The following is a 217,203-nucleotide window of genomic DNA, read 5'->3' on the forward strand; positions in this document are numbered from 1 at the left end:
GGTCGAGTAGGCGCCCGCAGGGCGACGTATCGAGACCCGCCCAGCCGGCCACGGTGGATCTCGATACGCCCGCTCCGCGGGCTACTCGATCAGCAGAGGCGAGTGCGCGACCAGCGCTCCTTGCTGGTCGAGTAGCCGGCCGGAGGGCGACGTATCGAGACCTGCCCGGCTGGGCACGGTGGATCTCGATACGCCCGCTCCGCGGGCTACTCGATCAGCATGGAATTCCGCTCCGCGGACCACTCGATCAGCATGGAAGTCTGCTCCGCGGACCGCTCGATCAGCATGGACTTCCGCGGAGCGGCCTACTCGATACGCACGGCCAGCAGTCGCCGCGGGCGCTGACGGGGTGAGCTGCAAGGCGGAGGAGGAAGCGATACCGGCGGTATCGCGCCCGACGACAACGCCGCAGATCGCCCCGTCAGCGCCCGCGGCGCCGTCAGCGCCCGCGGCGGGCCGTGCCGAAGATGCCTCGGACGACTTCGCGCAACAAGGTCTTCCCGACCGAGGAGCCGAGGACCTCCTCGACGACGGTCTTGTCTCGGCGGGTGGAGCGGGAGCGGGTGGTGGGCGCGGTGCGGCGGCGGGAGCGCTCGGCGGCCTCGTCGGCGCGGCGCTCGGCGGCGGCGCGGTCCTTGGCCCGCTGAGCCGCGGCGCGGGCGTCCTCCTTGGCGCGGCGGGCGTCCTCGGCGGCCTGCTCCTTGGCGCTGCGGGCGGCCTCGGCGGCCTGCTCCTTCACGCGGCGGGCGTCCTCCTCCGCCCGCTCCTCGGCGGCGGCGCGGGCCTCCTCGGCGTCGGCGGCCGCGTCGAGGCGGCGGGTGAGGATCTCGCGGGCGGAGTCGCGGTCGAGCGGGGTGCCGTAGCGGGCGAGCAGCGGGGAGCGCTGGACGCTCGCCTCCCGCTCGGCCTCGGGGGTCGGCGCCATCGAGCCGCGCGGGGCCCGGAGCCGGGTCCAGGCGACCGGGGTCGGCGCGCCGCGCTCGTTCATCACCGTGACGATCGCCTCGCCGATGGGGAGCGCCTGCAGCACCTCGCCGAGGTCGTAGTCGCTCTCGGGGTAGGTCGAGACCGTGGCGCGCAGGGCCTTCGCGTCGTCGGGGGTGTGCGCGCGCAGCTGGTGCTGGATCCGCGAGCCGAGCTGGGCGAGCACGTCGCTCGGCACGTCCTTCGGGGTCTGCGTCACGAAGACGATGCCGACGCCCTTCGAGCGGATCAGCCGGACGGTCTGCGTGATCGCTGCGAGGAAGTCCTTCGAGGCGTCGCGGAAGAGCAGGTGCGCCTCGTCGAAGAAGAAGACCAGCTTCGGCCGGTCGAGGTCGCCGACCTCGGGCAGGTCGTTGAAGAGGTCGGCGAGCAGCCACATCAGGAACGTGGAGAACGGCGCGGGCTTGTCCGCGACTCCGGGGACCTCGAGCAGGCTGACGACGCCACGGCCGTCGGGTGCGAGGCGGAGGAACTCGGCGGTGTCGATCTCGGGCTCGCCGAAGAAGACGTCGGCGCCCTGGTCGGCGAAGGCGATCAGCTCGCGCAGGATCACGCCCGCGGTGGCCTTCGAGAGCCCGCCGAGCTCGGCCAGCTCGGCCTTGCCCTCGTCGCCGACGAGGTAGGTGAGGACGGCGCGCAGGTCCGAGAGGTCGACGAGGGGCAGCCCGGCGCTCTCGGCGTAGTGGAAGACCAGGCCGAGGCTCGACTCCTGGGTGTGGTTGAGGCCGAGGACCTTCGCCAGCAGCAGGGCGCCGAAGCCGGTGACGGTCGCGCGGACGGGGACGCCGGTGCCGACGCCGCCGAGCGCGAAGTACTCCGCGGGAGCCGCCTCGGGGGTCCAGTCCTGACCAATGGTGCGGGTGCGGGCGAGCAGCTTCTCGTCGGGGGTGCCGGGGGTCGCGAGTCCGGACAGGTCGCCCTTGATGTCGGCGGCGAAGACGGGGACGCCGTGCGCGGAGAGCTGCTCGGCGAGGACCTGGAGCGTCTTGGTCTTGCCGGTGCCGGTCGCGCCGACGACGAGGCCGTGGCGGTTGAGCATCCCGAGCGGGATGCGGACGGGCACGTCGGCGCGGGCGTCGCCGTTGACCAGCGCGCCGATCTCGAGGGCGGGGCCGGCGAAGGCGTAGCCGGCGCGGACGGCGTCGACGGCGGACTCGGCGAGGGGGCCGGGGGTGGGGGCCGGTGCCGGTGAGGATGTAGGTGCCGCGGCAAGTGCGGGAGCCAGAGCGGGCGCCTCGACAGGCGCGGGCACAGCGGCGGGCGCGGGCCCCTCCCCCGGCCCGCCGTCGACGAGCCGCACGTCGTCGACGACCGCGGTCGCCTCCTCCGGACCGCTCACCGCCTCGAGGGCGGCGGCGGCCGCCTCGGCGCGGGCGAGTGCCTCCGCGGCCTCGGCCTGCAGTCGTCGGGCGGCCTCCAGGGCCGTGCGTGCGTCGTCCCTCGCCGAGGCGAGCCCGTCGTCGTTGCTCATGGCCTCAGCCTAGGGTCGCGGCACCGACGGAGCCCGGCCCGCCCCGGCCGGATCCGCGCGCACTCCGGATCGGCCCATGTCCCGCCGGGCCGACCGCGCTCCCGCTCAGTCCTCGCGGACGTGCCACGGCTGGCCGTAGCCGCCCTCGTCGAGCGGGCGGGCCATCAGCTCGAGGAACGGCTCGGCGTCGAACGCCTCCGGCCCGAGCACCCCGGAGCCCGACCAGGCGCCGGTCGCGAGCAGCTCGAGGGCGATCACCGGGTTGAGCGCGGTCTGCCAGACCACGCACTGCGTACCGTACTCGGCCATCGTCCACTCGTTGTCGCTGACGTGGTAGAGGTACACCTCGCGGTGCTCGCCGTCCTTGGAGCCGGAGACCCAGAGGCCCGCGCAGGTCTTGCCGGTCATCCGCGGGCCGATGCTCGCCGGGTCGGGCAGGCCGGCGGCGACCACGTCGCGCGGCGAGACCAGCACGGGACCGTCGGCGGAGCGGACCCGGACCGGCTCGGTGCGGTCGAGTCCGAGCAGGTTGAGCGTGCGGAGGACGCCGATGAACTCGGCGCCGAGGCCGTACTTGAAGGTGACCCGCTTCGCGTCGAGCCAGCGCGGCATCAGCAGCACCTCCTCGTGCTCGACGTTGACGCACTCGACGGGGCCGATCCCCTCGGGGAACTCGAACACCTCCGGCTCGGAGAACGGCGGCGTCGTGAACCAGCCGCGGTCCTTCTCGAAGATCACCGGCGGGTTCAGGCACTCCTCGATGGTCGTCCAGATCGAGAACGAGGGCGCGAAGATCTCGGCGCCGGAGTCGTCGCGGACGACGAGGTTCGCGCCGTCGCGGACGCCCAGCTCGTCGATCTCGTCGAAGAGGTGGTCGGCGGCGTAGCGGGCGAAGACGTCGGAGAGCCCGGGCTCGACGCCCATCCCGACCAGGGCGAGGCGGCCGGCGGCCTCCCACTCCGGGACGGCGGCGAACTGCTCGTCGCCGAGCTTGAGGCCGGTCTTGGCGTGCGGCTCCTCGGGGTGCGGCCGGGAGAGGCTCATCGCCATGTCGAGGTAGTCGGCGCCCGCGGCGAGGGCGCCCGCGAAGATCGTCGGCACGAAGGACGGCTCGACCGCGTTCATCACGTGGGTGGCACCGTGCGCGCGGGCGACGGTCTCGACGTTCTCGGCGTCGGAGGCGTCGATGCGCGCGGCCACGAAGCGGTTCTCGACGCCGTCGGCGCCGTGCCGCTCGAGGATCCAGGCGACGGTGCGCTCGGCCCGGGCGAGCTCGTAGTCGCAGACGATGATCTGCTCGAAGAAGGTGCGGCGGGCGGCGATCTTCGCGAAGGCGTCGCCGACGCCGCCGGCGCCGACCAGGAGGATTCTCATGCAACCACCGTAGCGACGGAATCACTCGTGGTTCAAGGTCTAGACCGCGGTAATCGGGAGGCGGAGCGGATCTGCACGACGGAATCCGTCACTCCTGCTCCGTCTCCTCCGCGATCTCGAGGAGGCGGATGAAGCGCGAGAGCCGCTCGAGCGCCGCCATCGAGGTGGGCGGCGACGCGGCGAGCGCAGGCGAGTGCACGAGGAACGCGGCCCACTTCGCCCGCGAGATCGCGACGTTCAGCCGGTTGGGCAGCAGCAGGAACTCGAGCCCGCGCGGGACGTCGGCGCCGGAGGACGCGGCGAGCGAGACGATCGCGACGACCGCCTCCCTGCCCTGGAAGAGGTCGACGGTGCCGACCAGCGTCTCCTCGAGCCCGGCCGCGTCGAGGGCCTCGCGGAGCAGGGCGCCCTGCGCGTTGTAGGGGGCGACGACGATGACGTCCGCGGCGGTGAGGGCGCGCTCGCCGTGCTCGTCGGTCCAGGCGCGGCCGACCATGCTCAGGGCGATCTCGACGACGCGGCGCGCCTCGTCCGGCGACAAGGTGGTGTCGCCGGCGTGCACGACCGGCACCGCGTGCAGCCCGGGCGCGACGCCGTCGAGCCGGCGCTGCTCCGGGGCGCGGGAGGAGAGGGCGCCCTCGTAGGAGAGCTCGGAGACGGCGGCGGCGAGCGCGGGGTGCATCCGGTAGGTCTGCGCGAGGAAGTAGCCGAAGGCGGGCGGCAGGACGTCGTGGCCGGCGGCGAGCCAGCCGAGCGCCGACTCGTCGACCGGCTCCGGGTGCGAGCCCTGGCTGACCTGCGGGAGCTGCTGCGGGTCGCCGAGGAGGAGCACGCGCTCGGCGGCGATCGCGGAGGCGATGGTGGGCGCGAGCGAGAACTGCCCTGCCTCGTCGATCACCAGCAGGTCGAGCGAGCGGCGCGGGACGCTGCCCGCGTTGGCGAAGGTCCAGGCGGTGCCGCCGACGACGCAGCCGCCGCCCTCGGCGAGCGCGGCGAGGGCCGCGCCGTTCTTCACCGGCGTCCAGGCGACGGCGGCGAGCGCCTCCGCGGAGCTGCCGGCCTTGGGCACCTTCGCGACCCGGGCGCGGTCGACCCCCTTCGCGACGACCGCGGTCAGCACGTTCTCGACGACGGAGTGCGACTGCCCGACGACGCCGATCCGCCAGCCGTGCTCCTTCACGAGCCGCGCGACGACGTGCGAGCCGACGTAGGTCTTGCCGGTGCCGGGCGGGCCCTGGACGGCGAGCGTCGCGCGCTCGAGGCCGAGCAGGGTCTCGACGACCGCGGTGATGACGTCGTCGCCCTGCACCGGCGCCACGACGGCCGGCGGAACTCGCCGGAGCACGTCGAGCGCGGGGTCGGCGAGCAGGGCGGGCAGGGCGTCGAGCACCTGGCCGCCCCACTCCGCGATCGCCTCGGGCTGCGGGGCGGCCCGGGGCGGCGGCGCGGGCGCGAGGGCGATCGGGACGTCGTCGTGCGGGTCCTCCCCCGCCCGCAGGCCCTCCTTGAGCAGCAGCACGATCTGCTCGCCGTCGTCGGACGCGGCGAGGATCTCGGCGCGGTCGGAGGCTCCGCGCATCCCCGGACCGGGCGACGGCGCTCCGGGCGGCGCCGGCGTGTCGTAGACGAGGAACGGCTTGGCGCCGATGCTCAGCCGGCTGCCCGGAGCGAGGCGGCCGAGGATCCGCAGCTCGCGGGAGAGGGTGCGCGCCCTGGCCGGCGTCGACCAGTCGCGGACGACCTCGACCCGCTCGACGACGACCACGTCGCGGGCGTCGGCCCAGTCGTCGAGCGGCTGGCGCAGGCGGTCGAAGTGCTCCTGCCAGAAGGTCTTCGCCTCGCGGCGGTGGTAGTCGATCGCCGCACCGGCGAGGGCGAGGGCGGTCTGGTCGGGGGTGCGGTCGCGCGGCTCGACGCCCTCGACCTCGGCGAGGAGGGCGACGGCGACCGGGTCCGGCTCGCGCGGGACGGGCAGGTCGACGTCGACGAGCGGGAGCGGCTCCTCCTCGCGGGCGGGGACGAGCGAGCGCAGCCAGTCGCGCAGGCGCAGGGTGCTGCGGCAGTCGTAGGCGTTGTACTCGCCGATCTCGGCGAGACGGCGCTCGCCCTCGCGGCGGTCGGCCTCGGCCTTCGCGGGATCCGCCTCCGCCGTCGCCGGGTCCCGGTCGGCCCGCTGCAGCAGCGCCCGCGCCTCGACGTACTCGGTGATGCTGTCGGCCGCGTTCGTCACTCCCTCGGTGTCGCGCGCCTCCTCGCCCATGTAGAGCGGCTCGAGCTTCTTGATCGAGTAGCTGCGCGACCCGACGCGCAGCGCGCGGCGGACGACCGGGTAGAGGTCGACGAGGACGCCGTCGCGCAGGAGCGCGTCGATCTCCTCCTCCCCCGTGCCGTGCCGCTGTGCGAGCGAGAGCAGGTGGCTGCGCTCGTAGGAGGCGTAGTGGTACACGTGCATCCGCGGGAAGCGCGCCCGCCGCTCGCGGAGCAGGGCGAGGAAGTCGACGAGGGCGCGGCGCTCGGCCGCGAGGTCGTGCGCCCAGAACGCGGTGAAGGCCTCGTCCTCGTCGACCATGCCGAAGAGGTAGTCGAGGCCCCACTGGCCGTCCTCCGCGTGCAGCGGGTCGCCCTCGAAGTCGAAGAAGAGGTCGCCCGGGTCGGAGGCGGGCAGGGCGGTCAACACGGAGGCGTCGACGACCTCGACGACGGGGACGTGGTCGGCGGAGGCCTCGGTGGCGAGCTGCAGGCGGGCCTGGGAGCGCAGCGTCTCGGCGGCCCCGGCGCTCATCCCGGGGACCGGCCCCTCGCTGACCGCGAGCGCGTCGAGGGTGGTGATGCCGGCGGCGGCGAGCTTCGCGCGCTGGTCGAGCCGCATCCCGGCGACGAGGATCGGGTCGCGGTGCGCCTGCACCTCCGGGGCGCAGAGGCCGCAGCGGCCGCAGGCGGTGACGCGCGGGTCGCCCCAGGCGACGGGCTCGGTCGCGGCGAGGTGCTCCTCGAGGACGGCGCGCAGGCGGGCGCGCTGCACCCGCTGCACGGGGGCGATCATCGCGAGGTCGTGGCTGGTGGTCGTGCCGTCGCCGAGGACGAGGTGGACCTTCTCGCCCACGCGGATCCCCCGCGCCGCCATCTGCTCGGCGTACGCGGCGAGCTGCAGCAGCGCGGGGATCTTCGCGTGCCGGGCGAGCTTGGTGTCGTAGACCTCGTAGGCGCCGTCCTCGGTGCGGAGGAGGAAGTCGGAGAAGCCGATGAAGGTGCCGTCGTAGAAGGTGGCTTGGTAGAGCACGTCGACGCCCGCGCGCATCGCCTCGACGGCCTCGTCGGCGGCCCGCGCGTAGTCCGCGCGGTCGGGGCGGGCGAACTCGAGGACCTCGTGCGTGCGCTTCAGCTCGGCGAGGAAGGCGACCTCGTGCTCGTCGCCGAGGACGGCGGTGCGCTGGAGCATCGCGTCCTCCTCGACGACGACGCGGGGCGCTCGGCCGAGCGTCGCGTCGAGCCGGCGGAGCACCGCCCACTCGCAGGACGACCAGGAGGAGAGATCGGTCGGGCTCGTGACGATGCGGCCGTCCTCGAGATACATGCGACTCCCTCCGGGGCCGCCGGGCGACGACCGCCTCCAGGGTAGGGCGACCCTCCGACACCGGCGCGTGCGAGGCTGGGCGGGTGACCAGCGCGCGCTTCGAGATCATCCCGTCGGACGGCATCGGCGAGGAGGCCGAGCGGGCCTTCCCGGATCCGGCCGCGGTGACGCTGACCGTCACGAGCCTGCCGAAGCACGGGACGGAGCGGACGATCGACGCCGCGGTGGAGCTGGCCGGCCGGGGCTTCCGGGTCGTGCCGCACCTCGCAGCGCGGAACGTCGAAGGGCGCGATGCGCTGGAGCGGGCGCTCGGGCGGATGGGGGACGCGGGGATCGACGAGGCGTTCGTGATCTCGGGCGATGCCAGGAGCGCCTCCGGCAGCTACTCGACGTCGCTCGAGCTGATCCGCGACGCGCGCGAGCTGCGGCCCGAGCTGGCCGTCGACATCGCCGGGTATCCGGAGGGGCACCCGCACCTCTCGGAGGAGAGCATCGCGAAGCACCTGCGCGAGCGGGCGCCCTACATCCGCGGGATCGTCACGCAGATGTGCTTCGACGTCGACGCGGTGGTCCGCTACGCCGACGGGCTGCGCGCGGACGGGATCGAGGCGGAGCTGTGGGCCGGGGTCCCGGGGCCGGTCGAGCGGGCGCGGCTGCTGTCGCTCGGCGCGCGGATCGGCGTGGGGTCGTCACTCGGCTTCCTGAAGCGGAGCTCCTCGGTGGCGGGCGGGCTGCTGCGCGGCCGCCGCTTCGACCCGTCCGCGTTCGTCGCGCGCCTGGAGGCCGCCGCGGGCGACCGCCTCGCGGGCCTGCACGTCTACACCTTCAACGAGCTGGACGGCCTGCGCGCGTTCTGACCCCCTCCGCGAGATGCCACTTGTGAGCGGCTTTCGCGGCGTGTCGCGCTCATAAGTGGCATCTCGCAGTGGGGATCAGCGCGTGCGCCGGACCCAGATGGGCGGGTGCGGGAGCTCGGACTCGGTGCGGAGGCGGCCGGCGAGCGGAGCCCAGACGATCAGGGCGACGGCGAGGCCGAGGAGTAGGCCGCCGATGGTGTCGGTGAGCCAGTGCGCGCCGAGGTAGGTGCGGCTGGCCATCATCGCGACGCTGTACAGGAAGCCGGCGATCCAGACCCAGAGCAGCGGGAAGACCAGGGCAAGCACCATCGCCGTGGTCGAGGCGTTCGCGGTGTGCCCGGAGGGGAAGGAGCCGTAGTCGCTGGTGACCAGCATGTCCTCGGGGCGGGCGCGGCCGACCAGCTCCTTCACGAGCTGGGTGGCGCCGACGCTGACGAGGGCGGCGATCGCGTAGTAGAGGGCGGCCCAGCGCCGGCGGAAGACGAGCAGCACGATGATGATCGCGACCGGGATGATCGCCGTGCCGACGATGCCGGCGCCGACGGTGTTCATGATGAGCGCCGGGACGTCCCAGACGCTCGAGCGGTGCTCGACGATCTCGTCCATCCACTCGACGTCGAACGAGAACGCGCTGGTGGGGCGGAAGGCGATGATCACGGCCAGGACGATCGTCACGATCAGGGCGATCGAGGCGGAGATCAGCGGCCAGCGGCGCGAGACGTGGTGGGCGGCCTCCGTCGTGAGCACCTTCGAGACGACGTCGTCGGAGGGGGCGTGCTGGTGGATCCGCTCGCGCTGCACGGCATCGGGCTGCGCGACGCCGCGCTCGGTCGACAGGGGGTCGGGGCGAGGATCCATCCGGACATGATGCCGCCACGGGGCGTTCACGCGCTGGGGGTTGCGGGCGGGCGCGGTGGGGTCCGGCTCGCGGAATCGTGTCCGGCACGTCGGATCGGCGCGTTTCCGCGAGCCAGAGCGGATTCAGCGAGCCGGAGGTCATGCGGTGGCACCTTCAGCACGCGGGACGCGCTCCGGCACGCCCGAATCCGAGGATCCGGCGAGCCGGGGCGGTTCCGCGAGCCGGAGGTCCGGCTCGGCGGCTCAGTCCTGCAGGGCCGGGACCGTCCGGGGGCGGACGACGAGCCAGAGCGCCAGGATCGAGACGGCCGCTGTGGCCATCATCACGAGGGCCATCGGCACGGCCGACTCGACACCGAAGAGGCCCGAGAGCGGCGAGAGGATGCCGGCGGTGCCGAAGTTCACGGCGCCGAGCAGCGACGCCGCGGTGCCCGCCTCTCGGCCGTGGTTGACCAGGCCGAGCACCTGCACGCAGGGGAAGCTGAAGCCGCAGGCCGCGATGAAGAACCAGAGCGGCACGAGGGTGCCCCAGATGCCGAAGCCGAGCACGTCGAACAGGGCGATCAGGCCGGCGGTGACGAAGAGCGCGACCGTGGTGATCGCGAGGATCCACTGCGGACCGACCCCGCGGCGGCTGAGGAACGAGGACGCCTGGACGCCCGACACCACGCCGAGCGAGTTGATCGCGAAGAGCAGGCCGTACTGCTGCGCGTCCAGTCCGTAGAGCCCCTGGAAGAGGAACGACGAGCTGGAGAGGTAGGTGAACAGACCGCCGAAGGTCATGCCGCCGATGATCGCGACGCCGACGAAGACGCGGTCGGAGAGCACCGCGCGGTAGCGCTGCACGAGCGAGCGGGAATCGCGGTCGGCGCGCGCCACCCGGGGGCGCGTCTCGACGATCAGCAGCGCGACCGCCAGCATCACCAGCAGGCCGTAGGCGGCCAGGAAGACGAAGATGCCGCGCCAGTCCATCACCAGCAGCAGCTGCGAGCCGATCACCGGGGCGAGCACGGGCGCGAGCCCGGAGACCAACGCGAGGCGCGACAGCATCTTGACCAGCGGACGCCCGCCGAACAGGTCGCGGACCATCGCCATCGCGACGACACCGCCCGCGGCGGCGCCGGCTCCCATCAGGAAGCGGAAGACGCCGAGCGACACGATCTCGGGCGCGAACGCCGCGCCCACGCAGGCCAGCACGTGCAGCGAGGTCGCGAGCAGGATCGGCAGCCGCCGGCCGACCACGTCGCTCCACGGGCCGACGACCAGCTGCCCGAGCGCGAAGCCGAGCGTGGTGCCGGTGAGGGTCAGCTGCACCGCCGCCTCCGACACGTTCAGCTCGCCCTGCAGCGCAGGGAAGGCGGGGAGGTAGAGGTCGATCGTGAACGGGCCGAGCGCGGTGAGCGCGCCGAGGACGATCACGTAGACGAGGCGCTGACCGTTGGTCAGGGCGTCGCCGGCGTGCCGGTGCACGGGGATCGAGCCGGTGGGGGTCGGGGCGAGAGAGGTCACGGAGCCTTCCTGCGGAGCGCAGAGCGGAGGAGGGAGAGGGGCGTGCGGAAGGGCACCGCCTCTACCGCCAAGCGGCGGGAGACGGGATTCATTCCCTGACTATCGAATCAATTCGACCGGGGGTCGCGCAAGAGTCTGAGCCGAGCCCGTGGACCGGAGTGCGCCTGCGGGATGCTCGGAGCGGCGCTCAGGCCGCCGGCCGCGCGCCGCCGGCCGGGTGCAGCTCGGCGGTGAGCGGATCGGCGAGCAGGCGCTCGAAGGCCAGCTCGGCCGCACCGAGCATCAGCAGATCGGCGCCGAGCTCGGTGCGGGCGATGCGGACGGAGTCGAGCGCCACCCGGAACGGGCCGCCGCTGCCCAGACGCTCCTCGAGGAAGCCGGGCGCTACGCCGACGAGCGCGCCGAGGAAGCCGCCGAGCACCACCAGCTGCGGGTTGAAGATGTTGACCACGTTGCGCAGCGCCACGGCGAGGTGCCCGAGCTGCCGCTCCACCTCGGCGCGCACCGCGGGGTCGCCGGAGGCGGCGAGCGCCTCCTCGAGCCGCTCGCTCACGTCGGCGCTCTCGTCGAGTCCGAGCACCCGCAGCAGCTCGGCGCGGCCGACCTCGGTCTCGAGGCAGCCGACCGCGCCGCAGTGGCAGTCGACGCCGGCGCTGTTGACGAGAGTGTGGCCGATCTCGCCCGCGTAGCCGTCGATCCCGTGCAGCGGGGTGCCGCCGACGATCACGCCGGCGCCGACGCCGCTCGCACCGCCGTTGAGGTAGACGAGGTGCGAGACGTCGCGCCCGGCGCCGAGGACGCTCTCGGCGAGCGCGCCGAGGTTGGCGTCGTTGGCGGAGAGCACCGGCAGGCCGGTCGCCTCGGCGAGCATCCGGGAGAACGGCTCGTCGGTCCAGCCGAGGTGCGGGCCGACCCGGACCAGGCCGTCGGCGTCGCGGACGAGGCCGGGGACGGCGACGCCGATGCCGACCGTGCGGGCGTCGGCGGGCAGGTCGGCGAGGAGCTCGGCGATCGCGCCGGCCGCGAGTGCCGCCGCGGCCTCGGCGCTCGGCACGGCGGCGGTGCGGCGGATGCGGCGGCGCACCTCGGCGTCCAGGCCGACGACCGCGACGGTGACGGCGTCGATCTCCGGGTTCACCGCGATCGCGACGACGCGCGGATCGGCCTCGACGATCGGGCTCGGCCGGCCCACCTGGTTGAGGGTCTCGGGCTGCAGCTCGCGCACGACGCCCAGCTCGACCAGCTCGCCGACGAGGGCGGCGATGGTCGAGCGGTTGAGTCCGGTGAGGCGGGTCAGCTGCGAGCGGGAGCGCGGGCCGACGCGGTGCACGAGCCGGAGGATCGCGGACAGATTGTGCCGGCGGACCCGGTCGAGGTTGTTGCCGCGCGTCGCGTTCTCGGCCATTCCGCGGTCTCCTCTGCTCTCCGGGGCCAGCCTATCCGCGGGTGCGGGCGCTTCCGGCCGCACAACATCAGCTGAGAAGGGGGTCCCTCCCTCCACAGCGGAGGGACCCCTCTCTCAGCTGATGTTGTGCGCGGACCTCGCCGGTCAGGACCCCGCGCGGGTCCAGGTCCAGCTGCCGGCCGGCGCGTCGACGCCCACGTCGCCGCCCGAGCGGGTCACCGTGAACACGGTCTCCGCGCCGGAGTCGTGCGCCGGCACCCGGACGACCGTCTCGCCGTCCGCGCCGGGGAACACCCGCAGCTCGAGCCCTTCGACGTAGTCGTACTCGGCTGTGTCGCCGCGCGCACCGACCGGGATCACCGCGCCCTCGCGGACGTAGAGCGGCAGCGAGTCGAAGCCGTGCACCTCGCGGCGCCACTCCCCCGCCGAGTCGGTGCTCTCGCCCGTCCACCAGCTGGTCCAGCGCCCGCGCGGCAGGTAGAACTCGACCGAGCCGTCGGGGGTGAACACCGGCGCGACGAGCAGGTCGTGCCCGAGCATGTACTGCGTGTCGAGGTGCGCCGCGTTGCGGTCGTCCTCGAACTCCAGCGTCATCGGCCGCATCACCGGGGTGCCGGTGCGGGCCGCCTCCGCCCCCGCGCCGTACAGGTAAGGCATCAGCGAGAGCTTCAGGCGGGTGAAGAGCCGGGTGACGTCGACCGCCTCCTCGTCGAACGCCCACGGCACCCGCACCGATGACGAGCCGTGCAGCCGCGAATGCGAGGAGAGCAGGCCGAAGGCGAGCCAGCGCTTGAAGACCCCCGGGTCCGGCGTGCCCTCGAAGCCGCCGATGTCGTGCGCCCAGAAGCCGAAGCCGCCGAGCGCGAGCGAGAGCCCGCCGCGCAGGGTCTCGGCCATCGAGACGTAGGAGGACGTGTTGTCGCCGCCCCAGTGCACCGGCAGCGCCTGGCCGCCTACGGTGGCGCTGCGGGCGAAGAGCGCCGCGCGGCCCGCGCCGAGCTCCTCCTCCAGCACCTCGAACACCGCGCGGTTGTAGAGCTGGGTGTACCAGTTGTGCATGCCCTCGGGGTCGGAGCCGTCGGACCAGGCGACGCCCTCGGACGGGATGCGCTCGCCGAAGTCGGTCTTGAAGGAGTCGACGCCCTGGCGGACGAGGACCCGCAGCTTGTCCTGGAACCAGCGGGTCGCCTCCGGGTTCGTGAAGTCGATCAGCGCCATGCCGGCCACCCACAGGTCCCACTGCCAGACATCGCCCGCGGTGGTGCGCAGCAGGTAGCCCTTCTCGCGGCCCTCCTCGAACAGTGCGGAGGCCTGCGCGATGTAGGGGTTGATCCAGACGCAGGTGTGCAGGCCCCGCTCGTGCAGGCGGGCGAGGATCCCCTCCGGGTCGGGGAAGGTGCGCGGGTCCCACTCGAGGTCGGTCCACTGGAACTCGCGCATCCAGAAGCAGTCGAAGTGGAAGGCCGACAGCGGCAGCTCGCGCTCGGCGAAGCCGTCGATGAAGGAGTTGACCGTCTCCTCGTCGTAGCTGGTGGTGAAGCTCGTGGTGAGCCAGAGTCCGTAGCTCCAGGCCGGGACGATGGCGGGGCGGCCGGCCAGCCCGGTGTAGCGGCGCAGCACGTCCTTCTTGGTCGGGCCCTGGATCACCAGGTACTCCAGCGCCTCGCCGCCGACGGAGAACTGCACGCGCTCGACGGTCTCGGAGCCGATCTCGAACGAGACCAGGCCGGGGTCGTTGACGAGGACACCGTAGCCGCGGCTGGAGAGGTAGAAGGGGACGTTCTTGTAGGCCTGCTCGGAGGAGGTGCCGCCGTCGGCGTTCCAGACGTCGACGGTCTGGCCGTTCTTCACGAACGGGCCGAAGCGCTCGCCGAGGCCGTAGACGAGCTCGCCGACGCCGAGGTCGAGCTGCTCGTGCAGGTACGCCTCGCCGTCGGGGCCGGTGAGGTAGCCCTCGGCCTTGTGGCCGGAGCCGGTGAGGCGGGTGTTCGTCGCGGTGTCCCAGAACTCGAGCGACCAGGGCGCTCCCTGCGCGACGCGGACCTCGAGGTCGCCGGTGCGCAGCACGCCGCCCGTTTCCGTGAGGCTCGCCTCGCCGACCGCGTCGTCGACCAGGTCGAAGCCGCGGCGGGTCGCGGTGCCGCGCCAGTGCTCGATCCGGACCTTCGCGACGCCCTCGGCGGGCGAGGACACGGTGACGGTCAGCGTCGGCCGGTTCAGCACGTCGCCGCGACCCTGGATCACCTTGGTCGGCGCGATCACCTCGAGCGAGGCGCCATGGGAGCGGATGTCGTACGCCTCCTGAGCGAAGAGGGGCGTGAATCCGGCCCTCGTCTGCCAGAACCCGTCGGTGAACTTCATGGGGTGGTGCCTTTCTGATGGGGAGGCCGATGCCGGGGCGGGGTCGAAGCGCTTCGATTCCTGCTCGGGCGCGCCGCGGTGAGAAGGGGCTACTTGACCGCGCCGGCGGTGATGCCGCGGGTCAGGGTGCGCTGGAAGATCAGGAAGAAGATCAGCGTCGGCAGCAGGCCCAGCAGGGCGCTCGCGCTGGTCGTCGTGACGTCCATGATCTTGTCGCCCTGGAGGCTGGAGATGGCGATCGGGACGGTCTGCGTCGCGTCGCTCACCAGGAAGACCAGCGGGATGAGGAACTCGTTCCAGGTCCAGATGAAGAAGAAGATCATCAGCACCGAGAGCGTCGGCCGCGAGATCGGCACGATCACCCGGGTGAGCACCTGCCACTTCGAGGCGCCGTCGAGCGCGGCGGCCTCGAGGATCTCCTTCGGGAAGGTGCCGTAGACGCTCGAGAGCAGATAGGTGCCGAACGCCGACTGGATCACGGTGAAGATGATGATCACCGAGAGCTGGCTGTCGTAGATCCCGACCGCCTTGAACATGTAGTACAGCGGGTAGAGCAGGGCCTCCTGCGGCAGCATGTTCGCCAGCAGGAACAGGATGATGATCCAGCTGCGGCCCTTCACCCGGCCGATGCCGATGGCATAGGCGTTGAGCACCGAGAGGGCGACCGCGAGGATCGCGACCGAGCCCGAGATCAGGATCGAGTTGCCGAGCTTCTCCGGGAAGTTCACCCGCTCCCAGAAGGTCGAGAGGCCGTCGAAGGAGAGGCCGGTCGGGAAGGCGAGCGGACCGCCCATGGATTACTCGGCCGGGGTCTTGAACGAGTTGAGCAGGATCAGCAGCACCGGGCTGATGATGACGAGTCCGATCACGACGGCCACGATCAGGATCGCCCAGTCGCCGAGGGTGCGCTTGGTCGCGCCCTTCGAGGCCTTGGGCGCCTTCTTCGGAGTGGTCAGATCGGTGTCGTCCGTGCCGGCCTGGGTGAACGGCAGGGCTTCGATGGCCGACATCAGCGGGCTCCTTCGCTGCGCTCGACGCGCTCCTGGGCGCGGATGAAGAGGACGGCCAGGATCACGATGACGATGGTCAGCGCGGTCGCGATGGTGGCGCCGTAGCCCACCTGCTGCTTCTGGAAGAACTCGGTGTAGGAGTAGTAGCTCGGCACGATGGTGGAGTCGCCGGGACCGCCGCGGGTCAGCGCGTAGATCGGGCCGAAGACCTTCAGGGCGGCGATGGTGCAGGTGAGGGTGACGACGAAGACCTCGGGGCGGATGATCGAGATGGTGATCCAGCGGAAGCGCTGGAACCAGTTCGCGCCGTCGAGCTCGGCGGCCTCGTAGAGCTCGGGGTCCACGCGCTGCAGCGCCGCCATGAAGATGACGACCGGGTAGCCGAGCTGCACCCAGATCATCACGACCATGATCGAGAGCATCGCGGTGTCGGGCTTGCCGAGCCAGTCGTGCGCGAGCGAGCCGAGGCCGACCGCCTCGAGGATCGAGTTGAGCGCGCCGTTGTCCGGGCGGAGGATCCAGCCGATCACGATCGCGGCGATGACCGTCGGCAGGATCTGCGGGAGGTAGTAGGTCGCGCGGAGGAAGGAGGCGATCCGGCCGCCGAACTTCTTGCCGACGAGATCGAAGAGGATCGCGGCGAGGAGGAGTCCGAGGATCGTCGGGACGATCACCATCGCGATGATCATGTAGACGGAGTTGAGGAACGACGTCCAGAACTGGTCGTCGCCCATCAGCTCGATCCAGTTGTCGAGGCCGATGAAGATCGGCGGCTTGATGCCGCGCCAGGACGTGAAGCTGATGTAGATGTTCCAGATCAGCGGGATCAGCACGATGAACACGAAGAGCACGAAGCCCGGGATCAGGTAGAGCCAGTATCCGCCGGAGCGCTTCTCGCGGGGCGGCTTCTCCGCCGTGGGAGGCGGCGGCGCGCTCTCCGCGCGACGCGGAACGGTCGTCGTCATGGGTACTCCTTGAACGTGTGGGCTATGGGGGGCGGGAGGGCTTGCTGGTCGAGTAGCCCCGCAGGGGCGTATCGAGACCGCTGTCGCCAGGACTGCGGGCGGAAGGTGGATCTCGATACGCCCGCTGCGCGGGCTACTCGATCAGCAAGGAAAGAAGGCGGAAGAGCTGGGGAAGGTGGATCTCGATACGCCCGCTGCGCGGGCTACTCGATCAGCAAGGGAAGAAGGCGGGCCCTCTTCTTGCTGGTCGAGTAGCCCCGCAGGGGCGTATCGAGACCGCTGTCGCCAGGACTGCGGGCGGAAGGTGGATCTCGATACGCCCGCTGCGCGGGCTACTCGATCAGCATGAAGAGGAGGCGGGCCATTTCTTGCTGGTCGAGTAGCCCCGCAGGGGCGTATCGAGACCCGCCCCGTCAGTGGTTACTTGATGTCGGCGACGCCGTCGTCGTACTTGCCCTGCAGCTCGGTGAGCATGCCGCTGGGGTCCGTCGAGCCGTTGATGAGCTCCTGCGAGGCGGCGACGAGGTCGTCGTAGAAGGTGGCGGTGGGCCAGTCGGGGTAGAAGGAGAGCTGGTCCTGGTCGACGACCGTCTTCCACTGCGACAGCAGCACCTTGCTCTTCTCGTCCGTGATCGCGGTCTCGTCGACGACCAGCGGGATGCCGCCGTTGTTGCCGATGAGGTTCTGGATCTCGGGGCGCATCGTGATGTCGATCCACTTGAAGGCGAGGTCCTTGTTCTTCGCCGTCTCGGGGATGACCCAGTGGTTGCCCGCGGAGCCCATCGTGAACTCGGCGCCCGGGAAGAGGAAGGTGTCCCACTCGAAGCCGGTGATCTCGGTCTTGAAGCGGCCGAACCACCACGAGCCCGAGAAGAAGATCGGGTACTCGCCGGAGATGAAGGCTGTGCCCGCGTCCTCGGCCTTGAGCCCGGAGGCGTCGGCGGAGAAGTAGCCCTTGTCGACGTAGGTCTTCAGCTGGTCGGCCGCGTAGCTCCAGGCCGCGTCCTCGAAGTCGACCTCGCCGGTGTAGGTCTGGTAGTCGGTGATCCACTGGCGGTCGGCCTTCAGCAGCGCGAGCTGGTAGAAGAGCTGCTGCAGCGGGTACTCCGCGCCGGCCTCGGCGAGCGGGGTGATCCCCTTGGCGACGAAGGCGTCGAGCACGGCGGTGAACTCCTCGTAGGTCGTCGGGACCTCGATGCCGTTCGCCGCGAAGACGTCCTTGTTGTAGTAGACGAAGGTGAACTCGCCGTAGTTGGGGATGCCGTACCAGGAGCCGGAGCCCATGATGCCCTTGTCGTCGTACTTGGCCGTGGTCTGCAGAGCGCCGGGGATCAGCTTGTCCCAGCCGTAGAACTCGACGGCCTCGTCGAGGTTCGTGAGCAGGCCCTGGCTGGAGAGCAGACCGCTGGTCGCGTTGCCCTTGTTGTACTCGACGACGTCGGGCGCGGAGTTGGAGTTGAAGATCTGGCTGGCACCGGTGCGCAGCTGCTCGAAGGCCTTGAACTCGTAGGCGATCTCGGCGCCGGTCTCCTTGGTGAAGATGTCGCGGGCGGCGAGCCAGGCGATGCCGCGGTCGCTGTCGGGGGTCTCGAAGTCCCACATGGTGAGGGTGCGGCCGGCACCGTCGACATCGGTGGCGAGGGCGTCGGAGCCGGCGTCGGAGCCGCCTCCGGAGCAGGCGGCCAGCGCGAACATCGCGCCGATGCCGACACCGCCGGCGATCAGGCCGCGGCGGCTCAGGGAGCCGACGGTGGCGGCGGAAGGGCGGTGGAAGGCGGTGCGGGGACGAAGCGACATAGCGGGAGTTCTCCTTCAAACGGTGCCGCGGGGCTGTGGACGTGGGCTGTGTGTGGTGAGTCGTGCGAGTCGAAGAGCGCTCTCTGGGCGCGTGCCGGGTATCGAAGCGTTTCGACGATCGGCGCGGAGAGGGCGGAGGCGAAGAGGTCGGGAAGGGTTCAGGGAGCGACCGGCACCGAGGCGCCGGTCGGGGCGAGCGCGACGGAGCCGCGGTCGACGTAGTGGGGCGGGAGGAGGTCGACACCGGTGCTGCGACCGGAGTCGATCTGCTGGAGGGTCCGGGCGACGGCCGCACGGCACATCGCGTCGAACGGGAGGGGGATGCTGCTGACCGGCACGGGGAGCGCTGCGCCGTCGTAGCTCGCGCAGGCCGCGAGGACCGAGAGGTCGCCGGGGATCGAGAGGCCGCGCTCGACGAGTCGCTCGATCGCCGCCTCCGCCACCGGCTCGTTGCAGTGCAGCACGAGGGCGGAGACGCCTGCGGCGAGCAGCGCGTCGACCGCCGCCGACGCGCTCGCGCGGCCGATGTGCGGGCGCTCGACGCTGAGGGCGAGGCCGAGGGCCGCGCACTCCGCCTCGAAGGCGTCGTCGAAGCGGCGGACGAAGCCGGCGTTGCGGTCGGTGTACGACTGCGGGTGCTCGACCAGGCCGATCGAGCGGTGACCCTGCTCGGCGAGCAGGCGGACGCTCCGGCGGGCCGCCTCGGCGAAGTCGAGGTCGACGCAGGCGAGCTCGTGCGCGTCGGCCGGGACGCCGATGAAGGTCGCCGGGACGCCGGCCGCGCGGATGAGGGCCGCGCGGTCGTCCTCGTCGTCGACGCCCATCAGGACGACGCCGTCGACCAGCGAGGAGGAGGAGACACGGGCGATGCCGCTGGACGCCTCGTCCGTCACGAGGAGGAGGACGTCGTAGTCGGACTCGCGGGCCCGCTCGAGCACCTCGGTGACGAAGCGCATGTGGGTGGGCAGGTGCAGCTCGCCGCGCATCGGCGCCGAGAGGGCGAGGATGTGGGTCCGCGCGCCGGCGAGCATGCGGGCTCCGGCGTGCGGCCGGTAGCCCAGCTGCCGGACGGCCTCGTCGACCCGCTGGCGGGTGGAGGCGGCGATCGATCGCTTGCCGGAGAGGGCGTAGGAGACGGTGCTGATCGAGACTCCGGCCACGCGGGCGACGTCGTGGATGCTCGCCATCGTTCCTCCTGCCAGACCTCGTCGTCGGTGCCCGGCCGCTCCGCCCTGCTCAGGAGAGCAGTGCTTCGAAACGCTTCGACCGGGTTGCTGCTGAGCACTGTACGCACAGTCGAAACGCTTCCGCAAGGAATTCGTCGGGCGACGCCACATATCGACGCGAGACGTCGCGTCGACGGATGAGCGCAGTGTCGCGACGTCGCGCGTCGTGCGTTGCGCCGCGCGCCCCCGATCGATATGTTGGGCACAACAACAATTCGGCGACGTCGCCGGAAAGGATTCGGATCAATGTCCCTGACCCCCACCCGCGCCGACAAGTTCTCGTTCGGCCTCTGGACCATCGGCTACAACGGGACGGACCCGTTCGGCGGCCCGACCCGGAAGCCCCTCGACACCGTGCACGCGGTCGAGAAGCTGAGCGAGCTCGGCGCCTACGGCCTCACCTTCCACGACGACGACCTCTTCGCGTTCGGCTCGACCGACGCCGAGCGCCAGACCGAGATCGACCGCCTCAAGGGCGCGCTCGAGTCGACCGGCCTGATCGTGCCGATGGTGACCACCAACCTCTTCAGCGCCCCGGTCTTCAAGGACGGCGGCTTCACCTCGAACGACCGCGACGTGCGCCGCTTCGCGCTGCGCAAGGTCCTCCGCAACATCGACCTCGCCGCCGAGCTCGGCGCGCAGACCTTCGTGATGTGGGGCGGCCGCGAGGGCGCCGAGTACGACTCCGCGAAGGACATCCGCGCGGCCCTCGAGCGCTACCGCGAGGCCGTCAACCTGCTCGGCGACTACGTCACCGACAAGGGCTACGACATCCGCTTCGCGATCGAGCCCAAGCCCAACGAGCCCCGCGGCGACATCCTGCTGCCGACCCTCGGCCACGCGATCGCCTTCATCGACTCGCTCGAGCGCCCCGAGCTCGTCGGCGTGAACCCCGAGGTCGGCCACGAGCAGATGGCGGGCCTGAACTTCACGGCCGGCATCGCCCAGGCGCTTTACCACGGCAAGCTCTTCCACATCGACCTCAACGGCCAGCGCGGCATCAAGTACGACCAGGACCTCGTCTTCGGTCACGGCGACCTGCACAACGCGTTCTCGCTCGTCGACCTGCTCGAGAACGGCGGCCCCGGCGGCGTCCCGGCCTACGACGGCCCGCGCCACTTCGACTACAAGCCCTCGCGCACCGAGGACGAGACCGGCGTCTGGGACTCGGCCGCGGCCAACATGCGCACCTACCTGCTGCTCAAGGAGCGCGCCGCGGCCTTCCGCGCCGACCCCGAGGTCCAGGAGGCGCTCGCGGCGTCGAAGGTCGGCGAGCTGTCGACCCCGACGCTGAACGAGGGCGAGTCGTACGACGACCTGCTCGCGGACACCGCGTCCTACGAGTCGTTCGACACCGATGCGTACCTGGGCGGCAAGGGCTTCGGCTTCGTCCGCCTGCAGCAGCTCGCCACCGAGCACCTGCTCGGCGCGCGCGGCTGACCCACCCCGGCCGCTCCCGCGGTTCGCCGCGGGACGTCCTGAGACGGACGGGATCCTCTGCCTCGGCAGGGGGTCTCGTCCGTTCTCGTGTCTTCGGGCGGAGGAGTGACCTCCGCCCGCTCCACTCCGCGGAGGCGACTCCTCCGCACCCCGACTTCAGCGGAGGCCGCGCCTCCCCCCACACCGAACGGAGACGGCGATGACGCTCGTCGCAGGGATCGACTCGTCCACCCAGAGCTGCAAGGTGGTCGTCCGCGACCTCGACACGGGAGCCGTGGTCCGCACCGGGCGCGCCTCGCACCCGGACGGGACCGAGGTCGATCCGGCCGCCTGGTGGGAGGCGCTGCAGGTCGCGCTCGCGGACGCGGGCGGACTCGACGACGTCGCGGCGATCTCGGTCGGCGGGCAGCAGCACGGCATGGTCGTGCTCGACGCGGAGGGGCGGGTCGTCCGGCCCGCGCTGCTCTGGAACGACACCCGCAGCGCCGGCGCGGCCCGCGAGCTGATCGAGGAGCTCGGCGCGGAGGCGTGGGCGCAGCGCACTGGCAGCGTCCCGGTCGCCTCCTTCACCGCCACCAAGCTGCGCTGGCTGCGCGACGCCGAGCCCGAGAATGCGGCACGCGTCGCGGCCGTGGCGCTCCCGCACGACTGGCTGACCTGGCGCCTGCTCGGCTACGGCCCCGACTCCGACTCCGCGCGCGGGCCGCAGCTGGACGCGCTGACGACCGACCGCTCCGACGCCTCCGGCACGTCCTACTGGGGCGCCGAAGGCTACGACCTCGACCTGCTCGAGCGCGCGCTCGGGCACCGGGCGCTCCTCCCCCGCGTGCTCGGCCCGTCGGAGCAGGCGGGCACGACCGAGAGCGGTCTCGTCGTCGGTCCCGGCGCGGGCGACAACGCGGGTGCGGCGCTCGGCCTCGGCGCGGGTCCCGGCGACGTCGTGGTGAGCATCGGCACGAGCGGGACCGTCTTCGCGGTGACGGACGATCCGGTGCGCGACGCTTCCGGCACGGTCGCCGGATTCGCGGACGCGAGCGGACGGTTCCTGCCGCTGGTCGCGACGCTGAACGCGGCCCGGGTGCTGGCCTCGACGGCCGGGCTGCTGGGGAGCGACTTCGACGCCTTCTCGGCGCTCGCGCTCGAGGCGGAGCCGGGCTCCGGCGGTCTCGTGCTCGTCCCCTACTTCGAGGGCGAGCGGACGCCGAACCTGCCCGACGCGACGGCGAGCCTGCACGGGATGACGATCGCGTCGACCACGCGGCCGAACCTGGCGCGCGCGGCGATCGAGGGCATGCTCTGCGGTCTCGCCGACGGCCTGGACGCCGTGCGCGCGCAGGGCGTCGAGGCCCGGCGCATCCTGCTCATCGGTGGGGCGGCGCAGAACGGCGCGGTGCAGCTGGCGGCCTCGCAGGTCTTCGACGTGCCGGTCGTCGTGCCGACGCCCGGCGAGTACGTCGCCGACGGCGCCGCGGTGCAGGCCGCCTGGGCGCTGACCGGCGCGCGCCCGACCTGGGAGGTCGCCTCCCTCGCCGAGCCGACGCCGGACCACCGCCCGGTCATCCGCGAGCAGTACGCGGCGGCCCGCGCCTGACCCGCGTGCAGAGGGCGGGTCTCGATACGCGCTCCGCGCTACTCGACCAGCATGAGGAGGCTGCCGCCCGACGGGCGTCCGCCATGCTGATCGAGTAGCCCGCGGAGCGGGCCGTTCATGCTGATCGAGTAGCCCGCGGAGCGGGCGTATCGAGATCCACCAGCCCCAGAAGAACGAGTCTGCAGACCCGCCCTGCTGATGACGTCGGGTCTCGATACGCCCCTGCGGGGCTACTCGACCAGCATGCAAGACCCATGCTGATCGAGTAGCCCGCGCAGCGGGCGTATCGAGATCCACCCCTCTGCAGAACGTGGGTGTCGATACGCGCGGCGCGCTACTCGACCAGCATGGGAAGGGCTGCCGCCCGTCGGGCGTCCGCCCCCTCATGCGGCAGGCGCAGCCCGCGCAGTGGTCCGCTCCATGCTGATCGAGTAGGGCGCGCAGCGCCCGTATCGAGATCCGTCGTCAGCTCGTCAGCCCGTCCACGTACTCCCGGTTCTCGTCCACCCAGGCCTCGAGCGCCGCGTCCGGGTCGTCGGCACCCTCGTTGAACAGGGCGTTCTCGAGCGAGTACAGCGTGTCCGAGTCCATCCGGAAGTCGCGCAGCCAGCTGCTCAGCGTCGGGAAGTCGCCGTCGAACGAGGCGGAGCCGAACGCGTGGATGCCCTCCGCCTCGCCGAGCAGCCCCTTCGGGTCCTCGAGGTCCTTCACCGGGAACGCGTCGTAGGCCCAGTGCGGCCGCCACAGCGTCACGGCGATGTTCTCGCCGGCCGCCGTCGCGCTGGACAGCTCCTGCAGCATCGCCGGCGTGGACGAGGTGAGGTACTCCATCCCCTCGAGGCCGTAGCCGGGGATGACCGCGTCGGTCGTGATCCCGTTCAGCCCCGAGCCGGGCTCGATGCCGACCAGGCGGTTGCCGACGACCTCGGGGTTCGCCGCGAGCTCCTCGAGAGTGTCGATCGGCGCGTCCTCGTTCACCGCGATGGTGAGCTTCGCGTCCTCGTTCCAGGCGCCGAGGTCGACGATGCGGTCGCCGTACTCGTCGAGGTAGTCGCCGTGGGTGATCGGCAGCCAGGTGTCGAGCGCCAGGTCGTAGTCGCCGCTGGCGAGTCCCGAGAAGCCGGGCGCCACGTCGATGCTCTGCAGTGTCACGTCGTAGCCCTCCTCCTCGAGCACCGCGCCCCAGAGCCGCGACGCGGCGATGCCCTCGTCCCAGCCCTGGAAGACGGCGAGGGTGACGTCGGTGCGGTCGCCGTTGTCGACGGACGCGGTGGTCGCCGGTCCGGCGACCGCGGAGGCGCCGAGCGAGGCGACGACGCCGACCGACACCGCGGCGATCGCCGTGCGGGTCGCGACGACGGCCCTGCGGCTGCTCGCCCGGGCGACGCGGGCCGGCGACGGCGCGCCGAGGGCGCTCGTCATCCGGTCGAGGATGATCGCCAGGATCACCACCGCGATGCCGGCCTCGAAGCCGAGCGCCACGTCGATCCGCCCGATGCTGGCCACGACGTCGCCGCCGAGACCGCCCGCGCCGACCATGCCCGCGATGACGACCATCGAGAGCGACAGCATGATGACCTGGTTGAGGCCGGCCAGGATCGACGGCAGCGCGAGCGGCAGCTGGATCTGCCGGAGGATGCGCCACTTCGACGAGCCGAACGACTCGCCCGCCTCGACCAGCTCGGAGTCCACGCCGCGGATGCCCAGCTCGGTCAGCCGCACGCCGGGCGCCATCGCGAAGACGATCGTCGCGACGATGCCGGGGACGACGCCGACGCGGAAGAGGATCAGCGCCGGGATCAGGTACACGAACGCCGGCATGGTCTGCATGAAGTCGAGGACCGGGCGCAGGATCGCTGAGGCCGTTCGGTTGCGGGCCGCGAGGATCCCGAGCGGCACGCTCAGCGCGATCGCCATTGCGGAGGCGACGAGCACCAGGGCGAGCGAGTCCATCGCGTTGCCCCACTGGTCGACGCTCGCGATCAGCAGGAGTCCGGCGGCGGAGCCGAGTCCGAAGACCCAGCCGCGCGCCGCGTAGGCCAGCACCGCGATCAGGGCGATGACGACCCAGAACGGCGGGGTCGCCAACACGAAGTCGACGCCGGTGTAGGCGGCGCCGAAGACCGTGCGGATCAGGTCGAACACCGGCTGGAAGGTCTGCGTCAGCACGTCGACGACGGTCTCGGCGGCCGCGCCGAGCGGGAGGCGGAGGTCCGGGTTCATCGCACGCCCCCCTCGCTCGCGAGCACGGCGTCGTCGACGGGGCCGCCGGTCGCGTGCAGGGTGGCGGTGACCAGCTCGGTCGGGAGGGTGGCGGGCGGCTCGACCAGCGCGAGCTCACCGGTGGCGGTGCCGACGTTGCCGAGCGCGGCGAGCAGCGTCACGCGCGGGATCGCTCCGAGGAGCCGCCCCGCCTCGTCGACCACGGCCACCGGCAGCGCCGACTCGACGGCCGGCTCGATGATCTCGCTGAGCGCGGTGTCGGGACCGACGCTGACGACGGCCTCGGTGACGACGCGCGAGAGGTCGGTGGTGCCCGCGCGGACCTGCTCGATCACGTCGCGGTCGCGGACGGTGCCGAGGAGACGGCGCCCGGCGCCCACGACGAACGCCGCCGCGGTCTGCTGGTCGCGCATGGTGCGCAGCGCGGCGCGCGGACCGGCGGCGAGCGTCACGACGGAGCGCACCGGCTCCATCACGGCCGAGGCGGTGAGCACGCGGGCGCGGTCGACGTCCTGTACGAACTGGGCGACGTAGTCGTTCGCCGGGTCGGTGAGGATCTCCTCCGGGGTGCCGATCTGCACGATGCGGCCGTCGCGCATCACCGCGATCCGGTCGCCGAGGAGCATGGCCTCGTTGAGGTCGTGGGTGATGAAGACGATGGTCTTGCCCAGCTCGTGCTGCAGCTCGATCAGCTGCTCCTGCATCTCGCGGCGGATGAGCGGATCGAGCGCCGAGAACGCCTCGTCCATCAGCACGATGTCGGTGTCGGCGGCGAGCGCCCGGGCGAGTCCGACCCGCTGGCGCATGCCGCCGAAGAGCTCATCGGGCAGCTTCTCGTGCCAGCCGGCCAGGCCGGCCCGCTCGACCGCGAGGAGCGCGCGCTCGCGGCGCTCGGCCGCCGGCACGCCCTGGATCTCGAGCGGGTAGGCGACGTTGTCGAGCACCGTGCGGTGCGGCAGCAGCGCGAAGTGCTGGAAGACCATCGAGATCGAGGAGCGGCGGACCCGGCGCAGCTCCTTCTCGGAGACGCCGGTGATCGAGGCGCCGTCGATCAGCACCTCCCCCGCGGTCGGCTCCTGCAGGCCGTTGAGCATGCGGATGAGCGTCGACTTGCCGGAGCCGGACAGCCCCATCACGACGAAGATCTCGCCGCGGCGCACCTCGAAGGAGGAGTCGATCACGGCGGCGGTGCCCTGGCCCGCGAGGTCGGCGCGGTCGGCGCCCTCGCGCAGCCGCCGCACGACCTCGTCGGGTCGGCGGCCGAAGACCTTGAAGAGGTTCCTCGCCTCGAGGGCCGGGCCCTCGCGCTCGGGGGTGGCGGTCGCCCGCTCCAGGGTGGCGGTCGCGGCTCCGTTCCCGGGCTCGCTGATGTCCTGCTGATTCTGCTGCACGTGCACTCCGTCGGCGCGCAGGGACGCATCCCTGCACTCTCATCTCGTGGTGCCGGGTCGGGTGCGTGGGACGCCGTCTCTCCAGCCTCCGCGGGCATCCCGCCGCGGGTGAGCGGAGGGGGCGCGGAGGCGATTCCGGTTCGTCCGGGAGGCGGCCACGGGGCCGCCTCGCGCACCCGTTGACCGTACGCTCGCGGCGCGTCGGGGAGGACGCCGCACGAGCGCGGACCGATTCATCGGGGTCTCGAGGACCGGCGTCCACGGTAGCCGCGGGTGTCCGTTCGGGCAAACGGGGGACGGCTCCTCCGGGGGCCCGCAGCGGTGCAGAGCCGGGCTATCCACCGAGTCGGTGCTGGTCAGAGGCGGTTTCCGAACCGTTGCCCGATCGTTACCCGCGGATGCCCGCTTGCGCCCGGATGATCGAGCGGCCCGCGCAGCGGACCGCTCATGTCGATCGAGCCGACCCGCACAGCGGACCGCTCATGCTGATCGAGTAGCCCGCGAAGCGCGGCGTATCGAGATCCACCACCGTCAGACGGCGGGTCTCGATACGCCGGCCTCCGGCCGGCTGCTCGACCGGCAGGGAGCGTCAGTCCGTCGTCTCGCCCGCCGGCCCCGACGGGGCCGCGACGCCGACGCCGCTGATCGGCTCGCCCTCCCAGGAGACGAGCGACCACTCCGCGCCCGAGCCCTCGAGGATCACGACGCCGGTGTTGTCGAGCAGGTGCTCGGCGATGAAGTCCGCGTCGAGGTCGAGCGAGCGCATCCCGGCCCAGCAGCGGATCGCGGCGCCGTGACTGACCAGCGCGACGACGTCGTGGCCGGTCGCTTCCGCCTCCGCCACCACCGCGTCGTAGCGGGCGGCGAACTCGTCGCCCGTCTCGCCCCCGGCCAGCCGCAGCGAGGTGTCGCCGGCGGCCCAGCGGAAGACGGTGCCCATGTACTCCTCGACAGCGGCCTCGTCGCCGCGCATCTCGAGGTCGGCCGCCGCGATCTCGCGGATGCCCGCACGCTCCACCGGCTCGAGCCCGAGTGCGGCGGCGAGCGGCGCGGCCGTCTCGTGCGTGCGCTGCATCGTCGAGACGAACAGCGCGGCGATCGGCTCGTCGGCCAGCGTCGTCGGCAGCGCCGCGGCCTGGCGGCGGCCGAGGTCGGTGAGGCCGGGTCCGGGGATGCGGGTGTCGAGGATGCCGTCGACGTTGGAGGAGGTCTGGCCGTGGCGGATCAGGAGGAGGCGCATCCGTCCACGCTACCGGCGGCGTCCGACACGCCTGCTGAGCACCCGAGGACCGCGGGCATTGCCGGGACCGCGGGCGACTGCCACGATGAGCCGCGGCGGACCACCCGGGCCCGCGAGAAGGAGACTCCGATGGCCGACGGCTTCACGAAGGAGGAGCGCGCCGCGATGAAGCAGCGCGCCGCCGAGCTGCGCGAGGAGGCGAAGCGGCAGAAGAGTGCCGACAAGGCCGCCGCGGAGAAGGCGGACGCGGAGGCGGCGATCGCCGCGATGACCGACGTCGAGCGGCCGATCGCGCAGATGCTGCACGACGTCGTCGCCGCCGAGGCGCCCGAGCTGCTCCCGAAGACCTGGTACGGCTTCCCCGCCTACGCCCGCGGAGACGGAAAGGCGATCGTCTTCTTCCAGCCGGGCGCCAAGTTCGGCACCCGCTACTCGACCCTCGGCTTCCAGGACGGCGCGCAGCTCGACGACGGCACGATCTGGCCGACGTCCTACGCGCTCACCGCGGCGGACGACGCGACCCGCGCGACGGTCGCCGGGCTGGTGCGCCGGGCGGCCGGCGCCGCCTGAGCGGCCGCGGCCTGCTGATCGAGCAGCTCGCGGGTCTCCTCATGCTGATCGAGTAGCCCGCGCAGCGGGCGTATCGAGATCCGCCGTTCTGCGGACGCGGGGTCTCGATACGCCGTCCTGCGGACGGCTACTCGACCAGCATGTGTCGGCGCGCGACCAGCATGTTTCGGCGCGCGACCGGCATGGTTCGGCGCGCGACCGGCATGATTCGGCGCACGACCGGCGCAGTCCTCTCCGGGGCCGGCATCGCGTCGCCGGTCAGCGCAACAGCACCGGCCCCGCGTCGACCGCGAGGCGGAACAGCGAGTACGGGTAGGTCCGCAGGTCCATTCCGCCCTGGTAGTCGGCCTGCCGGTGCAGCTGGTTGGCGGTGACGTAGAGGTGACCGTCGGTCGCGAGCGACATCGTGTCGGGCCAGAGCAGGCGCTCGTCGTGCACGAGCGTCTCGATGGTGCCGTCGGTGCGGCGGCGCACGATCGCGTTGTTCTCGTAGCTGGTCGCGTAGAAGCGGCCCCGGTCGTCGGTCTCGAGACCGTCCGCGCCGCCGCCCTTGTCGCCCTCGTCGACGACCGTCGCGGCGACGTCCTCGTCCGAGACGCCGCGGTCGACCAGCGCGTCGGTGGCCACGCTGTACCAGCGCCGCGAGGCGAGCGGGCAGTACCAGAGCCGCTCGCCGTCGGCCGAGATCGCGATGCCGTCGGCGCCCATCGTGACGGGCTCCGGATCGCCGTCGGCCGGCCGCTTCATCAGCACCCGCCCCTCCGCCATCGGCACGAGCTCGGGCGGCGTCAGCGCCTTCGTGCTCGGATGCTCGTGCAGCCGGCGCCAGGCGCTGCCGGACTCGAGGTCCACGACGATGATCCCGTTCGGCCCGGAGTCGGCGGAGTCGGTGATGTAGGCGATCCCGCGCCGCAGATCGAAGCGGATGTCGTTGAGGTAGGTCGTCGGCAGTGCGACGTCCGGCTCGAGGACGATCACCTTCTCGACCGTGTCCGTCGCCAGGTCGACGCAGACGAGCTTCGGGCCGCCGCGCTTCGTCGGCTGGAACAGCGGGCTGCCGGTGTCCAGGATCCACAGCCGGTCGGCCGGATCGATCACGATGCTCTGCACCGAGACCAGGGCACCCGCGTCGTCGTCGCCGTCGGGCGAGTTCCACGCCTCGTCCGGGAACGGCACCGCGACGCCGTCCCGCAACTCGACGACCGTCGCAGGAACGTCGTCGCCCCACTTCGGGAAGTTCACGAAGATCCGCCCGGTGTGCGACACGCTCACCCCGGTGGGCATCGGCCCCTCCGTGAACTCGTGCACGAGCTCCAGCTCGCCCAGCGGCTCGTCGACCGGGCGCGGCCTGCGCGAGTCGTCGTCGTCCTGTCCCCAGAAGCCCATCGGTCGTCCTCTCGTCGGCGCCCGCGGTGGTGCGGTGCGGTGCGGATGGCGCGGGCCGCGACTCCGGTCGTGCTCGAGGATCCGCGTACCGCCTCTCCTCATCGTCGGTCCGCCCCCGCTCCGCTGGCGAGGTGCTGGCCAACCCGCCGCCGAGCGCCTACCCTCCCGCCCGCGCCGCGACCGCGTTGACCACCTCCGGCATGCGAGATTCGCGCGATTCCACGAGCCGGACGGCGTTCCGCGAGCCGGAGGTCACCCGCCCGGCGCGCACCCGGACCCGCGCCGCAGAACGACGGGTCCCGCGCACCCCCGCGCACCCACCGCCGCCCTAGACTCGGCTCGCGGTCCCGTCCGCTGGTCCAGCTTCACCGATGGAGGTGCACGGTCGTCACCGCGTCCGGCTCGCTGCCCGCCTGGGCGGGGTCGCTCGCCGTGCGCCGCTGGCGCAGCCACTCCCGCCTCTTCGCACTCGTCCTCGCCGTCGCAGTCGCGGCCGGCTCGGTGCTCTGCGGGGCGCTGCTGCTCGTACGCTCGTCCGAGCAGGCCGGCGTCAGCGGAGCGCTGACCTCCCTCGGCGCGGAGCGGGTCGACGTCACCGTGCGCGTCCTCGGCCCCGGCAGCCCCGTCGCCGCGGCGCGCGAGGCCGCCGACATCGCGACCCGGGACGCCTACGGCGGCGACGTCACCTGGACGAGCAGCGGCTGGGCGAGCTCCGAGTGGGCGACGACCCCCGACGGCGTCTACTCGTACCTCGTCGAGCTCGACGACCCGGCCACCGACGCCGCCCTCACCGCGGGCGCCTGGCCGACCGAGGCTCCCGGCGTCGCCCTCCCCGAGATCGCCGCCCGCTCCCTGGGGCTCGCCGTCGGCGACACGATCACCCTCGGCGATAGCACCCCCTTCCGGATCGACGGCCTCTACGAGGCGTCCCGCGACTCCACCGCCTACTGGGAGAACGACCCGCTCCTCGCGCAGGGCGACGCGCAGGACTTCGCCGAGCCGAACCGCTCCTTCTACAACCCCGTGCACGCCGTCGGCCCGCTGATCACCGCGCCGGATGGTCTGGACGCCTCCGGCCTGGTGCCAGCGCAGCTCGAGGCCGTCGAGAGCCCGCGGTTCCCGAGCACCGGAGTCGAGGGCCTCGCCGACCTGCGGGCCGCGGCGGGGGACGCGGACGTGGCGATCGCCCGTGCGGTCCCGCATCCGAACGGCTCGCTCTTCGTCGACACCGAGCTGCCCGCCGCCCTCGACGACGTGGCCGACGGCCTCGCCGGCTCCCGCGCCGCCGCCCTGGTCGTCGCGCTGCTGCTGGCCGTCGTGCTGATCGTCTGCGCCCGCGCCGTCACCGGGCTGCTCGCCGAGGCGCGCCGCGAGGAGATCGAGCGGCTGCGCGAGCGCGGGGCGACGCCGCTGCAGCGGGTGGGCGCGGTGGCCGTCGACGGATTCGCGGTCGCCGCGGTGATCGCCCTGCTCGGCCCGTGGGGCGGGGTCCTGCTGCACGCGCTGGTCGTCTCCGCGCCGCCGCTCGACGCCGCGGGCCTCCCCCGCTGGGTGCTGCCGGACGCCGCCGCCCTGCTCTGCGCCGCCGCGGTGGCGCTCGTCGTCGGCGTCCTCGTCGCCCTGCCGGCCGCGCCGGCCGCAGGAAAGAGCCCGCTCGCCGCGGCCGGGCAGGCCGTCCTCGTCGTCGTCGCCGCGGTGCTGGCCTGGCGAGCAGCGACCGGCGGCACCGAGCGCGGCGACCTCCTGCTCACCCTCACCCCCGCCCTGCTGCTCGGCGCGATCGCCGTCGTCGGCGCGCGACTGGCGGAGCTGTGCGCACTGCCGGTCGCGGCCCTTGCCGTCCGCTCGCGGGGCGCCGTCGCCCCGCTGGCCGGCTGGTTCGCCGCGCGCGGGTCCGGCCGCTCGACGGGGATCGTGCTCGTCGCGCTCACCGTGGGCGCGTCGGTCGTGGCGCTCGGTGCGAGCGCGACCTGGCAGCAGGGCGTCCGCGACGAGGCCGCGGTCGCCCTCGGCTCGCCCGTCCGGTCGTCGGTCTCGGCCGACGGCTCCCCCGTGCTCCGAAGGCAGAGCCTGGTGGCGAAGGAGACCCCGCCCGGTCTCGCGAGCGAGGGACCGGGCGCGGCGGCGCAGATCCTCGCCCTCGACGCCCGGGCCCGGCAGCTGCTCGGCACGGGATCGGGCCCGGTCCCGCTCGCGGGCGGCGCCGACATCGCCGCGGAGCTGCGCGTCGAGGACCTCGTCGACACCGGCCCCGCCCTGCCCGCCGGGACCACCGGTCTCCAGCTGCTCGCCGCCCTCGACGCGCCGGACGGGCTCGAGGTGCAGGTCTCGGCCGCCGTCGAGGACGAGCGCGGGCGGATCGACATCCTGCCGCTCGGCGCGCTGACCTCGCCGACCGAGCCGGTGCCGCTGGCCACCGCTGGCGGAGCGATCGACCCGGCCGCGTCGCTCCGCCTCGTCGCCCTCACCGCGACCCTGCGCGGCGTCGAGACGGACACCTTCGTCACCGTCGACGTCTCGCTCGAGTCGCTCGCCACGCTGTCCGCGGGCTCGGACACGCCGGTCCCGCTCGCGCTCGCCGACGCCGCCGAGTGGGCCGGCTCGCGGCAGGACACCGGCCGCCGCCCACCCGAGATCGCCGTCACCGGGACCGGGGTGCGCCTCTCGATCCTGACCCAGCTCTCCTCCGCGCCGACCACCTACGGTGCCGTCGGCTGGAACCCGGAGGAGCCGGTCGGCGCGGTCCTGCCCGTCGCGCTCGCCGACGACCTCGACGTCCTGGCGGGGGCCGCGGTCACCGCCTTCGTCGCGGGAACCCCCGTCTCGCTGCGCATGGTCGGCGACACCGCGGAGGTTCCCGGAGCCGCGACCTCCGACGACCTGGCGTCGCTCGCGGCCGGACTGCCGTCCAGCCCGCGGTCCGACTCGACGATCGTGGTCGACGGCCGCGCCCTCGCGCACCGGCTGGTGCAGGCCGACGCCTTCGGGAGCCTGGTCGACGAGTACTGGTCGGCGGAGGCCGGCGCGACCGTGGCGGACGCACCAGCCGCGGACGGATCGGCGGCGGACGGATCGACAGCCGACCAGCCGCAGACCGTCACCGCCGCGTCCCTCGCCCGCCGGATGCAGGAGGCGCCGCTGCGCGCCGAGATCCCCGCCGCCTCCGCGGTCGTCGTCTGGGCGAGCCTGCTGCTCGCGCTCGCCGGCTTCTCGGCCCGGGCCGCCGCCGTCGCCCGTGCGCGGCGACTCGAGGCGGCGCAGCTGCGGGCGATCGGGCTCTCCCGGCGCGGGATGCTCGCCGTCCTCTCGGCCGACACCGCCGCGACCGCGCTCGCCGGAGTCCTCGTCGGCCTCGCGGGCGGCTGGGCCGTCCTCGTCCTCACCGGCAGCCGCCTCGCCGCCGGCGCCAGCGGCCGCCCGGTCGACCTGGTCGTGCCCTGGCAGGCCGTGTCGCTCCTCCCGCTGGCCCTGCTGCTCGCGCTCGCCGCCGTCTCCGCGGCCCTCGCGCTCGCCCAGCGCCGCCTGCCGCTGTCCGAGCTGCTGCGGCAGGGGGCGGACGGATGACCGGCCCGGAGCAGCGCACCGCCGCCGTGCACCCCGCCCCCGCCCGGCGCGTCGACGGCCTGCGCGCGATCGGCACCGCCGCCTTCCTGATCGCCCGCCGCGCCCGCCGCGACCTCGTCGCCCTGCTCGGGATCCTCGTGCTCACCGCCGTGACCGCCGCCCTCGCCGTCGCCGTGCCGCACCAGCTGCACAGCACCCTCGACGCCGCGGCGGTCGAGGCCGTCAGCGCCGCGGGCGCCGACGCCGACCTCCGGCTCCTCAGCACCGTCGCCGACGTCTCCGGCTACGACACGACGACCTCCGAGCGCCTGCTCGCCTTCGCCGACGAGCTCCCGGAGCGCCTGCCCGCGCCGCTCGCGGACGTCACCCGGAGCATCGCCACCGCGATCCTCGGCCCCGAGGAGCCCGCGCGGACCCCGTCGCGCGCGGTCGTCGTGCGGGTCGGCGTCCTCGACCCGGCCGCCGCCGACGACCTCCGCCTGGTCGCCGGCGAGCTGCCCGCCGCCGAGGATCCGGGCGGCGCCGCCCCGGTCGTCGTCTCCTCGGCGAGCGCCACCGCCGCCGGACTCGCGGTCGGCGACGCGATCGACGGAGCCTCCCGCGGCGGCGGACCCTCGCTCCGCATCACCGGCATCGTCGAGCCCGTCGACCCCGGCGCCGACGCCTGGACCGACCTGCCCGGCCTCTGGCAGCCCGGCACCTCCGGCACGAGCGGCGGCGAGCAGCAGCCCGTCGTCGTCGCCCTGACGAGTCCCGTCGTCTTCGACCGGATCGGCCTCCTCCTGCAGGAACCGGCCGTCGGCACGATCCGGGTCACCATCGATCCGGCGCGCTTCGACCTGGCGCGGACCGAGACCGTGCGCCGCGAGATCGACGCGCTGAAGACCTCGACCTCGACGCTCACCGAGGGCGCGCCGCTCAGCGTCACCGCGGAGTCCGGCTACGAGGAGGCCCTCGCGGCGCTCCCGCCCGCCGCCGCGGCCGCCACCGCGCAGCTGTCCACTCTCGCGGCCGGCCTGCTCGGCGTCGCGGTGCTGGTCACCGGCCTCGCCGGCACCGCGCTCGCCCGGCGGCGGCGCCCCGAGATCGCACTGCTGCGCTCGCACGGCGCCTCCCTCGGCCTGCTCGGGATCCACGCCGGCCTCGAGTCGCTGATCGTGACGGCGCTCGGCGCGGCGCTCGGGGTCGCGACCGCCGCCGCGTTCGAGGCACCCGCGGAGTCGCCGAGCCTGCTGATCGCCGTCGCCGCCGTCCTCGTCGTCGCTCCCGTCGTCGCCGTGCTGCGCCCGCTGCTCCGGCCGCCGCGCCGGGCCCGCGCCCTTCGCCTCGCCGGAGCCGGTCTGCTCCTGGCGCTGGCCGCCACCGCCGTCGCGGCACTGCGCGGCGGCGCGCGCGCGACCGGCACCGGTCTCGACCCGCTCGCCCTCGTCGCGCCCGTGCTCTGCGCGGCGGTGATCGCGCTGGCCCTGGCGCCGCTGCCCGCTGCCGTGCTCGCCCCGCTGCGCCGCGCGGCGGCGAGCACCCGCGGCCCCGGCCCGCTGCTCGCCGGCGCCGGCGCGCAGGAGGGCCGCTCGGTGCTGACCCTCGCCACCCTGGTGCTCGCGGCGAGCGCCGCCCTCACCTCGCTGGTGCTGCTGCAGACGGTCGCGGCGGGTCAGGAGTCGCTGTCCTGGCGCACCGTCGGCGCGGACGTCCGGGTCGACGACGCCGCCGACGGCCCCGCGCTCGCCGCGACCCTCACCGCTGGCGGAGCGGTCGCCGCCGCGATCGGCACCCTCGAGGCCGTGGAGGTCCGCAGCCCCACCGCCTCTCTCACCGCGACGGTGCTGAGCGTCGACGACGACTTCGCGGACCTGCTCGCGGCGCTGCCCGATGACCAGCCGCAGCGCGCGTCGGCCGCCGCCGTCCGCTCCCTCACCTCGGCGGGCGCCGCCGAGCCCCTGCCCGTCCTCGTGGACGCGCGGCTCGCCGCCTCGCTCGGCTCCGAGCCGTTCGGGCTCGTGATCGACGACGTGCCGCTGCGCGCCGTGGTGACGGGCGAGCCGGTGGCGCGACCGGACTGGATCGACAGCTCCGTCGTCGTGGTCGACCGCGACGCGCTGACCGCGGCCGTCGCTGCTCTGAGCGGCGACTCCCCTGCGCCTCCCGGCACGGTGCTGGCCGTCGGCGCTGTCGATCGCTCGGCGCTCCCGAACGGCACGATCGTCCGCTTGGATGTGCTGGAACGGCAGCGCGACGGCGCGCTCGTCGCCGGCGTCGGGGACGCGACCGGACTCTCGCTCCTGGCCACGACGGCGCTGGCGGTCCTCGCCCTCCTGGTCACCACGGTCCTCGGCGCTCGCCGGCGCGGCGGGACCCTCGCCCTGCTCAGCGCACTCGGCGTCCCCGGCCGCGCGCGGCTCGTGCTGGCGGCCGGCGAGCTGGTCCCGGCCGTGCTCAGCGGAGTCGTGGGCGGAGCGATCGCCGCGGCTGTCGTCCTCACTGCGGCCTGGCCGACCTTCGGCGTGGAGACCCTCGTCGGCGGCGACGCGGCCCTCTCGATCCCGTGGCCACTGCCCCTCGGCCTGCTCGGCGCGGCCGCCGCCGCCCTCGCGCTCGCCCTCGCGGTCGACGCCCCGCTCTCGCGCCGCGTGCGCACAGCCGACATCCTGAGAGCCGGAGAGGAATCATGAGTCCCAGCAGCGCAGGGAGCCCGAGCAGTACCGGGAGGACGCCGAGGACGGCCCGAATCGGCCGACCGCCCGGGCGCGACGTCGCGCCCACTGCCGGCGCACCGCTCCCCACGAGCACTCTGGCCGACCGCCGCACCGGCGAGTTCGGCGCCGAGGCGCTGATCGTCTGCGACGCGCTCGTCCGCGTCTTCCGCGCCGGCGGCGTCGAGGTGCAGGCGCTGCAGGGCCTCGACCTGCTCGTCGGCGAGGGCGAGGTCCTGGCGATCGTCGGCGCGTCCGGCTCCGGCAAGTCGACCCTGCTCGGCATCCTCTCCGGACTCGACGCCCCCACCGCCGGCCGCGCGCGCCTCGACGGCCACGACCTCTCCGCCCTGCGCGGCGCCGAGCTGGTCCACTACCGCCGCTCGAGCGTCGGCTTCGTCCGCCAGCAGTCCGCGAAGAACCTGCTGCCCGCCCTCACCGCCGCTGAGAACGTCGCCCTGCCGCTCGCCCTCGCGGGGCGCGGCCGGCGCGAGCGCGCGGCGACGGCCCACGAGCTGCTCGGCATGCTCGGCCTCGCCGAGAAGGCCGACCGCCGGCCCGCCGCGCTCTCCGGCGGCGAGCAGCAGCGCGTCTCCATCGCCGTCGCCCTGGCCGGCTCGCCCCGCGTCCTGCTGGCCGACGAGCCGACCGGCCAGCTCGACGCCCGCACCGGCGACGAGGTCTTCGCCGCCCTCCGCGCGGTGAACGAGTCGCTCGGCTGCACGATCCTGATCGTCACCCACGACCCCACCGTCGCCGGCCAGGTGCAGCACACGGTCGCCATCCGCGACGGCCGGATCTCCTCCGAGACCCTCCGCCGCGACGAGCTCGACGCGAGCGGCGGCACCACCACCTCGGCGGAGGAGTTCGCCGTCCTCGACCGGGTCGGCCGGCTGCAGCTGCCCGCCGAGTACCGCGACGCGCTGAAGCTCGAGGACCGGGTGCGGCTGACCCTCGAGGGCGACCACGTGGGCGTCTGGCCCGAGCACCGCGAGACCGCGCCGCCCGCGGACTCCGCCGCCGACGCTGCCGCCGACCCCGTGACCGAGGAGACCCCGCGATGACCGACGTGCTCGTGGTCGAGTCCCTCACCCGCACCTTCCGCACCCCGGCCGGCGACGTGACCGCCCTCCGCGACGTCTCGTTCCGCATCCCCCGCGGCCAGATCGTCGCGCTCTCCGGCCGCTCCGGCTCGGGCAAGACGACGCTGCTCAACTGCATCAGCGGTCTCGACGTGCCCACCTCCGGCACCGTCCTGCTCGACGGCGAGCCGGTCACCGGCCTGGACGAGGCGGCCCGCACGCGCCTGCGCCGCGACTCCCTGGCCTTCGTGTTCCAGACCTTCGGACTCCTGCCGCACCTGACCATCGCCGAGAACGTCGGCCTCCCGCTGCGCCTGCGCCGCGAGGAGCCGGCCCGCCGGGACGAGCGCGTCGCCCACCTCCTCGACCTGGTCGGCCTCGCCGGCCGCGGCCGCTCCCGGCCGGGCGAGCTCTCGGGCGGCCAGCAGCAGCGGGTCGCGATCGCCCGCGCGCTGGCCGCCTCGCCCCGGCTCCTGATCGCCGACGAGCCGACCGGCCAGCTCGACGCGGCGACCGGCGCGGCGATCATGGACCTGATCCGCGCGGTCGTGCACGCCGAGTCGGCGACCGCCCTGATCGCCACCCACGACGCCTCCGTGCAGGCCTCGGCCGACCGCGTCCTCCGCATCAGCGAGGGCTCGCTCGCCACCCGCGGCCGCCACGCCGCCCCCGCCACGGGCCCCGACGACGCGCCGAGCCCGCCCGCCTGAGCGCCCGCCTCACCTCGGGCACGCGAAACCGCCCCCGGCACGCGGCGACCCCGCGATCCGACGAGCCCGGCTCCGTTCCGCGAGCCGAACCTCCGCCCACCCCCGCGTCCCCCTGAGGGGGGATCCGCCCCGCGGGAGACGTAAGGTGTGCTCACACGCGCCCGCGGACGGGCGGGCCCCGCATCGCAGCGGCACCCGCGTCCCCGCGACGAAGCGCCGCCCGATCACAGGAAGCCACGGTGCCCGATGCCGGAAGACAAGCCCGCGCCGCGGGCCCCGAGCATCTACGACGTCGCCCGGGCGGCCGGAGTGTCGCACCAGACCGTCTCCCGCGTGCTCAACGACCACCCCAGCCTGCGCGCCGAGACCAAGAAGCGCGTGCTCGACGTGATGGCCGACCTCGACTACCGGCCCAACCTCGCCGCCCGCGCCCTGGTCACCAGCCGCACCCGCACCATCGGCGTGCTCTCCTCGCAGAGCCTCCAGTTCGGCCCCGCGTCGAGCATCCAGGCCATCGAGGTCGCGGCCCGCGACGCCGGCTACCTGGTCGTCACGGCCAACGTGGACGGCACCGACGGCGACTCCATCCGGGCCGGGATCCGGCACCTGCTGAACCAGGCGGTCGAGGGTCTCGTGGTCATCGCACCGCAGATCCGGGTCTTCGACATCCTCTCCGGCGTCGCGCTGCGGATCCCGAACGTCACCCTGCAGACCACCGACGCCGAGCGCGACGACGCCCTCTACGTCGACCAGATGGCCGGCGCGCGGATGGCGACCGCGCACCTGATCGAGCTCGGCCACACCGAGATCGTGCACCTCTCCGGCCCGCAGGACTGGATCGAGGCCGAGGCCCGGATGCGCGGCTACCTCGTCGAGCTCGGCGACCGCAACCTGCCGCTGCGCCCGCCGATCCTCGGCGACTGGAGTGCTGAGCGCGGCCACCACGTCGGCCTCGAGCTCAGCCGCCTCCTCGACGTCACCGCGGTCTTCGCCGCGAACGACCAGATGGCGCTGGGCGTGATGAGCGCGTTCCACGAGCGCGGCGTCCGCGTCCCGGAGGACGTCAGCGTCATCGGCTTCGACGACATCCCCGAGGCCGCCTACTACTGGCCGCCGCTGACGAGCGTGCGGCAGGACTTCGCCGAGCTCGGCCGCCGCTGCGTGGCAGCACTGCTGAGCCTGATCGAGGGCGAGCGCCCCGAGGCGTCGGCGCCGATCGACCCGCAGCTCATCGTCCGCGGCTCGACCGCCGTGCCCCGCTCCGCTCCGGCCGCCGTCGGCGCGGCACGCCGATGAATCGCGCCGTTACCGAGTCGAGACATGCACGGTGGCACGATTGCCGCCAGCGGGTCTAGCATCACTCCATGTGATCGCTCACATGAGCGTCCCGCCGCCGCTGGCACCCCGCGGCAGCCCAGCACCCGCTGCATTCAATGACGAAGGAATCACAGTGACCACAATGAAGCGCGCACTCATCGCCGGCCTCGCCGGCGGCGCGATGATCCTCTCCCTCGCGGCCTGCTCGAGCGGCTCCGGCGACTCGGGCTCCGGCTCGGGCGACGGCGGCCTCGTCGGCGTCGCGATGCCGACCAAGTCCTCCGAGCGCTGGATCGCCGACGGCAACAACGTCAAGTCGCAGCTCGAGGAGGCCGGCTACCAGGTCGACCTGCAGTACGCCGAGGACGACATCCCCACCCAGGTCTCGCAGCTCGAGAACATGATCACCAAGGGCGCCAAGGCCCTGATCGTCGCCTCGATCGACGGCACCACCCTCACCAGCGTGCTGGAGGAGGCCAAGGCCAACGACATCCCCGTCATCGCCTACGACCGCCTCATCCGCGACTCGCCGAACGTCGACTACTACGCCACGTTCGACAACTACAAGGTCGGCGTCCAGCAGGCCACCTCGCTCCTCGCGGGCCTCGGCCTGACCGACCTCGAGGGCACCGCCGCGGCGAGCGCCCCGGCCGGCCCCTTCAACATCGAGCTCTTCGCCGGCAGCCCCGACGACAACAACGCCACGTTCTTCTTCAACGGCGCGATGGACACCCTCAAGCCCTTCATCGACGCGGGCACCCTCGTCGTCGCGTCCGGTGAGACCGAGTTCAACACCGTCGCCACGCTGCGCTGGGACCCCGAGGTCGCCCAGAGCCGCATGGAGGACATCATCACCAAGACGTACTCCGACGGCTCGAAGATCCAGGGCGTCCTCTCGCCCTACGACGGCCTCAGCCGCGGCATCATCTCCGCGCTGACCGACGCCGGCTACACCGTGGGCACCGACTTCCCGATCATCACCGGTCAGGACGCCGAGCTCGACTCGGTCAAGGCGATCATCTCGGGTGAGCAGTACGCGACCATCTACAAGGACACCCGCGAGCTCGCCAAGGAGGCCGTGCTCATGGCGCAGGCCGTCCTCGAGGGCACCGAGCCCGAGGTCAACGACACCGAGACCTACGACAACGGCGAGAAGGTCATCCCCTCCTTCCTGCTCGAGCCGGTCATCGTCACCAAGGACCAGATCCAGTCCGTCCTGGTCGACGGCGGCTACTACACCGACGCGGAAGTCAACGGCTAAGCCTCACCTCCACTGAAGTCAGCTAGACCCCGGGAGGGCGCCCATCGGGCGCCCTCCCCCACTACGAAGGAAGGGAGGCACGCGTGACCACGAACATCCTCGAGATGCGCGGCATCACCAAGACGTTCCCGGGCGTGAAGGCGCTCCAGGACGTCACGCTGAACGCCGAGCGCGGCGAAGTCCACGCGATCTGCGGAGAGAACGGCGCCGGCAAGTCGACGCTGATGAAGGTGCTGTCGGGCGTGTACCCGCACGGCACGTACGAGGGCGACATCGTCTTCGAGGACGAGGTGATGCAGTTCGCCAGCATCCGCGACTCGGAGGCGAAGGGTATCGTCATCATCCACCAGGAGCTGGCCCTCAGCCCCTACCTCTCCATCGCGGAGAACATCTTCCTCGGCAACGAGGTCCGCGGCTTCGCCGGTCTGATCGACTGGAACAAGACCAACCAGGAGGCGGCCTCGCTGCTCGCCCGGGTCGGCCTGAAGGAGAACCCCACCACCAAGATCCAGGACATCGGAGTCGGCAAGCAGCAGCTCGTCGAGATCGCGAAGGCGCTCTCCAAGCGGGTCAAGCTGCTCATCCTCGACGAGCCCACCGCGGCGCTCAACGACGAGGACTCCGACCACCTGCTCGACCTGATCCTGCACCTCAAGGAGCAGGGCATCACCTCGCTGATCATCAGCCACAAGCTCAACGAGATCAAGAAGATCGCCGACACCGTCACGGTCATCCGCGACGGCAAGACGATCGAGACGATCGCGCACGACGACGTGACGGAAGACCGGATCATCAAGGACATGGTCGGCCGCGACCTCGACCACCGCTACCCGGACCACACGCCGCACATCGGCGAGGAGATCCTCCGCGTCGTCGACTGGACCGCGCACCACCCGCAGGACCCGACGCGCGTCATGGTCGACAAGGTGAACCTCACCGTGCACCGCGGCGAGATCGTCGGCATCGCGGGCCTGATGGGCGCCGGCCGCACCGAGTTCGCGATGAGCCTCTTCGGCCGCTCCTACGGCAGCCGCATCTCCGGCCAGGTCTTCAAGGCCGGCAAGGAGATCAAGATGCGCAACGTGTCGGAGGCGATCGCCCACGGCCTCGCCTACGCCACCGAGGACCGCAAGCACTACGGCCTGAACCTGATCGACGACATCAAGCGGAACATCTCGCTCGCGTCGCTGCCCAAGGTGTCCAGCGCCGGACTCGTCGACGACAACCGCGAGTTCGAGGTCGCCAACGAGTACCGCGGCAGCATGAACATCAAGTCGCCGACCGTGCTCGCCAAGACCGGGAAGCTCTCCGGCGGCAACCAGCAGAAGGTCGTCCTGTCGAAGTGGATCTACTCCGACCCGGACGTCCTGATCCTCGACGAGCCGACCCGCGGCATCGACGTGGGCGCGAAGTACGAGATCTACACCATCATCAACCGGCTCGCGGCGGAGGGTAAGGGGATCATCGTCATCTCCTCCGAGCTGCCCGAGCTGCTCGGCATCTGCGACCGCGTCTACGCGCTGTCGGAGGGCCGCATCACGGGCGAGCTGCCCATCGCCGAGGCCACGCCCGAGGCCGTCCTCACCCTCATGACCCAGGAGAAGCAACGATGACCGATCTGCAGAACACCCCGCCGACGGCGGCGGGAGCGCAGGTGAACCCCACCGAGAACGCGTTCACCAAGCGCCTCAGCCACGTCCTCAGCGACCTGGGCAAGAACGGCATCTTCCTCGCCCTGATCGTGGTCGTGCTGCTCTTCCAGATCATGACCAACGGGATCCTCCTGCGTCCGCAGAACATCTCGAACCTGATCGTCCAGAACGGCTACATCCTCATCCTCGCCATCGGCATGGTGATGGTCATCGTGGCCGGGCACATCGACCTCTCGGTCGGCTCGATCGCCGCGTTCGTCGGCGCCATGTCCGGTGTCTTCGCCGTCAACATGGGCCTGCCGTGGTTCGTCTCGATCGTGCTCTCGCTGCTCATCGGAGCTCTGGTGGGAGCCTGGCAGGGCTTCTGGATCGCCTTCGTGGGGATACCCGCGTTCATCGTGACCTTGGCGGGCATGCTGATCTTCCGCGGCCTGGCGCTCGTCGTCCTCGGCAACGCGAACATCGGCTCGTTCCCGATCGAGTACCGCGCCCTGGGCAACGGCTTCCTCACCGACCTGTTCGGCGAGACCGAGGGTCTCGACCCGCTGTCGCTCGGCGTCGGCGCGCTCGCGATCATCGCGTTCACCGTGCAGTCGGTCCGCACCCGCCGCGGCCGCCAGAAGTACAACCAGGGCGTCGAGCCGGGCGCCTGGTTCGTCACCAAGCTCGTCCTCATCGCCCTCGTCGTCGCCGCGTTCGCGTTCGCGCTCTCGTCGTTCAAGGGCATCCCGGTGACCCTGATCGTCCTGGCCGTCCTCGTCCTCGTCTACGGCGTCGTGATGAACCGCTCGGTCTTCGGCCGCCACGTCTACGCCATCGGCGGCAACCTGCACGCCGCGGAGCTCTCGGGCATCAAGACGCGCAACGTCACCTTCTGGCTGTTCGTCAACATGGGCGTCCTCGCGGCGCTGGCCGGACTCGTCTTCACCGCCCGCCTCAACCTGGCGGGCCCGAAGGCCGGCGACGGCTTCGAGCTCGAGGCCATCTCGGCCGCGTTCATCGGCGGCGCGGCCGTCCAGGGCGGCGTCGGCACCATCGGCGGCGCGATCCTCGGTGGTCTGATCATCGGCGTCCTGAACAACGGCATGTCGATCATGGGCATCGGCATCGAGTGGCAGCAGGCGGTCAAGGGCCTCGTGCTCCTGCTCGCGGTCGCCTTCGACGTCTACAACAAGCGCCGCTCCGGCGGACGCTAGCCGCTCCGGTCGTGGCCGACTGGTCGCGGTTCCTGCCGCTCAGCTCCGGAGCCTCGGTCGACGAGTCGGGGGTCAGCAATGACTGGCGCCCGCTCGTCGCGGATCGGCTCGACCGGCTCGCCGTCCTGGCCGCCTCCCCCTCCTTCACGGAGGGCGGGGCGGCCAGTGCCGTCTCCACCCCTCTTCTCGGCGCCCTCGTCGTGCGGCTCTCCAGCAGCACGACGCAGCGGCTCGCCGCACGCCTCGGCGCCCGCGAGGCCGCCGATCCCCCCGCCCCGGCAGCGCTGCCGGCAGCGCTCACCGCCCTCGCCACCGCGCGCCGCGCCGGACACGGCCCCACCGGCGTCGCCGAGCTGGTCGAAGCCGTCCGGGTCGAGCTCGCTCTCGCCCCCGAGACCGTGCTCCCCGAGAAGGTGAGCGGCGCCGTCGCGGTGGACCGCTCCCTCCGCGCCCCGCTCGCCATCCGCGCCGCCGCCCGCGGCAGCTCGCTCGTGCCGACCGACGCCTCCTGGTCGCTCGGCTCCGGCCCCGCCGTCCGCGCCCCGGCCGGCGAGATCCTCCGCTTCCTGCTCGACCTCGGGCCGTTCCCCACCGGCGTCGGTCCCGAGACGGACGCATAGCCCGCCGTAGCATCGGAGGATGACGCGCTCACTGCCGAGAAGCTCCCCCTCCGCCCACTCCCTCGACGCCGCCGGGGTGCTCGACCTCCTCGACGCGGTGGAGGCGGCACCCGGCGTCGAGTTGCACGGCCTGATGGTCGTGCACGCCGGCGCCGTGGTCGCCGAGGGCTGGTGGGCGCCGTACTCTGCCGAGCGGCTGCACCTGCTCTACTCGCTCAGCAAGAGCTTCACCGCCGCGGCGGTCGGCCTCGCGGTGGGCGAGGGACTCGTCGACCTCGACGCGACCGTCCTCTCCTTCTTCCCGGAGCTGGACGCCGAGATCACGGATCCGCGCTCGCGCTCGATCCGCGTCCGCGACGTCCTCGCGATGGCGAGCGGGCACTCCGCCGAGACCATCGATCGGGCGCGCGAGCTCGATCCCCTCGACATGGTCCGCGGCTTCCTGCTGCTGCCGCCGGAGCAGGAGCCGGGCAGCGTCTTCGCCTACAACCAGCCCTGCACCTTCGCCGCCGCCGCGATCGTGCAGCGCGTGAGCGGCCTGCCGCTGACCGAGTACCTCCGTCCCCGACTGCTCGACCCACTCGGGATCGGCGACGTCGCCTGGATCCGTGACGCCTCCGACCGCGAGATCGGCTTCAGCGGGCTGCACACCACGACGGAGGCGGCGGCCGCACTCGGTCAGCTCTACCTGCAGGACGGGCGCTGGGACGAGACCGCGGTCCTCTCGCCGGAGTGGGTCGCCGAGGCGTCGACCGCCCACGTCGCCACTCCCCCGGCCGACTCCCCCGACTGGGAGCAGGGCTACGGCTTCCAGTTCTGGCGCTCGCTGCACGGCTACCGGGCCGACGGCGCCTACGGCCAGTTCAGCCTGATCCTGCCCGAGCACGACCTCGTCGTCGCGATCACCGGGCAGAGCACCGACACCGGCGCACTCCTCGCCGCGGTCTGGGAGCACCTGCTGCCGGCGGTCGGCCGCGGCTCGACGGCCGACGCCGACGCGCGGCTGCTCGAGCGGCTCGGCTCGCTCGGGCTCGCGCCGCTCCCCGCGCTGTCCGCTGCTCCCGAGCCCGGGCGCTACTCGGCCGCGGCCGGGTCGGCGATCCGCTCGCTGACCGGGGTGGAGATCGCGGGCGACGTCGCCGGCTGGACCCTCGCGCTGATCGAGGGCGAGGAGCGGCTGCTGCTCGCCCCCGGCAGCGGCGAGTGGACGGTGACGGACGCGTTCGCGGCGAGCGCCGGCCCGGGCGACGACGGGACCCTGCTGGTCGACGTGATCTTCCTCGAGACGCCGCACCGCCTGCACCTCGCGCTCGACCCCACCGCCGGCACCTTCACGGCGCGCTGGCAGACGGAGCCCCTGCACGAGGGCCCGCTCGCGCTGCTGCGCGCCCCGCGCTCCCGGCTGGTCGAGTAGCCCCGCGGGGGCGTCTCGAGCGGCGAAGCCGCTTCGCGTCTCAGTGGTCAGGGAAAGGACGCGGCTGCGCCGCGACATGCTGGTCGAGTAGCCCCGCAGGGGCGTATCGAGACCCCCCGTCACCAGCAGGACGGGTCTGCAGACTCAGCGTTCTGACGGTGGTGGATCTCGATACGCCCGCTCCGCGGGCTACTCGATCAGCATGATTCCGCGAACGGACCCGCAGTGGGCCTCGCGCCCCGAGTAGAGCCCGCCCCGCGTCCACTCGCGGGCGCGGAGTCGCGCGAGTGGACCCGAAGCGGCCTCCGCAGCCCCGCTAGGCCCGGCACCGCGTCCACTCACGCTCCCTTTCATGCTGGTCGAGTAGCCCCGCAGGGGCGTATCGAGACCCACCGCGCTCAGCAGGCCGGGCCTGCAGACTTGACTCCGAACGGTGGTGGATCTCGATACGCCCGCTTCGCGGGCTACTCGATCAGCATGAAGTCCCCGCCGCCTGGTCGGCGAACCTCGGAACGCACGCCGCATGCTGATCGAGTAGCCCGAAGGGGCGTATCGAGACCCACGCCCGCCGGCGAAGCCGAGCCCACCCCTCGCTTAATGTTGACGTCGCCATGTACGGTCGAGGTGCGATGTTTGCGTGAACATCGGTCCGGCGTGCAAAGGAGCACAGCATGAGTCCTCGACAGCGATCCGTGGCGGCGGGAGTGGCGGCCCTCCTCGCGGCCGTCCTCCTCGGAGCGGGAGTGTCGCCCGCAGCGGCCGCCCCCTCCGGTGTGGTCACCGACCCGAACGACGGCGTCCCGCGGACGAGTCCGCCGCCCGTCTACACCGACTACCCCGCGATCCAGGACCCGGGCCGCGCCGCCGCCGACTACTTCCAGCCCTCCTGGTACGACACCGACGGCCGCCACATCCAGGCGCACGGCGGCCAGATCGTGACGACCGAGGAGAACGGCCAGGAGGTGCAGTACTGGTACGGCGAGGACCGCACCAAGGGCTACTGGAGCAGCCCCGGCGTCGCGGTCTACCGCTCGACCGACGGCCACAACTGGGAGAACAAGGGGGTCGCGCTGCGCAGCGTCGCCACCCCCGACGACCTGAAGTCCCCCTACTTCGACGCCCTCTACGACACCGTCGACGACGCCGGCCAGCCCCGCGCCGAGCGCATCGCCGAGCTCGACTACCACCTCGACACCACGCAGGCCTCGCCCAACACCGCGATCTTCGAGCGGCCGAAGGTGCTCTTCAACGAGAAGACCGGCAAGTGGGTCATGTGGTGGCACTCCGACGGCCGGATCACCCCCGGCGGCAGTACCTACGCGCGGTCGATGGCGGGAGTCGCGACCTCCGACAGCCCGACCGGCCCCTTCACGATGCAGGGCGTCTACCGGCTCTACAACCGCCCGAACTACCAGGCCTGCACCACCTCGGCGGTCCCCGGCCAGGCGCGCGACATGACCGTCTTCCAGGACGAGGACGGCACCGCGTACATCTCCTACTCCTCCGAGGAGAACTACTCCCTCTACATCGCGAAGCTCGACGCGGACTACACGAACGTCGAGCGCACGACCACGACGGACACGCTCGACGCCGGCCAGTACTCCGCCGACGGCACCTACCCCTACGTCTTCGCCGACGGGAAGGCCGGAGCGCCGGTCCGCGGCGCCGACTTCCAGATCGTGAAGGAGTGCGGCCACCTCGAGGCGCCCGCGATCTTCGCGAACGGCGGGAAGTACTACACGATCGCCTCCGGAGCGACCGGCTGGGCGCCCAACCCGCAGACCTACTACACGGCCGACTCGATCCTCGGCTCGTGGATCCGCGGAGTGGAGAAGGGCGACGTCAACGAGAACGTCGCCTACAACGCGATCACCGAGGGCGGCGACGGACTCCTCTCCGTCGGCGACACCCGGAAGACCACCTTCGGCTCGCAGTCCACCAACGTCCTGACCCTCGCGCCCGGCAAGTACGTCTACATGGGCGACCGCTGGGCCGACGGCGAATCGAACTCGAACTACGTCTGGCTCCCGATGACCGTCGGCGAGAACGGCCGCCTCGAGATGCGCAACCCCGCCGTCGAGGACCCGGCGCGCTGGGCCGCGGGCTGGAACGAGTCCTACTGGGACGACAAGGGCGTCGGAGCCGGCACCTGGTCGGTCGTCGACGACCGCCTCCCCGAGGCGGTGCGCCGGAACGCCGACGTCACCGCCGTCCTGCCCGCGACGGTCTCGGTGACGACCGACACCGCCACCCGCGACGTCGCGGTCACCTGGGCGCCGACCGGCCCCGCGCTCCTCGGCACGCTGACGGTGACGGGCACGCTCGCCGCCGACTCCGAGTTCGCGACCGGCCGCACCTTCACCCGCACCATCGAGGTCGCGGAGCCCGGGATCGCGAACCTCGCGCCCGGCGCCTCGCTGACGGTCTCGAGCCGCACCGACCTCGCGCCGACGCTGATCGACGGCAACGTGAAGGCGAAGGGCTGGGACGACTGGACCGGCACCGGCTACCCCCGCGACAGCCGGCTCGCCTTCTCCTGGAGCAGCCCGCAGAACCTCGACTCCGTGACCGTGCACGCCTTCAAGGACGGCGCGACCGCCACCTGGCCCTCGCGCATCGAGGTCGAGTACCAGGTGAACGGTGCCTGGACCACGAGCACCGTCGCCGCGACCCTCTCGCAGGCCGCGACCGACGCCGCGCCGACCGTCGCCCTCGACCTGTCGTCGCTGCCGGACACCACCGGCCTCCGCCTGCACCTGACGAGCGCCGCGAACACCTGGCAGTCGATCGCCGAGGTGCAGATCTGGGGCACCGCGCCTCCCGTGAACGTCTGCCGGGTGAAGGGCGCCGCCGTCTCGGCGTCGTTCAGCCAGACCAAGTGGGCGACCCTGCCCGCCGGCAACGCCTGCGACGGCAGCGTCGCGACCGCGTGGTCGACCTGGACCGATCAGGCGCTCGCGGGCAGCGCGGACTTCACGCTGACCAACACGGAGGCGCACCGCGTCGCCGGACTGTCGTTCACCAACACCGAGGGCACGCTCGCCTCGGTGAGCATCGCCTACCGCGGCACCGACGGCGTCTGGCGTCCGACCTCCGCGCAGAACGTCGCTCCCGCGGCGAACGGCGCGCTGACGACGATCCCCTTCACCGCGGTCGACGCCACGGGGCTGAAGCTCAGCTTCTCGACGCCGAACTCGTACCTGAAGATCACCGAGATCGTGGTGCCCGAGGCGGCGGCTCCGGCGCTGAAGGTGCCGGCCGTCGTGTCGTCGCGCTGCATCGCCGGCAAGGCGGTGCTGTCGGTGACGGCGACCAATGGCGAGACCGCGCCGATCGGCGTCACCGTCTCGTCCGCGTACGGGCAGAAGGCCTTCGCGAGCGTCGCGGCGGGCGCGAACGCCACACACAGCTGGACCACCCGCCAGGCCGCGATGCCCGCCGGCGAGGTCCTCGTGACCGCGACGTCCGGCCCGTCCACCCTCGAGCAGAAGGTGAGCTACCCGGCCCGCACCTGCTGACCCCCTGGATCTCGATACGCCCGCTCCGCGGGCTGCTCGATCAGCATGAACCGCGCAGCGGCCCACTCCGTGCTGGTCGAGTAGCCGCGGTACGCGGCGTATCGAGACCCACCGCCATCAGCAGCGCAGGTCGGCAGACTCGTCCTGCTGACGCGCGTGGATCTCGATACGCCCGCTCCGCGGGCTACTCGATCAGCATGAAGTGCCGCCCGCCCCTGCTGAGCCTCAGCCCGCTCGCATGCTGGTCGAGCAGCCGCGCAACGCCCCCCTCCGTGCTGGTCGATCAGTCCCGCAACGGCGCCCCTCATGCTGGTCGAGGAGCCGCGCAGCGGTGCCCCTCATGTTGGTCGAGGAGCCGCTCAGCGGTGCCCGTCATGTTGGTCGAGTAGCCGCGCAGCGGCGTATCGAGACCCACCGTCACCAGCAGAGCAGGTCTGCAGACCCGTCCTGCTGACGCGCGTGGATCTCGATACGCCCGCTCTGCGGGCTACTCGATCAGCATGAACTGCCGCCCTCGCGTGCTCGCGGAGCGGCCTCCCGAGACCACTGCACCCGGAAGCGGGGTCTCCCCCGCCCGCCCGCCACTGATAGGAATCTCAGGCCGGTGCATCGCCGCGTCCGGCAGAACGGGAACCTCAGTGATCCGCACCACCCGCGCCGTCCTCGCGACCGCGGTCCCCACCGCCGCCCTCGCGCTGAGCGTCCTCCTCGCCTCGGCGGCCGTCGCTCCGGAGGCGGTCACCGCACCGGAGAGCACGCCGACGGCCGCGCCCGTCCCCGTCGCCACGTCGTCCGCCTCGCCGACGGCGCTGCCCTGGCCGTCGCCCGCGACGCGCAGCGAGCACGGCTCCGACACGGATCCGACGACCGCCTGCTGCACGGTCCCCCCGGAGGAGTCCGCCCCCGCCGCACCTCTGGACGACGACAGCGCGGACGTCTCCCCCGACGGCACCTCCCCGACGGCGACTCCCGCGCCCCAGGACCCCGAGCACCTCCCCGAGCAGCACGACGCCGGCGGCGTCGACGTGGGCGTCAGCATCGACCCGCCGAGCACCCCCGGCGCCCTGTCGATGACCGTCGCCGGATCGGCGTCCACTCTGGTCGAGTCCGGCTCCACCGCGGTGCGCCGGCAGTTCCTCGGCGCCCTGCCCGCCGTCACGGTCGCGGACACCCGCGGCTCCGCGGCGGGCCCGGCCGTCTCCGGCTGGTACGTGCTCGGCTCCGCGAGCGACTTCACCGGGGCGAGCGGCGGCTCGATCGGCGCCGCGCACCTCGGCTGGACCCCGGAGCTCACCGGCCCCGGCGGTGCGGTCTCCGCGGGCCCCCGCGTCGCAGGTGTCCTCGACGGCGGCTCGGGCGTGCGCGACGCGGTGCTCCTCAGTACTGCCGACGACTCCCCCGCGGGATCCGGATCCTGGTCCGCCACCGCGGACCTGCTCCTCGCCACCGAGCCGACCGTCGCCGCCGGCTCCTACCGCTCGACGCTCACCCTCTCGCTCTTCGAGTGAGCCGGGGCTCGCGCTCCGCGTCCAGCACCGCGCAGGACGGCGCGCGCTCAGTCCTGTGCGACCGCGACCGTGACGACGAGCGCCGAGTGCACCACCGGCTCCGAGACCGCGAGGTAGCCCTCCGCACCCTCGATCCACGCCTCCGTCGCCCCCTCGCGGGTGCGGAAGAGCACCGCGTCCCCGCTCGAGGACCCGCGGCCGTCGGCCTTGGTCACGGCCCGGGTCCGCAGCTCCTGCAGCACCTGCTCCGCGCTCGCGCTCCCCGACGCGATCCGCTCGCGCACCGCACGGGTCCGGGCGGCGGCGATGCCGATCCCGCGACCGGTGGCCAGCGCGGCGACGACGGCGCCGTCGCAGTGGGCGATGCTGATCCGCATCCGCTCGAGCGCCGGGTGCTCGCCGCCGAGCACCGGGCGGCCGTGCGGGCCGCCGCACTGCCCGCAGCGCGCATCGACGCGGACGTCGAGCGGGTCGATCCCGAGCGTCTCGGCAGCGAGCTCGCGGACGAGCACGCGGCCGAGGAGGAAGCCGTCGCGCACCTCGCGGCGGCCGGTGGCCTCGTAGCGCAGGCGCTCGGCGAGGGTGAGCAGCCGGAGCATCCGGTGCCGGGCGGAGTCGAGGACCTCGGGGCGCGCCCAGCGCAGCTGGACGTCGTCGGTGGCGAGGAGGGGGAGACCGGTCATGCGCCGCACGGTACGCCGCGCAGGCGACATCGGCGTGACGGGCCGGTGACCGGGCGGCGTCCGGGCGGACTCAGCGCGGGAGCATCCGCGTCGTCTTGACTGGGCGGGTGCAGACGTTCCTCCCCGTCCCCGACCTCCGCGCGAGCGCCCGCGCCCTCGACAGCAAGCGGCTCGGCAAGCAGCGGATCGAGACGCTGCAGATCATGCGTGCGCTCACCGTGCCCGGCTACGGCTGGCAGCACCACCCCGCTGTGCGGATGTGGCGCGGCTACCGGCCGGCGGTGATGGCCTACCAGCGCGAGACCTGCGACGCCTGGACCGACCGCGGCTTCGCCGACACCTGCCTCGAGAAGACCGAGGCGGCGCTGGCGACGCAGCGCGCCGACCTGGCGCTGTACCGCGCCGGAGAGATCGAGCTTCCGCCCTGGTTCGGCCGCGACGACGTGCACCTGTCGCACCGCTCCAAGCTGGTGGAGAAGGACCCGGAGCACTACGCGCCGCTCTTCCCGGACACCCTGCCGGGGCTCGACTACGTCTGGCCGGTCACCGGTTGACGGCCCGTCGCGGGAGGCCGATCCGCACCCCCGTCGACGCTCGCGGGGCGCACGGAATGCGCGTCGCTCGCGCACAGGCCCTTTTCAGGCCCCCGACCGGCCCTTCGTCATTCGCGGTTCTGCGGTTAGTCTGTCGGGGTTGACCCGGCGCAGTGGGCGTCCGGGGCGTCGGTGGCGGCCGTCGCGATGATCGGGGGTTACCCGAAGGAGAAGGTTTGGCGTCCGACAGCAGGACAACTGGTGGCGTGATCAAGGCGATCGTGGGCTTCCTCGGCATGAGCGTCGTGGCAGGAGTCCTCGTGACCGCCACCGTCACTCCTGCCGTGGCGATCGCCGGCGTCGCCGCGAACCAGTCCATCGGAGTGTTCGACGGTCTCCCCGAGTACCTCGAGGTCGACAAGCTCTCCGAGAAGAGCAACATCTACGCGACCCGCGCCGACGGCTCCCCGCAGCTGCTCGCCTCCTTCTATGTCGAGAACCGCATCGAGGTCCCGCTGGACCAGATCTCGCAGTTCGCGAAGGACGCCGCCGTGTCCGGCGAGGACCCCCGCTTCTACGAGCACGGCGGAGTCGACCTCCCCGGCACCCTGCGCGCCGTCGCGCAGACCTACGTGCTCGGCAACGACACGCAGGGCGGCTCCTCCATCACGCAGCAGTACGTGAAGAACGTGCTGGTCGAGAAGGCCGTCCGCAACATCACCGACGAGGCCGAGCGCGCCGCCGCGATCGACGCCGCGACGCGCACCTCCCCCGAGCGCAAGCTCCGCGAGATGAAGCTCGCGATCGGCCTCGAGAAGGAGTACTCGAAGGACCAGATCCTCCAGGGCTACCTCAACATCGCCTTCTTCGGCGGCACCACCTACGGCATCGAGACCGCCGCCAACTACTACTACAACACCACCGCCGCGAACCTCACCGTCGCCCAGGCCGCGAGCCTCATCGCGATCGTGAACAACCCGGCCGTGCTCCGCCTCGACCAGCCGGACAACCCCGATAACGGCGCCGCGAACGGCTACCTGCGCAACAAGGACCGCCGCGACTACATCATCGGCAAGATGCTGGAGGAGGGGAAGATCTCCCAGGAGGATCACGACGCCGCCGTCGCGTCGCCGATCGAGCCGCAGATCACCGAGCCGAGCACCGGCTGCTCCACCGCCGGCGACGCGGGCTACTTCTGCGACTACGTCACCAACATCCTCAAGAACGACCCGGTGTTCGGCGACGACGAGGACACCCGCTGGACGAACTTCCGCCGCGGCGGCCTCGACGTCTACACGACGCTCGACGTCGACCTGCAGAACGCGGCGGTCGCGGCCGTCAACGCGCAGGTCCCGCAGACCTGGAACTTCGACGTCGGAGCGGTGTCCGTCAGCGTCGAGGTCGGCTCGGGCCGCGTCCTCGCGATGACGCAGAACAAGAAGTACTCGCAGGACCCGGACGTGCTCGCGGCCGACCCCTCCTACAGCGCCATCAATCTCAGCACCGACCGCGCCTACGGCGGCTCCTCGGGCATCCAGCCCGGCTCCACCTACAAGCTCTTCACCCTGGTGGAGTGGCTGAAGGAGGGGCACAGCATCAACGAGTCGGTGGACGGGACGCGGAAGCCGATCTGGGGGTCCTTCGAGGACTCCTGCGAGCCCGGCGGCACCAACTACGCCGGCTCGACCAGCGCCAAGAACGACGAGGGCGGGAACGGCCAGGTCGGCACCGCCGTCGACTTCACCAAGACCTCGCTCAACACGGGCTTCGTCGGCATGGCCCGTGAGCTCGACCTGTGCGCCATCCGCAACACGGCAGCGGACATGGGCGTGAAGCGGGGCAACGGCGAGGAGCTCGAGCACAACCCGTCGTCCGTGCTCGGAACCAACTACGTCTCCCCGCTCTCGATGGCCGGCGCCTTCGCCACCATCGCGTCCGGCGGCTCGACCTGCGACTCGATCGCGATCGACAAGATCACCGACGCGACCGGAGCCGAGCAGCCCGTGCCGTCCGCGAACTGCCGCCAGTCGATCGACCGGAACGTCGCCGCGACCGCGGCGATCGCCCTGCAGTCGACGTTCTCCGGCGGTGGCACGGCTTTCCAGTCGCGGACCGGCGACGGAGTTCCGCTGATCGGCAAGACCGGTACGACCGATGACGCGATGGCCACCTGGATGACCGGGGCCAGCACCCGCGTCGCGACCGCGGTCGGCGTCTTCAACATCAAGGGCGACGCGAACCTCCGCCTCGGCCGCTTCTCCTTCGACTCCGGCTCCGCGGCCACGGCGCGGCACCGCATCTGGCCCGTCGTGATGCGCGCCGCCGATGCCCGCTACGGCGGCACGGCCTTCCCCGAGGCCGACGGCTCGCTGCAGGTCGTCCCCCGCATCAACGTCCCCGACGTGACCGGCCTGTCGGTCGGCGACGCCCGGGCGAAGCTCGAGGCGGCCGGCTTCAGCGTGAGCGAGGGCGCCGCCGAGGCGAACTCCGCCGCGTCCGGCACGGTCGTCCGCCAGAGCCCCTCCGGCACCGCGACCCGCGGCACCACGGTGACGATCGTCCCGAGTTCGGGTCCGGCGCCCGCCCCCGCCCCGACCGCGGATCCCGCCGCTCCGGCGGCCCCCGCTGCCGGTCAGCAGACGGTGCCGAACGTGGTCGGCCAGGACCTCGAGACCGCCAAGGCCGCGTTCGCCTCGGCCGGCTTCTCGAAGATCACCCTGTCCTGCACCGAGAACGGCAACGCCCCCGACGCCGGCCAGGTGACGGGCCAAGACCCCGCGGGCGGCAGCGGCGTCGCCCCCGACGCCACCCTCCGCGTCGCCATCACCGCGAAGAAGTGCCCGTAGCCCTCACCCACGGCACCTGAAACCGCCTGCCGGAGCCCGAGCCTCATGCTGGTCGAGTAGCCCCGCAGGGGCGTATCGAGAACCACCGTCCTCAGCAGGGCAGGTCTGCAGACTCACCTTCTGACGCCGGCGGATCTCGATACGCCCGCTCCGCGCGCTACTCGATCAGCATGGACGTGGTGCGGCCGAGCCTGCAGCAGCACCGCGAGCATGCTGGTCGAGTAGCCCCGCAGGGGCGTATCGAGACCCACCGTCTCCAGCAGGACGGGTCTGCAGACTCAGCGTCCCGACGGTGGTGGATCTCGATACGCCCGCTCCGCGCGCTACTCGATCAGCATGGACGTGGTGCGGCCGAGCCTGAAGCAGCACCGCGAGCATGCTGGTCGAGTAGCCCCGCAGGGGCGTATCGAGACCCGCCGTCCTCAGCAGGGCGGGTCTGCAGACTCAGCTTCTGACGCTGGTCAATCTCGATACGCCCGCTCCGCGGCCTACTCGATCAGCATGGACGTGGTGCGGCCGAGCCTCCAGCAGCACCGCGAGCATGCTGGTCGAGTAGCACCGCAGGGGCGTATCGAGACCCACCGTCCTCAGCAGGGCGGGTCTGCAGACTCAGGTTCTGACGCCGGCGGATCTCGATACGCCCGCTCCGCGCGCTACTCGATCAGCAAGAGAGTAGGGGCGCGTCAGCCGCGGCCGCGCAGCGCGCCGACGATGGCCACCGTCGCGTAGTGCACGATCAGCGCCGCGATCCCGAAGCAGGCCAGCCCCCCGCTCGCCTCCGACCAGGGGCGGTGCGCGTCGGTCATGCTGCCGGGCATCACGATGTCGAGGGCGAAGAAGCCGACCGCGAGTCCGAAGCAGACGAAGCTGATGACCAGGAGCGCGCGGACCGCCTTGCCGACCGGGTCGTAGTAGCGCGGGTTCGACATCGTGCCTCCGGTTCTCGTCCCACGTGTCTATCCGCCCGCGCGACCCCCCGCAACCACTCGACACCCCACCCCTCCTCCCCCCGGACGCACGAAACCCCCGGCCTCCCCCTCCGCGAGATGCCACTTGTGCACGCGACACGCCGTGAAAAGCGTGCACAAGTGGCATCTCGCGGGAGGGACGCCGGGGGCGTCCGCTCACCAGAAGGTGCGGGGTCAGGCTGCCAGAGGCAGGGTCGCCATTGAGGTGACGACGAGGTCGCGCGCGACCGCGTCGACGCGGACGGCGCCGCCGTCGGTCACGTCGCCGGAGACGAACAGGTCGGCGATGCGGTCGTCGACCCAGCGCTGCACCAGGCGGCGGAGCGGGCGGGCGCCGTACTGCGGCTCGTAGCCGTGCTCGGCGAGCCAGTCGACCGCGGCCTCGGAGACCTCGAGCGACACGTCGCGCGAGGCGAGCCGCGCACGGCTGGCCTCCAGCACCAGCCCGACGATCTCGCGCAGCTGCGCACGGCCGAGTCGACGGAACAGCACGATCTCGTCGATCCGGTTGAGGAACTCCGGCCGCATCGCCTCGCGGAGCCGGCCCATCACGCGATCGTGCAGGTCCTTCTCCGAGGCGAAGCCCTCGGCCGACTCGTCGCTCTGCGCGACGAAGCCGAGCGCGCCGGAGCGCGAGGCGAGGAACTCCGACCCCAGGTTCGAGGTCATGATGATCACCGTGTTCCGGAAGTCGACCGTGCGGCCCTGACCGTCGGTCAGGCGTCCGTCGTCGAGCACCTGCAGCAGCAGGTTGAAGACGTCCGGGTGGGCCTTCTCGATCTCGTCGAAGAGCACGACCGAGTACGGGTTGCGGCGCACGCGCTCGGTCAGCTGACCGGCCTCGTCGTAGCCGACGTACCCGGGAGGGGAGCCGACCAGCCGCGAGACGGTGTGCCGCTCGCCGAACTCGCTCATGTCGAAGCGGATCACCGACTGCTCGTCGGCGAACAGCGAGCCGGCCAGCGTGCGGGCGAGCTCCGTCTTGCCGACGCCGGTGGGGCCCAGGAAGAGGAAGGAGCCGACGGGCCGCGAGGAGTCGCCCATCCCGGTCCGGCTGCGGCGGACGGCGCGCGCGACCGCGGCGACCGCGGCGTCCTGACCGATGACGCGCTGGTGCAGCTCGGTCTCGAGCTGCGCGAGACGGTCGCGCTCCCCCTCGGTCAGCCGCGACACCGGGATGCCGGTGGCACGAGCGACGACCGCAGCGATCTCGGCCTCGCCGACGACCGCCTCCTGCGAGACGGCTCCCCCGGCGGTCGCCGCATCGAGCGACGCCTGGACCGCGGTGATCTCGTCGCGCAGGCGCGACGCCTCCTCGTAGTGCTCGGCCGAGACGGCCGCGTTCTTGTCGCCCTCGAGGGTCGCGAGCTGCGCGAGCAGCGCGTCGGTGTCGACACCCGCGCCGAGCTTCAGGCGCAGACGCGCGCCGGCCTGGTCGATCAGGTCGATCGCCTTGTCGGGCAGCACCCGGTCGGGCAGGTAGCGGGCGGAGAGCTCGACGGAGGCGCGCAGGGCGTCGTCGGTGAAGGCCACGCGGTGGTGCTCCTCGTACGCGCCGCGGAGGCCGTGCAGGATCGCCACGGCGTCCTCGATGCTCGGCTCGCCGATGCGGACCGGCTGGAACCGGCGCTCGAGGGCCGGGTCCTTCTCGATGGTGCGGTACTCCTTGAGCGTGGTCGCACCGATCAGGTGCAGCTCGCCGCGGGCCAGCCGGGGCTTGAGGATGTTCCCCGCGTCCATGCCGCCCTCGCCCGCGCCCCCGGCGCCGACGACGGTGTGCACCTCGTCGATGAAGACGATCAGCTCACCCGAGTGGGCCGCGATCTCGTCCATCGTCGTGGTGAGGCGCTCCTCGAAGTCGCCGCGGTAACGGGTGCCCGCGAGCATGGCGGGCAGGTCGAGCGAGACGACGCGCTTGTCGCGCAACTGCTCCGGGACCTCGCCGGCCACGATCGCGCGGGCCAGGCCCTCGACGACCGCGGTCTTGCCGACGCCGGCCTCGCCGACGAGCACCGGGTTGTTCTTGGTGCGGCGGCTGAGGATCTCGACGGCCTGCTCGATCTCGTCGGAGCGGCCGATCACCGGGTCGAGCCGGCCCTCGCGTGCGAGCTCGGTGAGGTCGGTGCCGAACTTGTCGAGCATCGGGGTCTCGGACGCGGGTGCGCCCTGCTCGGGGACGATCTGCTCGCCGGCGACGGTCTCGCGCAGGCCCTGGGTGAGCGCCTCGGCGGTCACTCCCGCGCGGGCGAGGACCTGCCCGGCGGGCGCGTCCTGGCCGAGCACGAGCGCGAAGAAGAGGTGCTCGGGGTCGATGTAGGTCGAGCCGCTGGAGCGGGCGACCTGGTAGGAGTGGAAGAGCGCGCGCTGAGCGCTCGGGGTGATGGTCGCCGCGTTCTGCGAGGCCGGGGCCTCGCTCGCCTGCGGCAGGCGCGCCTCCGTGGCGGTCGCGATGGCGCCGGGGTCGACGCCGATGCGGCGGACCGCCTGCGACACGGCCTCGTCGTCGACGAGGACCCGCAGCACGTGCAGAGCGTCGAGCTCGGTCTGGCCGCGCTCGAGGGCGAAGCGTCCTGCGGACTGCAGGATGCTCTGGGTGCGTGCGCTGAGGAAGCGGCTGAGGTCGATGGACCGCGCCGCGCGGGCGCGCTCACCGTCGAGGTAGCGGGCGAGGAAGTCGTCGAACGAGCTCGCTCCGGCCTCGTTGTAGTTGTCGGGCACCAGTCCTCCTGAAAGAGTTGAGTCACTTGCACTCAAGTTCAACGCAGGGGGCCCTCCCCTATTCCCTTCCGCGAGATGCCACTTGTGCACGCCTTTCACGGCGTGTCGCGTACGCAAGTGGCATCTCGCGGGGGGGGCTATGGCTTCGCTGACGACCGGGCAGCGCCGGCGCTGTACTCTCCTCCGGACCGTGGGTACGGTCGGAGCATGGCGGATCGAGTCTCGAAGGGTGCACGCGCGAGCGCGGTGCGCTCGTCCGCACCCTCCCTGGCGAATGTCCGGCACCACCGCGCCGAACTCCTTGCTCTGGCGCTCCGTTCCGGGATCACCGGTATCTCCGTGTTCGGCTCCGTGGCCCGAGGCGCGTCGACGGAGAGCAGCGACATCGACCTCCTGGTCGACGCCGACCCCGAGACGAGCTACTTCACCCTGGCGTCGTTCGCTCTCGAAGCAGAAGCGCTGCTCGGTCATCCCGTCGATGCGGTGTTCCGCTCCGGCCTCCGCGCGCGGCGGGACGACAGCCTCCTCCGTGACGAGGTACCGCTGTGACCGATCGCGCCGCACGCTGGCTCGCGCTGATCGTCGAGGACTGCGAGAAGGCCCGAGGCCTCGTCCAGCGAGGACATGCCGCCTTCGAGGAGGATCCGGCTCTTCCGCTCGCGTTCGAGGCATTGGCCAACCGGATCGGGGACCTGGCGAAACGGCTCGTGCACCTCGATCCGGTCCAGTTCTCGGAACCGCTCTGGTCCATTGCCGCGAAGAACCGCGACTTCATCGTGCATCACTACGACATCGTCGATCGCGATCGACTGTGGCTCACCGTGGCGAACGACTTCCCCTCCGTCGACGAACTCGCTCGGCAGAAGCTCGCCGACAGCGACTCCGATGCCTGACTTCTCTCCTCGCTGACGCCGTGGAGCTGGAGTTCGAGGGGGTCGTGTGGTTCTGGCGAGGTCCGGCGCCGTGGCACTTCGTGAGCGTGCCCGCGGAGCAGGTCGAGGCGGTCACCGCCATCGCCGCGCATGTCAGCTACGGGTGGGGCATGGTGCCTGCGGCGGTGGAGCTCGGCGCGAGCCGGTGGACGACCTCGCTCTGGCCGAAGGACGGCGGGTTCGTCGTGCCGATCAACGCGGCGGTGCGCCGAGCGGAGGACGTCGAGGTCGACTCCGTCGTGCGGCTGCGCTTGACCATCGCGGCCTAGGCGCCGGACGGAGTATCTCGCACGAAGAGGAGGCACGGACCCTGTCCGGTCCGTGCCTCCCTGTGCGCCGACGCGCGTTTCTCCGGGGTGGGAGCTCTAGGGGACGATGTGGCCCGCTGCGCGGAACAGCTCGTACCACTCCGGCCGGGTGAGCGGCAGGTCGGAGCCGAGGGCTGCATCGCGCACGCGCTGCTCGTTCGTCGTGCCGAGGACGACCTGCATCTTCGCCGGGTGGCGGGTGATCCAGGCGGTCGCGACGGCGAGGGGCGGGACGTCGTACTGGGCGGCCAGGCGGTCGAGGACCGCGTTCAGCTCGCCGTACTCGGGGTTGTCGAGGAAGACGCCGGTGAAGAAGCCGCTCTGGAACGGCGACCAGGCCTGCACCGTGATGTCGTTCAGGCGGCAGTAGTCGAGGATGCCCGCGTCGCGCATCACCGACTGGTCCTCGGCGATCATGTTCGAGGCCACGCCCTGCGCGATCATCGGCGAGTGCGTGATCGAGAGCTGCAGCTGGTTCGCGACGATCGGCTGGTTCAGCGACTTCTTGAGCAGCTCGATCTGGTACGGCGTCTGGTTGGAGACACCGAAGTGCTTGACCTTGCCGGCCGCGTGCAGCTCGTCGAAGGCGCGGGCGACCTCGTCGGGCTCGACCAGCGCGTCGGGGCGGTGCAGCAGGAGCACGTCGATGTAGTCGGTGCGCAGCGCCTTCAGCGAGCCCTCGACCGACTGCATCAGGTGCTCGTAGGAGAAGTCGAAGTACGGGCCGTCGCCGACGATGCCGGCCTTGGTCTGCAGGACCACCTGCTCGCGCTCGGACGGGGTGAGCGCCAGCGCCTCGGCGAAGCGCTCCTCGCAGCGGTGCAGCTCGCCGCCGTAGACGTCGGCGTGATCGAAGAAGTCGATGCCGGAGTCGCGGGCGGTGCGGACGAGGTCGCGGATGGCGTCGTCGGTCATGTCGGGGATGCGCATGAGGCCGAGGACGACGTTCGGGGAGTCGAGGCCGGAGGCGCCGAGGGGGACGTGCTTCAAGGGAGTGCTCCTTCGTTGGATACCTCGACCACGGTACGGGCGTCGCCTGTGCGCCGTCCAACAGGGGGTGCTGGTGCGATTCATGCGCCGGAGTGGTGAATCGGGCGCCTTGCCGAGGAGCCGCCGCGGTGGGAGGCTGCCGCCATGACGATCGAGGTGCGTCCCGCCACCGTCTTCGACGACCTGGCGACGATGAACGGCCCGAAGCGGCCCGACGCGAGCGTGTGCTGGTGCCTGAGCTACCGACTGCTCTCCTCCACCGAGAACAACGCCCTCCGCGGCCCGGCCCGCGGCGAGCGGATGCGCGAGCTCGTCGCGCAGGACCCGCCGCCCGGCGTCCTCGCCTACGACGGCGGCGAGGTGGCGGGCTGGGCCGCCGTGCACCGCCGGGCCGACACGAGCTACGCGAAGAACCGGAGGATCCCGCACGTCGACGACCTCGACGTCTGGTGCGTCTGGTGCCTCCGCGTCCGCCCGGGCTTCCGCAAGCGCGGGATCTCGCACGCCCTGCTCGCCGGCGCCGTCGACTTCGCCCGCGCGCACGGCGCCCCGGCGATCGAGGGCTACCCCGTCGACAACGCCGGAGCGCGGGTGGAGCAGACGATGGCGTACGTCGGCACCCGCGCCCTCTTCGAGAGGGCCGGCTTCTCGTACGCGGCCGACACCACCTCGGTGCTGAACGGCTTCCCGCGGGTGCTGATGCGGCTGCCGCTGAAGTGATCGCGCCGACAAGCAGCGGTGGCCGCGCTTCATGCTGATCGAGTAGCCCGCGCAGCGGGCGTATCGAGATCCACCAGCGTCAAACGACGGTCTGCAGACCCACCTTCTGAGGACGGCGGGTCTCGATACGCCCCTACGGGGCTACTCGACCAACATGTCTGCGGGCGTCTCTTCCAAGTAGATCCACCAGCGTCGGTCGACGGTCTGCAGACCCACCCTTCTGACGACGGTGGGTCTCGATACGCCCCTGCGGGGCTACTCGACCAGCATGCGGGACGCTCTTGTCGGGCTACTCGACCAGCATGAAGGGTCGCCGGCGGGCGCCTCGGGCCCGCTCCGTTTCGGCACAGACGAGGAACGGCTCCTCACCCGGAGGGGAGGAGCCGTTCGCCGTGGAGGCCGGGACGTGGTGTCGACGCCTAGAAGTCCCAGTCCTCGTCCTCGGTGTTCACGGCCTTGCCGATCACGTAGGAGGAGCCGGAGCCCGAGAAGAAGTCGTGGTTCTCGTCCGCGTTGGGCGAGAGGGCCGACAGGATCGCGGGGTTCACATCGGTGACCTGCTTGGGGAACATCGGCTCGTAGCCGAGGTTCATCAGGGCCTTGTTGGCGTTGTAGTGCAGGAACTTCTTGACGTCCTCGGTCAGGCCGAGCTGGTCGTAGAGGTCCTGGGTGTACTGCGCCTCGTTGTCGTAGAGCTCGTAGAGCAGCGAGAACGTGTAGTCCTTGATCTCGTCGCGCTTGGCCTGGTCGACCAGCTCGAGTCCCTTCTGGAACTTGTAGCCGATGTAGTAGCCGTGCACGGCCTCGTCGCGGATGATCAGGCGCACCAGGTCCGCGGTGTTGGTGAGCTTGGCGCGCGAGGACCAGTACATCGGCAGGTAGAAGCCCGAGTAGAAGAGGAACGACTCCAGCAGCGTGGAGGCGACCTTCCGCTTCAGCGGGTCGTCGCCGCGGTAGTAGTCCATGACGATGGACGCCTTCTTCTGCAGGTTCGGGTTCTCGACCGACCAGCGGAACGCCTCGTCGATGTCCTGGGTGTTCGACAGGGTCGAGAACACCGAGGAGTACGACTTCGCGTGCACCGACTCCATGAACGCGATGTTCGTGTAGACGGCCTCCTCATGCGGGGTGAGCGCATCGGGGATCAGCGAGACCGCGCCGACCGTGCCCTGGATGGTGTCGAGCAGGGTCAGGCCCGTGAACACCCGCATCGTGAGCTGCTGCTCGTCGTGGGTCAGCGTGTTCCACGACTGGATGTCGTTGGACAGCGGGACCTTCTCGGGCAGCCAGAAGTTGCTCGTGAGGCGGTTCCAGACCTCCACGTCCTTGTCGTCCTGGATGCGGTTCCAGTTGATGGCGTCGACGTGGCTGACCAGCTTGAGCTTCTCAGGGGGAGTCATGATCTCTTCTTCGTGCGGATAGGTCGTTCGAGACTGTCGGGGGGTCGGCGGGCGACGCTACAGCATGCAGCTGACGCAGCCGTCGACCTCCGTGCCCTCCAGCGCGAGCTGGCGGAGACGGATGTAGTAGATGGTCTTGATGCCCTTGCGCCAGGCGTAGATCTGCGCGCGGTTGATGTCGCGGGTGGTCGCGGTGTCCTTGAAGAACAGCGTCAGCGAGAGGCCCTGGTCGACGTGCTGCGTCGCCGCGGCGTAGGTGTCGATGATCTTCTCGTAGCCGATCTCGTACGCGTCCTGGTAGTACTCCAGGTTGTCGTTCGTCATGAACGGCGCCGGGTAGTAGACGCGGCCGAGCTTGCCCTCCTTGCGGATCTCGATCTTCGACGCGATCGGGTGGATCGAGGACGTCGAGTTGTTGATGTACGAGATCGAGCCGGTCGGCGGGACGGCCTGCAGGTTCTGGTTGTAGATGCCGTGCTCCATGACCGAGGCCTTGAGCGCACGCCAGTCGTCCTGGGTGGGGACGGCGATGCCGGCCTCGGAGAAGAGGCGGGAGACGCGCTCGGTGGAGGGCGCCCACTCCTTCTCGGTGTAGGTGTCGAAGAACTCACCCGAGGCGTACTTCGAGTCGGCGAAACCGTCGAAGGTGGTGCCGCGCTCGATCGAGATGCTGTTAGAGGCGCGCAGGGCGTGGAAGAGCACCGAGTAGAAGTAGATGTTGGTGAAGTCGATGCCCTCCTCGGATCCGTAGTGGATCCGCTCGCGGGCGAGGTAGCCGTGCAGGTTCATCTGGCCGAGGCCGATGGCGTGCGACTTGTCGTTGCCGTCCTCGATGGAGCGCACCGAGGTGATGTGCGACTGGTCGGACACCGAGGTGAGGCCGCGGATCGCGGTCTCGATGGTGCGGCCGAAGTCGGGCGAGTCCATCGTCAGCGCGATGTTCAGCGAGCCGAGGTTGCAGGAGATGTCCTTGCCGATGCTGTTGTAGGAGAGGTCCTCGTTGTAGGTCGTGGGGGTGTTGACCTGGAGGATCTCGGAGCACAGGTTGGACATGTTGATGCGGCCCTTGATCGGGTTCGCCTTGTTCACCGTGTCCTCGAACACGATGTAGGGGTAGCCCGACTCGAACTGGATCTCCGCGATGGTCTGGAAGAACTCGCGCGCCGAGATCTTGGTCTTCTTGATGCGCGGGTCGTCGACCATCTCGCGGTACTTCTCGGAGATCGAGATGTCGCCGAAGGGCAGGCCGTAGACGCGCTCGACGTCGTACGGGGAGAAGAGGTACATGTCCTCGTTGTTCTTCGCGAGCTCGAACGTGATGTCGGGCACGACGACGCCGAGGGAGAGCGTCTTGATGCGGATCTTCTCGTCGGCGTTCTCGCGCTTGGTGTCGAGGAAGCGCAGGATGTCCGGGTGGTGCGCCGAGAGGTACACCGCTCCCGCACCCTGGCGGGCGCCGAGCTGGTTCGCGTAGCTGAAGCTGTCCTCGAGGAGCTTCATCACGGGGATGATGCCCGAGGACTGGTTCTCGATCTGCTTGATCGGCGCGCCGGCCTCGCGGATGTTGGAGAGCGAGAGGGCGACGCCGCCGCCGCGCTTGGAGAGCTGCAGCGCGGAGTTGATGCCGCGGGCGATCGACTCCATGTTGTCCTCGATGCGGAGGAGGAAGCAGGAGACGAGCTCGCCGCGCTGGGCCTTGCCCGTGTTGAGGAAGGTGGGGGTCGCGGGCTGGAAGCGGCCGGCCACGATCTCCTCGACGAGGGCGATCGCGAGCTTCTCGTCGCCCTGGGCGAGGCCGAGGGCCGACATGACGACGCGGTCCTCGAAGCGCTCGAGGTAGCGCTTCCCGTCGAAGGTCTTCAGCGTGTACGACGTGTAGTACTTGAAGGCGCCGAGGAAGGTCGCGAAGCGGAACTTCTTCGAGTAGGCGAGGTCGTTCAGCTCCTGGATGAAGTCGAACGAGTACTGGTCGAGGACGGCCTTCTCGTAGTACTCCTTCTCGACCAGGTAGTCGAGGCGCTCCTTGAGGGAGTGGAAGAAGACGGTGTTCTGGTTGACGTGCTGCAGGAAGTACTCGCGCGCCGCCTCGCGGTCCTTGTCGAACTGGATCTCCCCGTTCGGGCCGTACAGGTTCAGCATCGCGTTGAGCGAGTGGTAGTCCATCTGCGCGGCGTCCCGGGGGGCGTCGATCACTGCTGCGTCCAAAACGAGTCCAATCCTTCGTCGACGGCGCGGACGTCGTCGGGTGTGCCGAATACTTCGAAACGGTAGAGGTGCGGCACCTCGCACTTGCGGGCGATGATGTCGCCGGCGAGGCAGTAGGCCTCGCCGAAGTTGGTGTTGCCGGCGCCGATGACGCCGCGGAGCAGGGCGCGGTTGCGCGGGACGTTCAGGAAGCGGATGACCTGCTTGGGGACCGCTCCCCCGCCGTTCCCCCCGCCGTAGGTGGGGAGCACGAGCACGTACGGCTCGTCGACGTGGAGCGTGTCGACCGCGGCGCCGTCCCGCCGGGAGTGCAGGGGGATCTGCTGCGCGGGCCGCCCGAGCTTCTGCATGAAGCGGTGGGTGTTGCCCGAGCTGCTCGAGAAGTACACGAGTCCGCTCATCGCACGCCTCCCCCCGTCTTTCCGTCGTCCGCCCTCTCGGGCCTTGCGGACCCGCTCCCGCGGATCCTCCGCCGGCCCGGGGCAGAACCTGCACACCCGGACCGGCGAAGCTGTGTGCTCTGCTCCTCCCGCTGCATCCCCATCAGCACCCGCTCTGGGGCGGCTGGATGGTGAGCTGCAAGGCGGAGGAGGAAGCCGTAGCTGCGCTACGGCGCCCGACGACAACGCCGCAGATCGCCGTCCAGACGCCTCAGAGAGCGGAGATCTTGTCGGGGCGGAAGCCGGACCAGTGATCGTCGTCCGTGATGACGACCGGCGCCTGGAGGTAGCCGAGGGCCTTGACGGCGTCGAGGGCCTTCTCGTCGACGGAGAGGTCGAAGATCTCGTAGTCGATGCCCTTGCTGTCGAGGGCCCGGTAGGTCGCGGTGCACTGCACGCAGGAGGGCTTGGTGTAGACCGTCACAGCCATGGGTGTCGTCCTTTCGGAAGGAGGTGTCCCGAGGGCCGGATCCGGTGCCGCGCCGGGGGTCCGGGCGGGCGGGGAGGCGGTCGTGGGGAGTTCTGATGTGGGGTGGTGCGGGGCGCTCGGCGACCGAGCGGCGGTGCCGGCGGGGCTCTCGGCCCGACCTGCTCAGCAATACTACATATAGTGGGCCGCCCGGCGGCAGCCCACTAGGAGTAGTAGTTACATCCGTGTAGTTATCCACCGGTCCTCCCCCGATCCATCCACAGGCCGGGGCCCGCGGACCCGCGGAAGGACGCGGATCTTCCGGAGTTATCCACCGCTGTGGACAGTCGCGACGGGTTCCCTGGGTACAACGTTCCCCGGCGTGTCGGCATGCCCGACATGCGGGTGCCCGGGCGCGATCGGACCACTACATGTGGGGGTCGTGCCGCTGCCGGGGCCATACGTCGACGGTACGTCCGACCACCGACATCCGCCCGGTCGCGGAGGGCCGCTGACCGGTCGGCGACGAGCCGTCCGACGGCTCGGCGAACGCGCTCGGGAGGCGCGGCTCAGGAGGCGCGCGCCAGCTCCGCCGCGACCGCGCGCAGGTGCGGCAGCGGGTCGGCGATGGCCGCCGCCGCCGAGCCGGCCGCCTCGGTGAGCGAGGCCGCCGCGGCGAACGCGGTGGTCGGCGCCTGGATCGCGCCGGCGACGAGCATCGCCCTGGCACCCGCCGCCACCGCCAGCCCGAGCAGGTAGGAGGGGACCTTGCCCGCCATCGACTGCGCGTCGAAGCGGCCCTCGCCGGTGAGCACGACGTCGGCGCCGGCGACGAGTGCCGGGAGTCCGAGCGCCTCGCCGACCGCGGCCGAGCCGGGAGCCAGGCGCGCGCCCCAGGCGAGCAGGCCGAAGCCGGTGCCGCCGGCCGCGCCGGTGCCCGCCTCCTCCGGGTCGGCGTCGAGGTGCGCCGCGAGGTGGCGGAGGCCGTCGTCGAGGCGGAGCACGTCGTCGAGGCCGGCGCCCTTCTGCGGTCCGAAGACGTGCGCGGCCCCGGAGTCGCCGAGCAGCGGGTTGGTGACGTCGCTGAGGATGCGCGCGCCGCCCGCGGGCACGGGGCGCAGCGCGTGCCGGTCGACGACCGCGAGCTCGTGCAGCGCGCCGCCGCCGTCGCCGAGGTCGTGCCCGGAGACGGTGAGGAAGCGCGCGCCGAGCTCGCGCAGGGCTCCGACGCCGCCGTCGGTCGAGGAGCTGCCGCCGATCGCGAGCAGGAGCGCCCGGGCTCCGGCGTCGAGCGCGGCGGCGATCGCCCGGCCGAAGCCGCGGGTGTGCGCGGTGAGCGGGCGCAGCGGGTCGAGCAGCGTGATGCCGCTCGCAGAGGCCAGCTCGACGACCGCGGTGCCGTCCGGCAGCAGCAGCCAGGACGTCTCGACGGGGCGGTCGTCGGGGCCGACCACGGTGAGACTGTGGCGCTGCGCCTCCGGCACCGCGACCGCGAAGGCGTCGACCGTGCCCTCGCCGCCGTCGGCCATCGGAGCGAGCACCACGTCGTCGCCCGGCCGCACGCTGCGCCAGCCCTCGGCGAGCGCCTCCGCCACCTCGACGGCGGTCGCCGACCCCTTGAAGGAGTCGGGCGCGATGATCACTCTCAGGGCTCCGCTGCTCATGCGCTCCAGTCTGGCAGCGCGCCGCCCGGACGCGGACAGGCCGCGAGCGGACGCCCGAAGGGGTGCAGGCATGCAGCAGGGCCCGTTCCGCGTCCACTCGCGCGCCGCCTGTGGACAACGCGAGCGGGCCTCTCCAGCCTTCGGGCAGGATGGCGCGATGCCGCGGCCCGCACCCCTTCCTCCCGCACTCGCGGGCCGGGCGTTCTCGGTGCGGGACGCGCTGGCAGCGGGGGTCGGCATCGAGCGGCTGCGCGCGAGCGATCTCGAGGCGCCGTTCCGGGGAGTCCGCGTTCCCCGGGGCGAGGCCGTGACCGTGGCTCAGCGCGCTCGCGCCTACGCGACCGTCATGGAGGGGGCGGTCTTCTGCGGCATCACCGCCGCCCGACTGTGGCCGCTCGATCTGCAGCGGGAACCGCCGGGCGAGCCGCTGCACGTCGCGGTGCGGCCGCCGGCCCACGCTCCGCGCGGACGCGGTCTCATCGGCCACTCCCTCGGGGACCCCCGGCTGCGCGCCGTCCGCCGCGGCGGACTCCTCCTCGCGGACGGAGCGAGTCTGTTCCTCCAGCTCGCCTCCGTGCTGTCGCTGGAGGACCTCGTCGCCGTCGGCGATGCGCTGGTGCTGGCCCCGGTCCGGCCTCGACCGGGGCGACCGTGGGTTCCGCTGCGCGAGCTGCGGAGGCGGATCGAGGGTCACGAGGGGCGGGGCGCCCGCGCGGCCCGACGTGCGCTGGAGCTCGTCCGCGAAGGTGCGGAGTCGCGTCGCGAGACCCTCCTGCGCCTCGCGCTCGCAGCCGCCGGTCTCCCCGAGCCCGAGCTGCAGGCGGAGCTCTTCGACGCCGACGGGAGGATCGGGCGGGTCGACCTGCTGTTCCGCCGGTGGCGGGTGGTCGTCGAGTACGAGGGCGACCACCATCGCACCGACCGAGCGCAGTGGGACCGCGACCTGATCCGCTACGAGCGCCTCGCCGCCGCCGGGTGGACCGTCGTGCGCATCGCCTCCGCCTCCTTCGACGCGGACCTCTCCGGCTGCGCTGACCGCGTCCGCCGAGCCCTGCTGGCCGGCGGCTGGCGCCCGTCCCGCTGACCGCACTCGTCCCGCCGCGTCCACTCGCAGACCGACTCGCCAGCAGCTTCACGAACAGACGCCGAACGGGCTCCGGCTCGCGCACACAGCCCGTTCTGCGTCCATTCGACGTCCACACGCCGCACGAACGGACGCGAACTGGGGGCCGACACTCGCGCATGCCCCGGCACGCGTCCACTCGCGGATCGACCCGTCGCCGCCTCCTCGAAGAGACTCGACATGGGGTCCGTCTCGTGCGCAGACCCCCGCACGCGTCCACTCGACGGCCACGGCCCGCACGAATGGACCCGATCGGGGCGCAGGTAGACGTGCAGACCCCATCGCGCATCCGATGGTTCCCACGGCGGGCGGCAGGCGGCCCGACTCCGGCAAACCGCCCGCGGGTCTCCGCGCGGTGAGCCGCAAGGCGGAGGAGGGCGCGATACCGGCGGTATCGCGCCCGACGACAACGCCGCGGATCGCCGTGCGGAGGCCCGCGGGCCTAAAGCGGAGTGGCGAGGCGGAAGCCGCGCTTGATCACGGTGGCGACGAGGCGGGGCTCCGGGAGGGCCTGGCGGAGGCGGCTGATCGCGACGTCGACGGCGTGGTCGTCGAGGGGCTCGGGGGCGGCGGCGGCGAGGACGGCGCGGGCGACGGTGGCGCCCTCGGCGGCGACCAGGGTGCGGAAGAGGGCGAGGGCGACGGGGGTGAGGGCGACGCGGGTGCCCGCGAGCACCGCGTGCCGACCGCGCAGCTCGAGGGGGCCGAAGTCGGTGTCGATGCGGGGGGCGGACTGCTCGAGGTGCTCGCAGGTGAGGCGGATGAGCGCGCCCATCCGGAAGCGGTCGGGGACGATCGGCAGAATCTGCGCCTCGACGAGCGGGGCGGCGGTGACCGGGCCGACGGCGGCCGCGACGACGGTCTCGCGGAAGGCGGCCTGGAGCTCGTCGAGCCGGCCGGCCGCCTCCGCGACGGTGAACAGCGCCTCGACGGCGGGCGCGCTGGTGAAGGTGACGGCGTCGAGGCCGCCGCAGCAGATCGCCTCGATCAGCCGGAGGACGCGGGCCGAGTCCTCGTGCGCGCTCCAGCGGTAGGGGGCGGCGGTGAGGACGGTCGCGCCGGCGTCGGTGAGGCGCTGCAGCTGCGCCGGGTCGGTGAAGCCGTGCAGCTGGACCGCGACGGTGCGGCCGGCGGCGCCCTCGCGCAGGGCGAGGTCGACGAGGGAGGTGGTGGTCTCGCGCTCGCTCATGCCGTGGTCGTCGAGGCCGGCGGCGCGGATCGCCCCGCGCGCCTTCGGGCCGCGGACGAGGATCCGGGCGTCGGAGAGCGCGTCGGTCAGGTCGTCGCCGAGGCCCGCGGCGTCGGCCGCCTCGAGCCAGCGGCGCATGCCGTAGGAGGTGGTCGCGAGCAGGACGTCGGGGCGCGCGGCGACGATCGCGCGGGTCTCCGCCTCGAGGACGCCCTCGGTGTCGACGCCGCGCATCCGGATGGTGGGCGCGTGGGTGACGTCGGCGCCGCGGCGCTCGAAGGCGGCGATCAGGTCCTCGGAGCGGCGGTCGGAGGTGACGCCGATGCGGAAGCCGACGAGCTGGTCGGCGCGGAAGCCGGGCGACGCGGCGTCGGGATCGGGTCCGTCGGCGCCGGTCGCCGGCGCGCCGGCCGCTCTCGCCTCGGTGCCGGTCATCAGCGGCCCCCTCGGGCGGTCACAGGGTGAGCGCATCGACCGCGCGGGCGATGCTCTCGGGATCCTGAGCATCATCGCACGCCGCCTGGCGCACGACCTCGCCGATCACGATGACCGCTGGCGAGCGCGGAGCCAGCTCGGCGAGCAGGCCGAGCACCCCGCCGACCGAGGAGATCGTGGTGCGCTGAGCGTGCGACCAGCCGCGCTCGACGATCGCGAGCGGCATGCCGGCCGGCATCCCGGCGCGCTGCAGCCCCGCGACGAGGTGCGGGAGCGTGTTCACGCCCATCAGCACGACCAGCGTCCCGCCGAGTCCGGCCAGGTGACCGAGCTCCTCCTCGCTGAAGGGCGCGTGGCCCGAGACCACGGTGAACGCGCGGCTGACCTCGCGGTGCGTGACCGGGATGCCGGCGGCGGCCGGGACCGAGATCGCGCTCGTGACACCGGGAACGATCGTGAACGGCACGCCGGCGACGCGGCAGGCGCGCACCTCCTCCGACCCGCGGCCGAAGACGAACGGGTCGCCGCCCTTCAGCCGGACGACGTCGAGCCCGTCGAGGGCGCGGGCGACCATCAGCCGCTCGATCTCGTGCTGCGGCACGGCGTGGTGCCCGGGCGTCTTGCCGACGTCGATCAGCTCGGCGCCGGGCGCCCAGTCGGCGAGGCCGTCGTGCGGGCCGAGGCGGTCGAAGAGCACGACGTCGGCCTCGCGGAGGGCCCGGTGGGCGGCGAGCGTCATCAGCTCGGGGTCGCCGGGTCCGCCGCCGACGATGCTCACGTGCCCGACGGGGCGGTGCGCGGCGGGCGCCTCGTCGACGACCCAGACACCGTGCCGGGTGGCCTCCGCGGCCGCGGCCGAGCGGAGCGACGCGGCGCCCTCGACCCAGGCGAGCAGGGCGGGACGGCCCGCGGGCAGGAGCGACGCGGAGGCGAGGCGCAGGCAGAGCGCGTCGTCCGCGTCCCAGCGCTCCACGAGCGCGCCGGCCGTGCGGTAGCGGGCGAGGACGCGGCGGGTGCCGACGACGCTGCCGACGACGAGGACGCGGCGGCCGGTGAGATCGACGGAGAGCTGCATCACGCCTCCGATCCGGGCACGGCGGAGGCGGCAGAAGCAGCGGAGCCAGAGGGAGCGAACGGCGCGAGCGTCGCGGGCGCCGGCACCGAGGACGACGGCCCCACGACCGAGACCGCGCCCGGCCCGATCGGGATCGACGTCCCGGCCACGAGCACCGGCCCGTCCGAGCGCTCGTCGCTCCCCGCCGGCCTGCTCTGCCCGCGCTCGCGGACCGTGCTCACCCGCGGATCCGCGGTGTCGGGCGCGTTGACGAACGAGCGGAAGCGGCGCAGCCGGTCCGGGTCCGCGAGCGTCGCCGCCCACTCGTCCACGTAGGTGTCGACGTGGGTCGCCATCGCCGCCTCCAGCTCGGCCGCGATCCCGAGCGAGTCCTCGCAGACCACCTCCTTGACGTGGTCGAGGCCGCCGGGCAGGTCCTCCTGCCAGCGCGCGGTCCGCTGCAGGCGCTCGGCCGTGCGGACGTAGTACATGACGTAGCGGTCGATGTAGCGGACGAGCGTCTCGTCGTCGAGGTCCTGCGCGAGCAGCTGGGCGTGGGCGGGCTGGTAGCCGCCGTTGCCGCCGACGTAGAGGTTCCAGCCGGTGTCGGTCGCGATCACGCCGATGTCCTTCCCGCGCGCCTCGGCGCACTCCCGGGCGCAGCCGCTGACCCCGAGCTTGAACTTGTGCGGCGAGCGCAGGCCGCGGTAGCGCTCCTCCAGGAAGATCGCCATGCCGACCGCGTCCTGCACGCCGTAGCGGCACCAGGTCGAGCCGACGCAGGACTTCACGGTGCGCAGCGACTTGCCGTAGGCCTGGCCCGACTCCATCCCGGCGTCGACGAGGATCCGCCAGATCTCGGGAAGCTGCTCGAGGCGGGCGCCGAACATGTCGATCCGCTGGCCGCCGGTGATCTTCGTGTAGAGGCCGTACTGCTCGGCGACCTCGGCGATCACCTTGAGCTTCGCCGGCGTGATCTCACCGCCCGGCACCCGCGGGACGACGGAGTAGGTGCCGTCCTTCTGCATGTTGGCGAGCGCGCGGTCGTTGGTGTCCTGGAGCGGCGCCTGGCCGGCGTCGAGGATGTAGCCGTTGGTCTGGGTCGCGAGCACGGAGGCGATCACCGGCTTGCAGACGTCGCAGCCCAGGCCCGAGCCGAAGCGCTCCATCACCTGCTCCGCCGAGGACAGGCCGAGGATCCGGACCGACTCGAACAGCTCGCTCCGGCTCAGCGAGACGTGCTCGCAGAGGGCGCGCGACACCTCGACGCCGGCGCGGGTGAGCTCGGTGTCGAGCAGCTTCTTCACCAGCGGCACGCAGGAGCCGCACTGGGTGCCGGCGCGGGTGCAGGCCTTCAGCGGACCGAGCTCGGTGCAGCCCTCGCCGATCGCGTGGCGCACGTCGCCGACGGAGACGTTGTTGCAGGAGCAGAGCTGCGCGTCGTCGGGCAGGTCGCCCGAGGGCGCCTCGGCGCCGGCCGCCGCGAGGTAGGCGCTGGGCTCCGCGGGCAGCTCGCGGCCGAGCAGCGGGCGGAGCGAGGAGTAGGGGCCCGCGTCGCCGACGAACATGCCGCCCAGCAGGGTGCGCGCGTCGTCCGAGACGACGATCTTCTGGTAGAGCCCGCGGGCGGGATCGGCGTAGACGACCTCGAGCGCCCCCTCCCCCGCGCCGAGCGCGTCGCCGAAGCTGGCGACCTCGACCCCGGAGAGCTTGAGCTTGGTCGCGTCGTCGACGCCGGGGAAGGTCGCGTCGCCGCCGAGCAGGCGGTCGGCGACGACCTCGGCCATCGCGTTGGCTGGGGCGACGAGGCCGACGGTGCGGCCGTCGATCGCGGCGACCTCGCCGATCGCCCAGACGTGCGGGCGGCTGGTGCGGCAGGCCTCGTCGACGACGACGCCGCCGCGGGGCGCGACCTCGATGCCGACCGCGCGGGCGAGCTCGTCGCGCGCCGTGATGCCGATCGAGAAGACGACCATGTCGGCGCCGATGCTGCTGCCGTCGGTCATCGTGACGCCGAGCACCGTGCCCTGCGGCGAGGTGAGGACAGCGGTGGGCCGGTTGCCCAGGTGCAGGGTGACGCCCTGCGCCGCGATGATGCGGCCGAGCGCCTGCCCCGCGCCCTCGTCGAGCTGGGCGCTCATCAGCCAGCGGCCGGAGTGGATCAGCGCGGTGCGCGCGCCGAGCCGGTGCGCGCCGCCCGCGGCCTCGAGGCCGAGCAGTCCGCCGCCGACGACGACCACGCTGGCCGGGCGGCCGCGGCGGGCGCGGAAGGCGGCGAGGTCGGCGACGAGGCCGTCGACGTCCTCGAGGGTGCGGTAGACGCGGCCGTGCTCGGCGCCCTCGATCGGCGGCACGGTGGCGGAGGAGCCGGTGGCCAGCACGATCTCGTCCCCCTCGAACCAGCGGCCGTCGGCGAGCTGCAGGCGGCAGTGCTCCGGGTCGAGCGCGACGACGCGGGAGGAGGTGACGAGCGTCGCCGACTCCCAGAGCGCGCCGTCGCCGAGGGTGAGGTCGGTCATCCCCTCGAGGCGCTTCGAGAGCGCGACGCGGTCGTAGGGGTGGTGCGCCTCCTCGCCGAAGACGGTGATCGCGAGGGCGGTGGCGCCGGCACGGGCGACGAGCGCGTCGACCAGGCGGTGGGCGGCGGGGCCGGCGCCGACGACGAGCACGCGTCGGGGGCCGGTGGGGGTCGCTCCTCGGGATGTCATGGGCTCCACCGTAGGCAGCCGCGGTTTCGCCCCCGTTGCCCCTGCGTAACGTCGTGTGACCGACCTCTCACGACAGCGGACCGGCATCGTGAGGGCTTCGTTACCCCCGTGACTCCGGAGGCGTGCTCCCGCGAAACGTGGGCTCTCTACCGTGGGGCTCACCGCCGCCGACCGGCCGCGGGCAGCACTCCTCTCGGAAGGCGGGACGATGACCCTCCTCGATCAGCACGTCGCGGCCCGCACCCCGCCGGCCGGCACCGCCCCGGCCGCGGCCTGGGTTCCCGTCTGCAACCGGCTCGAGCTGGAGCCGCTCTGGGGCGAGGCCGCGCTCGTCGGCGGCGTGCAGCTCGCGCTGTTCCTCCTCCCCGACGGCCGCGTCTTCGCCGTCTCCAACCTCGACCCGGCGACCGGCGCGGCCGTGCTCTCCCGCGGCATCGTCGGCTCCCGCGCCGTCGACGGCGTGCAGCGGGCGACGATCGCCTCGCCCCTGCACAAGGACGTCTTCGACCTCGAGACGGGCGTCTGCTACACCTCGCCGCGGCTGCACCTCGCCACCTGGAGCGTGCGGGAGACGGGCGGTGTGATCGAGGTCGCGCAGCGGACGGCGCTGGTCTGCGCCTCGCACGGCACCTCCGACGACGACGGCCGCACGGCGGTCGCCGCGCTCGTGCAGGCGGTCCGCGAGGCGAACCCCGCCGCGGACGTGCTCGACTCCTTCGTCGACGTGCAGCAGCCCGACGTCCCGGCCTCGCTCGGCACCCTCGAGACCGATCGCCCGGCCGTCGTCGTGCCGCTGCTGCTCTCGGCCGGCTACCACGTGCACGTCGACCTCGCCGAGGCCGCGGCGGAGGCGGACCGCCCCGTCCGCGTGACCGGCGCCCTGGGCCCGGATCCGCGGCTCGCCCGCGTGCTGGCCCGACGCCTGCGCGAAGCCGGCCTCGCCGACGGCGACCGCGTCGTGCTGGCCGCGGCCGGCTCGAGCGACGCCGGTGCGGTCGCCGACTGCTGGGCCACCGGCCGCCTCCTGGCCGCCGAGCTCGGCCGCGAGGTCGCCGTCTCCTTCATCTCGGCCGCCGAGCCGCGCGTCCCGGAGGCGGTGGCCGCCGAGCGCGCCGCCCACCCCGGCGCCCGCGTGCTCGTCTCCACCTACCTCCTCGCCCCCGGCTACTTCGCCTCGCTCGCCGCCTCGGCGGGAGCCGACCTCGCCACCGCCCCGCTGCTCACCGCCGTCGACCCGCCCGCGCGCGAGCTGGTCGACATCGTCTCCGAGCTCTTCGGCCGCAGCGCGTAAGCGCTCGGCCGCCCGACCCACTCCCGCCCCGCTCTCTCGCCCCGCACTCTCTTCGGCGCGCCCGCGCCCACTCCCCGGAGGATCCGATGACTGCTGCACCGCCCACCACCGCCCCCGCCACTACAGGCACCGCGACGACCACCCCGTCGGGCCTCACCCGCCGCCCCGGCCGCTGGATCGACGGCTGGAACCCCGAGGACCCCGCGCAATGGCAGGCGGAGGGGCGCCGGGTCGCCGGCCGCAACCTGCGCTGGTCGATCTTCGCCGAGTTCCTCGGCTTCGTCGTCTGGCAGCTCTGGTCGGTCGTGGTCGTCCAGCTGCCGGCGGCCGGCTTCGACTTCAGCACCGGCGAGATCTTCTGGCTGATCTCGATGCCGAGCCTCGTCGGCGCGACGCTGCGGATCCCGTACACCTTCATGGTCCCCCGCTTCGGCGGACGGAACTGGACGATCGTCTCGGCGGGCCTCCTGCTCATCCCGAGCATCGGACTCGCGATCGCGGTGGGGAATCCGGACACGCCCTTCGGCGTGATGCTCCTCGTCGCCGCACTGGCCGGCTTCGGCGGCGGCAACTTCGCCAGCTCGATGGCCAACATCACCTTCTTCTACCCGTACGCGCAGAAGGGCTACGCGCTCGGCCTGAACGCCGCGGGCGGCAACCTCGGCGCCTCGGTGGCTCAGCTGATCGTGCCGATCGCCGTCACGATCGGCGCCGCGGCCACGGTGAACCTGCCGCTCGCCGGCCTCATCTGGGTGCCGCTGATCGTGGTCGCGATGATCGGGGCCTGGAAGCGGATGGACAACCTCTCGACCGCGAAGGCCGACGTCGCCGCCTCGCTCGCCGCGCTGCGCGAGCCGCACCTCTGGCTGCTGGCGGTGCTCTACATCGGCACCTTCGGCTCGTTCATCGGCTTCGCCGGCGTCTTCCCCAAGCTGATCGTCGACACCTTCCCCGAGTTCTCCGGCTTCACCGTCGGCTCCGCGACGCTCACGCTCGCCTTCCTCGGTGCCCTGGTCGGCTCGCTCTCGCGGCCCTACGGCGGCCGGCTCGCCGACCGCTTCGGCGGGGCACCCGTGACCATCGCCGCGTTCGTCGCCATGGGCGCCGGCATCCTCTTCGTCATCGCGACACTGCCGCTCGGCAGCTTCTGGCTGTTCCTCCTCGGCTTCCTCGTGCTGTTCGCCTCGGCGGGCATCGGCAACGGCGCCACCTACCGGATGATCCCGACCGTCTTCGCCCTCCGCGCCCGCCAGAAGGGCGACGACGGGGTCGGCGCGCAGCGCACCTCCGCCGCGGCCCTCGGACTGATCTCGGCGATCGGCGCCTACGGCGGGTTCGTCATCCCGCAGCTGCTCGGCTACTCGAAGACGACCTTCGGCGACTACACGACGGCGCTCGGCTGGTTCGTCGCCGCCTACGCGGTGATGCTCGCGATCACGGCGGGCGTCTACCTCCGCCTGGCCGCGAAGACGGGGACCCGGATCTGACGATGACCGCCGCACCCGCTCCGACCGACTCGCACTGCCCGTACTGCGCCCTGCAGTGCGCGATGACGCTGACCCGGGTCGACGACCCGACGCCGGTGAGCATCGCGGGGCGGGAGTTCCCGACCAACCGGGGCGGGCTCTGCGCGAAGGGCTGGACGGCCGCGGAACTGCTCGCGAGCGGGCAGCGACTGCGCGCACCGCTGATGCGCGGGGCGGACGGCACCTTCACCGAGGTGACGTGGGCGGAGGCGCTCGACGCGGTCGCGGCGGCCGTCACGACCGCTCAGGAGCGGCACGGAGCGGACGCGGTCGCGGTCTTCGGCGGCGGCGGGCTGACCAACGAGAAGGCCTACCAGCTCGGCAAGTTCGCCCGGATCGCGCTCGGCACCTCGCGGATCGACTACAACGGCCGGTTCTGCATGTCCTCGGCCGCCGCCGCCGGCAACCGGGCCTTCGGGGTCGACCGCGGGCTACCGTTCCCGGTGACCGACCTCGACGAGGCCGACACGATCCTGCTGCTGGGCTCGAACGTCGCGGCGACCATGCCGCCGTTCCTGGCGCACCTGGCCGGGGCGCGCTCGCGCGGCGGGCTGATCGTCGTCGATCCGCGCCGCTCCGCCACCGCCCGGCTCACCGAGGACGGCGCCGGACTGCACCTGCAGCCCGCGCCGGGCACCGACCTCGCGCTGCTGCTCGGCCTCACCCACCTCGTGCTCGCCGAGGAGCTGGCCGACCGCGACTACCTCGCCGCGCGCACGACCGGGTTCGACGCGGTGCGCAGGAGTGTCGCGTCCTGGTGGCCGGAGCGCACCGCCTCCGTCACGGGCGTGCCGACCGAGCTGCTCCGTCGCACCGCCCGCCGCCTCGCCACCGGTCGCGCCTTCGTGCTGACCGGCCGCGGGGTCGAGCAGCACGTGGACGGCACCGACATCGCGACCGCGGCGATCAACCTCGCGCTCGTGCTCGGGCTGGTCGGGCGGCCGGGCTCCGGCTACGGCACCCTCACCGGCCAGGGCAACGGCCAGGGCGGCCGCGAGCACGGGCAGAAGGCCGACCAGCTGCCCGGCTACCGCTCGATCCGCGACCCGGAGGCGCGGCGCCACGTCGCCGGCGTCTGGGGCGTGGATCCCGCGACGATCCCCGGACCCGGGCTGCCGGCCGTCGCGCTGCTCGCCGAGCTAGGCCGCTCGGTGCGCTGCCTGCTCGTGCACGGCTCGAACGTGGTCGTCTCGGCGCCCGACGTCGACGCGGTGCGGGCCGGGCTCTCGGCGCTGGACACGCTCGTCGTCTGCGACTTCTTCCTCTCCGAGACCGCGGCGCTGGCCGACATCGTGCTGCCGGTGCCGCAGTGGGCGGAGGAGGAGGGGACGATGACCTCGCTCGAGGGCCGCGTCCTGCGCCGCCGCCGCGCGATCGACCCGCCCGCAGGGGTCCGCAGCGAGCTGTGGATCCTGAGCGAGCTCGCCCGCCGCCTCGCCGCGCCCTCGACCTGGTCGACCGAGCCGGCGGAGGTGTTCGACGAGCTGGCCCGCGCCTCGGCCGGCGGCGTCGCGGACTACTCCGGGCTCTCCCACGCGCTGCTCGACACCGGGGTCGCCGCGTACTGGCCGTATCCCGCCGGCAGCACCGGCACTCCGCGGCTCTTCGGCGAGCGCTTCGGCCACGCCGACGGCCGGGCCAGGATGGTCGCGGTCAGCACCGCTCCCCCGGCGCCGGTCGACGTCGGCGACGAGCTGACGCTGATCACCGGCCGCTACCTGCAGCAGTACCAGTCGGGCACGCAGACCCGGCGGGTCGCCGAGCTCGACGCGGCGCGGCCCGAGGCGCGGCTCGAGATCCACCCGGCCACCGCCTCCCGGCTCGGCGTGCGCGACGGCGGGCCGGTCTCGGTCGGCAACGCGCGCGGAGTGGTGCGAGCGCGCGCGAGCGTCACGGCCGACATCCGGCACGACACGGTGTTCCTGCCGTTCCACTACGCGGGCGAGCAGTGCGCCAACCTGCTGACCGAGGCGGTCGTCGATCCGATCTCCTCGATGCCGGAGTTCAAGCGGACGCGGGTCTGGATCCGCGCGGAAGGAGGGCTCGATGTCTGAGACCGTGTCGCCGCCGGAGAGCGGAGCCGCCGCCCCCGAGCGGATCGTCCTGCTCGGCTACGGGCCGGTGGGCGCGCGCTTCGTCGAGGAGCTGCTGCCGGCCGTCCGTGCCGGGTCGGTCGCGCTGACCGTGGTCGGCGCGGAATCCGCCGACGCCTACAACCGCGTGCTGCTGGCCGAGTACGCCGTCGGGCGGGCGACCCGCGAGCGGCTCGACCTCGGCGACCGCGCCACGGCCGAGGCGGCCGGAGTCGTCTTCCGCCTCGGTGCCGCCGCCGTCGGCCTCGACCGCGCGCGCGGGGTCGTCCGCCTGCACGACGACGAGCGCCTCCCCTACGACCGCCTGGTCTTCGCGACCGGCGCCCGGGCGAACGTGCCGACCCTCGCCGGGATGGAGCGCTCGCGGCGCGACCGGCGGGTGCGCTCGGCACTGCCCGCGACGCTCGACCAGGGTGCGAGCCCGCTGCCCGAGCGCGTGGTCGCGCTGCGCGACCTCGACGACGCGCACGTCGTACTCGACGCGGTGCGCGCCCGCTCCCGCATCGTGGTGCTCGGCGCCGGAGTGCTCGGGGTCGAGTTCGCGCTCGCCGCCGCCGAGCAGGGCGCCGACGTCGTGGTCGTCTACCACGGCGACATCCCGATGGGGCGGAACCTCGATCACGGCGGCGGGCGGATGCTCGCCGCGGCCGCCCGCACCTCCGGCGTCGACATGGTGTCGCACGCCCGCTCCGAGAGCATCCTGCTCGCCCACGACGACCTCGGCCGCGCGCACTTCCAGGCGCTGGTCTGCGCGGACGGCAAGCAGATCGAGGGCGACCTGCTCGTGCTGTCCTGCGGCGTCGGGGCGCGCACCGAGCTCGCGGCGAGCGCCGACCTCGCGGTCTCGACCGGGATCCTGGTCGACGAGCACCAGCGCAGCTGGACGGATCCGCGCGTCTTCGCGATCGGCGACTGCGCCCACGTCGCGACCCGCGGCTCGGCGCTGCCGGACGGGCGCGTGCCCGGCGGGCCGAGCGGCCTGATCGGCCCGGGCTGGCAGCAGGCCGACCGCCTCGCGGCCCGCATCACGGCGGAGGCGGCGGGCCGCCACGCCGACGAGCGCGTGCCGGCCGCGCGCCCCGCCGTGGTGATGCTGAAGGCCGAGGGCGTCGACCTGGTGGCGGGCGGCGATCCGACGGCCGAGCCCTGGGACGCCTGCGACGGCGCCCCGCACCCCGAGGTGACCGTCTGGGCGGATCCCGCCCGGGGCGGCTACGCCAAGCTCGTCACGGTCGGCGGAGTGCTGCGCGGCTTCGTCTCGGTCGGCCTGCCGCGGGTCGGCGCCGAGCTGACGCTGCTGTTCGAGCGCGGCTCCGAGCTGCCGGCCGACCGCTCGAGCCTGCTGCGGCTCGACGCTCCGGACGCGGGTGCGGCGCCGACCGGCGACCCGTTCGCTCCGGACGCGACGGTCTGCTGGTGCAACGGCGTCTCGGCCGGCACGATCGCGGAGGCGGCCGCCGCGGGCCACGACACGGTCGCCTGCATCGGCTCGGCCACCCGCGCCGGCACCGGCTGCGGCGGCTGCACGGGCCGGATCGCGGAGCTGCTGGCCCGCACGGCCGTCCCGGCCTGAGAGCGGGCGACGGCGCCGCCCCGCCGTGTGCGGATTCTGCTGCCTCCGACGTCGCGGACCAGCAGAGATCGTCCGACGGGCTCGACCCCGAGGCGCCCAGGCGGTCGCGTCCAGCGCTTCCGCGAGGCGCCGCGTCACTCGCCGCGCAACGCGGGAGGACGTCCGCGAGCGGACCCGAACCGGGCGCCGGAGGCTGTGCAGAACCCGTTGCCCGTCGTCTCGCCCGCTGCGCCCCGCACGAGCGGACCCGAACGGGGCATCGGCAGAGGTGCAGGCCCCCGTGCGCGTCCAGTGGCCACGAAGGCGACGACCCGGAGCGCCTCCTCGACGCGGGCCGGCGCCCCGACCTGTGACCCGTTCGCCACTTTCTGCTGCTTCGGCCCCCGCATTCCAGCAGAGAGTGCCGAACGGATCACCGATACCTGAGGCTCGCGGGCTCAGTCGGTCGCGTCCAGCGCCTCCGCGAGGCGCCGCGTCACCGCGCGCAGCTCGAGCTCGGCGCCGCGGACGCGCTCCTCGAGCTCCGCCGTCCGCGACTCGCCGGCGGTGAGCAGCGGCGGCGTGACGGCCAGCGACTCCTGGGCCTCTTGGCGGAACTCCGCGGCGGCGGCCCGGTCCTCGTCGAGCGCCGAGCGCAGCCCGGCCGTCTCCTCGCGCAGCGCCGCCGTCTCGGCGCGCACCGCCGCGAGCTCGTCCCGCAGCCCCGCGAGCTCGCCGCGGACGCCGGCGACCTCCTCGCGCACCTCCTCGGTCCGCAGCCGCGCCTGCTCGAAGTACGGCGCGACCAGCCGGTGCATCGCCTCGCGCAGTGCGACGCCGCCCCGGCCGAAGCGGGTCGGTGCGGAGGCGGGGTCGGCCTTGAAGTCGTGGTCGTCGGTCATTCGTCGTCCCGTCCGGAGAAGCGGCGGTGGAGCACGTCCATCGCGCGGTGGTCCTTGTCCATGATCTCGGCCTCGAGGGCCGTGTCGGCCGCGCGCTCGGCGAGGCCCGGCCGCGAGCGGCGCTCCAGCGACTGCTCGAGCAGCTCGATCGAGCGCTCGAAGGAGAGCGGTCCTCGGGCCGCCGCGCGCCCCCGGCGACCGAGAGCCTCCAGGTCGGCCGCGCCCGTCACCACGTCGCTCATCGCCGCGAGCAGCGCGGGCACCGAGCGTCGGATCTTGATGCAGTCGACGCCGTCGACGAGGAACTCGGCGACTCCGCTCGCGGCGGTCACGATCGGCACGCAGCCGGCCGCGGCCGCCTCCACCGGGGCGACGCCGAACGGCTCGCCCGCCCAGGTGGGGAAGAGGAAGGCGTCGGCGCGGCGGTGCGCGGCCAGCACCTCGTCGCGGGGGCGCGCGCCGTGGAAGGTCACGACGCCGTCGAGCCCGGCCGCCTCGGCCCGGGCGCGGTAGCCGTCCACGTCGCCGTCGCCGTAGAGGTCGACCCGGAAGTCGCGGGTCCGCTCCGCGAGCGCGGCCGACGCCTCGAGCACGAGGTCGACGCCCTTGTGCTCGCCGAGCGAGGCCGCGAAGGTGAAGCGCGTGACGCCGCCCTCGCGGTAGCTCCGCAGGCCGTCGTCGGCGGGCACGACGACACCGCGCCCGATCACCTCGACGTCGCCGAGCTGCAGCCCGCCCGCCTCGATCGACTCGACGAGCGAACGGCTGACGGCCACGATCTCGCCGCGGTCGAAGTGGTCCGGCTCGTCCGCTCCGTAGACCGACAGCACCTTGGCGGGCAGCCCGTCGACGAGCGCGTTCGGCGTCCGGTCGCCGAGGTTCCACATCCAGCCCGCCTCGACGCGGCGCAGCAGATCGACGAGCGCGAGCCCGCCGAGGCCCAGCAGATTGAAGGCGACGACGTGCGTCGGGGCGAAGTCGCGCAGCTCCTCGAGCAGGATCCGGGTGTTCTCGAACCGCGACACCGCGCTCTCGTGGTGCATCAGCTGGGCGATCTCGCCGCCGGTCTGCGGCAGCGGGAAGTAGGTGCGCAGGCTCAGTGTGCGGTGCACCTCGACGGCGGACGGCTCCGGCGGCAGGTAGGTCGGTGTGGTCAGCACCCGCACGTCGTGGCCTCGCGCGGCCATCGCCTCGGCGACGCGGGCGCAGGTCATCTCGTAGCCGCCGAGCACCTGCGGCGGGTAGAGGTTGCTGAGGAAGAGGAGTCTCACGCGGTCGCCCCCTGACGGTCGGCGTCCGCGGCGATGCGGGCGGTGACCTCGGGCGTGTAGCTCGCCCCGACCTGGCGGTCGTTGCCGCCGTCCCAGTAGTTGACGAGGTACAGGCCGGTCTGCTGCGTGCGCGGCACGAACGGGAAGAGCTCGGCGGCCGGCTCGATCTGCGCGACGCGGTAGCCCGCGTCGACCGCGCGCACGTGCAGCCAGATGTCGTCGGCGTCGGGAGCGACCTCGCGGAAGGCGTCGCCGTGCCCCGCGATCGCGACCATCAGCTCGCTCGGGAAGAGCTGCCCGGAGACCGACGTGCCGAAGACGTCGTAGCCCGCCCGGGTGTCCGCGACGGGCGGCCAGCTCGTGTACGGAGCGACGCCGCCGTCCGCGACGAGCACCCGGTGCGCGCGATAGCAGAGCACCGTCTCGCCCGGGTAGCGCGAGCGGGCGTCGAGCAGGCCCCGGAGCCAGGTGCGCGGGTAGACGATGTCATCGTCGGAGGTGACCAGGTCGCGCTCCCCCGCGCGCCCGGAGAGCAGGTGCGGGTAGTACTTGGTGTGCACGCGGTAGCCGTCGACCAGCCTGATCTCGAGGCCGCGGCGGCGCAGGCGCTCGAGGCTCGCGGGCAGCGCGGCGAACAGCGCCGGGTCGTCGAGCCAGAGCACGAGCCGGGCCGGGCGGACGGATCCGCGAGCGATCGACTCGATCGCGACGTGCACGCGCCGGATCCGCTCGCCGTGGGTGGTCATCGTGACGACGACCTCGCCGGCCGGGTCGACGACGGGGCGGCGGGAGACGCGGTTCGCGAGGTCGAGGCCGAGCAGCTCGCGGCGGAAGGCGAGCGAGCGCGGGTGGTCGATCGGACGGGCGGCGACGGCCGCGGCGCGGCGCTCGCGGAGGCTCTGCGGCGCGGATCGGGCGCGGCGCGCGAGGCGGAGCAGGCGGGTGCGCGGGCGGAGCCGGGCCCCCAGCGCGGCGAGGCGCGTGCGGGGCCGGAGACGTCGGCCGAGCGCGGCGAGGGCGGAGTGCATCGATCCAGGATAGCCAGGCGCCCCTGGACGCCCGGTGGTCTCAGCGGCCGCCGACGACCGCGTAGGCCCGCACCGGGAAGGTGCCGAAGCCGCGCACCTTGGGCGGCACCGCGGTGAAGCAGGCGCCCGTGGCGGGGAGCTGCTCGAGGCCGGTGAGGTGCTCGACGACGTGCACTCCCGCGGCGAGGAGCAGGCTGTGGGCGGGCCGCTCGCCGGCACCCTCGACGTCGTCGATGTTGAGCGAGTCGATCCCGACGAGCACCGCGCCGCCGGCGATCAGCGCCTCGGCACCGCCGGCCGTGAGGAAGGGCGCGCCGCTCGCGTACCCGGGCGTGGCGAAGTGCGCGTCCCAGCCGGTCGAGAGCAGCACGGCGGCGCCGGAGACGTCGAGGCCGTCGAACGCCGTGCCGTCGATCCCGCGCTCCGCGGCCCGGCGCGCGTCGACCACGACGGCGGGGAGGTCGACGAGCGTCTCGAGGTCGAGCCCGGCCAGGTCGGTGCCGCCCTCGTAGCGGTGGAACGGGCTGTCGAGGTAGGTGCCGGTGTTGCCGATCATCTCGATGACGTCCAGCGCGAACTCGGTGCCCGGCGCGTACGCGGCGCGCGAGGCCTCGCGGGTGAGGTGCGGCCGGATCCGCGGGGCCGGCAGACCGGGGTAGGTCACCAGTCCGTCCGCGACGGTGTAGCTGAGATCGACGATGCGGCGCGCGGAGGAGGTCATGCCTCTGATCCTGGCAGTGGCAGGATCACCGCGTCCCACGAAGAACTGCCACGGGCCGCCGGAGGAGCGCCAGTCCGCACGCTCCTCCGGCACCGCCGCTACTTCTTCGGCAGGGCCGCCGCGAGGTCCGCGATCAGGTCGCTCGGGTCCTCGATGCCGACGGAGAGCCGCACCAGCGACTCCGACACCTCGAGCGGCGTGCCCTTCACGGACGCGTGGGTCATCTCGCTCGGGTAGCCGATCAGCGACTCCACGCCGCCCAGCGACTCCGCCAGCTGGAACAGCTCGGTCGACTCCGCGAACTTCCGCGCCGCGCGCGGGGTCGCCAGCTCGACCGACAGCATGCCGCCGAAGCCCGACATCTGGCGCTTCGCCAGCTCGTGGCCCGGGTGGGTGGGCAGGCCGGGGTAGTGCACGGCCGTGACGGCGGAGTGCTCGGCGAGGAACTCGGCGACCGCCTGCGCGTTCTTCGAGTGCCGCTCCATCCGGATCGCGAGCGTCTTGATGCCGCGCACGGTCAGCCAGGCGTCCATCGGTCCCGAGATCGCGCCGACCGCGAACTGCAGGAAGGCGACCTTCTCCGCGAGCGGGCCCGAGCGCAGCGCGAGCGCCCCGCCGACCACGTCCGAGTGCCCGCCGAGGTACTTCGTCGTCGAGTGCACGACCACGTCGGCGCCGAGCGCGAGCGGCTGCTGCAGCGCCGAGGACGCGAAGGTGTTGTCGACGACCACGATCAGGTCGTGCGCGTGGGCCAGGTCGGCCAGCTCCGCGATGTCGCTGATGGTCATCAGCGGGTTCGACGGCGTCTCGACCCAGAGCATCTTGGTCTCGCCGGGGCGGATCGCGTGCTGCACCTCGCGCAGGTTCGACATGTCGACGGCGGTGTTGGTGATGCCCCAGGCCGCGTGCACCCGGTCGATCAGGCGGTGGCTTCCGCCGTAGGCGTCGTTGCCGAGCACGATGTGGTCGCCGGGGGCGAGCGCCGCGCGGATCAGCGTGTCCTCGGCGGCGAGGCCGGAGGAGAACGAGTAGGCGACGTCGGCGCCCTCGAGCGAGGCGATCAGCTCCTGCAGCGAGTCGCGGGTCGGGTTCGCCGAGCGGGCGTACTCGTAGCCGCCGCGGAAGCCGCCGATCCCGTCCTGGACGAAGGTCGACGTCATGTAGACGGGCGGGACGACGGCGCCGGTGGTCGGGTCGAACTCCTGACCGGCGTGGATGGCGCGGGTGTCGAAGTGCTGCTTCTTGGGCATGATCGCGGGGCTTTCCTGGTCGAGGGGGTGGAGAAGAAGGGGAGAGGGCGGCGCTCAGGCCGACGCGAACGACAGGAGGTCCTGCCGGGTGATCACGGCGACGGGCTTGCCCTCGTCGGTGACGAGCAGGGCGTTGGCCTCGCTCAGCGCGGCGCGGGCGGCCGAGATGCTCTCGCCGAGGCCGATCAGCCGCAGCGCGTCGCCGGCGGAGGCGCCGATCGGGTCGGTCATCGAGGTCGCGCCGCTGAAGACGCGGTCGAGCAGCTCGCGCTCGTCGACCGCTCCGACGACCTCGCCCATCACCACGGGGGGCTCGGCGGTGAGGACGGGCAGCTGCGAGACGCCGTAGGTCGTCATGATCTCGATCGCGTCGCGGACCGTGTCGCTGGGGTGCACGTGCACGAGGGCGGGCAGATCGCCGGTGGTCGGGTTGGCGGCACGGGCCGAGAGCACGTCGCGCACCGTGCCCTCCTCGCGGTGCTCGAGGAAGCCGTAGGAGCGCATCCAGCGGTCGTTGAAGATCTTGCCGAGGTAGCCGCGCCCGCCGTCGGGGAGCAGCACGACGACCACGTCGTCCGGTCCGAGCTCGGCCGCGGCCTTGAGCGCGACCGAGACGGCGAGGCCGCTCGAGCCGCCGACGAGCAGGCCCTCCTCGCGGGCGAGGCGGCGGGTCATCGCGAACGACTCGGCGTCGCTGGAGGCGATGATCCGGTCCACCACGCTCGGGTCGTAGGCGCTCGGCCAGAAGTCCTCGCCGACACCCTCGGTCAGGTACGGGCGCCCGCCACCGCCGGAGTAGACCGAGCCCTCCGGGTCGGCGCCGACGATCTGCACGCGGCCCTCCGACACCTCCTTGAGGTAGCGGCCGACGCCGCTGATGGTGCCGCCGGTGCCGACGCCCGCCACGAAGTGCGTGAGCTTTCCGGCAGTGTCGCGCCAGATCTCGGGGCCGGTGGTCTCGTAGTGGCTGAGCGGGCCGTTGAGGTTCGCGTACTGGTTGGGCTTGAAGGCGCCGGGGATCTCGCGCGCCAGGCGGTCGGAGACGGAGTAGTAGGAGTCGGGGTCCTCGGGGGCGACGGCCGTCGGCGTGACGACGATCTCGGCGCCGTAGGCGGTGAGCACGTTCCGCTTGTCCTCGCCGACCTTGTCGGGCAGAACGAACACGCAGCGGTAGCCGCGCTGCTGCGCGACGAGGGCCAGGCCGATGCCGGTGTTGCCGCTGGTCGGCTCGACGATGGTGCCGCCGGGCTTCAGGAGGCCGTCGCGCTCGGCCGCGTCGATGATGCGGGTCGCGATGCGGTCCTTGGACGAGCCGCCGGGGTTGAGGTACTCCACCTTGACCAGGACGGTGGCCTGCACGCCGGAGGCGACCGGGCCGAGCTTCACCAGCGGGGTGTCGCCGATCAGGTCGAGCACCGAATCGGCGTACGCCATCCCGGTGTCCGGGCGTGCGGGAAGGGCTCGATCGAGGGTCATGCGGCCAGCGTATCAACCGCGGATCGGCGGATGACGGGGGTCGCCGAGACGCTCGCGGGCGGCTCCCGCGCGGCCCGCGAGGGAGTGACTCGGCGCAGAGGAGTGCCCTATCGTGGGGGTCCTCGCGTCACCGCCGACCGGAACGGACAACACCTGCAATGACCCCTCCGATCACCGCCACGACGCGGGGTCCGGCCGATGCACGCCTGCTCAGACTGCTCGGCCCCGCCATGGTCGCCGGAGTCGCCTACCTCGATCCGGGCAATGTCGCCAGCAATATGACGGCAGGCGCCCGCTTCGGCTACCTGCTCGTCTGGGTGGTCGTCCTCGGGAACCTGATGGCCTGGCTGATCCAGTACCTCTCGGCCAAGCTCGGCCTGATGACGGGCAAGAGCCTGCCCGAGCTGCTCGGCGAGCGCCTCCGCGGCCGCTGGGGCCGCCGCGCCTACTGGCTGCAGGCCGAGACGGTCGCGATCGCCACCGACCTCGCCGAGGTCATCGGCGGGGCGATCGCGCTGAACCTGCTGTTCGGGCTGCCGCTGCTCGCGGGCGGACTCGTCACCGGGGCCGTCTCGCTGGTGCTCCTGGTGATCCAGACCCGCGGCGGGGCGCAGCCGTTCGAGCGCGTGATCACGGCGCTGATGGTCGTCATCGCGGTCGGCTTCACCGTGGGCGTCGTCGTCGATCCGCCGGACGCGGGCGCGGCCGCCGCCGGGCTCCTCCCCCGCTTCGACGGCTCGGAGTCGGTGCTCCTCGCCGCGTCGATCCTCGGCGCGACCGTGATGCCGCACGCGATCTACGCGCACTCCGCCCTCGCGCGGGACCGCTTCGGCCGCGTCGACGGAGTATCCGCCCGCCGGAGGATCCTCACGGCCACCCGGATCGACGTCACCGTCGCCCTCGCGATCGCCGGCACCGTGAACCTCGCGATCCTCCTGCTCGCCGCGCACTCGCTCTCCGGCGTCGCCGCCACCGACAGCTTGGAGGGTGCGCACGCCGCGATCGGCGCAGCACTCGGTCCGGTCGTCGCGACGCTCTTCGCGGTCGGCCTCCTCGCCTCCGGACTCGCCTCGACCTCGGTCGGCGCCTACGCCGGCGCGGAGATCATGCACGGGCTGCTGAACCTGCGGGTGCCGCTCGTCGCCCGCCGCCTCGTGACACTGATCCCGGCGCTGATCGTGCTCGGGATCGGCTTCGACCCGACCCGCGCGCTCGTGCTGAGCCAGGTCGTGCTCTCGTTCGGCATCCCGTTCGCGCTCGTGCCGCTCGTCGCCCTCACCCGGAACCGCACCCTGATGGGCGACCAGGCGAACCGCTGGTTCACCACCCTCGGCGCGATCCTCGCCGCCCTCTTCCTCATCGTCCTCAACGGCCTGCTCCTCTGGCTGACCTTCACCGGCTGACCCCGGCGCTGCATGCTCACCGGCCGACCCGCAGGCGCCGCATGCTGGTCGAGTAGCCCCGGAGGGGCGTATCGAGACCCACCCGCTGCAGAACGGCGGATCTCGATACGCCCTCTGCGAGGGCTACTCGATCAACATGAAGAGACGCCCTCTGCGAGCGCGGCTCGATCACCATGCAGGCGGATCATGCTGGTCGAGTAGCCCGCAGGGCGTATCGAGACCCGCCCCCGCCAGCACTCCCACCCCGCATTGATCCGATCCGGAGCCTCGCTCGTTATCCTCTGAGAGCGCCTCTCAGGCGTCTGCGCCCTCCCCGGCGCGCCACCCCGCGATCAGAACGAGAGACGCCACCGTGCCCAAAGACACGATGTCCGCCAAGAACCGCGCCCGCCAGGACAAGGTCGAGGCCTACAAGCGCGAGCAGGCCAAGCGCAAGCGCAGCGGCCGGATCTGGATCTGGTCGCTCTCGGCCCTCGCCGTCGTCGCGATCGGCGGCATCGTCGCGGTCACCGTCCTCGGCAACCAGCAGATCGTCGAGGCCCGGCAGATCGACGGCCTGCAGACCTTCGAGAACGACGCGACCCACGTCGCCGGCCCCGTCGAGTACGAGCAGACGCCCCCCGCGGGCGGCCCGCACAACGCCGTCTGGATGAACTGCGGCGTCTACAACGAGCCCGTCCCGAACGAGAACGCCGTGCACGACCTCGAGCACGGCGCCGTCTGGGCGACCTACGACCCGTCGCTCCCGCAGAGCGAGGTCGACGCCCTGATCGCCGCGATGCCCGAGACCTACGCGGTCGTCTCGCCCTACGAGGGCCTCGAGTCGCCGATCGTGCTCAGCGCCTGGGACGCCCAGGTCGCCATCGACTCCCCCGAGGACCCGCGCATCGACGCGTTCATCGAGCGCTTCTGGCAGGCCTCGACCGCGCCCGAGCCCGGTGCCCCGTGCACCGGAGGCATCGATGCGCCCGGCAAGCAGTAGGGGCCGCCTCCTCGTCGCGGCCGTCGCCGTCGTCGCCCTGCTCCTGGGCGCGGCGGGCGGGTACCTCTTCGGCGCCCTCGCCCCGTTCTCCTCCTCGGCCACCCCGTCGACGACGAGCGCCGAGGCCGGCTTCGCCCGCGACATGCAGGTGCACCACCTCCAGGGCGCCGAGCTGGCGATGATCGCGCGCGACCGCAGCGCCGACGACGAGGTCCGCACCGTCTCGAAGGACATCCTGCTCACCCAGCAGCAGCAGGCCGGCCAGCTCTTCGGCTGGCTGAACTCCTGGGGCCTCCCGCAGGCGGCTCCCGAGCCGTCGATGACCTGGATGGGCCGGCCGACCCTCGCCGGCGCCGCCGACGAGCACTCCTCGATGGGCATGTCCACGGAGGAGGACGTCGTCCCGGAGAGCATGCCCGGCCTCGCGACGCCCGAGCAGATCACCGAGCTCAGCACGCTGACCGGCCGCGACTTCGACCGCAGGTTCCTCGAACTGATGATCGCCCACCACCGCGGCGCGATCGACATGGCCGAGGCCCTGCTCGCCCGCAGCCGCGCCACGGTCGCCACCGACTTCGCCTCCTCCGTCGTGAAGGCACAGGAGGCCGAGATCTCCCTGATGGAGCAGATGCTCGAGGACCGCCCGGCCGCCTGATCACGAATCTCTGTCGGGTCCGTCTCAGCAGTGAGACGAATCGGAGTAGTGTCTCAGTCATGAGACTCAGCGAGCTGGAGACGGCGCAGAAGGAGCTCGGCTACTCCGTCGATCTCCTCGCCTCCCGCGCGGGTCTCTCGCGTGCCACCGGCTACCGGATCCTCTCGGGGCAGACCGACCCGCGCCTCGACGACCTGCGGGAGCTCCTGCTCGCGGCGGGCCTCGATCTCGATCTGTCGGTCCGACCCCTCTCCGATCCGCACGCGGCGTCGGCCGCGCGGGCGATGCTCGGAGATCTCTCGGCGGACCGGGACGACGAGGAGATCGCGGCCTGGACCGCTCGGCTCACCCGGTACTCACGCGGGGAGACGGCGCTCCTCCTCGGCGAGGCCGGTCGAGCGTCCGCGCCGCAGCACCGGCCGGGTGCGATCGCCCTCGCCGGCTCGCGCTGGAGCATGGACCGCCTCGCCTCCGCGGGGCACGCCTCCGAGAAGCCGTGGGCGCTCTCCGGATCAGCAGCCTTCGACGCGATGGGGTACGACCCGCAGGGCGTCTCGGTGCTCTGGACTCCGGACCCGCGCCGGGTCGCCCAGCTGCTCGCCGACACTCTGACGCCGACGACCACCGAGCACGCCGACGTCCTCGTGGTCCGCGCGCCCGCGGCACTGTTCCAGGGCGCGGTCGACGTGGAGGGACTCGTCCTGGTGTCACCGCTGCAGGCGGTGCTCGACGGCATCGGCCTCGGCGGCGACCTGGCGGCGATCGCCTCGGAGCTGGGACGGGAGTGGTCGTGACCGACGAGCAGGGACCCGGACCCGGCTACCGGCGTCGCCCGACCGGCGGACGGACCGAAGGACCGGCGGACCGCTCACTCCCCGCCGCGGACAGCGCCCTCCTGCGCGAGCGGACCGGCATCGTCTGGACCGCGTCCTCGATCGAGTGGCACCGCCTCGTGGCGACCACCACCGAGCGCGCCCGCTTCCGCTTCCGCGCCTCGCTGCCCGACCTGATCTGGAACGCCGCGGCGCTCGAGGGCAACACCTTCACCCTCCCCGAGGTGCGGACCCTCCTCGAGGGCGTGACCGTCGGCGGCAAGCCGCTGGCCGACGAGGAGCAGGTCCTGGCGTTGAGCGAGGCCTACAGCGATCTGGACCAGCTGGTCGGCCGGAGCGCCTTCGCCCTCCGCAATGACGTGTCGGACGCCCTCCACACAACGGTCGCGGCGAAGGAGGCGATCGAGTCCGGCCACTTCCGCGGCGAGGGAGCCGTCTCCGGCGGCGGCAGCGTCCGCCTCGCCAACGGCGGCTTCGTGGCCGGGGTCGAGCACGGGCCCGAGGGCGGGGCACTGATCGAGCGCTTCGACTCTCTCGTCCGCTTCCTCGAGACCCTCCCCGACCCGCGCGAGCGCGCGGTGGCCTACTTCGCCGCCGCAACGCGCAGCCAGTTCTACTTCGACGGCAACAAGCGCACGGCGAGGCTGATGATGTCGGGAGTGCTGATGAGCGCCGGCGTGGACGCCGTCAACATCCCCTACAGCCGCCGCCTCGAGTTCAACCGGGCTCTCGACGAGCTGTTCGAGACGGACGACGCGACCGCCCTGATGCGCTTCGTCGTCGACTGCGCCTGAACCGGACACCGGCCTCGCGGCCGACGGCGTCGTCAGGAGCTGAGGGCCGTCTCGACCTGCTGGGCGTAGAGGGAGGCGTAGAGGCCGCGGCGCTCCAGCAGCTCGAGGTGGGTGCCCGATTCGACGATGCGTCCACCGTCGACGACGTGGATGACGTCGGCCGAGACGACCGTCGAGAGGCGGTGCGCGATCGCGATGGTGGTGCGGCCGCGGGCGGCGTCGTCGAGGGCGGTCTGCACGATCCGCTCCGAGACGGTGTCCAGCGCGCTGGTCGCCTCGTCGAGGATGAGCACGGCCGGGTCCTTCAGCAGCACGCGCGCGATCGCGAGGCGCTGCTTCTCGCCGCCGGAGAGCCGGTAGCCGCGCTCGCCGACGAGGGTGTCGTAGCCGTCGGGGAAGGACGCGATCGTGTCGTGGATGTTCGCGGACCGCGCGGCCGCCTCCAGCTCCTCCTGCGTCGCGTCGGGGCGGGCGTAGCGGAGATTGTCGGCGATCGTCGCGTGGAAGAGGTAGGTCTCCTGGCTGACGATGCCGATGTGCGAGACGAGCGACTCCTGACGGAGCTCGCGGACGTCCGTGCCGGCGAAGCGGACGGAGCCGCCGCTGACGTCGTAGAGGCGGGGCACCAGGTACGAGATCGTCGTCTTGCCCGCGCCGGAGGGCCCGACGAAGGCGACGAACTGGCCCGGCGCGATCGAGACCGAGACGCGGTCGAGGGTCGGCCGGACGTCGTCGGTCTGGTCGGGGTAGCGGAAGACGACCTCGTCCAGCTCGACGCGGCCGAGCTCGCCGTCGACGTCGCGGGCGCCCGCGCGGTCGGCGATCGCGGGCCGCAGGTCGAGGTACTCGAAGATGCGGGCGAAGAGGGCACCCGCGGTCTGCAGGTCGAGTGCGACCCGCATCAGGCCGAGCAGCGGCCACATCAGCCGCGCCTGCACGGTCGTGAAGGCGACGACGGTCCCGGCGGTCACGGTCGTCCCGCCGAGGATCAGCCACGCGGCGACGAGGTAGACGACCACGGGGATCACCGAGAGGAAGATCTGCACGGTCGCGAAGAACCACTGCCCGGACATCTGCTGGCGGACCTGGAGCTCGATCTGCCGGCCGTTCTCGTCGGCGTAGCGGGTGACCTCCGACTCCTGGCGGCCGAAGCTCTTGGCGAGCAGGATGCCGGAGACGCTCAGCGTCTCCTGCGTGATCGCCGTCATCTCGGACAGCGACTCCTGCGTCTTGGTGGCGATCCGGGCGCGGACCTGGCCGACCCGGCGCTGCGCGATCACGAGCACCGGAGTGAGCACCACCGCGACGATCGTCATCTGCCAGGAGAGCAGGAGCATCGCGACGACGGCCGCGATCACGGTGACGGTGTTGCCGAGGACGCTCGAGACGGTGTTGGTGAGGACGCTGGCCACGCCGCCGACATCGTTCGCGAGGCGCGACTGGATCACGCCGGTGCGGGTGCGGGTGAAGAAGCCGAGCTCCATCGCCTGGAGGTGGCGGAACAGCCGGATGCGCAGCTCGCCCATCACGCTGTTGCCGACGGTGGCGGTGAGGAAGGTCTGCCAGACGCCGAGCACCGCGGAGACCACCCAGATCAGCACCATCACGCCGACGAGCTCGAGCAGGACGGGGAAGTTCGGACGGCCGCTCTCGGGGAACAGCCCGCGGTCGAAGGCGAGCTGGGTGAGCAGCGGCGGCACGACGGTGAGCGCGGCGCCGACGAGCACGAGGGCGACGGTGAGCATCAGCTTGGTGCGGTGAGCGCGGAAGAGCGAGGCGATCCGCGAGAAGAGGTGGTCGATCCTCGGGGCGTCGGAGTTCTTCCGCCGCTGGGCGTCGGGGTCGCTGCTGGAGATCTTGCCGCGCACCGCACCGGCGCGCATCCCGCCGCCGCTCGCGACGTCACCCATCCTGCTCATCGCTCGACCATAACCCCGGCCGCCGACACCGCCCGCGGCTTCCGCCCACGGCGAAGATGTGCTCAGCGGCGCGCGCTCGGCGGCTGCCCGGCCGGCCATGACGGGCCGCCTTCCGCGGACTCCGCTCACCGGGTCTCGATACGCCGCGTCCCGCGGCTACTCGACCAGCATGGAAGGCGTGCGGTCCGGCTGACCGCAGACCTGCTGCCGGATCATGCTGGTCGAGTAGCCGCCGCCGGCGGCGCATCGAGACCCGGAGGCAGCCGCGCAGCGCCCACAGCATGCTGGTCGAGTAGCCCCGCAGGGGCGTATCGAGACCCGCCGTCACCAGCACGGCGGGTCTGCAGACTCGCGTTCTGACGCTGGTGGATCTCGATACGCCCGCTTCGCGGGCTACTCGATCAACATGAGCGGCCCGCGATGCGGGCTACTCGATCAGCATGGGGGCACCCCCGTACCGACGAGCCAGGGAACGACAGAAGGCCCGGGCGCTGCGTGAGCAGGACCCGGGCCTTCCGTGAGAGCGTCAGCCCTTGGTCGCGCCGGCGAGCAGGCCGCGGACGAAGAAGCGCTGGAGGGCGAAGAACACGATCAGCGGGACGATGATCGAGATGAACGCGCCGGCCGTGAGGAGCTCCCACGACTGGCCGTACGAGCCCGACAGATCCTGCAGCGCCTTCGTGATCGGCAAGCCCTGCCCGGAGGTGAAGACCGTCGCGACCAGCAGGTCGTTCCAGACCCAGAGGAACTGGAAGATGCCGAACGAGGCGATCGCCGGGACGGACAGCGGCAGCACGATGCGGAAGAAGATCTGGCCGTGGCCGGCTCCGTCCACGCGGGCCGCCTCGATGACCTCGCCGGGGATCTCCGAGATGAAGTTGTGCAGCATGAAGATCGCCAGCGGGAGCGCGAAGATCGTGTGCGCGATCCACACCTTCGCGTACGAGCCGTCCAACCCGTTCACCCCGAGTCCGGGAAGGATGTAGAGGTTGCCGATGCGCAGGCCGTCCGAGAACAGCTGCAGCAGCGGCACGAGGGCCATCTGGATCGGCACGATCTGCAGCGAGAACACGAGCACGAAGAGCGTGTTGCGGCCCTTGAAGTCGATCCACGCGAACGCGTAGGCCGCGAGGCTGGCGATCGTGATCGGGATCAGCGCCGCCGGCAGCGTGATGACCAGCGAGTTCACGAACGCCTTGCCCAGGGTCAGGCTGTCGCCGGAGTTGAGCGCGTTCGCGTAGTTGTCGAGGGTGAAGCCGGGGTTGGCGAAGATCGTCCACCAGCCGGTCGTCTTGATGTCGTTCGCGGGACGGAACGAGGAGATGAACAGCCCGAGGGTCGGGATGGTCCAGATCGCCGCGATGATCGCGGCCGCGAGGGTCGCTCCGCGCGAGGTGGTCGCCTTGCGGACCTTGCCGCTGGCCGCCTCGATCTTCGACTCGCCGCGGGCGAGCGCGCGCTCGGTGCTGCGGTCGACCGGAACCTGGATCGGAGTGGGCGTGACGCTCATCGGATCTCCCTCTGCTTGGCGAGCTGGCGGGCGTTGTAGACGACGATCGGGAGCACGAGCAGGAACAGGATGACCGCGAGGGCCGCGCTGTAGCCGCTGCGGGCGCCGAGCTGGAACTGGCGGACCATCTCGAAGGCGAGGACGGTGGTGTCGGAGCGACCGCCGGTCATCGCCGAGACGATGTCGAAGACCTTCAGCGACGCGATCGAGATCGTGGTCAGCACGACCACGATCGAGGAGCGGATCCCCGGGACGACGACGTTCCAGAACGACTGCCAGGCGTTGGTGCCGTCGAGCGACGCCGCCTCCAGCTGCTCGGAGGGCACGCCCTTGATGGCGGCCGAGAGGACCGTCATCGCGAAGCCGGCCTGGGTCCAGATCAGCACGACGACCAGGAACAGCGTGTTCCACGGCTCGAGACCCAGCCAGTCGACGGGAGAGCCGCCGAACGCGGTGAGGATGCCGTTGAGGACACCGATCTGCTCGCCCTGGCGGGTGTCGTAGAAGAACTTGAAGATGATCGACGCGCCGACGAACGAGATCGCCATCGGCATGAAGACCAGCAGCTTGAAGAACTTCTCGCCGCGGCTCTTGTCGATGAAGACCGCGTAGGCGAGGCCGATCGCAGTGGCGGTGATCGGGGCGAGGAGCACCCAGACCACGGTGTTGAGGAAGGCGGTGACGCCGTCCGGGCTGGTGAAGACCCAGATGAAGTTGTCGAGGCCGGCGAATCCGGAGCCGTCGTTCTTCACGAAGGCGTTCAGCGCCGTCGTGATCGTCGGGTAGATCAGGCCGATCAGGATGAAGAAGGCGGCCGGAGCCATGAACGCGATCAGCTGCAGTCCGTAGCCCGCGCCTTTGCGGGACCGGAAGTCGAGCAGGAAGAGGATGCCGCCGAGGACGGCCGCGACGACCGCGACCCACATGACGGAGTTGTACAGGCCGAACGCGAGGAGGAGGACCACCGGGAGGAGGACGGTGATGGCGAGACGGAGGACCGTGTAGCCGGTGCCGCGCCGCGGGGCGATCTCGACGAAGAAGAGGATGATCGCGACGACCGCCGCGAACGCCAGAAGGATGATGGGGATCTGCGCGAGCGGGGGGATGCTCGCCAGCCACTGGAAGAAGCCGGACATGGACGCCCTTTCGAGTGCGACTCTGAACTCTGGTGAGGCCCGGTCCGGCCGGACCGCGGGTGCGATCCGGCCGGACGGGCATCGGTCGAGGGCCGCCGCTCCGAGAAGCGGCGGCCCTCCACCTGACTGCTAGGAGGTGTAGCCGGCCTGGATCTCCTCGAGGACCTGATCGGTGCTCGAGCCGTCGATCCAGTCGACCATGCCCTTCCAGAAGCTGTCAGCACCGACGGACTTCGGCATGAGGTCCGAGCCGTCGAAGCGGAACGTGGTGTCCGGGTCCTGGAGGATGCCGATGGAGTCCTTCAGGATGTCGCTGCCGGCGTTGGCGGCGTCGAGGCCCGTGTTGGCCGAGATGACTCCGCCGAGCTTGACGCGGCTGTTGGCCCAGTCGGCGCTGGCCAGGTACTCCTGGACCTTCGCGGTGTCCTCGTCGTTCGAGAACGCGGCGACCATCTCGCCACCACCGGTGACGGCCTGGGCGTCGTCGGCGCTGGCCGGCGGGGTGAGGAAGGCCCACACGTCGCCGTCCTCGGCCACGTTGGCGCCGGCCGAGATCAGGAAGCCCTCGAAGAACGAGGCCTGGTGGGTCAGTGCGCAGGTGCCGTTGGCGACGTTCTGCGCGACATCGCCGAAGGCGGTCGAGTTGATCGAGGAGACGTCGCCGTAGCCGGCGTTGACCAGCGTCGGGTCGAGGAGGATCGAGCCGACCTTGTCGAAGGCCGCCTTGATCTCGGGGTCGGTGAACGGGGTGTCGCCCGCGACCCAGGAGTCGTAGACGTCGGGGCCGGCCTCGCGGAGGACGGCGTCCTCGATCCAGTCGGTGCCCGGCCAGCCGGATGCCTCACCGGAGTTGAAGCCCGCGCACCAGGACGGTCCGCCGGTCTTCTCGGCGATGGTCTTGCCCAGCGCCTCCATCTCGTCCCAGGTGGTGGGAACGGAGACGCCCCACTCCTTGAACTTCGCCGGCGAGTACCAGATGTAGCCCTTGACGGACGCCATCAGCGGCGCGCCGTACTGGGTGCCATCGACCTGGCCGTACTTCTGCCAGTCCTCGGACCAGTTGTTCTGGACGTTCGTCAGGGCGCCCTCGGGCAGCTCCTGGACCTTGCCCGAGGCGACGGTGTCGGCGAGCAGACCCGGCTGCGGGAAGATCGCGAGGTCCGGTGTGTCGCCACCCTGGACCTTGATGCCGATCTGCTTCTCGAACTCCTTGTCGCCGGTGTACTTGATGTCGATGCCCGACTCCTTCTCCCAGTCCGCCCAGGACTGCTCGAGAAGGGTGGCCTCGTCGCCGTTGATGGTGCCGTAGACGTTGACGACGCCGTCAGCGGTGCCGACAGTGCCGGCGGAGCTGCCGCCGCCGGCGTTGGGGTCGTTCGGGTCGCTGCTGCTCGAGCAGCCGGCGAGGGCGATCCCGGCCGCTGCGAGAACGGCGACGGGAAGGGTGATACGGCGGTGCAGGGATGACCGCATGGTTCCTCCTCATTGAGTGGTGGTTCAGCCGAGGGCCGGTGCCGTCCGGCGGGCCGGCGGGCTGAGGCGACTCGAAGCAGGTGCTGCGACGACTCGGATGCTGTTGGTGGTTCCGTGCGAAGACTCTCCGAGCGGAACACCGGGTTCGTGTGGGCTCGGGCCTCCACGGAGGGAAACCTTTCCACAAGTTCGATGAAAGCACAACGGCGCCGATAGAGCGCTCTCTGAGATAACGATCCGGCGACGAACCGCGGGAAATCGGGCCGACCGCCACGGGAGATCGATCTCGACGCTCCCGGTCGCGTCGCGCCCGGGGTATAACTTTCTGGAACCGTTTCCAGCATCGACGCCGGACGGACCGGGAGGAACGCCGTGCCAGGCATCGAAGAGGTCGCCGAACTCGCCGGGGTGTCGAAGGCGACCGTGTCGCGCGCGCTCAGCGGCCGCGGCTACGTCTCCGCCGGCACGAAGCAGCGGGTCGAGCGCGCCGCCGCCAGCCTCGGCTACGTCGTCTCGGCCAACGCCTCGAGCCTGGTCACCGGCCGCAGCAACAACGTCGCCGTGATCATCCCGGTGATCAACCAGTGGTTCTTCGGCGGCATCATCGAGGGCATCGAGCACGCCCTCCTCGCCGCCGGCTACGACGTGCTCCTCTACAACATCGACAAGCACCACGACGCGCGCCGCAGCGTCTTCGAGTACTACCTGGTCCGCAAGCGCGTCGATGCGATCGTCGCGGTGACCCTCGAGATCTCGCCCGACGAGACGGAGGCGCTGCTCGCGCTCGGCAAGCCGATCGTCGGGATCGGCGGCTCGCTCCCCGGCATCCCGACCTTCAGCATCGACGACGTCGCCGCGGCCCGCCTCGCCACCGAGCACCTGCTCTCGCTCGGGCACGAGCGCGTCGTGCACATCGGCGGCCTGAGGGAGGAGGAGATGGACTTCCACGTGCACACCAAGCGGCACGAGGGGTTCTGCCAGGCGCTGACCGCGGCGGGCCTCGACCGGGGACCCGGCCACTTCGTGCCGACCCGCTTCGACATCCCGGGCGGGCACCGCGCGGGGCGGCAGGTGCTCGGCGATCCGCGGACCCGGCCGACCGCGATCTTCGCCGCGTCCGATGAGATCGCGATCGGAATCATCCTCGCCGCGCGCGAGCTCGGGCTGTCGGTGCCGGAGGACGTCTCGATCATCGGGATCGACGACCACCCGCTCGCCGAGCTGTTCGGGCTGAGCTCGATCCGGCAGGACCCGCGGCAGCAGGGCGAGCTGGCGGTCGCGCTGGTGCTGGAGGCGCTGGCGGCGCTGGCCCGGGGCGAGGCCCCGCCGCCCGCCCGGCACACGACCATCCCCGCCTCCCTCGTCATCCGCACCAGCACGTCGGCGCCGCGGGGCGCGAGAATCGGAGCATGAGCGACTCCGCCGCCCCCTCCCCCGTCGTCCGCGATGCGCCCGAGCGCTCCCGCTTCGAGATCTCCGTCGGCGGCGAGGTCGCGGGCTTCGCCGCCTACGTCCGCCGCGGCGACGAGGTGGTGCTGACGCACACCGTCGTCTTCGACGCGTGGGAGGGGCACGGCCTCGGCAGCGTCCTCGCCCGCGCCGCGGTGCTCGCGGTGACGGAGGGGGGCGGCACGGTCGTCCCCCGCTGCCCCTTCGTCGCGGCCTGGCTGCGCAAGCACCCCGGCACCGGCGCCCGCGTCCGCTGGCCCGAGGACTGACGCGAGGCGGACGCTCCTCCCGGCGCGCGCACCCCATGCCGACGCGCCTCGCGGCGCCGGTCTTCTTGTTGATCGAGTAGCCCGCGCAGCGGGCGTATCGAGATCCACCACCGTCAGAACGCGAGTCTGCAGCCCCGCCGTGCTGGTGACGGTGGGTCTCGATACGCCCCTGCGGGGCTACTCGACCAGCAAAGCCGCGCCCGGGCTCCGTCTGCGGCGCGGCGCCTCATGTTGATCGAGTAGCCCGCGCAGCGGGCGTATCGAGATCCCCCAGCATCAGAACAGGAGTCTGCAGACCCGTCGTACTGAGGACCGCGGGTCTCGATACGCCCCTTCGGGGCTACTCGACCAGCATGAAGGCGAACTCCACCGCTCAGGCCGGCGGGGTGCGCGAGCCGATCTCCTGCAGGGACCAGGTGTTGCCGTCCGGGTCGGCGAAGTGGGCGTACTTCACGCCGCCCATGTCCTGCACGTCCGAGAGCTCGAGCCCGCGCCCGACCAGCTCGGCGCGCACGGCGTCGATGTCGTCGACGACGAGGTGCAGCCCGCGGACGACGCCGTCCTCCGGCCCGGGCCCCATCCCGGTGCCGATCACGATCGAGCAGGCGGAGCCGGGCGGCGTCAGCTGGACGATCCGCATCGACGGCGACGGCCGGACGTCGTGGTCGACGTGGAAGCCGACGACGTCCGCGTAGAACGCCAGCGCCCGATCCACATCGGAGACGGGCACGGGAACGAGTTCGAGTCGCATCTGCACGCGCTCATCCTGCACCGAGCCGCTGACGACCGTGGGTCTCTTAGGAAAGATCACCTAGTACGTATGGGGAAAGCCATGTTGATCGAGTAGCCCGCGGAGCGGGCGTATCGAGCGGAGGGGGCGCCTTCGGCGCCAGCGCAGGGCGGGGAAGAGACCGACGTTCATGCGGTGGTGGGTCTCGATACGCCCCTTCGGGGCTACTCGACCAGCATGCTGCGGGCGTCTCTTCCAAGTAGATCCACCACCGTCGGCGGTCACGGCTGACGACCGCGGGTCTCGGTGCGCCCCTCCGGGGCTACTCGACCAGCATGGACGAGCACGCGGGGCGGCCTGCTCGAGATCCGCAGACGGGGGCGGGGTCAGTCGCGGGGGGCGACGACGAGGCGCTCGTGCATGATCTCGACGGCGCGCTCGAGGACGCGGCGGTCCTCGGGGCGGAGGTCGGCGAAGATCGGCGTGAGGGCGTCGCCCAGCTGGGTGCGCCACGCACTGAGCGCGGCGGCGCCGTCGGGGGCGAGGCGGATCTGCCAGGCCCGGGCGTCAACCGGATCGGCGATGCGGTCGAGCCAGCCGGCCTCGACGAGGTTCTTCACGATCTTGGTCATCGTGGGCTGCGAGACGCGGCTCTGCGTCGCCAGCTCGCCCAGGCGCATCGGCCCCATCGACAGCAGCACCGAGAGGGTGCGCCAGACCGCCTGCGACTCCTGGTTGTCGGTGGCCTGCGCGGCGAGGCGGGTGATCCGGTGCGTCACCGAGACGAAGTCGCTCAGCAGCTCGCTCAGCGAGACCTCGCTGGGCGGCACGTCGCGCGCCGGAAGGCCTGCGAGCGGGTCGATTGCAGTCACCCGCCGATTCTAGAGGCTGCGTCGCACGAGACCGGGTCCGGCACTGCGCCGGGTCCCGCACGGCGCCGGGAACGACACTGCGCCGGGAACGACGAAGGGCGCCGCCTCCGAGGAGACGACGCCCTGCGCCGGTGGACCCGCCGGAGGCGGATCCGTGCACCCGAAGCGGGTGCGAGGGGATTACTTGACGGTGACGGTCGCGCCGGCGGCCTCGAGCTGGGCCTTGGCCTTCTCGGCGGTCTCCTTGTTGACGGCCTCGAGGACAGCCTTGGGGGCGCCGTCGACGACAGCCTTCGCCTCGCCGAGGCCGAGGCTCGTGAGCGCGCGGACCTCCTTGATGACCTGGATCTTCTTCTCGCCGGCGGCCTCGAGCACGACGTCGAACTCGGTCTGCTCCTCGACCTCTTCGGCCGGGGCGGCCGGGCCGGCGACACCAGCAGCGGCGACGGGCGCGGCGGCGGTGACCTCGAAGACCTCTTCGAACTTCTTCACGAACTCAGAGAGCTCGATGAGCGTGAGCTCCTTGAAGGCCTCGATGAGCTCGTCCTGCGTGAGCTTTGCCATGATTTTTCTCCTTGTTGTTTCTTGTCTACGAACCGCGTGCGCACTGCCTCCCGGAGGGAAGCGTCAGCTCGCGGACTCCTGCTTCTCGCGCAGTGCCTCGACCGTGCGAACGGCCTTGGACAGCGGCGCCTGGAACAGGTAAGCGGCACCGAAGAGCGAGGCCTTGAAGGCGCCGGCGAGCTTGCCGAGCAGCACTTCACGGGACTCGAGGTCGGCGAGCTTTCCCACCTCTTCCGCGGTCAGCGGGTTACCGTCGAAGTAACCGCCCTTGACCACGAGGAGAGGGTTTGCCTTGGCGAAGGCACGCAGCGACTTCGCGACGGCGACGGGGTCGCCGTGCACGAACGCGATGGCCGAAGGGCCAGCGAGCTCGGCGTCGAAGGACGAGATACCGGCGTTGTTCGCCGCGATCTTGGTCAGCGTGTTCTTCACCACGGCGTAGGTCGCGTGCTCACTGATGTCCTTGCGCAGCGTCTTGAGCTGAGCAACAGTGAGACCGCGGTACTCGGTCAGCAGAACGGCGGTCGAACTCTGGAACTTCTCCGTGAGTTCGGCGACCGAGGCTTCCTTGTTCGCCATGGCTACTCCTGTGAATTCTCGTGCCGGTAGCCCGAAGGCACGCAAAGAAAAAGGCTCCGGCGCAGGAGCGCGGGAGCCTGGGGATCGCGATGAACGCGGAACTAGTCTCTTGCACACCTGCGCGGGCCATTCGCTTCGCGAATCCTTCGTCCGGTGGCGATCCGCGGGGCCTGGGCCCTGCTCGTGCGCACACCGGAAACCGGCGGTCTTTGGCTTCGGGAAGCGTACGACGTGAACGGGCCCGTGCGCAAGTCCGCCGCACACGCGATGCTGGAGGGATGACCGGTCCGTCATCCCCTCCCGACCCCGAGCCCGGCCTGCACCACGACGCCGACAGCGCCGCCGATGCCGCGATCGCCGCCGTCGAGGGCGAGCTGAGCACCCTCTTCAACCGGGTGCGCGACGCGCTGCGCTCCGCGGCCGAGCGCCTGCATCCCGACCTCGGCACCGCGGGTTACCGGACGCTCGCCGCCCTCGAGCGGCGCGGGCCGATGCACGCCGGCGCCCTGGCCGAGCTGCTCGAGACGGACAAGTCGTCGATCAGCCGGCAGATCTCGGCGCTGGACCGTCTCGGTCTGCTGCAGCGCTCCCCCGACCCCGACGACGGGCGCGCGACGATCCTCTCGGTGCCGCCGGAGACGGCCGAGCGGATGCGGGCGATCCGCAGCTCCCGCCAGGCGCTGATGCACGAGGAGCTGCGCCGCTGGGAGGCGGGCGACGTCGAGCTCTTCGCCGTCCTGCTCCGACGCATCACGGCCCTCGACATGCGCGCCGCTACCACCGAGCCCGCCGACGGACAATCGGGCGCGGGCCCCACGCCGACCGCGTAGCGTCCAGCGGGATGGAATCGCTCGCCCCTCCCTCCCTCCCGGACGACGTCGACGGCGCCCTGGCCCTCGCCCGCACCCTCTCCGCCGACCCGCCGCGACCCGGCACCGGCCGCACCGCCGAGCTGCACGACCTGCTCGAGCGCCTCGCCCGGCACGACCTCGGCGTCGCCCGCACGATCGAGCCGCACCTCGACGCGCTCGCGATCTTGGGCGAGGCGGGGCTGAGCGCCCGGGACGTCGGAGTCGACGCCGACGCGGTCTGGGGCGTCTTCGCAGCGGAGGGCGGCGACGAGCCGCTGGTCGCGACTCCCGACGGCGACGCCTGGCGCCTGAACGGCGTGAAGCCCTGGTGCTCGCTGGCCGGCCGCCTCGACGCCGCACTGATCACGGCGCACGTCGGCGACGGCTCCGGCGAGCGCCGCCTCTTCGCGGTGCGCCTCGGCGACGGCACCGCGACGCCGGAGCAGAACGCCTGGCACGCCCGCGGGCTGACCGAGATCCCCAGCGGACCGGTGCGATTCTCCGGCACCCGGGCTCAGGAGGTCGGCGCTCCCGGCTGGTACCTCTCGCGTCCGGGCTTCGCCTGGGGCGGGATCGGCGTGGCCGCCTGCTGGCTCGGCGGGGCCCGGGGGGTCGCCGCGACGCTGGCTCGCGCGGCCGCCCGCCGCGAGGATCCGCATCTGCTCGCGCACCTCGGCGCGGTGGACACGGCACTGTCGGCCGGGCGGCGCGCGCTCGACGAGGCGTCGGCGCTGATCGACGCGGGCGAGGCTGAGGGCGCTCGCGGCGCGCTGCTGGCCGAGCGGGTCCGCGGCACGGTCGCGAGCGCCGTGGAGGAGATCCTGCTGCGCGCCGGTCGCGCCCTCGGGCCGGCACCGCTCGCCCTCGACGCCGAGCACGCCAAGCGGGTCGCCGATCTCGCCCTCTACGTCCGCCAGCACCACGCCGAGCGCGACGACGCGGCGCTCGGGCGCGCGGTCCTCGCCAGCGGCGAGACGGAGGAGTGGTGAGCCGCGTCATCGCGTTCGACGGACACCTCGAGGGCACGCCCGTGGAGCGCTGGCGGGAGGACGGCCGGCTCGACCGGCTGCCGGTCCTGCCGGAGGACGCGCTCCTCGCCGTCGACCGCGTGCTCGTCGTCGTCGCGCACGCCGACGACGAGACGCTCGGCTGCGGCGGCACGATCGCGCTGGCGCGACGCCTCGGCGTCCCCGTCGACGTCGTGATCGTGACCGACGGCGGCGCGGCCCACGGCGCCTCCTCCCCCGGCGCCGCGTCCGCCCTGGTCGCCGAGCGCCGCGCGGAGGCGCGGACGGCGCTCGACGAGCTCGGCGCGGGGATCGGCCTCGCCTTCCTCGACGTGCCCGACTCCGGCACCCCCGAGCACCGCGACCGGATCCTCGCCGAGGTGCTCGCCCGCGCCGCCGCCGACCCCGGCCGGGTCCTCCTCCTCTCCACCTGGACCGGCGACGGCCACCGCGACCACCGCGTCGTCGGCGAGGTCTGCACCGAGGCGGCCGACGCCCTGGGCCACCCGCTGCTCGCCGCGCCGATCTGGCTCTGGCACTGGTCCGAGCCCGACGACGCCGAGGTGCCGTGGCCGGCGCTCGTGCGCGTCGAGGCCGACGACGACCTGCGGGAGCGGAAGGCGCTCGCCCGCGAGCGCTACCCGAGCCAGACCGCGCCAGGACCCGACGGGACGGCCGCGGTGCTCCATCCGCGCTTCGTCCGGGCCTTCGCCGGCGACGACCGCCTGATCCGGGTCCGCTGATGCTGCGCGGGGAGCTAGCGCACGGCGATCCGACCGACAAGTGGCGGAGAGGAGCCGCGATCCTGCCTAGAGTCGGGGAGACGAGCGGGCGCGGCCCCGGCGACGAGGACACGGGGATGAGCTACTTCGACGAGCTGTACGAGCGGCACGAGGACCCCTGGGGGTACACCAGCCGCTGGTACGAGGAGCGCAAGCGCGCCCTCACGCTCGCCAGCCTGCCCGAGCGGCGCTACGGCTCCGTGCTCGAGATCGGCTCGTCGATCGGCGTGCTGGCCGAGGCCCTCGCCGCCCGGGCCGAGCGCCTGCTGGCGATCGACGTCTCCGCGGCCGCGGTGGAGCGGGCCGCCCGGCGGCTGACGCCGCTCCCGCACGTGCGGGTCGAGCACCACGACATCACGCGCGGGGTCCCGGAGGGTCCGTTCGACCTGATCGTGCTCTCGGAGGTCGGCTACTACCTCGGCCGCGAGACGCTCGAGCGCACGCTCCGCGGCGTGCGCGACCGGCTGACCGCGGCGGGCGAGCTGGTCACCGTGCACTGGCGGCACCCCATCGACGGACTCGAGCTCGACGGCGACGCGGTGCAGAGCGCCGTCGCCGGCCTCGGGCTGCGGCGGATCGCCCGGCACGAGGAGGAGGATCTGCTCCTCGAGGTGCACTCGCGCGACGGCCGCTCGGTCGCCCGGCGGACGGGGCTGCTGTGACCCGGATCGAGCACGTGCTCGCGGTCGTGCCGGCGCACGACGAGGAGGAGCGGATCGGCGACGCCGTCGCGTCGGTGCTGCGCAGCGCCGAGCAGCTCGCGCTGGCGCACCCGTCGGTCGTGGTCCGGCTGATCGTCGTGGCCGACGGCTGCACGGACGCGACCGTCGAGCGCGCCCGCGCAGCGGGCGCCGAGGTGCTCGAGCTGGCGCGCTGCGGGGTCGGCGCGGCGCGGGCCGCCGGGATCGCCTACGCCCTCGGCACCGTCTCGGCTCCGGACGACCTGGTCTGGGTCGCCAACACCGACGCCGACACCGTCGTGCCGCAGGACTGGCTGCTCGAGCACGTCGAGCACGCCCGGCTGCACGACGCACTGGTCGGCACGGTGCGGCCGGACCCCGCGGACCTCTCCCCCGAGATGTACCGGCGCTGGCGCCGCACCCGCGAGCGCGAGGAGTCGATCGGCAGCATCCACGGCGCGAACCTCGGCGTGCGCGCGAGCGCCTACCTGGCTGCCGGCGGCTTCGGCGGCGAGCCGCTGCACGAGGACGTCCTGCTGGTGGAGCGCCTGCACGCCGCGGGCGCCCGGGTCGGAGCGACCGACCGCGGCGAGGTGACCACCTCCGGTCGCCGCCGCAACCGCGTGGACGGCGGCTACGGACCGTATCTGCACGACCGGTTCGCGGCCGCTCCGGTGCACTGACGCTCCTCCGAGCGCGCCGACCTCTGCTACAACGCGCGGGCGCAAGCAGATCTGCGAGGCGGTTGTCAACGGTCCGGCCCTGAATTGTCACGGCATCCGCAGGAGAGTGGAATGGGGGCCGAGCACGACCCTGTGCTCTCTCCGATGGAAGGGTCACCGCATGAATCCCCGCCTCGTCCTGCTGGCGCTCGTCGCCCTCGCCGCGTACGTCTTCGGCGCCCGCGCCGGTCGCGGACGCTACGAAGAGCTCCGCCATCTCGCACTCGGTGTGTGGAACGACCCCGCCACGAAGAAGACGCGCAAGAAGCTCAAGAAGACCTCGAAGCGCGAGGCGAAGCACTTCTCCGCGGTCGCCGACAAGGCCCGCGCGAAGGTGCAGCGCTCACTCCGCTGATCGGCAACAACTGCAAGGACGCCTTCACGACAGGCGTTGACGCTCGCATCGGAACGGCCGGTCGAGCACTCTACGAAGGAGACACATCATGGGCATCATCGGTTGGATCGTTCTCGGCCTCATCGCCGGCGCACTCGCAAAGCTCATCCTCCCCGGCAAGCAGGGCGGCGGATGGATCATCACTATCATCCTCGGCATCGTCGGAGCCCTCCTCGGAGGATTCATCGGCGGCGCGCTCTTCGGGCGCGACGACCCGATGGGCTTCAACCTCGTCAGCATCATCCTCGCCGTCGTCGGCGCGATCATCGTGCTGCTGATCTACGGCGCGATCACCGGCCGCAAGTCCCGCGCGTAGTCACGCGACCCTCGAAGGCCCCCGGCATCCGTGCCGGGGGCCTTCGTCGTTCCCTGCGGGCGTGACGGCGCGGGACGACCGCCGATGTTCGCGGGCCGCGCAAGGCCTTGCACCTGGGAGGCCCCGGGGCGTGGACTGTACTTCGGCCGCATGCTCTCCGATGCGGTCGATCCCCGGACGAAAGGACGCTCGAGTATGAGCACGGACGCGAACACGGTCCCCACGATCACCCTCAACAACGGAGTCGAGATCCCGCAGCTGGGCTTCGGTGTCTTCCAGATCGACCCCGCCGAGACCAAGGACGCGACGCTCGCCGCCCTCGAGGTCGGCTACCGCCACATCGACACCGCCGAGATGTACGGCAACGAGGCCGGCGTCGGCGAGGCCGTGCGCGCCTCCGGCCTCGACCGCTCCGAGGTGTTCGTCACCTCGAAGCTGAACAACGGCTTCCACGCCCGCGAGGACGCGCTACAGGCGATCGACGACACCCTCGCCGAGCTGAAGTTCGACTACGTCGACCTCTTCCTCATCCACTGGCCGCTGCCGAAGGTCGGCGACTACCTGGAGACCTGGAAGGCGATGGAGGAGATCTACCGCAGCGGCAAGGCGAAGGCGATCGGCGTCTCCAACTTCCAGACCAACCACCTCAACCGGCTCCGCGCCGAGGCGACGATCGTCCCGGCCGTGAACCAGATCGAGGTGCACCCCTTCCTCACCCAGGACGAGCTCCGCGCCTACGGCGTCGAGCACGGCATCGCGACCGAGGCCTGGTCGCCGATCGCGCAGGGCAAGGTCCTGGACGACGAGGCGATCGTCCGCATCGCGAGCAGCGTCGACCGCTCCCCCGCGCAGGTCGTCCTGCGCTGGCACATCCAGCGCGGCGACATCGTCTTCCCGAAGTCGGTCACCCGCAAGCGCGTGGAGGAGAACTTCGCCCTCTTCGACTTCGAGCTGGACGACGAGTCGATGACCGCGATCTCCGCGCTCAACCGCGACGAGCGCACCGGCCCGAACCCGGACGAGTTCAACTACATCCCGAGCTGACCCTCGGCGCCTGAGCCGGTACCTCCGGCTCGCCCTCACGCCTCCGGCTCGCGGGATCCTCGGATCCCCGCGAGCCGGAGGCGTTTCTGCGTGCCGGGCGTTGGTGGCTACTGCGAGTCGCGCCAGGAGTGCTCGGGGGCGTAGCCGAGGACCTCGCGGGCGTGGTCGATCGAGAGCAGCGTGTCGTTCACGCCGAGCTCGCCGCGCAGCTCGACGCCGGGGAAGACCTCGGCGACCAGCTCGTCGTTCGGGCGGGTCATCACGGTGTCGGCCGCCGCGATGATGAAGCGGTCGAAGCCGGGCTCGCGGTGCGCGAGGGCCTTCTCGACCGCCTGGGCGCCGTCGCGGCCGTCGATGTAGCCCCAGAGGTTCCACTTGCGCAGCGTCGCGTCCGCGTCGAAGGACGGGAACTCGGCGTAGTCCTCCTCGTTCATCACGTTGGAGAAGCGCAGGCCGATGATCGTGAGGTCCTCGTGCCAGCGGCAGAGCTCGATCGCCAGCTGCTCCTCGAGGTGCTTGGTGAGCGAGTAGACCGACTCCGGGCGGGCCGGGTACTTCTCGTCGACCGGGATGTAGGGCGGCGGCACGTCGAACGGCAGGCCGAGCACGGTCTCGCTGGACGCGTAGACGATGCTGCGGATGCCCGCACGGATCGCCGCGTGGAAGACGTTGAAGGTCGACGACATGTTGTTCTGGAAGGTCGCGATGTCCGGGACGATGCCCGGCGCCGGGACGGCCGCGAGGTGCACGACCGCGTCGATCCCCTCGTAGCGGTCGCCCACGGCCTGCAGGGCGTCGACGACCTGCCCGTAGTCGGTGATGTCGATGCTGATGACGCCCTCGCCGCGGGTTCCCGCGCGGTCGAGGACGAAGACGTCGTGGCCGGACTCGCGGAGGCGGGTGACGACGCTGCGGCCGAGTTTCCCGGATCCACCGGTGACTGCGATTCTCATGCCTCGAACGCTAACGGGCCCGAGGCCTGCGGACGAGGGGCTGGCGGATCAGCCCGCGACGTGGAGGGAGATGCCGCCGCCGACCTCGGGCGTGGTCTCGTCGGCGACGAGCTCGGTCCAGCGGCGCAGCACGGCGGCGCCGGCCTCGTCGTTGATCGCGCCGTCGACCACCAGGATCGGGTACGGCTTGTCCGGAACGCCCTCCGCGGGGCGGACGTCCACGTGGGCGACGTCGTAGGCGTGCTCGGAGAGCCAGTCGGCCATCGCGTAGTCGCTGCGGGAGTCGCCGACCGTGCGCCAGCGCTGCGGGATCGGGCCGGTGGCGCCGAGCAGCTCGACGGCGCGCTGGGCGCCGAGGTCCTTGCCGAGGCGGTTCGACTCGATGTCGGTGGAGATCACGGTCGGGTCGATGCGGTACTCGACGGCGCCGGTGTCGTTCGGGTAGCGGATGCCGCGGCGCTCGACACCGAGGCCGGCCGCGGTCATGATCTGCAGGGCGTCGGCGTCGAAGACGAGCTGGCGCTCGAGGTAGTCCTCACTCGAGAGGTCGACGAGCTGCTCCGCCGAGACCATCGCGCGCTTGGTCTCGTCGAAGAAGACCAGGTCGTCGTAGTCCTCGCGGATCATCCGCTCGAGGTCGCGGGCGACCGCCTCCGGGATCGCGAGCGACTCGTCGACGATCGGCTCGGAGGTGCCGCGGTAGTCGACGGTGAACCAGACGGCGCCCTTCTCGCAGACGCAGACGATGCGCGCATCGGCCGAGACGCCGCGCTCGAGCAGCGCCGGCAGCACGCGCTCACGCAGGAACGCGTCGGAGCGGCCGGTGTTGAAGACGAGCGGGATGCCCGCGTTCGCGAGGGTGACGAGGTCGTCGGCGATCGAGTCAATGGCGATCGTGCGGCTGATCGGGCTGGCGATCGGCCCGTCGACGTCGAGGAGCAGGCCGAGCGGAGGTGTGGAGGTCATCGGGTCCATTCTGCCGTGCGCGCGCGTCCGGCCGTCCCCGCGAGATGCCACTTGTGCACGCCTTTCACGGCGTGTCGCGTGCACAAGTGGCATCTCGCGGAGGGGAGGAGGTCAGTCCGTGGGGAGGACGAGGGTGCGTTGCGTGAGGGTGCCGTCGGGGGACTCGACGGCGAGGGTGATCAGGGTCTCGGCGTCGCGGCAGGGGACGGAGAGGGCGGTGTAGCCGGTCGCGGAGAGGTCGACGGGGTCGCCGGCCCGGGCGTCGGTCGTGCCGACGGCGAGGCGGGCGGTGACGCCGCCCTCGGTCTGCCAGGAGAGCGCGACGGGGACGGAGGCGGTGCGGTCGCCGGCGCAGTCGATCGTCGCGGGCGAGGCGGTGAAGGAGACGACGGCGGGCGCGGCGGCGGTGCCGGGAGCGGCGGTGACGACGACGCCCTCGGTCGGGGAGGTCTCCGCGGGGGCATCGGTGGCCGTCGGTTCCGTCGCGGTCTCCGTGGACTCGGCCTCGGTGGGCGCGGTCGACGGGGCGGCGGCGGCCGAGGCGGAGGGGGCGACCGGGGTGGAGGTCGGGGCTCCGGCGCCGTCGGCGGGGCGGACGAGGAGGACGATCGCGACGATCACGGCGACGAGGCCGAGGACGGCCAGGACGATCCCGAGGGTGCGGGCGGTACGGGGCGGCATCGGGACTCCTCGATGGTGCGGGTGCGGTGGTGCGGCGGTGCGGAAGTGCGGCGTTGCGGAGGTGCGGTCGTGCGGCGTTGCGGTCGTGCGGCGTTGGGGTCGTGCGGGGAGAGCAGGGCGGGAGGGCCGGCGGATCGTGCTCGCCGGCCCTCCCGCGGCGGAGGCTACGCCTCCTCGACCTCGCGGCGGCTGCGGGCGATCAGCAGGGCGCCGAGACCGAGCACGACAGCACCTCCCGAGAGCAGCAGCCAGGGGCCGGTCTCGACGCCGGTCGACGCGAGGCCGCCGGTGCCGGGCGTCGCGACGGGAGCCGCGGTCGCCGTGGCGGTGGGCTCCGGAGCCGAGGTGGGCGCGGCCGTCGGCGTGGCGGTCGCGGTCGGCTCCGGCGTCGCGGAGGGCTCCGGAGTCGCGGTCGGCTCCGGGGTCACCGTCGGCTCAGGAGTCGCGGTCGGCTCCGGCGTCGCCGTCGGCTCAGGCGTGGCCGTGGGCTCGGGAGTCGCAGTCGGCTCAGGAGTCGCGGTCGGCGTCGCCGTCGGCTCCGGCGTCCCCGGCAGCTCGACGGCCGCGCCCTCGGGCGCCACGGCGAGCAGTGCCCGGGCGACGTCGCTGAACGCGCCGACCGGGTGGTTGCGGAAGACCGGCGAGGTGCCGAAGAGGAAGCCCTCGGTGCCCGACTCCGTCGCGAACGAGACGGCCGAGGCCTGCCCGGCCGCGTCGCTCCGGGACTGCCCCTCGGCAGCGACCCAGTGCCCGGCGACGAAGGTGTCCTCGGCGGCATAGCTCTGCTCCACCGTCACGGACTCGTCGAAGCCCTCGAACCACAGCGCGGGCGAGACGAAGGCGGTGTCCTGCGGGTAGTCGCCCAGGATCCCGTCGGCCGGTGTCTCGACCGAGACGATGCCGTTGGAGCCACTGGTGCCGGTCTGAGCGGTCAGCGTCGCGAGGCCGAAGTCGGTCGCGAAGGCCGCTCCCGCTCCGCCGCGGCCGACCACGTCGCCGCCCGCCGCGAGGAACTCCTCGACGGCGGTGCGGCCCGCGGCCTGCTCCGGGGTGAAGGACAGCGCGCGGCCGAGGAGCAGCACGTCGGCGTCGGTCAGGACGGTCTCGCCCGAGGCGAGCGTGTCCGCGGTGACGGCGACCGCGTCGGCGAAGCCGAGCTTGGCCAGCGCGTCGCGGTCCTCGTGCGAGCCGGAGTAGGCGACGCGGACGGCGGAGAGCGCGGTGCCGTCCTCGTCCTCGATCCGCTCGGCCGTGGTGGCCGTGAAGTCGACGCCGAACTCGGCGGCGGCGGCCTTCGCGGCGGCGAGGCCGTCGGCGTCGGCGCGGAGGGCGATCGTGCCGTCGGCGAACTGCTCGAGCGCGATGCCGGCGCCCAGGAGCGCGTTCACCGCCTGGTACTCGAGCACGCCGCGCGGCTCGAAGGCGACGTAGTCGGCGTCGGCGGGGACGCTGCCGCTCGGGGCGACGGCGGTGACGGGCTCGAGCTCGACGGCGGGCATCGGGTCGAGCGTCGATCCGACCGGGACCACGTCGGCGCCCCAGAGCAGCGAGAGGCTCCAGGCCGAGACGTCGTACATCTCGGGCACGCGGTCGGAGATGTCGGTTCCGTCGGCGAGCAGCACGTTCGCGAGGCCGCGGACGGGCTGGTGCATGTCGACGACGTAGGAGCCCGCGGCGTAGGTCGTTCCGCCCGCGGTCATCGCCGTGGTGGTGCGGTCGACCTCGACGCCGTGCGCGAGCAGCTGCGCGACGAGGGTCTCGGCGTCGGAGGAGGAGCGCTGCGCGTCACCGGCGGGGATGACGTAGGCGCGGGGGTACTCGGTCGTGTAGACGTCGGTCTCGTCCCAGATCTCGGTCCACTCGGTCGGCGTGCCGGCCGGCAGGTCGGACGCGGCGACGTCGGCGGGGATCTCGACGGCCGGGGCGCCGGTGACGCCGCGCTCGAAGATCTGCACCTGGTTGCTCAGCAGGGCGTCGCGGTTGGCCTCGATGTAGTCGACCGAGGCGTCCATGACGATCCCGGCGACCTCGATGTCGATGTCGGCGTTGGCCTGGCCCTCGGCGATCTCCTCGGGCGTCTCGTTCGCCGTGCGGCCCAGCGGCAGCTCGACCGTGTTGGTGATCGCGCCCTGGAAGGCGACGTACTGCGGCGCGAAGATCGGAGGCCAGTCGTCCCAGCCCGCACGGATGTCGCGGTAGGGGATCAGGATCTGGCCGGTGTTCTCGGTCGTGACGCTGCCGTCGGCCGCCTTGTAGGTGTTGCCGGGCACGTCCGCCTCGACGACGCGGCGCTCGATCTCGAGCGCGGTCGCGTAGGCGTGCGGCAGGAACAGGTCGTACTCGTAGTTCTCGCCGTGCGGCGGGCCGCAGGGCTCGACCTGGAGGATGCCGGTGTAGCCGTGGATGTCGATGAAGTAGGTCGGCTGCAGGACGCTGGAGAGGTCGCGGATGACGGCCGCCTCGTTGGTCGCGCCCGTGATCATGTCGCGGTTGGGGTCGTAGCCGGCCGCGACGGCGCGCTGGCCGAGGGCCCGGCCGTCGGGGTTGTTGGTGACCGTGAAGTAGAGGCGGTTGCCCTCCAGGAGCGCCTCGGTCTCGGCGTCCTCGGCGGTGGCGACCTTCTCGATGTAGTTCAGGATCGCGTCGGATCCCTCCCACTCGTTGCCGTGGATGTTGCCGTTGAACCAGGTCGGCACCTTGTACTCGGCCATCAGCTCGGCGTCGGCGGCGGCCGCCTCCGGCTCGTTCTTCAGGCGGTCGCGCCACTCGGCCTGCTGCGCGGTCTCGGCGGCGGACTCGGGAGCGGTGACGGTGACCAGGTAGATGTCGCGGCCGAGGCCGGACTTCCCGACCACCTGGGTCGAGACGCGGTCGGAGCGGGCGGCGAGGTCGTTCAGCGCCGGGGCGATCCGGTCGTACGGCGTGACGCCGCGGGTCAGCGAGGCGTCGGTCGGGTCGACCGCGACCTCGGTGAGGGCTTCCCGGTAGGGGTAGCTCGCGGGCTCGGTGATCGGCGCCGAGGCGGGGCGGACGAGGTCCACCCGCTCGAAGGCGGAGGTCGCGGTCGGAGTCGCGGTGGTCGCTGTCGCGGCGGGCGCGATCAGCAGACCGCCGGCGGCGAGCGCGAGGGCTGCGCAGCCGGAGGTCAGGGCGGTGCGTGTTCTCAATCGGAGATCTTTCGTGTCGGAGGTCGGCGCGGACGAGGCTCCGCGCTCGCTCCTGCGTCATCGACCTCGGAGCAACGTGTGAACCCTCTCAGGAACCTAGGCCACCCGTGTTTCCGGCACGTGTCACGCCCGGCCCCCTCCACGAGATGCCACTTGTGCACGCTTTTCACGGCGTGTCGCGTGCACAAGTGGCATCTCGCGGCGGGGAGCAGCGGGGGTCAGCCGAGGAAGAGGGAGAGGAGGAGGACCATGCCGAGGGCGAGGACGGAGGCGAGGGAGACGCCGACCGTCACCGACTTGAGGGCGCCGCGGACCGACTGGCCGAGGAAGCTCTGCAGCAGCCAGAAGGTGTTCGAGGTGACGTGGATGCAGAACAGCGCGCCGGAGCCGGCGGCCAGCGCGATCAGCAGCGGGTCGAGACCGAGGGTCGCGGCGACGGGGGCCACGACGCCCGCCGCGGTGATCGCCGAGAGGGTCACCGAGCCGACGGCGATGTGCAGCACGGCCGCCATCACCCAGACCAGCAGCAGCGGCGCCGAGGCGTTCGCCGAGAAGTAGCCCTTGAGCACCTCGCCGAGGTCGCCCTCCGCGATGACCGCGGCGAGCGCCCCGCCGACGCCGGTGAGCAGGAAGATCTGGCCGCCGTCCTGGAAGCCCTTCGCGACCGCCTTCTCCATCCGCGCCGTGCCGGCGACCGAGCGGCCGACGAGTCCGGTGGCGATCACGGCGAGCAGCAGCGCGATCACCGGGTTGCCCAGGAACTGCAGCACCGGCACCTCCGCGCCCGCGACCGAGAGCACGGCCTGCGCGGCGATGAGCAGCAGGGCGAGGAGCATCGGGGCGAACAGCAGGAGCAGCGGGCGCTCGCGCGGGGCGTCGGCGGTGAGCGCGCCGGCGGAGTCGCGTCCACCGTCCGTCCCGCGCCCGCCGCCGTCCGACGAGCCTCCCGCGGACCGCGCGGACCCCGCCGCGCCCGACCCGCCGGCCCCCTCGCCCTCCGCCCGCTCCCCCGCCGGCACCGTCGCGAGCCCGGCCGTCTCGTCGCGGACGACGAGCTGCTCGTCGCGCGCCGGGTCCCAGAAGCCCATCCGGAAGGCGAGCGACATCAGCAGGATCGTGAGGACGACGGTCGGCGCGACCACGGCGAATCCGCCCAGCATCATCACGCCGAGCGGCACGCCGAGCAGCCCCGCGAGCGCCACGGCCGCGAAGCCCGGCACCATCATCACGATGCCCATCTCGAGGCCGACGGCGAAGGTGACCGCGATGATGCCGGTGCCGTTCCGGCCGAGCCGCGGCGCGATCCTCCGGGCGAGCGGCGCCGCGATGACGATCAGGGCGTCGACGAAGATCGTCTGCAGGTAGGTGGCGAAGGACAGCCCCAGCGCATACGGGATGCCGCGCTTGCCGAAGACGCGCAGCAGCCCCTCGACCAGGCGCACGACCGCGCCCATCTCGTTGAGCATCGCGCCGATCAGCACGCCCCAGCCGATCAGGAGGCCCGCCTCCATCATCACCTCGCCGAAGCCGCGGGTCATCGTCGAGACGGTGTCGACGGGACCGAGTCCGGTCAGCAGGCCGATGGCCGCGGCGCCCACGGCGAGCGCGAGCACCGGATTGAAGCGGTAGCGGACGATCGCGACGACGACCACGATGATGACCAGGGCGACGACGCCGAGGGTGTACCACTCCGGCATGACGCCTCCTCCGCCCGCGGCGGCGCGGGCTCTCACACCCTAGGGGCGCGGAGGATCCGACGCGGGAACCGCGCGCCGCCGCGCGCATCTGCCGCGTCGCAGGCTCCGCCCCATGGACTCCTGGCCACCGCGGTCCTACGGTGTGCCCATCGGCGATTCCCGTCGCCGCGGTCGGAGCCGCGGATCGTTCGACCCGCAGCACTGCTCTGCCCGCACCCCGAGTGCAAAGGAGCACCTCGTGAACAAACGCCTCCTCCTCACCGCGGCCGCCGCCGTCGCGGTCACGACTCTCGTCTCGGCCCCCGTCGCCCAGGCCACCCCCTCCCCGCTGTCCTTCGTCTCCGTCACCGATCGAGCGACAGGACTCGTCTCGCCGCTCAGCTTCGCCGTCGACGCCGGCGGCACCGCCTTCGTCGCGCAGAACTTCGCCGGAATGCTGACCAAGGTCGCTCCCTCCGGCGCCACCTCGACCCTGGTCAGCGCGCCCGGAACCGAGATCGGAGCCGTCTCGGTCCGCGGCTCCACCGTCTACTACAGCGAGGGCGTCCAGGAGGAGGGCCAGGCGCTGCTGCGCTCCGTGCCGGCCGGCGGCGGAGTGCCGACGACCCTCGCCGACCTCGGCGCGTACGAGGCGAGCGCGAACCCCGACGCGGGCAACAGCTACGGCTTCCTCGGCCTGCCCGCCGACTGCGCCGCCCAGGTGGACCCGGAGACCGCCGGTCCCGCTTCCTACACCGGCCGGATCGACGTGCACCCCTACGCGTCGGCCGCGACCAGCGCCGGTGTCTACGTCGCCGACGCGGCCGGCAACGCGATCCTGAAGGTCGCGAACGGCGTCGTCTCGACCGTGGCGGTGCTGCCGCCCACGGCCCCGATCACGATCACGGCGGAGCAGGCGGCGGCCTTCGGCTTCCCGGCCTGCACGGCCGGCTACCGCTACTCGTTCGAGCCCGTCCCGACCGACGTCGAGGTCGGCCCCGGCGGCTGGCTCTACGTGTCGACGCTGCCCGGCGGACCGGAGGACGCCAGCCTCGGCGCCCGCGGCTCCGTCGTCAGGGTGAACCCGGCGACCGGGGAGATCCGCACCGTGGCCACCGGCCTGCTGAGCGCGACCGGGCTCGCGGTCGATCGCGTCACCGGCACCGTCGTGGTGACCGAGCTGTTCGGCGGCCCGAACGGCACGGGACGCGTGGCGCTGATCCTGCCGCGCACCTCGACGCCGATCACCGGACTCGCGGTCGTCTCGCCCGCGGCGATCGAGCTGCGCGACGGCGCTCTCTACGTCGCCCGGAACGCGTTCGTCCTCTCACCGGAGGGCGCCCCGCAGCCGATCGGCACCCTGACGGTCGCGCGGCTGCGCGGCTTCGGAGCGGCGATGACCGCGGTCGACTGAGGCCCGCTGCACGCCCCTGAGGCCTGCTGAGTCGCCCGGGAAGGCTCGTTCTCCACGCCGGGAACGAGCCTTCTCGGGCGACTCAGCAGCTCCGGGCCTGCGCGACGGGGGCTCGGCGTCGTGCAGGAGGAAGGAATAGCGTGGCGGGATGGCACTGACGCTCCCCGAGCCCCGGCTCCCCTCCCTCCTCGACTCCCCGGTGCTGCGCTGGGGAGTCCTCGCCCCCGGCTCGATCGCCGGCACCTTCGTCGCCGCGCTGCAGAAGCACACCCGGCAGCGGGTGGTCGCGGTCGGCTCGCGCTCGCAGGAGCGCGCCGACGACTTCGCCCGGCGCTTCGGCGTCGATCGCGCCTCGGCCGGCTATGAGGCCGTCGTGAACGACCCGGAGGTCGACGTCGTCTACATCGCGTCGCCGAACTCGGAGCACGCGCGGCAGGCCCTGCGCGCGATCGCCGCGGGCAAGCACGTCCTCGTCGAGAAGCCGTTCGCCACCACCGCGGGCGAGGCCGAGATGATCGTCCACGCGGCCCGGGACGCCGGCGTCTTCGCGATGGAGGCGATGTGGATGCGCTACCTGCCGCAGATGGACGTGGTGCGGCAGCTCCTCGCGGACGGCGCGGTCGGCGCTCCCGCGTTGGTCTCGGCGGACTTCGGCGCGGCGTTCGCGTTCGACCCGGCCAGCCGCATCTTCGACCCGGCGCTCGCGGGCGGCGGGCTGCTCGACGTCGGCGTCTACGCCTCGTCCTTCGTCTCGATGGTGGCCGGTGCGCCGCAGAACACCGTCGTCGCCGGCGCCCTGACCTCGACCGGGGTGGACGCGATGGCGACGATCGTCGGGCGGCACGCGCACGGGATCCAGTCGGTCGCGACGTCGACCGTGCTCGCCGACACCCAGCACGCCGCGAGCGTCGCGGGCAGCGAGGGGCGGATCGACGTGCACCCGTCGTTCTGGACCCCGAGCGGCGTCACCCTGACCCGCGGCTCCGAGAGCGCCTCGTGGTGCGACGAGACCGGGCTGCAGGGCGGCGAGGGCCTCGCCTGGGAGGCGGTGCACCTCGCGCAGTACGTGGCCCAGGGGCGCACCGAGTCGCCGGTGCACCCGCTGGACGAGACGGTGCAGGTGGTGCGCACTCTCGACGAGGCGCGCCGCCGTCTGGGCGTCGAGGTCTGACGCGCATCCGCGTTGCAGTCCTCTCCATGCTGGTCGAGTAGCCCCGCAGGGGCGTATCGAGCGGCGAAGCCGCTTCGCGTCTCGGTGGTGAGGGAAAGGACCCGGCTGCGCCGCGTCATGCTGGTCGAGTAGCCCCGCAGGGGCGTATCGAGACCCACCGTCACCAGCAGGACGGGTCTGCAGACTCAGCGTTCTGACGGTGGTGGATCTCGATACGCCCGCTGCGCGGGCTACTCGATCAGCATGACTTTCCCCATACGGATGAGGTGATCTTTCCTAAGAGACCCGCTGTCACCTGCACGTCCGGCGGAAGTGGATCTCGATACGCCCGCTCCCCGGGCTGCTCGATCAGCAGGCTGTTCGTCAGCCCGCGGGCAGCTCCACCCGGAAGCTCGTGCGCCCCGGCTCCGACTCGACCAGCACGCGCCCGCCGTGCGCGTCGACCACGGCCGCCACGATCGCCAGGCCCAGCCCGGTCGATCCGGTGGTCCGCGCCCGCGAGGAGTCGCCGCGGGCGAAGCGCTCGAACAGCACCGGCACCAGCGCCTCGTCGATCCCTGGACCGGAGTCGGTGACCGTCACCACCGCGATCGGCCGGCCGCGCTCGTCGCGGTCCTCGGCGAGCGCCGCGACGACCCGCGTGCCGGGCGGCGTGTGCACCGTGGCGTTGCGCAGCAGGTTCGCGACCACCTGGTGCAGCCGGAAGCCGTCGCCGCGGATCTCGATCGGCTCCTCGGGCAGGTCGAGGTCCCACTCGTGGTCCGGGCCGGCGACGTGGGCGTCCGAGACGGCCTCGATCAGCACCATCGTCAGGTCGACCGGCTCCTTCTCCAGATCCCGGCCCTCGTCGAGGCGGGCGAGCAGCAGGAGGTCCTCGACGAGCGAGGTCATCCGGGTCGCCGCCGACTCGATCCGGTCGAGCGAGTACTCCGCCGCCTCGGAGAGCTCGACGTCGCCGCGGCGGGGCAGCTCCGCATAGCCGCGGATCGCCGCGAGCGGCGTGCGCAGCTCGTGCGAGGCGTCGGCGACGAACTGCCGGACCTTGTTCTCGCTGGCCTGGCGCGACTCCAGCGCACCGCCGACGTGGTCGAGCATGCGGTTGAAGGCGGCGCCCACCCGGCCGACCTCGGTGCGGATGTCGGCGTCCTCTTCCGGGACCCGCTCGATCAGCTCGACCTCGCCGCGCTCGAGGGGCAGCTCGGCCACACGCGTCGCGGTCGCCTCCACGCGCTCGAGAGGGCGCAGCGCCACCCGGATGATCGCGGTCGCGATCAGGGCGACCAGCAGCATCGCGAGCAGGACGACGACGACGACCACGGTGGTCAGGGTCCGGAGCGTGTCCTCGGCCTCGCCGAGGGGCACTCCGACGATGACGACCGAGCCGTCGATCACGCGCGCCTCGGCGCGGTACTGGCCGAGGGCTTCGCCGAGATCGAGGGTGGTCGCGTCACCGGCGTCGGCGACCGCGGCGGCCAGCACGGAGTCGGCCGGGTCAGCGAACTCCTGGCAGGCCCCGGAGCTGTCGATGTAGGCGCCGGTGAAGGCACCGCTGGCGCCGAGGACCGCGGTGATCGTCTCGGTGTCCTGGTTCGGCCGCCCCTCGTAGTCGCCGCTCGGGCAGGTGGTCGCCCGCTCGATCGCGCTGGAGCCGGCGAACCGGGTCGGGCCGTCGAAGCCGTCGAGGCGGTCGAGCGACTCGGTGAGCTGCGTCTCCGCGTTGCCGTAGAGGATCCCCCGCAGCGACAGCACGCTCACCGTGCCGACGATCCCCGCGGTCACCGCGACCAGCGCGACGACGGCGACGACCATCCGGCGCCGGAGCGTCCAGGGCGTGCGGCGGGCGGTGTTCGTGCGCCGCAGCGCCGACCGGGTCGCGAAGTCGCCGAGTGTGGGCCGCAGCCGCCCGCCCTCGGTCGTCACTGCTCGGCGGGCTTCAGCAGGTAGCCCGCGCCGCGGACCGTGTGGATCATCGGGGAGCGCCCGGCGTCGATCTTCTTGCGGAGGTAGGAGATGTAGATCTCGACCACGCTCGACTTGCCGCCGAAGTCGTACGACCAGACACGGTCGAGGATCTGCGCCTTGCTCAGCACGCGGCGGGGGTTGCGCATCAGGAAGCGCAGGAGCTCGAACTCGGTCGCGGTCAGCTCGATGTCGGTGCCGGCCCGGCGCACCTCGTGGCTGTCCTCGTTCAGGACGAGGTCGCCCACGACGACCTCGGGGTCGTCGACGTCGTTGGCGAGCAGGGTGGAGCGACGGATCAGCCCGCGCATCCGGGCGACGAGCTCCTCGAGCGAGAACGGCTTGGTGACGTAGTCGTCGCCGCCGGCGGTGAGCCCGGCGATCCGGTCGTCGAGCGCGTCCTTCGCGGTGAGGAAGAGGACCGGCGTCTCGCTGCCGTCGGCGCGGATCCGCTGGAGCACCTGCAGCCCGTCGATGTCCGGCAGCATCACGTCGAGCACGATGACGTCGGGCCGGAACTCCCGGGTGATCGTGATCGCGGAGCGGCCCTCGGCGGCGGTGCGCACCTCCCAGCCCTCGTAGCGCAGCGCCATCTGCAGCAGATCGGTGAGGGTGCTCTCGTCGTCGACGACGAGGACGCGGATCGGCGTGCCGTCCGCTCGCTTGAGGCGGGTGCGCTGCGCGGAGGCGAGGTGCTTCGAGGGGGCCGGGGTGCTCATGACTCCCCAGTATCAGGAGTTTCCTATGAGCACGCTATGCCCGGACGATGGCCCGGCTGTGGGCGGCCGGAGGACGGCCTCGATACCGTCGACGCCGCGACACCGCGGCCCGGCACCCGATCGCCCGTCGCTATTCTGCGGCGGGCGCTCGGTTCCCGCGCCCGGAGGAACGGAGCAGAACGATGCAGGACTCCTCGCGCGCGATCGTGCGGCCGCTGGACACCGCCGTCTCTGGCGCCGTCACGGTTCCTGGGAGCAAGAGCCAGACCAACCGGGCGATCGTCCTCGCCCTCGCCGCGCAGGGCACGTCAGTGCTGCGGCGCCCCCTCCGCAGCGACGACACCCGGCACGGCGCGGCAGTCGCGCGGGCCCTGGGCGCCACGGTCATCGACGAGGACGACACGATCTCGATCACCGGGCTCGGTGCGTCCCGCCCCGTCGACCGAGCCGAGCTCCACGTCGGCTCGGCGGGCACGATCGCCCGCTTCCTGCCCTGCTTCCTCGCCTTCGGCGGGCCGGGCGAATGGACGCTGACCGCGAGCGAGCAGATGACGCGGCGCCCGATGGCCGGCCTGTTCGCCGCGCTGGAGTCGTTCCCCGGCGCGCTCACCGCCCTCGGCGCGCCCGAGCGCTACCCGCTGCGCGTCCGGGGCGGCGGCCGCGCGCCCGCGGCGATCGAGGTCGACGGCGGCGTCTCCAGCCAGTACCTCAGCGGGCTCCTCCTCTCGGCGCCGCTGCTCGACCGCGACGTCACCGTCCGTGCGCGGGGCGCCGTCGTCCAGGGCGCCTACGTCGACATGACCGTCGACTCGCTCCGCCGCTTCGGCGCGACCGTCGAGCGGAGCGCCGACCGCCGCGCGATCACCGTGCATGCGGGACCCACCGCGGCGACCGACCTCGAGATCGAGGCGGACGCGTCGACCGCCTCCTACTTCGCCGCGCTCCCCGCGATCCTCGGCGGGTCGATCCGCCTGCCGAACGTGTCGCGCGCGAGCCGGCAGCCGGACACGCGCTTCCTCGAGATCCTCGAGCGGTTCGGCTGCGAGACCGTGTGGGAGGACGGCGGTCGCGGCGCGACCGTCACGCGGCCCGGCGATCTCGACCGGTTGCGCGGTGGCGCGCGGCTCGATCTGAACGACTGCTCCGACGTCGCGCTGACGACCGCCGCGCTCGCGGTCTTCGCCGACGCCCCGACCGAGATCGTCGGAGTGGAGCACATCCGCCAGCACGAGTGCGACCGGATCGACGCCCTCACCGCCGCGCTGACCGCCTTCGGGATCGAGGTCGAGGAGCGCCCGGACGGCTGGCTGATCCACCCCGGCACCCCGCGCTTCGCCGCGATCGGCACCCGCGACGACCACCGCGTCGCCATGTCCACGGCCCTCGTCGCCCTCGGCGGCGCCGGCGCCTCCCTCGACCACCCGCGCTCCGTCGACAAGACCTGCCCCGAGTTCTGGGACCTCCTGACGGGCGTCGGAGCGGACGTCGAGCTGGTCGAGTAGCCCCGCAGGAGCTTCTCGAGACCCGCCGCCCTCAGCAGAGCGGGTCTGCAGACTCGTCCTTCTGGCGGTGGGCGGATCTCGATACGCCCGCTCCGCGAGCTACTCGATCAGCATGGGGCGGCTCCCCCCACATGCTGGTCGAGTAGCCCCGCAGGGGCGTATCGAGACCCGCCGTCCTCAACAGACCGGATCTGCAAACTCGTCCTTCAGACGGTGGGCGGATCTCGATACGCCCGCTCCGCGGGCTACTCGATCAGCATGGGGCGGCTCCCCGACATGCTGGTCGAGTAGCCCCGCCGGGGCGTATCGAGACCCGCCGCCCCAGCAGGTCAGGTCTGCAGACTCGTCCTTCAGACGTGGGGGGGATCTCGATACGCCCGCTGCGCGGGCTACTCGATCAGCGGGGGCTTTCCGCCCTAGCGCTCCGGCTTCGGCGCCGGCTCGTCGGCCGGGTCGGCGTCGAGCGCCTCCGGGTCGACGACGGCCGAGCGGGCGTAGCCGCGCACGCGGCGGTCGATGAAGGTCGCGAACCAGAGCAGCACGCCGATCACGAGCAGCACGCCCGCGATCTCGTACTGCGCGAGGTCGCGGCCGGAGGTGATCGGCAGCACCAGATAGACGCAGGCGATCGCGCCGAGCACCGGCAGCACGGTCGGCGTCCTGAAGTGCTTGTGCTCCACCGGCTGGCGCCGCAGCACGAGCACCGCGACGTTCACCACCGCGAAGACCGCGAGCAGCAGCAGCGACGTGGTGCCGCCGAGCAGGACCGCGATCGGGTCGGAGGGGTCGCGCGAGACGTACGCGGTGAGCAGCAGCGCGATGACCGTGGTGAACAGGATCGCCGCCCACGGGGTCCGGCGGCCGGCCAGCACGTTCTTCAGGAACGGCGGCAGCACGCCCTGCTTGCTCATCCCGTAGAGCAGGCGGCTGGCCATCATCATGTTGATCAGCGCGCTGTTGGCGACCGCGAAGAGCGAGATGAACGGCAGCAGCGTCGAGATCGGGAAGTCGGGCGCGGCCGTCTCGACGACCGTGACGAGCGGGGTGTCGTTGCCGGCCAGCTCGCCGATCGGCACGATCGCGACGGCGAGCGTCGAGACCAGCACGTACACGACGGCGGTGATGCCGAGCCCGGTCAGCATCACCTTCGGGAAGATGCGGCTCGGCTCCTTGGTCTCCTCCGCCATGTTCACCGAGTCCTCGAAGCCGACCATCGCGAAGAAGGCCAGCGAGGTCGCGGTGCTGATCGCGAGCAGGAGCGACTTGTCCTCGGGCGTCTCGAAGGCCACGACCCGGGAGAAGTCGGCCTGGCCGCCGAAGACCGCGAAGAAGCAGACGAAGATCACCAGCAGCAGGCCCGACAGCTCGATCAGGGTGAGCACCACGTTCAGGCCGACGCTCTCGGCGACTCCGCGCAGATTCACCAGCGCGATGCAGACCATGAAGATCAGCGCGATGCTCAGCCGCGTGCCCGCGCCGTCGCCCAGGCCGAAGCCGATCGCGAAGTTGCTCGCGAACGCGCCGGACGCGGCCGAAGCCGAGGTGATGCCGCTCGCCATCACGGTGAAGCAGACCAGGAACGTGACGAAGTGGATCCCGAACGCCTTGTGCGCGTAGAGCGCGGCACCGGCGGCCTGCGGGAACTTGGTCACCAGCTCGAGGTAGGAGCAGGCGGTCAGCGTCGCGACGACGAAGGCGATCACGAAGGGCAGCCAGGCGGCGCCGCCCACCTCCGACGCGACCTGCCCGGTCAGGGCGTAGATGCCGGTGCCGAGGATGTCCCCGACGACGAAGAGCAGGAGGAGCTTGGGGCCGAGGACCCGCTTGAGCTCGGGAGGTGCCGTCTTCTCGCTGGTCGCCGTCATGATCGCGCCTCCATCGGTTCGGTCCGGGTGGCGCGAGCCTAGGGCCGCGCGGGAGGCGGAGGGAAGCCCCGGGGACGGGAGCGACGGCACGGTCGCGCCCGGGAACGCAGAAGCGCCAGGACCCCGAACCGGTCCTGGCGCTTCTGTGGCAGTGGGGTCAGAGAGGCAGCAGGTTGCAGACCCCGGTGAAGCCGAGGGCCTGGTTGCCGAGACCGGTGAGGCGCGCGGTGGCGGAGTTGTTGCCGGCGTTCGACTCCGTGTACCCGGCCGGGAGGCTGGCCAGCGACAGGGTGAAGTTCGTCGCGACGAAGGCGCCGAGGGCGCCGGTGAACTTCACGGTCGCCGAGGGGGTGGCGGCACCGATGGTGATCGTGCGGTTCGACCCGACGAGCACGCCGACGGTCGCGGCGGTCGAGGTGAGGGTGACGTCGGCGAGCGACGGACCGGAGAGCGTGAACGTCGTGCCCGCCGGGATGTTCCCGGAGGCGGCGCTGATCGTGAACTCGGGGAAGGTGCCGAGCAGGCCGACGGTGGGGCAGGTCTTGGAGACGACGATGTCGACGGTCGCGTTCGACGCGGCGGCGGCGGGCGTGGCCATCGCCACGGCGACGACCGGGACGCTCCACGCAGCGGTCTTGGCGAGAGTGCGGCGGGAGAGGGAGTTCTCGGGCACGGTTTCCCTTTCGAGGAGAGTGGGGTCGGAAGCCGTGCGTCGGAGGAGCCCCCCACGTCCGGACAAGGGAAACCTAGGGAGATGTCCTCCTGCGGACTACACGCGCATCGGGGAACGAGGATCGCTCGAATCGGGAGTCGGCGGGGAGTCGCCTGAATGTCCGTCGGGAGATCGACCGGGCTGATCCGCGTCGTTCCGCGCATCGGCGCACCCGACCCTGCGGGCTCGCCCGTCCGCCGGGGCCCCGCCGGCGTGCGCGCCGGACCCCTGCGGCCCCTCGTCAGGTGGCGCGGAAGAGCGCACCGCTGTCGGCACCGGGCGGTTCCGCCGCCGGTCGCGTCGCCGGGTCAGGCGTCGTCGAGGTCCTCCGCCGCACGGCGCAGCCGCAGCAGCACCTGGAGCTCCAGCGCCCTCTCCCGCCACTCCCCGCCGAGCAGCCGGTCGAGCGCCGCGAGCCGCTGATAGACGGTGTTGACGTGCACGCGCAGCACCGAGGCTGTGGCGGTGGGCCGGCGCCCCTGGTCGAGGAAGACCTCGAGCGTCCGGAGCAGGGGGACGCCCCGCGCGGACTCCTCGGCGAGCACCGGACCGAGCTCGCGCGCCGTCTGGTCGCGCAGCTCCTGGCGGCCCGTCCGGCTGAGCAGGACCGCGAAGACGCCGAGGTCGGCGGCCCGCGCCAGCACGGCGGAGCGGCCGAGCGTCGTCATGACCCGGGCGGTCCTGCTGGCCTCCGCGTGCGCCGCCCGCAGCCCCGCCGGCTCGAGCACCGGCCCGGCCAGCCCCGCCGCCGGCGCCTCCGCGCCACCCCAGCGCGAGGAGGGGTCGAGCTCGGCCGGGACGACGAGCACCAGCTGACCGCGGTGCACCGCGGAGGCGACCCGCTCGCCGAGACGGAGCCCCTCCACGTACCGCCGGGCCCGCGCGGGATCGCCGCCCGCGACCACGACGAGGTGCGGCCGGCGGGGGTCGAGGCCCGCGCCCCACCAGCGCCGGCTCTCGGCGGCCGGGTCCTCCTCGCTCCGGCTGAGCAGGTCGATGGTGGCGATGTCGCGGCCGAGCTGCACCGCGCGGGCGGTCGCCCGGGCGCCGGCGAGGGTCAGCGCGATCAGCGGGGCCGCGCGCTCGACGAGCAGCGCCGCATCGACGGCGGGAGCAGCGGAGTCGACGGGCTCCGCGTCGTCGACGACCAGCGCGCCGAAGAGGGTGCCGGCCGCCAGCACCGGCTGCACGAGCGCGTCGCCCACCCGGATCCGGCCGGAGTCCCCCGACTCACCGGCCCGCGCGAGCGCCGCGCCGATCCACCCGTCACCGGGGTGCGCGAACCAGCGCACGGGCGCGGCGGTCATCGCCCGCACCCGCTCCACGAGGGAGTCCGGGTCGCCGCCCGCGAGCACCGCCGCGGTGAGCTCGGCGTCCAGGCGCAGCGTCGCCGCGAGCCCGTCGCGCGCGGTGCGCAGCTCCTGCGCTCGGCCGGCGTTGTCGAGTGCGACCGCGGCGTGCGCGGCGAGCGCCGTCAGCAGGCTGATCTCGTGCGGGCCGAAGCGCCGCTCCTCCCGCTTGGCCGCGAGCAGCACGCCGAGGACCTGACCGCGCACGCTCAGCGGCACGCCGAGCAGACCGCGGATCGACTCCGCGGCGGCCGCGCGATCGGCGCGCGCCTCGTGCACGAGGGTCGCGTCCGCCGCGTAGTCCGGCGTCCACCTGGGCGCGCCGGCCTCGAGCACCGCGCCCACGAGCCCGGCCGTGGTCGGCAGGCGCACGCCGACGAGGTGCGCGGAGCGGTCCCCGCTGGCGACCCGGATCTCGAGGTCGTCCTCCGCGAGCAGCACGACGTAGGTCAGATCGACGCCCAGAAGCCGCCGGGCCTGGTCCACCACCTCGACCAGCAGCTCGCCGGGGTCGACGACGGAGGCGAGCCGGCCGGCGATGTCGTTCAGCGCCGCCAGCTCGACCGCCCGGTGGCGCCGCTCCTGCAGCAGCACGGCGATCTCGACGGCCGCCCGCGCCTCGGCGTCGACGACGGACTCCTCGCCGCCGGCCGCCAGCAGGGCGACGCGGTGCGCCTCGAGCGCGGGCACATCGGCCTGGTCCGCGAGGAGATCGAGCCACTGCTGCCGAGCCATGGAGGCATCCTCCACCCTGCGGCTCGAGAGTGGAAGGTCCGTCCATTGTCGGCGGGGGCGGCCAGGACCGAGAGTGGAGCGTCCCCGAGCGGCACCGCCGCCCCCAGCTCAGGAGCTCCCCATGAACAACGTCGTTCCCCACCCCGATCACGGCCTCTCCGACGTCGCCCCGACGCCCGGCAGCGCCGGCCCCGCCGCCGTCGCCGGCACCCCGCCCGTCCTCACCGGACCGCTCCGGCTGCGCCGGCTCTCGGTCGGCCTCGCGCTCGTCTACGTCGCGATCCTCGCGATCAACTCGGGCGGGCTCGGCATCCTCATCCCGAACCTCGTCGCCGACCTCGACGCGGCGAACAAGATCGGCAACCTCGCGATCGTCACCACGGTCGCCTTCCTCGCCAACGTCTTCGCCCAGCCCATCGCCGGCGCGCTGTCGGACGCGACCCGCTCGCGCTTCGGCCGACGCTCCCCCTGGATGATCGGCGGGGCGCTGCTCGCCGCCGGCTTCGTCCTCGGCCTGCCGCTGGCGAGCTCGGTGGTCATGGTCGCCGTGATCTGGCTCGTCGTCCAGCTCGGCCTCAACGCCCTGCAGGCCGCCGCGACCGCCCTCGTGCCCGACCGCTTCCCCGCGGCCAAGCGCGGCGGCGTCTCCGGCATGATCGGCCTCGGCATCACCGTCGGCAACGCGGCCGGCGCCGTCATCGCCGGCTCCACGGTCGGCTCGGGCGCCCTGCCCTACGTCGTCCTCGCCGTGGTCCTGCTCGTGATCGTCGCGCTCTTCGTCGTGGTCAACCCCGACCGCTCCAGCCGCGACGACGTCGCCGCGCCCCGCCAGACCCTCGGCGAGTTCCTCCGCGGCTTCTGGGTCGACCCCCGCAAGCACCCCGACTTCGCCTGGGCCTTCGCCGCGCGCTTCCTCATGGTCATCGGCTTCTACGGTGCGCAGACCTTCGGGCTGTACATCCTGCGCGACTACATCGGGCTGAGCGACGAGGCGTCCAACGGCTTCGCCGCCCAGATCGGCATCGTCCTCCTGCTCGGCGTGCTGATCTCCGCCCTCACCAGCGGAGTTCTGTCCGACCGGATCGGGCGCCGCAAGCCCTTCATCGTCTGGGCCTCGGTGATCATGGCGATCGGCCTCGCCGTCCCGCTCGTGCTGCCGACCACCACCGGCATCCTGATCTACAGCTTCCTGCTCGGCCTCGGCTTCGGCGCCTACATCTCGATCGACCTCGCCCTGATGACCGAGGTGCTGCCCGTCTCGATGACCTCGGGCGCCAGCACCGCGGGCCGTGACCTCGCGATCCTGGGCCTCGCCACGACCCTCCCGCAGGCGCTCAGCCCCTCGATCGCGGCCGGACTCGTGTCGCTCACCGGGGGCTATTCGGTGCTGTTCGTCTCGGGCATCGTGTTCGTGGTGCTCGGTGCGCTCGCGGTGATCCCGATCAAGTCGGTCCGCTGACCGGCACGGCCCTGGGACCCGCGGCGGGGTCCCGGGGCCGTCCTGCGCCCGCCGCCGCCCGACCCCTGCCCGCCCCTCGAGAAAGACGGACCGATGCGACTGCACACCACGACGACCGGAGACGGCGAGCGCCGGCTGGCCCTCGTCCACGGCCTCGGCGCCGACGGAGCGACCTGGGCGCCGCTCGTCGACCGGCTGGTCGCCACCGGCGAGTACACCGTCACCACGGTCGACCTCCGCGGGCACGGCCGCAGCGACCGGGCCTCCGCCTACCGCCTCGACGACTTCGCCGACGACCTCGTCGAGACGCTGCCGGCGGGCCTCGACGGCGTCGTCGGGCACTCCCTCGGCGGCGCGGTGCTGGTGCGGGCGGTGCCGCGCCTCCGCCCCGCGCAGGCGGTCTACCTCGATCCCGGCTTCGCACTCGCGCTGCCGACCAGCGGAGTCGCCGGCCGGCTGTTCTGGGCCGTTCCGCAGCTCACGATGGGCGTCGCCGGTCTGGTGCAGGCCCGCAAGGGGGCGGCGGTGCGCCGCGGCTACCCGCCCGAGATCCGCGCCTCGCTCGACGACGCGCGCGGCCGCTTCGACGCCTCGATGGCGATCGGCGTCTTCCGCGACGTCGCCTTCCACCCGGTCGCGGTCGGCGCTCCGGCCGTGCCGTCGGTCCTCGTCCTCTCCGACGACTCGCCCGCCGTGCTGCCCGATGCCGTCGTCGACCGGCTCGAGGCGGCGGGCTGGGGCGTGCGGCGCGTGCCCGGCGTGCACCACGACCTGCACCTGGAGGCGCCGGAGCGGACCTTCGAGCTGGTCAGCGGCCTCCTCCGCCCCGGCGCGGAGCGGCGCTGACCGGCGGCGGCACTCCACGGCACACGGCAGGCCCGGCGACGCTCATCGGCGACTCATAGACGGCCGAGACGCCGCGCATAGCGTGCGTTCCTACTGTCGGCACGTCGAGCGGACCCCACCGCCCGGCCTCCCCGACCGAAGGACGCCATGTTCGCCACCTATCTCCGGCGAGAGCTGACCAACCGCCGCCGGCAGACGATGATCATCGCTGCCGGGATGGCGCTCGCCATCGCCCTCGTGATCCTCGTCACCTCGTTCTCCGCCGGCGTCCGCAGCGCCCAGGCCTCCGTCCTCGAGTCCGTCTACGGCGTCGGCACCGACATCACCGTCACCCAGGCAGCCGTCGCACCGACGGAGGGCGAGGCCCCCGGCCAGCGCTTCGACTTCGGCTCCACCGACGGCACGTCCGACGACGGCACCACCTCCGTCAGCCAGTCCCGCCTCGAGGCCGACCGCGGCACGACGACCTTCGACGCGTCGGCCGTCACGACCGCGCAGGGCGTGACCGACGTCTCCGCCGCCATCGGCGTGCTCGCGCTGAACAACACGACCTTCAGCGGGCAGCTGCCCGACTCCGCCCAGCAGGGCGGCACCGGCGCTACCGCGGGTCAGGGAGCGGCGGGCACCGCTCCGGCCGCCGGCGAGGCGCCCACGGGCGGCCCGGACGGCGCGGGCGGCTCCTCGTTCGGCGTCGACTCCTTCTCGGTGCTCGGCCTCGACCCGGCCGGCTCGGCGATCGGCCCCCTGGCCGACGTGAGCCTCACCGACGGCCGCACCTTCACCGCGGACGACGCGGGCCAGAACGTCGTCGTCGTCGACTCCTCCTACGCGACCACGGCCGCGCTGTCCGTCGGCTCGACCGTCGACATCGGCGGCACCGACTTCAGCGTGATCGGCATCGTCACGACCGACTCCACCGACGCGAGCACCGCCTCCGACACCTACATCCCTCTCGACGTCGCCCAGACCCTCTCCGGCCAGGCGGGCCTGATCTCCTCCGTCTACGTCCAGGCCGCCTCCTCCGAGGACATCTCCTCGATCCAGACCGCGCTGCAGACCGCGCTGCCCGACGCGACCGTCTCGACGCAGGCCGACCTCGCCTCGAGCGTCTCCGGCTCGCTCTCCACCGCGGGCGACCTGGTCGCGAACCTCGGCACCTGGCTCTCGCTGCTGGTCCTCGCCGCCGCGTTCCTGATCGCGATCCTGTTCACCGTCTCGGGCGTCACCCGGCGCACCCGCGAGTTCGGCACGCTCAAGGCCATCGGCTGGAGCAACGGCGCGATCGTCCGCCAGGTGGCCGGCGAGTCCGTCGTCCAGGGGCTGATCGGCGGCGCCGCGGGCATCGTCCTCGGGCTCGTCGGCGTCCTGATCGTCAACCTGATCGCGCCCACGCTCTCGGGCACCTCCGCCAGCACCTCCGCCATGGGGGCGGGCGGCCCCGGCGGCGGCTTCGGCGGAGGCGGCCCCGGCGCCGCGCAGATCGCCGCGGCCACCGAGGTGGCGCTCTCGCTCCCCGTCACCGTGCCGGTGATCCTGCTCGCGGTCGGCCTCGCCGTCCTCGGCGGGCTGCTGGCCGGAGCCCTCGGCGGCTGGCGCGCCTCGCGCCTGCGCCCGGCCGCGGCGCTCCGCTCGGTCGGCTGACCCCCTCGACTCCTCGTCCCCTCGTCCCCGGAAGGACACCCGCATGTACACCCTCACGAACGTCACCAAGAGCTACGACGGAGCGAAGACGAAGGTCACCGCGCTGAAGGACGTCACCCTCACCATCCCGGACGGGCAGATGGTCGCGATCCAGGGACCGACCGGCGGCGGCAAGTCGACGCTGCTGCAGATGCTCGGTGCGCTCGACCGGCCCACCTCGGGCACCGTCGTCCTCGGTGAGCACGAGATCTCCTCGGCTGGCGACGCGCGCCTCGCCGCGATCCGGGCTCGGGAGGTGGGGATCGTCTTCCAGAGCTTCAACCTGATCCCGACGCTCACCGCGCTCGAGAACGTCGAGACGGCCCTCGCTCCGCAGCGCATCCCGCGGGCAGAGCGGGCCGAGCGGGCGAAGGCGGCGCTCGCCTCGGTCGGCCTCGCCGACCGCCTCGACCACCTGCCCGCCGAGCTCTCCGGCGGTCAGCAGCAGCGGGTCGCGATCGCCCGCGCGCTGGTCAAGAACCCGACGGTGCTCCTCGCCGACGAGCCGACCGGCGCCCTCGACGAGGACACCCGCGACGACATCATGACCCTGCTCGAGACCCTCTGGAAGGATCTCGGCATCACCCTCGTCATCGTCACGCACGACTCCGCCGTCGCCCGCCGCGCCCAGCGCCGCCTCCACCTCAAGAACGGCCACGTCCGCGACGTCGCCTGACGCATGCTGATCGAGGAGCCCGCGCAGAGGGCGTATCGAGATCCATCACCGCCGGCACTCGACCAGCAAGGCAGGCGAAACGCCCCTCCTGCATGCTGATCGAGTAGCCCGCGCAGCGGGCGTATCGAGATCCACCACCGTTCGAACAGCGGGTCTCGATACGCGCTGCGCGCTACTCGACCAGCAAAAAACCGCCTGCTCCGCAGCCGGCCGCGCGCCTCCCGCTGAGGCCCCGGCTCAGCCCGCGTGCTCCCGCAGGAACGCCAGCGCCCGCGGCCACGCATCGGTCGCCGCGTCCGCCCGGTACATGCCCTCGTTCGCGTCGTTGAAGAACGCGTGCCCCGCCCCCGGATACACGACGATCTCCACGTCCTTGCCCGCGGTCGCCTCGCGGATCCCGGGGACCTGCGCCATCAGCGGCGCGTCCTGGTCGCCATAGAACGCGAGCACCGGAACCCGCAGCGAGCCCAGCTCCTCAGCCGACGCGGTGTTGTGCCCGTAGAACGGCACCGCGGCGCTCACGCGCGGCTCCGCCAGCGCGAGCGCCCAGCTGAAGGTCCCTCCGTAGCAGAAGCCCGTGACGGAGACGCTCGTCGTCCCCTCCTCGCGCAGGAGCCGCTCGACCAGCGCCCGGAGGATCGCGATCGTCCGCACCGCGTGCTGCGGCGTGAACACGGGGGCGAAGAACGTCCGCAGCTCCACCTGGCGCGGCAGCCGGCGCACCGGGTGGTCGTAGTCGGCACGCTGCTCGGTCTCCAGCTGCTCGAGCAGCCCGCTGTCGGCGAGCAGCTCGGGCGCGACGACCCGGAAGCCCTCGGCCGCGTAGCGATCGGCGACCGAGCGGATGTGGCCGTCGACCCCCCACACCTCGTGGATCAGGATCAGGACGCGCGCGCCCTCCCCGCTGCAGTACACCGGTACATCGTGGTCGGCCAGGGTCCAGGTCTCGTCGCTCGTGGGCATCTGCGCACCCTAGCCCCGCGAGCCGGGAGCGCACCCACCGGCGGACCTCCGGCACGCAGAAACGCCTCAGGCTCGTCGGAACGGCCGATTCCGGCGAGCCGGAGCCGGTTCCGCGAGCCGGAGGTGCTCCGGAGTCGCGATTCGCGCGAGCCGGAGCCGTTCCGACGTGCCGGACGTGCCCGCGGACGTGCCGGAGGTGCCCGCGGACGAGCCGGAGCTGCCCGGAGCCGTCCCGGAGTCGAGGTCAGCCCGCCGCAGCGGCGAGCGGCGGCGCGACGAGGATCTCGTCCCACTCCCCCTCCGGCCGCTCCCAGCGGAAGCCGTGCCGCTCGTAGAGCCGGCGGGCGCCGCTCCCCCGCAGCACGTCGAGGCGGAACGGCCGGTCGGCGCGCCCGTCCTCGAGCATCACCCGCCGGAGAACAGCCGCCCCGATACCGCGCCCCTGCGCGGCGGTCGCGAGGTAGAAGTGCTCGATCCAGACCGCGTCGTCCTCGAGGCGCGACGCGATGCAGCCGACGAGCTCGCCGTCCACCTCGATCACGCGGGTGTGCTCGGGCCGGTAGCCGTCCAGGAACCGGTGACGCACCCGGTGCTCGTCGTAGCGGTCGAGCCGGGCGAGATCCGGCCGCATCACGACGGCGCGCAGCTCGGCGATCACCCCGGCGTCCTCGAGCGTCCCCGCCCGAAGACTCCAACGCGGAATCCCGACCGGTTCAGCGCCCACGGGGCTTCCGGGTCCGCCGCACCGCCGGCCGCGCGGTCCCGCCGGGCCGCGCGGGCTTCTTCTTCCCGCCGCCGGCCTTCTCGGCCTTCTCCCGCGCCTCGCGGGCCTTCGCCTTCGCCACCTTCGCGCGCGACTCGACCCTCGGAGTCGCCGCCGTGCCGCGCGTGGTGTTCGCGCTGCGGCCGCGGACCACGCCGATGAAGTCCTCGAGGTCGTCGGTCTTGTCCTCGGTCGCCCAGGCGAGGCGGATGCTGGTGGGCGCGACGCCGGTGACGGGAACGACCCGCACGTCCTTCCGGCTGTGCACGCGGGCGACCGACTGCGGCACGATCAGCACACCGACCCCGGCCGCGACCTGCTCGACGGCGTCGTCGAGGCCGGCCATCCGCGGCAGCGCCCGGCGGGTCCCGTCCACGATCTCCGCGGCGAGCGCCGCCCACTCCGGCACCGCCTCCGGCTCCTGGAGCAGGTGCTCGTCCGCGAGGTCGGCGACGTCCATCTCCTCGGCGTCCGCGAAGGCGTGGTCGCGGGCCAGGATCGCGACGGGCTGCTCCTCGTAGAGCAGGATCGAGCTGACGGAGTCGCTGCGCACGTCCCCGCGCACGAAGACCAGCTGCGCACGGCCGTCGCGCAGCACCTCCTCCTGCTCGCTCTCGGCGATCAGGAGCACCCGCAGCCGCAGGTCGGGGCGGCGCTCGGACCAGACGCGGGTCCACTTGGTCGGCGTGACGCCGGGCACGAGCGCGACCAGCAGTGCCGGGCCCTCGGGCTCGGCGTCGCCCGGCTCCGGCGTCTCGAGGTCCGTCTCAGCGGCATCGGCCCCGTCGTCCAGGCCGACCGCGTCCTCGCGGTCTGCCGGCTGCTCGCGGGGGTCCGGCTCGTCGCTCATCCGTCCAGGGTAGGTCCTGCGCGCCCACCGGTAGGGTTGCCGCATGGCCAAGGCGACACAGACGATGAAGGCTGCGACCGCGGCGAAGAAGCTCCAGATCTTCCTCCCTGCGACTCCGGAGGAGTTCCAGGAGTCGGCGATCACCCGCGAGCAGTACGACGACCTCGTCGCGAACCCGCCCGAGTGGCTGACGAAGCTCCGCGAGACCGGCCCGCACCCGCGCCCCGTCATCGCCTCGCGCCTCAACGTCTCGATCTCGGGCCTGGCCCGCGGCGGCATCGACGAGGCGCTGACCACCGAGCAGATCCAGGCCCTCCTCGACGAGGTCCCCGAGTGGCTCCGCGTCGAGCAGAACTCCTACGCCGAGGTCCGCCGCGAGCAGGCCCGCCTCAAGGCCGAGCGCGCCGCCAAGGACGCCGAGTCCGCCTGATCCCTCCCGCGAGATGCCACTTGTGCACGCGACACGCCGTGAAAAGCGTGCACAAGTGGCATCTCGCGGAGGCGGCTAGGCCGGCACGTCCACCCAGGCGCCGGCCGCCGACGCGTCGAGCACGGCGTCCGTGATGCGCGCGGCGCGCAGGCCGTCGGCGAAGGTCGGCAGACCCTCGACGTCCGCGCCTGCGACGGCCGCGTAGGTGTCCCGCGCGAACGCGGTGAACGCGTCCTGGTAGCCCATCGGATGCCCGCTCGGCACGATCGAGAGCCGCGCCGCATCGGGGCGGAGGATCGACCCGTCGCGCGGGACCAGCACCGCGCTGTCGCGCCGCCCGACCCACAGCGTCTCCGGCAGCTCCTGCTCGAACCGCAGCGACTCCTCGAGCCCCGACACCTCGATCACGAGCTCGTTGCGGTGCCCCGCGGTGACCTGCGAGACGAGCAGCGTGCCGACGGCGCCGCCCTCGAGGCGGACGATCACCCCGGCCGCGTCCTCCGTCTCGACCCGACGGCCGCCGCGCTCGGCGTGCACGGTGCTCGTGAGCGAGGCGAGCGCCGCGATCCGCTCGCCGGTCACGAACTCGAGCAGGTCGACCAGGTGCGAGCCGATGTCGGCGAAGGCGCGCGAGCGCCCGCCCGCCGCCGGATCGACGCGCCAGTTGTCGTCGGAGGCGCCGAGCAGCCAGTCCTGCAGGTAGCTGCCACGAACCGTGACGAGCCGCCCGGTCTCGCCGGCCGCGACCCTCGCCCGCGCCTCGCGCACCATCGGGTGGAACCGGTAGGCGAACGGCACCGTGGCGACCACTCCGGCCTCCGCGGCGGCCTCGACGAGCGCGCTCGCCTCCGCCGTCGTCGCCGCGAGCGGCTTCTCGCAGACCACGTGCTTGCCCGCCGCGATCGCCGCGAGGGCGAGCTCGGCGTGCGTCCCGTTCGGCGTGCAGACGTGCACGACGTCGATCGAGTCGTCCTCGATCAGCGCGCGCGCGTGGTCGTAGGCGACCTCGAAGCCGAGCTCGCCGGCCGCCCGCTCGCCCTTCGCGGGACTGGAGGAGGCGATGCCCGCGAGCACCGCGCCCGCACTGCGGGCCGCGCGGCTGTGCACGGCGGCCATGAACCCGCCGCCGAGCACGCCGACCCGCAGGGGTCCGCCCATCAGACGAGCGTCGCTTCGCTCGGGTCCCAGTCCTCGGGCAGAGCGGGCCGAGGCACGACGGTGCTCTCGACGAGCACCTTCTCGCCGGTCTCGGCGGCCTCCAGCAGCGACAGCATCACGTCGGTCACGTGGTACGCCAGGTCGCCCGACGCCGCCTCGGGGCGGTCCGCCCGGATCGCGCGGGCGAGCTCGAGCACGCCGGTGCCGCGCGAGGCGGTCGAGCCGGTGGCCGGGATGACCTCGGGCTCGGGCTCGCCGCGCCGGTACAGCGTCAGCTCGCCGTCGTGCATGTTCGGGTCGGGCAGCACGAGGGTGCCCTCCGAGCCGTTGATCTCGACGAAGCCCATCCGCAGCATGCTCGACTCGAAGCTCCAGACGCCCTGCGCCGAGGCGCCCGACTCGAAGCGCAGGAGCCCGCCGATGTGCGTCGGGATCGTCACGGGGAACTCGGTGCCCTCGCGCGGGCCGGAGCCGACCGTGCGGGTCGCCCGCGCCTGCGACGAGACCGCGGTGACGCTCTCGACCGGGCCGAGGTTCTGCACGAGGGTCGTGATGTAGTACGGCCCCATGTCCAGCAGCGGACCGCCGCCGGTGGTGAAGAAGAACTCGGGATTCGGGTGCCAGCCCTCGGGGCCGGGGCCCTGGAAGAGGGTGATCGCCGAGAGCGGCGTGCCGATGGCTCCGCTCTCGATGATGCGCTGCGCGGTCTGCAGGCCGGCGCCGAGGAAGGTGTCGGGCGCCGTGGCGACGCGCAGTCCCTTCTCCTTCGCGAGGGCGAGCAGCTCGACGCCGCTGTCGCGGTCGAGCGAGAACGGCTTCTCTGTCCAGACGTGCTTGCCCGCCTCGACGGCCTTGCGCGCCACCTCGACGTGCGCGGCCGGGATCGTGAGGTTCACGACGATCTCGATGCCGGGGTGCGCGAGCAGCTCGTCCACAGTGCCCGAGGCCGGCACGCCGAACGCCTCGGCCTGCGCCTGCGCGCGGTCGAGGTCGATGTCGGCGACGAAGAGGACCTCGAGGTCGGGGAAGACGGTGAGGTTGGTCAGGTACTGCGTGCTGATGTTGCCGGCGCCGATGACGCCGACGCCGACGCGCCCCGCGCCGCTCATGCGCCGAGCTCCGAGACGTAGCGGCGGGCGGAGGCGAGGCCCTCGAAGACGTCGCCCGCGTAGGCGTCGAACTCGAGGACGGCCAGGGCCTGCGGAGCGGCGGCGAGGATCGCCGGGACGTCCATCGCTCCCTCGCCCGCGGGCAGCTGCTCGGACGTCTCCTTCGAGATCGGCCCGTCCTTGACGTGCAGGAACCGCACGCGGTCGCCGAGGCGGCCGAGCACCTCGACCGGGTCGTCACCGCCGACCGCGGCCCAGTAGGTGTCCAGCTCGAGGACGACGCGCGGGTCGAGCAGGCCCGCGAGGTGCTCGAAGGCGCTGCGGCCGTCGACGCGGTTCTCGAACTCGAAGGCGTGGTTGTGGTAGCCGAGCACCAGCCCGCGCGAGGCGGCGGAGTCGACGAGCGCGTTGAGCTCGTCGGCGATCGCCGTCACGCCGTCGGCACTCGTCCAGCGCTCCGGGTCGACCATCGGATCGATCACGGTCTGCACGCCGAGCGAGGCGGCGAGGTCGAGGATCTCCTCGACCGGCGCTCCCTCCTCGAGGAGGCGGGCGTGCGCACTCGGCGCCGTGAGGCCGGCATTCGGGAGCGCGGAGCGGTAGGCGTCCGCGCGGTTCACGAGGTCGAACAGCTCGACCTTCGCGAAGCCGAGTCCGGCGAGCCGGTCCAGCGCCGCGGGGAGGTCGGCGGCGAGCGCATCGCGGACCGAGTAGAGCTGGACGGAGAGGTCTGGGGGTGTGGCCACCGGGGGGTGCTCCTGATCGACGTCGAACGTTGGTTGTCCGACCCTACGCGGACTTTTGCGTCCAGCCAAGCAAAACCCCGTCGACTGGCGCGGGAAAGCGCGCTCCCGGCGCGCAGAAGACGCGCTGCCTGTGGTTGACTCCAGCCATGTCCCCGCGTCGTCGCTCCTCGATCAGCGCGGTGGGCGAGCTGCTGCTCCTGCTGTCCGACGGAGCGGCGCGCACCCGGGGCGACGTCGTCACCGAGACCGGCCTGCCGCGGGCCGCCGTCTCCGCCCAGCTCGACGCGCTGATCGCCACCGGACTCGTCGCGCGCCGCGACGACGCCCCCTCCTCCGGCGGTCGCCCGGCCGGCCGCGTCGCCTTCGACGTCCGCGCGCGCAGCCTCCTCGTCATCGACTTCGGCGCCGCGCACGCCACCGTCGCCCTCACCGACCTCGACGGCCGCGTGCTGGCGGAGCGACGCGAGGCGATCACGATCGCCGATGGCCCGCAGATCGTCCTCGGCCACGCGCTCGACGTCGGCGTCGCACTACTCGAGGAGGCCCCGTCCGCCGGTCCGCTGGCGGGCGTCGGCGTGGGCGTCCCCGGCCCGGTCGAGCACGCCACCGGCCGCCCGGTGAAGCCGCCGATCATGCCCGGCTGGGACCGCTTCGACATCCCCGAGCACGTCGCGCGCCGCCTCCCCGTGCCCGTCCTCGTCGACAACGACGTCAACCTCCTCGCCCTCGGCGAGCACGCCGCCCACTACGCCGACGTCGACGACCTCCTCTACGTGAAGGTGTCGACCGGCATCGGCGCGGGCATCGTCAGCGGCGGTGCCCTGCAGCGCGGGGCCCTCGGCGCGGCCGGCGATCTCGGTCACGTGCAGGTGCCCGGCGACCGCGGCGAGGCCGACCTCGAGGCGATCGCGAGCGGCTCGGCCATCGCCCGCCGCCTCACCGCCGCGGGCCTGCACACCGCCGCCGGCCTCCCGGTCGCCAGGACCTCCGACGTCGTCGCCCTGCTCACCGCGGGCGAGCCGACGACGGTCGAGCTCACCCGCGCGGCCGGCCGCGACCTCGGCGAGGTGCTGGCGACCTGCGTCAACCTGCTCAACCCCTCCGTCATCGTCATCGGCGGCAGCATCGCGGAGGCGAGCCACGAGGTCCTCGCCGGCGTCCGCGAGGTGGTCTACCGCCGCTCCCTCCCCCTGGCGACCCGCGCCCTCGACATCGTGCAGGCCTCCGGCGACACCGGCGGCGGCGTCCGCGGCGCCGCCCTGATGGTCCGCCGCCACCTGCTCTCCCCCGCCCGGGTCGACGCCTTCCTCGGCGCCTGATTCCGCCGCGCGCCCGCGCCGACCTCCCCTCGACGACGGCGTGCCGGTTGGGCAGGACGGCCCCGGAGGCAGAGAATGAATCGGTGCCCGATCTGCAGCTCTCGTTCCCCTGGGAGACGCAACCCGTCTTCGTGGACGCGAAGCCGCCGCACCTCCGCCGGATCGTGGCCGACTCCTCCGACCGCGTCGCCTGGCTGCGCGCCCGCTCGCGGGGTATCACCGCGACCGACGTCGCGCGCCTCTCCTCTCCCGCGGCGATCGACCGCGCCGCGCTCGACAAGCTCTACGGCTCGAGCTTCAGCGGCAACGCCTTCACCGACCACGGCCGCGCGCGCGAGCCGGAGATCGCCGCCTGGGTGCTCCGTGAGCACGCGATCGAGCCGAGCAGCACCCTCTTCCACGCGAGCCAGGAGCGCCGCCACCTGGCCACTCCCGACGGCATCGGCCTGCGCGAGGACGGCCGCCTCGAGCTCTGCGAGATCAAGACGACCTCCAAGCAGTGGCGCAGCATCCCGCGCCACTACCTGCGCCAGGTCTTCTGGCAGCAGTACGTGCTCGGCGCCGAGCGCACCCTCGTCGTCTGGGAGCAGCACCGCGACTTCGTGCCGATCGACGCCGTCCCCGAGTTCCGCTGGGTCGACCGCGACGAGGACGAGATCCACGTGCTGGTCCGCCTCGCCGGCATGCTGATGGCCGAGCTGCACGAGAGAACCCGCGCGGGCCGGAGATGACCGCCCTGCTCCTGCACGGCCTGGGCGGCGACCGCTCCCAGCCGCTCGGCCTCCTGCGCGCGGCGCTGCCGGCCGGCACCGAGGTCCTCGCGCCGGACGTCCGCGCCCACGGCTCCTCCGAGCTGATCGGCGGCGCCGCCGACTTCTCCCTCGACGCCCTGGCCGACGAGGTGACCGAGCAGGTGATCCGGGCCGGAGCCGCGCACAAGCCGCTCACCGTCCTCGGCATCTCGATGGGCGCCGCGATCGCCCTGCGCCTCGCCAGCCGGAAGGTCCTGCCGATCGACCGCGCGGTGTTCGTCCGCCCCGCCTTCACCGCGGAGCCGCTGCCGGACAACCTCTCGGTCTTCCCCGTCATCGCGCAGCTGCTGCACGACCACGGCGCCAAGCGCGGCGAGCGGCTCTTCCGCGCCTCCGGACTCTTCGAGCGCGCGGCCCAGGTGTCGCCCGCGTCGGCGGAGGCGCTCTGCCTGCAGTTCCGCTCGCCGCAGGCGCAGGAGCGGGCGGTCCGCCTGGCCGAGATCCCGCGCAACGCCGCCTACCGCGACTCCGCCGAACTCGGCGAGGTCATCGCGCGCACGCTCGTCATCGCCGCCGACCGCGACCCGGTGCACCCGGTCGCGGTCGCCGAGCAGTGGGCTAGGGCTCTTCCGGACGCAAACCTCGAGCGGGTCCCGTCGCGGGACGCCGGTCTGGCGCAGCAGCAGGAGCGGATCCGCGGCCACGTCCGGGAGTGGCTCGGCCGCTGATCTCCTCGCCCGCGAGCCCACCCTTGAACTCCTCGCCGGCGAGCCCACCCTTGAACTCCTCGCCAGCGAGGACGAGCCCGACGACGGCCAGCCACAGGACGGCGATCGCCGTCGCGACGAATTCGAGCGTCCCGCCGACGCCCAGCCAGAGTCGCAGCAGCGAGAAGATCGCACCGGTGCCGGCGACCAGGGCGACCGCGATGCCCGCGACCAGCGACAGCCGGGCGACCCCCGGCCGCTCCCGCGCCGTCGCGAGCTGCAGCATCGCCAGGCACGCCGCCGAGAAGCCGAGGACCGCGGCCGAGGTGTGGATCAGGTCCTGCCAGCTGAACCTCGGTCCGACCGGCAGCGGGCAGCCCGCCGTGCAGGTCACCTGCGACGCGAGCGCGAAGCAGAGGGCCGCGAGGAGGATCGCCAGCGCCGGCCGGAAGCCGGGCAGCAGCCGCGTCCGCACCGCTCGCGCCCCGACCGCGATGGCGACACCACCGGCCGCGACCAGCAGCAGCGCGATGCGGAACGTCCCCGCCGTCGGCAGGTCCGGGGCGCCCATCTCGCTGACGTAGACCCAGCGGCTCGTCCCGATGCTGAACCGCGCGGCCAGCAGCAGGGCGAGCCCCGCGAGGACCAGGAGCGCACCGACCACGAGAAGGGGGCCGTTCGCTCGTCGTCGCACCTCCTCATCGTGCCAGACCGCACCTGGAGCGCCACCCGGCAACGACCCGGGCACCCTTCCCTCCCGTACGGGGGACAGAGAGGCTTTCTTCTCCGAGGGGTGACACCGCCGAAACAGCCCGGACTCATTACCGGGCTTGACTGAACGCGGCGCGCGGAAGCGGGGCCGGTCGGGGCGGACAGCCTCCTGCCGCCTGCTCGAAGGACCACCGGCGTCGGATCAGGAAAGGGCGATGATGCACAACAGCGCGCTCGGCCACGGCCTCGCGATCGGCGACATCCCGGAGGAGGTGGTGCTCCCCGACACGATGACGGCGGCGGTCATCGACGCCCCGGGCGACTGCTCGGTCCTCCACCTGGCGACGGTGCCCACGCCGACCGCGATCAACGCCGAGTTCGCCGTGAAGGTGATCGCGGCGGGAGTGAACCCGCTCGACGCGAAGACGCGCGCGGGCCGCGGGGTCGCCGCGCAGATCCCCTCCTACCCGGCGGTGCTCGGCCACGACTTCTCCGGCATCGTCGTCTCGAGCCCCTACCCGGCGCACCCGCTGCGCCCCGGCGACGAGGTCTACGGCTTCGTGATGGTGCCGCGCTACTCCGGCTCCTACGCCGAGTACGTCACCGTCCCGAGCGTCTCGCTGGCCCGGAAGCCGTCGACGCTCTCGCACGTCGAGGCCGCGGGAGTCCCGCTCGCCGCGCTGACCGCCTGGGGCATGGTCGTCGAGCTGGCGAAGGCGCACGAGGGCCAGCGGATCCTCATCCACGCCGGCTCCGGAGGCGTCGGGCACTTCGCGGTGCAGTTCGCGGCCTACTTCGGCGCCTCGGTGATCGCGACCGGCTCGACCCGCAACCTGCAATGGCTGCGCGAGCTCGGGGCGGACCAGGTGATCGACCACACGACCGAGCGCTTCGACGAGCTGCTGCACGGCGTCGACGTGGTGATCGACCTCGTCGGCAACGTGCACGACAGCACCGGCTCCCGCTCGCTGACGGTGCTGCGCCCCGGCGGGCTGATCGTGAACGCCCCCACCGGCAGCTGGCCGGAGTTCTTCGAGGAGGCGGCGGCCGCGGGAGTCCGCGCCTCCACCTTCCGGGTCGCCCCCGACGGCGCGACCCTCGGCGTCGTCTCGCGCCTGCTGGAGTCCGGCGACGTCCGCGTCTTCATCGACGGCGTCTTCCCCCTCGCCGCCGCCGGCGCCGCGCACGCGCAGCTCGAGACCGGCCACACCCGCGGCAAGGTCGTCCTCACGGTCGCCGAGGGCTGACCCCTCCCCTCCCGCGAGATGCCACTTGTGCACGCGACACGCCGTGTCGGGCGTGCACAAGTGGCGTCTCGCGGCGGGGATCAGGGGGTCAGGGCAGCGGGCGCTCGAGGACGAAGTCCTCCTCGAAGCCGCCGCCGAGCGGGAAGCGCTTGGTGCCGACGACCTCGAAGCCGTGCTTGGCGTAGAAGCGCTGCGCGCGCTCGTTCAGCTGGCTGACGCCGAGCCAGACGCTCTGCGCACCTCCCGCACGCCCCTCGTCGAGGGCGGCGGCCATCAGGCGGGCCGCGACGCCGGACCCGTGCCGGTCGGGCAGCGTGTAGCACTTGTTGAGCTCGAGGGTCGGCCGGAGGCGCACGGCCGCGGCCGCATCGGCGTCGGCCGGCTCGCCCCGCACGAGCATCGTGTAGCCGAGCGCGCCGGAGTCGTCCTCCGCCAGGAACAGCACGCGACCCGGATCGGCGAGGTAGCCGCGGAACCGCTCGACCGAGAGCACGGTGCGGATGAAGTCCGCCTTCGCCTCCTCGGTGACGTGCGGAGGGCAGGCGAGCGGGAAGGTCGCGGCGGCGACCGCGGCGACCTCCTCGGCGTCGGCGGCCGAGGCTCGGCGGACGGTCACGGGGTCGGTGCTCGGGGGCAGGGAGTCGGACACGCCGTTCAGTATGCCCGGCGCGCGCGGCTCCCCCGGAACGACGAAGGAGGGGACCCGCCGAAGCGGATCCCCTCCCGTCACTGCGTGCGCAGCTCAGTACCGAGCCGAGGCTCAGGCCAGGATGTTGACGTCCAGCGGGATGCCGGGGCCGAAGGTCGTCGAGACGGCGGCCTTCTGGATGTAGCGGCCCTTCGAGGAGGACGGCTTCAGGCGGACGATCTCGTCGAGAGCCGTCTTGAAGTTCTCCTGGAGCTGCTCCTCCGTGAAGGCGGCCTTGCCGACGACGAGGTGCACGTTCGCGTGCTTGTCGACGCGGAACTCGATCTTTCCGCCCTTGATCTCGGTCACGGCGCGCGCCACGTCCGGGGTCACGGTGCCGGTCTTCGGGTTGGGCATGAGGCCGCGGGGGCCGAGCACCTTTCCGAGACGGCCGACCTGGCCCATGAGCTCCGGCGTCGAGACGGCGGAGTCGAACGAGGTGTAGCCGCCGGCGACCTTCTCGATGAGCTCGGCGCCGCCGACCTCGTCGGCGCCCGCGGCGATCGCGGCCTCAGCGGCCGGACCGGTCGCGAACACGATGACGCGGGCGGTCTTGCCCGTGCCGTGCGGCAGGATGACCGTGCCGCGGACCATCTGGTCGGCCTTGCGCGGGTCGACCCCGAGCTTGAGCGCGACCTCGACGGTGCTGTTGAACTTCGCGGAGCCGGTCTCGCGCGCGAGCGCGACGGCCTCGTCGGCGGTGTAGAACTTGCCCTCTTCGAGCTTGGCGGCGGCGGCCCGGTAGGCCTTCGACTTCTGTGCCATGTTGTTTCTCCTTGAAACGAGAATGTGGTTCTAGAGCCTGGCGGGCTCTCCCACGGTGTGAGTTCTGGAAAGGCGGAGGGACTAGCCCTCGACCGTGATGCCCATCGAGCGGGCCGTTCCGGCGATGATCTTCGAGGCGGCCTCGATGTCGTTCGCGTTCAGGTCGGCCTGCTTCGCCTCGGCGATCTCGCGGACCTGCGCCATGGTGAGCTTGGCGACCTTCACGGTGTGCGGGGTCGACGAGCCCTTGGCGACGCCGGCGGCCTTCTTGATGAGCTCCGCCGCGGGCGGGGTCTTCAGGATGAAGGTGAACGAGCGGTCCTCGTAGACGGTGATCTCGACGGGGATGACGTTGCCGCGCTGCGACTCGGTCTGCGCGTTGTACGCCTTGCAGAACTCCATGATGTTGACGCCGTGCTGACCGAGCGCCGGACCGATCGGGGGGGCCGGGTTCGCGGCGCCCGCCTTGATCTGGAGCTTGATCAGGCCGGTGACCTTCTTCTTGGGGGCCATTCAGGATTCCTTTTCTCAGGGTTCGAGTGGTCGGGGGCTCCCGGCCGCTCTCCCGCGCACCCGGCGGAGCCGGATCGCGGTGGAGGAGGGTCGGTCGGCGCGCACGCGGACGGGCACCGACACGAAAACCCGTACGAGCTTACACGGCGGAGGCCCTCCCCGACAGTGCGGGAAGGGCCTCGGCCGGACGGGGTCCGTCGTCAGAGCTTGGTGACCTGGTCGAACGACAGCTCGACCGGGGTCTCGCGCTCGAAGAGCGACACCAGCACCGTGAGCTTGCCGCTCTCGGGCTTGATCTCGCTGATCGAGCCGGGAAGACCCGCGAACGAGCCCTCCTTGATCGTGATGGTCTCGCCGATCTCGAAGTCGACCTCGGCGGGCAGGACGCGCTGCGTCTGCTTCTGGCCCTTGACGCCGGCCGTCTTGGACGGCGCGACCTCCTTGATCTCGACCAGGCTCTTCAGCATCGTGAAGGCCTCCTCGAAGCGCAGCGGCGTCGGGTTGTGGGCGTTGCCCACGAAGCCGGTGACGCCCGGGGTGTGGCGGACGACCGACCACGAGTCCTCGTTGAGGTCCATGCGCACCAGCACATAGCCGGGGATGCGCACGCGGGTGACCATCTTGCGCTGGCCGTTCTTGATCTCGACCACGTCCTCCATCGGGACCTGGACCTCGAAGATGTAGTCCTCGGCCTCGAGCGAGACCTTGCGGTTCTCGATGTTGGACTTCACGCGCTTCTCGAAGCCGGCGTAGGAGTGGATGACGTACCACTTGCCCATCTTGCCGCGCAGCTCGGCGCGGAACGCCTCGTACGGGTCGATGTCGGCGAGGTCCTCGCCCTCGGCCTCCGCGTCCTCCGCGGCGACCTCGGCCTCGTCCTCGACGGCCTCGAGGGCCGCTTCGGCCTCCTCGACGGTGTCGATGTGCGCGGCCTCGTCGACGGCCGAGTCGGCCTCGGGGTCGTCGACCGAGCCGATCGCGTCGAGCGCGGCCTCGAGGTCCGACGCGAGGTCGTCCTCGGACTCGTTCTCGTCGATGACGCTCAGCGCGCCCTCCTCGGCGGGCTCGACGGCGTCCTCAGCCTGGGCCTGGGTGTCGCCCTCCTGAACCTCGTCGACCTCGGACGACTGCTCGGCGGCGGTGGCCCAGTCGACGTCGTCGCGGTTTCTGTCAGACACTCGTAACTCTCTCTCGATCGATCGGCCGCGTCCCGACGGGGATCGCGTACCGCTGCCGTCGGCGTCCTCCGCTCGTGCGGACGGGACGCTCCCGGGTCGGGTGGCGGGGGTCAGGCCGCCGGTGTGCCGAACACGTAGGTCACGGCGAGCGCGAACACCCAGTCCAGCAGCGACACCAGCGCCATCATGATCACGACGAAGATCAGGACCACGACGACGTAGTTGCCGAGTTCCTTCCGCGTCGGAGTGACGACCTTCTTCAGCTCGGCGATGACCTGCCGGATGAAGAGGGCGATGCGCGCGAACGGACTGCGCCGCGCCTCGCGCTGCTGATTGGCGATCGCGACGACGTCCTCGCTCGGCTCGTCGACTGCTTTCCCGGCCACCTGCACGCACCTTTCCCGCACCGGAACCTCCGGTGTGGCCGACCGCCCGTGGGCGGTCCTGGACCGATGACCGCTGCATCGCGGGGACCGCGTGCGACGGGCATCGATGTGCAGGGCGGACAGGGCTCGAACCTGCAACCTGCGGTTTTGGAGACCGCTGCTCTACCAATTGAGCCACCGCCCTATGGATGCCGTTGCGAGCATCCGAGGAGGAAGCGAACCTCTCAGGGCCCGTCGCGACCCTCTCGGGCGCTCTGAATCCTGGCAGCGTTCGACTACCGCAGACGAGTGTACGTGGACCCGCTGGACGTGTCCAGCCGGGCGCGAGCCGTCGCCCGCCGCCCTCCGCGCCCGCGCGATACGCTGGCCGTCGTGTCCTCCACCACGCGCATCTCCGCCCGCATCGCCGCCATCGCCGAGTCCGCGACCCTCAAGGTCGACGCGAAGGCGAAGGCCCTCCAGGCCCAGGGGCGGCCCGTCATCTCCTACGCCGCCGGCGAGCCCGACTTCACGACGCCGCAGCACATCGTCGAGGCCGCGTCGGCCGCGGTGCTCGACCCGAGGAACTACCGGTACACCCCGGCGGCCGGCCTCCCCGACCTCCGCCAGGCGATCGCCGAGAAGACCGCGCGCGACTCCGGCTGGGCCGTCGAGGCGTCGCAGGTCGTCGTCACCAACGGCGGCAAGCAGGCCGTGTACCAGGCGTTCCAGACGCTGCTCGACGAGGGCGACGAGGTCCTCGTCCCCACCCCCTACTGGACCACGTACCCCGAGGCGATCAAGCTCGCCGGCGGCGTCCAGGTCGACGTCTTCGCCGGCGCGGACCAGGGCTACCTGGTCACCGTCGAGCAGCTGGAGGCGGCGCGCACCGACCGCACCAAGGTCCTCCTCTTCGTCTCCCCCTCCAACCCCACCGGCGCGGTCTACTCCGCCGAGCAGACCCGCGAGATCGGCGAGTGGGCCGAGGAGCACGGCCTCTGGATCATCGCCGACGAGATCTACCAGAACCTGGTCTACGCGGCCGAGGGCCAGGACGACGCGAGCCCGCTCACCCGCGCCACCTCGATCGTCGAGGCCGTCCCCGCGCTGCGCGACCGCACGATCCTGGTGAACGGCGTGGCCAAGACCTACGCGATGACGGGCTGGCGCGTGGGGTGGATGGTCGGCCCCGCCGACGCGATCAAGGGCGCCTCCAACCTGCAGTCGCACCTCTCCAGCAACGTCTCGAACATCTCGCAGCGCGCCGCGATCGCCGCCCTCACCGGCCCGCAGGAGCCGGCCGAGGAGATGCGCCTCGCCTTCGACCGTCGCCGCCGCACCATCGTCGACGCGCTGAACGCGATCGACGGCGTCGACTGCCCGACCCCCGGTGGCGCGTTCTACGTGTACCCGGACGTCCGCGGGCTGCTGAACCGCGAGTGGGACGGGGTCACCCCGACCACCTCGCTGGAGCTCGCCGACCTCATCCTCGACAAAGCCGAGGTCGCGACCGTCCCGGGTGAGGCCTTCGGGCCCAGCGGATACCTGCGCCTCTCCTACGCGCTCGGCGACGACGCCTTGCTTGAAGGCGCGAAGCGCCTTCAAGCGCTGTTTCGTTGAGCTGATCTCCTCCTACGTCGTCGATCAGCCGCGGTCGGCTTCTTGAGGTGGATGCGTTCGGTAGAGCGTCTCGCGTCCGCCCACGACGATTCGCTGGCACGCGAATCGCCGGTTGCGCTCGACCCTGCTGCTGCGCCGTCGGTGCTTCTGAGCTGAGCTCCTCCTTCGTCGTCGATCAGCCGCAGTCGGCTTGCGGAGACGGGCGCGTTCCGTAGAGCGTCCCGCGTCCGCGTACGACGATTCGCTGGCACGCGAATCGCCGGTGACGCTCGGCCCTGCTGCCGAGCTGAAGGGCGGGCTTCGCGAGATGCCATCTGTGAGGGGTGGCACGCCGGGTGGGGTGGGCGCAAGTGGTGTCTCGAGGGGGCGGATGACTGGGCTCGGGGGGGCGGGACAGGGCACGCTGGGGGGATGACGCCTGACGACGCCGTTCGAGTCCGCGATCTGAGGAAGGACTACGGGGGTGCGCCGGCGCTGAGCGGGGTGTCGTTCGAGATCGCCCGTGGGGAGACGTTCGCGCTGCTCGGTCCCAACGGGGCGGGCAAGTCGACGACGATCGAGATCCTCGAGGGGTACCGCGACCGCTCCGGTGGCGAGGCCTCGGTGCTGGGCGTGGATCCGCGGCACGGCGACCTGGCCTGGAAGTCGCGGCTCGGGATCGTGCTGCAGTCCAGCGGGGAGTCGGGCAACGCGACGGTCCGCGAGCAGATCGCGCACTTCGCGAGCCTCTACCCGAGCCCGCGCGACGTCGACGAGACGATCGAGGCGGTCGGGCTCACGGCCAAGGCGCGCTCGCGGATCGGCAAGCTCTCCGGCGGGCAGCGCCGGCGCGTCGACGTGGCACTGGGGATCGTCGGCCGCCCGGAGCTGGTGTTCCTCGACGAGCCGACGACGGGCTTCGACCCGGAGGCGCGGCACTCGTTCTGGGACCTCGTCACCCTCCTCAAGAGCGAGGGCACGACGATCCTCCTCACCACGCACTACCTCGACGAGGCCGCGCACCTCGCGGACCGGGCCGCGGTCATCGCGGGCGGGCGGCTCCTCGCGATCGGGCGGATGGGAGAGATCGGCGGCGAGGAGGCCCGCGTGCCGATCGTGCAGTGGCAGGAGGACGGCGCGCGGCGTCGGGTGCGCACGACGGAGCCGGCCCGCGTCGTCGCCGAGCTGAGCGCCCGTCTCGGCGAGCCGACGGCCCTGGAGGTCCTCCGGCCGAGCCTCGAGGACATCTACCTGGACCTGATCCGCGACGACCGCGCCGGCGACACCGCCCTCGACCCGATCGGAGAGCCGGCATGACCGCCGTCACCGCACCCCGGCCCGCGCTGCGCACCGGCGTCGGCCGCACCCTCCGGCTCGGCGCCTCCCGTGCCCGCTACGAGGTCCGCTCGTACTTCCGCGCGCCGGACCAGGTCTTCTTCACCTTCCTCTTCCCCGTGCTGCTGCTCGCCATCTTCTCGGTCGCGTTCGGCGACGGCGCGGTCATGCAGGCCGACCCGCAGGACCCGGGCATCAGCATGGCCGAGTACTACGTGCCGGGGCTCGCGGCGGCGGGCATCCTGCTCTCCGGGGTGCAGAACCTCGGCGTCGACATCGCGGTCGAGCGCGGCGACGGCACGCTCAAGCGCCTCGCCGGCGCTCCGCTGCCGGTGCTCAGCTACTTCCTGGGCAAGTTCGGCCAGGTGCTCGTGACGAGCGTCGCGCAGACGGCGCTGCTCCTCGCGGTCGCGGCGACCGCCTTCTCGGTGCCGCTGCCGACAGACGGCGGCCGCTGGGCGACCTTCGCCTGGGTCTATCTCGCCGGAGTCGCCACCTCGGCGATCCTCGGCATCGCGGTCTCCGCCCTCCCTCGCACCGGCAAGAGCGCGACCGCGGTGATCGTGCCGCCGCTGCTCGTGCTGCAGTTCGTCTCGGGGTCGTACCTCTCCTTCACGACGCTGCCGGACTGGCTGCAGACCATCGCGAGCGTCTTCCCGCTCAAGTGGATCGCGCAGGGCATGCGCGCGGTCTTCCTGCCGGCCGACTTCGAGCAGGCCGAGGTGAACGGCTCGTGGGACCTGACCGGGGTCGCGATCGCGCTCGGCATCTGGCTGGTGCTGGGCCTGATCGCGAGCCGGCTCACCTTCCGCTGGATCCGCCGCGACGCTTGACGCCCACCATGCTGGTCGAGGAGCCCCGCAGGGGCGTATCGAGACCCACCGTCGACAGCAGGGCGGGTCTGCAGACCTGCGTCCTGACGCGGACGGATCTCGATACGCCCGCTCCGCGGGCTACTCGATCACCATGAACTGACCGCATGCCTGGGGGCGCAATCATGCTGGTCCGAGCGCAATCATGCTGGTCGAGTAGCCCCGCAGGGGCGTATCGAGACCCGGCGACGTCAGCAGGACGGTTCTGCAGAGACGCCCGCTCCGCGGGCTGCTCGGTCAGCAGGGAGGCGCGCGCCGCGCGGTCCGTGGCGCGTCGCGTCAGACGGTGGTGCCGACGACCACGGGCTCCGGGTGCAGCAGGACGCCGAACTCGGCGAGCACGCGGCCCTGCACGTAGCGGGCGAGCTCGGCGATCTGCTCGGCGGTCGCTCCGCCGCGGTTGGTGAGCGCGAGGGTGTGCTTGCTCGAGACCGCGGCGCGCGAGCCCGGGAGCGCGAAGCCGCGGGCGATCCCCGCGTGCTCGATGAGCCAGGCGGCGCTGAGCTTGACGAGCGCGTCGGGCGCCGTCGGCGCGGGCAGCCGGATCGGCGCCCCCGCCTCGACCTCGGCGAGGGACGTCACCAGCGGAGCCTCGCTCGCGGGCGTCTCGGGCCAGCGCGGGGCGGTCGGCGGCAGGCCGCTCGCGGCCGCGACGGTGACGATCGGGTTGGTGAAGAAGGAGCCGGCGCTGGCGGTGTCCGGATCCTCCGGATCGAGCACCATCCCCTTCGCGCCGCGCAGGCGCAGCACGCTCGCGCGCACCTCGGCGAGCGGCACGCGGTCGCCCAGCTCGACGCCGAGCGCACTGGCGAGCTGGCCGTAGGCGACGGGGGCGCCGAGGCCCGCGCCGCCGACGTCCTCGAGCGCGAACTCGACGGCGAGGACGGCCCCGCGCCGCCCCTGCTTGACGGCGGACGTCCGGTAGCCCAGCTCGAGCTCCGCCGCCGTCAGCCGCACGGGCTCGTCCGCGCCCTCGTCGAGGAAGTCGACCGCGACGAGGGTGTCGGAGAGCTCCTGACCGTAGGCGCCGATGTTCTGGACCGGTGAGGCTCCGACCGTCCCGGGGATGCCGCTGAGCGCCTCGAGCCCCGCCCAGCCGCGCTCGACCGTGGTCGCGACGAGACCGTCCCACGACTCGCCCGCCTGCACGCGGAGCTGCACCGCGCCGACCCGGTCGGACTCGAGCCGCTCGATCCCGGTCGTGCGCACGCGCACCACCGTCCCCTCGACGTCGTCGTCGCCGACGAGGAGGTTGGACCCGCCGCCCAGCAGCAGCCAGGGCTCGTCGCCGGCCCACACCTCGCGCAGCGTCGCGATCAGCTCGGCCTCGGTGGCCGGCTCGAGCAGGCGCTCGGGGACACCCCCGACGCGCAGCGTGGTGAGGGTGGAGAGGGCGGGAACGGTCATCGGTGCGGGATCAGGCCAGCGAGACGCGAGCCTGGGCCTTGCCGAGCACGGCCTGCCCGCCGAAGGTCACAGCGAGGTCGATGCGCGCGATCCCGCCCTCGACGTCGAGCGCCCCGACCTTCGCGACGACGTCGAGCTCGGCGCCGTCCTTCGGATCGACGACGACCGGCCGCGTGAAGCGGACCTGGTAGTCGACCACGCGGCCGGGGTCGCCGACCCAGTCGACGACGACCTGGACGGCGGTGCCCATCGTGAGCATGCCGTGCGCGAGCACGCCGGGCAGCCCGACCTCGGCGGCGACGTCGTCGCGGTAGTGGATCGGGTTGAAGTCGCCCGAGGCGCCGGCGTAGCGCACGAGCGAGCCGCGCTCGAGGTGGAAGCGCCGCTCGCCGACGACGTCGCCGACGGTGAGCTCGGACAGGACGGGGCGCTCGGCGCTCATTCGTCTCCCCTGACGACGAGGGTGGACACGGCGGTGACGACGTGGGCGCCGTCGGCGTCGACCATGGTCGACTGCGTGGTGATCATCGAGTGCGCGCCGAGCTGCTTGATGCTCGCGACCGAGAGGGTCGCGGTCAGCTCGTCGCCCGCGACGATGGGGCGCGAGTAGCTGAAGCGCTGGTCGCCGTGGACGACGCGGCTGAAGTCGATCCCGGCGTCGGGCGCGGCGAGCAGCTGCTGGAGGGTGAACTCCTGCAGCACGACGGCGAAGGTCGGCGGAGCGACGACGTCGCGGTAGCCCGCGCGGCGCGCCGCCTCGGGATCGAGGTGGAGGGGGGACTCCGCGAAGACGGCGCGCGCGAACTCGCGCACCTTCTCGCGGCCCACCTGATAGGGCTCCGTCGGCGCGAACACGCGCCCGGTGAGGTCGGGGTTCACTGGCACCCGGCCATCTTAGGCGCTGGTCTCGCGGGCCCCTGCGGGCCCGTCCCCCCTCGATGAGGGTCATGCACGTATGACCATCGGCAATTACCCACGCGCGTATGGGTGACCCGGAGCGATTCTTCTCCGAAGCTGGCGAGCATGTCCACACCTGACCCCGAACGCGACTGGATGACCTACGCCCGCGAGCTCGGCACCAACCTCCACCGAGCCCGCATGGCCAAGGGCGAGAGCCAGGAGCGCATCGCCCACGCGGCGGGACTGGCGGGCTACACCTACCAGAAGTTCGAGAAGGGCGAGTCGAAGCCGGGCTCGCCCGCGAACCCGCAGCTGAAGACGCTCTTCGCGCTCTGCGAGGCCCTCGACATCGAGCTGTCGGACCTCCTGCCGCCGAACCCGCCCCGCTCATCGGGCGGCACCGGGGCCCAGTAGCCCCAGCGCCTCCTCGACGCCGCGAGCGAGCCGCGCCGCGGCGCTGAGATCGAGGTCGATCGCGCCGAGGCCGTCGGACTCGAGCCGCAGCCGCTCCTCGCCCCGGCCGCCCGGCCGGCACAGCGAGACGTGCACCACGGCGGCGACGGGATCCGCCGCCGCCCCCGCCTCGCACCAGAGCACCAGCGGGATCGAGCGCGCCCGCGAGCGGTGCAGCCGCTCCTCCGCGCGCTCGATCTCGTCGTGCTCGCCCGCGCACCAGCGGGGGCACCCGTCGTCGTCTCGCCTGTCCTGTCGTCCATCCATGTTCCGCACCAATCGTTCGAGGCGCACAGCACACCAGGCGGCACCGACATCGAGGCCGGCCCCCCGACCGGATCCCCGGAGGGTGTGGACAGGAACCCGGCACCTCCCCCCTGTGGAGGAATGCTGTCACTGTGCCATACGGGGATGGCGGTGCCGCGGAGCGCGTCAGCGGTGCACGATCAGCCAGGTCGCGACCGCCGTCGTGGAGCCGCGATTGACCATCCGGTGGCCCCGCTCGCACGGGAACGTGATCGCATCCCCCACCGAGAGGACCACCGTCTCGTCCTCGAACTCGACGGTGAGCTCGCCCTGCGTGACGGTCCCGATCTCGACGCCGTCGTGCCGGAGGAACCGGCGGTGCGCGGTCGAGGTCGCCCCCGGCGGATAGGTCGACTCGAAGAAGTCGACGGCGTCGACGGGCCGGGGCGCCAGCCGGCGGAAGAGCACGCCGCCCTCGAGCTCGACCGGAGCGACCTCCCCCGCGCGCACCACGGCCGTCGCCGGCACCGGGGCCTCGCCGTCGGCCGGCGGAACCGCTGCCGGAGCGGATGCGCCGGCCGCGGTCGCGTCGAAGACCGCGGAGAGCGGGACGCCGAGGGCGCCGACCATCGCGATGAGGCGACCGACCGACGGCTGCATCGCCCCGCGCTCGATCTGCGAGACCGCGCTGGCCGAGATGCCCAGCTCGCGGGCGAGCGCGCGCAGCGACATCCCCGACGCGAGACGCAGCTCGCGCAGGCGCGCGCCGACGCCTTCGCGGTCCGTCTCCAGGAGCGTGCCCGCGACGTCCGGAGCCCCGTCGGAGGCGGGATCCGAGGCGGTCTCGTCGGTCGGCATGCGGGGCGTCGTCCTCTCCTCGGTGATCGTCACACAGCTGTAACGGGCTCGAAACGAACCTCGGCGCGCGGAGCCCTAGGTTCTCCCGTGTGAAGTCATCACTTCACACGATCCGAACGCCCACCGCTCGCGCGGAGGCGGCCGATCGCCACGGCCGACCGCCTCGACCACCCTGACACATCCGCTCCGTGCGCCGACCCGCGCACCCGCCCGAGAGGTGGATCCACCATGACCGACCGCGCCACCGCACCCCGCATCGAACCCTCGCCCGCACCGGCGACCACCGGCCTCGCCGGCCCCTCGCTCGTCAAGCCGGGCTACGACGACCGCCTCGCCAACGAGGACCTCGCCCCGCTCGTCAAGCAGCGCTGGTCGAGCTACAACATCTTCGCGTTCTGGATGTCCGACGTGCACAGCGTCGGCGGCTACGTCACCGCCGGCTCGCTCTTCGCGCTCGGTCTGGCCGGCTGGCAGGTTCTGGTGGCCCTCGTGGTCGGCATCGTGATCGTGCAGGTCTTCTGCAACCTCGTCGCGAAGCCCAGCCAGGTGACCGGCGTGCCCTATCCGGTGATCAACCGCGCGATCTTCGGCGTCCGGGGGGCCAACATCCCCGCGATCATCCGCGGCCTGATCGCCATCGCCTGGTACGGCGTGCAGACCTACCTCGCCGCGCAGTCGCTCAACATCGTGTTCCTCAAGTTCTTCCCGGCGATGGCCTCCTGGAACACCCCCGAGGCCTCCTTCCTCGGCCTCTCCGCCCTCGGCTACCTCTCCTACTCGATCCTCTGGGTCGCCCAGGCCGCGCTGTTCTGGCGCGGCATGGAGTCGATCCGCCGCTTCATCGACTGGGCCGGCCCGGCCGTCTACGTCGTGATGCTCGTGCTCGCGATCTACCTCGTCTCGCAGGCCGGCTGGGAGAACATCTCGCTGAACCTCGGCTCGGGCGCGCCCCTCGACCTCGGAGCCTCGATCCCGGTGATGATCTCGGCCGTCGCGCTGGTCGTCTCCTACTTCTCCGGCCCGATGCTCAACTTCGGCGACTTCTCCCGCTACGCCCGCAGCTACCGCGCCGTGAAGAAGGGCAACCTCCTCGGCCTGCCGATCAACTTCCTCTTCTTCTCGCTGCTCACCGTGATCACCGCCTCCGCGACGGTCCCCGTCTTCGGCGAGCTGATCACCGACCCGATCGAGACCGTCGAGCGGATCGACACCTGGTTCGCCGTGCTGCTCGGCGGGCTCACCTTCGTCATCGCGACGATCGGCATCAACATCGTCGCCAACTTCATCTCCCCCGCGTTCGACTTCTCCAACGTCAACCCGAAGAAGATCAGCTGGCGGATGGGCGGCATGATCGCCGCCGTCGGCTCGGTGCTGCTCACCCCGTGGAACTGGTACTCGAACGACACCGCGATCCACTACACGCTCGGCATCCTCGGCGCCCTGATCGGCCCGCTGTTCGGCGTCCTGATCGCCGGCTACTACCTGGTCAGCCGTCAGCGCGTCTGGGTCGACGACCTCTACACGATGAGCGAGAAGGGCCGCTACTGGTTCTCCCGCGGCTTCAATCCGAACGCCGTCTGGGCCACCGTGATCGGCGGCCTCCCCTCCGTCCTCTCGGTGCTCGTGCCGCGCTGGATCGAGGAGGCGGGCGGCCCGTCCTTCACCTGGCTCGGCGACTACAGCTGGTTCCTCGGCTGCGGCCTCGGCTTCGTCGCGATGGCCGTCCTGGAACGCCGGTCCCCGCGGATCGGCCGCCTCGAGGAGGACCTCGCGAACGTCAGCGACGGCAGCACGGTCTGACCCGCGCGCTCGCCCCACCCGCCCCACCCGGGCGGCCGCCTCGCCATCCACTCCACCCTCCAAAAGTTGCGGTAGTCGCGCGTGACTACCGCAACTTTTGAGGAGTGACCGGTGGCGTGGCGGCCGCTCTCCCCCCGTCCCACCCCCCAGCATCCCGAGGAGCGCCGTGCGCATCACCGTCGTCAACCCGAACACCAGCGAGCGGATGACGGAGGCGATCGGCCGCGCGGCGCGGTCCGTCGCCTCCGTCGGCACCGAGATCGTCGCGGTCACCCCGCCGATGGGGCCGGCCTCGATCGAGAGCCACTACGACGAGGCGCTCGCCGTCCCGGGACTGCTGCACGAGATCGTCCGCGGCGACGCGGCGGGCAGCGACGGCTACGTCGTCGCCTGCTTCGGCGACCCGGGGATCGACGCGGCCCGCGAGATCGCCCGCGGGCCGGTGATCGGGATCGCCGAGGCCGCGATGCACATGGCGTCCCTGGTCGGCCGGCGGTTCAGCGTCGTCACCACGCTCTCGCGGACCAGCGGACGGGCCTGGGACATCGCGCACCGCGCCGGGTTCGACCGGGCCTGCGCGGGGGTGCACGCCTGCGACATCCCGGTGCTCGAGCTCGACGACCCGGACTCCGATGCGCGCCGGGTGATCCTCGAGGAGTGCGCCGCCGCCCTCGCGACCGACGACTCCGACGTGATCGTGCTGGGCTGCGCGGGGATGGCCGACCTCTGCCGTGACCTCTCGCGCGAGCTCGGGGTCCCGGTGATCGACGGGGTCGCCGCCGCCGTCCGGCTCGTCGAGGGCCTCGTCGCGATGGGCGTCACGACCTCGCGCCGCGACGAGTTCGCGGCGCCGCGCCCGAAGGAGATGACGGGGCTGCTCGCCCCGTTCGAGCTCGCCTGAGACAGGCGCACGACGCCGAACGCACGAAGGGCCCGGGAGCAGACGCTCCCGGGCCCTTCGTCTGCAGCGGCTAGGACTGCTGCGCGCTCCGGCGACGACGCGCCGCGACGAGCGACACGAGGCCGAGGGCCAGCAGCGCGGCTGCACCGGAGGCGGCACCCGCCGTCTCGACACCGGTGGCGGCGAGGTGCCGGCCGCCGGTCGCGGTCGCGGTCGACGCCGCGGCAGCGGTCACGACGATCGGCTCCCGCTGATCGTCGGCGATGTTCACGCTCGGATCGAAGACCTGGAAGAGGGAGCCGTACTCGCCGTCCACCGCGGCCGAGACCAGGACGACGACGAAGTAGCGGCCGGGCGCGAACGAGCCGCGCACCGTCGCGCCGTCGAAGGTGGCGTCGCTCTGCAGCGGACCGAGCTCGACACCCTCCTGCTCGTCGTCGTTGTTGAACTTCTTGACCAGGACGCGCAGGGTGACCTCGTCGAAGCAGTCGGGCAGCGCGAACGCGCCGACCGTGACGGCGATGCTGCCCACTCCGCCGACGGCGTCGACCGTGAACGGCTCGTTCGCCTGGGAGCGGTCGAGGCCGTCCGCGCAGGAGTCGAAGGCGCTCAGCACGCGGAGGGTCTGGCGCAGGATCTCGCTGCGGAAGAGCTCGACGCCGTCGTCCACTCCGGAGGTCAGGACCGAGACGGTCCAGTCGGCCGAGTACGGCAGAGCGACGTCGATGGTGCGGGCCGGCAGGCCCTCGGCGGGGACCTGCTCGACGATGTCCAGTGCGACACCGATGCCGTTGTCCTGGGTCACGAAGTAGCCGATGTTCGCCTCGTCGTAGCGGCCGGTGCTCGCTCGGGGCGGGACCGACAGCGTGATCGTCCCGGGGCCGGAGGCGACCGAGATGCCGCCGTCGAAGGCCACGGCGTCGGGAGCGGTCGTCGGCTCGGGCGCGGGCGTCGGGGACGTCGTCGGCACGACAGTGGGCGTCGCGGTCGGCGTGGGCGTCGCGGTCGGCGTCGCGGTCGCGGTGCCCGTCGGCTCGGGGCTCGCGGTCGGAGCCGCCGACGGGGTCGCGGTCGCGACGGGGGTAGCGGTCGCCGTCGCCGTCGGCGCCGGCGTGCCGGTCGACGCGGCGGCGGCCGGGGCGATCAGACCGGCGGCGAGGCCGACGGCGAGGGTGAGGCACGCGAGACGCGAGCGCGAGCGGAGAGAGGTCCCCCGGAGAGACATGGATGTGTTCCTTCTCGAGAATGTGGAAGCGGGATCGGCGCCACTGCCGCCCCCGTAGCGCCTGGCTGATGTCTATCAGCGGCCTGAGCGTCCGCACATCCACCGTGGCGCGGCGTTCTGCATCGATCGCGTAACGGCGCTTCTGCGAGGATCGAGCCATGGCGATCCTCCGCGACCTGGCCCTCGGCGCACAGCTCTTCGGCAGGGGGTTCGGCACCTGGGTCCGCTCGCCCCGGGCCATGCTCCTCGGCGCGATCCCGCCCCTGGTCGTCGGCCTCGTCTTCGTCGGAGTCCTGGTGCTCGTGCTGACCCGGATCGACGGCGTCGTCCTCGCGCTGACGCCGTTCGCGGACGGCTGGGACGAGGCCTGGGCGGGCACCGTCCGCCTGCTGCTGTCGATCGCCGCGGTCGGTGCGATCGTCGCGCTCGGCGTCGTCCTCTTCGCCGCCGTGACGCTCCTGGTCGGTGATCCGTTCTACGAGCGGATCTGGCGCGGCGTCGAGAACGAGCTCGGCGGGGTGCCGGACGAGCACGAGTCGGGGTTCTGGAGCGGACTCGGCCGCTCGCTCCGGGACTCCGCGGCGCTGGTGGCCACTTCGCTGGGGATCGGCGTCGTGCTGGTGCTGCTCGGGATCATCCCGGTCGTCGGGCAGGTGATCGGGCTGATCGCCGGCGCGCTCGTCGGCGGCCGGGCGCTGGCGCTCGAGCTGACCGGGTTCGCCGGGGACGCGCGGGGCCTCGCCCTCCGCGACCGCCGCCGCCTCCTCGGCGAGCGCCGGGCGGTCTCCCTCGGCTTCGGCATCGCCGTCTACCTGGCCTTCCTGATCCCCGGCGGTGCGGTCGTCGCCACCCCGGCGGCGACGGCCGGGGCGACCCTCCTGCTCCGGACCCTCCGCGGCGAGTCGACGGAGCGGATCGACCCCGCAGCCGACGCCGCGACCGTCTGATCGGGTGGCCGCCCGAGCGGCCGCTCCCCTAGACTTCCCCCGTGCGCACGTCGACCCTCCGCCCCTGGTGGCCCGCCTCCTAGGCAGGCCGACGCGCAGACTCCTCTCGCACTCGACCGCCTCGTCCGGGCGGTCGTTCTGCATGTCGGGGCCCGGGTGAGGGACACCCCGACCCAAGGACCACGATGACCTCGCTCCTCTCCCGCATCCTCGCCTCCGATGGATCGCTGCCGTTCGCGGTCGTCCTCCGACAGGGGCGGACGGACGTCGACGTCTTCACGGGCGACGTCGTCGACGTCGAGGGCCTCGCCGACATCCCGCTCGACGGCGCCGACGTGCTGACCCTCGTGCCCTACCGGCAGGTGCGCGAGCGCGGCTTCGCGGCGAAGGACGACGGCGCCCCGCTGCGGAACCTGGTGGTGCGCGAGCGCGAGAGCGTGCCGCTGGCCGAGGTGCTGCGGCTGCTGCCCGAGCGCGAGATCCCGGTCGAGGAGCGCGGCTTCGACGTGCCCGACGAGGAGTACGCGGAGATCGTCCGCCGGGTGATCGACGACGAGATCGGCCGCGGCGAGGGCGCGAACTTCGTGATCAACCGCGCGTTCGTCGCGCACACGGACGCGCCCGCGGTCGAGGCGGTGCTGGCCTGGTTCCGCCGGCTGCTGACCGACGAGTCGGGCGCCTACTGGACCTTCGCCATTCACACCCCCGGCGCCGACGGCTCGCCGGCCGTCACCGCCGTGGGCGCGACGCCCGAGCGCCACGTCTCGGTCCGCGACGGCGTGGCGATGATGAATCCGATCAGCGGCACCTTCCGCCATCCCGCGGCCGGCCCGACCGGCGCCGAGGTGCTGGCCTTCCTCGCCGACGTCAAGGAGAGCGAGGAGCTCTTCATGGTGGTCGACGAGGAGATGAAGATGATGAGCGCGGTCTGCCCGAACGGCGGCCGGATCCTCGGCCCGTTCCTCAAGCAGATGTCGCGGCTCAGCCACACGGAGTACCTGCTCGAGGGGCGCACCGACCTCGACGTCCGCGAGGTGCTGCGGCTGACGATGTTCGCGCCGACCGTCACCGGCTCGCCGATGGAGAACGCCTGCGCCGTGATCGCCGAGTACGAGAAGGAGCCGCGCGGCTACTACTCCGGTGTCCTCGCGCTGTTCGAGCCGGAGGAGCACGGCTACACGGTCGACGCGCCGATCCTGATCCGCACCGCGTACCTCCGCGAGGACGGCCGCCTCACCGTCCCGGCCGGAGCGACGCTGGTGCGCCACTCGACACCGGAGGGCGAGGTCGCCGAGACCCGCGCGAAGGCCTCCGGGGTGCTCTCCGCCCTGGGGCTGCTCCCCCACCGCGACATCCCGCCGGCGATCGACCTCAACGCGCAGCCCGGAGTGCAGGAGGCGCTCGAGGCGCGCAACGAGCGGCTCGCCTCGTTCTGGCTGCGGCCGCAGGCGCCGGAGCACATCGAGGGGCTCGCCGGGCACACGGCGCTCATCGTCGACAACGAGGACCAGTTCACGACGATGCTCGCGCACCAGCTGCGCCACCTCGGCATGGACGCCCGGGTCGAGCGCTGGTCGAGCGTCGAGGACGTGCTGAGCGACGACCTCGTGGTGTTCGGGCCCGGCCCCGGCGACCCGCGGGACGACTCCGAGCCGCGGATCGCCCGGCTGCGGGCGCTGATGACCGAGCGGCTCGCCTCGGAGCGGCCGATGCTGGCCGTCTGCCTCAGCCACCAGATGCTCTCGCTGCTCGCCGGGCTGCCGGTCGAGCCGCTGCCCGCGCCCCGGCAGGGCGTGCGGCTGGCGGTCGACGTGTTCGGCGAGGACGCGGCGATCGGCTTCTACAACACCTTCTCCTCGGTGGCGGGCGCGGAGGTGTCGAGCACCCCGCTGCTCGACCTCGAGATCTCGCGCGACCCCGCCACCGGGATCGTGGACGCGCTGCGCGGGGAGGGAGTCGCCTCCGTGCAGGGGCATCTCGAGTCGGTGCTGTCCTCCGACGGCCTGCGCACGCTCGAGCGACTGGTCCGCACCGCGACGTCGCAGCCGGCGCGCGCGTGAGCGACGCCCGGCTGATCGCGTCGCCGTCCTACTCGGCCGAGCTGCGGGAGGCGGTGGCCGCGAGCGTCCGGGCGGCGGCGGAGGCGGCGCGCGGCTGGTACGGCCGGGGCGACAAGCTCGCCGCCGACGCGGCCTCGGTCGCGGCGATGCGCGCGGTGCTGGCCGAGGCGCCGTTCGCCGGCGTCGTCGTGATCGGCGAGGGCGAGAAGGACGACGCGCCGATGCTCGCGAACGGCGAGCGGCTCGGCCGGGCGGACTCCCCCTCCTGCGACGTCGCGGTCGACCCGCTCGACGGCACGCGGCTGACGGCGGAGGGGATCCCCGGATCGGTCTGCGTGATCGCACTCGCCCCGCGCGGCACGATGCTGGACCCGCGCGACGTCTTCTACATGGACAAGCTGGTCTGCTCCGGCGCGGGGGCGGGAGTCGTCGGGCTGGACCTGCCGCCCGCCGAGAACGCGCGACGGCTGGCGGAGGCCCTGGGCAAGCCGGTCTCCGAGCTCGTGGTCGCCGTGCTCGACAAGCCGCGGCACGCCGGGCTGATCGCGGCTCTGCGGGAGGCCGGCGTGGCGCTGTCGCTGCGCGGCGAGGGCGACGTGTCGGTCGCGATCGAGGCGGCCGACCCCTCCGGCTCCGTCGACCTGGTGCTCGGCATCGGCGGCACCCCCGAGGGCGTCGTCGCCGCCTGCGCCGTCCGAGCCCTCGGCGGCGTGATGGAGGGCCGCCTCGCCCCGCAGACCGACCTCGAGCGCGCGAACGCCCTGGCCGCCGGCCACGACCTCACCCGCCTGCTGACCCTCGTCGACCTCGTCTCCTCCCCCGACGTCCTCTTCGCCGGCTGCGCGGTCTGACTCCGCCGCGAGATGCCACTTGTGCACGCCTTTCACGGCGTGTCGCGTGCACAAGTGGCATCTCGCGGAGGGGATCAGGGGTGCGGGGATCAGGGGGCGGCGGTGCCGTGGCGCCAGTAGCCGATGAAGGTGATGGCGCGCTTGTCGACGGCGCGGTCGGACACGAGGTGGCGGCGGGCGCCGGTGGCGAGGGAGGACTCGCCGACGGCGAAGACGGAGGGGCGGCCCGCGGGCAGGGTCGCGTCGCGCAGGACGGCGAGCGCGTGCTCGCCGGGGCGGGCGTGCGCGTCGGCACGGGGCAGCCAGTGCACGGTGACGGCGTCGGAGGCGACGACGGGCTGGCGGTCCGCCTCGGAGGGCAGCTCGAGGAAGACGTGCGCGGGCCGGTCCTCGGGGAGCGAGGCGAGGATGCCCGCGACCGCCGGCAGTCCCGTCTCGTCGGCGACGAGCAGGCACCAGTCGGAGCCGTCGGCCCGGCGGTAGCCGAGCCCCTGGTCGAGGATGCCGACCCGGTCGCCGACCGCGGCGGTGAGGGCGAACGTCACAGCGGGCCCCGCCTCCCCCGGCTCGCCGTGCACGACGAAGTCGACGTCGATCTCGGGCCCGCCGTCGGCGCCCTCGGCCCGGTAGCGGCGGACGGTGTAGTTGCGGACGACCGGCCGCTGCGCCTTCGGCATCGCGAGGTACTGCGCGTACCAGAGCGCGCTCGAGCGGGTCGGCAGCCGCAGCGCCTCCTGCCCGGGTCGCGGCAGGAAGAGGCGGAACCACTGGTCGTGCCCGAGCGGGTGCAGCAGCGCCACCCCGGGCCCCCCGAAGGTGACCCGCTGCATCCCCGGCGTCACCCGCGCGGTGCGGACCACCTCGACGGTGACGACCTGCGGATCGGTGGGGCGGGTCGGGGCGTGCGAGCGGGCCATGCGGAGCCTCCGGGCTGCGGGCGGACGCACCGCCAGGTTTGGTGAGGCTTACCTTACCGAGCCGCCTCTCGACCGTCGAGGAGCGCGCCGACGACGAGCTCCGCGAGATGCCACTTGTGCACGCCTTTCACGGCGTGTCGCGTGCACAAGTGGCATCTCGCGGAGGGGAGCAGCCGTCAGGACATCGAGATGGTGCGGCCGTCGATCCGGAGGACGCCGTCGCACTCGGCGAGGAAGTCCGCCTCGCCGTGCATCGCGAGGAGAACGGTGACGCCCTGGGCCACCCGCTCGCGGAGGAGGTCCTTGACGACCGCGACGCTCTCGGTGTCGAGCGCGGTGAACGGCTCGTCGAGGAGGAGCACCTCCGGGTCCTCCATCAGAGCCTGCGCGAGGGACAGCTTCTGCTTCATCCCCGAGGAGAAGGTGCGGACCGCTGAGCGCCCCGTGCTCTGCAGACGTACCGAGGCGAGCGTCGCGCGGATCTCCTCGATCCCGATGCGCCTGCGGATCGCGGCCAGTCGCAGGAGGTTCTGCTCGGCGGAGAGGCCTGCGATGTAGGCGGGGCCGTCGATCGTGATCCCGAAGCCGTCCGGGAACGTCCGCCCTTCCGGCGAGATCGACGGGTCGACGCTGATGCTGCCCGAGTCCGGCCTGAGGAAGCCGCAGAGCAGCCGCAGCAGGACCGACTTCCCGGAGCCGTTCGGACCGAGGAGAGCGTAGAGCCCGCCTCGACGCAGCTCGAACGTCACGTCGCTGTAGAGCGGATTCCCGCGGATGCTCTTCGACACACCCTCGACTGTGATGGCGCTCGTCATGAGCGACCTCCTTCTGTTCTGCGATGCCTCTCGACCAGTCGAGACGCGATGACTGCTGCGACGAGGACGATGCAGGCGCTCCCCAGCGCCAGCGCCGTCCCCTGAAGGACGCTCGGCCAGCCCTCCGCACTCCTCCACAGACCCGCGATGCCGAGCGGGTTGCCCTCGAGGAGCTCGCTCGGCAGGAAGGCCAGCCCGGCCGAGAAGGCGGCGGGGAGAGCACCCGATCCGGCGAGCGGCGCGAAGGCGGAGGAGGCGACCGCGACCAGTGTCAACTGCAGCGTTCCGTTGACCAGGAGCTGGTAGCCCACCACCGGGTCGGCGAAAGACGCGAGCTCGCCGGGGGCGCCCCGCAGGAGCGCCTCGGCACCGGCCAGAGCGCCGACGAGCGCGCTCACTCCGAGTGCACGGGCGAGGAGCCCTGCGCCGAGTCGCCGATTCCGAGCGCCGCTCGATCCGAACCGGATCAGCTCGCAGCGGAGGATCGGGCGTCGGGGATCGAGCTCGCTGAGCTGCCAGGTCAGCGCGAAGCCGGTGACGACGAGGACGGAGAACAGAGTGGGTGCGAGAGCGCCCACCGGGCCTGCGAAGAGAGGACCGAGGACGCTCCCCTCGACCTCGGGTGTCGGATTCCCCTCCGAGACCGACTGGAGCCCCGTCGGTCCGAGCGCGACCGTGCCGATGAGGAGGACGTACACCGCCCATCCCACGCCCCACGACCGCGCCGCTCCGGACAGCCGGCGATCCTGCGCCCGCACGGCGCCGAGAAGGACGGCCCCGATCGAGAGGAGGACGACGAACGCGGCCAGCACGCCGAACGGCCGCTCGAGGTGGAGCGAGGAACTGGAGAGGAACGCCGAGCTGACCGCGGAGTCCCTCGGGAGTCCCCCCGCCGCCGAGACGGCGAGCCAGCCGAGCAGCACCGTCGCCACCGCCCCGACGAGGACACCCCCGCCCGTGAGCACCCAGCAGGCGGAGAGGAGGGACCCGATCGTCGCGAGGAAGAGCAGGAGGAGCGGGAGCTGGAGCAGCACGCCGAGAAGCCGGGGCAGCGCGACTTCCGCGAGCAGTGCGCTCACCGATCCGGGCACGCGTGCGACGTCGTTCGCCAGCCCGAGCGAGCACACCCAGCACGTCGTGAGCACACCGAACAGGACGACCGCGGCGCTCGCCGCATCGCTGCGCAGGAGGACGAGGAGCACGCTCCTGAGCGATCCGGCCCGGATGCACACCGCCTCCGGAGGGAGGGACCTCGACGCCAGGAAGAAGGCGATGCACCACGGCGCTCCCAGTCCGTAGCAGACGAAGAGCGGGTCGTTCACGACTTCGACCGCCACGTCGACGAATCCGAACGAGGAACCCGACGCAGCCCAGAGCATCCGCTGGTGGATCGAGTACGCGGCGGCAGCAGCGAGAGCCCAGCCGGAGAGCAGCAGGCGGACGCGGCGGGAGAGCGACGCGATCATGTCAGCGCCGGGAGTCGCTGGGCCCTGCCGAGGATCCGCCGGGCGGCGAGAACCGTCGCCGCTCCAGCGACTGTGAGCGGCAGGACCATGATGCCGACCGGCGCCTGATCGAGACCGAACGGGAAGGCTCCGTACAGGAATCCGAGAAGCGGACGGTCGAACAGGGCGACGGCCATCGTCTCGACGAAGAAGAGCGCTGCGGGCAGCACCATCGCCGGTCCCGTGCTCTTCAGCACGAACAGGGCGAGCACCCCCGCCACCGCCGCGATCGCGCCCCAGGCACCCAGCACCGAGGAGTAGCCGAGCAGGTACACCGGCCAGCCGAAGGCGAGCAGCTGCGAGTAGTTCACGCGCTCCAGGGCGTTCCGTGCCACCTCGTCCGGTGCGAGTCCGTACACGACCGGATCGACGAAGGGCGAACCCAGCTCCGGCCAGATCCCGAAGGCGATCAGGCCGGGAAGGAGTGCGGCGACGAAGCCGAGCACGAACCCTCCGAGGGCGACACTGATCACCCTGATCGTCAGGTAGGACCGGAGATCCGTCCGCGCGCGGACGAGGACGACGAACCTGTTCCTGATCTCGGCAGCGGTGCCGCTGCAGCAAGCCGTCGTGATGAAGACGGGGAAGAGGATGATCATCGGGGAGATCATGAACTGCGAGTAGACGTCGAGCTCATCGCGGTAGGCACCGCCGCCCACCTCCGCCAGCCCGAGAGCCGTCGGACCGACGACGAGGATCGCACCGAGGAGCGCCTGCGGCCAGCGCAGCGACGACCGCAGATCGGTGAGGACCAGCGCGAAGCGCGAGGGCACGGTCGTGTCGATGGTCGGGCTCCGGCTCTACCAGGCCTGCCACTGACCCCGCATGTGCACCTGATAGACGGTGAAGGGGGTCGTTCGAAGCGCGGACGTGAGAGTCTCGGTACCCGCCGCATAGCTGTTCGGGAGCCCGTGGACGGTGTTGTCGTCGGCGATCGAGAAGATCTTCGTGCCCTTGTCGCAGTTGACGAGCGCCTGGCACATCTGCGCGTCCATCTTGTAGTCGCCACCGATCTCCCGGAGCTGAATGGTGCCGTTGCGGTTCGACTCGTACTTCGTCTGGTACGTGGTCGACGTCGGCGACTGGAACCCGCCGGCGTTCTTGTCGAAGCTGTCGGCGAAGACGTTCGCCTGCGCCGTCGCCGCCATCCCGACGCTCAGCAGGACTGCTCCTGTGATGGAGGCGATTCGTGTCGATCTCTTCATGGCCGTCCCTCGATCCGTCGGTCGAGCCGAGCGCTGCGACCACATCTATATGATCACGAAGCGAGGAAGTATCACATACCCCTCTTCGGGGCACGAGGGTGTGACCGCTTCGGTTCCTGCTGCACTCCATCCCCGCGAGATGCCACTTGTGCACGCCTTTCACGGCGTGTCGGGTGCACAAGTGGCATCTCGCGGGAGGAGTGCGGCGGGGACGACGAAGGCCCCGGCTCGACGTGCGAACCGGGGCCTTCTCGATGTAGCGGGAGCGGGACTTGAACCCGCGACACCACGATTATGAGCCGTGTGCTCTAACCACCTGAGCTACCCCGCCGCACGTTTTCGGAGGGCTCGGCCTGCCGGAAACGGAGCCCCCTGTGGGAATCGGACCCACTACCTCTTCCTTACCAAGGAAGTGCTCTACCAATGAGCTAAGGGGGCGCACCTGCGGGTCTGACTGCCCCTCTCGGGGCGTGCCCGCGATTTGGCACCGTTAGACGATAGCACCTCCGAGAGGCGGTGTTGACCGCGGTGGTGGAGGGGTGGTCCGGGCGGGGAGGGTCTCGATACGCCCGCGCTGCGGGCTACTCGACCAGCAAGGAACGAGCGGTCCCCTCCGCTTCTGGAGCAGCCGCGCCCGTCATGCTGGTCGAGTAGCACCGGAGGGGCGTATCGAGACCCGCCGTCGTCAGCAGGGCGGGTCTGCGGACTCCCGTTCTGACGCTGGTCGATCTCGATACGCCCGCTCCGCGGGCTACTCGATCAGCATGAAGGCGCCGGTCGAGCAGCCGCGCAGCGGCGTATCGAGACCCGCCTACGAGCGGCTCGCCGTGTCGAGCGCGGACAGCTCGTCCGCCGTCAGCTCGAGTGTCGCGGAGGCGACGAGGGCGGGCAGCTGCTCCATGACGCGGGCGCTCGCGATCGGCGCGGCGACCCCGTTCTGCGAGCGGAGCCAGGCGAGGGCGACGGTCGCGACCTCGGCGTCGTGCGCGGCCGCGGCCGCATCGAGGGCGGCCAGCACCTGGCGCCCGCGGGCGTCGAGGTACTGCGCGGCACCGGAGGCGCGCGGGCTGTCCGGTGTCGAGCCGTCGCGGTACTTGCCCGTCAGGAAGCCGGACGCGAGCGCGTAGTACGGGACGACGGCGAGCCCGGCCTCGCGGGCGAGCGGCAGGACGTCCGCCTCGATGCCGCGCTCGACGAGGTTGTAGTGCGGCTGGACGGCGACCGGTGCGTGCAGGCCCTCCTGCTTCGCGAGGCGCAGCCACTCCGCGATGCGGTCGGCGCTGAAGTTCGAGACGCCGATGGCGCGGACGAGGCCCTCGTCGACGAGCTCGGAGAAGACCCGGGCGATGTCCTCGAGCGGCACGGCGTCGTCGTCGAAGTGCGCGTAGTAGAGGTCGATCCGGTCGGTGCGCAGGCGCTCGAGCGAGGCGCGCGCGGCCTTGCGGACGTTGTCGGGGGCGAGGCCGAGGAACTCGGGGTGCCGGCTCACCTTGGTCGCGATCACGACGTCGTCGCGGGAGCCCGAGCGGCGCGAGAGCCACTCGCCGATGATCGTCTCCGACTCGCCGCCGCGGTTGCCGGGCACCCATGCGGAGTAGGAGTCGGCCGTGTCGATGAAGTCGCCGCCCGCCGCGACGTAGCCGTCGAGCACGTCGAAGGAGGTCTGCTTCCCGGCGGTCCAGCCGAAGACGTTGCCGCCGAGGGAGAGCGGGAAGACCTCGATGCCGGAGTCGCCCAGGGGCGTGCGGGTGAGGGAGTCGTGGGACGGAGCTGCGCTGTCGATCGTCATCCCCCGATTCAACCGGCCGCGGGGCGCACGGCCGATCCTCCGCCGCGCATGCGGAGCAAGCACTCAGCCACCGCCCGGGCGGCGGGCGTCAGCCGCCGAGCGGGTAGTCCGCGTAGGCGAAGTGCGCCCCGTCCGGCGACCAGCCGGCGACATTGATCGCGCCCTGGCCGCCGAAGAGCGACTGCACGACCCGGCCCGGCGAGGTGTCCCCGGGCGCGCGCCCCTCGAGCGCGATCAGCCGCAGCTCGACCGGCAGGTTCTCCGGGTGCCCGGCCGTCCCGGCGGGGTAGGCGAGGTACAGCAGGTGCGCTCCGCCGGGCGACTCGTGCGGGAACCAGTCGACCGTGTCCGAGGCCACGAACCGCTCGATCCCGGAGCCGTCGAGACGCATCCGGAACAGCTGGGCGACGCCGCCCTCCCGCTCGGAGTTGAAGAAGAGCCGTTCACCGTCGGCGGAGAAGTCGACGCCGTCGTCGGGATGCGCGTCGTCGGTCAGCGCGGTCAGCGGCCCGCCCTCGGCCGGCATCGTGTAGACGTTGGTGACCCAGCGGCCGGAGGCGTCCTCGCCGCCGCCGATCAGCGCGAGCAGCCGGCCGTCGGGCGAGACGCCGTGCAGGTAGTGCTTGAAGCGCGGACCGGGGCCCTCGGTCGTGATCCGCAGGGCGGGCGCCGAGCCGTCCAGCGCGACCGCGTAGAGGTGGCCGTCGCGGGCCGAGACGTAGGCGGTGCCGCCGCCGGGAGCGAGCACGTGGTCGTTGTTCAGCTCGTCCGGCACGCCGTCGAGCGGGATCGCCTCGAGCCCGGCGGGCCCGACCGGCGCATCCCCGAGCGGCAGCCGGAACAGCCCGCCGTCCCCGTTGACCACCAGGAACGACCCGTCCGGCGACCAGTTCGGCGCCTCGACGAGCAGCGAGTCGGAGGAGAACACCGTGGTGACCTCGCCGCTCCCGACGTCGAGCACGCGGATCCGGCAGGTCTGGGCGGGGAGCAGTGAGCGGGCCATGCCCCTCACGCTACGGCCCCGCCCGTCGTGGCACGGGGAGGGCGGTCGTCAAGCCCGTCGGCACTCAGGTTCCCGCCGCCCACCCTCCCTTATCCTTGTCTGGACAACTGTGCTGAGTGGAACCGGGGAGGACTGTGTGATGCTCCTCACCCTCGCGATCACGTTCGCCCTCGCGGTGATCACGCCGTGGGTCGTCGACCGCTTCGGACCGAAGGTCTTCTACGCCCTCGCCCTCGTGCCGGCCGCGACCTTCGTCTCGACCGCCGCGTCGCTGCCGACGGTCCTCGCCGGCGGCGAGCTGCGCGAGGAGATCCCGTGGATCCCCTCCCTCGACATCGCGCTGTCCTTCCGGCTCGACGCGCTGTCGATCGTCCTCGCGCTCGTCGTGAGCGGCGTCGGCGCCCTGGTGCTCGCCTACTGCGGCAGCTACTTCACGCGCGACGAGCCGTCGCTCGGCCGGTTCGCCGCCCTGCTCTTCGCCTTCGCCGGCGTCATGTACGGGCTGGTCACCGCCGACGACGTGATCATCCTCTTCGTCTTCTGGGAGGCGACGAGCGTCCTCTCCTACCTGCTGATCGGGCACTACAGCGGTCGAAAGGAGAGCCGCGGAGCCGGCCTCCAGGCACTGCTGGTCACCACCCTCGGCGGCCTCGCGATGCTCGTCGGCGTGATCATCCTGATCGTCGAGTCGGGCACCTCGAGCCTGGCCGGCATCGTCGCCGCGGCTCCCTCCGGGCCGATCGTCTCGGTCGCCCTCGTGCTCGTGCTGCTCGGCGCCTTCTCCAAGTCGGCGCTCGTCCCCTTCCACTTCTGGCTGCCGGCCGCGATGGCCGCGCCCACCCCGGTCAGCGCCTACCTGCACGCCGCCGCGATGGTGAAGGCCGGCATCTACCTGGTGGCCCGCCTCGCTCCGGGCTTCGCCGACGACGCCGTCTGGCTGCCCGTGATCGTCAGCGTCGGCGTCTGGACGATGCTCGTCGGCGGCTGGCGCTCGCTCCGCCAGTACGACCTCAAGCTCGTCCTCGCCTACGGCACCGTCAGCCAGCTGGGCTTCCTCACCGTCGCCGTCGGCTTCGGCTCGCGCGACGCGGCCCTCGCCGGCCTCACCCTGCTGATCGGCCACGCGCTGTTCAAGGCGCTGCTGTTCCTCACCGTCGGCATCGTCGACCACCGGGCCGGCACCCGCGACCTGCGCAAGCTCAGCGGCCTCGGCCGTCAGGCTCCGGTGCTCGCCGGCGCCGCGCTGCTCGGCGTGCTCTCGATGGCGGGCATCCCGCCGCTGCTCGGCTTCGTCGCGAAGGAGGCGGTGTTCACCAGCCTGCTGTCCGCGATCGAGCAGGGCTCGTTCTGGGCCTGGGTCGCGCTGATCGGCCTCGTGCTCGGCTCGATCCTCACCGTCGCCTACTCGGCGCGCTTCTTCTGGGGCGCCTTCGCCCGCAAGAAGGGCCTCGAGGACACCCACCTGCACGCGGAGCCGTGGACCTTCACCGCCCCGACCGTCGTCCTCGCCGTCGCGAGCGTCGTCGGCGGCATCGGCGCCTCCCTGCTCGACCCGCTGGTCGCGGTCTACGCCGACACCCTCCCCTACGGCGCGCCCGACGCCGACCCGCAGCTCGCCGCGGCGGCCGAGGAGTCCGACCACGGCGGCTACCACCTCGCGCTCTGGCACGGCTTCGAGCCGGCCCTCGCGCTGAGCGCCCTCGTCATCGCGATCGGCCTGATCCTCTTCGCCAAGCGGATCGCCGTCGCGCGGATCCAGTCCAAGGTCCCGAACACCATCGACTCGGCCGAGGGCTACTGGGCCACCGTGCGCTGGCTCGACCGCGTCGCGAGCACCGTCACCGAGTTCGTCCAGCGCGGCTCGCTCCCCCGCTACCTCACGGTGATCTTCGCGGTCTTCGTCCTCGGAGTCGGCGGCGCCGCCGCGCTGAACCGCACCTGGCCCGGCGACCTCGTCTTCTGGGACTCGCCCGGCCAGCTGGCCGTCGCGGCCGTGATGATCCTCGCCGCGATCCTCTGCGCCATCGCCCGCAACCGCGTCGCCGCCGTGCTGCTCGCCGGCGCGACCGGCTACGGGATGGTCGCCCTGTTCGCCATCCAGGGCGCCCCGGACCTCGCGCTCACCCAGGCGCTGATCGAGACGATCACGCTGGTCGTCTTCGTCCTCGTGCTGCGCCGCCTCCCGACCCGGATCGCGCAGAAGCACCAGCCGATGCGCAAGCGCCTGCGCGCCGTCATCGGCATCATGGTCGGCGCCGTGATGGCCCTCGCCGCGACCGTCGCGCTCGGCGCCCGCACCGCGGCTCCGATCTCGGTCGACCTCCCCCGCCTGGCCTACGAGGAGGGCAAGGGGCGCAACATCGTCAACGTGCTCCTCGTCGACATCCGCGCCTGGGACACCATGGGCGAGATCTCGGTGCTCGTCGTCGTCGCGACCGGCGTCGCGAGCCTGATCTTCCTCTCCAGCCGGGCCGGCGGCGCCCCGCGCCTCGAGCACCAGAGCGCCGCCGACCGCGAGGAGCGCGCGACCGACCTCACCGCTCCCTCCGCCGACGCCGAGAAGACCGGCGACCGCGGCTCCTGGCTGGTCGCCGGCCGCACGCTCCGCCCCGAGAACCGCTCGATCGTGCTCGAGGTGCTGGTGCGCCTGCTCTTCCACCCCGCGATGATCGTCTCGGTCTACCTGCTCTTCACCGGCCACAACACCCCGGGCGGAGGCTTCGCGGGCGGCCTGCTCGCCGGTCTCGCCCTCGTCGCGCGCTACCTGGCCGGCGGCCGGTTCGAGCTCGGCGAGGCCGCGCCGATCGACGCGGGCAAGGTCCTCGGCCTCGGGCTGCTCTTCGCGGTCGGCACCGCGGTCTCCTCGCTCGCCTTCGGCCTCGAGGTGCTCGAGTCGAGCTGGCTCGACCTCTACCTCCCCGTCCTCGGCGAGCTGCACCTGGGCACCTCCACCCTCTTCGACATCGGCGTGTACCTGATCGTGATCGGCCTGACCCTCGACATCCTCCGCAGCCTCGGCGGCGAGGTCGACCGCCACGGCGAGGAGGCCGAGCAGGGCGACCCGTCCGGCGACGGCGTCACCCACTCGACCGACAGCACCCCCGGCCCCGGCGCCGGCACGGTCGACGGCCTCGAGACGAAGCTGCCGACCGGCTCGACGGTCGTCGGCGGACCGGGCAGGGGTGACGACGCATGAGCATCACCCTCGTCCTCGTCGTCGTGATGGCGGTGCTGTACGCCGCGGGCGTCTACCAGATGCTCGAGCGCAGCCTCACCCGGATCCTGATCGGCTTCCTCCTGGTCGGCAACGCGACGAACATCCTGATCCTGCTGATGGCGGGCCGCTCGGGCCTCGCGCCGTTCGTCACCGACGACGGCCGCTCCTACGAGCAGATCGCCGAGGAGATGGCCGACCCGCTGCCGCAGGCGCTGATCCTGACGGCGATCGTGATCACCTTCGGAGTGTCCGCCTTCCTCCTCGCGATGATCTACCGGCGCTGGCGCCTCGCCAACGCCGACCAGGTCGAGGACGACGAGACCGACGCCTCCGTCCGCGCGGACGCGGCCGGCATCTCGGCGCAGACCACCGCGGACGATCGGGCCCTCGACGTCCTGCTCGAATCCAGCGACGAGGGCACCGCCGACAAGCACGCCGAGAGCGCCATGACCGACGACAGGAAGGAGGACCGATGAACGTGCTGATCCCCCTCGTCGTCACCCTCCCCCTGCTGGGAGCCGCCGTCGCGCTGGTCCTCGGCCGGCACCGCCGCGCGCAGATCACCGTCAACATCGTCACGCTGTCGACGGTCCTGGTGATCTCCTCCGTGCTGCTCGTCCTCGTCCTCACTGGTCAGGAGGGCGGCAGCGCCGTCTACGTGGGCGGCTGGGAGCCGCCGTGGGGCATCGTGCTGGTCGTCGATCCGCTCGCCGCCCTGATGCTCGTGATCACCTCGGTGACCCTGCTCGGCGTCCTGCTGTTCTCGGTCGGCCAGGGCCTGGTCGACGGCAACCGCGAGACGCCGGTCACGATCTTCCACCCGACCTACCTGATCCTCTCGGCCGGCATCCTCAACGCCTTCGTCGCGGGCGACCTCTTCAACCTCTACGTCGGCTTCGAGATCCTGCTCGCGGCGAGCTACGTGCTGATCACCCTCGGCGGCACCGCGCCCCGCATCCGGGCGGGCACGACCTACGTGGTCGTCAGCCTGGTCTCGAGCGTGTTCTTCCTCTCCGCGATCGGGCTGCTCTACGGCGCCACCGGCACCGTCAACATGGCGCAGCTGTCGATCCGCATCGCCGAGCTGCCCGCCGACGTCCAGCTCGTGCTGCACGTGGTGCTGCTGCTCGGCTTCGGCATCAAGGCCGCGGTCTTCCCGCTGTCGTTCTGGCTGCCCGACTCCTACCCCACGGCTCCGGCACCGGTCACCGCCGTCTTCGCCGGCCTGCTCACCAAGGTCGGCGTCTACGCGCTCATCCGCACCGAGACGCTGCTCTTCCCGGGCGGCAGGCTGACGGAAGTGCTGATGGTGGTCGCGCTGCTGACGCTGATCGTGGGCATCCTCGGCGCCGTCGCGCAGGCCGACATCAAGCGGATGCTCTCCTTCACGCTGGTCTCGCACATCGGCTACATGGTCTTCGGCATCGCGATCGGCACGGAGGCGGGCTACGCCGCGACGATCTTCTACGTGATCCACCACATCACGGTGCAGACCACGCTCTTCCTCGCGACCGGGCTGATCGAGCGCGTCGGCGGCACCACCTCGATCCTCCGGCTCGGCGGACTGCTGAAGGCCTCGCCGCTGCTCGCGCTGCTCTACTTCATCCCCGCGATGAACCTCGGCGGCATCCCGCCCTTCACCGGCTTCCTCGGCAAGGTCGGCCTCTTCGTCGCCGGCACCGAGTCGGCCGCCGACCAGCCGTCCTGGCTGATCTGGGCGGTCATCGCCGCGGGCGCTGTCACCTCGCTGCTCACCCTCTACGCGGTCGCCCGCGTCTGGAACATGGCGTTCTGGCGCCGCCAGGAGGAGGTGCCCGGCTACGAGTCGCCGCTGATCGACCAGCTGCAGGAGGACCCGCACGACACGGGCACGGTCCGCACCCGGCACTCGCCGCCGATGATGGTCCTCGCGACCGCCGGCATGGTCGTCTTCGGCGTCGGCCTGACGATCGCCGCCGGTCCGCTCTACGACGCCAGCGAGCAGGCCGCCGCCGCGATCGCCGACCCGTCCACCTACATCGCCACCGTCTACCGCGACTCGTCCTTCGGAGAGGAGGGCCCCCGATGAGCCCCCGCCGCCGCGTCGACTTCTGGAACAAGTTCGCGATGTTCGTGACCCTCGTCGGGATCTGGGTGCTGCTCTGGGACGACGTCTCGGTGCTCTCGATCGTCTCGGGCTTCCTGGTCGCGCTGATCATCACGCGCGTCTTCTACCTGCCGCCGGTCGAGTTCTCCAACCGGGTGAACCCCTGGTACCTGGTCGTCTTCCTCCTGCGCCTCGCGCTCGACATCGCGATCGCCTCGGTGCGGGTCTCGTACCAGATCCTCACCCTGCCGGTCCCCGTGCACAACGCGATCGTGGCCGTGCACCTGCGCAGCCGCTCCGAGGGGATGCTGGTCTGGACGACCGAGGCCGTCTCGCTCGTCCCCGGCTCGCTCGTGATCGACGTCGACCCCCAGCTGAACGTGCTCTACCTGCACGTGCTCGGCGTGACGCACGACGAGGGCCACCGGATCGACGAGGTCCGCCGCACGGTCCTGCGCACCGAGGCGCGCATCGTCCGGGCCATCGGCTCGCGCGAGGACGTCGCCCGCGTCGGCGAGCCGCTGGGCGAGAACGCGGGGGTGCTCCGATGATCGAGTGGCTCGTCTGGATCCTGGTGCCGATCTTCGGAGCGGCCGCTCTGCTCTCGCTCGTGCGCATCCTGATCGGCCCGTCGGTCCTGGACCGCGTGGTCGCGGCCGACGTGCTCGTCGCCACGATCCTCTGTGGTCTGGGTGCCGAGATGGCGATCAACCACCACGCGACGACGCTGCCGGTCGCGCTCGGGCTCGCGCTGTTCGCGGTCTTCGGCTCGATCAGCGTCGCCAAGTTCATGGCCAACCGCGAGGAGGACTGACATGGACGTGCTCCTCAACGTCGTCACCGCCGTGCTCGTCATCGTCGGCGCCCTGCTCTCGCTGGTCGCCGCGATCGGCCTGCTCCGCTTCGGCGACCTGCTCTCGCGGATGCACGCGGGGACGAAGCCCCAGGTGCTCGGGATCATCTGCGTGATGCTGGCCGTCGCGATCCGGAACCCCGGCTTCGCCGCGGCGGGCACCGTCATCCTGGTCATCGGCTTCCAGCTGCTGACCGTGCCGATCTCGGCGCACATGGTGGGTCGCGCGGCGTATCGCGCCGAGGCGGTGTCGGCCGGCTACCTCGTCTCGGACGAGCTCGCCGAGGCCGTGCAGCGTGCCGACGACGCCGCGCGGGCGACGGGTCCGGAGACGGCGCACGCCTCCGAGGAGGCCGCGCAGCGCTCGAGCGCCCCGCAGCCCGAGGACGAGGACGGCCCGGCCGCGACGGCCTAGCCGCCGGTCATCGTCCGCAGCGCGTAGCCGCCGACGGCGAGGGTCACCGCGAACAGCCCGCCGATCAGCAGCAGCAGCAGCGGCACCACCCAGAGCAGGGCCTTCCGGCGTCGGGCGCGGGCGGCTTCCGGGGTCTCTTCGCTCACCCGTCGACCCTAGGCCAGGCGGCGCCTCGGCCAGGCCCGCCCGCTCCGGACCGCCCGCTACCCTGGATGCCATGACCCTGGACTCCGCTCTCTCCGGCGCGCCCGAGAACCCCCCTGCGTCCGAGAACTCCCCCGCGTCCGAGAACTCCCCCGTCTCGTTCCCGGAGGCGGCCGGCCGGCCCGGTGCGGAGTGGTGGCGCACCGCCGTCATCTACCAGATCTACCCGCGCTCCTTCGCGGACGCCGACGGCGACGGCATCGGCGACCTCCCCGGCATCACCTCGCGACTCGACAGCCTGGCCGAGCTCGGCATCGACGCGATCTGGCTCTCGCCCTTCATGACCTCGCCGCAGAAGGACGCCGGCTACGACGTCGCCGACTACTGCGACGTCGACCCGCTCTTCGGCACGCTGGCCGACTTCGACGCGATGCTCGCCCGCGCCCACGCGCTCGGGATCCGTGTGATCGTCGACCTCGTCCCGAACCACTCCTCGAGTGCGCACCGCTGGTTCCAGGCCGCGCTGGCCGCTCCCGCCGGCAGTGACGAGCGCGCCCGCTACCTCTTCCGCGACGGCCGCGGCGCCGCCGGCGAGTTGCCGCCGAACAACTGGGAGTCGGTCTTCGGCGGCCCCGCCTGGACCCGCGTCACCGAGCCCGACGGCACGCCCGGCCAGTGGTATCTGCACCTCTTCGACACCTCGCAGCCCGACTTCGACTGGACGAACGAGTGGGTGCGCGAGCGCTTCCGCGAGGTCCTGCGCTTCTGGCTCGACCGCGGCGTCGACGGCTTCCGGGTCGACGTGGCGCACGGCATGATCAAGGCCGAGGGCCTGCCCGACTACACCCCGCCCGCCGACAGCGGCTCGATGGGCGGCGTGGCGCCGGGCGACGACGCCGAGCCCGTCACCGCTCCCTACTGGGCGCAGGACGGCGTGCACGAGATCTACCGCGACTGGCACGCCCTGCTCGCCGAGTACCCGGCCGACAGAGTGCTCTGCGCGGAGGCCTGGGTGCAGCCGCTCTCCAAGCTCGCCCGCTGGGTGCGCCCCGACGAGATGCACCAGGCCTTCAACTTCGCCTACCTCGAGACGCCGTGGGGCGGGCCCGCGCTGCGCGACATCATCGACTCCTCGCTGAGCTCGTTCGCCGCGGTCGGCGCCCCCTCCACCTGGGTGCTCTCGAACCACGACGTCGTCCGCCACGCGAGCCGCCTCGCCCTCACCGCCGACAACCCGCAGGGCTACGGCATCGGCCCGCGCACGCCCGGTCTCCCCGACCCGGTGCTCGGCCTCCGCCGCGCGCGGGCCGCGACCGCGCTGATGCTCGCGCTGCCCGGCTCCGCCTACGTCTACCAGGGCGAGGAGCTCGGCCTGCCCGAGGCGATCGACCTGCCCGACGCGGCGCGTCAGGACCCGACCTGGTTCCGCACGCACGGCGAGCGCTACGGCCGTGACGGCTGCCGGGTGCCCCTGCCCTGGGAGGCGGAAGCGCCCGCCTACGGCTTCAACGACTCCGGTGACTCCTGGCTCCCGCAGCCCGGCGACTGGGCGCCCTTCGCCCGCGACCGCCAGCGCGGCGTCGAGGGGTCGACGCTCGAGCTCTACCGGGCGCTGCTCGCGGTGCGCCGCGCGGAGGACCTCGGCTCGGGCGCGATCGAGTGGCTCGAGGGCTACCCGGAGGACGTCGTGGCGTTCCGCAACGGCGGCGTCACCGTGATCGCCAACACCGGCTCGTCGCTCGTCGAGCTGCCGGTCGGCACGGTCGTGGTCTCCTCGGAGGAGCTGCACGAGCCGGCGCTGCCGGGCGACACGACGGTCTGGCTGCGCGAGGGCTGATCCCGGGCCTGGCGACGCCGCGCGCGGGGCTCAGCGCCCGGCGTTCGCCTTGAGCCAGAGGTACGAGTCCACCTTGGTCACGCCGTCGAGGCGGATCTCGAAGTGCAGGTGCGGTCCGGTCGACATGCCGGTCGTGCCGACGAGGCCGAGCAGCTGGCCGACCTTGACCGGGTCGCCCTCGTTGACCGCCGCGCTGCCGTGCTGCATGTGAGCGTAGACGCTCGAGACGAGCTGGCCGTCGATCTCGTGGTCGACGATGACGTGCACGCCGAGCGAGCCCTCGCCGTCGATCACGGTGCGGACCACGCCGTCGGCGATCGCCTGGATCGGCGAGCCGTTGCCCGGGTTGAAGTCGGTGCCGCCGTGGTTGACCGAGCAGCCCGCGCAGTTGCGGTAGCCGAAGCGGTCGCCCACCGGCACGCCGACCGCGAAGGGCCACTGGATCGAGGCGTTCGGGTCGTTGGTGAAGCCGGCGTCGGAGGTGCGGACGATCGCGGACACATCGGTCTGCGTCTTGCGCTCCTGCACGCCGAAGCCGTCGCGGGCTACGGTCTCGGCGCTGACCTCGCCGGTGGTGAAGGACTGCGAGCCGCGGTCCACGGTGCCGCCGGGCGCGACGACGAGGTTCTGCGCCTGCACCTCCTCGGCCGTGAGGAGCGACGTGGCCGGCAGCGAGGTCGCGGCGACCATCGCGGCGACGAACGAGAGCGCGACGAGCCCGCCGATCCGGCGGCGGGAGCGGACGGGCCGGAGCGGTGCGACGCGGGGTGCGGCGACGGGCGCCGGCGGCGCGGAGCGGACGGTGGCGACGCGGAGCTCGGCGTCGCGGAGCTCGGCCGGGCTGGCGACGACTCCCTCGGCCTGCGCGTCGGCGGCGAGGGCCTGGGCGCGCTCGCGCTCGCGCAGCTCGCGACGGGTGAGGGGTGGGAGGGACTCGCCGGGGGTCGATGCGGAGGCAGCGGGCAAGGGCGAATCGGGGCTCACGAAATCCGGATCTTCCGTCGGGGGCGGGGGACGAGCGGCGCTCCGCCAGGGAGTCGAAGCGCTTCTCGGGGATCCGCGACCGCATCCTGTGCGAATGTCACGAATTCATAAAGGATAACCACGGACTCCCGAATCGGCCAGAGCGGGTCCGTGAGAGGCCGGATCCTCGTCGTCCGATCCGCGCTCGGCGCTCGGATCCTGCGTGATCATGCGCGCGCATGCACCGACTCCGCGCGGACCGGGCCCCGGTCAGACCTCATCGGCGCGCAGCCGGCGCAGCAGAGCCTCGAGCTCGCTGAAGATCGGCTGCGGAGCCGCGATCAGCAGCCCGTTGCCCGCAGGCCGGCCGTCGAAGCCCGCGACGACGGCTCCCGCCTCCTCCGCGACGAGGGCGCCGGCCGCGAGGTCCCACGGGTTCAGCCCGCGCTCGTAGTAGGCGTTGAGCGACCCGGAGGCGACCGAGCAGAGGTCGAGCGCCGCCGAGCCGATGCGGCGGATGTCGCGCACCGAGCCGAGCAGCTCCTGCACGACCGCGCCCTGGCGCATCCGGCGCGCGGCGTCATAGCCGAAGCCCGTGCCGACCAGGGCGAGCGAGAGCGAGGCGGGCGGAGCGACGTGCAGCGCGACCCCGTCCCGCTCGGCCCCGCCGCCACGGCTCGCGGTGTAGACCTCGCCGGTCGCCCCGTTCACGACCGCCCCGGCGAGCGCCGTCCAGGTCTCCGGGTCCGGCTCGCCCTCGACCACGGCGATGCTGACCGCGTAGGAGGGGATGCCGTAGAGGTAGTTGACCGTGCCGTCGATCGGATCGACGACCCAGGTGAGCCCGCTCGTCCCGCCACCCGCGCCCGACTCCTCGCCGAGGAAGCCGTCGTCCGGTCGCGCCTCGGCGAGCCGGCGGCGGATCAGCTGCTCGACCTCGCGATCGGCGGCCGTCACCACGTCCTCCGGCGACGACTTCGAGGCGGCGATCTCGACCCCGTCCTGGCGGCGCTGCCGGGCGAGGTGCGCCGCCTCGACGGCGATCGAGCGGGCGATGGCGAGGAGGGAGGCGTGGGCGCTCATGCGTCCAGCCTAGGGACCGGCCGGGCGGAGCGCGGGGCAGGTGGACACCGGGGCGGGCGGAGCAGGGGACAGGCGCAGACCGGGCGGGCCGAGGATCATGGAGGCATGAGCGCAGCCGTGACCCCCCAGCCCCCGATCGCCGTCACCGGAGCCACCGGGGCGGTGGGCGGCCGCGTCGCGCGCCTGCTCGCCGACGCCGGCCTCCCCCTCCGCCTCCTCGCCCGCGATCCGTCGCGCGCACCCGAGCTGCCGGGAGCGACGGCGGTGCGCTCCTCCTTCACCGATCCGGGCGACGCGCTCGACGGCGTCCGCCTCCTCCTGATGGTGTCGGCGGCCGAGAACGAGGACCGCCTCGCGGAGCACCTCTCGATGGTCGCGGCCGCCGCGCGCGCGGGCGTCGAGCACGTCGTCTACACGTCCTTCGCCGGCGCCTCCCCCACCGCGACCTTCACGCTCGCGCGCGACCACGCCGCGACGGAGGAGGCGATTCGCGCCTCCGGGATGGCCTGGACGTTCCTGCGCGACAACCTCTACCTCGACTTCGTCCCCGCGATGCTCGGCGACGACGGCGCGATCCGCGGCCCCGCCGGCACGGGACGCGCCGCGATCGTCGCCCGCGAGGACGTCGCTCGCGCGGCCGCCGCGATCCTGCGCGCCCCGGAGGAGCACCGCGGCGCGACCTACGAGCTCACCGGCCCCGAGGCGCTCACCTTCGACGAGATCGCCGCCGTCCTCACCGCCGCGGGCCGCCCCGCCGTCTTCGTCGACGAGACCCTCGAGGAGGCGCGCGCCTCCCGCCGCCGCTGGAACGCCCCCGACTGGCAGCTCGACGCCTGGATCAGCACCTACACCGCCGTCGCCGCCGGCGAGATGCAGCACGTCTCCGGCGACGTCGAGCGCCTGACGGGCCGCGCCCCGCTGTCCCTCGCGCAGTACCTCGCGGCGTCGCGCTAGACCGGTGTATCCATTTGCACTAAAATAGTTCCTGAGATGCGGTGAGCATCATCCGAACTATTTTCTCAGGGGGTCGTCATCATGGGGAGGACTGCGATCTCGTTGAATCCCGTCGCCGGCGACGCGCTGCGCCTGCTCGGCGCACAGGTGAGGATCGCGCGGCACGCACGGCGCTGGAGTTCCGCCGAACTGGCCGCGCGCGCCGGAGTCTCGGTCCCCACGGTTCTCGCGCTCGAGGCCGGCAAGCCCTCGGTCTCGATCGGGAACGCTCTGAACATCGCCGTCCTCGCGGGCGTCGACCTGTTCGGCATCGCCGACCCCGTGGAGCTGGCCCGCGCGCGCAAGCGCGGTGAGGACCGCGTCGCCCTGCTTCCCGCCAAGACCTACATGCCGCGGGAGGGCGCCGATGGCGACTTCGACTTCTGACATCTACGTCTGGACCTGGTTGCCCGGGTCGTCCGAGCCCGTTCCCGCGGGGCTCCTGCGGCGACGTGGCGACGACCTCCGCTTCCGCTACAGCGACAGGTACGCGGCGAGGACCGAGGCGATCAGTCTCTACGGCCCCGCCCTCCCCCTCCAGCCCGGCGTATGGTTCGAGCCTCAGGCCAACCTGCACATGCCGGGCGCCGTCAGAGACGCGTCGCCGGACAACTGGGGGCGTCGGGTGATCCTCAACCGCACGCTCGGCCAGGAGGCGGACGGAGACACCACCCTGCTCGACGAGGGCGAATATCTGCTGCGCTCTGCCTCCAACCGTCTCGGGGCGATCGACTTCCAGAGCCGGCCGGACGAGTACGAACCCCGCGGCGAGGCCGCCAGCCTCACCGAGCTGTACGACGCCGCCGAGCTCGTGCAAGCAGGAACGCCGCTCACTCCTGACCTCGATGACGCGCTCCTGGCCGGAACGGCCATCGGCGGGGCACGACCGAAGGCACTTCTCGCGAGCGAGGAGTCCGAGTACATCGCCAAGTTCTCGACCTCGGACGACCCGATCGACGTGGTCGGCGCCGAGGCCGCCGCCACCTTCCTGGCCTCCCACGCCGGTATCCCGACCGCGGGTATGACGATCGTCCGCTCGCTGGGTCGGAAGGCACTGCTGCTCGAGCGGTTCGATCGTCCGGGCGGAGGTCGTCGCCACCACGTCGTCTCCGCGCTGACCCTCCTCGATGCGCCGGAGACGTTTCTGCCGTACGGCTCGTACCCGGAGATCCTCGACGCCCTGAGGCCCACCACCGCGCGGCCCGAGGGCGTGGCCGACCAGCTCTTCCGTCGCGTCGCTTTCAACATCGCCGTCAGCAACACGGACGACCATCTGCGCAATCACGCGGCGTTCTGGGACGGCCGGCATCTCGAGCTGACGCCGGCCTACGATCTCAGCCCTGCGAGCAGCCGGAGCGAACGCGCGAATCAGGCCCTGGCGTACAGCAGATCCGGACGGAGGGACTCGAATCTCGGGAGCCTGCTCTCCGCAGCAGCCGACTACGGCCTCAGCCGCCGCGCTGCGTCGGCGATCGTCGAGGAGGTCCGGGACGCCATCCACAGCCACTGGGACGACGCCGCCGAGTTCGCGCAGCTGACGACGGTCGACAAGCAGCTCCTCTGGCGACGGCAGATCCTCCACCCGTCCATCGACTGGTGACCGTCGGTGGGTGCACCCGTCAGCGCCAGCCGCGCGCCGTCTCGTACGCCGCGATGCTGTCGACCATCGTGCCGATGAACGGGTAATCGCCGATCATCTCCCGCAAGAGCCGTTATGCGATTCATCACACGTCGCAAGTGCTCGAGGTCAGTCGATCTCGACGAACCCGCTACGCGGGCTACTCGATCAGCATGGAGGGCGCCTGCCTGCTCATGCTGGTCGAATAGCCGCGGCATGCGGCGTGTCGAGACCCCCACCTCCGGAGGCGGCGGAACGGAGGAAGCCCCGCTCGCCGCCTCGGGAGGCTGGTGCGGGGCTTCGATCGTGCAGTCGTTCGATATCGATGCTGTGGCGAGTGAGGGATTCGAACCCCCGAAGGCTACGCCGTCTGATTTACAGTCAGATCCCTTTGGCCGCTAGGGTAACTCGCCGTCGCGCACCCGACCGGGAGTCAAGCTCTCGACCGAAGGCGCTGGACAAGGATACCCACGCGCTCCCCGGATCGGAAATCGGCCTCAGCCCGCCGCCGCGGCGTAGCGCGACGCCGCCTCGGCGACCTTGCCCGCGTAGCTCGTCGCAGGGTTGTACGCCGCGATCGCGTCCCGCCAGCCCGACTGCGTGGTGAGGTCGCCGCCCGCCTGGCAGAGGTAGCGCGCGGCGGTCACCGCCTGCTGATCGACGTTCTGCGGGTCCCAGCCGGTCGACGCCCAGCGCATCCAGGTGGCGGGGATGATCTGCAGCGGGCCCATCGCCCGGTCCGTCTCGGGATCGCCGTCGAGCGCGCCGCCGTCGTTGTCCTCGACGCGGTCGAACTGCGTGCCGTCCAGCGAGGGTCCGTAGATCGGCTCGGTGGGGCGCCCATCCTCGCCGAGCTCCCCGCCGAAGATGGTGCCGTGCCGGCTCTCGACGTAGCCGATGCCGGCGAGCGTCGCCCAGTCGAGGCCGCAACCGGGGTCGACCGAGGAGGTCAGCAGCGCCGCGCCCGCGTAGGCGGTGAGCGCGCGCACGGGGATCCCGCTGCCCTCGGCGGTGCCGGCCAGCCAGTCGCCGCTCGTGAGCTGGCGGACGGGAGTCGCCGCCGTCTCCTCCGGGTCCTCCAGCAGAGCCGGATCGGCCGCAACAGGCGCGGCGGCCGCCGGCGGCACGGTCACGAGCCCGTCCTCGTACTCCACCGCGGGCTCCGCGGGGCGGGTGCAGCCGACGAGCGCGAGGCCGACGAGCGGCAGGATCAGCAGGGCGGGAAGGCGGCGCACCGTCCCTTCGTACCAGGCGCGCCTCCGGATCGGCCCGGCCGAGGCGCGAAAGCTAAGCTCGGAGGCATGGCAGATTCAACGTTCGACGTCGTCAGCAAGGTCGACAAGATGGAGGCGGACAACGCCCTCAACCAGGCCCACAAGGAGGTCGAGCAGCGCTACGACTTCAAGAACGTCGGCGCCTCGATCGCCTGGAGCGGCGAGAAGATCCTGATCAAGGCGAACACCGAGGAGCGGGCCAACGCCATCCTCGACGTCTTCCAGACCAAGCTGATCAAGCGCGGCATCAGCCTCAAGAGCCTCGACTCGGGCGAGCCCTTCGCCTCCGGCAAGGAGTACCGGATCGAGTCCACGCTCAAGGACGGCATCGACCAGGAGCAGGCGAAGAAGATCAACAAGCTGATCCGCGACGAGGCGCCGAAGTCGGTCAAGTCGCAGATCCAGGGCGACGAGCTCCGCGTCTCGTCGAAGAGCCGCGACGACCTCCAGGCGACGATGGCGCTGCTGCGCGGGGCCGACCTCGACCTCGACCTCCAGTTCGTCAATTTCCGCTGAGGGATGTCGCACTCCGAGAGCACGCAGGCCCGACCCGGCATCGGGGCCCCCGACGCGCGGGGCCGCACCGGCCTCGACCGCGAGGGCTTCGACCTGACCGGCAACCCCGACGTCGTCGTGAAGTCGGTGACCCTCCTCTCCAGCCACTGGTACGTCCTGCGCACCACGGAGTTCGAGTACCGGCACCGCGACGGCCGCTGGACCACCGAGCACCGCGAGACCTACGACCGCGGCAACGGCGCGGCCGTGCTGCTCTACGACCTCGAGGCGCGGTCGGTCGTGCTGGTGCGCCAGTTCCGCTACCCCACCTACGTCAACGGCAACCTCGACGGCATGCTGCTCGAGGTGCCGGCGGGCCTCCTCGACGAGGAGGGTCCGGAGGAGGGCGCGCGCCGCGAGGCGTCGGAGGAGACCGGGCTGGAGGTCGGCCGGCTCGAGCACGTCTTCGACGCGTTCATGAGCCCGGGCTCGATCACCGAGATGCTGCACTTCTACGCCGGCCCCTACCGCGCGGGCTCGAGCGACGGCGTCTACGCCGGGCTCGCCGACGAGGGCGAGGACACCGAGCTCGTCGAGCTCTCCTTCGACGAGGCCCTCGCGCAGATCGGCGTCCAGATCATCGACGCGAAGACGATCATGCTGCTGCAGTGGGCGGCCCTGAGCGGCCCGTTCTCGCGCTGACGCCGGCAGCCCTCCCCTCGCGACGGCGGATCGCCATCCATGCTGATCGAGTAGCTCGCGGAGCGGGCGTATCGAGATCCACCGGCGCCAGAAGACAAGTCTGCAGACCCGCCCTTCTGAGGGCCGTGGGTCTCGATACGCCCCTGCGGGGCTACTCGACCAGCATGAATCTCCTGCTGACCGAGCAGCCCCGGAGAGAGAGCGACTCATGCTGATCGAGTAGCCCTCGAAGAGGGCGTATCGAGATCCACCGTCGTCCGGAGACCGGGTCTCGAGACGCCGCTGCGCGGCTGCTCGACCAGGAACGGCCGTCCGCTCAGGCCGTATACGCCCGCAGCGCGTCGCCGGTCCGTGTCTGCGCGCCCGCGACGAGGTCCGCCGGGCTCCCCTCGAACACGATCGCGCCGCCGTCGTGCCCCGCGCCGGGGCCGACGTCGATGATCCAGTCGGCGTGCGCCATCAGCGCCTGGTGGTGCTCGATCACGATCACCGAGGAGCCGGAGTCGACGAGGCGGTCGAGCAGACCGAGCAGATTGTCGACGTCGGCGAGGTGCAGCCCGGTCGTCGGCTCGTCGAGGATGTAGACCGACCCCTTCGAGGCCATGTTGATCGCGAGCTTCAACCGCTGCCGCTCGCCGCCGGACAGCGTGTTCAGCGGCTGCCCCAGCGTCAGGTAGCCGAGCCCCACGTCGACGAGGCGCGCCAGGATCGTGTGCGCCGGCCCGGAGCCGAAGAACTCCGACGCCTCGACGATCGGCATCGAGAGCACCTCGTGGATGTTCCTCCCGCGCAGCCGGTACTCGAGCACCTCGGCGGTGAACCGCTTGCCCTCGCACTCCTCGCAGACCGACGAGACGGTCGCCGCCGGGCCGAGCTCGGTGAAGATCAGCCCGGCGCCCTTGCAGACCGGGCAGGCACCCGCGGAGTTGGCGCTGAACAGGGCCGCCTTCACGCCGTTCTCCTTGGCGAAGGCGGTGCGGATCGCATCGAGCACGCCGGTATAGGTGGCGGGGTTGCTGCGCCGCGAGCCGCGGATCGGCGACTGGTCGGCCACGATCACCCCCGGCCGCTTCGCCAGCGAGCCGTGGATGAGCGAGGACTTGCCCGACCCTGCCACGCCCGTGACGACGGTCAGCACTCCCAGCGGTACGTCGACGTCGACCCCGCGCAGGTTGTGCGTCGAGGCCCCGCGGATCTCGGCGACGCCCGTGCGCCGGCGCACCTCGCTCTTCAGCGGCACCCGGTGATCGAGATGGCGGCCGGTCAGCGTGTCGGACTCCCGCAGCGCCTCGACCGAGCCCTCGAAGCGGATCTCACCGCCGTGCGAGCCGGCCCGCGGGCCGAGGTCGATGACGTGGTCGGCGACCGCGATGATCTCCGGCTTGTGCTCGACGACGAGGACCGTGTTGCCCTTGTCGCGGAGCCGCCGCAGCAGCTCGATCACCCGCGAGACGTCGTGGGGATGGAGCCCCGCCGTCGGCTCGTCGAAGACGTAGGTGATGTCGGTGAGGCTCGAGCCCAGGTGCCGCACCATCTTGACCCGCTGCGCCTCGCCGCCCGAGAGCGTGCCCGACTCGCGGTCGAGCGAGAGGTAGCCGAGCCCCACCTGCACGAGCGAGTCGAGCGTCCCCAGCAGCGCCTCGACGATCGGGGCGACGGAGGGGTCGCGCACGCCGCGAAGCCACTCCGCGAGATCGGTCGCCTGCATCGACGAGCACTCGGCGATGTTCCGGCCGCCGATCAGCGAGGAGAGCGCCGCGCGAGTGAGCCGCGCTCCCCCGCACTCCGGGCAGGCGCCGAAGGTGGCCACCCGCTCGGCGAAGGCGCGGATGTGCGCCTGCGCCGCCTCCTTCGCGAGGTAGAGCCGGGTCACCTTGACCACCAGGCCCTCGTAGGTCATGTTGATGCCCGCGATCGGCAGCTTGGTGGCCGGCTTGTAGAGGAAGTCGTCGAGCTGCTCCGGGGTGAACTCGGCGATCGGCACGTCCGCGGGGTAGAGCCCCGACTCGGCCAGGCTCTTCCAGTACCAGCCGCCGACGACGAAGTTCGGCACCGCGTCGAGCGCACCGCCCTCGAGCGACTTCGAGCGGTCGAACAGCGCGTCGAGGTCGATGTCGGAGACGCGGCCGGTGCCCTCGCAGCGCGGGCACATCCCCTCGGGCAGGTTGAACGAGAACGCGCCGCTGGTGCCCACGTGCGGGTCGCCGATCCGACTGAAGAGGATGCGGAGCATCGTGTACGCGTCGGTCGCGGTGCCGACGGTGGAGCGGCCGTTCGCGCCCATCCGTTCCTGGTCGACGACGATCGTCGCCGAGAGCCCGTCGAGCGACTCGACGTCCGGCCGGGCCGGCGAGCCCATGAACTGCTGCAGGAACGCCGAGTAGGTCTCGTTGATCAGCCGCTGCGACTCCGCCGCGATCGTCCCGAACACCAGCGACGACTTGCCGGAACCCGAGACGCCCGTGAACACCGTGATCCGGCGCTTCGGGATGTCGACGTCGACGCCGCGGAGATTGTTCTGCCGGGCGCCGCGCACCCGGATCACGTCGTGCGCGCTCCTGTCCGGACTCGTCGCAGGCACATCGAGCGTCGTCATCGGGTCTCCGTCCGTCAGCGGTGCCCGAAGCCTAGAGGAGGCCACCGACGTCCGGGAGTCGCCGAGGGCGGCCGGACCGGAAGGGCCCCTCAGCAGCGCGGAATGCTCCTCACTGGTCGTGGCCGGTCCACACGACAGTCCGGGTGCTCTGTGCCCAGGGCTTGTCCGAGGGCCAGCTGCGGAGGGTGATGGTCTGCGGATTCGGCAGCGGCCGGTCGAAGGCGACGCTGAAGGCGCCGGTCGCGTCGGTCTCGATCGGCGGTAGGGCGGGGTCGTCCCCGAGCCGGAGTTGGATCTTCTGACCCGCGGGGACGGTGCCCTCGATGCCGGTCGTGGTGAGCCGGGTGATCCGGATGGGCGAGTCCTCGACGCTCTCCGGGATCGGAGCCGGGACGGTGGGTCCGCCATCGAGGACGATGCGCTCGGCGATCGTGTGGTCCATGAACGTCGCGACGAGACGGGTGCTGCCACCGGGCGCATCCGGCCGCGCGGTGAGGGTGAAGTGCCCGTCCGCCGCGGTGACCGAGTCGGAGGCGGGGAGGCCGTTCTTCGTCGCGTCGATGCTGTCCTGCGGCATCGTCTGCAGCTGGACGACCGCGCCCGGGGTGACGGTGCCGATGACGGTCCGCCCCTCGACGCGCAGGTCGGATCCCCACTCCACGGCGGGCTTCGGCGTCGGCTTCCCCGTCGTGGTGACGGTGACGGTCTTGCCGGCGCTGGCGAAGCCGCCGGTGTCGACGGTCGAGGTGTGCAGCTCGTAGGTCGCGGTCGCGCCGGGCCCCTGGAAGCCCTTCTCGTTGCGGCAGACCCAGAGGCCGACCGTGTTCACCTTCGTCGCCCCGCAGGCGAGGTCCTTCGTGGTCGAGTTCCAGACCTGGACGAACGAGCCGGGCGTGCCCGTGCCGGTGAACGAGGTCACCGAGTCGATGGGCGCTGGTGACGCGGGCGCGGTGAACGCCCAGTCGCGCTGCACCTTCGTCACCGACGCGAGGACCATCTCCTCCGTGACCATCGGCGTCGCGAACGCGTTCCTCGACGGCGCCCAGAGCGGCAGGTCGTCGAGCGCGTGCCGGAACCTGCTCTGCATCGTCGTCCGGATCGAGCCCAGCGGAGTCGTGAACTCGTCCACCCGGACCGGCGTCGGATTCACGGTCGGCAGGGCGTCGAGGTCGACGTGGTGCTTGAAGCCGTTGATCGACACGCCGCCGTTGTCGTTCATCGTGTCCGCCCACTTCTTGCGGAACTCCGTGAACACCGCACCGCTGTTGTACTCCTGAAGAAGAGCATCCAGGCCCTGGTCCAAGCTGATCGCTCCGGCGGACGCGATCCTCGCCAGCTCCTGGTCGGTCGCCTCCCGGATCAGCCGCTTCTGCTCCTGACTTCCGCCGGGGCCGCCCCCGGTCGTCAGGTCATCACCGGCGTTGAGCTGCTCCAGATCGACCTTCGTCTGGAGGTAGTCGGCCCGGTAGCGGGCTTCGTCCATCCGGTCCGAGACGGCGTCGCGCATCGAGTCGGCCATCGCGTTCGCCTGCTTCTCCAGCGCCGGATCTGCCCAGTCCTTGAACGCCACGGCCATCTGCTGCCCGGCGTCCATCGCGCCCTCCACCGGCGACGGGTGCGACCAGATGGAGGTGGCCGTGTAGAGGACCATCAGCGGCGCCAGCACCGGCATCGCAGCCGTCAAGGTCCCCGCCATCGAGAAGATGAAGTCCGTCTCGCTGCCGCCCTGATCGAACGCGATGATCGACGTCACGAACCCGACCACCGACCCCGCAGCGCCCAGGGTCGTCGCGATCCTCGACCCCAGGATCGGCGCGATCGAGGTGACGATGTCCGTCGTCGTGTTGGTGATCGACAGCGCACTCACATCGCCCTGCATCAGGCCGAGGACATCCAGCCCGACGCCGACACCACTCAGCGAATCCGACCCCGCGAGGAACCGGAACGACGCCTTCTCGAACCCCGCAACGACCTTCGGATACCGCGCCCACACCCCCGACGCCAGACCCGGGCCGTGCACCTGCCGGATCGCGTCCCCCACCGGATCGGCCAGCACCCTTCGCTGCACCGCCCGCGGACCCTCGAACGCTGACGACACCTCCGACGCCACCCGCGCCTCGAACGCGGTCGACTTCTCCGGCGACGTCGGCCTGCGAGTGGTCGCCCCGCACGCGAGGCACGACTCCCCCGGGCCGGCCCCCCGTCCGGCCCCGGATCCGACGGGCGACCCGGGCCGGCTCGGCGACCCGACCGGAGAATCGGGCTGCTCCGGCGCGTCCCAGGTCCCCTGCGCCGGCACGACATCGGTGCGACCCCGCAGATCGGCCGCCTCCCAGTCGTCGAAGCCCTGACGGACGGTGACGTCGAGCGTCAGGAAGTACTCTCCTCCGAGGACGAAGTTGCTGGGGTCGTACTCGGGGCGCGTCGTCACCCCCCGCTCGCGCGCGAAGGTGAGCTCTGTCGGCGGACGCATCGCGATGCTCAGGCGCGCGGCCGCCGCTCGGAGCCACCCGTCGCGCTGCCCCGCCGGAGTGTCGACGGCGAGGGACTTGTCCGCCGCGTGCTTCTGGGCCCGCAGGAACCACGGATCCACGCTGATCGAGGGGAACTCCTCCGGAGTGAACTCCGCTCGACCGTCCGGGTCGGGCGTCGTCAGGACCTCCCGCGCCGCGGTCAACCCGCGCGGCCCCCCGTGAGCGAACACCTCCTTCAGGCTCTCGAGGACCTCGCCCTCGTCGTCCGCGGGTCCGGTCAGGGGCCAGGAGCTCCACTCGGGTGTGTCGATCCAGACCTCCCCCGTCGGCTCGGCACCGCCCGCCGTCGCCACCGCGTGCATCAGCTCGTGGTGCACGGCCGTCTCGGCGCTCAGCAGCCGGCCCGCCCCAGACGCGGGGTCGAACCACATCGAGTGCGTCGTGTCGCCGTCCCCCCAGACATCCGGGCTCAGGGCGATCATGCTGCCCGATCCCTCGATGCCGCTGCCGAGGGAGGTCGCCCTCGTGCCTCGTACCTGGCCGGACGAGCGCTCCGCGAACACGATCTGCACGTCCGACGTCACCGCAGCCGAGCCGTCCGCCGGGGGACGGTCCAGACGGCCTCAGCGCCGGGGCCGACGAGATGAGGAATCGCCTTGAGCTCCGTGTCGCCCGTCGGAGTCGCGCGGATCCGCTCGAGGACTCCCGAGACCCGATCCACCAGCGTCTGGAACCGGTCCTCCGACAGCACGGTTCCGTCGGGGTCGAGCCCGTTCTTCCGCGACGACGGGACGACGTTCGTGACCCCGATGCCGGGCGCGATGCGGACGACCCGGTAGAGGAGATTCGACTCCGGCTGCTTCAGAGTCAGGCCGTTCTCGCCCGGAGCGCGGACGTCCACGCGCTGCGCCGGCGCGCCGCCGCCGGGCGCGGGGGGCTGCGGTGCCGCGTGCGCAGGGGGTGCCAACAGGCCGGCCAGGAGTGCCAGGACGACGACGACCGCCGCCGTCCTCGCTCGCTTCGTCCGACCGTCGACCCCTGCCCGTGTGCTCATCCCAGGGACGGTAGCGATGCCGGGGAGCCCACCACCGGCGTTGGCGCGAGACGACCGCTTCCATGTCCAGCGATGGGGCAGCGACCCGGTCGGCGCGACCTGCTGCGGTCGCGCGGTGCACGCCCTGCTAGTGCACGCGGACGTCCGGCACGGCGGACGGCTGCTGTGTGTCCCCCGTCCAGACGACAGTGCGAGTGCTCTGCTGCCAGGGCTTGTCGGCTGGCCAGCTGCGGAGGGTGATGGTCTGCGGGTTCGGCAGCGGCCGGTCGAAGGTGAGGCGGAAGGCGTCGGCCGTGTCGGTCGCGACCGAGGGCAGCGCGGGGTCCTCCCCCAGGCGGAGCTGGACGCTCTGGCCCGCGGGGACGACGCCCTCGATGCTCGTCGCGGTGAGGTGGAGGATGTGGACGGGTGAGTCCTCGACGCTCTCCGGGACCCGGGCCGGGGCGGTGGGTCCGCCGTCCAGGACGATGCGCTCGGCGATGACGTGGTCCTTGAAGGTCGCGACGAGGCGGGTGCTGCCGCCGGGGGCGTCGGGCCTCGCGGTCAGGGTGAAGTGCCCGTCCGCTGCGGTGACCGGGTCGGACACGGGGAGTCCGTTCTTCGTCGTGTCGATGCTGTCCTGGGGCATGGTCTGCAGTTGCACGACGGCGCCCGCCGTGACGGTCCCCGTCACGGTGCGACCCTCGACATGAAGGTCGGCTCCCCATTCGACGACGGGCTCGGGCTTCGCCTTCCCGGTCGTGGTCACGGTGACGGTCTTCCCGGTGCTCGCGAACCCGCCCGTGTCCACGGTCGAGGAGTGCAGCTCGTACGTCGAGCTGATCCCCGGTTCCTGGAAGCCCTTCTCGGGGCGGCAGACCCACAGGCCGACGGTGTTCACCTTCGTCGCGCCGCAGGCGAGGTCCTTGGTGGTCGTGTTCCAGACCTGCACGAACGAGCCCGGCGTCCCCGTCCCGGTGAACGCGGTCAGCGAGTCGACGGGCGCGGCCGAGGTGGTCGGCGGCCCGGTGAAGCCCCAGTCGCGCTGCACCTTCGGCACCGACGCGAGGACCGTCTCCTCGGTGACCATCGGTGTCGCGAACGCGTTCCTCGACGGCGTCCACAGTGGCAGGGCGTCGAGCGCGTGCCGGTAGCGGCTCTGCATGATCGTGCGGATCGAGCCCAGCGGCGTCGTGAACTCGTCCACGTGCACCGGCGTCGGATTCGTCGTCGGCAGCTCGTTCAGATCGACGTGGTGCTTGATCCCGTTGATCGACACGCCCCCGTCCTCGTTCATCGTGTCCGCCCAGTGCTGGCGGAACTCGGTGAACACCGCACCGTTGTTGTACTCCTCCAGCAGCGCGTCCAAGCCCTGATCCAGGTTGATCGCCCCCGCCGAGGCGATCCGCGACAGCTCCTGATCCGTCTCCTCCCGGACCACGCGCTTCTGCTCCTGACTCCCCCCGTCACCACCACCGGTGGTCAGATCGTGACCCTCGGCCAGCTGATCCAGATCGACCTTCGTCTGGAGGTAGTCCGCCCGGTAGCGGGCCTCCTCCATCCGATCCGAGGCCACGTCGCGCATCGAGTCCGCCATCGCGTTCGCCTGCTTCTCCAGCGCCGGCAGCGCCCAGTCCTTGAACGCCACCGCCATCTGCTGCCCGGCGTTCATCCCCTCCTCGATCGGTGTCGACTGCGAGAAGATCGACACGACCATGTAGAGCACCATCAACGGAGCCAGCTCCGGAACCATGCTCATCAGAAGCCCCACCATCGAGAAGATGTACTCCGTCTCGCTGCCCCCCTGGGTGAAGGCGATCGTCGACGTGATGAACCCGACCACCGCCCCCGCGCCACCGATCGTGTTCGCGATCCGAACACCCAGCATCGGCGCGATCGACGTCATGATGTCCGTCGTCGTGTTCGCGATCGACAGCGCACTCGTGTCCCCCCGCAGAAGCCCCATCACATCCAGAGCGATGCCACCCGCCCCGACACCGTCCGTCCCCGTGAGCAACCGCAGCGGCGCCTTCTGCAACCCCGCCACCAGCTTCGGATACCGCGACCACACCCCCGACGCCAGACCAGGACCATGCACCTGCCGGACCGCATCGCCCACCGGATCCGCCAGCACCCGCCGCTGCACCGCCCGCGGACCCTCGAACGCCGACGACACCTCCGACGCCACCCGCGCCTCGAAGGCTTCAGCCTCCTCCGCCGGCAACGCGCGACCCACCGTGCCCCCGCACGACGAGCACCTGACACTCGGCAGGGACTCCGGGTCACCCCCGGCTCGGTCGGCAGCGCTGGCCCGACTCGATCCGCCGTCCGACGAGCCGGACTCCGACGACCGGCCCGTGTCGTCCGAGGAGTCGGATGTGTGGCCCGAGGAGTCGGACTCATGGCCCGACGAGGACTCGGACGACCCGTCGGGCTCCGCCGCTCGGCTCGGGGCGACTTCCGAGAGGAGGGCCAGGATCGGCCTCTCCCAGGTCCCTCGCAAGGGGACGACGTCGGCCCGCTGACGCAGGTCCGCGGCCTTCCACGGCTCCTGGCCACCTGTGACCGAGATGCGGATCGTCGTGCTGGAGAAGTCGCCGATGACGAAGCCGCTGGGGTGGTACTCGGCCCGCCCCGGCAGCCCGCTCTCGCGAGAGAAGGTGGTCTCCCGAGGCGGGTTCATCGCCATGCTCAGCCGAGCGGCAGCCGCTCGCAGCCATCCCTCGCGCTCGGACGCGGGAGTGTCCGCAGCGGTGAATCGGTCCATCGCCTGTCGCTGCGCCCTCAGGAACCACGGATCGATCGAGATGGACGGGAACTCCTCCGGCGTGAACTGCGGTGGCGCGCCGTTCGGCCCCGGGGACAGCAGCATCGACCGTGCCGCCGTCAGCCCGCGGGGTCCTCCCTGAGTGAAGATCTCGTCGAACTCGACACCGACCTCGACCGACACGTCCGGGTCGCCCGCGATCGGCCAGCTCGTCCAGGCTGCGGTCGGAACCTGCACGCGTCCTCTCGCGGGCATCGCCTCGCCGAGGTCGGCGATCGCGTGCATCAGCTCGTGCTGGATCGTCTGCTCGGGCGTCAGCATGCGCGCCTCCCCGGTGGACGGATCGATGTAGGCCCGACCGGTCGCGTCCTCGTCGTACCAGGTCGCTCCGCCCAGAGTGATCAGGCTCCCGCCGCCCGTCAGATCCTTGCCGAGTGGCACTTGGCCGTTGCTGTCCTCGATGACACCGGCGCCCTCGGCGAACACGATCTGCACCCTCGAGGTGAGCGCCTCGCCCGCCGTCTGCGGAGCCGTCCACACGTTCTTCGCCGTCGGTGCGAGCAGATGCGGGATCGCCTTGAGCGCGGCATCTCCCGTCGGGGTCCTCCGGATCTGCTCGATGACGCTCGAGATCCGATCCGCGAGCAGCTGGAACCCGTCCTCCGACAGGACCGTCCCATCCGGATGCAGATCGAACGCCTCCTCGGGCGACACCTGATCGGTCACGCCGATTCCGGGGGCGATCTCGACGACTCGGTAGAGGCTCTCCGAGCGCGGCTGGCGCACCGTCAGGCCTGCCGCGCCGGGGTCGCCGACGTCCACCCGGTGCGCGGGCTCCGTGACCGCGGGCCCGGCTGGCCCGGCCGCGGGCGGAGGCAGCGGCGACGCCTCCGCGACGGGTACTGCCAGGCCGACCAGGAGCGTCAACGCGACCAGGGCCGCAGCCCGTGCTCGCAGGAATCGACTCGTGCTGAGCGGGCGCATCCTGGTTCTCATGTCAGGGAGGCTAGAGAATCCTGGGAGACCGCCGCACGCTCGGGTGACGGCTTGGCGCGCGGCGGCCGGGCACCCTCGACAGTCGACGCGAACGGCAGCCGAGGAGGTCCCCCGCGTCGCCTCCCGGGGCGGTCGATCGGTCCAGCCCGCTCTACGGCGCCCTGGGAACCGTCGGAAGACGTCGAAAGGCCCCCGGATCGCTCCGGAGGCCCTTCGACGGCGGGGTCAGCTCGAGACGGTCTCGCCGCGCGAGATCGAGATCATGTCCTCGCGCGGGACGACCTTCACGCGCACGCGGCCCTGCGGAGCGCCGAGCGCCTGCTCGTGCTCGTCGAGGCGGTGCCAGCCGTCGAGGTCCGTGTACGCGACGCCGCGCTCCTCGAGCAGGGCGACGACCGCCGACTCCTCGGGGTGCGCCGGGGTCCACCAGGACGCCTGGTCGTTGAGCACGTGCCCGACGGTCTCCATCGCGTCCGACTTGGTGTGGCCGATCAGGCCGACCGGTCCGCGCTTGATCCAGCCGGTGGCGTAGACGCCGTGCACGGGCTCGTCGTTGTCGTCGAGCACCTGGCCCTCGCGGTTCGGGATGACGCCGCGCATCTCGTCGAACGGCAGGCCGTCCAGCGGCGAGCCGAAGTAGCCGACCGCGCGATACACGGCCTGGACCGCGATCTCGCGGATCTCGCCGGTGCCGCGGGTGCCGCCCTCGCCGTCCGGCTCGGTGCGCTCGTAGCGGATGGCGGAGACGCGGCCGGTGCCGTCGTCGACGAGCTCCAGCGGCTTGGCCCAGAAGTGCAGGTGCAGGCGGCGCGAGGCGGAGCCGACCTCGCGGGTGCGCCACTGGTTCAGCACCCGGTTGATCACCATGACCTGCTTGTTGGTCTCGATGGCCGCCTGCGAGGCGGGGTCGAGCACGAAATCCTCGTCGGCGACGATCATGTCGACGTCGCGCAGCTCGCCGAGCTCGCGCAGCTCGAGCGGCGTGAACTTGACCTGCGCCGGTCCGCGGCGGCCGAAGACGTGGACATCGGTGACGGGCGAGGCGGCGAGACCCTCGTAGACGTTCGGCGGCACCTCGGTGGGCAGGAGGTCCTCGGCGTGCTTCGCGAGCATCCGCGAGACGTCGAGCGCGACGTTGCCGTTGCCGATCACGGCGACGGAGGAGGCCTCGAGCGGCCAGGTGCGCGCCACGTCGGGGTGGCCGTCGAACCAGCTGACGAAGTCGGCGGCGCCGTAGGAACCCTCGAGCTCGACCCCGGGGACGTCGAGCGGGGCGTCGCGGATCGCACCGGTCGAGAAGATCACGGCGTTGTAGTGCCGCTTGAGGTCCTCGAGCGTGATGTCGGTGCCGAAGTGCACGTTGCCGAAGATGCGGATGTCACCGCGGTCGAGCACCTCGCGGAGCGCCGTGATGATGCCCTTGATCCGCGGGTGGTCCGGTGCGACGCCGTAGCGGACGAGGCCGTACGGCGCCGGCAGGTGCTCGAACAGGTCGATCGAGACGTCGTACTTCTTCTCGGCCTTGATCATGAGGTCGGCGGCGTAGATGCCCGCGGGACCCGCGCCGACGATGGCCAGCCTGAGCTTGGTCATTGCATTCCTCCTGCCGGGGCGCCGAGGCGCGTCACCGGACTCATTCCTGCGGCGCTCGAATGCGCGCCGCGACGATTCGGTCAGCCGTTGCGGTCGACGACCGTGTCGGCGAAGCGCGTGAGCGCCTTGCGGACCGGCCCGTCGGGCAGCGGAGCGAGGGCGTCGACGGCCTCGTCGGCCCAGCGGTGGGCCTCGGCGAGGGTCTGCGCCGTCACGGGGTGGTCGCGCAGCTGCGCGATGGCGTCGGAGATGTCGGCGCTCTGCTCGTCGGTGTGCGCGATCGCGTCGTTCGTGCGGCTGACGTAGCTCTCGATCCGGGCGAGCAGCACGGCCGCGTCGCGATCGGAGGCGGCCCGCTCGCGCAGGCGCAGGATCGGCAGCGTCGAGACGCCGGCGCGGATGTCGGTGCCCGGATTCTTGCCGGTCTCCTCCGGCTGCGGCGAGAGGTCGATGACGTCGTCGACGATCTGGAAGGCGACGCCGATCTTCTCGCCGAAGACGCGCACCGCCTCCTCGAACGGCGCGGGCGCCTCGGAGAAGACGACGCCGGTGCGCGCGGCGGCGGCGATCAGCGAGCCGGTCTTGTCGGCCAGGACGCCGAGATAGTGCTCGACGGGGTCCTCGCCGGCGCTCGGGCCGACCGTCTCGTGCAGCTGGCCGAGCACGAGGCGCTCGAAGGTGTCGGTCTGCAGGCGGATGGCCCGCTCGCCCAGCTCGGTCATCAGCTGGTTCGCCCGCGCGAAGAGCAGGTCGCCGGTGAGGATCGCGACGTTGTTGCCCCAGACGGTCTGCGCCGAGGGCACGCCGCGGCGCTTCTCCGCCTCGTCCATGACGTCGTCGTGGTACAGCGAGCCGAGGTGGGTGATCTCGATGGCCTGCGCGGCGCTGAGCACCTCGGGGGTGTTGCCCCGGCCGAGCTGCGCGGTGAGCAGGGTGAGCATCGGCCGCACCCGCTTGCCGCCGGCCTCGAGCAGGTAGCGCGTCGAGACGTCGGCGACCGCGTCCGCGAAGGACAGCTGCTGGACCATGCCGGCCTCGACGCGCTCGAGGCCGTCGTCGATGCTGCGGGCGAGGGCGCGGTCCGGAGCGGTCGAGAAGATGCGCTCGGAGAGGCCGAGCTGCGCCGTCAGCGACGGACTGCGGCGGGCGACGGGCGCACTGGCGTTCACAGTCAAACCCTAACGTCTCGGCCCGGCAGGCCCCTGGACGCGCATCAGCTCGCCGCGATCGGCTTGACCCCGCGGTGCAGCGCCACGATCCCGGCCGTGAGGTCGCGGTGGGCGACGCGCTCGAAGCCGGCGGCGCGGAGCCAGCCGGCGACGACCTTCTGCTCGGGCCAGGCGCGGATGGAGTCGCCGAGGTAGTCGTAGGCCGGGTCGTTCGAGGAGGCGAGCCCGACGATCACGGGCATGACCTTCGTGAGGTAGAAGTCGTAGGCGGCGGCGAGCGGCTTGAGCGGCGGGGTCGAGAACTCGCAGATCACGACGCGGCCGCCGGGCTTGACCACGCGGAAGAACTCGGCGAGCGCCGTGCGCGGCTCGGAGACGTTGCGCAGCCCGAAGGAGATGGTCACGGCGTCGAAGGAGTCGTCCTCGAAGGGGAGCTTCATCGCGTCGGCGAGGACGAACTCGATGAGCTCGTTCTCGGCGTGCCGACGGCGGCCGACCGAGATCATCCCCCGCGAGAAGTCGGCGGCGACGACCTGCGCGCCGGAGCGCGCCAGCGAGGCGCTCGAGGTGCCGGTGCCGGCCGCGACGTCGAGGATCCGCTCGCCCGGCGCCGGGTTGACGGCGCGGGTCGTGGCGATCCGCCAGAGGTGGTCGTTGCCCACGGAGAGGACGGTGTTCGTCAGGTCGTAGGCGGGCGCCACCGTGTCGAACATGGCAGCGACCTCGTCGGGTCGCTTGGTGAGGTCTGCCTTAGTCACGATCATCGAGTCTAGGGCGGGGAGCGGGGCGGCGGCTGTGCATCGGCCGCCCTTGCACATCCGCTCATCCGGCTGCCGCCGACCGCTCTCGGGCGACTGCTGCCGACCGCAGCAAAGGAGCGGGAAGAAGAGGGAGAGAGGGCGGAGGTGCCGGGGCCGCCTTGCTCCGCCTAGCTGCGGCGGCCCCGGACGAGGAAACGGTAGCAGCGGGCCCCCAGGGGAGGGTCCCCGCGGCGCACAACGTCTCGCTTTCCGGCGCGGGCGTACTGTGGAGCAGTGACATCGACCGGGGCCGGGGCTCCTCCCCTCCATGCCGAGACGACGCCGCTCGACGGCCCGCAGGAGCTGCTCTCCCGCGTCGATCCGCGGCGTCCGCTGCTCTGGCAGCGCGGCGGGGCCGGGCTGGCCGGGCTCGGCGAGGTGCTGCGGCTCGAGTTCTCCGGTCCGGATCGCATCCGCGAGGCCTCCGCCGCCTGGCGCGAACTGTCGGTCTCGGCCGTCGTCGAGGACCCGCTCGGCGTCCCCGGCACGGGGCTCGTGGCCTTCGGCGCCTTCGCCTTCTCGAGCGGGTCGAGCGCCCGCAGCGTCCTCATCGTCCCCCGAGTGGTGATCGGCTCGCGCGGCGGGCGGTCCTGGCTGACCCGCATCCGCACCGCCGACGAGCCGACGGGTTCGCCGAGCGTCCCCGACTCGGTGCCGTACGGCGACGAGTACCGGCTCCCCCTCCTCCCCGGCGCGATGACGCCCGACGCCTACCGCGCCGCCGTCGCCTCGGCCGTCGGCACGATCCGCTCGGGCGCGCTCGAGAAGGTCGTCCTCGCGCGGGACCTGCAGGGGCGACTCCCCCGGGACGCCGACCGTCGCCGTCTCCTGCGCGATCTCGCGAACGGCTACCCCGACTGCTGGACCTTCTCGGTCGACGGCTTCCTCGGCGCGAGCCCCGAGACGCTCGTCGGCGTCGATCACGGAGCGATCACCGCGCGCGTCCTCGCCGGCACCAGCGCGCGCGGCGGGGACGCGGAGGAGGACGCCGCGATCGTCCGCTCTCTCCTGGCGAGCCCGAAGGACCGCTCCGAGCACGCCTTCGCGATCGCCAGTCTCCTGCGCGAGCTGCGCCCGCACACCGGCTCGCTCTCCACCACTCCCGAGCCCTTCGCGCTGAAGCTGCCGAACCTGTGGCACCTCGCGACCGACGTGCGCGGCACGCTCGACGACGGCTCCACCGCGCTCGACCTCGTCGACGCCCTGCACCCGACGGCCGCCGTCGCGGGCACCCCGACCGACCGGGCCCTCGATCTGCTCGAGGAGCTCGAGCCGTTCGACCGCGGCCGCTACGCGGGGCCGGTGGGCTGGATCGACGGCGACGGCGACGGAGAGTGGGCCGTGGGGCTGCGCAGCGCCCAGGTCTCGGCCGACGGCGCCGTCACCGCCTGGGCCGGCGCGGGCATCGTCGCCGACAGCGATCCGGCCGCGGAGCTCGCGGAGACCGGGATGAAGTTCCGCCCGATCCTCGACGCACTCGGCTGACCCGCCCCGCACCTCTCTGCGGGACGGCGCTAGCGCTCGAGCGCGATCTCGACGATGCCCGGACCCTCGCCGGGCGAGGTGAGGGCCTGCTCCAGCTCGCCGCGGGTGGCGACGAGGCGGTGCGACCAGCCGTAGGCCGTCGCCAGCGCGGCGATGTCGACGGTCTGCGGCGTGAACTGCACGCGGTCGAAGGCGTCGGGTGCCGAGCTGGTGGCGACCTCGAGGCCGTCGAAGATGGTGCCGCCGCCGTCGTTCACCACGACGAGCTGCACCCGCGGCCGGCGCTCGCCCGGGGCGAGCAGCAGGCCGCCCGCTTCGTGCAAGAGGGTGAGGTCGCCGAGGACGACGCGGGTCGCTCCGCCCGAGCCGGCCTCGCCGGACTGCGAGGCGACGGCGATGCCGAGCGCGGTCGAGACCGTGCCGTCGATGCCGGCGAGACCGCGGTTGGAGTGCACGGTGACCCGCTTGCCGGGCAGCGAGCCGTCCGCGACGCGGATCAGTCGCGAGGCGCCGAAGAGCAGGCGGTCGTGCGGCCAGGTGACGCGCCAGACCGCGGCGACGACGAACTCGCGGGTGAGCGGTGCGCGGATCGCGGTGAGGGCGTTGCGGGCGTAGCCGCGGCGGTCCTCGATCGACATCGAGCCGCCGTCGGGCGCCTCGGGGATCGCGTCCGGATCGGCGTCGGCCAGCAGCGCGCGGCTCGCGGAGACCCAGGAGCCGGCCCAGGCCCGCTCCGCCCGCTCGGGACGCGCTGAGCCGTCCGGCCGGACGACCGCGAGCGCGCGGGCGCTGCGGGCCCGGCGGCCGGGGTTGTAGAACTCGCGGCGACCGCGGTCGACGACGATCACTTCGACGTCCTCGCGGCGCAGCAGCTCCGGGACCTCCCGGGACAGCGTCGGGTGGCCGAGGACGATCGCCCGGCGCACGCGACCGCCGAACTCCGGCTCGGCGAGGAGGCGGCGCCAGGCGACGACCAGCTGGGGCCCGAAGCGGGCACCGGAGGAGACCTCGGCGAGCAGCGGCCAGTCGCCGGCGCGGGCGAGCGCCTCGGCCTCGGCTCCGGCCTTGTCGCCGGCGATGACGACGGTGAGGGGCTCGAGCGGCCCGGCCGCGATCGTCTCGGGAGTGACGGCGACGTCCGATCCGGGCGCGTCGGACCCGGAGGCAGGCACGTCGAACGCCGGGAGGCGCGAGGAGAGCGGGTCGCGGAAGGCGAGGTTGAGGTGGACCGGTCCGCCGGGGCGCAGCGCCGCGGAGTACGCGCGGTCGGCGAGGGCAGAGGCCGACTCCGTCGTCGACTGCGCATCGGGAGCGGCGACGTCCTCGAAGAGCCGCGCGGCGCGGCCGAACAGCTCGACCTGGTCGGTGGTCTGGTTCGAGCGGATGCCGCGCAGCTCATCCGGACGGTCGGCGGTGAGCACGATCATCGGCACGTCGGAGGCGTCGGCCTCGAGCACGGCGGGGTGCAGGTTGGCCGTCGCGGTGCCGGAGGTGGTGATCAGGAGCGCGGGCACCCCGGTCTCCAGGGCGAGCCCGAGGGCGAGGAAGCCGGCCGAGCGCTCATCGATCCGGACGTGCAGGCGGATGCGGCCGCGGGTCTCGAGCTCGGCCGCGACGAGGGCCAGCGCCTGCGAGCGGGAGCCGGGAGAGACGACGACGTCGCGGACTCCGAGCGCGACGAAGCGGGAGAGGAGGTCGACCGCGAGACGGGTGGAGGGGGCGACCGGAGTCGCGTCAGGCATCCCGACGGCCGGTGCCGTCCGACTCGCCGGAGTCGTCGAGATCGGCGAGGTCGCGCTCGAGCTGGGCGATGCGCTCGGCCTGCTCGCGCTCCTTCTCGGGATCGCGCTCGCGGCGGAGGGTGCCGAGGAAGTCGGGGTCGTCGTCCGGGGCCATGAAACGGCGGCCCTCGGAGCGCTGCTTGCGAGGGCGGCCGATCCAGAACCAGAGGCCCGCGCCGATGATCGGCAGCAGGAGGACCACGAGGACCCACGACCACTTGGGGATCGCGCGCACCGCGTGGCGATTGCTCAGGGCGACGTCGATCACGGTGTAGACCGTGAAGACGACGAGGGCCACGAGCAGGCCGATGAACAGGCGGATCATGGTGTCCAGTGTACGTCCGGCGTCCTCGAAGGATCCCGGCGCACGGATGCTGGACAGGGAGCTCCCGGGGTGCTCACGGACGCGCGTGCGGGGGGCGACGTACACTTGCCCGGTGAAACTGAGCCGCGCGGTCGTCGTCTACTCGCTCCTGCGTCTGGCCATGTTCGCCGGCGTCTTCGTGCTGGTGTACCTGCCGGCGCGCTCCTTCGTCGACTCCGAGCTGACGGCGGCGGTGACGGCCGGCTTCGTCGCCGCGATCGCGAGCATGTCGCTCTCCTACATCGTGCTGCGCAAGCCCCGCGAGCGCATCGCCGAGGCGATCTACGAGCGCCGCAAGGACGTCCCGCGGACCCCGACCGACGACGACATCGAGGACGCCGCGGTCGACGCGGCCCGCGACGGCCGCCCGGGCGCCTGACCCCGCCGCTCGCGGAGCCCGCGCGGCGGACGCATTCCCGCTGATCGAGCGGCACGCACCTTGCTGATCGAGCAGCGCGAGCAGCGCGCGTATCGAGATCCACCACCGTCAGCACGGTGGTCTGCAGACTCAGCGTCTCCGTGACGGCGGGTCTCGATACGCCCCTCCGGGGCTACTCGACCAGCAGAGAAGAGGCGTCCCTCGCGCAGCGGGCGCACCCCACATGCTGATCGAGTAGCGCGCGCAGCGCGCGTATCGAGATCCACCACCGTCAGCACGGTGGTCTGCAGACTCGGCGTCTCGGTGACGGCGGGTCTCGATACGCCCCTCCGGGGCTACTCGACCAGCATGAGGCGCGCGGGACGCGCACCACACCAGCAGGGGTGCGCGGGGCGCGCACCACGGGGTCAGAAGGCGAGGGCCGCGCCGAGGATGGCGGCGTAGGCGAGGCCGCTGAGGCTGGTCAGCTGCAGGGCGAGGATGAGCTCCTTGGCCGTGCGCGCGGTCAGCGTGATCAGGATGGCCGGCAGGACGGCCAGCAGGACGAAGAGCGTCAGCCAGGCCAGCGGGTAGAACAGCGCCAGCACGACGGCGATGCCGAACGGCACCAGCACGAAGGCGCTGTACATCGCGCGCGCTATGGTCGGGCCGACGACGACCGCCAGCGTCCGCTTGCCGGAGAGGCGGTCCGTCGGGATGTCGCGGATGTTGTTGACCATCAGCACCGCGCAGGCGAACAGGCCCGCGGCGACGGCGCCGAGCCAGGACTCCTGGTTCGCGCGGCCGATCTGCACGAACGTCGTGCCGACGGTGGCGACGAGCCCGAAGAAGACGAAGACGAAGAGCTCGCCGAGGCCCAGGTACCCGTAGGGACGCCGGCCACCGGTGTAGAACCACGCGGCGGCGATCGCGGCGGCGCCGATGATCAGGAACCACCAGAAGCCGGACAGGACCGTGAGCACGAGGCCCGCGACTCCCGCGATGCCGAAGAAGACCAGCGCGACCGTGAGGACGGCGCGGGGCTTCGCGGCACCGGATCCGGTGAGGCGGGAGGGGCCGACGCGGTTCGCGTCCGTGCCGCGGATGCCGTCGGAGTAGTCGTTGGCGTAGTTGACGCCGATCTGCAGCGCGAGCGAGACGACGAGGCAGAGCAGGGCGCGCACCCAGTGCCAGCCCTCGTCCGTGACCTGCGTCGCTCCGGTGCCGATCAGGACGGGCGCGATGGCGAGCGGAAGCGTCCGCAGCCGGGCGCCGGCGATCCACTCGCGCGGGCCCGCGGGCTCGACGACGACGCGGCGCGGGTCGCCGCCGGGGCGACCGCTCCGGGGCTTCGCCGACGGCTTCTTCTTGCGACTCGAACTCGACACGGAGGGAATCCTACCGAGTGGGGCACGCCGGTCCCGGGCCGTCGGCCGCCGGGCGCTGCGTCGTTCTCCGCCGCCGCCCGGACCCGCCGTCAGACCGCTCCGGCCGCCGCGAGGGTCTCGAGCGCCCGGCGGTCGGGCTTACCCGAGGCGAGCAGCGGGATCTCCGCGACGGCGAGGACCGCCGCCGGACCGGCCGCACGGCCGAGCCGCTCGACGACGGCGGACCGCAGCAGCGCCAGGTCGACGTCCGCGGCCCCCGTCGCGACGACCGGCACCTCGCCCCACTGCGCATCCGGCCTGCGCACGACGACCGCGTCGGGCACGAGCCCGTCGCGCAGCACCCGCTCGACCGCGTCCAGCGAGACCTTCTCCCCGCCCGAGACGATCACCCGGTCGAGGCGGCCGGTGACGCTCAGGCGGCCGTCCTCGACGACGCCGGCGTCGCCGGTGCGGTACCAGCGCTCGCCGTCGAGCGAGACGAAGGCGGCGGCGCTGCGCTCCGCGTCCAGGCCGCCGTCCGCGTCGAGGTAGCCCTCGGCGAGGGTCGGGCCGCCGAGGAGGACCTGCCCGTCGATGACGCGCATCCGCACGTCGCGCAGCGGGACGCCGTCGTAGACGCAGCCGCCGGCGGTCTCGCTCGAGCCGTAGGTGAGCCGGATGCGCACTCCGAGCGCGGCCGCCCGGTCGCGCAGCGTCTGCGGGGTCGACTGGCCGCCGATCAGCAGGGCGTCGAAGGAGGCGAGGACCGCGGCCCCCGCGGGGTCGCTCTCCGCGAGGTCGAGCAGTCGCGCGAGCTGCACGGGCACGAGGGACGAGTAGCGCCGCTCCCCCGCCGGCATCGTCCGCGCGAGGGCGAGGAAGGCGGCGGCGTCGAAGCCGCCGGCCGGGAGCACGACGGGGTCGGCGTCGGCGGTCAGCGAGCGGACCAGCACCTGCACTCCCGCCACGTAGTGCGTCGGCAGGCAGAGCAGCCAGCGGCCGGGGCCGCCGAGCTCGGTGAGAGTGGCGGAGGCGCTGGTCAGCAGCGCCGAGGTGGCGAGCGCGACGCGCTTCGGCGGGCCGGAGGAGCCGGACGTCTCCACCACGACGGCGACGCGCTGCGGGACGACCGCGTCCGGGTCACGGGTCTCGGCCCCCGGGGCTGCGATCCGGACCGCGGGGCCGCTGCCGTCGAGCGCCGCGCGCAGGGCGATGAGCACCTTCTCCGGAGCGGGATCGACGGAGGCGAGCGGGCGGGTCATCGCTCGACCCCCGGAACCGCCATCTTCAGAACTGCCACGGGAAGGGCGACCAGTCGGGCGCGCGCTTCTCGAGGAAGGAGTCGCGCCCCTCGACGGCCTCGTCCGTGCCGTAGGCGAGCCGGGTGGTCTCGCCGGCGAAGAGCTGCTGGCCGACGAGGCCGTCGTCGACCGCGTTGAAGGCGTACTTGAGCATCCGGATCGCGGTGGGCGACTTGGTCAGGATCGTCTCGGCCCACTCGAGGGCGGTCGCCTCGAGCTCGGCGTGCGGGACGACCTCGTTCACGGCGCCCATCTCGTAGGCGCGCTGGGCGGAGTACTCGCGGGCGAGGAAGAACACCTCGCGGGCGTTCTTCTGGCCGATCTGGCGGGCGAAGTAGGCGGAGCCGTAGCCGGCGTCGAACGAGCCGACGTCGGCGTCGGTCTGCTTGAAGCGGCCGTGCTCGGCGGAGGCGATCGTCAGGTCGCAGACCACGTGCAGCGAGTGCCCGCCGCCGGCCGCCCAGCCGGGGACGGCGGCGATGACGACCTTGGGCATGAAGCGGATCAGCCGCTGCACCTCGAGGATGTGCAGGCGGCCGTTGCGGGCCGAGTCGATGCCCTCCGCGGTCTCGCCGTCGGAGTAGCGGTAGCCGTCGCGGCCGCGGATGCGCTGGTCGCCGCCCGAGCAGAACGCCCAGCCGCCGTCGCGCGGGCTCGGCCCGTTGCCGGTGAGGATGACGACGCCGATGCGCGGGTTCGTCCGCGCGTCCTCGAGCGCCCGGAACAGCTCGTCGACGGTGCGCGGGCGGAAGGCGTTGCGCACCTCCGGGCGGTCGAACGCGACCCGGGCGATGCGGCCCGAGCGGTCGTGGTGGTAGGTGATGTCCTCGAGACCGTCGAACCCGTCGACCGGCGCCCAGCGGCGCGCGTCGAACAGCTCGGAAACCTGCGTGCTCATGGCCTCGACCCTACTGTCGAGGGCTGGGGGCGGGATCGAGCCGGGTGCGCGAGGCCGCCGCTGCATGCCGGTCGAGGAGCCCGCAGGGCGTATCGAGACCGCTGTCACCGGCACTGCGGACGACGGGGATCTCCGAGGAGAGATCACCTCGTCCGTACCGGGAAAGCCATGCTGATCGAGTAGCCCGCGCAGCGGGCGTATCGAGATCCACCGGCTTCAGAAGGACGAGTCTGCAGTCCCGCCCTGCTGATGACGGCGGGTCTCGATACGCCCCTGCGGGGCTACTCGACCAGCATGTCGCGGCGCAGCCGTGTCCTCTCCCTCATCAGGGAGACGCGAGGCGGCTTCACCGTTCGAGACGCCCGCTGCGCGGGCTGCTCGATCAGGTCCGCTAAGCGAACGGACCCGCATCGGGCCTCGTGCTCCGAGCAGGGCCCCGTCCGGGGCCACTCGGCAGCACGGATCTCGACGAAGGGACCCGAACCGGGCTGCGTCCCTCCACCGGACCCCGTTCCGCGTCCACTCGCTCGCCTCTGCAGGGAAGCCCTGTTCGCGCCGCAGGCGCTGGGAGGACAGGCGGCGCGGCGCAGCCGAGTCGACCACAGGCGATGCCAGCGCAGGCGGCTCGTGGCATGCGAAGAGGGACCCCGCCGTGGCGGAGTCCCTCTTCGGATGGTGCGGTGGTGCTACTTCGCGGTGGAGGTGCGGCGGTTCTCGGCCGACACCATCCAGGCGTACTGCTCCAAGCTCTGGATGATCGCGTGGAGGAGGTCGGCGCTCGTCGGGTCCTCGTCGTCCACCTGGTCGTGCACCTCGCGCATGGTGGCGGCGGTGTTCTCGAGGCGGATGGTGATGAGGTCGACGGTCTCGGCCGTGTCGATCTCGCCGTGCGGGTACTCCGGCAGCGTGGTGGTCGCCGCGACGGTGTCGCTGCGGCCGTCCGGGATGCCGTGCAGGGCGCGCATGCGCTCGGCGACGTCGTCGCTGAACTCGCGCGCGGCCTCGATGATCTCGTCGAGCTGGAGGTGGAGGTCGCGGAAGTTCTTGCCGACGACGTTCCAGTGGGCCTGCTTGCCCTGGACGTGCAGCTCGATCAGGTCAACGAGCACGATCTGGAGGCTGTCGAGCAGCTCCTTGGAGGCCTTGAAGCCCTTCTCGGCGTTCTGGCGGCGGCTGGTCTTCGCTCCGGAGCCCGCGGGGGCTTCGACGTGGCGTTCGAGGGTGGTGGTCATGGACCGTTCCTTTCTCTGACAGTGCCGGGATGCGGAAAACCCGACTTGAATCATGGCTTCTTCGGCTGGACGTCACCCGGACGCACACGGTGCGCGCCCTGGACGACGCCGGGACAGGGGGCTAGATCGTGGCGACCGAGCCGGAGTCGACGCGGTAGTTCGAGCCGTTCACGAACGAGGCGCGCTCGGAGCAGAGGAACGCGATGACCGCGGCGACCTCCTCGGGCCGGCCCCGTCGCTTGAGCTCCAGGTAGGGCCGCTCCTCGTCGAGGAAGGACGAGATGGCCTCCTCCTTCGAGGTGCCGTTCTCGTCGGCGCGCTTGTCCATCATCGCGTCGGTCATCGGCGTGTGGATGAAGGCCGGCGAGACGGCGTTCACGAGCAGCCCCTCGAGGGCGTAGGAGCGGGAGAGGCCCTTGGCGAGCGCCAGCACGCCGGCCTTCGCCGCGCAGTAGGGCAGCTCGTCGTCGTAGGGCTGCACCGCGTCCTCGGAGGCGGTGAGCACGAGGCGGCCCCAGCCTCCGGAGCGCAGGTCGGGGAGGAACTCGCGGACCAGCCGGACGGGACCGAGCAGGTCCGTCTCGATCGTGCTGGTCCAGCCCTCGTCGTCGATCTCGTGGAAGAGGCCCTGAGCACCGGTGACGCCCGCGCACTGCACGAGGATGTCGATCTCGCCGACGGCCGCGGCCGTCCGCTCGTGCAGAGCGGCGAGCTCGGAGACGCTCGTGACGTCGGCGGCGAAGGCGTGCAGCGTGCCGTCCGAGGCGCCGAGGCGGGCGGCCGCCTCGTCGAGCTTCCCCTGGTCCTTGTCGCTCAGGACGACGGTGACGCCCTCCGCGAGCAGGAGCTGGGCGGTGTGCCAGCCGATGCCGGAGTCGCCGCCGGTGACGAGGGCGGTGCGCCCGGAGATGCCGAGGTCCATCGGTGTCGTTCCTTTCCTGCCGTCTCGGCCGCGCAGGGCGTGCCGAGCTGATGACTCCGGTCTACGCGCCTGCGCCGGAGCCCCTCAACCCGCTTGCGCGAACGCGTTCACGGGTCTACCGCGCGTCGAGGTGGCGATCGCGAAGATCCCGCCCGAGAGCGGAGCGTCGCGCAGCTGCTGCTCCTCGAGGTTCTCCCGCGCGGTGCCGACGAAGAGCGTCGAGCCGTCGGGCCCGCCGAAGGCGACGCCCGTGACGTTCGGCGCCGGGATCGCGATCTCGTCGAGCAGCTCGCCGTCGGCGCTCCAGTGCAGCACCGCGCCCTCGCCGTTGGCCCCGGTCCAGAAGCCGCCGTCGACGTCGAGCGCGAGCCCGTCGAAGCCGCGGCCGACCAGGAACGGCTCGGGCTCGCCGAGCTCGTCGCCCGGCCCGTACGCCGCGCGGTAGACCGTCGAGGCGCTGGTGTCGGTGAAGTAGAACGTGCGGCCGCCGTCGGACCACTCGAAGCCGTTCGCGACACCGAAGCCGCCGAGCAGCGTCTCGAGGGAGCCGTCCGCGCCGACCCGGTAGAGCGCGCCGTCGGGCTCGCCCGTCGTGAGGTTCATCGAGCCCGCGACGAAGCGGCCGAACGGGTCGCACTTGCCCTCGTTCATCCGCAGGCCCGCGTGCACGTGCTCGATCGGAGCGAGCTCGCGCACGATCGCGAAGGCCTCGTCGAGCAGGACCACGCGCTCGCCCAGCGCGGCGACGAAGCCGCCGCCGGTCACCGGCTGGAAGGAGCCGAGCGGCGCCTCCACGGCGACCACTCGGTCCTCCGTGCCGTCGACCGCTCCGTCCCAGGCGCTCACGTGCACGGTGCCGGTCGAGATGTCGGCCCAGTGCAGGCGGTCGCGATGCCAGAACGGGCTCTCGACGAGGATCGCGCCGGTGTCGCGGAAGACCCGCGCCTCGAGGCCCATCAGCGCTCTCCGATCTTCTCGGGCGCCAGCTCCTCGATCGTGATCGCGGCGTTGATCAGCGCGAGATGGCTGAGCCCCTGCGGCAGGTTGCCCCAGAAGGCGAGGTCGTCGACGGCCACCATCTCGGACATGATGCCGACGTCGTTCGGAACGGTCTCGACCAGCTCGTCCATCAGCGCGATCGCCTCGTCGTGCCGGCCGACGCAAGCCAGCGCGCCGGCGAGCCAGAACGAGCAGGCGACGAACGGGTGCTCCTCTGCCTCCATGCCGGAGTAGCGGAACAGCAGGGCGCCGCGGCCGAGCTCCTTGACCAGCGCGTCGATCGTCGAGACCATCCGCTCGCCGCGCTCGTAGCCGCTCGGCGCGTGCAGCAGGACGGAGGCGTCCAGCTCCTCGCTGCCCGGGTACATCACGTAGGAGCCGAGCTCCTCGGACCAGCAGTTCTCCTCGATCCAGTCGCGGATGCGGTCGCGCTCGAAGCGCCAGCGGTCGGGGCTGCCCGCGACCTGGCCCAGCTCGGCCAGGTGCACGGCGGCGTCGAGCGCCTGCCAGCAGCCCATCTTCGACGAGGTGTAGTGCTGCTCCTCCTCGAGCTCCCACATGCCGGCGTCGCGGTTGCGCCAGAGGTCGCAGGTGGTGTCGGCGACGCGGGCGAGCAGCCGTCCGGTCTCGATGTCGAGGACGTTGCCCTCGTCGACGTAGATGCGGCAGATGTCGAAGAGGTCGCCGAAGACGCCGAGCTGGAGCTGGCTCTGCGCGCCGTTGCCGGCGAGGACCGGACCGATGCCCGCGTAGCCGGGGACGTCGTACTCGGTCTGCTCAGTCGGCAGCGAGCCGTCGAGGCCGTAGAAGATGTGCAGGTCGGGGCCGTGCTCCTTGATCGTGCGCAGGAGCCAGGAGAGCGCGGCGTGCGTCTCCTCCCGCAGGCCGAAGCGGACCAGCGCGTGCGCGGTGTACGCGGCGTCGCGCACCCAGGCGAAGCGGTAGTCCCAGTTCTTGCCGCCGTTGGGCGACTCGGGGAGGGAGGTGGTGGCGGCGGCCGCGATCGCTCCGGTGGGCGAGTAGATCAGCAGCTTCAGCGCGAGCGCGCTGCGCTGCACCGCTCCGGCCCAGGGACCGTCGTAGGAGAACTCGTCGGACCAGGACTGCCAGCTGGCGAGTGTGCGGTCGATCCCGCGGTCGACGTTCACCGCGACCGGGAAGTGCAGGGGCTCGTCGTGCGTCGCCGAGACGACCAGGACGTGCCGCTCGCCGCCCGCGGTCGCGACGAAGCCGCCGGCGAGCTCGTCGCCCGCGCCGGAGGGCGCCGACTCGTCGACCGGCCCGTGGTCCTTCCCGGTGACGCCGATGGTGATGTCGCCGGCGCGGATCAGCGAGCGGCCGTCCGCGTTCTGGATCCACGGCGAGAAGGTGCCGAGGCCGGTCCCGGGGCGGACCACCCAGCGCATCCGGACCTCGCCCTCGGTGCACTCGACCCGGCGGGCCAGTTCGGCCCACGGGAGCCGTCCGGCGATCCCGGTGACCAGAGCGTCGGTCACCGTCACGGTGCCGGACTCGGTGGTGAAGGTGGTCTCGAGCACGTTCGTGTCGTCCACGTAGCGGCGGGTCGTCTCCGCGGGCTCCTCCGGGGAGAGCTCGATGCAGCCGCCGGTCTTGGCGTCGACGAGCGCCGCGAACGCGGGGATCGAGCCGAGGTCGGGGACGGGCAGCCAGTCGACGCTGCCGTCGCTCGCGATCAGGGCGACCGTCCTCCCGTCGCCGATCGCCGCGTAGTCGCGCAGGGGTCTGGTCGCTCGGGGTTGGGCCATGCCCTCACGCTAGGCGGCGCGCGGGCGATCGGCTCGGGCTTGCGGGGTCACCGCGATCCCGGTACCGACGGGCGTCAGGTCGCCGCGACTCCCCCGTACGCCTGCATCCGCTCGGTGAACTCGGCGCGGTCGCCCTCCTCGAGGACGCCGTTCGCGTAGCCGGCGAGGAACGCGCCGCTGTCCGGCGGGGTGAGTCCGACGTCGTCGAGCATCTGCTCGACTTCGCCGGTGCTGTCGGCGCCGAGATCGACGAGCCCGATCTCGATCGCGGGCACGTCCTCGACCGTGGAGTAGGCGGTGACGATCCACAGTGCCGCCCCCGCCTCCTCGTCGCTCAGGCCGCCCTCGTACTCGTAGCCGACCTCCGACCACTCCGCCGGGCTGTCGGCCACGTCCACGGCGTCGAAGCCCAGCGGCGCGACCGCGGCGGTGAAGACGTCGACGACCGCCTGCTTGGCGGCGTCGGAGCCGAGGTCGGCGTCGGCGTAGCTCGTGGCGGAGATGTAGTCGTAGAGGAGGGACGGGCCGCCGTAGCCGTTCTCGGAGCGCTCGTAGTACTCGTCGTCGGCCGAGGTCCAGCCGTCGAGGACGGTCGACTCGATCGCGGCGACGGCCGCCTCGGACTGCGACCGCGCGGCCTCGGCCGACGGCTGCGCGAGCACGAAGGCGGCGTCGCCGTCCTGGTAGCCGGGGTAGTCGTAGAGCGGGTCGGTGGGGTCGCCGCTGTCGGGGCCCTCGGTCGCCTCGCCGAACGGCTCGTCGGTGAAGCCGGGCGCCGCGGTGGGCAGGGCGTCGGCGGTCGCGTCGATCGCGGTGCCCAGGCCGAGCGCGAGCAGTGTGCCGAGCACGCCGGTGTAGACGACGCCGACGACGATGCTGGTGCCGAGCGCGATCCAGCCGCCGGTGCCGAGCGGCCGGGGCGCCCCGGGGACGCCGGGCGGGGCGGCCGGGGGCATCGGGGGCGGGCTCACGGGTACCTGGCTCATCGCGTCCCTCCGGGGTCGAGCGTCGTCGACGCCAGTCTCGCACGGGGGGAGCCGTCGGCCGTCGGCGCCGATCCCCCTGGGCAGACGGCGCTCGGTGTGCCACGCTGCCCCCGCGTACCGCAGGCGGACGCCGCGTCGGCCGGGTCCTCGGCGCCTCCGGAGGGGACGGAGTGCCCGCGGTCCTCGGCGACGCGGGCCGAGCGCCGCCCGTCCCGGCGCACTGCCGCGGCGGAGGATGATGGCGGGATGGACGATGTCGTGCCTCCCGCTCCCCTGCCCGCTGCCCTCGTGCCCGATGCACCGCTGCCCTCCCTCGAGGAGGTCGACGCCGGACTGCGCGTGGTCGCGCTGCCGCTCCGCACGCGCTTCCGCGGGGTGGAGCACCGCGAGATCGCCCTGGTCCGCGGGCCGGAGGGCTGGACCGAGTTCTCGCCGTTCCTCGAGTACGGTCCGGCGGAGTCGGCCGCCTGGCTGCGCGCCGCCCTCGACTACGGCTGGAGCGAGCAGCCCGCACCGCTGCGCGACCGCATCCCGGTGAACGCGACCGTGCCGGCCGTCGATCCCGGTGAGGTCGCCGCGATCCTCGCGAGCTACCACGGCTGCCGCACAGCGAAGGTGAAGGTGGCGGAGCGCGGGCAGACCCTGGCGGACGACGTGGCGCGGGTCGCCGAGGTCCGCCGGGTGCTCGGGCCGGAGGGGCGCATCCGCGTGGACGCGAACGGCGGCTGGAACGTCGACGAGGCGGAGCACGCGGTGCACGCCCTCGCCTCCGCCGACCTCGAGTACGTCGAGCAGCCGTGCGCGAGCGTCGACGAGCTCGCGGATCTGCGCCGCCGGGTGAAGTGGATGGGCATTCCGGTCGCGGCCGACGAGAGCGTGCGCAAGGCCGCGGATCCACTCGCCGTCGCCCGCGCCGGTGCCGCCGACCTGCTTGTGGTGAAGGCCCAGCCGCTCGGCGGGGTGCGGAGGGCGCTGGATCTCGTCGCCGAGGCGGGACTGCCCGCCGTGGTCTCGAGCGCCCTCGACAGCTCGGTGGGGCTGGCGATGGGAGCGGCGCTCGCCGCGGCGCTGCCCGAGCTGCCCTACGACTGCGGACTCGGCACCGCCTCGCTGCTGGCCGCGGACGTCACCGATCGGCCGCTGCGGCCCGTCGACGGGGCGATCCCGGTCGAGCGGGTCGAGGTGTCGGAGGCGCTGCTGCTGCGCCACGCGGTCTCGCCCGAGCGGCTGGACTGGTGGCGCGACCGCCTCCGCGAGACGTGGGCGCTGCTCTGAGGCGCGCGGGCTGAGGCGCTCCGGCTGAAGTGCTCCGGCCCGCCGCGCCTCCGATCAGGCGGGCGGCGCCAGCACCGAGATGACGGCGGAGTCGTCCGCCGCCGCCAGCCCCTGCGCCGCACCGAGCAGGAAGAGCTGCTCGGCCGCCGCGGCGACCGGAGTGGCGAGACCCGCCCCGCGTGCCGCCGTGGTGACGATGCCGAGGTCCTTGACGAAGATGTCGAGGCGGCTCAGCACCTCGGCGCCGCCCTCCTCGCCCGCCTGCAGCATCCGCGGCCCGCGGTTGCCGAGCATGAACGAGCCGGCCGCCCCGGCCGAGAGCGTCTCGAGCGTGGCCGCCGGATCGAGACCGAGCTTCTCGGCCAGCGCGAGCGCCTCCGCCGCGGCCGCGATGTGCACACCGCAGAGCAGCTGGTTGACGGTCTTGAAGGCCTGGCCGTCGCCGGGGCGGTCGCCGATGACGCTGAGGGTGGAGGCGAGCAGGTCGAGCACGGGGCGGGCCTGCTCGCGGGCGGCGGGGGTCGCGCCGACGACGATCAGCAGGTCGCCCTCCCCCGCGCGCACCGGCCCGCCGCTGAGCGGGGCGTCGACCAGGTCGACCCCGTGCTCGGCGAGCGCCGCCGCGACGTCGGTCACCTCGGTGATGCCGACCGTGCTCGTCATGATCACGACGGAGCCGGGGCGCAGCGCGCTCGCGATCCCCTCGGAGTCGGCGCCGCCGAAGAGGACCTCGCGCAGCTGAGCGCCGTTGCGCACGGCGAGCAGCGTGGCGTCGGCGCCGGTCACCGCCTCGCGGGCCGAGCCGAAGGGGGTGATGCCGGCCTCGCGGGCCAGCGCGAGGCGCGGCTCGGCGATGTCGAAGCCGTGCACGGTCAGCGAGCCGGCCAGGCGGGTCGCCATCGGCAGGCCCATGGCGCCGAGCCCGAGGACGGCGACGGTGTAGTCCGAGGCGGGGGTGGTGTCGGGCGTGGTCACGGGGTCCTCCAGGGGATCGGGGGGATGCGGATGCGCGGTCAGAGCGCGGGAGCGCGGAGCGTCGCGGCGACCTGCGCCAGCGACTCGTCGTCGCCGACGTTGCCGGCGAAGACGATGTAGGGGATGCCCGCGGCGGGGCCCTCGACCGGCTCCCAGAGCGAGACCAGGCCGGGCAGCATCGGGCCGCGCACGACGGCGCGCCGGATGCCGAGGCCCTTCGAGGCGACGTCGCTCGAGGTGATGCCGCCCTTCGCGATGACGAAGCGCGGTCGGACGCGGGCGAGGACGCTCTGCACGACGGCGACGACGGCGGCCGAGATGCGCCGGGAGATGTCGAGGCTCTCCTGCGGGTCGTCGGTGCGGCGGAGCGAGCGGCTGGTGTGCACGGCGACGTCGCCCTCCGCGAGCGCCGCGACCGCCTCGCCGACGAGCTCGGCGAGATGCGCCGGGGCGCGCTCGGGGTCGACGGCTCGGTCGACGTCGATCTCGAGCGTCGCGCGGAGCGAGCCGGTCGCCGAGAGCCGCTCGAGCTGCCGCGAGGTGAGACCGACGTGCGAGCCGACGACGACCAGGCCGCCGCGGGTCCGATCGGCCGCGTCGGATCCGCTCGGGAAGACCTCGTCCGCGGTGAGCGGCGGGTGCACCGCCTGGCCGATCCGCGCCCGGACGAACGGCGGGCCGACCCGGTAGAGCACCCGGAGCCCGGCCTCCTCCGCCTGCGCGAGGCCCAGGGCCAGCAGCCGCAGATCGTCCTCAGTGACGGCGTCGACGACCACCGGCACGCCGCCGCGGAGCGGAGCGAGCACGGCCGCGATCGCCTCGGCACCCGCGCGGATCGTATCGAGGCCGAGCGCGACGACCCGGTCGGCCGGCCAGCGCCCCTCCGTCTTCTCCGCCACCCACTCCCGCAGGTCGGAGTGCGCGTAGCCGAAGGTCGAGTCGCGGGCGAACTCGGTCTCGGCGACGGGCTGGAGCCCGTCCGTGCCGCGCATGTAGTGGACGCCGCCGATCGTCACCCGGCCCGCGTCGGGGAAGGCCGGGACCAGGACGACGGCGTCCACCGCGCCGTCGAGGGCGTCCGTGATGGTGTCGGTCTCGAGCGGGAAGTGCCCGCGGAGCGTCGAGTCGCCGCGGCTGACGAAGGCGACCGGCAGGTCGAGGGAGCGGGCGGCGGCGAGCGCGCTCGCGACGATCGCGCGGTTGCGCTCGGCGGCGTCCTCGGGCGCGAGGCTCCGGGTGTTGCTGAGGACGTAGACGGCGGGCGCTCCGGTGACGAGCGCCCAGCGGAGGTCCTCCTCCGCCCAGCTGGTCAGCACCGGCAGATCGGCGACCGACTGCGTGCCAGTGGGATCGTCGTCCAGCACGACGAGCACCGGCGTGCGCTCCGTCCGCGTGGCGGCGACGGCGGCGGCCTCGACCGGCACCTGCGCGGGGTACTGCTGCAGCAGCGTCGTCTCCGAGATCACCGGTACTCCTTCGTCCTGAGGTATCAGATATCTTACAAGCAGTCCGCTTCGCGGCGGAAGAGCGCGCGCTCGCCGAGCAGCGCCCCCTCCTGATTGCGGAGCCGGCGCAGCGGCGCCCCGTTTCATGCTGATCGAGTAGCCCGCGCAGCGGGCGTATCGAGATCCACCACCGTCTGCACGCCGGTCTGCAGACCACGCTGCTGGCGGAGGGCGGGTCTCGATACGCCCCTCCGGGGCTACTCGACCAGCATGATCGCCGCGCAGTGGGCGTGCCGGCGCGAGTAGCCTCCGGTCATGACGAGCCCCCTCCCCGCCCGGCGGCACCTGCTCGAGGATCTGATCGAGCACGCCGAGCTCGACGACGTCGACATCGCGACGATGTTCGGCTCCCCCGCGATCCGGCACCGCGGGCGGATCGTCTGCTTCCTCGGCGCCGACGACCGGATGATCGTGAAGCTGATGCGGCCGGACGCCCTCGAGCTGATCGAGCACGGCGACGCCGACCCGGTCGTGATGGGCAGGCGGACCCTGCGGGAGTGGGTGAGCGTGCCGCGCGAGTCTCCGGATACCGCCGCACTGGAGCGCTGGCGGCCGCACGTCGTGACCGCGCTCGGCTACGCGCGGGCCGCGCTCGCGGAGTCGGCGTCCGGGCCGTCGGAAGCGGGGCCGTCGGACGTGTGGCCGAAGAGCACGTAGCGGCGCAGGTCCTCGGCCGTCTGCGCGATGTGGTCGGCCATCGCCGCGCGGGAGGCGTCCGCGTCGCCGGCGCGGATCGCCCCGAGCACCGCGCGGTGCTTGACCAGGGCGTTCCGCTGGATCTGCACGAGCGCGGAGGTCTGCTCGCGCTTCGCCCGCATCACCTTGGCGAGCGGCGCGAAGACGGCGGCGACGAAGACGTTGCCGGTCGCGGCGAGGATCACGTCGTGGAAGGCGATGTCGGCGGCGACGAAGCCGGCCAGGTCGCCGCTCTCGTGCGCGGCGGTCATCCGCTCGAGCTCCTCCTCCAACCGGGCGAGGTCGGCGTCGGAGCGCCGGACCGCGGCCAGTGCCGAGGCGCCGGTCTCGATCATCTCGCGCACCTCGATCAGGTGCAGCGACGCCGCGGCGGAGTCGATACCGGACGCGGTCGCCCGGAGGATCGGCTCGAGGTCGCTCCAGCGGGCGACCGGATTGACCGTGCCGCGCTTGCCCCGGCGCGCGTCGATGACGTTGAGGCCCTGGAGGCGGCCGAGCGCCTCGCGCATCGTCGCGCGGCTGACGTCGTGCGCGAGCGCCAGCTCGCCCTCGCTCGGCAGCTCGGAGCCGATCGGGATGCGCCCGGCGACGATCTCGTCGAGCAGCGCGTCCGCGACGGTGGCGACGAGGGAGGGACGCGGCACAGGCCCCTCCTCGTCTCGGGCGCCGGCCGGGCGGCGGGCGCTGCTTCAGGCTACCCGCGGTCGGGGCGGCGCCGCCGGAGGGCCAGAATGGATCTGCTCCGGCCGCCGATGCCCGCCGCACCCCTCCCCCTTCGAGCATCGGAGTCCCGTGACCGCACCCACCGTCCCCGTCTTCCTCGACTGCGACACCGGCATCGACGACTCCCTCGCGCTCGCCTACCTGCTGCGCTCGCCGCTCGCCGACCTCGTCGGCATCAGCACCGTCAGCGGCAACACCGACGCCCGCCAGGCCGCCGTGAACAGCCTCGGCCTGCTCGCCCTCGCCGGCCGGACCGACGTCCCCGTCGCGATCGGCGCGCACGACTTCCTCGAGGAGCCCTACTCCGGCGGGTCCCCGCACGTGCACGGCGAGAACGGCATCGGCGGCGTGCTGCTGCCCGTCGGCGCCGAGCCGGTCGACGAGGACCCGGCGGACCTGCTGCTCCGCCTCGCCCGCGAGCACGGGGGCGAGCTGCGGCTGGTCGCGATCGGCCCGCTGACGAACCTTGCGCTCGCACTGCGCAAGCACCCGGAGCTGCCGTCGCTGCTGCACTCGGTCACCGTGATGGGCGGCGCCGGGCTCGCGCCGGGCAACGTGACCGCGGTGGCGGAGGCGAACATCTGGCACGACCCGGCCGCCGCGGCCGAGGTGGTCGCCGCGGACTGGGATCTCACGCTCGTCCCCCTGGACGTGACGATGAAGCACCTCCTGAACGAGGAGCAGCGCGACGTCCTGATCCGCTCCGCCGACCCGCTGGCGTCCGCGATCGGGCACGCGCTCGACTACTACTTCGACTTCTACGTCGGTCACTTCGGCGACCGGACCGCCGCGCTGCACGACCCGATGGCCGCCGCGATCGCCGTCGGCGCCCTCGAGCTCGCCTCGGCCCCGCGCGTCCCCGTCGAGGTCGACACGTCCTTCGGCCCCGGCCGCGGCCAGACCCTCCCGGACCTCCGCGGCCTCTACCGCGACGTCCACCCCGAGGGCGCCCGCACCCGCTTCGTCCTCGCGCTGGCGGAGCCGTTCGCGCCGCACCTGATCGACGTGATCACGGGCGCCTGACCGGATCCGCTGCGCTGCTCACCCGCTGCCGAGCAGTCCGCTCCCCGCGGCGCATCGAGGTCCACCGCTTCTCGCAGGCCGCTGAGGGGCTGCTCGACCGGCAAGGGTGCGGATGCGCGTGCTCGCCCCAGCGAGTGGACCCGGAACGGGGCCCGGCGCATCCGCAGGCCCCGATCCGAGTCCACTCGCGGGAGCGGCCGCCGTCGACTGGACGCGAGCGGGGCCCTGCGCGCTGCGCAGACCCCGTTCCCGGTCGGGTCGATGGGCGAAGGAGCGACCCGACGACCACCCACTGATCCACGTGGGTCTCGTCAGGCCCCTGCGGAGCTGCTCGACCAGCAAAGGGGTAGGACAGCCTCGTAGACCGCGGACACCCGTGCTGATCGAGGAGCCCGCGCAGCGCGCGTATCGAGATCCACCCGTGTCAGAAGACGGGCCGGCCGACCACCGTGCTGACAACGGCGGGTCTCGATACGCCCCTGCGGGGCTACTCGACCAGCATGCAGGGGCGGGGCATCCGCCTGCTCCGATCCTCCGGAAGTCCGCCGAACCCGCTCGTCGCGCAGCGACGGCCGTGTTCCCGAAGGCTCGTCGCGCAGCGACGGCTGTGCGCCTGGAGGCTCGTCGCGCAGCGACGGCTGTGTTCCCGAAGGCTCGTCGCGCAGCGACGGCTGTGCGCCTGGAGGCTCGTCGCGCAGCGACGGCTGTGCTCCCGAGGCTCGTCGCGCAGCGACGGCTGTGCTCCCGAGGCTCGTCGCGCAGCGACGGCTGTGCTCCCGAGGCTCGTCGCG

At 72.5% G+C, this 217,203-nt stretch carries 181 protein-coding genes and 4 tRNA genes; 80 read left to right on the top strand and 105 right to left on the bottom strand.

From position 1 onward, the window contains the following. Positions 1-439: 439 nt before the first annotated feature. The 3 genes from HQQ86_RS09520 to HQQ86_RS09530 form a co-directional block, all read right to left on the bottom strand. On the bottom strand, positions 440-2,455 hold the full coding sequence (locus HQQ86_RS09520; RefSeq protein WP_173287882.1) for a helicase HerA-like domain-containing protein: 2,016 nt from the start codon (positions 2,453-2,455) through the stop codon (positions 440-442). Positions 2,456-2,560: 105 nt separating this feature from the next. Next, complete coding sequence (locus HQQ86_RS09525; protein WP_173287883.1) at positions 2,561-3,829, bottom strand: saccharopine dehydrogenase family protein; 1,269 nt, start codon at positions 3,827-3,829, stop codon at positions 2,561-2,563. Between the two features lie 88 nt (positions 3,830-3,917). After that, positions 3,918-7,403, bottom strand: coding sequence for a bifunctional RecB family nuclease/DEAD/DEAH box helicase (locus HQQ86_RS09530; RefSeq protein WP_173287884.1), 3,486 nt, complete (start codon positions 7,401-7,403; stop codon positions 3,918-3,920). Between the two features lie 83 nt (positions 7,404-7,486). Here HQQ86_RS09530 and HQQ86_RS09535 point away from each other — a divergent pair, with 83 nt between their 5' ends. After that, positions 7,487-8,260, top strand: coding sequence for a methylenetetrahydrofolate reductase (locus HQQ86_RS09535; protein WP_173287885.1), 774 nt, complete (start codon positions 7,487-7,489; stop codon positions 8,258-8,260). 75 nt (positions 8,261-8,335) lie between these two features. On the opposite strand, the gene HQQ86_RS09540 is transcribed toward HQQ86_RS09535, so the two are convergent. The 9 genes from HQQ86_RS09540 to HQQ86_RS09575 form a co-directional block, all read right to left on the bottom strand. After that, on the bottom strand, positions 8,336-9,118 hold the full coding sequence (locus tag HQQ86_RS09540; protein ID WP_173287886.1) for a phosphatase PAP2 family protein: 783 nt from the start codon (positions 9,116-9,118) through the stop codon (positions 8,336-8,338). A 243-nt stretch (positions 9,119-9,361) separates the two neighbouring features. Beyond that, positions 9,362-10,594, bottom strand: a complete 1,233-nt coding sequence (locus tag HQQ86_RS09545) for a multidrug effflux MFS transporter (RefSeq protein ID WP_173288749.1) — start codon at positions 10,592-10,594, stop codon at positions 9,362-9,364. A gap of 220 nt (positions 10,595-10,814) precedes the next feature. Beyond that, positions 10,815-12,032 (bottom strand): ROK family protein, encoded by a 1,218-nt coding sequence (locus tag HQQ86_RS09550; RefSeq protein WP_173287887.1) that lies wholly within the window; start codon positions 12,030-12,032, stop codon positions 10,815-10,817. Between the two features lie 144 nt (positions 12,033-12,176). Further along, positions 12,177-14,393 (bottom strand): alpha-xylosidase, encoded by a 2,217-nt coding sequence (gene yicI / locus HQQ86_RS09555; RefSeq protein WP_173287888.1) that lies wholly within the window; start codon positions 14,391-14,393, stop codon positions 12,177-12,179. A gap of 89 nt (positions 14,394-14,482) precedes the next feature. Then, positions 14,483-15,187, bottom strand: coding sequence for a carbohydrate ABC transporter permease (locus HQQ86_RS09560; RefSeq protein ID WP_367948607.1), 705 nt, complete (start codon positions 15,185-15,187; stop codon positions 14,483-14,485). Positions 15,188-15,190: 3 nt separating this feature from the next. Then, entirely contained in the window at positions 15,191-15,403 is a 213-nt protein-coding gene (locus HQQ86_RS22020) for a hypothetical protein (protein WP_367948608.1), read from the bottom strand. Then, entirely contained in the window at positions 15,403-16,368 is a 966-nt protein-coding gene (locus tag HQQ86_RS09565; protein ID WP_123447720.1) for a carbohydrate ABC transporter permease, read from the bottom strand. The genes HQQ86_RS22020 and HQQ86_RS09565 overlap by 1 nt, the downstream gene beginning before the upstream one ends. Positions 16,369-16,788: 420 nt before the next feature. Beyond that, the gene (locus HQQ86_RS09570; RefSeq protein WP_254071985.1) at positions 16,789-18,165 is read right to left on the bottom strand and encodes an ABC transporter substrate-binding protein; all 1,377 of its coding nucleotides are present in this window, start codon (positions 18,163-18,165) and stop codon (positions 16,789-16,791) included. Between the two features lie 158 nt (positions 18,166-18,323). Continuing rightward, positions 18,324-19,352 carry a LacI family DNA-binding transcriptional regulator gene (locus tag HQQ86_RS09575; RefSeq protein ID WP_173287889.1) on the bottom strand — a complete coding sequence of 343 codons (1,029 nt, stop codon included), beginning with the start codon at positions 19,350-19,352 and terminating at the stop codon, positions 18,324-18,326. Between the two features lie 285 nt (positions 19,353-19,637). On the opposite strand from HQQ86_RS09575, the gene xylA reads away from it, so the two are divergent. Together xylA and xylB are read left to right on the top strand one after the other, a co-directional pair. Next, positions 19,638-20,831, top strand: coding sequence for a xylose isomerase (xylA, locus tag HQQ86_RS09580; protein WP_123447721.1), 1,194 nt, complete (start codon positions 19,638-19,640; stop codon positions 20,829-20,831). 199 nt (positions 20,832-21,030) lie between these two features. Further along, positions 21,031-22,422 carry a xylulokinase gene (gene xylB / locus HQQ86_RS09585; protein ID WP_173287890.1) on the top strand — a complete coding sequence of 464 codons (1,392 nt, stop codon included), beginning with the start codon at positions 21,031-21,033 and terminating at the stop codon, positions 22,420-22,422. Between the two features lie 465 nt (positions 22,423-22,887). Here the strand turns inward: xylB and HQQ86_RS09590 are convergent, their stop codons facing one another. From HQQ86_RS09590 to HQQ86_RS09600, 3 genes are all read right to left on the bottom strand, one after another. Next, positions 22,888-24,645, bottom strand: a complete 1,758-nt coding sequence (locus HQQ86_RS09590) for an ABC transporter permease/substrate binding protein (protein ID WP_173287891.1) — start codon at positions 24,643-24,645, stop codon at positions 22,888-22,890. Beyond that, positions 24,642-25,979 (bottom strand): glycine betaine/L-proline ABC transporter ATP-binding protein, encoded by a 1,338-nt coding sequence (locus tag HQQ86_RS09595; RefSeq protein WP_216845456.1) that lies wholly within the window; start codon positions 25,977-25,979, stop codon positions 24,642-24,644. The genes HQQ86_RS09590 and HQQ86_RS09595 overlap by 4 nt, the downstream gene beginning before the upstream one ends. A 646-nt stretch (positions 25,980-26,625) precedes the next feature. Then, positions 26,626-27,276, bottom strand: coding sequence for a histidine phosphatase family protein (locus HQQ86_RS09600; RefSeq protein ID WP_173287892.1), 651 nt, complete (start codon positions 27,274-27,276; stop codon positions 26,626-26,628). A gap of 129 nt (positions 27,277-27,405) precedes the next feature. Here HQQ86_RS09600 and HQQ86_RS09605 point away from each other — a divergent pair, with 129 nt between their 5' ends. Next, on the top strand, positions 27,406-27,846 hold the full coding sequence (locus HQQ86_RS09605; RefSeq protein ID WP_173287893.1) for a hypothetical protein: 441 nt from the start codon (positions 27,406-27,408) through the stop codon (positions 27,844-27,846). A gap of 258 nt (positions 27,847-28,104) precedes the next feature. Here the strand turns inward: HQQ86_RS09605 and HQQ86_RS09610 are convergent, their stop codons facing one another. Further along, complete coding sequence (locus HQQ86_RS09610) at positions 28,105-29,232, bottom strand: L-dopachrome tautomerase-related protein (protein ID WP_173287894.1); 1,128 nt, start codon at positions 29,230-29,232, stop codon at positions 28,105-28,107. A 432-nt stretch (positions 29,233-29,664) separates the two neighbouring features. Here HQQ86_RS09610 and HQQ86_RS09615 point away from each other — a divergent pair, with 432 nt between their 5' ends. The 12 genes from HQQ86_RS09615 (at position 29,665) to HQQ86_RS09670 (ending at position 49,767) form a co-directional block, all read left to right on the top strand. Next, positions 29,665-32,796: an FtsX-like permease family protein gene (locus HQQ86_RS09615; RefSeq protein WP_173287895.1), complete on the top strand. Its 3,132-nt coding sequence runs from the start codon at positions 29,665-29,667 to the stop codon at positions 32,794-32,796. After that, positions 32,793-35,468 (top strand): hypothetical protein, encoded by a 2,676-nt coding sequence (locus tag HQQ86_RS09620; RefSeq protein ID WP_173287896.1) that lies wholly within the window; start codon positions 32,793-32,795, stop codon positions 35,466-35,468. The genes HQQ86_RS09615 and HQQ86_RS09620 overlap by 4 nt, the downstream gene beginning before the upstream one ends. Next, positions 35,465-36,553 (top strand): ABC transporter ATP-binding protein, encoded by a 1,089-nt coding sequence (locus HQQ86_RS09625; protein ID WP_173287897.1) that lies wholly within the window; start codon positions 35,465-35,467, stop codon positions 36,551-36,553. Before HQQ86_RS09620 ends, HQQ86_RS09625 begins: the two co-directional genes overlap by 4 nt. Further along, the gene (locus tag HQQ86_RS09630) at positions 36,550-37,281 is read left to right on the top strand and encodes an ABC transporter ATP-binding protein (RefSeq protein WP_173287898.1); all 732 of its coding nucleotides are present in this window, start codon (positions 36,550-36,552) and stop codon (positions 37,279-37,281) included. Before HQQ86_RS09625 ends, HQQ86_RS09630 begins: the two co-directional genes overlap by 4 nt. Before the next feature lie 246 nt (positions 37,282-37,527). After that, positions 37,528-38,577: a LacI family DNA-binding transcriptional regulator gene (locus tag HQQ86_RS09635; protein WP_173287900.1), complete on the top strand. Its 1,050-nt coding sequence runs from the start codon at positions 37,528-37,530 to the stop codon at positions 38,575-38,577. Between the two features lie 163 nt (positions 38,578-38,740). Next, positions 38,741-39,859 carry a multiple monosaccharide ABC transporter substrate-binding protein gene (gene chvE, locus HQQ86_RS09640; protein ID WP_173287902.1) on the top strand — a complete coding sequence of 373 codons (1,119 nt, stop codon included), beginning with the start codon at positions 38,741-38,743 and terminating at the stop codon, positions 39,857-39,859. A gap of 83 nt (positions 39,860-39,942) precedes the next feature. Beyond that, positions 39,943-41,472, top strand: coding sequence for a multiple monosaccharide ABC transporter ATP-binding protein (mmsA, locus tag HQQ86_RS09645; RefSeq protein WP_173287904.1), 1,530 nt, complete (start codon positions 39,943-39,945; stop codon positions 41,470-41,472). Then, a complete protein-coding gene (gene mmsB / locus HQQ86_RS09650) occupies positions 41,469-42,707 on the top strand; it encodes a multiple monosaccharide ABC transporter permease (RefSeq protein WP_160090551.1) in 1,239 nt (412 codons plus the stop codon). The genes mmsA and mmsB overlap by 4 nt, the downstream gene beginning before the upstream one ends. Positions 42,708-42,718: 11 nt before the next feature. Continuing rightward, positions 42,719-43,327 carry a hypothetical protein gene (locus HQQ86_RS09655; protein ID WP_173287906.1) on the top strand — a complete coding sequence of 203 codons (609 nt, stop codon included), beginning with the start codon at positions 42,719-42,721 and terminating at the stop codon, positions 43,325-43,327. 19 nt (positions 43,328-43,346) lie between these two features. Then, entirely contained in the window at positions 43,347-44,741 is a 1,395-nt protein-coding gene (locus HQQ86_RS09660; RefSeq protein WP_173287908.1) for a serine hydrolase, read from the top strand. 671 nt (positions 44,742-45,412) lie between these two features. Next, positions 45,413-48,259 (top strand): glycoside hydrolase family 43 protein, encoded by a 2,847-nt coding sequence (locus HQQ86_RS09665; RefSeq protein ID WP_173287909.1) that lies wholly within the window; start codon positions 45,413-45,415, stop codon positions 48,257-48,259. Positions 48,260-48,897: 638 nt separating this feature from the next. Continuing rightward, entirely contained in the window at positions 48,898-49,767 is an 870-nt protein-coding gene (locus HQQ86_RS09670) for a hypothetical protein (protein WP_173287910.1), read from the top strand. A 47-nt stretch (positions 49,768-49,814) separates the two neighbouring features. Here HQQ86_RS09670 and HQQ86_RS09675 read toward each other — a convergent pair whose 3' ends face one another. Further along, entirely contained in the window at positions 49,815-50,450 is a 636-nt protein-coding gene (locus HQQ86_RS09675) for a 4'-phosphopantetheinyl transferase superfamily protein (protein WP_173287911.1), read from the bottom strand. Between the two features lie 107 nt (positions 50,451-50,557). On the opposite strand from HQQ86_RS09675, the gene HQQ86_RS09680 reads away from it, so the two are divergent. Further along, positions 50,558-51,004, top strand: coding sequence for an MSMEG_6728 family protein (locus HQQ86_RS09680; protein WP_173287912.1), 447 nt, complete (start codon positions 50,558-50,560; stop codon positions 51,002-51,004). Positions 51,005-51,219: 215 nt separating this feature from the next. Then, positions 51,220-53,829: a transglycosylase domain-containing protein gene (locus tag HQQ86_RS09685; protein ID WP_173287913.1), complete on the top strand. Its 2,610-nt coding sequence runs from the start codon at positions 51,220-51,222 to the stop codon at positions 53,827-53,829. A 683-nt stretch (positions 53,830-54,512) separates the two neighbouring features. Here the strand turns inward: HQQ86_RS09685 and HQQ86_RS09690 are convergent. Together HQQ86_RS09690 and HQQ86_RS09695 are read right to left on the bottom strand one after the other, a co-directional pair. Continuing rightward, positions 54,513-54,758: a hypothetical protein gene (locus HQQ86_RS09690; RefSeq protein WP_173287914.1), complete on the bottom strand. Its 246-nt coding sequence runs from the start codon at positions 54,756-54,758 to the stop codon at positions 54,513-54,515. 213 nt (positions 54,759-54,971) lie between these two features. Further along, on the bottom strand, positions 54,972-57,515 hold the full coding sequence (locus HQQ86_RS09695; RefSeq protein WP_173287915.1) for an ATP-dependent Clp protease ATP-binding subunit: 2,544 nt from the start codon (positions 57,513-57,515) through the stop codon (positions 54,972-54,974). Positions 57,516-57,722: 207 nt separating this feature from the next. Between HQQ86_RS09695 and HQQ86_RS20910 the strand changes: the two genes are divergently transcribed. Genes HQQ86_RS20910 through HQQ86_RS21255 form a run of 3 tightly spaced genes read left to right on the top strand, consistent with a single transcriptional unit; the run spans position 57,723 to position 58,716 of the window. Then, entirely contained in the window at positions 57,723-58,064 is a 342-nt protein-coding gene (locus HQQ86_RS20910) for a nucleotidyltransferase family protein (RefSeq protein WP_216845459.1), read from the top strand. Continuing rightward, positions 58,061-58,408 (top strand): DUF86 domain-containing protein, encoded by a 348-nt coding sequence (locus HQQ86_RS21250; RefSeq protein WP_173287917.1) that lies wholly within the window; start codon positions 58,061-58,063, stop codon positions 58,406-58,408. Before HQQ86_RS20910 ends, HQQ86_RS21250 begins: the two co-directional genes overlap by 4 nt. A 20-nt stretch (positions 58,409-58,428) precedes the next feature. After that, positions 58,429-58,716 carry a DUF1905 domain-containing protein gene (locus HQQ86_RS21255; protein ID WP_173287918.1) on the top strand — a complete coding sequence of 96 codons (288 nt, stop codon included), beginning with the start codon at positions 58,429-58,431 and terminating at the stop codon, positions 58,714-58,716. Between the two features lie 96 nt (positions 58,717-58,812). Here the strand turns inward: HQQ86_RS21255 and HQQ86_RS09715 are convergent, their stop codons facing one another. Further along, the gene (locus tag HQQ86_RS09715; protein WP_260300739.1) at positions 58,813-59,745 is read right to left on the bottom strand and encodes an aldo/keto reductase family oxidoreductase; all 933 of its coding nucleotides are present in this window, start codon (positions 59,743-59,745) and stop codon (positions 58,813-58,815) included. A gap of 144 nt (positions 59,746-59,889) precedes the next feature. Here HQQ86_RS09715 and HQQ86_RS09720 point away from each other — a divergent pair, with 144 nt between their 5' ends. Further along, positions 59,890-60,465: a GNAT family N-acetyltransferase gene (locus tag HQQ86_RS09720; protein ID WP_173287919.1), complete on the top strand. Its 576-nt coding sequence runs from the start codon at positions 59,890-59,892 to the stop codon at positions 60,463-60,465. Positions 60,466-60,884: 419 nt separating this feature from the next. Here the strand turns inward: HQQ86_RS09720 and nrdF are convergent, their stop codons facing one another. The 5 genes from nrdF to HQQ86_RS09745 all read right to left on the bottom strand — a co-directional run bounded on the left by nrdF (position 60,885) and on the right by HQQ86_RS09745 (position 66,583). After that, the gene (gene nrdF, locus HQQ86_RS09725; RefSeq protein WP_123447769.1) at positions 60,885-61,865 is read right to left on the bottom strand and encodes a class 1b ribonucleoside-diphosphate reductase subunit beta; all 981 of its coding nucleotides are present in this window, start codon (positions 61,863-61,865) and stop codon (positions 60,885-60,887) included. A 57-nt stretch (positions 61,866-61,922) separates the two neighbouring features. Next, positions 61,923-64,028 (bottom strand): class 1b ribonucleoside-diphosphate reductase subunit alpha, encoded by a 2,106-nt coding sequence (nrdE, locus tag HQQ86_RS09730; protein ID WP_173288752.1) that lies wholly within the window; start codon positions 64,026-64,028, stop codon positions 61,923-61,925. Between the two features lie 26 nt (positions 64,029-64,054). Further along, positions 64,055-64,471 (bottom strand): class Ib ribonucleoside-diphosphate reductase assembly flavoprotein NrdI, encoded by a 417-nt coding sequence (nrdI, locus tag HQQ86_RS09735; RefSeq protein ID WP_123447770.1) that lies wholly within the window; start codon positions 64,469-64,471, stop codon positions 64,055-64,057. 250 nt (positions 64,472-64,721) lie between these two features. Continuing rightward, entirely contained in the window at positions 64,722-64,940 is a 219-nt protein-coding gene (gene nrdH / locus HQQ86_RS09740; protein ID WP_123447771.1) for a glutaredoxin-like protein NrdH, read from the bottom strand. Between the two features lie 548 nt (positions 64,941-65,488). After that, complete coding sequence (locus HQQ86_RS09745; RefSeq protein ID WP_173287920.1) at positions 65,489-66,583, bottom strand: glycerate kinase; 1,095 nt, start codon at positions 66,581-66,583, stop codon at positions 65,489-65,491. 157 nt (positions 66,584-66,740) lie between these two features. Here HQQ86_RS09745 and HQQ86_RS09750 point away from each other — a divergent pair, with 157 nt between their 5' ends. Beyond that, positions 66,741-67,667: an endonuclease domain-containing protein gene (locus tag HQQ86_RS09750; RefSeq protein WP_173287921.1), complete on the top strand. Its 927-nt coding sequence runs from the start codon at positions 66,741-66,743 to the stop codon at positions 67,665-67,667. Between the two features lie 481 nt (positions 67,668-68,148). Here the strand turns inward: HQQ86_RS09750 and HQQ86_RS09755 are convergent, their stop codons facing one another. Genes HQQ86_RS09755 through nirB form a run of 3 tightly spaced genes read right to left on the bottom strand, consistent with a single transcriptional unit; the run spans position 68,149 to position 73,092 of the window. Next, positions 68,149-69,330, bottom strand: a complete 1,182-nt coding sequence (locus tag HQQ86_RS09755; protein ID WP_173287922.1) for a uroporphyrinogen-III synthase — start codon at positions 69,328-69,330, stop codon at positions 68,149-68,151. Between the two features lie 19 nt (positions 69,331-69,349). Next, positions 69,350-70,405 carry a uroporphyrinogen-III C-methyltransferase gene (gene cobA / locus HQQ86_RS09760; RefSeq protein WP_173287923.1) on the bottom strand — a complete coding sequence of 352 codons (1,056 nt, stop codon included), beginning with the start codon at positions 70,403-70,405 and terminating at the stop codon, positions 69,350-69,352. Then, positions 70,405-73,092: a nitrite reductase large subunit NirB gene (nirB, locus tag HQQ86_RS09765; RefSeq protein WP_173287924.1), complete on the bottom strand. Its 2,688-nt coding sequence runs from the start codon at positions 73,090-73,092 to the stop codon at positions 70,405-70,407. The genes cobA and nirB overlap by 1 nt, the downstream gene beginning before the upstream one ends. A 208-nt stretch (positions 73,093-73,300) precedes the next feature. Here nirB and nirD point away from each other — a divergent pair, with 208 nt between their 5' ends. The 4 genes from nirD to HQQ86_RS09785 all read left to right on the top strand — a co-directional run bounded on the left by nirD (position 73,301) and on the right by HQQ86_RS09785 (position 79,575). After that, positions 73,301-74,383 carry a nitrite reductase small subunit NirD gene (gene nirD, locus HQQ86_RS09770; RefSeq protein WP_173287925.1) on the top strand — a complete coding sequence of 361 codons (1,083 nt, stop codon included), beginning with the start codon at positions 73,301-73,303 and terminating at the stop codon, positions 74,381-74,383. Positions 74,384-74,469: 86 nt separating this feature from the next. Further along, positions 74,470-75,870 (top strand): MFS transporter, encoded by a 1,401-nt coding sequence (locus HQQ86_RS09775; protein ID WP_173287926.1) that lies wholly within the window; start codon positions 74,470-74,472, stop codon positions 75,868-75,870. Positions 75,871-75,872: 2 nt separating this feature from the next. Next, a complete protein-coding gene (locus HQQ86_RS09780) occupies positions 75,873-77,963 on the top strand; it encodes a molybdopterin oxidoreductase family protein (protein WP_173287927.1) in 2,091 nt (696 codons plus the stop codon). Then, entirely contained in the window at positions 77,956-79,575 is a 1,620-nt protein-coding gene (locus tag HQQ86_RS09785; RefSeq protein ID WP_173287928.1) for an NAD(P)/FAD-dependent oxidoreductase, read from the top strand. Before HQQ86_RS09780 ends, HQQ86_RS09785 begins: the two co-directional genes overlap by 8 nt. Before the next feature lie 437 nt (positions 79,576-80,012). Here HQQ86_RS09785 and HQQ86_RS09790 read toward each other — a convergent pair whose 3' ends face one another. From HQQ86_RS09790 to HQQ86_RS09815, 6 genes are all read right to left on the bottom strand, one after another. Then, positions 80,013-80,456, bottom strand: a complete 444-nt coding sequence (locus tag HQQ86_RS09790) for a hypothetical protein (RefSeq protein WP_173287929.1) — start codon at positions 80,454-80,456, stop codon at positions 80,013-80,015. Further along, positions 80,453-81,727: a glycosyltransferase family 4 protein gene (locus HQQ86_RS09795; RefSeq protein WP_173287930.1), complete on the bottom strand. Its 1,275-nt coding sequence runs from the start codon at positions 81,725-81,727 to the stop codon at positions 80,453-80,455. The genes HQQ86_RS09790 and HQQ86_RS09795 overlap by 4 nt, the downstream gene beginning before the upstream one ends. Beyond that, positions 81,724-82,755, bottom strand: coding sequence for a glycosyltransferase (locus HQQ86_RS09800; protein WP_173287931.1), 1,032 nt, complete (start codon positions 82,753-82,755; stop codon positions 81,724-81,726). The genes HQQ86_RS09795 and HQQ86_RS09800 overlap by 4 nt, the downstream gene beginning before the upstream one ends. Before the next feature lie 40 nt (positions 82,756-82,795). Continuing rightward, positions 82,796-83,476 carry a cyclase family protein gene (locus HQQ86_RS09805; RefSeq protein WP_173287932.1) on the bottom strand — a complete coding sequence of 227 codons (681 nt, stop codon included), beginning with the start codon at positions 83,474-83,476 and terminating at the stop codon, positions 82,796-82,798. Between the two features lie 98 nt (positions 83,477-83,574). Next, the gene (locus tag HQQ86_RS09810; RefSeq protein ID WP_173287933.1) at positions 83,575-84,726 is read right to left on the bottom strand and encodes a cystathionine gamma-synthase; all 1,152 of its coding nucleotides are present in this window, start codon (positions 84,724-84,726) and stop codon (positions 83,575-83,577) included. Positions 84,727-84,780: 54 nt separating this feature from the next. After that, positions 84,781-86,160, bottom strand: coding sequence for a cystathionine beta-synthase (locus tag HQQ86_RS09815; RefSeq protein WP_173288753.1), 1,380 nt, complete (start codon positions 86,158-86,160; stop codon positions 84,781-84,783). 200 nt (positions 86,161-86,360) lie between these two features. Between HQQ86_RS09815 and HQQ86_RS09820 the strand changes: the two genes are divergently transcribed. From HQQ86_RS09820 to HQQ86_RS09840, 5 genes are all read left to right on the top strand, one after another. Then, positions 86,361-87,605, top strand: coding sequence for an Nramp family divalent metal transporter (locus HQQ86_RS09820; RefSeq protein ID WP_173287934.1), 1,245 nt, complete (start codon positions 86,361-86,363; stop codon positions 87,603-87,605). A 352-nt stretch (positions 87,606-87,957) separates the two neighbouring features. Further along, positions 87,958-88,587, top strand: coding sequence for a DUF3105 domain-containing protein (locus tag HQQ86_RS09825; RefSeq protein WP_367948609.1), 630 nt, complete (start codon positions 87,958-87,960; stop codon positions 88,585-88,587). Continuing rightward, positions 88,568-89,242: a DUF305 domain-containing protein gene (locus HQQ86_RS09830; protein WP_173287935.1), complete on the top strand. Its 675-nt coding sequence runs from the start codon at positions 88,568-88,570 to the stop codon at positions 89,240-89,242. Before HQQ86_RS09825 ends, HQQ86_RS09830 begins: the two co-directional genes overlap by 20 nt. A gap of 59 nt (positions 89,243-89,301) precedes the next feature. After that, positions 89,302-90,036: a hypothetical protein gene (locus HQQ86_RS09835; RefSeq protein WP_173287936.1), complete on the top strand. Its 735-nt coding sequence runs from the start codon at positions 89,302-89,304 to the stop codon at positions 90,034-90,036. Next, on the top strand, positions 90,033-90,869 hold the full coding sequence (locus HQQ86_RS09840) for a Fic family protein (protein WP_216845294.1): 837 nt from the start codon (positions 90,033-90,035) through the stop codon (positions 90,867-90,869). Before HQQ86_RS09835 ends, HQQ86_RS09840 begins: the two co-directional genes overlap by 4 nt. Positions 90,870-90,901: 32 nt before the next feature. On the opposite strand, the gene HQQ86_RS09845 is transcribed toward HQQ86_RS09840, so the two are convergent. The 4 genes from HQQ86_RS09845 to HQQ86_RS09860 all read right to left on the bottom strand — a co-directional run bounded on the left by HQQ86_RS09845 (position 90,902) and on the right by HQQ86_RS09860 (position 96,907). Next, a complete protein-coding gene (locus tag HQQ86_RS09845; protein WP_173288756.1) occupies positions 90,902-92,779 on the bottom strand; it encodes an ABC transporter ATP-binding protein in 1,878 nt (625 codons plus the stop codon). Positions 92,780-93,314: 535 nt separating this feature from the next. Beyond that, positions 93,315-94,298 (bottom strand): carbohydrate ABC transporter permease, encoded by a 984-nt coding sequence (locus tag HQQ86_RS09850; RefSeq protein ID WP_123447787.1) that lies wholly within the window; start codon positions 94,296-94,298, stop codon positions 93,315-93,317. Continuing rightward, entirely contained in the window at positions 94,295-95,434 is a 1,140-nt protein-coding gene (locus HQQ86_RS09855; RefSeq protein ID WP_173287937.1) for a carbohydrate ABC transporter permease, read from the bottom strand. The genes HQQ86_RS09850 and HQQ86_RS09855 overlap by 4 nt, the downstream gene beginning before the upstream one ends. 129 nt (positions 95,435-95,563) lie before the next feature. Further along, complete coding sequence (locus HQQ86_RS09860; RefSeq protein ID WP_173287938.1) at positions 95,564-96,907, bottom strand: ABC transporter substrate-binding protein; 1,344 nt, start codon at positions 96,905-96,907, stop codon at positions 95,564-95,566. A gap of 372 nt (positions 96,908-97,279) precedes the next feature. On the opposite strand from HQQ86_RS09860, the gene HQQ86_RS09865 reads away from it, so the two are divergent. Both HQQ86_RS09865 and HQQ86_RS09870 read left to right on the top strand, forming a co-directional pair. Further along, positions 97,280-98,320 carry a LacI family DNA-binding transcriptional regulator gene (locus HQQ86_RS09865; protein WP_173287939.1) on the top strand — a complete coding sequence of 347 codons (1,041 nt, stop codon included), beginning with the start codon at positions 97,280-97,282 and terminating at the stop codon, positions 98,318-98,320. Continuing rightward, on the top strand, positions 98,317-98,625 hold the full coding sequence (locus tag HQQ86_RS09870) for a GNAT family N-acetyltransferase (RefSeq protein ID WP_173287940.1): 309 nt from the start codon (positions 98,317-98,319) through the stop codon (positions 98,623-98,625). The genes HQQ86_RS09865 and HQQ86_RS09870 overlap by 4 nt, the downstream gene beginning before the upstream one ends. Positions 98,626-98,998: 373 nt before the next feature. On the opposite strand, the gene HQQ86_RS09875 is transcribed toward HQQ86_RS09870, so the two are convergent. The 4 genes from HQQ86_RS09875 to rplJ all read right to left on the bottom strand — a co-directional run bounded on the left by HQQ86_RS09875 (position 98,999) and on the right by rplJ (position 101,370). Then, entirely contained in the window at positions 98,999-99,382 is a 384-nt protein-coding gene (locus tag HQQ86_RS09875; protein WP_173287941.1) for a VOC family protein, read from the bottom strand. Positions 99,383-99,741: 359 nt separating this feature from the next. Beyond that, complete coding sequence (locus tag HQQ86_RS09880; RefSeq protein ID WP_367948610.1) at positions 99,742-100,227, bottom strand: MarR family winged helix-turn-helix transcriptional regulator; 486 nt, start codon at positions 100,225-100,227, stop codon at positions 99,742-99,744. A 180-nt stretch (positions 100,228-100,407) separates the two neighbouring features. Continuing rightward, the gene (gene rplL, locus HQQ86_RS09885) at positions 100,408-100,791 is read right to left on the bottom strand and encodes a 50S ribosomal protein L7/L12 (protein WP_055791021.1); all 384 of its coding nucleotides are present in this window, start codon (positions 100,789-100,791) and stop codon (positions 100,408-100,410) included. 63 nt (positions 100,792-100,854) lie between these two features. Next, positions 100,855-101,370, bottom strand: coding sequence for a 50S ribosomal protein L10 (gene rplJ / locus HQQ86_RS09890; protein WP_123447792.1), 516 nt, complete (start codon positions 101,368-101,370; stop codon positions 100,855-100,857). 278 nt (positions 101,371-101,648) lie between these two features. On the opposite strand from rplJ, the gene HQQ86_RS09895 reads away from it, so the two are divergent. From HQQ86_RS09895 to HQQ86_RS09930, 8 genes are all read left to right on the top strand, one after another. After that, positions 101,649-102,200: a MarR family winged helix-turn-helix transcriptional regulator gene (locus HQQ86_RS09895; RefSeq protein ID WP_173287942.1), complete on the top strand. Its 552-nt coding sequence runs from the start codon at positions 101,649-101,651 to the stop codon at positions 102,198-102,200. Between the two features lie 11 nt (positions 102,201-102,211). Then, a complete protein-coding gene (locus HQQ86_RS09900; protein ID WP_173287943.1) occupies positions 102,212-103,210 on the top strand; it encodes an acyl-CoA dehydrogenase family protein in 999 nt (332 codons plus the stop codon). Further along, positions 103,207-103,971, top strand: coding sequence for a PIG-L deacetylase family protein (locus HQQ86_RS09905; protein WP_173287944.1), 765 nt, complete (start codon positions 103,207-103,209; stop codon positions 103,969-103,971). The genes HQQ86_RS09900 and HQQ86_RS09905 overlap by 4 nt, the downstream gene beginning before the upstream one ends. 116 nt (positions 103,972-104,087) lie before the next feature. Then, on the top strand, positions 104,088-104,672 hold the full coding sequence (locus HQQ86_RS09910; RefSeq protein WP_173287945.1) for an SAM-dependent methyltransferase: 585 nt from the start codon (positions 104,088-104,090) through the stop codon (positions 104,670-104,672). Then, entirely contained in the window at positions 104,669-105,373 is a 705-nt protein-coding gene (locus HQQ86_RS09915) for a glycosyltransferase family 2 protein (RefSeq protein ID WP_173287946.1), read from the top strand. Before HQQ86_RS09910 ends, HQQ86_RS09915 begins: the two co-directional genes overlap by 4 nt. A gap of 160 nt (positions 105,374-105,533) precedes the next feature. After that, positions 105,534-105,767, top strand: a complete 234-nt coding sequence (locus tag HQQ86_RS09920) for a hypothetical protein (RefSeq protein WP_159984028.1) — start codon at positions 105,534-105,536, stop codon at positions 105,765-105,767. Positions 105,768-105,855: 88 nt separating this feature from the next. Then, positions 105,856-106,122 (top strand): GlsB/YeaQ/YmgE family stress response membrane protein, encoded by a 267-nt coding sequence (locus HQQ86_RS09925; RefSeq protein WP_056041656.1) that lies wholly within the window; start codon positions 105,856-105,858, stop codon positions 106,120-106,122. 195 nt (positions 106,123-106,317) lie between these two features. Next, on the top strand, positions 106,318-107,166 hold the full coding sequence (locus HQQ86_RS09930) for an aldo/keto reductase (protein ID WP_173251600.1): 849 nt from the start codon (positions 106,318-106,320) through the stop codon (positions 107,164-107,166). Between the two features lie 107 nt (positions 107,167-107,273). On the opposite strand, the gene HQQ86_RS09935 is transcribed toward HQQ86_RS09930, so the two are convergent. The 5 genes from HQQ86_RS09935 to HQQ86_RS09960 all read right to left on the bottom strand — a co-directional run bounded on the left by HQQ86_RS09935 (position 107,274) and on the right by HQQ86_RS09960 (position 114,630). Further along, positions 107,274-108,119: an NAD(P)-dependent oxidoreductase gene (locus HQQ86_RS09935; RefSeq protein ID WP_123447800.1), complete on the bottom strand. Its 846-nt coding sequence runs from the start codon at positions 108,117-108,119 to the stop codon at positions 107,274-107,276. Positions 108,120-108,167: 48 nt separating this feature from the next. Further along, positions 108,168-109,085 carry a hypothetical protein gene (locus HQQ86_RS09940; RefSeq protein WP_173287947.1) on the bottom strand — a complete coding sequence of 306 codons (918 nt, stop codon included), beginning with the start codon at positions 109,083-109,085 and terminating at the stop codon, positions 108,168-108,170. A gap of 111 nt (positions 109,086-109,196) precedes the next feature. Next, positions 109,197-109,766, bottom strand: a complete 570-nt coding sequence (locus HQQ86_RS09945; RefSeq protein WP_173287948.1) for a hypothetical protein — start codon at positions 109,764-109,766, stop codon at positions 109,197-109,199. A gap of 164 nt (positions 109,767-109,930) precedes the next feature. Then, positions 109,931-112,933, bottom strand: a complete 3,003-nt coding sequence (locus HQQ86_RS20920) for a M14 family zinc carboxypeptidase (protein ID WP_216845296.1) — start codon at positions 112,931-112,933, stop codon at positions 109,931-109,933. Between the two features lie 218 nt (positions 112,934-113,151). After that, complete coding sequence (locus tag HQQ86_RS09960; RefSeq protein ID WP_173287949.1) at positions 113,152-114,630, bottom strand: GntP family permease; 1,479 nt, start codon at positions 114,628-114,630, stop codon at positions 113,152-113,154. Between the two features lie 238 nt (positions 114,631-114,868). Here HQQ86_RS09960 and HQQ86_RS09965 point away from each other — a divergent pair, with 238 nt between their 5' ends. Next, on the top strand, positions 114,869-116,023 hold the full coding sequence (locus tag HQQ86_RS09965; protein WP_173287950.1) for a ScyD/ScyE family protein: 1,155 nt from the start codon (positions 114,869-114,871) through the stop codon (positions 116,021-116,023). A 148-nt stretch (positions 116,024-116,171) separates the two neighbouring features. Further along, positions 116,172-117,194 (top strand): Gfo/Idh/MocA family protein, encoded by a 1,023-nt coding sequence (locus tag HQQ86_RS09970; protein ID WP_173287951.1) that lies wholly within the window; start codon positions 116,172-116,174, stop codon positions 117,192-117,194. A gap of 363 nt (positions 117,195-117,557) precedes the next feature. Here the strand turns inward: HQQ86_RS09970 and HQQ86_RS09975 are convergent, their stop codons facing one another. Both HQQ86_RS09975 and HQQ86_RS09980 read right to left on the bottom strand, forming a co-directional pair. Next, positions 117,558-119,114 (bottom strand): sensor histidine kinase, encoded by a 1,557-nt coding sequence (locus HQQ86_RS09975; RefSeq protein ID WP_367948611.1) that lies wholly within the window; start codon positions 119,112-119,114, stop codon positions 117,558-117,560. Next, positions 119,111-119,872, bottom strand: a complete 762-nt coding sequence (locus HQQ86_RS09980; RefSeq protein WP_159984019.1) for a response regulator transcription factor — start codon at positions 119,870-119,872, stop codon at positions 119,111-119,113. The genes HQQ86_RS09975 and HQQ86_RS09980 overlap by 4 nt, the downstream gene beginning before the upstream one ends. 182 nt (positions 119,873-120,054) lie before the next feature. On the opposite strand from HQQ86_RS09980, the gene aroA reads away from it, so the two are divergent. Beyond that, complete coding sequence (gene aroA, locus HQQ86_RS09985) at positions 120,055-121,374, top strand: 3-phosphoshikimate 1-carboxyvinyltransferase (RefSeq protein ID WP_173287952.1); 1,320 nt, start codon at positions 120,055-120,057, stop codon at positions 121,372-121,374. Positions 121,375-121,790: 416 nt separating this feature from the next. On the opposite strand, the gene HQQ86_RS09990 is transcribed toward aroA, so the two are convergent. From HQQ86_RS09990 to HQQ86_RS10000, 3 genes are all read right to left on the bottom strand, one after another. Further along, positions 121,791-123,239, bottom strand: coding sequence for an APC family permease (locus tag HQQ86_RS09990; protein ID WP_173287953.1), 1,449 nt, complete (start codon positions 123,237-123,239; stop codon positions 121,791-121,793). A gap of 157 nt (positions 123,240-123,396) precedes the next feature. After that, on the bottom strand, positions 123,397-123,912 hold the full coding sequence (locus HQQ86_RS09995) for a hypothetical protein (protein ID WP_173287954.1): 516 nt from the start codon (positions 123,910-123,912) through the stop codon (positions 123,397-123,399). 347 nt (positions 123,913-124,259) lie between these two features. Continuing rightward, positions 124,260-126,035: a GAF domain-containing protein gene (locus HQQ86_RS10000; RefSeq protein ID WP_173287955.1), complete on the bottom strand. Its 1,776-nt coding sequence runs from the start codon at positions 126,033-126,035 to the stop codon at positions 124,260-124,262. Positions 126,036-126,156: 121 nt separating this feature from the next. Here HQQ86_RS10000 and HQQ86_RS10005 point away from each other — a divergent pair, with 121 nt between their 5' ends. From HQQ86_RS10005 to HQQ86_RS10020, 4 genes are all read left to right on the top strand, one after another. Then, positions 126,157-127,494 carry an MFS transporter gene (locus HQQ86_RS10005; protein ID WP_173287956.1) on the top strand — a complete coding sequence of 446 codons (1,338 nt, stop codon included), beginning with the start codon at positions 126,157-126,159 and terminating at the stop codon, positions 127,492-127,494. A 93-nt stretch (positions 127,495-127,587) separates the two neighbouring features. Beyond that, positions 127,588-128,340: an alpha/beta fold hydrolase gene (locus HQQ86_RS10010; RefSeq protein WP_173287957.1), complete on the top strand. Its 753-nt coding sequence runs from the start codon at positions 127,588-127,590 to the stop codon at positions 128,338-128,340. Positions 128,341-128,487: 147 nt separating this feature from the next. After that, positions 128,488-129,981, top strand: a complete 1,494-nt coding sequence (locus tag HQQ86_RS10015) for an ABC transporter permease (protein ID WP_173287958.1) — start codon at positions 128,488-128,490, stop codon at positions 129,979-129,981. Positions 129,982-130,024: 43 nt separating this feature from the next. Continuing rightward, positions 130,025-130,696, top strand: a complete 672-nt coding sequence (locus HQQ86_RS10020; RefSeq protein ID WP_173287959.1) for an ABC transporter ATP-binding protein — start codon at positions 130,025-130,027, stop codon at positions 130,694-130,696. A 237-nt stretch (positions 130,697-130,933) separates the two neighbouring features. Here the strand turns inward: HQQ86_RS10020 and HQQ86_RS10025 are convergent, their stop codons facing one another. From HQQ86_RS10025 to HQQ86_RS10035, 3 genes are all read right to left on the bottom strand, one after another. Beyond that, positions 130,934-131,659, bottom strand: a complete 726-nt coding sequence (locus HQQ86_RS10025; RefSeq protein WP_173287960.1) for a dienelactone hydrolase family protein — start codon at positions 131,657-131,659, stop codon at positions 130,934-130,936. Between the two features lie 244 nt (positions 131,660-131,903). Then, entirely contained in the window at positions 131,904-132,317 is a 414-nt protein-coding gene (locus HQQ86_RS10030) for a GNAT family N-acetyltransferase (protein WP_367948612.1), read from the bottom strand. A 55-nt stretch (positions 132,318-132,372) separates the two neighbouring features. Next, positions 132,373-133,272, bottom strand: coding sequence for a LysR substrate-binding domain-containing protein (locus HQQ86_RS10035; protein ID WP_173287961.1), 900 nt, complete (start codon positions 133,270-133,272; stop codon positions 132,373-132,375). A 43-nt stretch (positions 133,273-133,315) separates the two neighbouring features. Between HQQ86_RS10035 and HQQ86_RS10040 the strand changes: the two genes are divergently transcribed. Continuing rightward, positions 133,316-133,702 carry a DUF5997 family protein gene (locus HQQ86_RS10040; protein ID WP_173287962.1) on the top strand — a complete coding sequence of 129 codons (387 nt, stop codon included), beginning with the start codon at positions 133,316-133,318 and terminating at the stop codon, positions 133,700-133,702. Between the two features lie 75 nt (positions 133,703-133,777). Here the strand turns inward: HQQ86_RS10040 and HQQ86_RS10045 are convergent, their stop codons facing one another. The 3 genes from HQQ86_RS10045 to HQQ86_RS10055 are packed head-to-tail and all read right to left on the bottom strand — an operon-like array spanning position 133,778 to position 136,715. Beyond that, complete coding sequence (locus HQQ86_RS10045) at positions 133,778-134,860, bottom strand: Gfo/Idh/MocA family protein (protein WP_173287963.1); 1,083 nt, start codon at positions 134,858-134,860, stop codon at positions 133,778-133,780. Next, complete coding sequence (locus tag HQQ86_RS10050) at positions 134,860-135,969, bottom strand: Gfo/Idh/MocA family protein (protein WP_173287964.1); 1,110 nt, start codon at positions 135,967-135,969, stop codon at positions 134,860-134,862. Before HQQ86_RS10050 ends, HQQ86_RS10045 begins: the two co-directional genes overlap by 1 nt. Further along, the gene (locus HQQ86_RS10055) at positions 135,966-136,715 is read right to left on the bottom strand and encodes a sugar phosphate isomerase/epimerase (protein WP_173287965.1); all 750 of its coding nucleotides are present in this window, start codon (positions 136,713-136,715) and stop codon (positions 135,966-135,968) included. The genes HQQ86_RS10050 and HQQ86_RS10055 overlap by 4 nt, the downstream gene beginning before the upstream one ends. Before the next feature lie 146 nt (positions 136,716-136,861). On the opposite strand from HQQ86_RS10055, the gene HQQ86_RS10060 reads away from it, so the two are divergent. The 3 genes from HQQ86_RS10060 (at position 136,862) to HQQ86_RS10070 (ending at position 139,514) form a co-directional block, all read left to right on the top strand. Next, positions 136,862-138,034 (top strand): ROK family protein, encoded by a 1,173-nt coding sequence (locus HQQ86_RS10060; RefSeq protein WP_173287966.1) that lies wholly within the window; start codon positions 136,862-136,864, stop codon positions 138,032-138,034. Between the two features lie 131 nt (positions 138,035-138,165). Continuing rightward, a complete protein-coding gene (locus tag HQQ86_RS10065; RefSeq protein WP_173288760.1) occupies positions 138,166-138,765 on the top strand; it encodes a YqaJ viral recombinase family protein in 600 nt (199 codons plus the stop codon). Next, on the top strand, positions 138,762-139,514 hold the full coding sequence (locus tag HQQ86_RS10070; RefSeq protein WP_173287967.1) for an alpha/beta fold hydrolase: 753 nt from the start codon (positions 138,762-138,764) through the stop codon (positions 139,512-139,514). Before HQQ86_RS10065 ends, HQQ86_RS10070 begins: the two co-directional genes overlap by 4 nt. Here the strand turns inward: HQQ86_RS10070 and HQQ86_RS10075 are convergent. Continuing rightward, on the bottom strand, positions 139,405-140,187 hold the full coding sequence (locus tag HQQ86_RS10075; protein WP_173287968.1) for a DUF998 domain-containing protein: 783 nt from the start codon (positions 140,185-140,187) through the stop codon (positions 139,405-139,407). The genes HQQ86_RS10070 and HQQ86_RS10075 overlap by 110 nt on opposite strands. Before the next feature lie 307 nt (positions 140,188-140,494). On the opposite strand from HQQ86_RS10075, the gene HQQ86_RS10080 reads away from it, so the two are divergent. Then, the gene (locus HQQ86_RS10080; protein WP_173288761.1) at positions 140,495-141,451 is read left to right on the top strand and encodes an NADP-dependent oxidoreductase; all 957 of its coding nucleotides are present in this window, start codon (positions 140,495-140,497) and stop codon (positions 141,449-141,451) included. Between the two features lie 88 nt (positions 141,452-141,539). Here the strand turns inward: HQQ86_RS10080 and HQQ86_RS10085 are convergent, their stop codons facing one another. The 6 genes from HQQ86_RS10085 to HQQ86_RS10110 form a co-directional block, all read right to left on the bottom strand. Continuing rightward, positions 141,540-142,100: a GNAT family N-acetyltransferase gene (locus tag HQQ86_RS10085; RefSeq protein WP_367948613.1), complete on the bottom strand. Its 561-nt coding sequence runs from the start codon at positions 142,098-142,100 to the stop codon at positions 141,540-141,542. A gap of 111 nt (positions 142,101-142,211) precedes the next feature. Beyond that, complete coding sequence (gene rplA / locus HQQ86_RS10090; protein WP_173287969.1) at positions 142,212-142,904, bottom strand: 50S ribosomal protein L1; 693 nt, start codon at positions 142,902-142,904, stop codon at positions 142,212-142,214. Positions 142,905-142,985: 81 nt separating this feature from the next. Beyond that, positions 142,986-143,417, bottom strand: a complete 432-nt coding sequence (rplK, locus tag HQQ86_RS10095) for a 50S ribosomal protein L11 (RefSeq protein WP_123737387.1) — start codon at positions 143,415-143,417, stop codon at positions 142,986-142,988. Positions 143,418-143,617: 200 nt separating this feature from the next. After that, positions 143,618-144,595, bottom strand: coding sequence for a transcription termination/antitermination protein NusG (gene nusG, locus HQQ86_RS22025; protein ID WP_173287970.1), 978 nt, complete (start codon positions 144,593-144,595; stop codon positions 143,618-143,620). A 110-nt stretch (positions 144,596-144,705) separates the two neighbouring features. Continuing rightward, positions 144,706-144,981 carry a preprotein translocase subunit SecE gene (secE, locus tag HQQ86_RS10105; protein ID WP_160090618.1) on the bottom strand — a complete coding sequence of 92 codons (276 nt, stop codon included), beginning with the start codon at positions 144,979-144,981 and terminating at the stop codon, positions 144,706-144,708. A 111-nt stretch (positions 144,982-145,092) separates the two neighbouring features. Continuing rightward, positions 145,093-145,165, bottom strand: a tRNA-Trp gene (locus HQQ86_RS10110). A 188-nt stretch (positions 145,166-145,353) separates the two neighbouring features. Here HQQ86_RS10110 and HQQ86_RS10115 point away from each other — a divergent pair. The 3 genes from HQQ86_RS10115 (at position 145,354) to HQQ86_RS10125 (ending at position 148,727) form a co-directional block, all read left to right on the top strand. After that, positions 145,354-146,580, top strand: a complete 1,227-nt coding sequence (locus HQQ86_RS10115) for a pyridoxal phosphate-dependent aminotransferase (protein WP_173287971.1) — start codon at positions 145,354-145,356, stop codon at positions 146,578-146,580. Between the two features lie 411 nt (positions 146,581-146,991). Next, the gene (locus HQQ86_RS10120; RefSeq protein ID WP_173287972.1) at positions 146,992-147,876 is read left to right on the top strand and encodes an ABC transporter ATP-binding protein; all 885 of its coding nucleotides are present in this window, start codon (positions 146,992-146,994) and stop codon (positions 147,874-147,876) included. Then, positions 147,873-148,727 carry an ABC transporter permease gene (locus HQQ86_RS10125; protein ID WP_173287973.1) on the top strand — a complete coding sequence of 285 codons (855 nt, stop codon included), beginning with the start codon at positions 147,873-147,875 and terminating at the stop codon, positions 148,725-148,727. The genes HQQ86_RS10120 and HQQ86_RS10125 overlap by 4 nt, the downstream gene beginning before the upstream one ends. Positions 148,728-149,045: 318 nt before the next feature. On the opposite strand, the gene HQQ86_RS10130 is transcribed toward HQQ86_RS10125, so the two are convergent. The 3 genes from HQQ86_RS10130 to HQQ86_RS10140 are packed head-to-tail and all read right to left on the bottom strand — an operon-like array spanning position 149,046 to position 151,058. Beyond that, the gene (locus HQQ86_RS10130; protein ID WP_173287974.1) at positions 149,046-150,173 is read right to left on the bottom strand and encodes a UDP-N-acetylmuramate dehydrogenase; all 1,128 of its coding nucleotides are present in this window, start codon (positions 150,171-150,173) and stop codon (positions 149,046-149,048) included. Between the two features lie 10 nt (positions 150,174-150,183). Beyond that, positions 150,184-150,615: a MaoC family dehydratase gene (locus tag HQQ86_RS10135; RefSeq protein ID WP_173287975.1), complete on the bottom strand. Its 432-nt coding sequence runs from the start codon at positions 150,613-150,615 to the stop codon at positions 150,184-150,186. Continuing rightward, entirely contained in the window at positions 150,612-151,058 is a 447-nt protein-coding gene (locus tag HQQ86_RS10140; RefSeq protein WP_173287976.1) for a MaoC family dehydratase N-terminal domain-containing protein, read from the bottom strand. Before HQQ86_RS10140 ends, HQQ86_RS10135 begins: the two co-directional genes overlap by 4 nt. Positions 151,059-151,196: 138 nt before the next feature. Between HQQ86_RS10140 and HQQ86_RS10145 the strand changes: the two genes are divergently transcribed. Then, on the top strand, positions 151,197-151,487 hold the full coding sequence (locus HQQ86_RS10145; protein ID WP_160090625.1) for a helix-turn-helix domain-containing protein: 291 nt from the start codon (positions 151,197-151,199) through the stop codon (positions 151,485-151,487). Here HQQ86_RS10145 and HQQ86_RS10150 read toward each other — a convergent pair. Both HQQ86_RS10150 and HQQ86_RS10155 read right to left on the bottom strand, forming a co-directional pair. Beyond that, positions 151,461-151,793 carry a hypothetical protein gene (locus tag HQQ86_RS10150; RefSeq protein ID WP_173287977.1) on the bottom strand — a complete coding sequence of 111 codons (333 nt, stop codon included), beginning with the start codon at positions 151,791-151,793 and terminating at the stop codon, positions 151,461-151,463. The genes HQQ86_RS10145 and HQQ86_RS10150 overlap by 27 nt on opposite strands. 165 nt (positions 151,794-151,958) lie before the next feature. Further along, positions 151,959-152,630 (bottom strand): helix-turn-helix domain-containing protein, encoded by a 672-nt coding sequence (locus tag HQQ86_RS10155; RefSeq protein WP_173287978.1) that lies wholly within the window; start codon positions 152,628-152,630, stop codon positions 151,959-151,961. A gap of 228 nt (positions 152,631-152,858) precedes the next feature. On the opposite strand from HQQ86_RS10155, the gene HQQ86_RS10160 reads away from it, so the two are divergent. Both HQQ86_RS10160 and HQQ86_RS10165 read left to right on the top strand, forming a co-directional pair. Beyond that, entirely contained in the window at positions 152,859-154,430 is a 1,572-nt protein-coding gene (locus tag HQQ86_RS10160; protein WP_173287979.1) for an NCS1 family nucleobase:cation symporter-1, read from the top strand. Between the two features lie 166 nt (positions 154,431-154,596). Further along, entirely contained in the window at positions 154,597-155,331 is a 735-nt protein-coding gene (locus tag HQQ86_RS10165) for an aspartate/glutamate racemase family protein (protein WP_173287980.1), read from the top strand. 70 nt (positions 155,332-155,401) lie between these two features. Here HQQ86_RS10165 and HQQ86_RS10170 read toward each other — a convergent pair whose 3' ends face one another. Next, entirely contained in the window at positions 155,402-156,556 is a 1,155-nt protein-coding gene (locus HQQ86_RS10170) for a hypothetical protein (RefSeq protein WP_173287562.1), read from the bottom strand. A gap of 158 nt (positions 156,557-156,714) precedes the next feature. Here HQQ86_RS10170 and HQQ86_RS10175 point away from each other — a divergent pair, with 158 nt between their 5' ends. From HQQ86_RS10175 to HQQ86_RS10185, 3 genes are all read left to right on the top strand, one after another. Continuing rightward, the gene (locus tag HQQ86_RS10175) at positions 156,715-157,503 is read left to right on the top strand and encodes an EI24 domain-containing protein (RefSeq protein ID WP_173287981.1); all 789 of its coding nucleotides are present in this window, start codon (positions 156,715-156,717) and stop codon (positions 157,501-157,503) included. Between the two features lie 185 nt (positions 157,504-157,688). Then, the gene (locus HQQ86_RS10180; RefSeq protein ID WP_173287982.1) at positions 157,689-159,563 is read left to right on the top strand and encodes an anthranilate synthase family protein; all 1,875 of its coding nucleotides are present in this window, start codon (positions 157,689-157,691) and stop codon (positions 159,561-159,563) included. Then, a complete protein-coding gene (locus HQQ86_RS10185; protein WP_173287983.1) occupies positions 159,560-160,414 on the top strand; it encodes a fructose-bisphosphatase class II in 855 nt (284 codons plus the stop codon). Before HQQ86_RS10180 ends, HQQ86_RS10185 begins: the two co-directional genes overlap by 4 nt. An 89-nt stretch (positions 160,415-160,503) precedes the next feature. On the opposite strand, the gene HQQ86_RS10190 is transcribed toward HQQ86_RS10185, so the two are convergent. The 9 genes from HQQ86_RS10190 to HQQ86_RS10230 all read right to left on the bottom strand — a co-directional run bounded on the left by HQQ86_RS10190 (position 160,504) and on the right by HQQ86_RS10230 (position 167,648). Then, positions 160,504-161,331, bottom strand: coding sequence for a siderophore-interacting protein (locus tag HQQ86_RS10190; RefSeq protein WP_173287984.1), 828 nt, complete (start codon positions 161,329-161,331; stop codon positions 160,504-160,506). Between the two features lie 176 nt (positions 161,332-161,507). Continuing rightward, positions 161,508-162,146 (bottom strand): ATP-binding cassette domain-containing protein, encoded by a 639-nt coding sequence (locus tag HQQ86_RS10195; protein ID WP_173287985.1) that lies wholly within the window; start codon positions 162,144-162,146, stop codon positions 161,508-161,510. Then, positions 162,143-163,612, bottom strand: a complete 1,470-nt coding sequence (locus HQQ86_RS10200) for a hypothetical protein (RefSeq protein WP_173287986.1) — start codon at positions 163,610-163,612, stop codon at positions 162,143-162,145. Before HQQ86_RS10200 ends, HQQ86_RS10195 begins: the two co-directional genes overlap by 4 nt. Then, a complete protein-coding gene (locus HQQ86_RS10205; RefSeq protein WP_173287987.1) occupies positions 163,609-164,424 on the bottom strand; it encodes a hypothetical protein in 816 nt (271 codons plus the stop codon). Before HQQ86_RS10205 ends, HQQ86_RS10200 begins: the two co-directional genes overlap by 4 nt. Before the next feature lie 27 nt (positions 164,425-164,451). Next, positions 164,452-164,856 carry a hypothetical protein gene (locus HQQ86_RS10210; protein WP_173287988.1) on the bottom strand — a complete coding sequence of 135 codons (405 nt, stop codon included), beginning with the start codon at positions 164,854-164,856 and terminating at the stop codon, positions 164,452-164,454. 257 nt (positions 164,857-165,113) lie between these two features. After that, positions 165,114-165,187: transfer RNA gene (locus HQQ86_RS10215), tRNA-Met, on the bottom strand. A 35-nt stretch (positions 165,188-165,222) separates the two neighbouring features. Next, a tRNA-Thr gene (locus HQQ86_RS10220) sits at positions 165,223-165,294 on the bottom strand. A 373-nt stretch (positions 165,295-165,667) separates the two neighbouring features. Then, a complete protein-coding gene (locus tag HQQ86_RS10225) occupies positions 165,668-166,645 on the bottom strand; it encodes an aldo/keto reductase (RefSeq protein ID WP_173287989.1) in 978 nt (325 codons plus the stop codon). Positions 166,646-166,733: 88 nt separating this feature from the next. Next, entirely contained in the window at positions 166,734-167,648 is a 915-nt protein-coding gene (locus HQQ86_RS10230; protein WP_173287990.1) for a PD40 domain-containing protein, read from the bottom strand. Between the two features lie 139 nt (positions 167,649-167,787). Between HQQ86_RS10230 and HQQ86_RS10235 the strand changes: the two genes are divergently transcribed. From HQQ86_RS10235 to mnhG, 6 genes are read left to right on the top strand one after another with little or no spacing between them, the layout of a single operon-like run. Beyond that, positions 167,788-170,844 carry a Na+/H+ antiporter subunit A gene (locus HQQ86_RS10235; protein WP_173287991.1) on the top strand — a complete coding sequence of 1,019 codons (3,057 nt, stop codon included), beginning with the start codon at positions 167,788-167,790 and terminating at the stop codon, positions 170,842-170,844. Continuing rightward, the gene (locus HQQ86_RS10240) at positions 170,841-171,341 is read left to right on the top strand and encodes a Na(+)/H(+) antiporter subunit C (protein WP_173287992.1); all 501 of its coding nucleotides are present in this window, start codon (positions 170,841-170,843) and stop codon (positions 171,339-171,341) included. Before HQQ86_RS10235 ends, HQQ86_RS10240 begins: the two co-directional genes overlap by 4 nt. Then, positions 171,338-172,933 carry a Na+/H+ antiporter subunit D gene (locus HQQ86_RS10245; RefSeq protein ID WP_173287993.1) on the top strand — a complete coding sequence of 532 codons (1,596 nt, stop codon included), beginning with the start codon at positions 171,338-171,340 and terminating at the stop codon, positions 172,931-172,933. The genes HQQ86_RS10240 and HQQ86_RS10245 overlap by 4 nt, the downstream gene beginning before the upstream one ends. After that, a complete protein-coding gene (locus tag HQQ86_RS10250) occupies positions 172,930-173,502 on the top strand; it encodes a Na+/H+ antiporter subunit E (RefSeq protein ID WP_173287994.1) in 573 nt (190 codons plus the stop codon). Before HQQ86_RS10245 ends, HQQ86_RS10250 begins: the two co-directional genes overlap by 4 nt. Then, positions 173,499-173,765: a monovalent cation/H+ antiporter complex subunit F gene (locus HQQ86_RS10255; protein WP_123447850.1), complete on the top strand. Its 267-nt coding sequence runs from the start codon at positions 173,499-173,501 to the stop codon at positions 173,763-173,765. Before HQQ86_RS10250 ends, HQQ86_RS10255 begins: the two co-directional genes overlap by 4 nt. A 1-nt stretch (position 173,766) precedes the next feature. Then, complete coding sequence (gene mnhG, locus HQQ86_RS10260) at positions 173,767-174,219, top strand: monovalent cation/H(+) antiporter subunit G (RefSeq protein ID WP_216845299.1); 453 nt, start codon at positions 173,767-173,769, stop codon at positions 174,217-174,219. Here the strand turns inward: mnhG and HQQ86_RS10265 are convergent. Then, complete coding sequence (locus tag HQQ86_RS10265) at positions 174,216-174,365, bottom strand: hypothetical protein (protein WP_173287995.1); 150 nt, start codon at positions 174,363-174,365, stop codon at positions 174,216-174,218. The two genes, mnhG and HQQ86_RS10265, sit on opposite strands and share 4 nt — an antisense overlap. A 71-nt stretch (positions 174,366-174,436) precedes the next feature. On the opposite strand from HQQ86_RS10265, the gene HQQ86_RS10270 reads away from it, so the two are divergent. Then, positions 174,437-176,200 (top strand): glycoside hydrolase family 13 protein, encoded by a 1,764-nt coding sequence (locus HQQ86_RS10270; RefSeq protein WP_173287996.1) that lies wholly within the window; start codon positions 174,437-174,439, stop codon positions 176,198-176,200. Positions 176,201-176,230: 30 nt separating this feature from the next. On the opposite strand, the gene HQQ86_RS10275 is transcribed toward HQQ86_RS10270, so the two are convergent. Next, positions 176,231-177,166 carry a M23 family metallopeptidase gene (locus tag HQQ86_RS10275; RefSeq protein WP_173287997.1) on the bottom strand — a complete coding sequence of 312 codons (936 nt, stop codon included), beginning with the start codon at positions 177,164-177,166 and terminating at the stop codon, positions 176,231-176,233. Between the two features lie 267 nt (positions 177,167-177,433). Continuing rightward, positions 177,434-178,246: an inositol monophosphatase family protein gene (locus HQQ86_RS10280; RefSeq protein WP_173287998.1), complete on the bottom strand. Its 813-nt coding sequence runs from the start codon at positions 178,244-178,246 to the stop codon at positions 177,434-177,436. A 105-nt stretch (positions 178,247-178,351) separates the two neighbouring features. On the opposite strand from HQQ86_RS10280, the gene HQQ86_RS10285 reads away from it, so the two are divergent. The 3 genes from HQQ86_RS10285 to HQQ86_RS10295 all read left to right on the top strand — a co-directional run bounded on the left by HQQ86_RS10285 (position 178,352) and on the right by HQQ86_RS10295 (position 180,839). Beyond that, on the top strand, positions 178,352-179,200 hold the full coding sequence (locus HQQ86_RS10285) for an SDR family oxidoreductase (RefSeq protein WP_173287999.1): 849 nt from the start codon (positions 178,352-178,354) through the stop codon (positions 179,198-179,200). 102 nt (positions 179,201-179,302) lie between these two features. Then, on the top strand, positions 179,303-179,626 hold the full coding sequence (locus tag HQQ86_RS10290) for a helix-turn-helix transcriptional regulator (RefSeq protein WP_216845300.1): 324 nt from the start codon (positions 179,303-179,305) through the stop codon (positions 179,624-179,626). Beyond that, positions 179,607-180,839, top strand: a complete 1,233-nt coding sequence (locus HQQ86_RS10295; protein WP_173288001.1) for a type II toxin-antitoxin system HipA family toxin — start codon at positions 179,607-179,609, stop codon at positions 180,837-180,839. Before HQQ86_RS10290 ends, HQQ86_RS10295 begins: the two co-directional genes overlap by 20 nt. Before the next feature lie 349 nt (positions 180,840-181,188). Here the strand turns inward: HQQ86_RS10295 and HQQ86_RS10300 are convergent. Together HQQ86_RS10300 and HQQ86_RS10305 are read right to left on the bottom strand one after the other, a co-directional pair. Further along, positions 181,189-181,270, bottom strand: a tRNA-Tyr gene (locus tag HQQ86_RS10300). An 84-nt stretch (positions 181,271-181,354) separates the two neighbouring features. Then, the gene (locus HQQ86_RS10305; RefSeq protein ID WP_216845302.1) at positions 181,355-182,092 is read right to left on the bottom strand and encodes a hypothetical protein; all 738 of its coding nucleotides are present in this window, start codon (positions 182,090-182,092) and stop codon (positions 181,355-181,357) included. Between the two features lie 66 nt (positions 182,093-182,158). Here HQQ86_RS10305 and HQQ86_RS10310 point away from each other — a divergent pair, with 66 nt between their 5' ends. Continuing rightward, the gene (locus tag HQQ86_RS10310; RefSeq protein ID WP_123447856.1) at positions 182,159-182,647 is read left to right on the top strand and encodes a YajQ family cyclic di-GMP-binding protein; all 489 of its coding nucleotides are present in this window, start codon (positions 182,159-182,161) and stop codon (positions 182,645-182,647) included. Positions 182,648-182,650: 3 nt separating this feature from the next. Continuing rightward, complete coding sequence (locus HQQ86_RS10315) at positions 182,651-183,328, top strand: NUDIX domain-containing protein (protein ID WP_173288002.1); 678 nt, start codon at positions 182,651-182,653, stop codon at positions 183,326-183,328. A gap of 316 nt (positions 183,329-183,644) precedes the next feature. Here the strand turns inward: HQQ86_RS10315 and HQQ86_RS10320 are convergent, their stop codons facing one another. From HQQ86_RS10320 to ubiE, 7 genes are all read right to left on the bottom strand, one after another. Next, positions 183,645-185,924 carry an excinuclease ABC subunit UvrA gene (locus HQQ86_RS10320; RefSeq protein WP_173288003.1) on the bottom strand — a complete coding sequence of 760 codons (2,280 nt, stop codon included), beginning with the start codon at positions 185,922-185,924 and terminating at the stop codon, positions 183,645-183,647. A gap of 109 nt (positions 185,925-186,033) precedes the next feature. Continuing rightward, positions 186,034-188,880 (bottom strand): hypothetical protein, encoded by a 2,847-nt coding sequence (locus tag HQQ86_RS10325; protein ID WP_173288004.1) that lies wholly within the window; start codon positions 188,878-188,880, stop codon positions 186,034-186,036. A gap of 98 nt (positions 188,881-188,978) precedes the next feature. Further along, positions 188,979-189,452, bottom strand: a complete 474-nt coding sequence (locus tag HQQ86_RS10330) for a hypothetical protein (RefSeq protein WP_173288005.1) — start codon at positions 189,450-189,452, stop codon at positions 188,979-188,981. A 127-nt stretch (positions 189,453-189,579) separates the two neighbouring features. Beyond that, entirely contained in the window at positions 189,580-193,194 is a 3,615-nt protein-coding gene (locus HQQ86_RS10335; protein ID WP_173288006.1) for a hypothetical protein, read from the bottom strand. 225 nt (positions 193,195-193,419) lie between these two features. After that, a complete protein-coding gene (locus HQQ86_RS10340; protein WP_173288007.1) occupies positions 193,420-194,787 on the bottom strand; it encodes an FAD-dependent oxidoreductase in 1,368 nt (455 codons plus the stop codon). Positions 194,788-194,867: 80 nt separating this feature from the next. Next, entirely contained in the window at positions 194,868-195,956 is a 1,089-nt protein-coding gene (locus HQQ86_RS10345) for a polyprenyl synthetase family protein (protein WP_173288008.1), read from the bottom strand. Positions 195,957-196,000: 44 nt separating this feature from the next. Then, complete coding sequence (gene ubiE, locus HQQ86_RS10350; RefSeq protein ID WP_173288009.1) at positions 196,001-196,720, bottom strand: bifunctional demethylmenaquinone methyltransferase/2-methoxy-6-polyprenyl-1,4-benzoquinol methylase UbiE; 720 nt, start codon at positions 196,718-196,720, stop codon at positions 196,001-196,003. A 270-nt stretch (positions 196,721-196,990) separates the two neighbouring features. On the opposite strand from ubiE, the gene HQQ86_RS10355 reads away from it, so the two are divergent. Continuing rightward, on the top strand, positions 196,991-198,241 hold the full coding sequence (locus tag HQQ86_RS10355) for a chorismate-binding protein (RefSeq protein ID WP_173288010.1): 1,251 nt from the start codon (positions 196,991-196,993) through the stop codon (positions 198,239-198,241). Between the two features lie 29 nt (positions 198,242-198,270). Here the strand turns inward: HQQ86_RS10355 and menD are convergent, their stop codons facing one another. Further along, positions 198,271-199,983, bottom strand: a complete 1,713-nt coding sequence (menD, locus tag HQQ86_RS10360; RefSeq protein ID WP_173288011.1) for a 2-succinyl-5-enolpyruvyl-6-hydroxy-3-cyclohexene-1-carboxylic-acid synthase — start codon at positions 199,981-199,983, stop codon at positions 198,271-198,273. Next, positions 199,976-200,347, bottom strand: coding sequence for a PLD nuclease N-terminal domain-containing protein (locus tag HQQ86_RS10365; RefSeq protein ID WP_173288012.1), 372 nt, complete (start codon positions 200,345-200,347; stop codon positions 199,976-199,978). The genes menD and HQQ86_RS10365 overlap by 8 nt, the downstream gene beginning before the upstream one ends. A gap of 112 nt (positions 200,348-200,459) precedes the next feature. Here HQQ86_RS10365 and HQQ86_RS10370 point away from each other — a divergent pair, with 112 nt between their 5' ends. Continuing rightward, positions 200,460-200,765 carry a DUF4229 domain-containing protein gene (locus HQQ86_RS10370; protein WP_159422135.1) on the top strand — a complete coding sequence of 102 codons (306 nt, stop codon included), beginning with the start codon at positions 200,460-200,462 and terminating at the stop codon, positions 200,763-200,765. A gap of 407 nt (positions 200,766-201,172) precedes the next feature. On the opposite strand, the gene HQQ86_RS10375 is transcribed toward HQQ86_RS10370, so the two are convergent. The 8 genes from HQQ86_RS10375 to HQQ86_RS10410 form a co-directional block, all read right to left on the bottom strand. Continuing rightward, on the bottom strand, positions 201,173-202,132 hold the full coding sequence (locus HQQ86_RS10375; RefSeq protein ID WP_160090664.1) for a 1,4-dihydroxy-2-naphthoate polyprenyltransferase: 960 nt from the start codon (positions 202,130-202,132) through the stop codon (positions 201,173-201,175). Positions 202,133-202,221: 89 nt separating this feature from the next. Next, positions 202,222-203,373, bottom strand: coding sequence for an AMP-binding protein (locus HQQ86_RS10380; RefSeq protein ID WP_173288013.1), 1,152 nt, complete (start codon positions 203,371-203,373; stop codon positions 202,222-202,224). 25 nt (positions 203,374-203,398) lie between these two features. Continuing rightward, positions 203,399-204,310 carry a 1,4-dihydroxy-2-naphthoyl-CoA synthase gene (locus tag HQQ86_RS10385; protein WP_160090667.1) on the bottom strand — a complete coding sequence of 304 codons (912 nt, stop codon included), beginning with the start codon at positions 204,308-204,310 and terminating at the stop codon, positions 203,399-203,401. Positions 204,311-204,996: 686 nt separating this feature from the next. Continuing rightward, complete coding sequence (locus HQQ86_RS10390) at positions 204,997-205,542, bottom strand: Dps family protein (protein ID WP_173288014.1); 546 nt, start codon at positions 205,540-205,542, stop codon at positions 204,997-204,999. 121 nt (positions 205,543-205,663) lie between these two features. Then, positions 205,664-206,464: an SDR family NAD(P)-dependent oxidoreductase gene (locus HQQ86_RS10395; protein ID WP_173288015.1), complete on the bottom strand. Its 801-nt coding sequence runs from the start codon at positions 206,462-206,464 to the stop codon at positions 205,664-205,666. A gap of 84 nt (positions 206,465-206,548) precedes the next feature. Beyond that, positions 206,549-207,421, bottom strand: coding sequence for an SMP-30/gluconolactonase/LRE family protein (locus tag HQQ86_RS10400; RefSeq protein ID WP_173288016.1), 873 nt, complete (start codon positions 207,419-207,421; stop codon positions 206,549-206,551). Continuing rightward, positions 207,421-209,229, bottom strand: a complete 1,809-nt coding sequence (locus tag HQQ86_RS10405) for a glycoside hydrolase family 15 protein (RefSeq protein WP_173288017.1) — start codon at positions 209,227-209,229, stop codon at positions 207,421-207,423. Before HQQ86_RS10405 ends, HQQ86_RS10400 begins: the two co-directional genes overlap by 1 nt. A gap of 74 nt (positions 209,230-209,303) precedes the next feature. Continuing rightward, positions 209,304-210,200 (bottom strand): hypothetical protein, encoded by an 897-nt coding sequence (locus HQQ86_RS10410; protein ID WP_173288018.1) that lies wholly within the window; start codon positions 210,198-210,200, stop codon positions 209,304-209,306. Between the two features lie 261 nt (positions 210,201-210,461). Between HQQ86_RS10410 and HQQ86_RS10415 the strand changes: the two genes are divergently transcribed. Then, entirely contained in the window at positions 210,462-211,490 is a 1,029-nt protein-coding gene (locus HQQ86_RS10415; RefSeq protein WP_173288019.1) for an o-succinylbenzoate synthase, read from the top strand. Between the two features lie 54 nt (positions 211,491-211,544). On the opposite strand, the gene HQQ86_RS10420 is transcribed toward HQQ86_RS10415, so the two are convergent. Together HQQ86_RS10420 and HQQ86_RS10425 are read right to left on the bottom strand one after the other, a co-directional pair. Next, entirely contained in the window at positions 211,545-212,465 is a 921-nt protein-coding gene (locus tag HQQ86_RS10420) for an NAD(P)-dependent oxidoreductase (protein WP_367948614.1), read from the bottom strand. A gap of 38 nt (positions 212,466-212,503) precedes the next feature. Beyond that, a complete protein-coding gene (locus HQQ86_RS10425; RefSeq protein ID WP_367948615.1) occupies positions 212,504-213,931 on the bottom strand; it encodes a four-carbon acid sugar kinase family protein in 1,428 nt (475 codons plus the stop codon). Positions 213,932-214,225: 294 nt separating this feature from the next. Here HQQ86_RS10425 and HQQ86_RS10430 point away from each other — a divergent pair, with 294 nt between their 5' ends. Continuing rightward, a complete protein-coding gene (locus HQQ86_RS10430; protein ID WP_173288021.1) occupies positions 214,226-214,627 on the top strand; it encodes a hypothetical protein in 402 nt (133 codons plus the stop codon). On the opposite strand, the gene HQQ86_RS22030 is transcribed toward HQQ86_RS10430, so the two are convergent. Further along, a complete protein-coding gene (locus HQQ86_RS22030; protein ID WP_173288022.1) occupies positions 214,546-215,310 on the bottom strand; it encodes a FadR/GntR family transcriptional regulator in 765 nt (254 codons plus the stop codon). The genes HQQ86_RS10430 and HQQ86_RS22030 overlap by 82 nt on opposite strands. Positions 215,311-215,458: 148 nt before the next feature. Here HQQ86_RS22030 and HQQ86_RS10440 point away from each other — a divergent pair, with 148 nt between their 5' ends. Then, a complete protein-coding gene (locus HQQ86_RS10440) occupies positions 215,459-216,412 on the top strand; it encodes a nucleoside hydrolase (RefSeq protein ID WP_173288023.1) in 954 nt (317 codons plus the stop codon). Positions 216,413-217,203: the final 791 nt, after the last annotated feature.

Source organism: Rathayibacter sp. VKM Ac-2857 (genome assembly GCF_013205025.1).
In the GTDB taxonomy this organism is placed as follows: Bacteria; Actinomycetota; Actinomycetes; order Actinomycetales; family Microbacteriaceae; genus Rathayibacter.

Excerpts from the sequence above, each read along its gene's own strand:
- HQQ86_RS09520 (WP_173287882.1), bottom strand. The coding sequence starts at position 2,455 with ATGAGCAACGACGACGGGCTCGCCTCGGCGAGGGACGACGCACGCACG.
- HQQ86_RS09525 (WP_173287883.1), bottom strand. The coding sequence starts at position 3,829 with ATGAGAATCCTCCTGGTCGGCGCCGGCGGCGTCGGCGACGCCTTCGCG.
- HQQ86_RS09530 (WP_173287884.1), bottom strand. The coding sequence starts at position 7,403 with ATGTATCTCGAGGACGGCCGCATCGTCACGAGCCCGACCGATCTCTCC.
- HQQ86_RS09540 (WP_173287886.1), bottom strand. The coding sequence starts at position 9,118 with ATGGATCCTCGCCCCGACCCCCTGTCGACCGAGCGCGGCGTCGCGCAG.
- HQQ86_RS09550 (WP_173287887.1), bottom strand. The coding sequence starts at position 12,032 with ATGGCCGAGAACGCGACGCGCGGCAACAACCTCGACCGGGTCCGCCGG.
- yicI (WP_173287888.1), bottom strand. The coding sequence starts at position 14,393 with ATGAAGTTCACCGACGGGTTCTGGCAGACGAGGGCCGGATTCACGCCC.
- HQQ86_RS09560 (WP_367948607.1), bottom strand. The coding sequence starts at position 15,187 with ATGGGCGGTCCGCTCGCCTTCCCGACCGGCCTCTCCTTCGACGGCCTC.
- HQQ86_RS22020 (WP_367948608.1), bottom strand. The coding sequence starts at position 15,403 with ATGTCGGCCATCGAAGCCCTGCCGTTCACCCAGGCCGGCACGGACGAC.
- HQQ86_RS09565 (WP_123447720.1), bottom strand. The coding sequence starts at position 16,368 with ATGACGACGACCGTTCCGCGTCGCGCGGAGAGCGCGCCGCCGCCTCCC.
- HQQ86_RS09570 (WP_254071985.1), bottom strand. The coding sequence starts at position 18,165 with ATGTCGCTTCGTCCCCGCACCGCCTTCCACCGCCCTTCCGCCGCCACC.
- HQQ86_RS09575 (WP_173287889.1), bottom strand. The coding sequence starts at position 19,352 with ATGGCGAGCATCCACGACGTCGCCCGCGTGGCCGGAGTCTCGATCAGC.
- xylA (WP_123447721.1), top strand. The coding sequence starts at position 19,638 with ATGTCCCTGACCCCCACCCGCGCCGACAAGTTCTCGTTCGGCCTCTGG.
- xylB (WP_173287890.1), top strand. The coding sequence starts at position 21,031 with ATGACGCTCGTCGCAGGGATCGACTCGTCCACCCAGAGCTGCAAGGTG.
- HQQ86_RS09590 (WP_173287891.1), bottom strand. The coding sequence starts at position 24,645 with ATGAACCCGGACCTCCGCCTCCCGCTCGGCGCGGCCGCCGAGACCGTC.
- HQQ86_RS09600 (WP_173287892.1), bottom strand. The coding sequence starts at position 27,276 with ATGCGCCTCCTCCTGATCCGCCACGGCCAGACCTCCTCCAACGTCGAC.
- HQQ86_RS09605 (WP_173287893.1), top strand. The coding sequence starts at position 27,406 with ATGGCCGACGGCTTCACGAAGGAGGAGCGCGCCGCGATGAAGCAGCGC.
- HQQ86_RS09610 (WP_173287894.1), bottom strand. The coding sequence starts at position 29,232 with ATGGGCTTCTGGGGACAGGACGACGACGACTCGCGCAGGCCGCGCCCG.
- HQQ86_RS09620 (WP_173287896.1), top strand. The coding sequence starts at position 32,793 with ATGACCGGCCCGGAGCAGCGCACCGCCGCCGTGCACCCCGCCCCCGCC.
- HQQ86_RS09625 (WP_173287897.1), top strand. The coding sequence starts at position 35,465 with ATGAGTCCCAGCAGCGCAGGGAGCCCGAGCAGTACCGGGAGGACGCCG.
- HQQ86_RS09630 (WP_173287898.1), top strand. The coding sequence starts at position 36,550 with ATGACCGACGTGCTCGTGGTCGAGTCCCTCACCCGCACCTTCCGCACC.
- HQQ86_RS09635 (WP_173287900.1), top strand. The coding sequence starts at position 37,528 with ATGCCGGAAGACAAGCCCGCGCCGCGGGCCCCGAGCATCTACGACGTC.
- chvE (WP_173287902.1), top strand. The coding sequence starts at position 38,741 with ATGAAGCGCGCACTCATCGCCGGCCTCGCCGGCGGCGCGATGATCCTC.
- mmsB (WP_160090551.1), top strand. The coding sequence starts at position 41,469 with ATGACCGATCTGCAGAACACCCCGCCGACGGCGGCGGGAGCGCAGGTG.
- HQQ86_RS09660 (WP_173287908.1), top strand. The coding sequence starts at position 43,347 with ATGACGCGCTCACTGCCGAGAAGCTCCCCCTCCGCCCACTCCCTCGAC.
- HQQ86_RS09665 (WP_173287909.1), top strand. The coding sequence starts at position 45,413 with ATGAGTCCTCGACAGCGATCCGTGGCGGCGGGAGTGGCGGCCCTCCTC.
- HQQ86_RS09675 (WP_173287911.1), bottom strand. The coding sequence starts at position 50,450 with ATGACCGGTCTCCCCCTCCTCGCCACCGACGACGTCCAGCTGCGCTGG.
- HQQ86_RS09690 (WP_173287914.1), bottom strand. The coding sequence starts at position 54,758 with ATGTCGAACCCGCGCTACTACGACCCGGTCGGCAAGGCGGTCCGCGCG.
- HQQ86_RS20910 (WP_216845459.1), top strand. The coding sequence starts at position 57,723 with ATGGCGGATCGAGTCTCGAAGGGTGCACGCGCGAGCGCGGTGCGCTCG.
- HQQ86_RS09720 (WP_173287919.1), top strand. The coding sequence starts at position 59,890 with ATGACGATCGAGGTGCGTCCCGCCACCGTCTTCGACGACCTGGCGACG.
- nrdF (WP_123447769.1), bottom strand. The coding sequence starts at position 61,865 with ATGACTCCCCCTGAGAAGCTCAAGCTGGTCAGCCACGTCGACGCCATC.
- nrdE (WP_173288752.1), bottom strand. The coding sequence starts at position 64,028 with ATGGACTACCACTCGCTCAACGCGATGCTGAACCTGTACGGCCCGAAC.
- nrdI (WP_123447770.1), bottom strand. The coding sequence starts at position 64,471 with ATGAGCGGACTCGTGTACTTCTCGAGCAGCTCGGGCAACACCCACCGC.
- nrdH (WP_123447771.1), bottom strand. The coding sequence starts at position 64,940 with ATGGCTGTGACGGTCTACACCAAGCCCTCCTGCGTGCAGTGCACCGCG.
- HQQ86_RS09745 (WP_173287920.1), bottom strand. The coding sequence starts at position 66,583 with ATGAGCAGCGGAGCCCTGAGAGTGATCATCGCGCCCGACTCCTTCAAG.
- HQQ86_RS09750 (WP_173287921.1), top strand. The coding sequence starts at position 66,741 with ATGCCGCGGCCCGCACCCCTTCCTCCCGCACTCGCGGGCCGGGCGTTC.
- HQQ86_RS09755 (WP_173287922.1), bottom strand. The coding sequence starts at position 69,330 with ATGACCGGCACCGAGGCGAGAGCGGCCGGCGCGCCGGCGACCGGCGCC.
- cobA (WP_173287923.1), bottom strand. The coding sequence starts at position 70,405 with ATGCAGCTCTCCGTCGATCTCACCGGCCGCCGCGTCCTCGTCGTCGGC.
- nirB (WP_173287924.1), bottom strand. The coding sequence starts at position 73,092 with ATGACATCCCGAGGAGCGACCCCCACCGGCCCCCGACGCGTGCTCGTC.
- nirD (WP_173287925.1), top strand. The coding sequence starts at position 73,301 with ATGACCCTCCTCGATCAGCACGTCGCGGCCCGCACCCCGCCGGCCGGC.
- HQQ86_RS09775 (WP_173287926.1), top strand. The coding sequence starts at position 74,470 with ATGACTGCTGCACCGCCCACCACCGCCCCCGCCACTACAGGCACCGCG.
- HQQ86_RS09780 (WP_173287927.1), top strand. The coding sequence starts at position 75,873 with ATGACCGCCGCACCCGCTCCGACCGACTCGCACTGCCCGTACTGCGCC.
- HQQ86_RS09785 (WP_173287928.1), top strand. The coding sequence starts at position 77,956 with ATGTCTGAGACCGTGTCGCCGCCGGAGAGCGGAGCCGCCGCCCCCGAG.
- HQQ86_RS09790 (WP_173287929.1), bottom strand. The coding sequence starts at position 80,456 with ATGACCGACGACCACGACTTCAAGGCCGACCCCGCCTCCGCACCGACC.
- HQQ86_RS09800 (WP_173287931.1), bottom strand. The coding sequence starts at position 82,755 with ATGCACTCCGCCCTCGCCGCGCTCGGCCGACGTCTCCGGCCCCGCACG.
- HQQ86_RS09805 (WP_173287932.1), bottom strand. The coding sequence starts at position 83,476 with ATGACCTCCTCCGCGCGCCGCATCGTCGATCTCAGCTACACCGTCGCG.
- HQQ86_RS09810 (WP_173287933.1), bottom strand. The coding sequence starts at position 84,726 with ATGCCCAAGAAGCAGCACTTCGACACCCGCGCCATCCACGCCGGTCAG.
- HQQ86_RS09815 (WP_173288753.1), bottom strand. The coding sequence starts at position 86,160 with ATGGCGTACGCCGATTCGGTGCTCGACCTGATCGGCGACACCCCGCTG.
- HQQ86_RS09820 (WP_173287934.1), top strand. The coding sequence starts at position 86,361 with ATGACCCCTCCGATCACCGCCACGACGCGGGGTCCGGCCGATGCACGC.
- HQQ86_RS09830 (WP_173287935.1), top strand. The coding sequence starts at position 88,568 with ATGCGCCCGGCAAGCAGTAGGGGCCGCCTCCTCGTCGCGGCCGTCGCC.
- HQQ86_RS09835 (WP_173287936.1), top strand. The coding sequence starts at position 89,302 with ATGAGACTCAGCGAGCTGGAGACGGCGCAGAAGGAGCTCGGCTACTCC.
- HQQ86_RS09845 (WP_173288756.1), bottom strand. The coding sequence starts at position 92,779 with ATGGGTGACGTCGCGAGCGGCGGCGGGATGCGCGCCGGTGCGGTGCGC.
- HQQ86_RS09850 (WP_123447787.1), bottom strand. The coding sequence starts at position 94,298 with ATGAGCGTCACGCCCACTCCGATCCAGGTTCCGGTCGACCGCAGCACC.
- HQQ86_RS09855 (WP_173287937.1), bottom strand. The coding sequence starts at position 95,434 with ATGTCCGGCTTCTTCCAGTGGCTGGCGAGCATCCCCCCGCTCGCGCAG.
- HQQ86_RS09860 (WP_173287938.1), bottom strand. The coding sequence starts at position 96,907 with ATGCGGTCATCCCTGCACCGCCGTATCACCCTTCCCGTCGCCGTTCTC.
- HQQ86_RS09870 (WP_173287940.1), top strand. The coding sequence starts at position 98,317 with ATGAGCGACTCCGCCGCCCCCTCCCCCGTCGTCCGCGATGCGCCCGAG.
- rplL (WP_055791021.1), bottom strand. The coding sequence starts at position 100,791 with ATGGCAAAGCTCACGCAGGACGAGCTCATCGAGGCCTTCAAGGAGCTC.
- rplJ (WP_123447792.1), bottom strand. The coding sequence starts at position 101,370 with ATGGCGAACAAGGAAGCCTCGGTCGCCGAACTCACGGAGAAGTTCCAG.
- HQQ86_RS09895 (WP_173287942.1), top strand. The coding sequence starts at position 101,649 with ATGACCGGTCCGTCATCCCCTCCCGACCCCGAGCCCGGCCTGCACCAC.
- HQQ86_RS09900 (WP_173287943.1), top strand. The coding sequence starts at position 102,212 with ATGGAATCGCTCGCCCCTCCCTCCCTCCCGGACGACGTCGACGGCGCC.
- HQQ86_RS09910 (WP_173287945.1), top strand. The coding sequence starts at position 104,088 with ATGAGCTACTTCGACGAGCTGTACGAGCGGCACGAGGACCCCTGGGGG.
- HQQ86_RS09920 (WP_159984028.1), top strand. The coding sequence starts at position 105,534 with ATGAATCCCCGCCTCGTCCTGCTGGCGCTCGTCGCCCTCGCCGCGTAC.
- HQQ86_RS09925 (WP_056041656.1), top strand. The coding sequence starts at position 105,856 with ATGGGCATCATCGGTTGGATCGTTCTCGGCCTCATCGCCGGCGCACTC.
- HQQ86_RS09930 (WP_173251600.1), top strand. The coding sequence starts at position 106,318 with ATGAGCACGGACGCGAACACGGTCCCCACGATCACCCTCAACAACGGA.
- HQQ86_RS09935 (WP_123447800.1), bottom strand. The coding sequence starts at position 108,119 with ATGAGAATCGCAGTCACCGGTGGATCCGGGAAACTCGGCCGCAGCGTC.
- HQQ86_RS09940 (WP_173287947.1), bottom strand. The coding sequence starts at position 109,085 with ATGACCTCCACACCTCCGCTCGGCCTGCTCCTCGACGTCGACGGGCCG.
- HQQ86_RS09945 (WP_173287948.1), bottom strand. The coding sequence starts at position 109,766 with ATGCCGCCCCGTACCGCCCGCACCCTCGGGATCGTCCTGGCCGTCCTC.
- HQQ86_RS09960 (WP_173287949.1), bottom strand. The coding sequence starts at position 114,630 with ATGCCGGAGTGGTACACCCTCGGCGTCGTCGCCCTGGTCATCATCGTG.
- HQQ86_RS09970 (WP_173287951.1), top strand. The coding sequence starts at position 116,172 with ATGGCACTGACGCTCCCCGAGCCCCGGCTCCCCTCCCTCCTCGACTCC.
- HQQ86_RS09980 (WP_159984019.1), bottom strand. The coding sequence starts at position 119,872 with ATGAGCACCCCGGCCCCCTCGAAGCACCTCGCCTCCGCGCAGCGCACC.
- aroA (WP_173287952.1), top strand. The coding sequence starts at position 120,055 with ATGCAGGACTCCTCGCGCGCGATCGTGCGGCCGCTGGACACCGCCGTC.
- HQQ86_RS09990 (WP_173287953.1), bottom strand. The coding sequence starts at position 123,239 with ATGACGGCGACCAGCGAGAAGACGGCACCTCCCGAGCTCAAGCGGGTC.
- HQQ86_RS10000 (WP_173287955.1), bottom strand. The coding sequence starts at position 126,035 with ATGGCTCGGCAGCAGTGGCTCGATCTCCTCGCGGACCAGGCCGATGTG.
- HQQ86_RS10005 (WP_173287956.1), top strand. The coding sequence starts at position 126,157 with ATGAACAACGTCGTTCCCCACCCCGATCACGGCCTCTCCGACGTCGCC.
- HQQ86_RS10010 (WP_173287957.1), top strand. The coding sequence starts at position 127,588 with ATGCGACTGCACACCACGACGACCGGAGACGGCGAGCGCCGGCTGGCC.
- HQQ86_RS10015 (WP_173287958.1), top strand. The coding sequence starts at position 128,488 with ATGTTCGCCACCTATCTCCGGCGAGAGCTGACCAACCGCCGCCGGCAG.
- HQQ86_RS10020 (WP_173287959.1), top strand. The coding sequence starts at position 130,025 with ATGTACACCCTCACGAACGTCACCAAGAGCTACGACGGAGCGAAGACG.
- HQQ86_RS10025 (WP_173287960.1), bottom strand. The coding sequence starts at position 131,659 with ATGCCCACGAGCGACGAGACCTGGACCCTGGCCGACCACGATGTACCG.
- HQQ86_RS10035 (WP_173287961.1), bottom strand. The coding sequence starts at position 133,272 with ATGAGCGACGAGCCGGACCCCCGCGAGCAGCCGGCAGACCGCGAGGAC.
- HQQ86_RS10040 (WP_173287962.1), top strand. The coding sequence starts at position 133,316 with ATGGCCAAGGCGACACAGACGATGAAGGCTGCGACCGCGGCGAAGAAG.
- HQQ86_RS10045 (WP_173287963.1), bottom strand. The coding sequence starts at position 134,860 with ATGGGCGGACCCCTGCGGGTCGGCGTGCTCGGCGGCGGGTTCATGGCC.
- HQQ86_RS10050 (WP_173287964.1), bottom strand. The coding sequence starts at position 135,969 with ATGAGCGGCGCGGGGCGCGTCGGCGTCGGCGTCATCGGCGCCGGCAAC.
- HQQ86_RS10060 (WP_173287966.1), top strand. The coding sequence starts at position 136,862 with ATGTCCCCGCGTCGTCGCTCCTCGATCAGCGCGGTGGGCGAGCTGCTG.
- HQQ86_RS10070 (WP_173287967.1), top strand. The coding sequence starts at position 138,762 with ATGACCGCCCTGCTCCTGCACGGCCTGGGCGGCGACCGCTCCCAGCCG.
- HQQ86_RS10080 (WP_173288761.1), top strand. The coding sequence starts at position 140,495 with ATGACGGCGGCGGTCATCGACGCCCCGGGCGACTGCTCGGTCCTCCAC.
- rplA (WP_173287969.1), bottom strand. The coding sequence starts at position 142,904 with ATGGCACAGAAGTCGAAGGCCTACCGGGCCGCCGCCGCCAAGCTCGAA.
- rplK (WP_123737387.1), bottom strand. The coding sequence starts at position 143,417 with ATGGCCCCCAAGAAGAAGGTCACCGGCCTGATCAAGCTCCAGATCAAG.
- HQQ86_RS10120 (WP_173287972.1), top strand. The coding sequence starts at position 146,992 with ATGACGCCTGACGACGCCGTTCGAGTCCGCGATCTGAGGAAGGACTAC.
- HQQ86_RS10125 (WP_173287973.1), top strand. The coding sequence starts at position 147,873 with ATGACCGCCGTCACCGCACCCCGGCCCGCGCTGCGCACCGGCGTCGGC.
- HQQ86_RS10130 (WP_173287974.1), bottom strand. The coding sequence starts at position 150,173 with ATGACCGTTCCCGCCCTCTCCACCCTCACCACGCTGCGCGTCGGGGGT.
- HQQ86_RS10135 (WP_173287975.1), bottom strand. The coding sequence starts at position 150,615 with ATGAGCGCCGAGCGCCCCGTCCTGTCCGAGCTCACCGTCGGCGACGTC.
- HQQ86_RS10145 (WP_160090625.1), top strand. The coding sequence starts at position 151,197 with ATGTCCACACCTGACCCCGAACGCGACTGGATGACCTACGCCCGCGAG.
- HQQ86_RS10150 (WP_173287977.1), bottom strand. The coding sequence starts at position 151,793 with ATGGATGGACGACAGGACAGGCGAGACGACGACGGGTGCCCCCGCTGG.
- HQQ86_RS10155 (WP_173287978.1), bottom strand. The coding sequence starts at position 152,630 with ATGCCGACCGACGAGACCGCCTCGGATCCCGCCTCCGACGGGGCTCCG.
- HQQ86_RS10160 (WP_173287979.1), top strand. The coding sequence starts at position 152,859 with ATGACCGACCGCGCCACCGCACCCCGCATCGAACCCTCGCCCGCACCG.
- HQQ86_RS10170 (WP_173287562.1), bottom strand. The coding sequence starts at position 156,556 with ATGTCTCTCCGGGGGACCTCTCTCCGCTCGCGCTCGCGTCTCGCGTGC.
- HQQ86_RS10175 (WP_173287981.1), top strand. The coding sequence starts at position 156,715 with ATGGCGATCCTCCGCGACCTGGCCCTCGGCGCACAGCTCTTCGGCAGG.
- HQQ86_RS10180 (WP_173287982.1), top strand. The coding sequence starts at position 157,689 with ATGACCTCGCTCCTCTCCCGCATCCTCGCCTCCGATGGATCGCTGCCG.
- HQQ86_RS10190 (WP_173287984.1), bottom strand. The coding sequence starts at position 161,331 with ATGGCCCGCTCGCACGCCCCGACCCGCCCCACCGATCCGCAGGTCGTC.
- HQQ86_RS10195 (WP_173287985.1), bottom strand. The coding sequence starts at position 162,146 with ATGACGAGCGCCATCACAGTCGAGGGTGTGTCGAAGAGCATCCGCGGG.
- HQQ86_RS10200 (WP_173287986.1), bottom strand. The coding sequence starts at position 163,612 with ATGATCGCGTCGCTCTCCCGCCGCGTCCGCCTGCTGCTCTCCGGCTGG.
- HQQ86_RS10210 (WP_173287988.1), bottom strand. The coding sequence starts at position 164,856 with ATGAAGAGATCGACACGAATCGCCTCCATCACAGGAGCAGTCCTGCTG.
- HQQ86_RS10225 (WP_173287989.1), bottom strand. The coding sequence starts at position 166,645 with ATGACGATCGACAGCGCAGCTCCGTCCCACGACTCCCTCACCCGCACG.
- HQQ86_RS10230 (WP_173287990.1), bottom strand. The coding sequence starts at position 167,648 with ATGGCCCGCTCACTGCTCCCCGCCCAGACCTGCCGGATCCGCGTGCTC.
- HQQ86_RS10235 (WP_173287991.1), top strand. The coding sequence starts at position 167,788 with ATGCTCCTCACCCTCGCGATCACGTTCGCCCTCGCGGTGATCACGCCG.
- HQQ86_RS10240 (WP_173287992.1), top strand. The coding sequence starts at position 170,841 with ATGAGCATCACCCTCGTCCTCGTCGTCGTGATGGCGGTGCTGTACGCC.
- HQQ86_RS10245 (WP_173287993.1), top strand. The coding sequence starts at position 171,338 with ATGAACGTGCTGATCCCCCTCGTCGTCACCCTCCCCCTGCTGGGAGCC.
- HQQ86_RS10250 (WP_173287994.1), top strand. The coding sequence starts at position 172,930 with ATGAGCCCCCGCCGCCGCGTCGACTTCTGGAACAAGTTCGCGATGTTC.
- HQQ86_RS10255 (WP_123447850.1), top strand. The coding sequence starts at position 173,499 with ATGATCGAGTGGCTCGTCTGGATCCTGGTGCCGATCTTCGGAGCGGCC.
- mnhG (WP_216845299.1), top strand. The coding sequence starts at position 173,767 with ATGGACGTGCTCCTCAACGTCGTCACCGCCGTGCTCGTCATCGTCGGC.
- HQQ86_RS10270 (WP_173287996.1), top strand. The coding sequence starts at position 174,437 with ATGACCCTGGACTCCGCTCTCTCCGGCGCGCCCGAGAACCCCCCTGCG.
- HQQ86_RS10280 (WP_173287998.1), bottom strand. The coding sequence starts at position 178,246 with ATGAGCGCCCACGCCTCCCTCCTCGCCATCGCCCGCTCGATCGCCGTC.
- HQQ86_RS10285 (WP_173287999.1), top strand. The coding sequence starts at position 178,352 with ATGAGCGCAGCCGTGACCCCCCAGCCCCCGATCGCCGTCACCGGAGCC.
- HQQ86_RS10295 (WP_173288001.1), top strand. The coding sequence starts at position 179,607 with ATGGCGACTTCGACTTCTGACATCTACGTCTGGACCTGGTTGCCCGGG.
- HQQ86_RS10310 (WP_123447856.1), top strand. The coding sequence starts at position 182,159 with ATGGCAGATTCAACGTTCGACGTCGTCAGCAAGGTCGACAAGATGGAG.
- HQQ86_RS10315 (WP_173288002.1), top strand. The coding sequence starts at position 182,651 with ATGTCGCACTCCGAGAGCACGCAGGCCCGACCCGGCATCGGGGCCCCC.
- HQQ86_RS10320 (WP_173288003.1), bottom strand. The coding sequence starts at position 185,924 with ATGACGACGCTCGATGTGCCTGCGACGAGTCCGGACAGGAGCGCGCAC.
- HQQ86_RS10325 (WP_173288004.1), bottom strand. The coding sequence starts at position 188,880 with ATGATCGCCCTGAGCCCGGATGTCTGGGGGGACGGCGACACGACGCAC.
- HQQ86_RS10330 (WP_173288005.1), bottom strand. The coding sequence starts at position 189,452 with ATGAGCACACGGGCAGGGGTCGACGGTCGGACGAAGCGAGCGAGGACG.
- HQQ86_RS10335 (WP_173288006.1), bottom strand. The coding sequence starts at position 193,194 with ATGAGAACCAGGATGCGCCCGCTCAGCACGAGTCGATTCCTGCGAGCA.
- HQQ86_RS10340 (WP_173288007.1), bottom strand. The coding sequence starts at position 194,787 with ATGACCAAGCTCAGGCTGGCCATCGTCGGCGCGGGTCCCGCGGGCATC.
- ubiE (WP_173288009.1), bottom strand. The coding sequence starts at position 196,720 with ATGATCGTGACTAAGGCAGACCTCACCAAGCGACCCGACGAGGTCGCT.
- menD (WP_173288011.1), bottom strand. The coding sequence starts at position 199,983 with ATGCCTGACGCGACTCCGGTCGCCCCCTCCACCCGTCTCGCGGTCGAC.
- HQQ86_RS10365 (WP_173288012.1), bottom strand. The coding sequence starts at position 200,347 with ATGATCCGCCTGTTCATCGGCCTGCTCGTGGCCCTCGTCGTCTTCACG.
- HQQ86_RS10380 (WP_173288013.1), bottom strand. The coding sequence starts at position 203,373 with ATGACCCGCCCGCTCGCCTCCGTCGATCCCGCTCCGGAGAAGGTGCTC.
- HQQ86_RS10385 (WP_160090667.1), bottom strand. The coding sequence starts at position 204,310 with ATGAGCACGCAGGTTTCCGAGCTGTTCGACGCGCGCCGCTGGGCGCCG.
- HQQ86_RS10390 (WP_173288014.1), bottom strand. The coding sequence starts at position 205,542 with ATGACCACCACCCTCGAACGCCACGTCGAAGCCCCCGCGGGCTCCGGA.
- HQQ86_RS10395 (WP_173288015.1), bottom strand. The coding sequence starts at position 206,464 with ATGGACCTCGGCATCTCCGGGCGCACCGCCCTCGTCACCGGCGGCGAC.
- HQQ86_RS10400 (WP_173288016.1), bottom strand. The coding sequence starts at position 207,421 with ATGGGCCTCGAGGCGCGGGTCTTCCGCGACACCGGCGCGATCCTCGTC.
- HQQ86_RS10405 (WP_173288017.1), bottom strand. The coding sequence starts at position 209,229 with ATGGCCCAACCCCGAGCGACCAGACCCCTGCGCGACTACGCGGCGATC.
- HQQ86_RS10415 (WP_173288019.1), top strand. The coding sequence starts at position 210,462 with ATGGACGATGTCGTGCCTCCCGCTCCCCTGCCCGCTGCCCTCGTGCCC.
- HQQ86_RS10430 (WP_173288021.1), top strand. The coding sequence starts at position 214,226 with ATGACGAGCCCCCTCCCCGCCCGGCGGCACCTGCTCGAGGATCTGATC.